186 protein-coding genes, 11 tRNA genes and 2 other RNA genes (1 of these 199 cut by a window edge) are annotated in these 230,686 nt (G+C 26.7%); 69 read left to right on the top strand and 130 right to left on the bottom strand.

What is annotated here, in order from left to right; genetic code table 4:
- The first annotated feature begins 214 nt into the window (after nt 1–214).
- Nucleotides 215–4,366 (top strand): lipoprotein 17-related variable surface protein, encoded by a 4,152-nt coding sequence (locus NV226_RS01905; RefSeq protein ID WP_258210643.1) that lies wholly within the window; start codon nt 215–217, stop codon nt 4,364–4,366.
- A gap of 76 nt (nt 4,367–4,442) precedes the next feature.
- Here NV226_RS01905 and aspS read toward each other — a convergent pair whose 3' ends face one another.
- From aspS to secDF, 3 genes are read right to left on the bottom strand one after another with little or no spacing between them, the layout of a single operon-like run.
- Nucleotides 4,443–6,149 carry an aspartate--tRNA ligase gene (aspS, locus tag NV226_RS01910; RefSeq protein ID WP_258210644.1) on the bottom strand — a complete coding sequence of 569 codons (1,707 nt, stop codon included), beginning with the start codon at nt 6,147–6,149 and terminating at the stop codon, nt 4,443–4,445.
- The gene (gene hisS, locus NV226_RS01915; protein WP_258210645.1) at nt 6,136–7,425 is read right to left on the bottom strand and encodes a histidine--tRNA ligase; all 1,290 of its coding nucleotides are present in this window, start codon (nt 7,423–7,425) and stop codon (nt 6,136–6,138) included. Before hisS ends, aspS begins: the two co-directional genes overlap by 14 nt.
- Before the next feature lie 13 nt (nt 7,426–7,438).
- Entirely contained in the window at nt 7,439–10,024 is a 2,586-nt protein-coding gene (gene secDF, locus NV226_RS01920; RefSeq protein ID WP_258210646.1) for a protein translocase subunit SecDF, read from the bottom strand.
- A 296-nt stretch (nt 10,025–10,320) separates the two neighbouring features.
- Here secDF and NV226_RS01925 point away from each other — a divergent pair, with 296 nt between their 5' ends.
- The 6 genes from NV226_RS01925 to ruvB all read left to right on the top strand — a co-directional run bounded on the left by NV226_RS01925 (nt 10,321) and on the right by ruvB (nt 17,775).
- Nucleotides 10,321–10,923 (top strand): hypothetical protein, encoded by a 603-nt coding sequence (locus NV226_RS01925; RefSeq protein ID WP_258210647.1) that lies wholly within the window; start codon nt 10,321–10,323, stop codon nt 10,921–10,923.
- A 90-nt stretch (nt 10,924–11,013) separates the two neighbouring features.
- Nucleotides 11,014–12,936: a DNA topoisomerase IV subunit B gene (gene parE, locus NV226_RS01930; protein ID WP_258210648.1), complete on the top strand. Its 1,923-nt coding sequence runs from the start codon at nt 11,014–11,016 to the stop codon at nt 12,934–12,936.
- 11 nt (nt 12,937–12,947) lie between these two features.
- The gene (gene parC, locus NV226_RS01935) at nt 12,948–15,527 is read left to right on the top strand and encodes a DNA topoisomerase IV subunit A (protein WP_258210649.1); all 2,580 of its coding nucleotides are present in this window, start codon (nt 12,948–12,950) and stop codon (nt 15,525–15,527) included.
- A 35-nt stretch (nt 15,528–15,562) separates the two neighbouring features.
- Entirely contained in the window at nt 15,563–16,117 is a 555-nt protein-coding gene (locus tag NV226_RS01940; RefSeq protein ID WP_258210650.1) for an inorganic diphosphatase, read from the top strand.
- 118 nt (nt 16,118–16,235) lie between these two features.
- Complete coding sequence (ruvA, locus tag NV226_RS01945; RefSeq protein WP_258210651.1) at nt 16,236–16,835, top strand: Holliday junction branch migration protein RuvA; 600 nt, start codon at nt 16,236–16,238, stop codon at nt 16,833–16,835.
- Entirely contained in the window at nt 16,813–17,775 is a 963-nt protein-coding gene (gene ruvB / locus NV226_RS01950; RefSeq protein ID WP_258210652.1) for a Holliday junction branch migration DNA helicase RuvB, read from the top strand. Before ruvA ends, ruvB begins: the two co-directional genes overlap by 23 nt.
- Nucleotides 17,776–17,821: 46 nt before the next feature.
- On the opposite strand, the gene asnA is transcribed toward ruvB, so the two are convergent.
- A complete protein-coding gene (asnA, locus tag NV226_RS01955; protein WP_258210653.1) occupies nt 17,822–18,802 on the bottom strand; it encodes an aspartate--ammonia ligase in 981 nt (326 codons plus the stop codon).
- 669 nt (nt 18,803–19,471) lie between these two features.
- On the opposite strand from asnA, the gene rplJ reads away from it, so the two are divergent.
- The 9 genes from rplJ to NV226_RS02000 all read left to right on the top strand — a co-directional run bounded on the left by rplJ (nt 19,472) and on the right by NV226_RS02000 (nt 26,262).
- Nucleotides 19,472–19,981, top strand: a complete 510-nt coding sequence (gene rplJ / locus NV226_RS01960) for a 50S ribosomal protein L10 (protein WP_258210654.1) — start codon at nt 19,472–19,474, stop codon at nt 19,979–19,981.
- Nucleotides 19,982–20,010: 29 nt separating this feature from the next.
- Nucleotides 20,011–20,385: a 50S ribosomal protein L7/L12 gene (rplL, locus tag NV226_RS01965; protein WP_258210655.1), complete on the top strand. Its 375-nt coding sequence runs from the start codon at nt 20,011–20,013 to the stop codon at nt 20,383–20,385.
- A 123-nt stretch (nt 20,386–20,508) separates the two neighbouring features.
- Entirely contained in the window at nt 20,509–20,874 is a 366-nt protein-coding gene (locus NV226_RS01970) for a hypothetical protein (RefSeq protein ID WP_258210656.1), read from the top strand.
- 1 nt (nt 20,875) lies between these two features.
- Entirely contained in the window at nt 20,876–21,544 is a 669-nt protein-coding gene (cmk, locus tag NV226_RS01975) for a (d)CMP kinase (protein ID WP_258210657.1), read from the top strand.
- 1 nt (nt 21,545) lies between these two features.
- Entirely contained in the window at nt 21,546–22,847 is a 1,302-nt protein-coding gene (gene der / locus NV226_RS01980; RefSeq protein ID WP_258210658.1) for a ribosome biogenesis GTPase Der, read from the top strand.
- A gap of 27 nt (nt 22,848–22,874) precedes the next feature.
- On the top strand, nt 22,875–24,719 hold the full coding sequence (pepF, locus tag NV226_RS01985; RefSeq protein WP_258210659.1) for an oligoendopeptidase F: 1,845 nt from the start codon (nt 22,875–22,877) through the stop codon (nt 24,717–24,719).
- Nucleotides 24,720–24,768: 49 nt separating this feature from the next.
- Nucleotides 24,769–25,293, top strand: a complete 525-nt coding sequence (locus NV226_RS01990) for a TrmH family RNA methyltransferase (protein ID WP_258210660.1) — start codon at nt 24,769–24,771, stop codon at nt 25,291–25,293.
- Nucleotides 25,286–25,996 carry a TrmH family RNA methyltransferase gene (locus tag NV226_RS01995; RefSeq protein ID WP_258210661.1) on the top strand — a complete coding sequence of 237 codons (711 nt, stop codon included), beginning with the start codon at nt 25,286–25,288 and terminating at the stop codon, nt 25,994–25,996. Before NV226_RS01990 ends, NV226_RS01995 begins: the two co-directional genes overlap by 8 nt.
- Nucleotides 25,996–26,262 (top strand): DivIVA domain-containing protein, encoded by a 267-nt coding sequence (locus NV226_RS02000; protein WP_258210662.1) that lies wholly within the window; start codon nt 25,996–25,998, stop codon nt 26,260–26,262. Before NV226_RS01995 ends, NV226_RS02000 begins: the two co-directional genes overlap by 1 nt.
- 7 nt (nt 26,263–26,269) lie before the next feature.
- On the opposite strand, the gene NV226_RS02005 is transcribed toward NV226_RS02000, so the two are convergent.
- The 14 genes from NV226_RS02005 to plsY form a co-directional block, all read right to left on the bottom strand.
- Entirely contained in the window at nt 26,270–27,013 is a 744-nt protein-coding gene (locus NV226_RS02005) for an MAGa3780 family membrane protein (protein ID WP_258210663.1), read from the bottom strand.
- Nucleotides 27,014–27,076: 63 nt separating this feature from the next.
- Complete coding sequence (gene holA, locus NV226_RS02010; protein WP_258210664.1) at nt 27,077–28,003, bottom strand: DNA polymerase III subunit delta; 927 nt, start codon at nt 28,001–28,003, stop codon at nt 27,077–27,079.
- A gap of 37 nt (nt 28,004–28,040) precedes the next feature.
- Nucleotides 28,041–29,558 (bottom strand): amino acid permease, encoded by a 1,518-nt coding sequence (locus NV226_RS02015; RefSeq protein WP_258210665.1) that lies wholly within the window; start codon nt 29,556–29,558, stop codon nt 28,041–28,043.
- 35 nt (nt 29,559–29,593) lie between these two features.
- Nucleotides 29,594–31,036: a proline--tRNA ligase gene (gene proS, locus NV226_RS02020; protein WP_258210666.1), complete on the bottom strand. Its 1,443-nt coding sequence runs from the start codon at nt 31,034–31,036 to the stop codon at nt 29,594–29,596.
- 84 nt (nt 31,037–31,120) lie between these two features.
- An RNA gene (gene ffs / locus NV226_RS02025) (signal recognition particle sRNA small type) lies at nt 31,121–31,217 on the bottom strand.
- Nucleotides 31,218–31,295: 78 nt separating this feature from the next.
- The gene (gene eno / locus NV226_RS02030; RefSeq protein ID WP_373423280.1) at nt 31,296–32,660 is read right to left on the bottom strand and encodes a phosphopyruvate hydratase; all 1,365 of its coding nucleotides are present in this window, start codon (nt 32,658–32,660) and stop codon (nt 31,296–31,298) included.
- A 168-nt stretch (nt 32,661–32,828) separates the two neighbouring features.
- Nucleotides 32,829–33,722, bottom strand: a complete 894-nt coding sequence (tsf, locus tag NV226_RS02035) for a translation elongation factor Ts (protein WP_258210668.1) — start codon at nt 33,720–33,722, stop codon at nt 32,829–32,831.
- Between the two features lie 23 nt (nt 33,723–33,745).
- Complete coding sequence (gene rpsB / locus NV226_RS02040; RefSeq protein WP_258210669.1) at nt 33,746–34,678, bottom strand: 30S ribosomal protein S2; 933 nt, start codon at nt 34,676–34,678, stop codon at nt 33,746–33,748.
- A 226-nt stretch (nt 34,679–34,904) separates the two neighbouring features.
- On the bottom strand, nt 34,905–35,276 hold the full coding sequence (locus NV226_RS02045) for a hypothetical protein (protein WP_258210670.1): 372 nt from the start codon (nt 35,274–35,276) through the stop codon (nt 34,905–34,907).
- Nucleotides 35,277–35,335: 59 nt separating this feature from the next.
- Nucleotides 35,336–36,814 carry a DEAD/DEAH box helicase gene (locus NV226_RS02050; RefSeq protein ID WP_258210671.1) on the bottom strand — a complete coding sequence of 493 codons (1,479 nt, stop codon included), beginning with the start codon at nt 36,812–36,814 and terminating at the stop codon, nt 35,336–35,338.
- A gap of 134 nt (nt 36,815–36,948) precedes the next feature.
- Complete coding sequence (locus NV226_RS02055) at nt 36,949–39,102, bottom strand: phenylalanine--tRNA ligase subunit beta (RefSeq protein ID WP_258210672.1); 2,154 nt, start codon at nt 39,100–39,102, stop codon at nt 36,949–36,951.
- Nucleotides 39,103–39,114: 12 nt separating this feature from the next.
- The gene (gene pheS / locus NV226_RS02060; RefSeq protein ID WP_258210673.1) at nt 39,115–40,053 is read right to left on the bottom strand and encodes a phenylalanine--tRNA ligase subunit alpha; all 939 of its coding nucleotides are present in this window, start codon (nt 40,051–40,053) and stop codon (nt 39,115–39,117) included.
- 40 nt (nt 40,054–40,093) lie between these two features.
- A complete protein-coding gene (locus tag NV226_RS02065; protein ID WP_258210674.1) occupies nt 40,094–41,299 on the bottom strand; it encodes a replication-associated recombination protein A in 1,206 nt (401 codons plus the stop codon).
- Nucleotides 41,300–41,398: 99 nt separating this feature from the next.
- The gene (gene plsY / locus NV226_RS02070) at nt 41,399–42,082 is read right to left on the bottom strand and encodes a glycerol-3-phosphate 1-O-acyltransferase PlsY (protein WP_258210675.1); all 684 of its coding nucleotides are present in this window, start codon (nt 42,080–42,082) and stop codon (nt 41,399–41,401) included.
- 95 nt (nt 42,083–42,177) lie between these two features.
- Here plsY and NV226_RS02075 point away from each other — a divergent pair, with 95 nt between their 5' ends.
- Nucleotides 42,178–43,461 (top strand): hypothetical protein, encoded by a 1,284-nt coding sequence (locus NV226_RS02075; RefSeq protein ID WP_258210676.1) that lies wholly within the window; start codon nt 42,178–42,180, stop codon nt 43,459–43,461.
- Here NV226_RS02075 and NV226_RS02080 read toward each other — a convergent pair.
- From NV226_RS02080 to NV226_RS02100, 5 genes are all read right to left on the bottom strand, one after another.
- Nucleotides 43,458–44,414 carry an ABC transporter permease subunit gene (locus NV226_RS02080; RefSeq protein ID WP_258210677.1) on the bottom strand — a complete coding sequence of 319 codons (957 nt, stop codon included), beginning with the start codon at nt 44,412–44,414 and terminating at the stop codon, nt 43,458–43,460. The two genes, NV226_RS02075 and NV226_RS02080, sit on opposite strands and share 4 nt — an antisense overlap.
- A 142-nt stretch (nt 44,415–44,556) precedes the next feature.
- Complete coding sequence (locus NV226_RS02085) at nt 44,557–45,504, bottom strand: ABC transporter permease subunit (RefSeq protein ID WP_258210678.1); 948 nt, start codon at nt 45,502–45,504, stop codon at nt 44,557–44,559.
- Between the two features lie 25 nt (nt 45,505–45,529).
- A complete protein-coding gene (locus tag NV226_RS02090; RefSeq protein WP_258210679.1) occupies nt 45,530–46,045 on the bottom strand; it encodes a hypothetical protein in 516 nt (171 codons plus the stop codon).
- Between the two features lies 1 nt (nt 46,046).
- Entirely contained in the window at nt 46,047–48,569 is a 2,523-nt protein-coding gene (locus NV226_RS02095) for an OppA family ABC transporter substrate-binding lipoprotein (RefSeq protein ID WP_258210680.1), read from the bottom strand.
- 1 nt (nt 48,570) lies between these two features.
- Nucleotides 48,571–49,584, bottom strand: a complete 1,014-nt coding sequence (locus NV226_RS02100; protein WP_258210681.1) for a hypothetical protein — start codon at nt 49,582–49,584, stop codon at nt 48,571–48,573.
- 344 nt (nt 49,585–49,928) lie between these two features.
- Between NV226_RS02100 and dnaK the strand changes: the two genes are divergently transcribed.
- Complete coding sequence (gene dnaK, locus NV226_RS02105) at nt 49,929–51,725, top strand: molecular chaperone DnaK (protein WP_258210682.1); 1,797 nt, start codon at nt 49,929–49,931, stop codon at nt 51,723–51,725.
- Between the two features lie 80 nt (nt 51,726–51,805).
- On the opposite strand, the gene lpdA is transcribed toward dnaK, so the two are convergent.
- The 8 genes from lpdA to NV226_RS02145 form a co-directional block, all read right to left on the bottom strand.
- Nucleotides 51,806–53,647, bottom strand: a complete 1,842-nt coding sequence (gene lpdA, locus NV226_RS02110) for a dihydrolipoyl dehydrogenase (RefSeq protein ID WP_258210683.1) — start codon at nt 53,645–53,647, stop codon at nt 51,806–51,808.
- Between the two features lies 1 nt (nt 53,648).
- Nucleotides 53,649–54,572, bottom strand: coding sequence for a 2-oxo acid dehydrogenase subunit E2 (locus NV226_RS02115; RefSeq protein ID WP_258210684.1), 924 nt, complete (start codon nt 54,570–54,572; stop codon nt 53,649–53,651).
- Nucleotides 54,573–54,587: 15 nt separating this feature from the next.
- Nucleotides 54,588–55,595: an alpha-ketoacid dehydrogenase subunit beta gene (locus tag NV226_RS02120; RefSeq protein WP_258210685.1), complete on the bottom strand. Its 1,008-nt coding sequence runs from the start codon at nt 55,593–55,595 to the stop codon at nt 54,588–54,590.
- Nucleotides 55,596–55,597: 2 nt separating this feature from the next.
- Entirely contained in the window at nt 55,598–56,716 is a 1,119-nt protein-coding gene (pdhA, locus tag NV226_RS02125; protein WP_373423261.1) for a pyruvate dehydrogenase (acetyl-transferring) E1 component subunit alpha, read from the bottom strand.
- 158 nt (nt 56,717–56,874) lie between these two features.
- On the bottom strand, nt 56,875–57,930 hold the full coding sequence (locus tag NV226_RS02130; RefSeq protein WP_258210686.1) for an aminopeptidase P family protein: 1,056 nt from the start codon (nt 57,928–57,930) through the stop codon (nt 56,875–56,877).
- 140 nt (nt 57,931–58,070) lie between these two features.
- Entirely contained in the window at nt 58,071–59,825 is a 1,755-nt protein-coding gene (locus NV226_RS02135; protein WP_258210687.1) for a sodium:solute symporter family transporter, read from the bottom strand.
- A 217-nt stretch (nt 59,826–60,042) separates the two neighbouring features.
- Nucleotides 60,043–60,195, bottom strand: a complete 153-nt coding sequence (rpmG, locus tag NV226_RS02140) for a 50S ribosomal protein L33 (RefSeq protein ID WP_258210688.1) — start codon at nt 60,193–60,195, stop codon at nt 60,043–60,045.
- A 161-nt stretch (nt 60,196–60,356) separates the two neighbouring features.
- On the bottom strand, nt 60,357–60,626 hold the full coding sequence (locus NV226_RS02145) for an HU family DNA-binding protein (RefSeq protein ID WP_258210689.1): 270 nt from the start codon (nt 60,624–60,626) through the stop codon (nt 60,357–60,359).
- A gap of 258 nt (nt 60,627–60,884) precedes the next feature.
- Here NV226_RS02145 and NV226_RS02150 point away from each other — a divergent pair.
- Nucleotides 60,885–60,971, top strand: a tRNA-Leu gene (locus NV226_RS02150).
- 3 nt (nt 60,972–60,974) lie between these two features.
- Nucleotides 60,975–61,050: transfer RNA gene (locus tag NV226_RS02155), tRNA-Lys, on the top strand.
- Between the two features lie 100 nt (nt 61,051–61,150).
- Here NV226_RS02155 and NV226_RS02160 read toward each other — a convergent pair.
- Complete coding sequence (locus NV226_RS02160) at nt 61,151–61,411, bottom strand: hypothetical protein (RefSeq protein WP_258210690.1); 261 nt, start codon at nt 61,409–61,411, stop codon at nt 61,151–61,153.
- A 193-nt stretch (nt 61,412–61,604) separates the two neighbouring features.
- On the opposite strand from NV226_RS02160, the gene NV226_RS02165 reads away from it, so the two are divergent.
- Nucleotides 61,605–62,987 carry a dihydrolipoyl dehydrogenase gene (locus NV226_RS02165; protein ID WP_258210691.1) on the top strand — a complete coding sequence of 461 codons (1,383 nt, stop codon included), beginning with the start codon at nt 61,605–61,607 and terminating at the stop codon, nt 62,985–62,987.
- Between the two features lie 253 nt (nt 62,988–63,240).
- Nucleotides 63,241–64,524, top strand: coding sequence for an MFS transporter (locus tag NV226_RS02170; protein WP_258210692.1), 1,284 nt, complete (start codon nt 63,241–63,243; stop codon nt 64,522–64,524).
- Here NV226_RS02170 and recU read toward each other — a convergent pair.
- Entirely contained in the window at nt 64,516–65,007 is a 492-nt protein-coding gene (recU, locus tag NV226_RS02175) for a Holliday junction resolvase RecU (protein WP_258210693.1), read from the bottom strand. The genes NV226_RS02170 and recU overlap by 9 nt on opposite strands.
- A 130-nt stretch (nt 65,008–65,137) precedes the next feature.
- Here recU and NV226_RS02180 point away from each other — a divergent pair, with 130 nt between their 5' ends.
- The 8 genes from NV226_RS02180 (at nt 65,138) to NV226_RS02215 (ending at nt 71,681) form a co-directional block, all read left to right on the top strand.
- Nucleotides 65,138–65,434: a holo-ACP synthase gene (locus tag NV226_RS02180; RefSeq protein WP_258210694.1), complete on the top strand. Its 297-nt coding sequence runs from the start codon at nt 65,138–65,140 to the stop codon at nt 65,432–65,434.
- Between the two features lie 16 nt (nt 65,435–65,450).
- Nucleotides 65,451–66,197, top strand: coding sequence for a lysophospholipid acyltransferase family protein (locus NV226_RS02185; RefSeq protein ID WP_258210695.1), 747 nt, complete (start codon nt 65,451–65,453; stop codon nt 66,195–66,197).
- A gap of 25 nt (nt 66,198–66,222) precedes the next feature.
- On the top strand, nt 66,223–66,960 hold the full coding sequence (locus tag NV226_RS02190) for a segregation/condensation protein A (RefSeq protein WP_258210696.1): 738 nt from the start codon (nt 66,223–66,225) through the stop codon (nt 66,958–66,960).
- The gene (gene scpB / locus NV226_RS02195; RefSeq protein WP_258210697.1) at nt 66,950–67,534 is read left to right on the top strand and encodes an SMC-Scp complex subunit ScpB; all 585 of its coding nucleotides are present in this window, start codon (nt 66,950–66,952) and stop codon (nt 67,532–67,534) included. Before NV226_RS02190 ends, scpB begins: the two co-directional genes overlap by 11 nt.
- Before the next feature lie 20 nt (nt 67,535–67,554).
- Nucleotides 67,555–68,418: a thymidylate synthase gene (gene thyA, locus NV226_RS02200; protein WP_258210698.1), complete on the top strand. Its 864-nt coding sequence runs from the start codon at nt 67,555–67,557 to the stop codon at nt 68,416–68,418.
- The gene (locus NV226_RS02205) at nt 68,418–68,894 is read left to right on the top strand and encodes a dihydrofolate reductase (RefSeq protein ID WP_258210699.1); all 477 of its coding nucleotides are present in this window, start codon (nt 68,418–68,420) and stop codon (nt 68,892–68,894) included. Before thyA ends, NV226_RS02205 begins: the two co-directional genes overlap by 1 nt.
- Before the next feature lie 68 nt (nt 68,895–68,962).
- The gene (locus NV226_RS02210; RefSeq protein ID WP_258210700.1) at nt 68,963–69,784 is read left to right on the top strand and encodes a Cof-type HAD-IIB family hydrolase; all 822 of its coding nucleotides are present in this window, start codon (nt 68,963–68,965) and stop codon (nt 69,782–69,784) included.
- Nucleotides 69,785–69,794: 10 nt separating this feature from the next.
- Nucleotides 69,795–71,681, top strand: a complete 1,887-nt coding sequence (locus NV226_RS02215; RefSeq protein ID WP_258210701.1) for an MAG3240 family lipoprotein — start codon at nt 69,795–69,797, stop codon at nt 71,679–71,681.
- Between the two features lie 92 nt (nt 71,682–71,773).
- Here the strand turns inward: NV226_RS02215 and NV226_RS02220 are convergent, their stop codons facing one another.
- From NV226_RS02220 to NV226_RS02245, 6 genes are all read right to left on the bottom strand, one after another.
- On the bottom strand, nt 71,774–74,158 hold the full coding sequence (locus NV226_RS02220) for a PTS sugar transporter subunit IIABC (protein ID WP_258210702.1): 2,385 nt from the start codon (nt 74,156–74,158) through the stop codon (nt 71,774–71,776).
- Nucleotides 74,159–74,383: 225 nt separating this feature from the next.
- Nucleotides 74,384–74,468: transfer RNA gene (locus NV226_RS02225), tRNA-Leu, on the bottom strand.
- Nucleotides 74,469–74,529: 61 nt separating this feature from the next.
- Nucleotides 74,530–74,605: transfer RNA gene (locus NV226_RS02230), tRNA-Thr, on the bottom strand.
- A gap of 2 nt (nt 74,606–74,607) precedes the next feature.
- Nucleotides 74,608–74,683 (bottom strand) — tRNA-Val (locus tag NV226_RS02235).
- Between the two features lie 5 nt (nt 74,684–74,688).
- A tRNA-Glu gene (locus tag NV226_RS02240) sits at nt 74,689–74,764 on the bottom strand.
- A 4-nt stretch (nt 74,765–74,768) separates the two neighbouring features.
- Nucleotides 74,769–74,843 (bottom strand) — tRNA-Asn (locus NV226_RS02245).
- A gap of 318 nt (nt 74,844–75,161) precedes the next feature.
- Here NV226_RS02245 and NV226_RS02250 point away from each other — a divergent pair.
- Complete coding sequence (locus NV226_RS02250; protein WP_258210703.1) at nt 75,162–79,463, top strand: hypothetical protein; 4,302 nt, start codon at nt 75,162–75,164, stop codon at nt 79,461–79,463.
- Between the two features lie 35 nt (nt 79,464–79,498).
- On the opposite strand, the gene NV226_RS02255 is transcribed toward NV226_RS02250, so the two are convergent.
- The 5 genes from NV226_RS02255 to NV226_RS02275 all read right to left on the bottom strand — a co-directional run bounded on the left by NV226_RS02255 (nt 79,499) and on the right by NV226_RS02275 (nt 86,129).
- Entirely contained in the window at nt 79,499–81,436 is a 1,938-nt protein-coding gene (locus NV226_RS02255) for a DUF2779 domain-containing protein (RefSeq protein ID WP_258210704.1), read from the bottom strand.
- Nucleotides 81,423–82,250, bottom strand: a complete 828-nt coding sequence (locus NV226_RS02260) for an MAGa7180 family putative nuclease (RefSeq protein ID WP_258210705.1) — start codon at nt 82,248–82,250, stop codon at nt 81,423–81,425. Before NV226_RS02260 ends, NV226_RS02255 begins: the two co-directional genes overlap by 14 nt.
- A gap of 108 nt (nt 82,251–82,358) precedes the next feature.
- Nucleotides 82,359–83,276 (bottom strand): PfkB family carbohydrate kinase, encoded by a 918-nt coding sequence (locus NV226_RS02265; RefSeq protein WP_258210706.1) that lies wholly within the window; start codon nt 83,274–83,276, stop codon nt 82,359–82,361.
- A 10-nt stretch (nt 83,277–83,286) separates the two neighbouring features.
- Complete coding sequence (locus NV226_RS02270) at nt 83,287–85,371, bottom strand: fructose-specific PTS transporter subunit EIIC (RefSeq protein ID WP_258210707.1); 2,085 nt, start codon at nt 85,369–85,371, stop codon at nt 83,287–83,289.
- A 17-nt stretch (nt 85,372–85,388) separates the two neighbouring features.
- Nucleotides 85,389–86,129, bottom strand: a complete 741-nt coding sequence (locus tag NV226_RS02275) for a DeoR/GlpR family DNA-binding transcription regulator (RefSeq protein WP_258210708.1) — start codon at nt 86,127–86,129, stop codon at nt 85,389–85,391.
- A 254-nt stretch (nt 86,130–86,383) separates the two neighbouring features.
- Between NV226_RS02275 and prfA the strand changes: the two genes are divergently transcribed.
- Nucleotides 86,384–87,460 (top strand): peptide chain release factor 1, encoded by a 1,077-nt coding sequence (prfA, locus tag NV226_RS02280; protein ID WP_258210709.1) that lies wholly within the window; start codon nt 86,384–86,386, stop codon nt 87,458–87,460.
- A gap of 1 nt (nt 87,461) precedes the next feature.
- A complete protein-coding gene (gene prmC, locus NV226_RS02285) occupies nt 87,462–88,160 on the top strand; it encodes a peptide chain release factor N(5)-glutamine methyltransferase (RefSeq protein ID WP_258210710.1) in 699 nt (232 codons plus the stop codon).
- Here the strand turns inward: prmC and NV226_RS02290 are convergent.
- The 3 genes from NV226_RS02290 to NV226_RS02300 form a co-directional block, all read right to left on the bottom strand.
- Nucleotides 88,157–89,155, bottom strand: a complete 999-nt coding sequence (locus NV226_RS02290; RefSeq protein WP_258210711.1) for a hypothetical protein — start codon at nt 89,153–89,155, stop codon at nt 88,157–88,159. The two genes, prmC and NV226_RS02290, sit on opposite strands and share 4 nt — an antisense overlap.
- Nucleotides 89,156–89,169: 14 nt before the next feature.
- Nucleotides 89,170–90,369: a phosphopentomutase gene (locus tag NV226_RS02295; RefSeq protein WP_258210712.1), complete on the bottom strand. Its 1,200-nt coding sequence runs from the start codon at nt 90,367–90,369 to the stop codon at nt 89,170–89,172.
- Between the two features lie 126 nt (nt 90,370–90,495).
- Nucleotides 90,496–90,581 (bottom strand) — tRNA-Leu (locus NV226_RS02300).
- A gap of 101 nt (nt 90,582–90,682) precedes the next feature.
- On the opposite strand from NV226_RS02300, the gene NV226_RS02305 reads away from it, so the two are divergent.
- The 3 genes from NV226_RS02305 (at nt 90,683) to NV226_RS02315 (ending at nt 96,642) form a co-directional block, all read left to right on the top strand.
- Nucleotides 90,683–93,136, top strand: a complete 2,454-nt coding sequence (locus NV226_RS02305) for a DUF31 family protein (RefSeq protein ID WP_258210713.1) — start codon at nt 90,683–90,685, stop codon at nt 93,134–93,136.
- Nucleotides 93,137–93,321: 185 nt separating this feature from the next.
- Nucleotides 93,322–95,979 (top strand): isoleucine--tRNA ligase, encoded by a 2,658-nt coding sequence (gene ileS, locus NV226_RS02310; RefSeq protein ID WP_258210714.1) that lies wholly within the window; start codon nt 93,322–93,324, stop codon nt 95,977–95,979.
- Nucleotides 95,980–95,991: 12 nt separating this feature from the next.
- Nucleotides 95,992–96,642 (top strand): signal peptidase II, encoded by a 651-nt coding sequence (locus NV226_RS02315; RefSeq protein ID WP_258210715.1) that lies wholly within the window; start codon nt 95,992–95,994, stop codon nt 96,640–96,642.
- Between the two features lie 42 nt (nt 96,643–96,684).
- On the opposite strand, the gene NV226_RS02320 is transcribed toward NV226_RS02315, so the two are convergent.
- Entirely contained in the window at nt 96,685–99,384 is a 2,700-nt protein-coding gene (locus NV226_RS02320; RefSeq protein WP_258210716.1) for a cation-translocating P-type ATPase, read from the bottom strand.
- Between the two features lies 1 nt (nt 99,385).
- Complete coding sequence (gene pyrG / locus NV226_RS02325; RefSeq protein WP_258210717.1) at nt 99,386–100,984, bottom strand: CTP synthase; 1,599 nt, start codon at nt 100,982–100,984, stop codon at nt 99,386–99,388.
- A 160-nt stretch (nt 100,985–101,144) separates the two neighbouring features.
- Here pyrG and NV226_RS02330 point away from each other — a divergent pair, with 160 nt between their 5' ends.
- Entirely contained in the window at nt 101,145–102,137 is a 993-nt protein-coding gene (locus NV226_RS02330; RefSeq protein ID WP_258210718.1) for an NAD(P)H-dependent glycerol-3-phosphate dehydrogenase, read from the top strand.
- A gap of 2 nt (nt 102,138–102,139) precedes the next feature.
- On the opposite strand, the gene NV226_RS02335 is transcribed toward NV226_RS02330, so the two are convergent.
- From NV226_RS02335 to trmB, 4 genes are all read right to left on the bottom strand, one after another.
- A complete protein-coding gene (locus NV226_RS02335) occupies nt 102,140–102,790 on the bottom strand; it encodes a sugar phosphate isomerase family (RefSeq protein WP_258210719.1) in 651 nt (216 codons plus the stop codon).
- A 179-nt stretch (nt 102,791–102,969) separates the two neighbouring features.
- On the bottom strand, nt 102,970–109,752 hold the full coding sequence (locus NV226_RS02340) for a hypothetical protein (RefSeq protein WP_258210720.1): 6,783 nt from the start codon (nt 109,750–109,752) through the stop codon (nt 102,970–102,972).
- A gap of 226 nt (nt 109,753–109,978) precedes the next feature.
- On the bottom strand, nt 109,979–112,576 hold the full coding sequence (gene gyrA, locus NV226_RS02345; protein ID WP_258210721.1) for a DNA gyrase subunit A: 2,598 nt from the start codon (nt 112,574–112,576) through the stop codon (nt 109,979–109,981).
- 150 nt (nt 112,577–112,726) lie between these two features.
- The gene (gene trmB, locus NV226_RS02350; RefSeq protein ID WP_258210722.1) at nt 112,727–113,335 is read right to left on the bottom strand and encodes a tRNA (guanosine(46)-N7)-methyltransferase TrmB; all 609 of its coding nucleotides are present in this window, start codon (nt 113,333–113,335) and stop codon (nt 112,727–112,729) included.
- 85 nt (nt 113,336–113,420) lie between these two features.
- On the opposite strand from trmB, the gene NV226_RS02355 reads away from it, so the two are divergent.
- Nucleotides 113,421–113,978, top strand: coding sequence for a DUF402 domain-containing protein (locus NV226_RS02355; protein ID WP_258210723.1), 558 nt, complete (start codon nt 113,421–113,423; stop codon nt 113,976–113,978).
- 53 nt (nt 113,979–114,031) lie between these two features.
- Here NV226_RS02355 and NV226_RS02360 read toward each other — a convergent pair whose 3' ends face one another.
- From NV226_RS02360 to NV226_RS02405, 11 genes are all read right to left on the bottom strand, one after another.
- Nucleotides 114,032–115,948: a DUF262 domain-containing protein gene (locus NV226_RS02360; RefSeq protein ID WP_258210724.1), complete on the bottom strand. Its 1,917-nt coding sequence runs from the start codon at nt 115,946–115,948 to the stop codon at nt 114,032–114,034.
- Between the two features lie 13 nt (nt 115,949–115,961).
- Nucleotides 115,962–116,744 (bottom strand): restriction endonuclease subunit S, encoded by a 783-nt coding sequence (locus NV226_RS02365; protein ID WP_258210725.1) that lies wholly within the window; start codon nt 116,742–116,744, stop codon nt 115,962–115,964.
- Nucleotides 116,653–117,045 carry a restriction endonuclease subunit S gene (locus tag NV226_RS03130; RefSeq protein ID WP_373423281.1) on the bottom strand — a complete coding sequence of 131 codons (393 nt, stop codon included), beginning with the start codon at nt 117,043–117,045 and terminating at the stop codon, nt 116,653–116,655. The genes NV226_RS02365 and NV226_RS03130 overlap by 92 nt, the downstream gene beginning before the upstream one ends.
- Before the next feature lie 230 nt (nt 117,046–117,275).
- Entirely contained in the window at nt 117,276–117,707 is a 432-nt protein-coding gene (locus tag NV226_RS02370) for a restriction endonuclease subunit S (RefSeq protein WP_373423282.1), read from the bottom strand.
- A 37-nt stretch (nt 117,708–117,744) separates the two neighbouring features.
- Nucleotides 117,745–118,053: a hypothetical protein gene (locus tag NV226_RS02375; protein WP_258210727.1), complete on the bottom strand. Its 309-nt coding sequence runs from the start codon at nt 118,051–118,053 to the stop codon at nt 117,745–117,747.
- A gap of 138 nt (nt 118,054–118,191) precedes the next feature.
- Nucleotides 118,192–118,512 (bottom strand): restriction endonuclease subunit S, encoded by a 321-nt coding sequence (locus tag NV226_RS02380; RefSeq protein WP_258210728.1) that lies wholly within the window; start codon nt 118,510–118,512, stop codon nt 118,192–118,194.
- A gap of 3 nt (nt 118,513–118,515) precedes the next feature.
- On the bottom strand, nt 118,516–120,000 hold the full coding sequence (locus NV226_RS02385; RefSeq protein ID WP_258210729.1) for a DNA methyltransferase family protein: 1,485 nt from the start codon (nt 119,998–120,000) through the stop codon (nt 118,516–118,518).
- Nucleotides 119,991–120,209 (bottom strand): helix-turn-helix domain-containing protein, encoded by a 219-nt coding sequence (locus NV226_RS02390; protein ID WP_258210730.1) that lies wholly within the window; start codon nt 120,207–120,209, stop codon nt 119,991–119,993. Before NV226_RS02390 ends, NV226_RS02385 begins: the two co-directional genes overlap by 10 nt.
- Before the next feature lie 135 nt (nt 120,210–120,344).
- Nucleotides 120,345–121,316, bottom strand: coding sequence for a site-specific integrase (locus NV226_RS02395; protein ID WP_258210731.1), 972 nt, complete (start codon nt 121,314–121,316; stop codon nt 120,345–120,347).
- Nucleotides 121,317–121,550: 234 nt separating this feature from the next.
- Nucleotides 121,551–121,627, bottom strand: a tRNA-Arg gene (locus tag NV226_RS02400).
- Between the two features lie 3 nt (nt 121,628–121,630).
- Nucleotides 121,631–121,705, bottom strand: a tRNA-Cys gene (locus NV226_RS02405).
- Nucleotides 121,706–121,934: 229 nt separating this feature from the next.
- On the opposite strand from NV226_RS02405, the gene NV226_RS02410 reads away from it, so the two are divergent.
- From NV226_RS02410 to NV226_RS02440, 7 genes are all read left to right on the top strand, one after another.
- Nucleotides 121,935–123,218, top strand: coding sequence for a hypothetical protein (locus NV226_RS02410; RefSeq protein WP_258210732.1), 1,284 nt, complete (start codon nt 121,935–121,937; stop codon nt 123,216–123,218).
- Between the two features lie 161 nt (nt 123,219–123,379).
- Nucleotides 123,380–124,180 (top strand): MurR/RpiR family transcriptional regulator, encoded by an 801-nt coding sequence (locus NV226_RS02415; protein WP_258210733.1) that lies wholly within the window; start codon nt 123,380–123,382, stop codon nt 124,178–124,180.
- Nucleotides 124,181–124,293: 113 nt separating this feature from the next.
- Nucleotides 124,294–125,211: a ribokinase gene (locus NV226_RS02420; protein WP_258210734.1), complete on the top strand. Its 918-nt coding sequence runs from the start codon at nt 124,294–124,296 to the stop codon at nt 125,209–125,211.
- Nucleotides 125,204–125,605, top strand: a complete 402-nt coding sequence (gene rbsD, locus NV226_RS02425) for a D-ribose pyranase (RefSeq protein ID WP_258210735.1) — start codon at nt 125,204–125,206, stop codon at nt 125,603–125,605. Before NV226_RS02420 ends, rbsD begins: the two co-directional genes overlap by 8 nt.
- The gene (locus tag NV226_RS02430; RefSeq protein ID WP_258210736.1) at nt 125,605–127,110 is read left to right on the top strand and encodes a sugar ABC transporter ATP-binding protein; all 1,506 of its coding nucleotides are present in this window, start codon (nt 125,605–125,607) and stop codon (nt 127,108–127,110) included. Before rbsD ends, NV226_RS02430 begins: the two co-directional genes overlap by 1 nt.
- Nucleotides 127,103–128,818 carry an ABC transporter permease subunit gene (locus NV226_RS02435; protein WP_258210737.1) on the top strand — a complete coding sequence of 572 codons (1,716 nt, stop codon included), beginning with the start codon at nt 127,103–127,105 and terminating at the stop codon, nt 128,816–128,818. Before NV226_RS02430 ends, NV226_RS02435 begins: the two co-directional genes overlap by 8 nt.
- A 1-nt stretch (nt 128,819) precedes the next feature.
- Complete coding sequence (locus tag NV226_RS02440; RefSeq protein WP_258210738.1) at nt 128,820–129,821, top strand: substrate-binding domain-containing protein; 1,002 nt, start codon at nt 128,820–128,822, stop codon at nt 129,819–129,821.
- Between the two features lie 103 nt (nt 129,822–129,924).
- Here the strand turns inward: NV226_RS02440 and NV226_RS02445 are convergent.
- The 3 genes from NV226_RS02445 to NV226_RS02455 form a co-directional block, all read right to left on the bottom strand.
- Nucleotides 129,925–130,001: transfer RNA gene (locus tag NV226_RS02445), tRNA-Arg, on the bottom strand.
- 105 nt (nt 130,002–130,106) lie between these two features.
- A complete protein-coding gene (locus tag NV226_RS02450; RefSeq protein ID WP_258210739.1) occupies nt 130,107–130,922 on the bottom strand; it encodes a Cof-type HAD-IIB family hydrolase in 816 nt (271 codons plus the stop codon).
- A 114-nt stretch (nt 130,923–131,036) separates the two neighbouring features.
- The gene (locus NV226_RS02455; RefSeq protein ID WP_258210740.1) at nt 131,037–131,342 is read right to left on the bottom strand and encodes a thioredoxin family protein; all 306 of its coding nucleotides are present in this window, start codon (nt 131,340–131,342) and stop codon (nt 131,037–131,039) included.
- A 358-nt stretch (nt 131,343–131,700) separates the two neighbouring features.
- On the opposite strand from NV226_RS02455, the gene NV226_RS02460 reads away from it, so the two are divergent.
- The 3 genes from NV226_RS02460 (at nt 131,701) to rnpB (ending at nt 133,943) form a co-directional block, all read left to right on the top strand.
- Entirely contained in the window at nt 131,701–133,032 is a 1,332-nt protein-coding gene (locus NV226_RS02460) for a phospholipase D-like domain-containing protein (RefSeq protein WP_258210741.1), read from the top strand.
- Between the two features lie 84 nt (nt 133,033–133,116).
- Nucleotides 133,117–133,575: a hypothetical protein gene (locus NV226_RS02465; RefSeq protein WP_258210742.1), complete on the top strand. Its 459-nt coding sequence runs from the start codon at nt 133,117–133,119 to the stop codon at nt 133,573–133,575.
- Nucleotides 133,576–133,651: 76 nt separating this feature from the next.
- Nucleotides 133,652–133,943, top strand: an RNA gene (gene rnpB / locus NV226_RS02470) — RNase P RNA component class B.
- Nucleotides 133,944–134,017: 74 nt separating this feature from the next.
- On the opposite strand, the gene NV226_RS03135 is transcribed toward rnpB, so the two are convergent.
- Both NV226_RS03135 and NV226_RS02475 read right to left on the bottom strand, forming a co-directional pair.
- Nucleotides 134,018–135,385, bottom strand: a complete 1,368-nt coding sequence (locus NV226_RS03135) for an MAG0480 family ComEC-like protein (protein WP_373423262.1) — start codon at nt 135,383–135,385, stop codon at nt 134,018–134,020.
- Nucleotides 135,304–135,798, bottom strand: a complete 495-nt coding sequence (locus tag NV226_RS02475) for an MAG0490 family ComEA-like DNA-binding protein (protein WP_258210743.1) — start codon at nt 135,796–135,798, stop codon at nt 135,304–135,306. Before NV226_RS02475 ends, NV226_RS03135 begins: the two co-directional genes overlap by 82 nt.
- 107 nt (nt 135,799–135,905) lie before the next feature.
- Between NV226_RS02475 and NV226_RS02480 the strand changes: the two genes are divergently transcribed.
- Nucleotides 135,906–136,433, top strand: coding sequence for an MHJ_0274 family protein (locus tag NV226_RS02480; protein ID WP_258210744.1), 528 nt, complete (start codon nt 135,906–135,908; stop codon nt 136,431–136,433).
- Complete coding sequence (gene pgsA / locus NV226_RS02485; protein ID WP_258210745.1) at nt 136,417–137,028, top strand: CDP-diacylglycerol--glycerol-3-phosphate 3-phosphatidyltransferase; 612 nt, start codon at nt 136,417–136,419, stop codon at nt 137,026–137,028. The genes NV226_RS02480 and pgsA overlap by 17 nt, the downstream gene beginning before the upstream one ends.
- A 26-nt stretch (nt 137,029–137,054) precedes the next feature.
- On the opposite strand, the gene NV226_RS02490 is transcribed toward pgsA, so the two are convergent.
- Both NV226_RS02490 and tyrS read right to left on the bottom strand, forming a co-directional pair.
- Nucleotides 137,055–137,930 carry a UTP--glucose-1-phosphate uridylyltransferase gene (locus tag NV226_RS02490; protein WP_373423263.1) on the bottom strand — a complete coding sequence of 292 codons (876 nt, stop codon included), beginning with the start codon at nt 137,928–137,930 and terminating at the stop codon, nt 137,055–137,057.
- 117 nt (nt 137,931–138,047) lie between these two features.
- A complete protein-coding gene (tyrS, locus tag NV226_RS02495; RefSeq protein WP_258210746.1) occupies nt 138,048–139,283 on the bottom strand; it encodes a tyrosine--tRNA ligase in 1,236 nt (411 codons plus the stop codon).
- Between the two features lie 130 nt (nt 139,284–139,413).
- On the opposite strand from tyrS, the gene NV226_RS02500 reads away from it, so the two are divergent.
- Entirely contained in the window at nt 139,414–140,280 is an 867-nt protein-coding gene (locus tag NV226_RS02500; protein ID WP_258210747.1) for a DegV family protein, read from the top strand.
- A gap of 93 nt (nt 140,281–140,373) precedes the next feature.
- On the opposite strand, the gene rpsO is transcribed toward NV226_RS02500, so the two are convergent.
- The 5 genes from rpsO to hpt form a co-directional block, all read right to left on the bottom strand.
- Nucleotides 140,374–140,640: a 30S ribosomal protein S15 gene (rpsO, locus tag NV226_RS02505; protein ID WP_258210748.1), complete on the bottom strand. Its 267-nt coding sequence runs from the start codon at nt 140,638–140,640 to the stop codon at nt 140,374–140,376.
- Nucleotides 140,641–140,755: 115 nt separating this feature from the next.
- On the bottom strand, nt 140,756–141,601 hold the full coding sequence (locus NV226_RS02510; RefSeq protein WP_258210749.1) for an FAD synthase: 846 nt from the start codon (nt 141,599–141,601) through the stop codon (nt 140,756–140,758).
- 3 nt (nt 141,602–141,604) lie between these two features.
- Nucleotides 141,605–142,423, bottom strand: a complete 819-nt coding sequence (locus NV226_RS02515) for a YcsE-related riboflavin metabolism phosphatase (RefSeq protein WP_258210750.1) — start codon at nt 142,421–142,423, stop codon at nt 141,605–141,607.
- Nucleotides 142,407–143,270: a tRNA pseudouridine(55) synthase TruB gene (truB, locus tag NV226_RS02520; RefSeq protein WP_258210751.1), complete on the bottom strand. Its 864-nt coding sequence runs from the start codon at nt 143,268–143,270 to the stop codon at nt 142,407–142,409. The genes NV226_RS02515 and truB overlap by 17 nt, the downstream gene beginning before the upstream one ends.
- Before the next feature lie 5 nt (nt 143,271–143,275).
- The gene (gene hpt, locus NV226_RS02525; RefSeq protein ID WP_258210752.1) at nt 143,276–143,836 is read right to left on the bottom strand and encodes a hypoxanthine phosphoribosyltransferase; all 561 of its coding nucleotides are present in this window, start codon (nt 143,834–143,836) and stop codon (nt 143,276–143,278) included.
- A 152-nt stretch (nt 143,837–143,988) separates the two neighbouring features.
- Here hpt and NV226_RS02530 point away from each other — a divergent pair, with 152 nt between their 5' ends.
- A complete protein-coding gene (locus NV226_RS02530; protein WP_258210753.1) occupies nt 143,989–144,264 on the top strand; it encodes an HPr family phosphocarrier protein in 276 nt (91 codons plus the stop codon).
- Between the two features lie 54 nt (nt 144,265–144,318).
- Here the strand turns inward: NV226_RS02530 and NV226_RS02535 are convergent, their stop codons facing one another.
- The 4 genes from NV226_RS02535 to NV226_RS02550 form a co-directional block, all read right to left on the bottom strand.
- Entirely contained in the window at nt 144,319–144,600 is a 282-nt protein-coding gene (locus tag NV226_RS02535) for a DNA mismatch repair protein MutS (protein ID WP_258210754.1), read from the bottom strand.
- On the bottom strand, nt 144,585–145,406 hold the full coding sequence (mutM, locus tag NV226_RS02540) for a DNA-formamidopyrimidine glycosylase (RefSeq protein ID WP_258210755.1): 822 nt from the start codon (nt 145,404–145,406) through the stop codon (nt 144,585–144,587). Before mutM ends, NV226_RS02535 begins: the two co-directional genes overlap by 16 nt.
- Before the next feature lie 125 nt (nt 145,407–145,531).
- Nucleotides 145,532–147,250: a phosphoenolpyruvate--protein phosphotransferase gene (ptsP, locus tag NV226_RS02545; RefSeq protein ID WP_258210756.1), complete on the bottom strand. Its 1,719-nt coding sequence runs from the start codon at nt 147,248–147,250 to the stop codon at nt 145,532–145,534.
- Between the two features lie 159 nt (nt 147,251–147,409).
- Nucleotides 147,410–149,008 (bottom strand): TrkH family potassium uptake protein, encoded by a 1,599-nt coding sequence (locus tag NV226_RS02550; RefSeq protein ID WP_258210757.1) that lies wholly within the window; start codon nt 149,006–149,008, stop codon nt 147,410–147,412.
- A gap of 68 nt (nt 149,009–149,076) precedes the next feature.
- Between NV226_RS02550 and NV226_RS02555 the strand changes: the two genes are divergently transcribed.
- Nucleotides 149,077–149,820 (top strand): potassium channel family protein, encoded by a 744-nt coding sequence (locus NV226_RS02555; RefSeq protein ID WP_258210758.1) that lies wholly within the window; start codon nt 149,077–149,079, stop codon nt 149,818–149,820.
- Nucleotides 149,821–149,869: 49 nt separating this feature from the next.
- Here the strand turns inward: NV226_RS02555 and uvrB are convergent, their stop codons facing one another.
- From uvrB to secA, 4 genes are all read right to left on the bottom strand, one after another.
- Nucleotides 149,870–151,846 carry an excinuclease ABC subunit UvrB gene (uvrB, locus tag NV226_RS02560; RefSeq protein ID WP_258210759.1) on the bottom strand — a complete coding sequence of 659 codons (1,977 nt, stop codon included), beginning with the start codon at nt 151,844–151,846 and terminating at the stop codon, nt 149,870–149,872.
- A 65-nt stretch (nt 151,847–151,911) separates the two neighbouring features.
- Nucleotides 151,912–152,553, bottom strand: a complete 642-nt coding sequence (locus NV226_RS02565) for a leucine-rich repeat protein (protein WP_258210760.1) — start codon at nt 152,551–152,553, stop codon at nt 151,912–151,914.
- Nucleotides 152,554–152,577: 24 nt separating this feature from the next.
- Complete coding sequence (locus NV226_RS02570) at nt 152,578–153,075, bottom strand: hypothetical protein (protein ID WP_258210761.1); 498 nt, start codon at nt 153,073–153,075, stop codon at nt 152,578–152,580.
- Nucleotides 153,075–155,687, bottom strand: coding sequence for a preprotein translocase subunit SecA (gene secA / locus NV226_RS02575; protein WP_373423264.1), 2,613 nt, complete (start codon nt 155,685–155,687; stop codon nt 153,075–153,077). The genes NV226_RS02570 and secA overlap by 1 nt, the downstream gene beginning before the upstream one ends.
- Before the next feature lie 141 nt (nt 155,688–155,828).
- On the opposite strand from secA, the gene NV226_RS02580 reads away from it, so the two are divergent.
- Nucleotides 155,829–156,302 carry an L-threonylcarbamoyladenylate synthase gene (locus NV226_RS02580; protein ID WP_258210762.1) on the top strand — a complete coding sequence of 158 codons (474 nt, stop codon included), beginning with the start codon at nt 155,829–155,831 and terminating at the stop codon, nt 156,300–156,302.
- Between the two features lie 108 nt (nt 156,303–156,410).
- Entirely contained in the window at nt 156,411–157,058 is a 648-nt protein-coding gene (rpiB, locus tag NV226_RS02585; protein ID WP_373423265.1) for a ribose 5-phosphate isomerase B, read from the top strand.
- 15 nt (nt 157,059–157,073) lie between these two features.
- Here rpiB and recO read toward each other — a convergent pair whose 3' ends face one another.
- From recO to NV226_RS02625, 8 genes are all read right to left on the bottom strand, one after another.
- A complete protein-coding gene (gene recO, locus NV226_RS02590) occupies nt 157,074–157,736 on the bottom strand; it encodes a DNA repair protein RecO (protein WP_258210763.1) in 663 nt (220 codons plus the stop codon).
- A 58-nt stretch (nt 157,737–157,794) separates the two neighbouring features.
- The gene (locus NV226_RS02595; RefSeq protein WP_258210764.1) at nt 157,795–159,003 is read right to left on the bottom strand and encodes an AlbA family DNA-binding domain-containing protein; all 1,209 of its coding nucleotides are present in this window, start codon (nt 159,001–159,003) and stop codon (nt 157,795–157,797) included.
- Between the two features lie 120 nt (nt 159,004–159,123).
- On the bottom strand, nt 159,124–160,314 hold the full coding sequence (gene tuf / locus NV226_RS02600) for an elongation factor Tu (RefSeq protein WP_258210765.1): 1,191 nt from the start codon (nt 160,312–160,314) through the stop codon (nt 159,124–159,126).
- Nucleotides 160,315–160,505: 191 nt separating this feature from the next.
- Nucleotides 160,506–161,363 carry a bifunctional 5,10-methylenetetrahydrofolate dehydrogenase/5,10-methenyltetrahydrofolate cyclohydrolase gene (locus NV226_RS02605; RefSeq protein ID WP_258210766.1) on the bottom strand — a complete coding sequence of 286 codons (858 nt, stop codon included), beginning with the start codon at nt 161,361–161,363 and terminating at the stop codon, nt 160,506–160,508.
- Nucleotides 161,356–163,845 (bottom strand): valine--tRNA ligase, encoded by a 2,490-nt coding sequence (locus NV226_RS02610; RefSeq protein WP_258210767.1) that lies wholly within the window; start codon nt 163,843–163,845, stop codon nt 161,356–161,358. Before NV226_RS02610 ends, NV226_RS02605 begins: the two co-directional genes overlap by 8 nt.
- Nucleotides 163,829–164,629 carry a hypothetical protein gene (locus NV226_RS02615; RefSeq protein WP_258210768.1) on the bottom strand — a complete coding sequence of 267 codons (801 nt, stop codon included), beginning with the start codon at nt 164,627–164,629 and terminating at the stop codon, nt 163,829–163,831. The genes NV226_RS02610 and NV226_RS02615 overlap by 17 nt, the downstream gene beginning before the upstream one ends.
- Nucleotides 164,630–164,692: 63 nt before the next feature.
- Nucleotides 164,693–166,006 carry a hypothetical protein gene (locus NV226_RS02620; protein WP_258210769.1) on the bottom strand — a complete coding sequence of 438 codons (1,314 nt, stop codon included), beginning with the start codon at nt 166,004–166,006 and terminating at the stop codon, nt 164,693–164,695.
- A 23-nt stretch (nt 166,007–166,029) separates the two neighbouring features.
- A complete protein-coding gene (locus tag NV226_RS02625; protein WP_258210770.1) occupies nt 166,030–166,962 on the bottom strand; it encodes a hypothetical protein in 933 nt (310 codons plus the stop codon).
- A 171-nt stretch (nt 166,963–167,133) separates the two neighbouring features.
- Between NV226_RS02625 and infC the strand changes: the two genes are divergently transcribed.
- Genes infC through rplT form a run of 3 tightly spaced genes read left to right on the top strand, consistent with a single transcriptional unit; the run spans nt 167,134 to nt 168,361 of the window.
- Nucleotides 167,134–167,781, top strand: a complete 648-nt coding sequence (gene infC, locus NV226_RS02630) for a translation initiation factor IF-3 (protein WP_373423266.1) — start codon at nt 167,134–167,136, stop codon at nt 167,779–167,781.
- 18 nt (nt 167,782–167,799) lie between these two features.
- Nucleotides 167,800–167,988: a 50S ribosomal protein L35 gene (gene rpmI, locus NV226_RS02635; RefSeq protein ID WP_258210771.1), complete on the top strand. Its 189-nt coding sequence runs from the start codon at nt 167,800–167,802 to the stop codon at nt 167,986–167,988.
- Between the two features lie 19 nt (nt 167,989–168,007).
- Nucleotides 168,008–168,361 (top strand): 50S ribosomal protein L20, encoded by a 354-nt coding sequence (rplT, locus tag NV226_RS02640; protein WP_258210772.1) that lies wholly within the window; start codon nt 168,008–168,010, stop codon nt 168,359–168,361.
- A 44-nt stretch (nt 168,362–168,405) separates the two neighbouring features.
- Here rplT and mnmE read toward each other — a convergent pair whose 3' ends face one another.
- The 10 genes from mnmE to whiA all read right to left on the bottom strand — a co-directional run bounded on the left by mnmE (nt 168,406) and on the right by whiA (nt 186,676).
- Entirely contained in the window at nt 168,406–169,737 is a 1,332-nt protein-coding gene (gene mnmE / locus NV226_RS02645; protein WP_258210773.1) for a tRNA uridine-5-carboxymethylaminomethyl(34) synthesis GTPase MnmE, read from the bottom strand.
- A gap of 76 nt (nt 169,738–169,813) precedes the next feature.
- Nucleotides 169,814–170,017, bottom strand: coding sequence for a cold-shock protein (locus NV226_RS02650; protein WP_308738118.1), 204 nt, complete (start codon nt 170,015–170,017; stop codon nt 169,814–169,816).
- Nucleotides 170,018–170,168: 151 nt separating this feature from the next.
- Complete coding sequence (locus tag NV226_RS02655) at nt 170,169–170,885, bottom strand: hypothetical protein (protein WP_258210774.1); 717 nt, start codon at nt 170,883–170,885, stop codon at nt 170,169–170,171.
- Between the two features lie 66 nt (nt 170,886–170,951).
- Nucleotides 170,952–172,730, bottom strand: coding sequence for a hypothetical protein (locus NV226_RS02660; RefSeq protein WP_258210775.1), 1,779 nt, complete (start codon nt 172,728–172,730; stop codon nt 170,952–170,954).
- Between the two features lie 255 nt (nt 172,731–172,985).
- Nucleotides 172,986–178,037, bottom strand: coding sequence for a hypothetical protein (locus NV226_RS02665; protein ID WP_258210776.1), 5,052 nt, complete (start codon nt 178,035–178,037; stop codon nt 172,986–172,988).
- A gap of 60 nt (nt 178,038–178,097) precedes the next feature.
- A complete protein-coding gene (locus NV226_RS02670) occupies nt 178,098–178,847 on the bottom strand; it encodes a hypothetical protein (protein ID WP_258210777.1) in 750 nt (249 codons plus the stop codon).
- Between the two features lie 235 nt (nt 178,848–179,082).
- Nucleotides 179,083–183,771, bottom strand: a complete 4,689-nt coding sequence (locus tag NV226_RS02675) for a lipoprotein 17-related variable surface protein (protein ID WP_258210778.1) — start codon at nt 183,769–183,771, stop codon at nt 179,083–179,085.
- Between the two features lie 47 nt (nt 183,772–183,818).
- Nucleotides 183,819–184,628 (bottom strand): hypothetical protein, encoded by an 810-nt coding sequence (locus tag NV226_RS02680; protein WP_258210779.1) that lies wholly within the window; start codon nt 184,626–184,628, stop codon nt 183,819–183,821.
- A gap of 130 nt (nt 184,629–184,758) precedes the next feature.
- Entirely contained in the window at nt 184,759–185,331 is a 573-nt protein-coding gene (locus NV226_RS02685) for a hypothetical protein (protein WP_258210780.1), read from the bottom strand.
- 487 nt (nt 185,332–185,818) lie between these two features.
- Nucleotides 185,819–186,676 (bottom strand): DNA-binding protein WhiA, encoded by an 858-nt coding sequence (gene whiA / locus NV226_RS02690; protein WP_258210781.1) that lies wholly within the window; start codon nt 186,674–186,676, stop codon nt 185,819–185,821.
- Nucleotides 186,677–186,821: 145 nt separating this feature from the next.
- Here whiA and metK point away from each other — a divergent pair, with 145 nt between their 5' ends.
- Nucleotides 186,822–187,967 (top strand): methionine adenosyltransferase, encoded by a 1,146-nt coding sequence (gene metK, locus NV226_RS02695; RefSeq protein WP_258210782.1) that lies wholly within the window; start codon nt 186,822–186,824, stop codon nt 187,965–187,967.
- 51 nt (nt 187,968–188,018) lie between these two features.
- Here metK and NV226_RS02700 read toward each other — a convergent pair whose 3' ends face one another.
- From NV226_RS02700 to NV226_RS02740, 9 genes are all read right to left on the bottom strand, one after another.
- On the bottom strand, nt 188,019–188,255 hold the full coding sequence (locus NV226_RS02700) for a hypothetical protein (protein WP_258210783.1): 237 nt from the start codon (nt 188,253–188,255) through the stop codon (nt 188,019–188,021).
- 54 nt (nt 188,256–188,309) lie between these two features.
- On the bottom strand, nt 188,310–189,926 hold the full coding sequence (argS, locus tag NV226_RS02705; RefSeq protein WP_258210784.1) for an arginine--tRNA ligase: 1,617 nt from the start codon (nt 189,924–189,926) through the stop codon (nt 188,310–188,312).
- Complete coding sequence (locus NV226_RS02710; protein ID WP_258210785.1) at nt 189,926–190,636, bottom strand: nucleotide exchange factor GrpE; 711 nt, start codon at nt 190,634–190,636, stop codon at nt 189,926–189,928. Before NV226_RS02710 ends, argS begins: the two co-directional genes overlap by 1 nt.
- A gap of 1 nt (nt 190,637) precedes the next feature.
- Complete coding sequence (gene hrcA, locus NV226_RS02715) at nt 190,638–191,642, bottom strand: heat-inducible transcriptional repressor HrcA (protein WP_258210786.1); 1,005 nt, start codon at nt 191,640–191,642, stop codon at nt 190,638–190,640.
- Between the two features lie 96 nt (nt 191,643–191,738).
- Entirely contained in the window at nt 191,739–192,383 is a 645-nt protein-coding gene (locus NV226_RS02720; protein ID WP_258210787.1) for a uracil-DNA glycosylase, read from the bottom strand.
- Nucleotides 192,367–193,218 carry a methionyl-tRNA formyltransferase gene (gene fmt, locus NV226_RS02725; RefSeq protein ID WP_258210788.1) on the bottom strand — a complete coding sequence of 284 codons (852 nt, stop codon included), beginning with the start codon at nt 193,216–193,218 and terminating at the stop codon, nt 192,367–192,369. Before fmt ends, NV226_RS02720 begins: the two co-directional genes overlap by 17 nt.
- Nucleotides 193,219–193,222: 4 nt before the next feature.
- Nucleotides 193,223–194,005: a 16S rRNA (adenine(1518)-N(6)/adenine(1519)-N(6))-dimethyltransferase RsmA gene (gene rsmA / locus NV226_RS02730; RefSeq protein ID WP_258210789.1), complete on the bottom strand. Its 783-nt coding sequence runs from the start codon at nt 194,003–194,005 to the stop codon at nt 193,223–193,225.
- Nucleotides 193,995–194,762 carry a TatD family hydrolase gene (locus NV226_RS02735; protein ID WP_258210790.1) on the bottom strand — a complete coding sequence of 256 codons (768 nt, stop codon included), beginning with the start codon at nt 194,760–194,762 and terminating at the stop codon, nt 193,995–193,997. The genes rsmA and NV226_RS02735 overlap by 11 nt, the downstream gene beginning before the upstream one ends.
- Complete coding sequence (locus NV226_RS02740; protein ID WP_258210791.1) at nt 194,762–195,361, bottom strand: hypothetical protein; 600 nt, start codon at nt 195,359–195,361, stop codon at nt 194,762–194,764. Before NV226_RS02740 ends, NV226_RS02735 begins: the two co-directional genes overlap by 1 nt.
- Nucleotides 195,362–195,651: 290 nt before the next feature.
- On the opposite strand from NV226_RS02740, the gene NV226_RS02745 reads away from it, so the two are divergent.
- On the top strand, nt 195,652–197,178 hold the full coding sequence (locus NV226_RS02745; RefSeq protein ID WP_258210792.1) for an NCS2 family permease: 1,527 nt from the start codon (nt 195,652–195,654) through the stop codon (nt 197,176–197,178).
- A 66-nt stretch (nt 197,179–197,244) separates the two neighbouring features.
- Here the strand turns inward: NV226_RS02745 and NV226_RS02750 are convergent, their stop codons facing one another.
- Together NV226_RS02750 and rpsD are read right to left on the bottom strand one after the other, a co-directional pair.
- Nucleotides 197,245–198,297, bottom strand: a complete 1,053-nt coding sequence (locus NV226_RS02750) for a formate/nitrite transporter family protein (protein WP_258210793.1) — start codon at nt 198,295–198,297, stop codon at nt 197,245–197,247.
- Between the two features lie 69 nt (nt 198,298–198,366).
- Complete coding sequence (rpsD, locus tag NV226_RS02755) at nt 198,367–198,966, bottom strand: 30S ribosomal protein S4 (RefSeq protein ID WP_258210794.1); 600 nt, start codon at nt 198,964–198,966, stop codon at nt 198,367–198,369.
- A gap of 223 nt (nt 198,967–199,189) precedes the next feature.
- Here rpsD and NV226_RS02760 point away from each other — a divergent pair, with 223 nt between their 5' ends.
- From NV226_RS02760 to NV226_RS02775, 4 genes are all read left to right on the top strand, one after another.
- Complete coding sequence (locus NV226_RS02760) at nt 199,190–200,848, top strand: hypothetical protein (RefSeq protein ID WP_258210795.1); 1,659 nt, start codon at nt 199,190–199,192, stop codon at nt 200,846–200,848.
- An 8-nt stretch (nt 200,849–200,856) separates the two neighbouring features.
- Entirely contained in the window at nt 200,857–201,996 is a 1,140-nt protein-coding gene (thiI, locus tag NV226_RS02765; RefSeq protein ID WP_258210796.1) for a tRNA uracil 4-sulfurtransferase ThiI, read from the top strand.
- 77 nt (nt 201,997–202,073) lie between these two features.
- Entirely contained in the window at nt 202,074–204,197 is a 2,124-nt protein-coding gene (locus tag NV226_RS02770) for an AAA family ATPase (protein ID WP_258210797.1), read from the top strand.
- Between the two features lie 26 nt (nt 204,198–204,223).
- Nucleotides 204,224–205,750, top strand: a complete 1,527-nt coding sequence (locus tag NV226_RS02775; protein ID WP_258210798.1) for a phospho-sugar mutase — start codon at nt 204,224–204,226, stop codon at nt 205,748–205,750.
- Nucleotides 205,751–205,760: 10 nt separating this feature from the next.
- Here NV226_RS02775 and plsX read toward each other — a convergent pair whose 3' ends face one another.
- Genes plsX through NV226_RS02790 form a run of 3 tightly spaced genes read right to left on the bottom strand, consistent with a single transcriptional unit; the run spans nt 205,761 to nt 208,708 of the window.
- Complete coding sequence (plsX, locus tag NV226_RS02780; RefSeq protein ID WP_258210799.1) at nt 205,761–206,753, bottom strand: phosphate acyltransferase PlsX; 993 nt, start codon at nt 206,751–206,753, stop codon at nt 205,761–205,763.
- A 12-nt stretch (nt 206,754–206,765) separates the two neighbouring features.
- Entirely contained in the window at nt 206,766–208,388 is a 1,623-nt protein-coding gene (gene fakA, locus NV226_RS02785; RefSeq protein ID WP_258210800.1) for a DAK2 domain-containing protein, read from the bottom strand.
- A 2-nt stretch (nt 208,389–208,390) separates the two neighbouring features.
- Nucleotides 208,391–208,708, bottom strand: coding sequence for a hypothetical protein (locus tag NV226_RS02790; protein WP_258210801.1), 318 nt, complete (start codon nt 208,706–208,708; stop codon nt 208,391–208,393).
- A 150-nt stretch (nt 208,709–208,858) separates the two neighbouring features.
- Between NV226_RS02790 and NV226_RS02795 the strand changes: the two genes are divergently transcribed.
- The 4 genes from NV226_RS02795 (at nt 208,859) to def (ending at nt 213,176) form a co-directional block, all read left to right on the top strand.
- Nucleotides 208,859–209,611, top strand: a complete 753-nt coding sequence (locus NV226_RS02795; RefSeq protein WP_258210802.1) for a LicD family protein — start codon at nt 208,859–208,861, stop codon at nt 209,609–209,611.
- Nucleotides 209,596–211,410: an aminotransferase class V-fold PLP-dependent enzyme gene (locus tag NV226_RS02800; protein ID WP_258210803.1), complete on the top strand. Its 1,815-nt coding sequence runs from the start codon at nt 209,596–209,598 to the stop codon at nt 211,408–211,410. The genes NV226_RS02795 and NV226_RS02800 overlap by 16 nt, the downstream gene beginning before the upstream one ends.
- Before the next feature lie 123 nt (nt 211,411–211,533).
- Nucleotides 211,534–212,556 (top strand): glycosyltransferase family 2 protein, encoded by a 1,023-nt coding sequence (locus NV226_RS02805; protein WP_258210804.1) that lies wholly within the window; start codon nt 211,534–211,536, stop codon nt 212,554–212,556.
- A gap of 59 nt (nt 212,557–212,615) precedes the next feature.
- A complete protein-coding gene (gene def / locus NV226_RS02810) occupies nt 212,616–213,176 on the top strand; it encodes a peptide deformylase (protein ID WP_258210805.1) in 561 nt (186 codons plus the stop codon).
- 55 nt (nt 213,177–213,231) lie between these two features.
- Here the strand turns inward: def and NV226_RS02815 are convergent, their stop codons facing one another.
- From NV226_RS02815 to fba, 12 genes are all read right to left on the bottom strand, one after another.
- Nucleotides 213,232–213,975 (bottom strand): MIP/aquaporin family protein, encoded by a 744-nt coding sequence (locus NV226_RS02815; RefSeq protein WP_258210806.1) that lies wholly within the window; start codon nt 213,973–213,975, stop codon nt 213,232–213,234.
- A gap of 1 nt (nt 213,976) precedes the next feature.
- Nucleotides 213,977–215,494, bottom strand: a complete 1,518-nt coding sequence (glpK, locus tag NV226_RS02820; protein ID WP_258210807.1) for a glycerol kinase GlpK — start codon at nt 215,492–215,494, stop codon at nt 213,977–213,979.
- Between the two features lie 10 nt (nt 215,495–215,504).
- Complete coding sequence (glpO, locus tag NV226_RS02825) at nt 215,505–216,623, bottom strand: type 2 glycerol-3-phosphate oxidase (RefSeq protein WP_258210808.1); 1,119 nt, start codon at nt 216,621–216,623, stop codon at nt 215,505–215,507.
- A gap of 187 nt (nt 216,624–216,810) precedes the next feature.
- Nucleotides 216,811–217,287: a transcription elongation factor GreA gene (gene greA, locus NV226_RS02830; RefSeq protein WP_258210809.1), complete on the bottom strand. Its 477-nt coding sequence runs from the start codon at nt 217,285–217,287 to the stop codon at nt 216,811–216,813.
- Between the two features lie 67 nt (nt 217,288–217,354).
- Entirely contained in the window at nt 217,355–217,990 is a 636-nt protein-coding gene (locus tag NV226_RS02835; RefSeq protein ID WP_258210810.1) for a BC85_0335 family putative methyltransferase, read from the bottom strand.
- A complete protein-coding gene (locus NV226_RS02840) occupies nt 217,983–218,273 on the bottom strand; it encodes a hypothetical protein (protein ID WP_258210811.1) in 291 nt (96 codons plus the stop codon). The genes NV226_RS02835 and NV226_RS02840 overlap by 8 nt, the downstream gene beginning before the upstream one ends.
- Nucleotide 218,274: 1 nt before the next feature.
- Entirely contained in the window at nt 218,275–218,691 is a 417-nt protein-coding gene (ruvX, locus tag NV226_RS02845; RefSeq protein WP_258210812.1) for a Holliday junction resolvase RuvX, read from the bottom strand.
- Nucleotides 218,684–221,311, bottom strand: a complete 2,628-nt coding sequence (alaS, locus tag NV226_RS02850; RefSeq protein ID WP_258210813.1) for an alanine--tRNA ligase — start codon at nt 221,309–221,311, stop codon at nt 218,684–218,686. Before alaS ends, ruvX begins: the two co-directional genes overlap by 8 nt.
- A gap of 16 nt (nt 221,312–221,327) precedes the next feature.
- Nucleotides 221,328–224,243: a lysylphosphatidylglycerol synthase domain-containing protein gene (locus NV226_RS02855; RefSeq protein WP_258210814.1), complete on the bottom strand. Its 2,916-nt coding sequence runs from the start codon at nt 224,241–224,243 to the stop codon at nt 221,328–221,330.
- Nucleotides 224,233–226,011 carry a ribonuclease J gene (locus NV226_RS02860; RefSeq protein ID WP_258210815.1) on the bottom strand — a complete coding sequence of 593 codons (1,779 nt, stop codon included), beginning with the start codon at nt 226,009–226,011 and terminating at the stop codon, nt 224,233–224,235. The genes NV226_RS02855 and NV226_RS02860 overlap by 11 nt, the downstream gene beginning before the upstream one ends.
- A gap of 128 nt (nt 226,012–226,139) precedes the next feature.
- Complete coding sequence (locus tag NV226_RS02865) at nt 226,140–226,652, bottom strand: thermonuclease family protein (protein ID WP_258210816.1); 513 nt, start codon at nt 226,650–226,652, stop codon at nt 226,140–226,142.
- Nucleotides 226,653–226,674: 22 nt separating this feature from the next.
- Nucleotides 226,675–227,541, bottom strand: coding sequence for a class II fructose-1,6-bisphosphate aldolase (gene fba, locus NV226_RS02870; RefSeq protein WP_258210817.1), 867 nt, complete (start codon nt 227,539–227,541; stop codon nt 226,675–226,677).
- Between the two features lie 216 nt (nt 227,542–227,757).
- On the opposite strand from fba, the gene NV226_RS02875 reads away from it, so the two are divergent.
- Nucleotides 227,758–228,549, top strand: coding sequence for a MurR/RpiR family transcriptional regulator (locus tag NV226_RS02875; protein ID WP_258210818.1), 792 nt, complete (start codon nt 227,758–227,760; stop codon nt 228,547–228,549).
- Between the two features lie 70 nt (nt 228,550–228,619).
- On the opposite strand, the gene gnd is transcribed toward NV226_RS02875, so the two are convergent.
- Nucleotides 228,620–229,522 (bottom strand): phosphogluconate dehydrogenase (NAD(+)-dependent, decarboxylating), encoded by a 903-nt coding sequence (gene gnd / locus NV226_RS02880; protein WP_258210819.1) that lies wholly within the window; start codon nt 229,520–229,522, stop codon nt 228,620–228,622.
- Nucleotides 229,522–230,686, bottom strand: the 3' portion of a protein-coding gene (locus NV226_RS02885) for a PTS transporter subunit EIIC (RefSeq protein ID WP_258210820.1). The gene runs 461 nt beyond the window's last position; 1,165 of the gene's 1,626 nt are visible here — the last part of the coding sequence; its start codon lies beyond the right edge, outside the window; it ends in the stop codon at nt 229,522–229,524. Before NV226_RS02885 ends, gnd begins: the two co-directional genes overlap by 1 nt.

Genomic DNA, 230,686 nt, shown 5'->3' on the forward strand with positions numbered 1-230,686 from the left:
ATAATTATATTGATTTAAAATTTTCATTTTTTACCTTAAATTAAATACTATTTATAATAAGTTATATCTAGAAATTTTAATATTTATTTTCGCAACCACTTTGAATATTTTTAATCTTTTATTGGAAGTATGCGGATATTTTTAGCTTTTTTTGCAGCATTTTATAAAAAAAAAAAAAAAGTTTTATAATTTATGAAACTTAAAGGATTTATTAATGAAAATGAATATTAAACAAAAAATTAATAAAAAAAAGTACTTGTGTGGACTAGTTTTAGTTGTTAGTCCTATTATATTAAGTGCTTGTGCAAGAACAGATACTTCAGTATATAATCCAGCTACTATTCCAGCAGAGGAAACTTCAAAAGAAGTGTCAAAATCTCAAGCAGAAAATCAGCTTCAACCTGATAAATCTAAAGAATCTAATAATTCTGAATCTAACACTGCAAATACCGAAAATAATCAAAATTTACCAAATTCTCAAGATAACTCAAATTCTGGTAATCCCCATTCAGGCGCTACATATAATCCAAATTCTAATAATTTTGATAACAAAGAAGAAAAAAATGGAAGCATTTCTGGTAACTCAGGTGGTTCTAATGAGGATTATGACTTTGTAGACAATTCTCGACCTGGTAGTTCTGATGAAAATACTGATTTTATAGATAGACCACAATCAGATAGTTCTGATGTTAATATTGTTCCTGATGATAATACCCAAAATGATAATAAACAGCCAAGTGGTTCAGGAAATGTTCAGCAACCAAGTAGTTCTGGAGCTGCTCAACAACCCAATAGTTCAGGAACAACTCAACAACCGAATAATTCTAATCCTCCTAAACAGCCAAGTGGTTCTGGAACAAATCATCAAGCAACTTTCACAAAACATAACAGTAATTTAGATGATAGTCCTGAAAATCTAAATTATTTATTAAATCAAATTAGTGCAGTTTACAATAATGGAACAAGTACCAAAGTATTACCATCAAAGATCAAAGAAAATCAAAAAGATGAAATTAAAAACTTCAGAATTAATCTGCCTAAACAAAGTTGAAGTGTTCAAAAATTAGAAATTTCAAGTACTGATGATTACAATGGTACTTTAACTCTAAAAATTGACATTAAAGGTTCAAATACGACATTACCATCTAAATTTATTACACTTAGTGGATTTGATAGTTACATTTTAGCATTAGCTCGTATTAAAACTACTTATGAATTAAATTTAGCAGGAAAAATCACACCGTTATCACAAACAAGAATCTCAAGTAGTGATTGAGGAGATATTTTAGAAAGAAGAATTTTAAGTTTCGTTAAATTTAATTTTGATGATCCATATAATTTAAAACCAAGGATTGAATTCACAAAAATTAATTCAATTAATACTAGTGAAAATAAATTAAATCTTAGTTTTAAATTAAAATATAAAGATAATAAAACATTTAATAGAACTTTAGAAATCAAAGGATTTGGAGACTCTGCTAATTCAAGTTCAGACTTTGATTTAAATAAATTAGCTAAAGGTGTTGTAATCACACGTGATTCACGTTACAATACTTATTTACCAAGTAATATTAATAGTAAAGATGAATTGAAAGAAAGTAGAATTTCAACTATATTAGAAGATAATAGTTCTTTTGAAATTCAAAATTCAAATGGACAAAATATTTCGAGCCATTTTGAGATACAATGGGAAACCAATCCTTTTTCTGAACTTAATGATGAAGAAGGTACAATCAAAGCTAGTTTTAAATTAAAAGATAAAAAGTCTGGAAAAACTTCTGACTTAACTTCTGTAGTTATCCGTGGTTTCTATTCTTATAAAACATTTTTAGCATCATATAAACCTTTTAAACCTAAACACACTTTTAATGGAGATAAAAATAAACTTCCTTCAGAAATGAATTTTCAAAATATTAAAAGTATGGTTAAATTTGAATATGGATCTGGAAATATAGAACAAAAAATCGAAAATGATAATCCTCAGTTAAAAGGGCTAAATCCAACTGTAGAAATGGATAATAAAGATTTAGTTTTCGATGATAAAGCAGGTACATTAAAAACTTCATATTTTATGTCACTAACTCATAATGGTAAAACATATACCGGTAATAAAAAAATATTAGTTCTATATGGTTTTGATAATATTTTTAATAGATTAATTAAAGATTCAAAAGTAACAATTAATAAACCAGCTAATGCTACCTCATTACCTGTTAGTCGTTTAAAAATTAATAACTTGACGTTCAGCGTAACAAATCCAAAATACAGTAATGTTACTGTCGAAAATAAACGTATTGTATTTAAAGATGAAACAAATGGATCAGTAGTCGTAGAATATCGATTAAAATACAATGATTTCTTTTCTCCATTTCAAACAACTGAAATTACAGGATTTAAAAAAGTTACACCTTTAACTTTCCCCAACAATACCAGTTCAATTAACAACAAAAATTATGAATTATTGACAACACTTCAAGATTTAACTAAAGATGAAAATGGATTTAATTACGACATATTTTATGTTGCAAAAAATTCAGAAAATAATGAATTTTTAAAAAGTTATCGAATTAATCAATCAATTTATGATAAACAATGAATTTTTAATAAAGCAAACAAAACATTTAGTTGAGCTTTTGACAAAAATTTAGTTGATGATATTTTTAAAACTGATGTTTCTGCAAAAAATAAAAAACTACTTTTATATATCGATGTTAGAGATAAAAAAGCAGCAATTGATCCAACAATAGCTTCAATGTATAATCCTACAAATGTTAATTACACTTTAAAAAATGGATCAACAACTAATATGCAAAAACAAAAACTACTTGAATATCAGGTTGGTTTAAAAATTAATTGAGATAAGTTGTTATCTGATAAAGAACTGTTAATTACTGATACACAATACTTTGATTTATATTTAAAATATGATCCAGAAACAGAACAAGTAAGAGTTTTATTAAAACAAAAAAGTGGAACAAATGCCAGAGAAATTACTGATGATTGATATGACGCTTATAAAAATAATAAAGTATTTTTACCTACATTAAATAATTTTATTAATGTTCAATTTAAAAGCAATAATTCCAATAATACAACTCTTGTTGCTTACAATGCTCCAGGTTCTTTAGAAACTTACAAAAGCACTTGACAAGAACAATATGATACAGCAATTCAATCTTCTGAAAATCGGGCACGTTTAAGAAGTATTATTTCTACATATGATCCAAATGACCCTTGAAAAATTAGTGTTAATGCCAATGATACAAGATTAAATGATCAATACTTTTTTAATGCTCCAGGTTTTCCAAGATATGAAAATGGTTATATTAGAGATTGAGATACAATCATCAACTATAATGACTTTCCATTAGCTCAAGAAAATAGAATGCGAACTTTTGGAACTAATGGATCATGAACAATGTTAAATAAAGTATTACCAAAAGATGATGACGATGAAAGATACTACGTAATTAGTAATGCTCACGTTACTTGATCAGGTAATATCCATGCATCATTTTCAAAAATTGGTAGTGAATATTTCACAAAAAGAAAAGATAGTGCTAGTTTAACAAAATATTTCTTTTTACCAGATACTGATAAAAATATAAAAATACCTTACTTGCAAGAATTTGAAAACTTTAATCAAATACCTACTGTATATGATGGTGAAATTGGTCCTAACCATTTTGACAAAGTTAATCAAGGTGCCATTACATTCGTAACAGATATTGCCATTGGTATTATTGATTTAAAACCTTTAAAAAAATATATAGTTGAAAAAATTAATGATGACAATAATTATAATTCTGAATTTGTTCAAAACTATTTATCAGTACTAAGTGACTTTAATAACTGAAAACATTTACCACCAATTCAAATGAATGAAACGTATAAAAATATGTTCACTCAAAGTAGTGGAATGTTTACCGGAATTCTAACTTCTAGTTATGCCAAAATTGGTTATGGTAATAGTAAATTTAGTCGTGTTTGAGCTTTAGGAAGTGTTCCAAATAATGCTGAATATATTTGAAAAAATAAAAGTAGTGAATCTTACTTAAGTGGTTGAAATGCTAGATTTTCAGGTGTCAATGAAATAGGTGGTGGCGATCAATTATTTGCAGGAGGATCTAGTGGTACTTCACTTACTGATTTTAACCGGACATTGTTTGGAATATTTTATGGAAAAATGGGTCCAACAATCCAATTAAGTCTTCCCCGTTCTTCTGTAATAAACCTTTTTGGTAATAGTAAAACAGGATTTAACCCTCTTGATTCAAATATTCCAAATAAAGATTTCTATAAAAAAGCAGTAGACAACTACAATACAAAATATGGTAAACATTATGGTAATAAAACTTTAAAATAAAATTGTTTTATACTAAAAAAACTTCTACAATATCTTTTAAAAAATGTAGAAGTTTTTTTATATTATTTTTTAATTTTTAAGCTTTTTTATCATCAATTTTAATGAAATATTCTGCGAGTTGTTGCTCAGATACAGCAGATGGTGAATTTAGCATTACGTTAATTCCTTTTGAGTTAACCGGGAAAGGAACAACTTCTCTGATTGATTCAACATTATTTAAAATCATAATTAAACGATCTATTCCAAAAGCAATTCCACCATGAGGAGGAACACCATATTCAAAAGCTTTTAGAAAAAATCCAAATTGCTTTTCTTGTTCTTCTTTTGACATTCCAAGAATTTCAAACATTTTTTGTTGTACATTTTTTTCGAAAATTCTAATTGAACCGCCACCTAGTTCAAAGCCATTTAGAACTAAATCATAAGCTTGTGCTTTTGCTAATAATGGTGTTTTTTCTTTTTCTGTACCTAAAAAACCTTCTTGGAACATAGTGAATGGATGATGCATTGCTGTGTATTTTTTAGTTTCTGCATCATATTCAAACATCGGTCAATTAACAACTCATAAAAATGCAAAAGTATTGTTATCAACTAAATTAAATAATTCTTTAATTTTAATTCTTACTGCCCCTAAAGCTTTTGTTGTATTTTCATATTGATCTGCGACAATGAAAAGTGTACCAGTTTGATAATTTTGCTTTTTAATGTAATTTTCTAATTTCATAAAACTTTTGATTTTAAATGAACTAGTAACAATTTTGCCATCTTCAATTATTAAATACAATAAATGATGAGCATTATTTTTTTTGGCTTCTTCTGCAATTATTTTAAACTCTTTTTTAGAAATTTCTTGATCTAAAAAAATCGTTTTAATTGATGGAAAATTAAATAAGAATTCTGTAGAATCTTCTAAATCAGTTGTTGCTTCTGTTAAAAGATGTTCATGGCGAATATCTGGCTTGTCAATTCCATACTTATCAATTGCTTCATCAAAATCCATAACAGGAAATTTATCACCAAGAGATAAATTTAATTTATGGAAAAGATGTTTATACATTTTTTCCATAAATTCCATAATTTCTTTTTGTGAACTAAAGGAAACTTCAATATCTAATTGAGTGAACTCGTATTGGCGATCTTTTCTTAAATCTTCATCACGAAAAACTCTTGCAAATTGATAATACTTTTCAAATCCTGATATCATCAAAATTTGTTTAAATAATTGAGGAGATTGAGGAAGAGCAAAAAAATGTCCTGCATTACGAGTTGTAACCAAAAAATCACGAGCTCCTTCTGGTGTTGATTTTGAAAGAATTGGAGTTTCAATGTCTAAAAAATCATTTTCATCTAAAAAATTTCTTAAAATATTTGTAACTTTATTTTTCAAAATAATATTACGCATAATTTTAGGGCGTCTTAAATCTAAAAAACGATATTCTAATCTTAAATCTTCATTAACATTAATATCATCTCTAATTTCAAAAGGTAAATCATTGCACTGAGATAAAATTTCATAATTTGAAACTAAAATTTCAATTTCTCCTGTAGCTAAATGAAGATTCTTTTCTTTTCTTTCTACAACTTTTCCTTGAACTTTTAATACATATTCTTTTCCAAAATCTAATTCAATGTTTTGAAAAACTAATTGCACTATTCCTGAGCGGTCTCTTAAATCAACAAAAATTAAATTTTTGAATTTTCTAAAATTATGAACTCAACCAAAAAGTTCAATTTCTTGATTGATATTTGATATGTTTAAATTATTGTTTTTATTTTTCTTCATTGATAATGTCCCTTAAAATTTGTTGATTTTCTTCATGTTGATTTATAGCTAATTTAATTACTTGTTTAAAATTTGTTGTAGTTGATTTAATTACATAAAAATCTTCTAATTGTTCTTTTTCTTTAAAAATAATAAAGTTAGCTAAATTTTGGGCAGTTTTAAAAGCTTTTTTAACTTTTTCAACGTTTTTAGTAACTTCTAATTGAAAATTACTATCTCTTAATTGCTTTGCCAGCAAAGTTTGTGATAATAATTCTTCTTCATTAAAAGCAGCTAAATAAAAATCTAATTTTTTATTTAATTCAGGATAAGAAATAATTTGATAATTAATAATTTCCATCATTCTTTCTACACCTGAACCAAAACCAATTGCAGAAATTTCAGGACCACCTAGTGAAGCAAATAATTTATTATAACGTCCACCACCAATAATTGTGCTTTGAGCTCCTAATCCAGGTGAATTTGATACAAATTCAAAAACAAGTTCATCATAATAATCAAGTCCACGAACAAGCGATAAATCATAATCATAAGAAATATTAAATTGTTCTAAAAGTGAAGTTATTTCTGTGAAATATTTTTTAGATTCTGGAGATAAAAATTCATTAATTTTCGGAGCATTGATAACAAAATCTTTTTTAGATTCAATTTTATCATCCAAAATTCTTAAAGGATTTTTTTCAAGTCTTAAAAGTGAAATTTCTTCTAATTGATCTTTATAGTTTGTTAAATATTCTCTTAAAACTTCTGTATATTTAAGACGAGTTTTTTCATTACCTAAACAATTAATTTTTAAAATATAATCGTTAATTTTTAATTCTTTTAAAAATTGTGATGCAAACAAAATAATTTCTACATCATTAAAAGCATTTTTTTCAGCTAAAAATTCAATTCCTGCTTGATAAAATTGTCTTTGACGACCTTTTTGAGGTTGTTCATAACGAAATGTAGGGCCAAAATAAAAATACTTTTGTATTGTATTATTATTTGTATAAAGTTTATTTTCAATAATTGCTCGTACTATAGGGGCTGTTCCTTCTGGTCTTAAAGCTAATTTACGTTTTGATTTATCTTCAAAAACATACATTTCTTTATTAACAATATCAGAAAATTCTCCAGAACTTCTCTGAAATAATTCTGCAGTTTCAAAAATTGGTGTTTCAATGTATTTAAAATTATATTTTTTTGCAACATTAAAAAAAATATTTTTAATAAAATTAAAAATATCTCCATTTAATCCATATAAATCTTTTGTACCTTTAGGTTTGTTGTACATAAATTAACCAGCCTTAAACTTGAAAATCATTAATTCCTTTGAATGTTTGTTCACGTATTTTTTGTGTTTTTCAATAATTTTTATCAATTCTTTTTTTCTTTCATTTATTTCTTAGTAATTCTAATTCAATTCATACTTGAGGAGCGATAAATAAAGAAGAAAATGTACCAAAAACTAAACCAAACATTAAAGCTAAATTAAAGTAAATATCTGTAGATTTTCTAAAAATAATCAAGACAATAACAGCGATTAAAGTTGTTAATGCTGTTAATAATGAACGCTTAATAATATTTTTAATTGAAGCATTTGCAATTTCTTTTAAAGTTTTTCGATCAAAAACTTCAATATGAGAATATTGTGTAATTGTCACTTCCTTAATTCGATCAAAAGTAACAATTGTATTATTGATTGAATAACCAATAATTGATAAAGCGGCTGCGATGAAAATTAATGAAAATTGTAATCTGAAAATTACAAATAAAATAACAACCATCACAATATCTTGTAATAAAGCCAAAATAGCAGCGATTGAGAAAGTTCATTTTAATGCAAATAGTGTATAAATAACTACAATTAATAATGAAATTGAAACTGCAAGTAAAGCATTTTTAACTAAGTTTTGGGCTTCAATTGATGAAACAGCATATGAAGTAAATTCAAAATTATTTCCGAATTGATCTTGAATTTGACTTTGAATTTGATTTCACTTATCAGTTAAATCTTGTGTTGTTTGAATTGAAATATTAAATAATGTTCCTTCAGCATTTACAGGAGAAATAGCAATTTGATTTGCAGAATTATCAACTCCATTATTAACTAAAAATTGGCTTATTTGATTTGCTAATTGTCCATTTATTGGATAAAACTCACTATTGTTTGATTCAATTAAAATGTTAGTTCCACCACTAAATTCAATGCTTTTTACAAACCCTCCAGCCGCATTTCCAGCCATAACTGAAAAAATGACATAAATAATGATTCCTAATAATAAGATAATTACAGGAACTAATAAATAAGATTTTGAATACTTAATATAATTTGGTCTTTCTAAAATTGGAACATAACCATTTTTAATTTTTTCTATATATTTGTGTTGTATACCTAATAAGCCTAAACGTTTATTAAAATATCCTGTTCTTATCAATAAAGTGCTTAACATTCTTGTAAATAATAAAGTAATAATTAATGTAAATAAAATAGACAAAATTAAAGTAATTGAAAATCCTTTAATATCACTTGTACCAAAATAAAATAGAATTACAGCAACTAAAAAAGTTGTGACATTTGAATTTAGAATTGTTCCCAAGGATAAATTATTAGATTTAGCTTGTGCTTTAAATAGCTTATTTCCACTGTAAAGCTCATTTTTAAGCCTTTCAAAAGTTAGTACATTGGCATCAACTGACATTCCCAGTCCAATCACTAAAGCAGCGATTGTTGCAGGTGAATATTCTCCACGCATAATAGTAAAGAATAATAAAGTTAAAAATACATATAAAGCTAATGAAATAGTTGAAAGCGCTCCTAATAATCCATAATTTGCAATCATAAAAATTGCAATTATAGAAAAAGCAATAATTCCAGCCATAATAGCTGCATCAAATGCTTCGGCGCCTAATTGTGCAGGAATAAAATTAGAACTTAAAAGTTTTAATGTATATTCTGCAGAACCATAATTTAAATTAAGCGCTAATTGTGCAGCTTCAGCTGCACTAAAATTTCCCGTAATTGTAAAAGTTGTCCCACTTAAAGCTTGTCTTACAGTAGCAGCTGAAAGCATATATTTTGAAGCATCAAAAACTTCTTTTTTTAATTCTGGTTTAAACTCTTGTTCTTTACCATCGATTGTTTCTTTATAAGTTTGTGGCTTTTCTTTGATATAAACAAAATTATAAGGATTGTGTCCTGCATTTGCTCATTCTTGAGGATATTGTTCTTCAGCCATTTTGATTAATTCTTTTAAATTTAATCACATGACTAATACAGGAGCATTGCTTCTTGAAATATAATCTGTTGCTTTTGATCATTCAGCAGAAGCTATACTATCTTTTAATTCAATTAAAACTTCAGAAGTTCCCCGCGATTGTCCTGGTCTTGATGAAGCTCCACCAGGTTTTAACGGAGGAGCTCATGAAAATCCTGTTTCTGACAAGCTTCCGTTTGTGACAAACTTACCGTCATAAAATAAAGGACGACCATTAATATCTGTAATACTTAAATTTGGTTTATTGATAATTTCATTAATAAAATTTTGTTTCTCTTCATTAGTTGAAATTCCGTTTCTAGAAACTAAAATTTTCCCTTCGCCTTCTAGAGTAACTTTAGTTCCGTTTAGTGATGTTCCACCAGTTAAACGATCAGAAAGAGAAACCTGGACATTTTCAACAATTTTTTCATCAACTGGCTCACCATTTTGACCACTTACTTGAATCCTTGCTTCTGCTCCGCCACTAAACTCTACAGATTTATTAGGGTTTTTTGATACATAAGACACAGAACCTCAAGAAACTAGTCCAATAGTTAAAGAGATTGTTGATATTAAAATTAACAATCTCTTTCAATTATTCAATGTAAAAATACGTAAAAAAAACCTTTTCATAATAGATTTGAAATTATACACTAAAATACTTTTTTCTTACGATACTTACTATAGATACTAAATTAAACGAAACAAATTACCTATCTATATGATTTTAAAAAAATCATTAATATCTAATCAATTTCTTTGTCACATATAATCATCTTTTTAAAAATAGATTAATAGTTTTAAATACGTAAAAATAAAAAAATTATATTTTTCTGTATAAAAAATTAAATTTTTGAACTTTTTATAAAAAAATATTTTTTAAGAATATAATCATAAAATAGAAATAATAATTGAAAAAGAGGATAAATATGGCTTTAAATTTTCTATCAAAATTAACTTTACCACTTGTTACTTTTAATGAATTGGAACAACAACTAGGTCACTGACCAATTCTAATCGTTCATGAAGATAAAGAAAGACAAATTTACTACTATATAAGAACTAGAAATGCAAAAGTTTTAGGATTTAATCATATTAAACCTATTTATAAACATGAAGTAGTTTGAAACAAAACTGAAAATGAAATTTTATATTTCAATACAACAAGATTTTTTACCATTTATACTACAGATTTTAAACATGTTGATCCAAAAATTGTTTTTAAACTTGAAGATTTAGATCAATCAACACAGAAACAAATTTTAAAAAAATTTACAGAGAATTTAGATGAAAAAAAAATACATATTTCATTAATCAAAGTTTCATGAAATGAACAAAAACAAAAATTTGTTCCATATACCTGTTTTGCTACAGAAAAAATTTTAAAATTTCAATTAAAATTTTTTGAAGAAAATCAAAACCAAAATAAAATTTCGCAAATGAAATTACTAGCTGAAGATATTTTAGAAAATAGAAATTCTCAAAACTATTTAGAAATTAAAGAACTGGCAAAAAAAATAGAGATAAAATAACGAAAGAATTAAATAAAGGAATTGCAATTTAAACTTGTAATTCCTTTATTTAATTCTTTGAATTGTTTCGTTTTATATATAATTAAAAACATGTTTAAATACGATGCAAGTAGTTTAAAAATTTTAAAAGGATTGGAAGCTGTTAGAAAACGTCCAGGGATGTACATCGGTTCAACTGATGCCAACGGTTTACATCATTTAATTTGAGAAATTGTTGATAATGCTATCGATGAAGCTTTAGCAGGATATGCTAATGAAATTAGTGTTATTTTGAAAAAAGATGGTTCAGTAATTGTTGAGGATAATGGTAGAGGGATTCCTGTTGATAAGTATCATGATGGCAGAACAGGAGTTGAATTAATTTTTACAGAATTACATGCTGGTGGAAAATTTGAAGAAGGTGCTTACAAAACTTCTGGAGGATTACACGGTGTTGGTTCTTCTGTTGTTAATGCTTTATCAACTCGTTTAGAAGCTACAGTTTTTAAAGATGGTAAAGAATATCAAACTTTTTTTGAAGGTGAAAATATAATTTTACCAACAAGAAAAATAGGAAATACACAAAAAAAAGGAACAAAAATTCAATTTTGACCTAATTATGAAATTTTTAAAAAATCAAAATTTTCTTATGAAATCATTAGTGAAAGATTAAGAGAATCATCATTTTTGATTAGTAACTTAAAAATTGTTTTAAAGGATGAAAATAGTGAACAAAAGGAAGAGTTTGAATACCAAGATGGAATTAAAAACTTTGTAAGTTTTATCAATATTAATAAAACTCCAATCAATAAAGAAGTTGTAGCTTTTTCAACTCAAAAAGATAAAATTGCAATTGATTTTGGATTTCAATATACAGATACATATAGTGAAACTATTTTATCATTTGTTAACAATGTTAAAACCCGCGAAGGGGGAACACATGAAACAGCTGCTAAAACCGCTTTTACGAAAATATTTAATGAATATGCAACAGAAAAAGGAATTTTAAAAAACAAGACAAGTTTTGAAGGTCCTGATGTTCGTGAAGGATTGACATTAATTATTTCTTTAAAAATTCATGAGTCTATTTTAGAATTTGTTGGTCAAACTAAAGATAAACTTGGAACACCTGAAGCTAAAAATGTAGTTGAAGATTTTATTTATCAACAACTAAAATTTTGACTAATTGAAAATAAAAGTGAAGCCCAAAAAATTCTTGAAAAAATCAAAAAATCATTCGAATCAAGAAATGCAGCTAAAAAAGCTAGAATAGAATCATTAAAAACTAAAAATGCTTTAAATGAAAAAAAGATTTTATCAGGAAAATTAACTCCTGCTCAAAGCAAAAAACCTGCAGAAAGAGAATTATTTTTGGTAGAAGGTGATTCTGCTGGTGGTTCAGCTAAATCAGGAAGAGATCGAAAATATCAAGCAATTTTACCTTTAAAAGGTAAAGTTATTAATACCGAAAAAACTCGTTTATTAGAAATTTTAAGAAATGAAGAAATTTCCACAATTATTAATGCTATTGGTGCTGGTGTAGGTAATGATTTTGATATTAAAAATGCCCAATATCACAAAATAATTATTATGACTGATGCTGATACTGATGGTGCCCATATTCAAATTTTACTTTTAACATTTTTATTTAGATATATGCGTCCTTTAATTGAAAATGGGATGGTTTATATTGCTCAACCACCCTTATTCAAATTATCTAAAAAGAAAAATAATAAAATAGAAACTACCTATATTTGAGATGAGGAAGAACTAAAAGAATTTCAAAAAACTAATAATGGATATGAAATTCAAAGATATAAAGGACTTGGAGAAATGAATGCTGCTCAATTATGAGAAACAACAATGGATCCCAACAAAAGAACTTTAATTAAAGTATTAATTGAAGATGCTGCAATTGTTGAAAGAAGAGTTTCAACTTTAATGGGTGATAAAGTAGAACCTAGAAAAAATTGAATTATTAAAAACGTAGAATTTACTATGGAAGATGATTTTCAAATTAGTAATAAAAACTAGAGAGGTTATGAATGACAGAAAAAAATAGTAATAAATTTTTATTAAAGTCACTTGATAACATCATGGCCGATCGATTTGGAAGATATTCAAAATATATTATTCAACAAAGAGCTTTACCAGATGCACGAGATGGCTTAAAACCAGTGCAAAGAAGAATACTTTACTCGATGTGAGAGTCAGGCTTTAAAGCTGACAAAAAATTTAATAAATCAGCTAAAATCGTCGGGGATGTTATGGGTAAATATCACCCCCATGGTGATTCTTCTATTTATGAAGCTTTAGTGCGTTTATCTCAAGAATGAAAAACTAATGTACCACTTGTTGAAATGCATGGAAACAATGGATCAATTGATGATGACCCTGCAGCTGCAATGCGTTACACGGAAACTCGTTTAGAAAAAATTACTGCTTTAATGCTTGAAGGTGTAGAAAAAAACATTGTACCTTTTGCTCCTAATTTTGATGATTCTGAAAAAGAACCCACAGTTTTACCTGCTTTAATTCCTAATCTGCTAATGAATGGGACCAAAGGAATTGCTTCGGGGTTTGCCACTGAAATTCCTCCTCATAATTTAGGTGAAATTTTAGATGCTGCAATTGCTAAAATCAAAAATCCGACAATTTCTTTACCAAAATTAATGACTTATATAAAAGGACCTGATTTTCCTACTGGCGGAACAATTTATGGTGGTAGGGGAATTTATGAAGCTTTTGAAGAGGGTCAAGGAAGAATTTCTCTGGTTTCAAAATATCAAATAAAAACAGATAAAAATAAAAAATATATAGAAATTACAGAAATTCCATATGGTGTTATTAAAGCTAAATTAGTTCATGATATTGATGAAATTCGTTTTGAAAAAAAAATTTCAGGAATTAAAGATGTAATTGATCAAACTTCTCGTGAAGGAATATCAATTGTAATTGAATTAGAAAATGAAGCAAATGCTGAAGCTGTAGCAAATTATTTATTACAAAAAACTGAAATGCAAATTTACTATTCTTATAATGCAATAGCAATTGAAAATTATGCACCCAAATTAATGAATTTACACAACTTATTGGATGCTTATTTAAATCATCTTAAAGATATTAAAACAAAAGAATTAAAGTATGATCAAGAAAAATTTCAAAATAAATTAGAAATTGTTCAAGGTTTTATTAAAGTCGCAAGTATCACAGAACAAGTAATTAAAGTCATTCAAGAAAGTGATAATTCTAAAAAAGGTGTGGTACAAGCTTTAATTGAAAACTTCAATTTCACAGAAAATCAAGCAAATGCTATTGCTGAATTAAAGCTTTATCGCTTATCAAAAGTTGATCAATCAATTTACCAGCAAGAATTACAAGATTTAGAAGCTAAAATTGCTTTTAATAAAAAACTATTAAATTCAGAAGATGAATTTAATGCTTTTTTAATTGATTTATTGCAAAATATTAAAAAACAATTTGCTACTCCCAGAAAAAGTGTAATTGTTGATGAAGAACTAAAAATTAATGTCAATACAGAATCATTAATCAAAAATGAAGAAATTTATTTAGGAATTTCTGAGAAGGGTTACATTAAAAGATTTAGTATTAAAGTATTTGACTCAAACGATTTGCAAAATTATAAATTAAAAGAAACAGATAAATTAATTTATTTACAAAAAATTTCTACTATAGATAAATTATTAATATTTAATTCTTCTGGTACTTATGTTTTTTTACCAGTGCACAAAATTTTAGAAAGTAAATGAAAAGATTTAGGAATTCATATTAATAATTTTGCTGCAATTAATGCTAATGCTAAAATTGTTAGCATTATTAATGTTAATTCATTCGAAACGAATGCTTATCTCTCTTTGGTAACTAAAAAGGGGATTGCTAAAAGAGTTTTAATTAAAGATTTTGAAACTAATAGAATTTCTAAAGCAATTAGTTCTATTAAATTTAAACAACCAGATGATGAGTTAATTGGAGTAAAAATTTCTAACGGTTTAGAAGATATTATTATTGTAAATAATGATGGAAAAGCTGTACGTTTCAGTGAAAATGATTTACCAATTTATAATACCAATTCTTCAGGAATAAAAGCTATTTCACTTTATGATAATTCTTATGTTGTTGGTTTTGTATTAGCTAATAATGAAGACAAAATATTAATCGGTACAGAAAATGCTAAATTTAAAAAAATGCATGTTAATAACATTTTATATTCTGCAAGAGCAAATCAAGGGAAAAATATTTTTATACAACAAAAAAATCAAAAAATGCAAATTTCCTTTATTGAAAAAATATCTAATTCAGAATTAGATATTTGATGTTTTCTGCAAGAAGGAATTGAGCAATATCCAGTCAAGGAATTAAATTATGCTAAAATTGATGAAGGTTTTAGTAAATCTAAAGTTGAATATTCAATAAGTACTAAATTAAATATAATACAACGAATTGACACTAAAGATTCATACTGAAAATCATTTAATAGAGAAAAAATAGATGAAATAGTCAATAAAAATCATCAATTAATTAATGATACTTTTGATCAATTAGAAGAAAAATTGCAAAAAGTTGATGAATTAGATATTAATTATTTGCTAAAAAAAATTAAGTAAAATTAAATTAGTAATTTATTTTTTAGGAGGGAAAAATGTCAAAAATAGTTGAAGTTAATATTGAAATTTCAAAAAATTCAAATATTAAATACGAATTTAATCGTGCAAAAAATAAAATTGTTGTAGACCGTATTTTAAGGGATGGATTTAGATATCCTGCAAACTATGGATATTTACAAGAAGCTTTAGATTGAGATGGAGATGAGCTAGATGTTTTGGTTTATTCTGATGAAACTTTCATGCCAGGAACAGCACTAAAAGCTAGAATTATTGGAGCTATGAAGATGATTGATGATGGTGAAACTGATACTAAATTAATTGCAGTTCACGAAGATGATTATCGTTTAGCAAACATCAATTCTTTGGAAGATTTACCAAAAAGTTGATTAGATGAAGTAGAAAAATTCTTCTCCACATATAAAAACTGAAAACGTGAAGGAATCACCACTGTTTCAGGATTTGAGGGAATTGAATGAGCAATCAAAGAATATGAAGAATGTGTTGAATTAATGTCAGAATATGGAACCATACCAAAAAAAGAATTTATTGAAAAAATGATGCAACTGCATCCAGATAAATATCAAGCTTAATTTTAAAAATATACCATTATTATTTACTGGTATATTTTTTTTACAAATATTTTAAACAAAATTAAATTCTTTTTTTCTTTTGAAAATAAATTTTTACATTTATACAATGGAGGTAAATATGGAAATTTACAAACAAGGAAAAATTGTTCATAAGAATAAAAATTATTTAATTTTGGATTCAAACTACACAGGATGATTAATTTATGTTGCATTAATTGATAGATTTCAAAAAGAAGAATATAGAAAAATTTATATTTATAAACATGAAAATGACTACGCAAAAACTCTTTATGGTTTTGATTCATTTAAAGAAAAAATTCTTTTTGAAGATTTAATATCAATTGCAGGTATTGGGCCTAAAATAGCAATGTCAATTCTAGAAAACAACTGAGAAAATATAGTAAAAATTATTGCTAGTGGTGATTGAAATAAATTATCACAATTTAATTATGTTAGTGTTAAAAGCGCAAAACAAATTATTGTAGAGTTTCAACAAAAATATGAAAAGTTTTTAAAGAATGAAAATGTCAATCTGATTAAATTAGATGAAAAAAATATAAAAATTATGGGAGAATTAGAAATTACTTTAAAAACATTGGGTTTTTCTAAAAAACAAATTGATTATGCAATAAATAAAGTACAAGTAGATCAAAATGTTGAAATAATGATAGAAAATGCTATAAAACTAATTTCTGATGCAAGAGAATTTAGAACTTAGACCTAAAAGTTTTGAAGAGTTTATTGGTCAAGAAAAGATAATTAAAAGTTTAAAAGTATTAATTCACTCAGCAAATAAGCGAAAAAAGACAATAGATCACATTCTTTTTAATGGACCACCAGGTTTAGGAAAAACTACCCTGGCAAATTTAGTTGCTCAAGAAAATAAAGGTAATATTAAATTTGCTCAAGGTTCTTTAATTGAGAAAAAATCCGATATCCTAGCTATTTTTGCATCCTTAAAAAGTAAGGATATTTTATTTATAGATGAAATTCATTCTATAAATAAGAATGTTGAAGAACTAATTTATTCTGCAATGGAAGAAGGGGTTGTAGACATCCCTTTTGGTGTGGAAGGTGAGAAAAAAATAATAAGAATGAAATTACCTGATTTTTCTATTATTGGGGCGACAACAAAATTTCATAATATATCTAAACCATTAAAGGATAGATTTGGTTATATCGCAAATTTAATCAATTATAACAATGATGAAATCTTGAAAATTTTACAAAGAAGTTCAAAAATTTTAAATATTGAAATCAGTAATGAATTTTTAAGTGAAATTGCTAATAAAAATTTATTAATTCCAAGAAAGGCGAACAATACTTTAAAAAGAGTACGTGATTTTGCTCTATTTTACAAAACAAATATTGTTACTAAAGAAATCTTGAAAGAAACATTTGAAAGTTTAGGTTTATATCAATATGGTTTATCGAATCAACACATTATTTATTTAAATTTATTAGCAAGCGAATATGAAGAAAAATGAGTTTCAATTGATACAATTGCTAATAATTTATCAATATTAAAAACTAATTTACAGGAAAATATCGAGCCACTTTTGATAAAAAATAGCTTAATAGATAGAGGATCTAGAGGTAGAAAAATCACTACTAAAGGTATTAAATATATCCTCAATTACATTAGAAACAAAAATTAAAAAAAAAAAAAAAAACAGTTTTTTTAACTGTTTTCTAAAATCATAATTAAAGTAAATTAATTCCTTGTTTTTCTGCTCTTTTAATTTCTTCTTCTGTTCAATAACTCACTTGCACTTCACCAATATGAGCCTTTTCTAATAAGAATAAGCATAATCTACTTTGACCAATACCTCCACCAATTGAAAAAGGTAAAGTTTCTTCCACTAATTCTTTATGAAAAGGTGAAAGTGACTTCAATTCTTCGGCTGGTTTTTGACTTTGAGTAATTAAAGCTTTTGAATCTACTCTAATTCCCATTGATGATAATTCAACAGCTGTATTTAAAATAGGATGATAAACAATAATATCTCCATTTAAAGTTCAATCATCATAATCTACTGCTCTAGATGATTGAACTTTTCCTGATTTTAATTTATAACCCACTCTTTTAATAAAAATTGCCTTTTTTTCTTTTGCATAAGCAACTTCCCTTTCTTCAGGGGTTAATTGGGGATATAAATCTTCTAGATCTTGAGAATCAATAAAAGTAATATCTTCAGGTAATTTTTTGCTAATTGCAGGAAATCTTTGAATGATATCTAATTCTAGTTCTTTAAATGACTCATAAATTTTTTTAACTGTTTTTTCTAGATATGCTTCTGTTCTCTTTTCTCTTAAAATATTTTTTTCTCAATCTCATTGATCTACATAAAATGAATGAAACTTAGATAAATCTTCTTCTCTTCTGATGGCATTCATATCAGCATATAAACCTTCACCTGGTTGAAAATTATATTTAGCTAATGCATATCTTTTCCATTTTGCTAATGAGTGAACAATTTCTAATTCTTTTTGGATTCCTTTAGCTTCAAATTTAACAGCTTTTTCTCCATTTAATCCATCATTTAACCCTGTTGAAGGTTCTACAAATAATGGCGCACTAACTCTTGTTAAATTTAACTTTAAAGATAAAATTTTTGGAAAATCTTGTTTGATTTTTTCTATTGCTTTTTGTGTTTCTTTAATTGATAATTTCGATTTGTACATTTTTTTCACTTTCTTTTTTAAAAAAACAAATGATCACCTATATTTACTAAGTGATCATTTGTTTTTATTTTTAATTTTATAACTATTTTTGAATAAATAAAAAACTTAATAATCACATTCTTGAAAGATTATTATTAGTATTAATATTTTTATTTATTTGTAAAAACATGTTATTAAATTTTACAACATTTTTTAAAATTGCTATCTTAACCATAAAAAATAATTAAATAATAGATATTAAATTTGGTTTTTTATTTAGATTAATAATCTATGTAGATAATAAACTTACATTAATGGATATCAAAAATGTTAATAATAATCGAAAAAAATGTATAATTAAATTTCATAATTAAAAAGCTCCAAAAAATTTCCTTGTTGATTTGTTATCTTTAAAAAATCAGAAGGAGATTTTTTCTTTTATTCAATTTTAAATTTGACAAAATTTAACAATTAGTTTATGGATTTTGCAATTTAATTTTTATTAATTCACTTTTTTGTTATAATTTATTACGCAATATATGAAGAAAATAACAGCCAAAAGCTTAATATGTTATTGAGTATATAGTCTTCTCGTTATTTTTTTTATAAAAATAATATATTGCAATTGCATATATTCAAATATGCAATTAATTGTTATTTAAATTATTCAAAGAAAGGAGAGGTCTGAAAATGAGTATTAGTTCATTAAGAAAAGCAAAAGAAAAAAAAGTTGTTGAAATTTCTTCAATTCTAAAAAATGCATCTTCATTAGTAATTGCTGAATATCGTGGATTAAAAGTTTCAGAAATTGAAGCTTTAAGACAAGAATTAAAAAACAACGGAACAAAAGCTAAAGTTTATAAAAATAGACTTGTAAAACTTGCGGTTGATCAACAAAAAGATTTAGAGAAACTTAAAAGTTTTCTTATAGGGCCAAATATTTTTGTTTTTGGTGCTGAAGATGATTTAGCTCCTGCTAAAATAGTTGCTAAATTTGCTAAAAAACATCCACACATAGTGATCAAAGGTGGAATTTATGAAAATGCAGTTGTAAATGCTGAAGAAGTTCAAAAAATTGCGACCTTACCTTCATATGAAGAAGCATTGACAATTCTTGCATCTTCATTACTAAGTCCAATAAGACAAATTGGAGTTGGTCTTAAAATGTTAGTTGATGAAAATAAAATTTTAGAAAACTAATTTATACAAATTAAAAAGGAGAAAAAATAATGGCTAAATTAACAAAAGAAGCTTTCATTGAAAGTTTAAAAGAAATGAACATTAAAGAAGTTATGGATTTAGTTGAAGCTCTTAAAGAAGAGTTTGGAATTGACCCTTCAGCTGTTGCTGTTGCTGCTGGACCTGCTGCAGGTGGAGAAGCTTCTGAAGCTAAATCAGAAGTTAAAGTTACTCTAAAAGGTGACGGAGGTAAAAAAGTTAACGTTATTAAAGCAGTTAAAGAATTATTAGGTCTAGGTCTAATGGATGCTAAAAAAATGGTTGACTCTTTACCAGTAGTTCTTAAAGAAAATATTTCACCAGCTGAAGCTGAAGAAATGAAAAAAATTCTTGAAGAAGCTGGAGCAGAAATTTCAATTGACTAATTTTATTAAAATTAATTCAAAAAAACCGTGCATTTTATAATGTGCGATTTTTTTTATCAAAAATGGAAAATTTGTGTTTTTATTAAAAATTAAAAGTATTTTTATTTTATAATTATCACAATTATGAAAAGTAGAGTTCAGAAATGACGAGATTATCGAAATCAATTAATTAATGATCCTTTTGCACATGAATCATTAATTAATTCCAACACTTTACTTAAAAAAAATATTGAACAAATGAATATTACTTTTCCAAAACTACAAAAACATCTCAAAACAAATAAATCATCTGATGATAACATCTTTGTTTTTAATGAAAAACCACATTTTCAAAAAAACTCAGAACAGCAAATTGATGATTTTATCGCAGATATTAGCAAACTAATAAAAAGTTTTAAAAAAGATCTTAGATACTTTAAAAATTTAGATCTATCTTCACATGATTTAGATTTGTTTATAGAAAAATTAATAAAAAACGAGGAAAATTAATATGAAAAAAATTAATATAGCAATTGATGGACCTTCAGGTGCCGGTAAATCTACCATTGCAAAAATGCTAGCTAAAAATTTAAATTACTTTTTTGTTAATACAGGTTCACTTTATCGTGGTCTTGCATATTTTTTACACAAAAATAAAATTGACCTCAAAAATGAAACACTAATTGAGCAACAACTAGAAAAAATAAATCTAACTTTCGACATGGAAGAAAGAATTTTTGTTAATGGCTTAAATTTAACAAAAGAATTAAGAAGTGATGAAGTATCTTTAAACGCATCTCAAATTGCACAATATTCAAAAGTGCGTGAAAAAATTGTTGAAGTTTTAAAAAAATTCGTTTCAGAAAATTCTGGGATTATCATGGATGGAAGAGATACTACTTTCGTAATTATGCCTGAAGCAGAGTTAAAAATTTTTCTTTGAGCTTCACCAGAAGAAAGAGCAAAAAGAAGAGTAATACAAAATAAAACTTTAGGTTATGAAGAAGATTATTTTCAAGTTTTAAAAGAGATTAAAGATCGTGATTTTACTGACATGAACAGAAAAACCAATCCACTTCACAAAACAGAAGATGCTATATTAATTGATTCAACAAATTTAACTGAAACAGAAGTTTTTCAAGAAATTTTAGCTTTAGCTAAAAAGAAATGTATGGAATAATATGAAAAATGTCGTTGCAATAGTAGGTAAACCAAATGTTGGTAAATCTACTTTATTTAATAAATTAATTGGTAAAAGACTTTCAATTGTTCATGATATGCCCGGTGTAACTCGCGATAGAATTTATCAAACAGTGCAATGAGTAGGAAAACAATTTGAAATAATTGATACTGGTGGAATTCAAATTGAAAATGTACCTTTTCAAGATCATATTAAAATTCAGGCCTCAATTGCCATTGCAGAAGCTGAGGTAATTATTTTTTTAGTTGATGGAAAAAAAGAATTAGATCGTGATGATTATTTCATTGTTGATATGTTAAGAAAAAGTGGTAAAAAAATTATTATAGGTGCTAATAAATTAGAAAATAATATAGATTTTGATCCTACTTTATATTCTCTAGGTTTTGATAAAATTTTTTCGATTTCAGCAATTCATAACGAAGGACTTGGAGACTTATTAGATGAAGTTGTTTCTCACATGAATTTTAATGATGAAGAAAAGGCAGAAGAATTTAAACTAGCTATTATAGGAAGACCAAATGCAGGAAAATCTACATTATTAAATTCTTTATTAAATGAAAATAGAGCAATTGTTTCACCCATCGCTGGAACAACTAGAGACTCTGTTACTGCCTTTTTAGAAATTGATCAATTAAAATATGAAATAATAGATACTGCAGGAATTAACAGAAAATCACGTTTAATTGAATCAGTGGATCACTATGCTTTAAATAGAGCGATAAAATCGCTAGATGAAGCTGACCTGTCATTAATTGTAATTGATGCTACAAATCAAATTTCTCATTTTGATGCTCGTTTAGCTGGTTATGCTTATGAAAGAAAAAAACCAATCATTTTGATTGTCAATAAATGAGATTTAGTACAAAAAGAAACTAACACAATGGTACAATATGAAAAAGAACTAAGAAAAAATTACAAATTCTTAGAATGAGCTCCAATCATTTTTATTTCTGCAATCAATGTCCAAAGATTAGATAAATTAAGAAAAAAAATTACCGATGTCCGTATAAGTCTAGAAAGAAAAATTAGAACTTCATTGCTAAATGAGGTAATTATGGATGCACAACTAATGCAGCCTGCTCCTACATTAAAAGGTAAAAAACTAAAAATTTATTACATTAAACAAATCGAAGGAAAAATTCCAACTTTCTTATTATCTGTTAATAATAAAGATTTTGCACACTTTACTTATTTAAGATATATTGAAAATCAATTGCGTGAAAATTTTCAATTTACAGGAACTCCCATCGAGTTAGTGTTGAAAAATAAACATGATAAATAACTAAAATTATAGGAAGGATAAAAATATATGAAAATATACAAAAAATATGATGAAATTCCAGAAAGATACCGTTTCGATCTTGATGATCTTTTAAAAGGACAAACAATTGAAGAACTTATTGAAAAATGAGAAAAAATACGTAGAGAAATTAATGAAGTAAAAGACAGTAAATACGATTCAAGTGACGCCTTTTTAGATTATCTAAAAAAAGAAGCAGAAGCAGAAGTTTTATTTAATAGAATTTATAACTATATTTCAAATAACTTAAATACTAATGTTGTCAGTCCAAAATTTAATAGCTTATACCAAATAATTTTTAATAAAAATGCTGAACTAGAACGTGAAGCAGGTAGTGAAATTAACAGGATCTACAAAAATGCTAAAAAACTTAAAGAATGAACAAAATTAAAAGAATTTGCAGTATACAAAAAAAATATTTTAGATATTTTAGAATCTAAAAAGTTTGCTTTAAAACCTGAAGTTGAGGAATATTTAAATTCAACTTCTAGTGGTAGACCATCACTTTCGAATGTCTTTGGAATTATTTCTGACTCTGAAACTGACTATGGTTTTGCTACTGATTCTAAAGGAAAACAACATAAAATAACTGATGGAAATTTTATAAAACTTTTAAGTTCAAAAGATCAAAATTTAAGAAAAAGTGCTTATATAAATTACTATAAAGGACAATATAAACACAGACAATCTTTAACAAGCTTGCTATTAGCTCATTTTAAAAGAATTTCTGTTGATGCCAAAGCTAGAAAATATCATTCAGCGGTTCAATCTTTAACTTGAAATGATAGAGTTGATGATAATTTATTAACTACAATTTATACTAATGTGCAAGATAATATGTCCTTAATTCATAAATTTTATGAAACAAAAGCTCAATTTTTTACTAAAAAATTTGGTAAAAAACCTCAAAAATGAGATCATCAATTAAAGCTTTTTAATGTTAAAGATACATATAAAATAGAAGAAGCTCAAAAATTGGTCCAAGAAGCTTTAAAACCTTTAGGAAAAGAATATTCTTCCGTTGTAGAAAATGCTTTTAAACAAAGATGAGTTGATTATGTTAATGTTGAAAATAAACGTAGTGGAGCTTACTCAATTGGAGCAAGTTATGGAATTGATAAAATTTATATTTTAATGAACTATGACTACACAATTAAATCAGTTTCAACTTTAGCACACGAAATGGGACACTCACTACATTCATATTATTCAAATAAAAATCAGCCTCAAGAATTGTCACAATATCCTATTTTCTTAGCTGAAATTGCTTCTGTATTTAACCAATTGATGCTAATGGATTATTTACTGCAAAATAATAAATCTGACAAATTAAGATTTTTACTTTTAGAAGAAGCTATGACAGAATTTGTAGGGACAATTATACGACAAATTCAATGATCTAATTATGAATATGAATTATATTCAGCAATGGATAAAGAGTTGCCTTTAAATTCATTTGAAGATGTTGAGCAACTTTATGAACGTGTAATTAAAAAATACTTGACAAATAAAGACCAACAAAAATTAGAAAAAGCAAAAAATAAATACGAAAATATTCGCGCTGTTAATGTACCACACTTCTATTATTCATTCTACGTTTATAAATATGCAGTTGGATATATTGCCGCCAATGCTTTCTTTCAAAAATATAAAATGCATGGTAAAACAGCTTTAGATGATTACATCAACAACTTTTTATCAGCTGGATCAAGTGATTGACCTGTAGAGATTCTAAAAAAAGCTGGAATTGATTTATATGATAAAAATATTTATCAACTTGCATTTGGGAACTTCAAATCTATGCTTGATGAGTATATTAGTTTAGGTAAAAAGCTTTTTAAAAATAAAAAATAAAATCAAAGCAATGTAGTATTGCTTTTTTGTATTTTTATAAAGGAAATTTATGATTAACATTGTTTTATATCAACCTGAAATTAGTCCTAATACAGGAAACATCATTCGAACATGCTTTGCTTTAGGTGCTCGTTTACACATTATTAAACCAATTGCTTTTGATTTACATCCTCATTGATTAAAAAGGCCTGCAGCTGGTAGATTACTTTCTGACATCGAGCATGAAGTGCATGAAAACTATCATGCTTTTGAAAAAAAATATGGTCATAATAAAATTTATTATTTAACCAGATATGGTTATATAAATTACAGTGATATTAATTTTGCGGACAAAAAACCTGAAGAAGAAATATTCTTATTTTTTGGTACAGAATCTACAGGAATTCCAAAATACATTTTACAAAAATCTTTAGATACTTGTTTAAGAATTCCTATGACTGCTCAATCCAGATCTATTAATTTAGCAAATGCAGTAGTAGTTTTAGGATATGAAGTATCCAAACAATTAGGTTTTGCTGGATTAGCAAAATATGAAACACAAAAAGGTAAAGATTTTATTATAAAAAATGAATAATACTTTAACTAATAACAAAATTAAAAATTATGCTAAATTAAAAGATAAAAAATATCGCAATCTCTGGAATTTATTTATTATTGAAGGACAACACTTAATTACAGAAGCTCAAAATTCAGAAATTGAAATATTAGATATTTTAACCTCTGATCCAAAAATGGATGGAACATTAGTTAATGAAACTATTATTAAAAAAATATCAAGTTCCATCACTCCTCCTAAAATTATTGCAATTTGTAAAAAACCACTTGCCAAAGAACTGAAAAATAAGGTAATTTTATTAGATAATTTACAAGATCCCGGTAATGTGGGAAATATCATACGTAATGCAAAAGCTTTTGGTTTTAGTGATGTTATAGTTTCTGGGGTGGATATTTTTAATCCTAAAGTAATACAAGCATCTCAAGGTGCCATTTTTCAAATTAACTGTTTTAATTTAAAAAAAAGTTCTGAGCATTTTTTGCAGACAAAATCAGCAAATTATCAAATTATTGGTTCTTTTTTAGATTTAGAAGCTCAACAAATAGATAGTTTAAAAGTTGCGGAGAAACATATTATAATTTTCGGAAATGAAGGACAGGGAATTTCAAAAAATTTAGTAAATTTCATTGACAAAAAAATTTATATTCCCATTGATTTTGAATCACTAAATGTGGCTTCTGCAGCTGCAATTATTTTATATAAGTTAAGAGGTAATTTTTAATGTTAAAAGAAGAAATAGAAACAATCATAGAACAAATTATAGATAAAAAATTTCCTGCTGTAATTAATGGTTATAATCCCTTAGATGTGGATCAATTTTTAGATACAATTACTTTAAAAATTGAAAGAATTTTATTAAAACAAGTTGAATTAGAAAAAGAAAATGAACAAAAAACTCAATTAATAAATAAATTAGAAAATAAAAATAAAATTTTAACCATTGAAATAGAAAATTTAAAAGCACAAACCAAATGAAAAAAACAGTAATTTTAAACTACTGTTTTTTTCATTTGGATTTTCATTTTTTGATTAATCCCCGCTTTTTTTCACCATCAGAAATTTTAATTCTCATGATTCTAATAATTAATTTTGCAGATAATAGCGGAATACCTATAAAAGAAGAAATTAAAATTATATTTAATATTAATGTCACTCAAATATTACCACCTGAGTAAAAAAATGGTCTTTTATAATCTAGAAAAGCATAAAATACAAGCGGGCGACCTTTTAATCAGTCAGCACCAAAATAAAATATCACAGTTAATATTCCGTACATACAAAATAAAAGCGTAGCTAATCATATTGCTTTGTAAGAGATTTTACAGTAGTGTCTTAATAAATACAAAGCAACAAAACCAGCAATTGGATTAATTCCATGAAGTAAAACAGATAAAAGTCCAGATAAGGGTTCTGTTTTTCACATTCCTATACTAACTCATGAAATTAAAAATCAGTAAACTCAGAAAGTAATTCCCATTCATGAAGTAGATAAAAATAAAAAGTTAAAAAATTTATTACCGTTTTTTTTATAATTCAAACCAAAAAGTGTTAAGGCAAGACCTAAAGCTAAATTAGAAAGAGTTGTAAAATATAGAAAAGGTGAACCGAATTTAAAAATTTGCACAAGATTATACCTGTCTCTGGCAACATTATCTTGTCTATCATCAACATTTGTATCTATTTTAAAAACAGCTAAAATAAGTGCTAAGGCTACTACTGTTAAAATAGTAACTCCCATAGCTAGAATTATATGGGCATTTCTCTTTTCGATATTTATAAACATGTTTTTAAACAAATAGTTTTATTTTATAAATGATAGTAAAAAATTTTCAAAACCGATTTGTTCTTCCACCTCCCCTTTCTTAATTGATAAATCTAAGCTGCTTAATTTAGAAATTGAATTTATAATTTTTTCTATACCTAAATTATTTAAAAAATCAGTTGCTAATTTTATTCTGTAAGCATGGATATTCAGCTGCTTTTCAATTTGTTCTTTATTAAATCCAGCTTTTTGATATGTGTAAATTTTTGAAGCTAAAATTAAAATTTGTGAAAATTGACCAATCAAAAAAATAATATTTTCATTATTTTTTGTTTCATAAATTTTTCACAAGTTTTTAATATTTAATGAGTTAATTGCGTTAGAAAATTCAAAATCATTTTCAACGTCATAATGACTAATTGATTTTTCTATTAAATTAATATCAATGTTTTTACTTTCTTGTAAAATTTTTGCAATTTCATTAGCTATTAGTTCTAAATTTGTTTTACCTAATTGATAGTATAAGCTAACAGCATTACTGTAACTAATTTTACCACCTAAACTTTCAGCAATTTTTTGAATGTAACCAATAGTAGTTTTTTCATCAGGTGTTTTTATTTCGCTAACTTTAGCATTTTTAAATAGAAATTTTATTAATTCATTAGCACTTTTTGTAATTTTTTGCTCTACATAAAAAATTATAAGTGGTTGAGAATTTTCTAGAAAAGTGATAAAATTTTTCATTGCTTTTTTATCATTTTCTTTATTAGTAATCAATCAAGGTGAGTTTTTTCAAACTACAAGCTTTTGTTCATCAAATAGGCTTACACTTGAAACGGCGTTAACAATATCTTCAATAGATGCATCAAAGTCAAAGTAAACAACTTGATTTTGATCATTTTTTTTAATTATTTTTTTTAATTCTGATTTTATTAAAAAACTATCTTCGCCGTGGATTAAATACATTTAACTATTATAATTAAAAATAAGAAAAATCAGAAAATTATTCTGATTTTTTAACTGTAATAGTTTTAAAATTTGTTCGATTTTTTTTACTTTTACTAAATAATGATTGAATAGGATAAATCAGATAAGATATCAAGACAATTGAGCTGAAGACAACAAATTTAATTATTGCTTCAGTTGAATCAGCACCAGCTAATCCTGTAATATCAACAATTGATGCAATTATTACATAGATAAAAGTTATAACATAAAAAAAAGAAGCAATTAGAGCAGACGGAATAAAATATCATTTTTTTTCAACTGGAATTTTTTTAGTTTTACGATTAAATAGTCCACCAATAATTGCTAAAGCAATTTGTAAGAAAATCACCAATGATAAATAGTTTTGAATAATATCTGCAAATGAATAAACAAATGTTCCTGTTCCATAAAGATCAAAATCCCAAGTATCTAATGGATAATTTGTTGCAATTAGTCCAAATATAATGAAAGTTAAAACAGAAATTAATATCATAAATATTCATGAGATGTAATAATTTTTTTCATCTTTTTCTAGATTAAATTTACCTAAAAGTCTTTCACCTATTTTTTGCAATCAATTAATTTGTCCATTTTCCATTACCGATTTAATTTGGAAAGGTGAAGACATAGCGAATCCATTAATAATTGAAAGAATTCCAATACCAATTAAGAAATTCATAATATTTAAGACAATTGTGCTATTCCCAAAACTTAAACCAAAGTGAGTTCCATCATTCGAACCCACAGCAAATGAAATTGAAAGAATTAAGTATAAAATTGTAATAATTACCAAACCTAAAACAACTGATAAACCTAATTTTTTCTTAGCTTTAGGTGCTAATTCTTCTTTCATTGAAAAAATTAAATAAAAACCATCATAAGCAAAAGTAATAGCAGGAATACCTGCGATTAAAATTAATCATTTCGATTTGCTAATTAAACCTGTTGTTTTATTCTGGATAACTTTATGTAATATTGTATTTTCTTCATTTAATGAACTAAAAAATAAACCAATCAGCGGTAATACAATTAAAGGAATAATTTGCAAAATAGTAAATACTCATTGTTGTTTATTTTGAAAATTTATAGATAACAAAGAAGTCCCAGCAAATCACATAAAAACAAGAAAGCTAAGTACCATTACTAAATTAGCATTTTTAATCTGTATTCCAGTATCTTCAAAAGATGAAACTGCATAAATAGCTAATCCAAAAAATGATACTGGCAAATAAAATCAAATAATAAAATTAGTAGTTCCCTTATAAAGAAATTTATTAGTAAAAGTTTTAACTCATTCCAAAAAACCTGAGTTAGTTTTTTGTGCTGAAGAGATTTCTACAAGTGCTAAACCTAAGGCTAAAATGCCAAAAGCAGCAACAATTCAGGTACCAATAACAAGAAATAAATCTCCACTAGCCATCTGATTTAATTCTTTATTTTTAAAGAATATTCCAGATCCAATTGTAGAACCCACAATAAAAATAATGATTGATAAAAAAGTAATTTGTTTTACTTTTTTTATTTTTGTTGACATTTAATTTAGCATCCTTTTAATTGTTGCTTGCTAAATTAGTAAGATTTAGCAAAAACAACTCATCTTTTTGATTTTTTATTAGATATTAAGCATTTACTTTTTTTGTTTTCTTTTTCGTTGTTTAAAGAGCAATCAAGTAAAATACAACGGGCTGTTGCGCCAGTTTCTTGTTGGATTTTTTCCTCTTCTTCAGCTGAACCATTGAATGGTATTATGGCAAATTTTTGTTCTTGAATAGATTTTTTGAATTGTTCATAAGTTTCTGGTTTTACAATATTATCAAGTAACCTTTTTTTAGCTTTTTCATACATATCTTGTTGAATTTTTTTTAATAAATCTCCAACTCAAGTTCTAACTTCTGCTAAAGGTACACGAATTTTAGTTAAGTTATCTCTACGAACTAGTAAAACTTCGTCATTTTCTAAATCTTTTGGACCTACTTCAATTCTTAAAGGTACACCTTGGATTTCACTATTTGCTGCTTTAAATCCAAGACTTTTATCTGATCTATCTACTCTTACCTTGTAGATTTTAGAAATGTTTTTTTCTAACTCATCTACAACTTTTGAAACTTGCGGATTTTTATCTGCAAAAAGTTCTAAAATGTCTACTTGTACAGGAGCAATTTTGGGAGGTAAAATAATTCCTCTATCGTCACCATGAGTCATTATTAATGCTCCTAATAATCTAGTAGAAACACCTCATGAAGTTTGATAAACATATTCACTTACGTTATCTTTATTTTTAAAAGTTACATTATATACTTTTGAAAATTTTTGAGCCAAATAATGAGAAGTTCCCATTTGTAAAGCTTTACCATCTTTCATCATTCCTTCAATTGTGTAAGTAGTACAAGCACCTGCAAATTTTTCGCGTGGTGTTTTTTTACCTATTATTGTGGGAATAGCTAAATAATCCTTTGAAAATTTAGCATAAGCTTTAATCATTTCTCTTGAAAATTTTCTAGCATCAATGCTTGAATTATGAGAAGTATGACCTTCTTGTCATAAAAATTCTGATGTTCTCAAGAAAGGGTTTGTTGTTTTTTCTCATCTAATTACAGATGTTCATTGATTCAATAACAACGGTAAATCTTTATAAGAATTAATAACTTTTTTAAAGTAGTCACCAAATAAAACTTCTGATGTAGGTCTTATGTATAAATTTTCTTGTAATTTATTTTCCCCGACATGTGTTACAGTAGCAAGTTCTGGTGCAAAACCTTTAACATGTTCTTTTTCTTTTTCAATAAAAGATTGAGGTATTAACATTGGCAAATAAACATTTTTAACACCCTTACGTGCAAAAACTTCTGATAAGTGTTTTTGGATGTTTTCTCAGATAGCATATGAATTGGGTTTAAAGTAGATGGTTCCTTTAATAGGACCATATTCCATTAACTCCCCGCCTTTGATTACATCAGTGTATCACCTGGCAAAATCTTCTTTTCAAGGTGTAATTTTTTCAAGTTGCTTCATAGCCTTTAATTATACAAAAAAAGCCATTTTTTCAATAAAAAAACAAGCAATTACAGTGTTAAAAATTTTTTAATAGCTTTTAATTTTTATAAAAAAGCCACTAGACACAACACTTCTTGATATGGCTGCTTCATTTCTGACCTGACCAGGTTACAAGGTTTTTGTTCTAATGGTTTAATAATTATATAATATTTTAATTGATTTTTACAGATAAAAATGATACTAACTTTTATTTAGCTTTTTAAAAGATATTTTAAAATTATTTTCTGTGTTCTTTTAAATTGTAAAAAGCATTTGCGCCTTCAAATTCAGCAACTGAACCTAGTTCTTCTTCAATTGCTAATAATCTGTTGTATTTTGCAACACGATCAGTTCTTGATAATGATCCAGTTTTAATTTGTGAAGCATTAACGGCAACAGATAGATCGGCAATAAATGTATCTTCTGATTCACCTGAACGGTGTGAAACAACAGCTGTCATATTAGCTTTTTGTGCCATTTCAATTGTATCTAATGTTTCTGAAACTGAACCGATTTGATTTAATTTAATTAGGATAGAATTAATTGAATTTTCTTGAATTGCACGTGCTAAAATTTTTGAATTTGTAACAGTTAAATCATCACCCATAATTTGATGTGTTTTACCAAATTTAGCATTAAATTTAGCAAAACCTTCTCAGTCTTGTTCTGCAAATCCATCTTCTACTGAAATAATTGGATATTTTGCAAATAAATCACCATAGTATTCTACTAATTGATCTGTTGTAAATTCAACTTTGTCTGTTAAATTTTCAAATCCTGGTTTTTTAGATTCAATGGCTTCTTTTAATTTTTTAAATGTATATTTTTTAGTTTCTTTGTCATAAAGTTCTGAAGAAGCAGCATCAAGTGCAATAGCAACTGCATTTTCACCATGAGTAGCTGGAACAAACCCTGCAACTTTAATAGCTTCAACTAAAAAATCCAAAGCTTCTTGATGTGATTTTAGATTTGGAGCAAATCCACCTTCATCACCAACTTGTGTACCATGTCCTGCTTTTTTCAATAATTTAGCTAGATTGTGGAACACTTTATTAGCACATTGTAAAGCGCTTTTTAATGATTTTACTCCCACTGGCATAACCATGAATTCTTGAAAATCAATTGTGTTTGAAGCGTGTTCTCCACCGTTAATAACATTTAACATAGGAACTGGTAATTTTCTGGCGTTTGTTCCACCTAAATAACGATATAAAGGTAAATCTAATTCATCTGCTGCAGCTTTAGCTACTGCTAAAGAAACACCTAAAATAGCGTTAGCTCCTAAGTTTTTTTTGAATTCTGAACCATCTAATTGCAACATTTGCATATCAATTGCTCTTTGGTCAGTAACTTCAAAACCTAAGATTGCTGGAGCAAGTTTTTCATTAATATTATCAACAGCTGTTTGAACACCTTTTCCACCAAATCAATTTGATTCATATTTTGTTGCTTGATCTCTTAACTCTAAAGCTTCTCTTGTTCCTGTTGAAGCACCTGAAGGAACGATTGCTGAACCAAATCCTCCTAAAGCTGTTTCTACTTCAACTTGAACTGTAGGATTTCCACGTGAATCTAGAACTTCTCTAGCGTGAATTCTAATAATTTCTGACATTTTTCTCCTTGATGATAAATTATCATAATGTATTCTAATTTTATTTAAAAATAAATTAAAAAATTAATTTAAACACTGGAATTATAACACTAATAAATTTCAAAAATTAAAAAAAGGTAATAAAAAATAACACTTAAATTTGTGTTATTTTTTGTATTATTATTTTAAAGCTTCTGAAACTTGGGCTGCTACTTCTGATGCAAAATCATTTGCAACTTTTTCGATACCTTCACCAACTTCAAAACGCACAATAGAAACTAATTTAGAATTTTTTGACTCTAAGAATTTATTAACTTTAAAAGCATTATCAACCACAAAATCTTGTAATTCAAGAACTGTTTCTGCTAAAGCTTTATTAATTTTTCCTTCAACAATGTTTTGTTGAATTTTTTCTGGTTTTCCTGCTAAGGCAGGATCTGCTAAAAATTCTTTTCTTAAACTTGCAATTTTTTCTGTAGGAACATCCGCCACTAAAGCATATTCAGGATTCATAGCTGCAACATGCATTGCAACTCCACGAGCTGCTTCAGCATCTTTACCTTCAATAAGAACTAAAGTTGCAATTTGTCCGTTTGAATGTTTATATGAACCTGCAACTTGTGTATCTGAAAGATTTATTCTTTGTGCTCTTCTTAAAGAAATTTTTTCACCAATAGTTGCAGTTGCATCAATTGTTAATTCTTCTAAAGTTTTACCTGCACTATTTTTTAGCTGTAAAGCTTGCTCTGAATTTGAAAAATCATGTGCTAATAAAGTTTTACCTATTTCATCAACAAGATCTAGAAAACCTTGATTTTGAGCAACAAAATCTGTTTCTGAATTAACTTCATAAATTACAGCAGCTTGGTCATTTGCCATGGCATTAACAAGACCTTCTGCAGCAATTCTTCCAGCTTTTTTAGCTGCTTTTGCTTTACCATTTTCTTGTAATCAAACAATTGCTTTTTCAATATCTCATTGTGATGACTCTAAAGCTTTTTTACAATCAATCATGGCAGCATTTGTTCTTTCACGTAATTCTTTAATTAAAGCCATTGTGTTAGGTTGTGACATTTTTTCTCCTTGTAATTAAAAAATTAATTTTTTGTTGGTTCAGTTGCTGTTTTTTGTTCTTTGTTAGTTTCTTTATTGACGAATTCTCTTTTTGTGTAAGGTGTTCTTGGATTATTATATCTTCTTTGTTCTCTTTGCTCTCTTTGTTCCTTGTTTCCATCATCAGGAAGAATTACTTCAGACTCTGGTTGATAAGCAAATAATTGTTTACCATTTTTAGCTGCAACAATTGCATCAGCTAAAATTGTTAAAATTAAAGCAATTGATTTGGAAGAATCATCATTTGCAGGGATTCCTAAATCAACTAATGAAGGATCTGCATTTGAATCTAAAATTCCAACAACTTTAACGCCTTTTTTACGAGCTTCTTTAACAGCGATTAAATCTGTTAAAGGATCTGCAACAATCATTACTTGTGGTTGTTGTTTCATATTTTTAATACCGTTTAAATTTCTTCTTAGTTTAGCTAATTCCTTTGTCATTAGCACACCTTCTTTTTTGGTGTACCCTTCAAAGTTATTTTCTGCTAATCTCTCTAAATCATACATTTTTCTAACGCTTGAAAAAATCGTTTTAGAGTTAGTTAGTGTTCCACCTAATCATCTTTCTGAAACATAAGCTGAATTAGTTCTTAATGCTTGTTCTTCAACAGTTTTTTTAGCTTGTTTTTTTGTTCCAACAAAAATGAATGATGCACCTTTTTGCGCGAATTTATTTACAAGTTTATAAGCAAATTCAATTGCATTTTGAGTTTTAACAATATCAATAATGTGAATACCCATTTTTTTTGTATGAATATAAGGTTTCATTTTAGGGTTTCAATTTGCAACTCTGTGTCCAAAGTATGTTCCAGCTTCTAATAATTTTGCTTTTGAAACAATTTCTTTGTTTTGTGTTGGTTTTGATTCACTAGTTTCTACTGTGTCTAGTTTTTCTTGTGGTAAATCTTGTGACATTTTTCTCCATATAAATTTAAATATTTGTTTTACTTCCTAAAGTTTCGAAAATTGGCATTTTTCACAAACACACCCAATCAATTCACTTTAGTGCTTGATAAATTAAGAATTGTAATATTTTAAAATATTCAATCTTGTATAAAATACCTAAAAATTTTATCAAAAAATGCAAAATTTCCTAGAAAGAAAAAAATATTGTTTAACAATATTTTTTATATATATTTATTTATAAGGTTCTTCCTAAAATTCAAGAAATTCCTATAACAATGAAAACAATTCCCAAAAGGGGTGCATAAGATAATTTTAATTTTTGACTAAGTGGTAAAACTAACTTTGCTTTTTCGTATGTAATATTATGTTTAATTTTTTGATCTTTTTTATATTTTTCAATTTGTTTTTGTTTATATTCTTTTACTTTTATATTGTTAAAAGGAGTTAATCCTAAAAAGGCGATTCCTAAAAGTAATCATAAAACGCCAAATAAGTAAAATGCTCAAGTAGGTAGTCCTTCTAAAAAAACGCCACTTAATCTTCCTACGGGGCTTTCTGAAGCATTCATTAAAATTAAGTCATATAGTAATTCTTTATCTTTATACATAAATTGTAATTATAAAATAAATTTATTTAAAAAATGATAAATAAACTAATTATCTATACTTATCTTTCTTTTTTGTCGTATTGATTTTTAGAAAAAGTTTTAGCTCGTGAACCATAATTAGTATTTTTTGTTCTGTAACTGTTTTCTGTAAATTTCTGCTTTCTTGATTTATTACCAAAATTATTAGATCTACTTGATTGTTGTTTTCTTAATGAAACAGCTGGTTCAGGAGTTAGTTTAATTTCTTTATTTGATGTTTTATCTTGCACTACATATTCAGCTAAAAGAATAGCTAATTCTTTGTGTGAATAACGTTCTTGGAGATCATCTTGCACATAAGTATATTTTGCATCTTTTCTTTTTTCTAAAATATCTGCCAGTTTAGAAATTAAATGTTGTTCTCAAACATTTTTAAGTTCTTTTTCTGAAGGAATTTGTACTTCAGAAATAATTGATTCAGTTTGGATAGCAATTTGTTTAATATGTGGTAATTCAGAAGGTTTTACAAATGATAAAGAATGTCCAAATTTGCCAGCTCTCCCTGTTCTACCAATTCTGTGTGTGTAATATTCAATTTCTTGAGGTAAATCAAGGTTAAAAACTCATTCTACATGTTCAACATCAATTCCCCGTGCCATAACATCAGTTGCAACCAAAATTTCTACTTTTTGTTCACGAAATTTTTCCATTACATGATTTCTTTCTCTTTGTTGCATGTCCCCTTGAATTCCAGCTGCTTTAAATCCTAAAGAATTTAAAGCATCAGTTAATTCATCAACTCTTCTTTTAGTTCTACCGAAAATTACAGATGATTTTGGTTTATGTAAATCTAAAAATTTTACAAGTGTCATTAATTTGGCGCTTTCTTTTAAAACTACATATTTTTGATCAATTTTATTTGATGTTGTTAACCCTGAAGAAATTGTTACTTTTTCAGGTTGAACTGTCATTTTTTCTGAAAGACTTTTGGTTTTTTTGTCAAAAGTTGCAGTAAAGAAATAATTTTGACGCATCTTTGGTAAATAAGTAATAATATTTTCGATTTCTGTTAAAAAACCAATTCTTAATAATTCATCAGCTTCATCTAATGTTAAAGATTTAATATGAGATAAATCAACTTTTCTAGTTGATAAAATATCTTCTAATCTTCCTGGTGTTGCCACAATAATATGTGCAGGAAATTTTCCTTTAATATGGCTTAATTGTTTTTCATATGATGAACCACCTAAAATTAAACCATATCTTAAATTATGAAATTGTCCAATTTCTTTAAATTGAACATAGATTTGTGTTGCTAATTCTCTTGTTGGAGCAATAATAAGGTGTTGAATTTTATTTAAATCAGCATCAGTAGATTCAATAATAGGGATAGCAAAGGCAGCTGTTTTTCCTGTACCTGTTTGTGCTTGGCCGATAATATCTTTTCCTTCAATTGCAAGGGGAATAACTTTTTCTTGGATTGGTGATGGTTTAGTAAATCCCATTATTTCTAATGCTTTCTTAGTCTGATGACTAATATTTAAATCTTCAAAATTCATATAGCTCCTTGATATGTGTGTTCTAAATTTTCTAATTAAAATTTAGAGTTGTTTACTAATTGTATACTAATTTATAAATATTTAATATCAATGATAAAACTATTTGTTTTATTTATAAAAATAACATTTTCAAATTAGTTAATTAAAGTTTCAATCTCTGAAATTGCTTTTTCTGCTAAAGTAATTCTAATTGTGATGTTATTTTTATCATTTTTCATAAATTCATCAACCAATTCTACTTTATAAACACCCACAATATTTTTAAATTTATTAATTCACTGCATCGGCGATTGATCTAAAGCAATTTCAATTGTTACATCACGAATTTTTAAAGGAGCAGAATCATAATTTTGGAAAATAACTTTTTTCTGAACATTTTCAGGCAAAATAATTTCAGCAAAAAAAGCATCAGATATTTTTAATTTAGGATGAATTTTTCCAATTCAACCTACTAAATTATTATCATTATAAATTTTTGCACTAACTCCAGTATGAAAAATTTCTGCTGTAGTTTTTTTAAAAATTAGTTCTTTTTGATAAATGGTTTGTAAATCATTTTGAATTTCTCTAAAACTTTTTACAGTTGAAGCCAAACTTAAAACTCTATCTAATTTATTGACCATTCCAATATCAAAAATAGAAATATTTTGGATTTTTCTTTTTTGATTGTAATCAATCACTTCAGCAAGTGAAACTGCCAAAGAATTTCTAATTTGTTCTCTTTCTTTTGAAACAAAGGTTTCTAATTCAATTGTTTTATCAAAAGAAAAAGGATTAAAAATATTTTTTTCTTTAGAAATCAGACTATAAGTTCAAACTTGTTGATAGCCTAAGTTTGCTACTAAAGTTGGATAATCTTTGTATGTATAAATTTCATCTAATACTTGCTGTTGTGGTTGTTGTGGTTTGAATTTTTCATAACCATAAAAACGAAAAAATTCTTCAACAATATCCTGCCAGTGTGTGATGTCATGACGATATGTGGGAATTGTAATTTTGTTTTTATCAAACTTAAAACCTAAAATTTCTAAAGATTTTTTAGTTCTTAAAAAATCTTGATTTCCATAAATATTTTCTCCTGCAATAAAATTTAAATAATTTCAGTCAAATTCTAAAATTTTTTGTTCAATTGTTGGGAAATTAATAGGGACAGAAAATTTTTCTAGTCTTTGAGATAAAAATTTAGTTCCTAATTCTAAGGTTCCTAAAGAAATTTTTTTCGATGATTGTTTTGAAGCATTAGATTCAATTTTTAACTGTTTGACAGTTGAACGAACTTCTTTAATTGGAAAAATTCCCATTTCAAAAATAATATTTTCAGTATTGTCAGAAACTGCAGTTTTTTCTCCGCCCATAATTCCAGCAAGTGAAACTACTACATTTTTATCATTTAAAATTCCAAGACCATCTTTGAATTCTGTAATTTTTCCACCTAGAGACTGAAATTGCCCTGTAAATAATTTTGCAGTTAAAAATGTAGTATTAATTTTAGCTTTATCATATGCATGAGTTGGCATTCCTGTCATTAATAAATTTAAATTAGTTAAATCCACTACAGAACTAATTAGTTTTACTTGTGATTTTACTAAAAATAATTTTTCTTGTAAAGAAATAGATATATTAGAATTTTTTGTTTCAATTAAAACTAATGATGATTGTATTCCAGCTTGCACTTTAGTTGTTGATTCCATGTTTGGTTTTACAGTTTGCAATTGTTGCATTTCTTTTAAATAATATGCTGCAATTTCTCTTGCCATTATTAAGTAAGAATTAGCATCTGAACGATTTGATAAAATTTTGACATCAATTAAATAATCATTTAAATCAAAAAATTCTACAGGATCTATACTTAAATCAATTTGTTCTTTGAAAGTAAAAATTCCTTCAGCCATTTCACTAGGTGCATAACTTATATCAAAACCAATCTCATTTAAAGAACAAAGCATTCCTTCAGAGATCACACCTTGCATTTCTTTAGGTCCAAAAACAATATCACCTGAAGAAGCACCTTCAACAAATGCCATTAAGTAATCTCCAACTTTAACATTATTTGCATTAGTTTGAATTACCCGTTTTTTATCTGCAAATTCAATTTCACAAACATTCAATTTATCAGCATTGGGATTTTTATAAACCTTTTGGACATGACCAAATTTAATACCTTTAACTTTTGAAAATAATTCATAAGATTCAACTTCAAAACCTAAATTAGTAATAACCTTTGCTAGTTGATCTATTGAAACATTGATATTAGCTAATTGTAATAATTTTTTATAAGAAAAAATCATTTTTACTCCTTACTATTTGAATTGATTTAAGAATCTTAAATCATTTTTATAAAATTCACGAATGTCTAAAATTTGGTATTTAATCATAGCGATTCTTTCAATCCCAATTCCCGCAGCAAATCCATTCATATCATTTGTATAACCAGCCATTTTTAATACACTGTGGTGCAACATTCCAGATCCTAAAAGTTCAATAGTTTTATCTTTATAAACTATGTCAACCTCTAAAGAAGGTTCTGTAAAAGGGAAAAATGAAGGACGTAAAATAATATCTAGTTCATCTTCAAGTACAAAAGATAATAATGATTTTAAAGTTCAAATTAAGTTAGGAAAATTTACATAACCTACAGACACAAAATCAATTTGTGTAAATTGATGTGAATGAGTTTGATCATCTTCATCATTTCGATACACTTTTCCAAAAGTGAATTGACTAAAAGATCTGTTAGCATATTTTTCTAATATTCTGGCTGTTACTCCTGTATTATGAGTACGTAAAAGTGTTTTATCTTTTAAATAAAGTGAATCTTGCATATCACGAGCTGGATGATTTTGGGGAATATTTAATCTTTCGAAATTATATTCATCAGTTTCAATTTCTGAAGCTTCTACTTCAATATAACCATTTTGTAAAAATCATTGACGGAAACGATTGACAATTAAAGTTAAGGGATGCAGTGAGCCTTGATTGAAAGAATTATATTCTACATCTATTTTTTCGTTTGCAATTTTTGCTTCAATTGTTAGATTTTCAATTTTTTGTGCAGCTAGTTGAAAAAACGCTTCTCCAGCAGCTTTTAATTCTTTTAAAGCTTTCCCTAGTTGAGCTTTTTGTTCGGGAGATGAAGTTTTTAATTTTTCTTGCAATTGACCATATTCACTATCTTTTGCGTAAAATTGATTTTTTATCTTTTTTAGGTCTTCTAAATTATTAATTTTATTTAAATCCATTTTTTACCTTTCTAGTTTTTAGTACAAAATATTTCTAACACTATTTATTTTGCTTAATACGATTTCAAAATTCTTTTATTTTCTTTTCATTTGAAGAATCACCAAATTCAAAAAAAATTTCATTCTTTAATTCTTTGGGTAAATATGTTTGTTCCACATATGAGTTATGATAATTATGACTATATTTGTAACCTAATCCTGCTCCTAATTTTGCAGCATTTTTGTAATGACTATCTTGCAAATGTTTAGGAATATCATAAATATGTCCAGTATTTACAATTGAGATAGCTTTGCTAAAAGCTTTGTAAGTTGAATTACTTTTAGGCGAAAGAGCTAATTCAGCAATTAAATGTCCAATTGGTAAATATCCTTCCGGTATTCCCAGTCTTTGAAATGCTGTATAAGCAGCTTCAATTTTGATACCCATTGAAGGATTAGCTAATCCAATGTCTTCATAAGCCATTGCTGTCATCCTTCTAAATAAAGCATCAAAATCACCAGATTTAATTAATAAAGCTCCATAAAATAGTGCAGCATTAACATCACTACCTCTTAATGATTTATGAAAAGCACTCAAATTATTATAATGTGCATCGCCATCTTTATCACTGTAAAAATTAATATTAGGAATAATTTTTCTTAATTCATTTTTACTAACTTTTTTGTTATTATAAATTTTACTTAATAAACTCAAATTATTTAAAACACTTCGAAAGTCTCCTACAGATAGTTTTACAAGATCCAAAATGGTGGCATCATCCATTTCTAAATTAATTTTTGTTTGCAAAATTTTTTGTACACTAATTAACATATCATTTTCACTTAAAGAATGAAATTCTAAAATGTGCATTCTACTTCTGATTGCAGGGTTAATTTTAAAATAAGGATTTTCTGTAGTTGTAGCATAAATTGTAATTTTAAAATTTTCCAAATAAGAAAGCAATAAATCTTGTTTATCTTTATTTAATCTATGAATTTCATCAATGATTAATATTTTATTAGCTTTAATTTTTTCTAATAATTGTTGTTTATTTTCAATTGTGGCATTAAAAGTATCAAATTTATCTGTTAATTTTTTAGCTAATATCAAAGCAGCTGATGTCTTGCCAATACCACTTTTGCCATAAAAAATAAAAGAGCTTAAATCTTTTGTTTTGATAATGTTTTGAAATAGCTCTTTTAAATGATGCTGTCCAATTAAATCATCTAGTTCATGTGGCCTTAAATCTAAAGATAAACTTTTCATATTAGTAATTTTAGCAAAATAAAAATTTAAATTTATTATATGTTAGAAAAAATAAAAAACACCTTTTTTTAAAAAAGATGTTTTTTAAAGATGGGAGAATTAAAGCCCGTTTTTAATCATATTTTTGATATTGGGATGATGTGCACCAATAACAAAAATATGTGAAATTAATAAAACTAATCCCGAAATTCAAAATAAACTTGGATCAAAAGTTTGATTTAAATTACCCAGTGTTGATTGAGTCATTCAAGGAATAAATGTTAATCCAATCATAATTAATGGTGAAACAATTGATGAAAAACCAACATTTTTTCATAACTTATAAATAGTTAGGAAAATTACAATACCAATTAAAAATAAAACAAGATTTACAGTTATAAATAATCCTGCAAGCGAAGCTGCTCCTTTTCCACCTTTAAATTTGAAAAATACTGGTCAAATATGTCCGATGATTACTCCAAATCCAGCGATTTGAGGAATAATAAATGCTAAACTTTTTTGAAATTCATTTCCTGTAGATTGTACATCTCTTGTTTGACTTAAAATAATTCAAAAAACAAGTACTGCTACAACTGATTTTATGACATCTAATAAAAATATTAAAAGTCCTGCTTTTTTTCCGTAAACTCTTAAAGCATTTGTAGCTCCCGCGTTTCGAGAACCCTTCTCTCTAATGTCTTCTTTTTTTGATTTTTTGGAGAAAATTATTGCAAAATTTATACTTCCTATTAAATAACCGAAAAGTATTGCAATAAAATTAATTAAAAAAATATAAAAATTCATGCTTAAAATTATATTTTAAAAAATAAAAATGTAAAATATATTTATAATTAGACTTAATAACTTTGACAATATTTTGTTGTGTAGAAAGATATCTTTTGAAAAAAAAATTTATAATAACTTTAGCTTTAATAAGTACTGTCACTATTTTTACTGCTGGGTTAGTTACAGGTTTATTGCTAACTTATAAACATGAACAAAAACAAAATATTACAGAAGAAAATAATAAAATTTCTTCTGATAGTTATGTTATTAATATTAACAATCATGATATTGAAAATAATGAAGAAATTAAAAATTTCTTGAAAAATATTCCTGAAAATAATTCACAAACAAACTTTAATAATGCAGTTATTGAAAATCGTTATAAAAATGCAGTTAGTGGTACAAAAGAAAGTGTTACAGCAGAAAATGATTTAATAATTGATGATAATGCAGATAAAAATGAAGTAATACAAAAGAGAGATTTACCCACTCTAAAAAATAGAGATGATACTGTAAATTGACTGCTAAAACACAATGCTGAAGTTAAAACATTACTAAAAGAAGTATTTTTACCAAAAATTAATTATTGATATGAAAAAATAGTTGCTTCAAATCAAAACCCAGTTACTTTAATAAATTTAATTAGAAGAATAGATAAGTTTCAAACTAATGATGTTAAATTTTTGGAATGAAAAAAACAGTGATTTTTAGATAATTCTACACAACATATTATAGGTTTACAACTATTATCAAACATTGCCCAACAAATTAATGTTGTCAATTCTTTATTTAATGAAAATCAGAATATTATTAATGCTGATATCGTTTATTTTAGTAATGATGATACAATTTTTGATCTTTACACTAATGAAGCAAAACCAGTATTAAATAGATATTTAACAAATCCCAATAGCATAACAAATCAAACTTTTTTACAAGCTTTGGAAAATATTTTCAAAGGGCACCAAAAAAGTTTTTATGATTATCACTTTTTCTTGTTTTCTCCTAGAAAAGAAGAATATTTGAATAATTTAGATAAGATTAATAATAACTTAAATGGTCATACTCACGCAATTACTAACTTAGTAATGGATTTAATTTACAGCTTAGAATTTTTCTTTAAATATTGAGAAGATTTTGCAACAAGTTATCAATCTTTAAATATAAACATTATAGAAATTAATAATTTAATGAAAGAATTTCAAAATACTTTTAAAAACCTAAAAAGTAATTTTTATAATCCAAATTTTGATGAATATTTATTTGATTTAAAAAATGAAGCAAATAAATTGTTTAGTGATTTCATTTTAACTTTACCACTAATTTTAGAGATTTGAAAAATAGAAAAAGAAGCAAAAAGCTTCTTCAAAGTTTCTAATTACTTATATCAAAATTAAAATGATTTTAAAAATTGAGAAATTATGACTTTAAAATTGCATAAAAAGATTATTAAAAATAAGGTCAAACTTAATAAATATGAATAATTAGTTTTTGATAAATTTATAGCTTCACTAAAAATATTTCCAATATTAATATCAGATTGTTGAGCATTTAAGTTTAAATATCCAACAATTGTTAACATAGTTAAAATAATGGCAAATTTTTCTACAAAAGTTGCTAAAAAATCTTGCAAGATAATGGCAAAGAAATGCAAATAGAAAATTTTTCAATTTGATGTTCCTAAAGATTTTGATGCTGAAATAAATTCTTTATTTTTATTTATATCAACAATAATAAAAGTTGATTTAGCTTGATATATTCATCCTGATAAAATTAGTGCTCCAAAAATTGCTGAAGTAGAAAACTGAAAAATAAAAATCAATAAAAGATATCAAATGAACTCTGGAACAATTGTTATTGAAATAATGATTTTTTTAATAAATGCAGCAAATTTACTATTAAAAAAACTTGCATAATAACCAATCAATCATCCTAATAAAATTCTAAAAATAAATGCCAGAAAAATTAAAGTTAAAGTTATTGATAAAGAAGATCAAAGTCTAGCTCAAATATCAATCCCATAATCGTTTGTTCCCAACCATGTATAAAAACTAGATACATCTTTGTTATTTAATTTTTCAATTGCATTGATTAATTCATAAGGATTAAAAATTAAAACAACATTGGAAATATTTGAAGCATTACCATCTTCTAAGGAATTATAAATAAAATTAAATTCAGAACTTTTATTAGCTATTTCCAATAAAGTATTTAATTGGTTTCCTGGTTCTAAAATAACTGTTTTATACGGATTTGAAATAGGGGGCAGCTCTTCAATATAATTAATAGTATTACTTATTGGATTAAAAGCTGAATATTGTGAAATAGCTGTAAAAATAATTAACATCATTATTATAATGATGAAAAAGCAAAATAAAAAAATGTTAACTTTTTTGCTAAAAAATGTGATGATAATATCTTTAAAATTTGTTTTATTAAAATTACTTAAATTAATTAATTGTATTTTTTTCTTTTTGCAAATTGAAAGTTATTTATTTTCATATTAACTTCCTTTTAAAATAAAACATCATTTGTTGATATCATCTTGGTTTTTGTTTTGATAAATAATTTACAGGATCAAAAATTTCTTGAATAATTTCAGTGAAAATTTGAAAACTAAAAATTAAAATTAAAGAGAAAATAAAATAAAACATTAATACATCAGCTTCTTTATAAAGAATTGCATAAGTAATTAGCAGTGATAAACCATTAATTTTAAAAATTCTTTCTAGAACAATAGCTAAAGTAAAAAGTACTAGATAAATTTGTAAGATATTTTCTAAAAATCTTAATAAAAAGGTTTTTAAGATAACTTTAAAAAATAATTCTTTTGCTTTCATACCTTTAGTTTTTGCAAAAATATAATATCCTGAACTAATAATTTCATTCAATATTTTTAATATTGTAAAAAACATTAATGGTGTAATGGAAATTACTAAAATAACTACAGGTACTAAAATTGAAATAATAATTTTGCTGGGGTTTGCATTAGCTAAAAATTGTGTAGGAAATTCTAGGAAAATATTTATTAAAAAAAAGACTGCAACTAAAATAAGAATCGGGATTGCAGATAAAAGTGAATTAAATCCTTTAATTAAAAAACTTCAAAAATTAGTTTTTTTCGTTGAAGCTATATAAGCTAAAAAGAAAGAAAATATTAAAGAAATTAAAAATGAAATAAAAGTTCATGCAAATGTTAAAGTTAATGAATTAAAAAATAATGTGTCAATTTTAACTGAACTTTCAATTACTTCCGTATTATTAACACTTCCAAAATTTCCTGCAAAAAAGTTTTGAAAGTAAGTTAAAAAATGTTGAAAAAAAGAGTTATTAGATCTATTTGCAAAGAAATATAAAAAAATGAACAAAAATCAAGTTACAAGAATTAATGTAACTGAATAAACTGCTATTTTTTTTATTAAATTAAAAAATATGTTCATTTTTTCCTTACTATTTTAATTTAGTTTAATTTTGTTCTACTATGAAAAATGCAAAATCATCAATTCTGTCTACTTTTTCTGATCCACTACTTGATAAATGTTCCAATTCAACAATAAAAATAATTGAAGGCCCATTTGTATTAATTGTTTCTGAAACATTAAATCTACTATCAATGTTCAATTTATAGTTTGTTTTTTTAGAATCAATTACAACCAGTTGATATCTGTAACGATGTGGAAAAGGAAATTTTTCTCCTTCTTTGAATTCAAAATAATTTGATAATTTTTTAATAACTTCTACTCAATTATTATTAAATTCTTTTGCAGCATTTATAATATCTGCCTTAATTGTGACAAATGAAGTTGATTGAAATAATTGAGTTCCTCTAAAAATAAATTTATTTCTTAAATCAGCATTAATCCCTTCATCAACACCATTTACTAAACTTGTTTTTTGATTTGGTGTTGATGCACAAGAAATTAGGGCCACTGATGAGATAAATAATGTGGGTAATACCAAAAATAAAAATTGTTTTTTCATTTTATAATTCCTTTCTAATTCTTACATCTTGTAAATATTCAATTCCTCGATATTTACTTGGAAAATCTAAATAATTTTGGATTAGTTTTTTTTCTAAACTATTTACTTTAAAACTTGCAGCTGCTTCAATTGTTAAGTCTTTTAGATTTGTTATTTGATTTATTAAATTAATCATTTTAAAGTTATTCAAATTTTTATCTACAAAAGCATTTATAAATAACTTTAAAAATTTACTAAATTTTGCTTCCTGTTCTACTGTTTTAAATAAAATTTTTTTTAAATTATTTAATTGCTTTAAATTAAAATTGCTTCATTGTTCTAAATTAATTTCAAAAAAAAGATTATTTTTTTCTGCAACAAGATTTTGGTAAGTTATTTGTTCAAAAAGATTTTTTGAAAAAAGCAATAATTCTGGAAAAATATCTTTTAATTTTGGATTTGCAAAAATAGCAAATAATAAAATTAAATTTTGATAATTATTATCTTTTATAAAAATTTCTAAATAATTTGAAAAAGTTGATTCAGTTAGATTTAGTGAAAAATTTTTAAAAATACTATTTTCATTTATAAAGTATTTTTCATAATCAGCTTGATTTTCAATTAAAGCAACTTTAGGTTTTAAACGTGAATCTAATTGTCCATAAAACTCTTCTAGTTTTAAATAAATATTTTTTTGACTATTAGTCAAAATTCTTGTATCAATGGGAATTATTCATTCTATTTTTCGTTTTTGAGTCAAATTATTTAAATTATAAAAATTATCTAATAATTTTTTTAGTGATTCTTGAATTTCACTATATTTTGAAGACTGCATTCTCTTTTCTAAATCTAAAGAATTATTTAAATCGAAATACAATTTATCATTATCATCATTAAAAATATTTATATTTTTTTCATTATCTTGAATTACTTGAATTTTGTTAATTCATAAATAAGCATCTTTGGCACTCTGATATTCTAATAAGTTTTCAAAATTTCTTTTTAGTGCTAAATCTACAGGAACTGATGATAATCAATAATCATTTTCTGGTGAAACTTGCTTAGCAAATAGTGAAAAATTCAATGCACTCATCAAATAAGTTCTAAAAGCAATCACATCTTTACTGAACAAATCAGCTATTTTGGTTTGACCTTTTTCGATCTGATTTAGGTTAGTACCATAAAACAAATTAGCAAATAAATTATTAAAATTATTGATTTTATTTTCACTGGGAATTAAATTTAATTGACTTGTTTTAATCGAAGAACTGGAATTATATTCTGTAGTATAACTTAAACCGAAAGTTGCAGGATCTGATAAAATTTTTTGTTTTTCAGAATTATTTAAGTTAGTAAAATCGCTTCTGGAAATAATTTTTTGTTGATAATTTTCAAAATTTTGTTGTGCAAAATAATCAGAATTTAATGGTAAGGCATTAAATGAATAAATAATAGTTTCTAGTTTCTGGGGATTATTTATTCAAGATTTTTCTCAAAAGTGTTCATTAAGTTTTAATAATATTTCTTCGGGGGAATTTTTATTAATAACATAATTTCCAGCATAAAAACGATCTTTAAATGTTTTTCCATAATTATAAAAATTTAGTTTATCTAAGATTTCATTTTTTGAAGCATCAAAAAATATTGGTTGAAATAATGGCGATTCAATTAGTAAACTTTCAAAAAAAGTTAGTAAACCTTTTTCTGAATTTTCTCTTGCATAAATTGTGATTGTATTTTCATCTTTAATGAAAGTATTTTTATTTAATAATTTATTAGTATCAATTCCTAAATTATTCAAAATTGCTAAATAATCTATACCATTAAAATAATCAATCTCATTTACATAATTTAATTGTTCCATTTCTTTGAGTTCTGACGTATTTAAAAACTGTTGACGAAAGTTTTTATTTCTTAAAAGAACGTTCATCATTCCATAATAAACACTTTCTGCATTTATTTTGTGATTTTGTCTTTGGCCTAAATAGTCAGATCAAAATAAATTAGGGCGAAGTGAAATTTCAATTTTTTTAGCTTTTTGCAAACTTCATTCAAAAAAATCACTATTAATTGAATTATATAAATTGTCACTTGCTCTAGCAATTGCATAAGAATTTAGATATGTACCAAAATTTTCAGGAGCATCTAGTTTGTCTGTTAGATCTGTATAAAAACTATAAGTTTTTAAATCAGTTGCTTCATTAATGATAGAACTTTCTTGGGCATGAACAAAAATGGCGTTGGCAAATTCTAATTTTTTGGAAACTTCTGTAGGCTTTTCAATTGTAAGATTTGCATAATTAATTAATGGTTTAGAAGTTGTTTTATACCTAAAAAGTCTTAAATTTGTCAAGTTGTCAAGTTGTTTTAAAAGTAGATTATTATTTTTATTTTCTAAAGTACTAAAATCAAAAATTTTATTAGCATTGTTAAAACTACTAATAAAAGTTTGTGGATTTTGATAGTCAACATAATGAGAACAAGCAACTAGCAAAGAAGCTGAAGAGATGATTACAAAATTTGAAAATAAAAATATTTTTTTCATTTTATGTTCCTACTCTGCTAGTTTTGAGTTCAGTAATTGAGTTGGTAATAATTAATAAATCTGAATTCGCATTTGCTACAGTATCATGTGAATGGAAAGATAATAAAATCACTGCAAAAACTATACCTGAAGCAAACCAAAAAAGAGTAATATATCATTTTCTTTGTGTTCCATTGCGCAAGTGAATGAATTCAGGAACTAGTTCAATAATTGCCACAAAAGTTAAAATGGCTCCTCCTGAAGCATTAATAACCGGAATTAATCATCCTACTTGTTCAATATACTTATTAAGAAATGAACTAACTAACATAATTGGTAATAATAAAAGAATTGTTAATAAATTATAAATAACAGATTTTTTAATAGTTTGACCATACTGCACTTGGCGATAATGTACAATTAAAACTTCAATAATAATATGCAAGTTAAAAGTGATAATTAAACCTAAATTAATATTTTCACCACGTGATAGTTTTGAAATTGTGGCTCCTAAAACAAAACCATCAATTGTTCTGTGTGATAATAATAATAAAATTGCAAGTCAAGCAGCTTTAGGGCTATCAATATCTGAAAAATTAACCATATGGTCATGATGTCCGTGTTCATCATGTTTTTTATGTACTTCTTTACCAAAAAATTTCACAAAAATTCAACGTACTATGAAAATTGTAGTAAGACCAATAATTGTTCCACCTGCTACAATTGCCATCACTAAAAACTGTTCGTTTCAAGTATTTTTATGAGCGAAATTTCTCAGGGACTCATTTTGATGGATAAATTTTTCTGTTTTTTCATAAGATTCTTTAAAAAATCCTAATGTTCCGATGATGATTAACATCGCAGCAGAAAAAGCATAAAGATAAATATTGCTATTTTCTTTAATTCTTGGTTTAATAAAAGAAATTAAAAAAATAATAACTATCGGTACAACCAAAAGAAATGCTGAATAAATTAAAAAATTAACAAAAATTGCTAAATTTTCATTACCAAAATCATTTGCTTGAAATGGAAACATATTTTCCTATCTACCTTGTATCTTGAAAATCTTAGAACAAGAAAAAATATAATGAAAATTATAGCAAAAAATTCATTAATTACGGAGTAATTCAGCCAAATCTATTACTTTTTACCTTTGTAAATATAGAAAAATACTTATTTTTTATGATAAAGATTGAAAGCTTTATCACCAATTTATTTTATTTTCATTTATATTCAAATATAGCTATAAAATGAATTATAAAAAAATAGCACTTTTTTAGTTTGAGTGCTAAATTATGTGTTATAATATTTGCATGTTTATGAAAAAGAACATTGAAAAAATAATGATTTAATAATAAATTGAATAAGAAAGGAATTAACATGGCAAAAGAAATTATTTTAGGTATAGATTTAGGAACAACTAACTCAGTTGTTGCCATTATTGAAAATAAACAACCTAAAGTTTTAGAAAACTTTAACGGTAAAAGAACAACACCTTCTGTTGTTTCATTCAAAAATGATGAAATCATTGTTGGTGAAGTCGCAAAAAGACAATTAGAAACAAACCCAAATGCAATCGCTTCTATTAAAAGATTAATGGGTACTACAAAAACTGTTACTGCAAATGGAAAAGAATATAAACCTGAAGAAATTTCAGCGATGATTCTTTCACACTTAAAAGAATATGCAGAGAAAAAAATTGGTTCAAAAGTAACAAAAGCAGTTATTACTGTTCCCGCTTATTTTGATAATGCAGAACGTGAAGCTACTAAAACAGCAGGAAAAATTGCTGGTTTAGATGTATTAAGAATTATTAACGAACCAACAGCTGCTGCTTTAGCTTTCGGTGCTGATAAAAAAGATAAAGAACAAAAAATTCTGGTTTATGACTTAGGAGGAGGAACATTTGACGTTTCTATCCTTGAATTAGAAAATGGAACTTTTGAAGTATTATCAACTTCAGGAGACAACCGTTTAGGTGGAGATGACTGAGATAACGAAATCGTTAAATGAATGGTTGAAAAAATTCAAGCTGAATATAAATTTGATCCTTCAAAAGATAAAATGGCAATGTCAAGATTAAAAGAAGAAGCTGAAAAAACAAAAATTGCCCTTTCAAATCAATCTGTTGCAAATATTTCATTACCATTTTTAGCAATTACAGAAAATGGTCCAATTAATGTTGAACTAGAAATGAAAAGATCTGAATTTGAAGCTATGACTTCACACTTAGTTGATAGAACTAGAAAACCAATTATGGATGCTTTAAAAGAAGCTAAACTAGAAGCTAAAGATTTAGATGAAGTGTTATTAGTAGGGGGATCTACAAGAATTCCTGCTATCCAAACAATGGTTGAACATACCTTAGGTAAAAAACCAAACAGAAGTATTAACCCTGATGAAGTTGTTGCTATCGGAGCAGCGATCCAAGGTGGAGTTTTAGCAGGAGAAATTGATGATGTTCTATTATTAGATGTTACTCCACTTTCTTTAGGAATTGAAACACAAGGTGGAATTTCAACTGTGTTAATACCAAGAAATACAACAATTCCAGTTACAAAAAGCCAAATTTTTTCAACAGCTGCTGATAATCAACCTGAAGTAACAATTAGTGTAGTACAAGGTGAAAGACAAATGGCTGCTGATAATAAAATTTTAGGAAGGTTTAATCTTTCTGGAATTGAACCAGCACCTCGTGGTGTTCCACAAATTGAAGTTTCTTTTTCAATTGATGTTAACGGGATTACTAAAGTAACTGCAAAAGACAAAAAAACAAACAAAGAACAAACAATTACTATTGAAAATTCAGGAGCTTTAACTGAAGAAGAAATTAACAGAATGGTTAAAGAAGCTGAAGAAAATCGTGAAGCTGATGCTAAGAAAAAAGAAAAAATGGAAACATTAGTTCGTGCTGAAGCTCTTGTTGCTCAACTAGAAAAATCATTAAATGAAAATGGTGACAAAGTTGATGAAAAACAAAAAGAAATGACTCAAAAACAAATTGATGAACTAAAAGACTTAATTAAAGAAGAAAAAATTGATGAACTAAAAATTAAGTTAGATCAAATTGAACAAGCAGCTCAAATGTTCGCTCAAAATGCCGCAAACCAAGCAGCTAATGATTCAACTCAAGAAGAAGGAACAGTTGAAGCTGAAATCGAAGAAAAAGATAAATAAGCTAGAAAATTGTCTTTAATAAAAAAACAAGATTGGAAAAGCAATCTTGTTTTTTTATTAATAATTTTTAAAACTTTCAATTATTTTGTTTTTTCTAACATTTTTACAGCAAGCCTTGCACCTTCTCATAACACTTCACTAAATGTAGGGTGAGGGTGAATTGCTGAAGCGATGTCATAGATTGTTGTTTCTAAATCCATTGCAACAACAATTTCTGAAATTAAGTCAGTTGCATGTGGTCCAACGATATGACATCCCAAAATTTCACCAAATTCTTTGTCGATTACAAATTTAGCAAAACCAATTTTATTGTTTGTAGCAATTGCTTTTCCAACATATGTAAATTGATATCTTACAACTAATGGTGTTTTACCTTTTGCTTTAGCTTCTTCTTCAGTTAACCCAACAATAGCAATTTCAGGATGAGTATAAATACATGAAGGTAATGTTTTTGATGAATATTTTACAGGGTGATTGGTGATGTGGGAAACAGCAATGGCCGCATGGCGGTAAGCTACGTGTGCTAACATTGATTGACCTACAACATCACCAATTCCATATACTCCTTCAACATTTGTGCGGCAATATTCATCAACTGGAACTTCTTTTCTTTGTCCCAACTTAATTCCTACTTCAGCCAATCCTAAAGATTCTGGTACTCTACCAACTGATACTAAACTAACATCAGCTTTAATTGAATGTTCTTTGTTATCAATTGTATAAAATAAGGTATCTTTTTCAAACTTAGTTACTTGAGCATTATAAACAATCTCAACTCCAGTACTTTCTAATTTAGTTGCAATAACTTTTGCAAGCTCTGCATCAATACCGGCTAAAATACGATCAGTATTTTGTAAAATAGTTACCTTTACTCCTGTTTGAGCAAAAACTTGAGAAAATTCTACACCAATAACTCCACCACCGACAATGGTCATAGTTTTAGGTTTTTTATCTAAATTAATTGCCTCTTTTGAAGTAATTAATTTTCCTGTTTTGTATCCATCTTCAAATCCTGGTAAATCTAAGTGGCGGTCACTTGAACCAGTAGCAATAATTATATTTTTACCACGGTAAACTTTGCCTACAACTTCAATTTCGTGTGCACCAATAAATTTAGCTTCACCAAAAATAGTTTTAACTTTGTTAGCTTTCATTAAAAGCTGTACACCAGTTGTTAACTGAGCTACAACATCTCTTTTTCTCTGGTGCATTTTTTCTCAGTTAATTTTTAATGAACTAGTATTAATATCAACACCATAATCAGCAGCATGCTTAATATATTCGTGTACTTCTGCAGTTTTTAATAATGCTTTAGTTGGAATACATCCAACATTTAAACAAACACCACCTCAGAATTCTTTTTCAATAATTAATGTTTTTAATCCGTGATCTCCTGACATTTCTGCAGCTAAATAACCACCAGGACCTGATCCTATAACAATTACATCAAATTCAGCTTCAATTGCACCTGTATAAGATTTACCTTTATCAAATTGAGTTTCCACTTTTGAACTTTCAACTGTAGCAGATGGTGCTGATTCTGGAGCAGCTTTTACCGGTGCTGGAGTTGAAAAATTAAATGATAATAATTCGTTTGATACTTTTACTTCTCCAACTACTGATGCAGCTGATTCTTCTTCAGCAGCTGTTTCAGTTGGAGCAGTATCATCATTTGATTCAGTTGTTGAACCATCATCAATGTAATAAATTTCTTGACCTACATGGATGGTATCACCTTGATTCATTAAAACTTTAGTGATTTTTCCGGTTACAGGAGAAGGAATATCTGATGTAACTTTATCTGTTTCTACGGAAAATAAGGGGTCACCTTCCTTAACTTCGTCACCTACTTTTTTGTAAATTTCAGCGACAACTCCTTCGTGTAGTCCCTCACCTATATCAGCAAATTTAAATTTATACATTTTAAAATACTCCTAAAATTTGAGGTTTTTCTAATAAATCTTTTACTCTTGAAGCAAAACGTCCAATTGTTGCTCCATCTGCTCAACGATGATCTGCAGCAACTGTTAGGTGCATCACTTTTCCGGGAACTACAGCACCATTTTTAACTACAGCACGATCAATAATAGCTCCTACTCCAGCGATTGCTAGTTCTGGTCAATTAATAACTGGGACACCATATAAAGAACCAACTGAACCATAGTTTGTAATAGTAAAATCTGCACCTTGCATTTCTGCAGCTTTAATAGTTTTATTACGTGCTGCAGCAGCTAAACGTGCAACTTCTTGAGAAATCTCTAAGATAGTTAATTGTTCAGCATTTTTAATTACTGGAACCATTAATCCCGCTTCTGTATCTACAGCTACTCCCATATTAATTTGTCCTGGAAAAATTAATTCTTCAGTAGTTTCATTATATTTAGCTGCAAGCACAGGAAATTCCTTTAGAGCAATCGCTAATGCTTTAATAATAAATGGTAAGAAAGTTAACTTTATTCCTGTTAATTTTAAAACATCATCTACCATAGATTTACGCATATCTCATAGATTTGTCATTTCAATTTCGTTAACTAAATTAACATAAGCTACTTGAGCTCATGAATTTTTCATTGCCCGAGCAATGGCTTTTCTAATCGGTGCAATTTTTTGTGTGTGAGCTTGTAAACTGTGAATTTGTCCCAGAGATGCAGCTTTTGCAGCTTGTTCACTTTTTTCTGGTATTGAAGCAGCTTTTTGAATTGGAGCTGAGGCAGATTGTGGTTTAAAGTTTTCTACATCAGAAATTAAAATTCTTCCATTAGGACCTGATCCTGAAACTGAAGAAAGATCAATTCCTTGTTTAGCTGCTAATGCACGTGCTAAAGGGGTAGCAATAATTTTATTCATTTTTTTTCTCCAATCCTAAAATTTAAAATTCATTAATTCTTGAATTTTTACTTTAACTTTTTCCACATCTAAAGCATGATATTTTTCACCACGTGCTAAAGGTACAGTAATATCTCATCCTGTTAATCTAGTTAAAGGTGCTTTTAAATATTCAAAAGCTTTTTCATTTACTCTAGTAATAATTTCTGCTGAAACAGAAAATGATTTAACGGCTTCATGCACTACTAAAAGTCTTCCAGTTTTTTTAACTGAATTTATTATAGTTTCTGTGTCAATTGGTTTAATTGTTCTTAAATCAATTAATTCAATATCTCATTCAGGATTTGTTTGATGTAATTCTTTTAAGGCTGCTAAACAGTCATGAACTTGTTTTCCATAAGTAACAATTGTTAAATCTTTTCCTTCTTTTAAAACATTAGCTTTACCGATTTCTACTTCATAAATTTCTGCAGGGATTTCTTGTTTAAATGAACGATAAATACTTTTTGGTTCTAAAAAAACAACTGGATCAGGATCTTTTAAGGCCGCAATTAATAATCCTTTTGTGTCATAAGGGGTTGCAGGCATAACTACTTTTATTCCTGGAATATGTGCATATAAAGCTTCGATTGCTTCTGAGTGATGTTCTAAAGCTCTAACTCCACCAGCCATTGGCATTCTTAATACTAATGGACAAGTAAATCTTCCTCTTGAACGATTTCGATATCTTGCTGCATGTGTCATTAATTGTTGAAAAGCGGGATATGAAAATCCTTGGAATTGCATTTCAACAATTGGTTTTAAGCCGCTAATTGCAGCACCTACTCCCACTCCCATCATTGCTGCTTCAGCAATTGGTGTATCTCAAACTCTTTGCTCACCATATTTTTTCTGTAAACCTTCAGTTGCTCTAAAAACTCCACCTTCAAATCCGGCATCTTGTCCTCAAAGTACAACAGTTTCATCTTCTTCCATCATTAAATCAATGGCATGTGTTAAAGCACCGATGTTATTTAATGCAATTAAATTCTTTTTCTCTGACATAATTATTTTCCACCTTTTGCTAGTTTTTGATAGTAAGCAAGCGCTTCTGCTTTTTGTTCAGCTAGTTCAGGAGTCAATTGAGCATAAGTATAATCAAATACTTCATTAATATCAACTTCTAATTCTTTTTGTGATTCTTCAAAAGCAACTTTTACTTCAGCTAATGAGTCATCTCAAACTTTTTGGATTTCTTCGGTGGTGATATATTTTTTATCTTTTAAATATTTTTCAATCCGGTGCATTGGTTCTCAAACTTCAGCTGCTTTTTCTTGTTCTTCAGTACGATAAACTTTAGGATTATCACTTGTTGTATGTGGTCCTTGTCTTCAAGTAATAAATTCCACTAAAACAGGTCCATTCCCTTGACGAGCATATTCCATAGCTTCTTTCATTACAGCATAAGAAGCTAGTAAGTCATTACCATCAACTCTAATACCAGGAATTCCCACTGAGTAAGCTTTAGCGGCTATTGTTGAAGATGAAGATTCTAATTTTTCTGGAGTTGAAATTGATCATTGATTATTGTTTACACAAAAAACTGCAGGTCATTTTCAAATTGCTGAAATGTTCATAGCTTCATAAAATTCACCCTCAGCTGTTCCACCGTTACCAATAATGGAAACAGCAACACCAGGAATTTTTCTTAATTTCATTGAATAAGCTATCCCAGCTGCATGAGAACACTGTGTAGCAATGGGAATATTTACGGGTAGTAAATTAATTCCTTCAGGAATTTTTGATCCTCTTTCATTACCATTTCAGTACAGTAATTGTTGCTTTACAGGCACACCCATGTATAGCATGGTAGCATTTGATCTAAAAGCTGGAACATATCAGTCTTCTTTTTCTAATGTCATTGCTGATGCAACTTGCAGCGCTTCTTCACCAAAATTAGGTGCAAATGTTAACATTCTTCCTTGTCTTTGTAATTGTGTCATATATGTATCTTGTTGTCTAGACAAAACCATAAATTTATAGGCTTTTAAAAGTTCTTCTTTTGTAAGCGTTGTGTCATTTTTTTTGTCAATTAAGTTACCATCTACATCTAAAAAACTAATAATTTCATCAACGTTCAACATGACTTTGCCAGGCTGTACATATTTAAAAGATTTTGATTCCACGTTAGTACCTCTCTAAAGTATTATTTAATTTAAATATTTAATTTTTGTAGTTATATTAATAACATCAAAAATTATAAACTCTTTTAAACCTTTAACTTACAAAAAAGTACATATTTAGCGCTTTTTTGTAAAAAATAGATTTTTTTAGAAAAAAGCAATTATTTTTCTACTCCATTAATTTCATTTTTTCTTGAAAGTGTAATTGATCCTGTTTCTGTTACTAAAATATCATCTTCAATTCTTACTCCACCTAATCCTTCAATGTAAATTCCTGGTTCAACTGTTATTACCATTCCCGGTTCTAGAATAGTTTCATTTACTGAATTTACATTAGGTAACTCGTGAACATCAATCCCTAAACCATGTCCTGTAGAATGCAAGAATTTGTCACCATATCCTTTAGATTGAATATAATCATAACAAACTTGATGTACTTGAGACGCTTTTATACCTGGACGAACCATTTGACGTCCTAAACGGGCTGCTTGATCAACAATATCTCAAATTTCTTGAGCTTGGGCATTATTTGGTGTTCCACCAAAAATAAAAGTTCTCGTGATATCAGCTCCAAATCCTTTATAAATTGCTCCAAAATCAATTTTTAATAATTCACCCTTTTTGATTTTTGCATCAGTTGGGTGATGGTGTGGTTTTGAAGAATTAGTGCCTGTAGCAATAATTGCATCGAAACATTCCTTATCAGCACCTTTTTGTTTCATTAAGAAATTTAATTTGTGATCTAGTTCTCTTTCGGTTTGACCTTCTTGAATTGATGGTAATAATTCTTCATAAGCTTCCAAAGAAATATCAATAGCTTTTTGCAATTTTTCAATTTCTGCTGCAGTTTTTAAAATTCTTAATTTTTGTCCACTTACAGGTTTAATTTCAGCTTCAGGTAACATTGATTTAATGTATTGTACCATTCCATAAGTTTCATAATCTGCTTCAATTCCAATTGTTTGATAATTTTTAGCAGCTAAAAAATTTTTTAATGAATTTTTTTCTAGTAAATGTACTTCAGCGTTTTTAGCTTGTTTTTGTGCATATTCAATGTATCTTGAATCAACAAAAATGTGATTTTTGTCTTTTTCTAATATTGTTCATCCATCTGATGATTCCACAGATGAACATCATAATCTTGTTTGTCTACTTGATGTAACAATCGCATCCAATTTCTGTTCAACAAAAGTTAAATCTAAATATTTTCTATTCATATTTCTCCTTAAAATAATTAATTAACATTTTAAATATTAACTAATTTTATCATTTTAAAATGTTAATTAATTTAATTGAAAAAACAAAATCTTCAATAAGAATATTGAAGATTTTTAAAGATGAAAATTTTGAAAAATTATTATTCTGTTTGTTCAGAAACAACTCCTTCAAGTCGTTGATATTCTTGAACATTTTTTAGCATTTCTTCATTAGTAATTAAACCTTTTTTTAATTTATTTTCTAATTTTGAAAGTTTTTTATCAAGTTTAACTAACTCATTGAATTCTGCAGTTTGTGTTCAAGAAGTTAAGTTAGTGATATTTTTTCATTTCACAAACTTGTTAGTTAAAAGTGAAATTAAGTAACCTACAACCGAAGAAATAGCAAGTGTGAATAAAACTACTCATGCACTATGAATTTTAAAATGTCCATCACCAATAAATTGATTATTCAATAATCAAATTGGAAGACCAAATATTAAACCGGCAGCAATTCCTGAAAAAGATCCAATTCAATTCGATCTTTTGGTGAACATTGCAAGTAAAAATGTGCTTAATACCGGCATTCCAAATAGACCAATAATACTTAAGTAATAATCAATTAAACTTGTTTGTTGTGATAAAACCACCAATGAAGCTACACCAAAGGCTATAATTCCAAAAGATGCGATTAAAATTTTAGATAAAATTAAAATATTTTTTTCTTTCATTTTGCTAAATCTACTAATAAAATCTACTGTAATAACTGTAACAATGGAATTTAATGAACTTGATACTGTTGATTGACTAGCTGCGAAAATAGCAGCTATCAATAATCCTGTAATTCCCATTGGAAGACTCTGAATAATGAAATAAGACAATAATTGATTATCAGCTGCATTTTCTCTTCCAACAATCACTGAAATGGCATTAGGATCATCTACATTAAATCCTAAACTGCTGTAGTACGAATAAAGCACTGATCCAGTTCCATAAAATAAAAGTACAACAATCATTAAAAGTCCTATATTGATATAAATAGTTTTGTTAATTTTACTAATTGATTTTGAACTTTTATATCTTTGAACAATGTCTTGTGAAGTGATATAAGAATAAAGATTTTCAAAATATTTTGAAATAAATAAGAAGAAAATTCCTGAACTTCCCAATGAAACATATAAATCTGATTTTTTCAAAATACTTTGAAATTTAGCAACTTCTCAATCAGTTTTAGCTAAACCAAAAATAATAATTAATCCGATTCCGAATAATAAAACAATTCCTTGAATTGCATCAGTTCAAAGTACTCCTTTATATCCTCCTAAAAATGTTGATGTTACAACAACAAAAGATACAATAAATAAAATTAGATAAACATTGATATCTACAAATAAAGAAAGCGTTAATGTTGGAATATACAACACAATAGCCATTCTAAAAAGGTGAAACAAAATAAATAGAGCAGATGTAAATATTCTGACTGATACATGGAAACGTTTTTCCAGATATGCATAAGATGTTGTTTCTTTAATTCTTCTATAAAATGGAATAACTCTTTTGACAATTAATGGCGCAGCTGCCAAAAAAGAAATAATTCCCACTGATCATAATCAGCCGGTTTTAAAGGCTAAACCAGGGGTTGCCAAGAAAGTAAGCGAACTTAATGCAGTAGCAAAAATTGATAAGGCAATAACAATTGTAGGTATTTTCATTCCTTGTCCAGCTAAATAAGCTGAAGATGTTTTATTTTTTGAGACACGCTGTTGCAGTCAAAAGAAAACACCAATCCCAAGAATTCCTAACATATAAAGTGCCATGACTACTCAATCTAAAGCAGTAAAGTTAGAAACTGAATTTGTTTTTGACTCTACTGCAGTGGTTGTTGTCATCAAAATGACATTATTAGTGGTGTTCATAAAACTCCTTTTTTAAAATAGATTTAGAATTTATAATTTTTTTGGATTTTTTTGGATAATTTTAAAACCTTAAAAATAATTATAAGTAAAGCTACTCCTAAACCTTTTTAAAATAAAAATTTATAAAAAAAATTTTAAATTTCAGATTTTTTTTCTAGAATTTAAAATTTTTTTTATAAATTGAAAGAAATACAAAAAATAAAACGCTTTAAGCGTTTTATTTTTTTTCTTTATGGTTTGTGTGAGCATTGCATTTGTGGCAATGTTTTGAAATCTCAAGTTTTTCTGTTTGAGTTTTTTTATTTTTTTTAGTGATGTAATTTTCCATTTTACATCCTTCACATCTTAGTGTAATTCCTTCTCTAGCCATAGATACTCCTTAAAGTATAGTTAACATATTTAATTTTTTTAAATTTAAAATAGTTAGACAATTTTAACATAAGGAAAGTAAAAATTAAAGAAAATAAAAAATAAATAATAAACAAAAAATATTATTTATTTCAACTTAATGAACAAATTTTAAGTTTTAGATTAAATTGATTCTTTTAAAGCTTTTGCGGCTTGAAACTTCACAGATTTTGACGCTGCAATAGTAATAGTTTCTTTTGTACGAGGATTAATACCTTGACGTTCTTTTCTGTCTGAAACTTTAAAAGTTCCTAATCCTAGAACTTGTAATTTTTCTCCAGCTTTTAAAGATTCAGTAATTACTTCAACTAATGAAGCAATCGCTTTATCTGCTTTTGCTTCTGTTAAGTCTGAAAGTTCTGCAACTTTTCTAACTAATTCTTTTTTTGTCATAAAAGCTCCTTTATATTTATTAAATTATTAAAAAATTTTATTTAATAAATATCTTTGTTTATTTTAAATATTTTTAAAATTATACTTTATTATTAGTGAATAATAAGAACTTTAAAAAAATAAACTCAGAAAAAATATCTTTTAAAATTTGTTCTTGATATTTTTTTAAAGAAACAAAAAAGTCTTAAAAAAATAAAAATTTTTATGCACTTTTTATTTTTTTAGTTATAATGTAAAAGCAATTTTAAAAGATAGACTGCTCGAGTGGCGAAATTGGTAGACGCAAGGGACTTAAAATCCCTCGGTGGCAACACTGTGCTGGTTCAAGTCCAGTCTCGAGCACCAGAAGCGCCCTTAGCTCAGCAGGTAGAGCAAATGGCTTTTAACCATTGGGTCAGAAGTTCGAATCTTCTAGGGCGTACCATTTCAAGAAATTGACCACAAACCATTGAGGTTTGTTTTTTTTTTTTTTTTTAGATAAAAAAACACAACTTATTATGGAATAAGTTGTGTTTTAATTTTATTTAGTTTTGATCAAAATTAATTTTGTGATCTTCTCCTCTTAATTTTTTAAATGAAATTGTTGAATCAAAATAATATCCATCTTCTTTAAATTCTTGACGATAACGATATTTTACTAATTCCTTTTCAAAGTCAATTTCTAAAATTTCATAAAGTCCTGGTGAAAAGATACATCCATCACCTTTTACATGTTGTTCATTATTTACAGCTGAAAAATATTCTTTAAATAATTTTTCTATTTCTTGATATTGTTCTGTTTTCATCAGTTGACCTTTCAAATATTAATATTTATTAAAATATAATAAAAAATTATAAGCTGTTTTATTACTAAACAAAAAATATTTTTATAAAAAAGCTAAAAAAAGCTAAAAAAAACATAAAAAAAATAACTTTTTTTATTTTTTAGAATTATGTTATATAATCAAGGAATAAAAAATTATATAAGGTGGTATAAAAATGGAAAAATTTGACATAATTTTTATAGGGGCAGGTCCAGGAGGATATTCATCAGCTGCTATTTTATCTGAAGCTGGATTAAAAGTTGCCGTTGTAGAACAACAGCATTTAGGCGGTACATGTGTTAACTTAGGATGTATTCCAACTAAAACATTATTAAAATCAGCAAAAGTATTTGATTTAATTAAAAAAGCTAATGTTTATGGTATTGAAACAGATTCACCTAAAGCAAATTTAAAAGCAATTCAAGAAATTAGAAAAAATAACAAAACTAAATTAAATGGAGCAATTAAAGGTGCTTTAGATGGTGCTGGAGTTAGCTTGTTTGATGGCGTGGGAAAAATTTTAGATGCAAATACAGTGATAGTTAATGATGGAACAAAACTAACAACTAAAAAAATCGTTATTGCAACTGGTGCAAGACCACGAGAAATTGAATTTCAAGGTAAGGATAATGCTCAAAAAGATGGTGTTTTAATTAATTCAAATGATTTATTAATGATGGAACAATTACCAAAATCAATAGTTATTATTGGTGGTGGACCTATTTCAATTGAATTTTCATACTATATGGCAACTTTTGGAGTTGAAGTTACAATTCTTGAACATGCTGAAAAATTATTATCAAGATTTGATGAAGAATGTTCAGCTCAAATAATTCAATATTTAGAAGCTAAAGGTGTAAAAATCTATCATGATGCAAGAATTGAATCATATCAAAATAATTCATTAGAATTTACATCAAATGAGCAAACACATACAATTAAAGCTGAAAAAATTTTAGTAGCAGCAGGAAGAGTTCCTAATATTGAAGTGGCTGAAAAATTGGGGTTAGAATTAACTCCTGGAAAAGGAATTAAAGTTAATGATAAAATGGAAACTTCAATCGCTAATGTTTATGCAATTGGTGACGTAACTGGTTTATCAATGGTTACAACAAATGCGTATAAACAAGGAGATATTTTAGCTCAAAATCTTTTAGGATTAAAAATTGAAAAATATAACCCTGCAAACTATGCTTGATCAATTTACATGGGATTAGAACTAGCTGGAGTTGGTCTTTCATCAGCTCAAGCTGTTGAAAAATATGGCATTGATAATGTTTTACAAGTAACAGTACCAGCACAACAACTACCGAGAAATCATGCTGACAGTAATTTAGATTTAGGTTTCTTTAAACTGATTGTTAAAAAAGATGATGGAAAAGTTTTAGGATCATACATTTTCCTTGAAAATGCTTCATTATTAATTAATGAAATTGCATTAGCAGTTACAAAAGATTTAACAATTTGAGACTTACAACAAACAGGCCACACACATCCTACACTTTCTGAAGCAATTTATTATGTTTCAAGAAATTTATCTTTTAAACTAAAAAGATAAATCTTCAAATTTGTTACAACATCTGAACTTTTATGTTCAGATGTTTTCTTTTTTGTTCATAAATATTGCTATATTTCTCACTTTTATAATATAAATATGCTTAATTATTCATAAAAATGTAAAAATTTATGGTAAAATTCAGTGATTAATGAATACAACAAAAATATTTGACATAACATCCATCAGCAAACAAAGATTGATTTTTATGTGAATCATAGTTTTTTTGGGGTATATTCTCTTTATAGTTAACTGAATGTTAATTCCTAATTTAACTGGTAATGTAGCAACTGCAGTTAAATCAGGAACTGGATGATCTGATACTTTCTTCCATAACAGCGCTGAACCTAGCACGATTGTTAAGCAAGCAACTAATTATACGTCTACATTTATTCGTGGTTTTGGCGCATTAATGGTTGGTTGATTAATGGTTAAAATTACACACAAATGAACTGTTATTCTTTCTTTTTCAATGATTTTATTAGCAATACCTGCTATTTGAGTTCCTAATTATTGAGTTTTTATATTTTTAAGAATGGGTTTAGCTTTTGGTGGATCAATGACAGTTATTCTATTACAACCGATTAAATCTGTTTTAAATAAAAAAGCTAAATCAATGCTAACCACCATCTCGACATATGGTTTTTCTTTTGGAGCAATCATTTCTTTATTGCCTTTCATTTGAAGTGAAGCAATAAATTTATGATTTACAGATCACTGGCAATTAATTTCCACAATCGCAGCTTGTTCAACTATTTTAGTTTTTATAGGATATCTATTTATTGGTAAAAACTTTTTACCAAAAGAAAAACCCAAAAAATTTACAGTAATTGATTTAAAACACTATACTCATTCTGAAACAGAAATTCAATGAAAAGTTATTGATCTATTAAAAGAATTAAAAACATATGTTTGAATTATTTTATTTGGTTTATTTTTAACAATGATGGTCATGCCAACAATTTTATATATGCATATGTTTGCACCAAAAGAAACTACTTTTTATGAACAAAGGTGGATAAGAATTTGAGTCATTATCTCTTTATTAGGTGTTTTAATTGGGCCTTTTACAATAGGAAAATGATTAAAGACCTCATTTAAAAGAAAACCTTATATTATATTCATCCTATTTATCATTGTTTTTTCTTTAGGTTTATCGTTCTTATTTTGAAAATTAAAAATTATCTGATTATTTTTAATTATGGGTTTCATTTTTGGCTGATTGGTACAATCAATCCAAGGAATCATTACCTATTTACCTCATGAAGATCCTAATTACAAAGCTCGTCCAAAAAGGCTAGTTTCTTTTTATGGAATTATTTGAGGTTTTGGTTACTGAGTCTTTACAATTGTTAACATTTTAATTTCTGCTATTTATGATGCAGTGAATAGTAACTCTGAATATGTAGTAATTTCAATTATGTTACTTTCTGGAATTATTTGTGTGTTATCAGTTATTTTTATTAAAGAAACAAAACCAGAAGGTAAAATCTGAGCTTTAAAAAAGAAATCAATTAAAATTCATAAACCACTAGATTAGATTTAGTAGTGGGACAAAATCTAATATTCCTGGATAATTAAGTTGTAGTGAAATTCCTTCCTTTTGGATTTGCTCATAATTGATTGATTTTTTAGAACTATGCCTTAAATATTCTGGTTTCAGCATAAAAAAGGCATTTTTTTCTTTAAATAAAATTATTAAAAAAGCTTTTCCGCCATGAGCATTAATTTTTTCTAAATATTTAATTTGATGTTCTTTGATATTGTACAACGGTAAAATATTACCTTCAACACTTTTAGCTTCAAATGCAATAAATTGACCTTGATAAATACCATAATAATCTACTGTACTTTTTTTAGCTAAATAAGTTTGTTCAAGTTTTTTAGCTTTATCTTCTTTTATAACTTTACCAAAAACAATATCCAAATTTTTTTTATGAAAAATTGCTATTCCATTTTTTAAATAAAAATCAATTGTTGTATTAATAATTTTTTCTAAAAGCATTCCTCGGTTTTTCTGCATACTTATAAATAGCATTTTATTCACTCAATTATGAATAATTTTTTTATTTATTAAAAAAGTGAAATTTTGTTTAGTTTTTATTACAAAATTTTGCTTTATATAAAACTTAGTCATATATAATTAAGAGATTATGATAGGAATAGATATTACCAGAATTTCACGATTCCAAAATAAGAGTGAAAATTTTGCAAAAAGGATCTTATCTCATAATGAATTTTTAGAATATAAAAAAATAGATGATAAGGCTTATTTTTTAGCATTAAGATGAGCCATTAAAGAAGCTTTATTTAAAGCTGATAACACACTTCTTTCATTTCAAAAAATAAATATTTCTAAAATTAATAAAAAATACTTTTATAAAAATTTTCAAATAACAACTTCTAAAGAAGATGATTATTTAATCGCTTGCGTAGTAAAAACAATATAACAAAAGGGTAATATATATGATTAAAATTAAAAAAATTTTATTAGCTCCAATTTGAGTATTGAGATTATTGAAATTTTGAAAAATTTCACGTAAATACAAAAAAGATAAAGATGCATATGCACCACAGTGAAGAAATGATTTTATACTAAAACGTGCCGAAAAATACTTAAAAATGTATAACATTTCCGTAGAGGTCAAAGGTTATGAAAACCTTCCCAAAACCGGACCAGTACTATTAACACCAAATCATTTATCAGAAGCTGATGGTTTTGCAATGCTAGTGGCACTAAAAAAACAATCAGAAGATAAAGATGAAAGAAATAAAATTGCTACCTTTTTAGCTAAAAAAGAGCTAGAACAAGGTTTTAAATCAAAACATACATTAAGAATTATTGATACCTTTTTTATCGATAGAAAAAATCCTCGTCAATCTTTAAGTGTTCTAAATGAATTTGGAAAATTTATTAAAGAAAAGAAAACATATGGTCTTATTTTTCCTGAAGGTACAAGAAATAAAGAAGGTAAAATCGGAGAATTTAAAGGTGGAGCTTTCAAAATTGCTAAAAAGGAATTTTTACCCATTATTCCTGTTACCATCAATAATTCTTTTAAAGCTAAAGATAGTTCACGTAAAAATAAATTAAAAATTGAAGTAATTTTTCATCAAATAATTAAACCGATGTCAATTTTAGGACAAACAAATGAAGCGATTGCTAATCGTGTAAGAAAAATTGTGGAAAGTAAATTTATTGAAGCTAAATAGTTAATTAAAAACAGAGGAGATATTAGTGAATCAAAATTTAGATATTAATATCAATAATTTCAATGGTCCTTTAGATCTTTTATTAAACCTAATAAAAGATAAAAAAACTAATATCTTTGATATTAATTTAGTAGAACTAGCAAATGAATATTTAAGAATTATCAATGAGTTGAAAGAAAATAACATTGAATTAGTTGCTGAATATTTGCTAATGGCTGCAACTTTAATTCAAATTAAAGCTAAACTTATTTTGCAAGAAGATCAAAACACTGATCCAGAAATTAATGAAGATCAAGAAAAGATTTTAAAACTCTTAGCTGAATATCAACAATTCCGTGAAATTGCCCAATATTTAAGAAAACAAGAAGAGCAAAGATCATTAATTCATATTAAAAAAACTTCTGATTATGATCCTTATCTTTTAGAACAAAATAGTAACCAAATTAATGCTCATTCTCGTCCTGAAACTTTCATTAGAATCATGCAACAATTATTTGATCGTATCAATGCGAGAAAAATTTTAACTATGAATGTGGAACACATTTCTATAACTCCTAAAGATCAAAAAAAATTTATTTATCAATTATTTGAAAAGCATCAAGAAATAACTTTTGACATGATTCTTAAAACTCCCAGCATTAATCACTTTGTAATCACTATTATTACTTTATTAGATATGGCAAAACAAGAAGAAATTTTACTTTCACAAACTACACAATTTGCTGACATCAAAATTTACAAAGGGCAAAATTATGGATTATAAAATTTTAGAAGCACTTTTATACTTTCAAGGTGAAGAAGGACTTTCGCTATGAGATGTTAAAGCTCTTTTTGAAATTGCATCAATTGCTGAGACCAGAATAGCCTTAAAAACATTTCAAAAAGAATTTAATGAACAACAACGCGGTATTTTTATTGTTGAATTTGATGAAGTTTTTAAGCTCGCTACCATTGAAGCGGCAAATAAAAAAATTAGTCAATTAGTCAATACTATTAAAAAGCAAAGACTTTCTAATGCTTCCATTGAAACAATTGGAATCATTGCTTATAAACAACCTATAACTCGTTCAATGGTTAGTGAAATTAGAGGTATTAACTCCGATCATATTTTCACTAGTTTACTTGCCAAAGGAATGATTGAAGAAGTAGGGATTGCTCAAAGTCCAGGAAATCCCATTTTGTATGGTGTGACTAACAAATTTTTTGATTACTTTAGAATTAAAAGTTTAAAAGAACTACCTAAATTAATGGAATTTGATAAATTATCAGAATTCGATCTTAATAGCGAAAATGATAATTTTGATTTATTTGCATCACAAAGAGAAATTGAAAATTAATTTTCAATAGCGAGGTTATCATGAAACAATATTTAGATTTATTATCATATGTTATGGAAAATGGTAAAAAAAGACAAAATAGAACAGGCATTGATACTATCAGCATTTTTGGATACCAAATGCATTTTGATCTGGCTGAAGGTTTTCCTTTACTAACTACCAAAAAAGTTCATTGAAAAAGTATTGTTCATGAACTACTTTGATTTATTAAAGGAGATACTAACATTAAATATTTGGTTGATAATAATGTTAATATCTGAAATGAATGGCCATACGCTTCTTACAAACAAAGTTCTGATTTTCAAGGTGAAACTCAAAAAGAATTTATAGAAAAAATTCGTCAAGATACAGTCTTTGCTAAAAAATACGGTAATTTAGGTCCTGTTTATGGCAAACAATGAAGAGACTTTGAAGGAGTCGATCAATTAAAAAATCTTATTGCTGAAATTAAACAAAATCCCAATTCTCGTCGTTTAATTGTTTCTGCATGAAATCCCAAAGAAGTTAATCAAATGATGTTGCCCCCTTGCCACTCACTTTTCCAATTTTATGTAGAAGATGGTAAATTAAGTTGTCAACTTTATCAACGTTCAGGTGATATTTTTTTAGGAATCCCTTTTAATATTGCCTCCTATTCTTTATTAATTTATTTAATTGCTCATGAAACTAATTTAAAGCCTGGAAAATTTGTCCACACCATCGGTGATGCTCATATTTATGTAAATCATTTAAATCAAGTTAAAGAACAGTTACAAAGAAATACCAAATCATTACCTGCAATTCACTTAAACAAAAATAAAAGTATTTTTGATTTCCAATTTGAAGATATTATATTAGAAGGTTATGATCCTCATCCATTAATTAAAGGAGAGGTGGCAGTATAATGTTAAAAGCTATTTGAGCAATGACCAAAGATGGTTTAGTAGGTAAAGATAATACAATTCCATGACACATTAAAGAAGAATTTCAACATTTTCGCAATACAACACTACACCAAGATGTCATTATGGGAAAAAATACCTTTTTATCATTACCTAAAATTTTAGATAAAAGAAAAATGTTTGTACTTTCTGATGATAGTAGCTGAAAAGTAGAGCATGAAAATGTTTTTATAATTGATAGCTTCACAGAAGTCATTAAACCTTATAAAAATAATCCCCATAAAGATTTATACGTCATGGGAGGAATTTATGTTTATGAACAAATGATACCTTTATGTGATGAATTAATTGTCACAATAATTAAGGGACAATATACTGGAAACCGTTATTTAAAAAATATTGATTTTACTCCTTTTGAAGTTATCAAAAAAGTTGAACATGAACTTTTTGATGTTTTTTATTATCAAAGAAAAAATTAAATTTTTCTTTGATAAACTTATTCTAGTGTTTAAATTTCAAACTATTATGTATGTGATAAAATTTTTTTATGAATAATAAAATTTTAGTATTTTCCGATGTAGACGGAACTTTATATGGAGATAATTTTATAGTTAAACATCAAACTATAAAACATATCCATCAATTAAGCGAAAAATACAACGTAGAACTAATTATTGCTACAGGAAATCCACCTTTTTCAAGACATCAAAAACTTGCAGATGATTTGAAAGTTCGTTATTTAATCACTTCAAATGGTTCTACCATTTTTGATAATGTAGAAAAAAAATATTTATTTAAAAAAACTTTTTCTCTAGAACAACAAAAGCAAGTAATTGCAGCAGCTAAAAATTTTAACTTACAATTAAATTTTTGAAATCATCAAGACTATTTTTCTTTAAATCATAAAGAAGAGTTTATAAAATCTTGAATTTATTCAATGGAAGATACCAGCAAAGTTTTATTAAACGTTGATCAGCCACAAGAAGAAGTTGTAAAAATGGAGCTTTTTGGTGAAAAAACAGATATTGATCAAGCTTACAAATTTTTAGAAAATTCCAAATTACAAATTGTTAGAATGCGTGAAAAACACCTTGAAATTACTCAACAAGATGTCAGCAAAGGTTCAGCTATTAGTTGATTTATCACTAATATAATTTTAAATTCAGTAGATAATATTATGGTAATTGGTGATAGCCCTAATGACTGATCTATGTTTGAAACTACAAAATACAGTTATGCTATGGCTAATGCAAATAAAGAAACCAAGTTAAAAGCTAAATATCATACAAGTGCTCACGACCAAAATGGTGTCGGTGAAGCGATTGTAGACTTTTTATATAGAAGTAGAAATATTAAACCTTCTAAGTAGAAAAATACTTATGACAAAAAAACAAATTATTTGATCTTCAGTTGGTTTAATTGCAGCTGCAGCAACAGGTGTAGGTATAGCCCTAATTAAACCAATTATTATTCATAGCAGTAATAATTCATTCATTAAAAATATTCAATTTAATAAAAAATTAACTCTTAATGAACGAGATTTTTTATTAAAAAATTTTAATTATCTCCAATTAGTTGATATTCATAATGCTTTCGATATTTTAGTTGATCAAAATGATCAACCATTAGGTTTAATCACAAATCAAAAAAATCACTTATTTTGAGCAAATGCTCAAAATATTAGTCATTTATTACCTAAAACCGAGAAATTTTTTGCTTTTGTAGAACAAAAAGGTGATAATCAAACAAAAAATGTGATTAAAACAAATTATTGACATATTTTAGACTACACAAAATGATCAAAACCATTAAATTCAGAAAATGTTGATAATTTTGATGGTTATGTTGGAGATATTTTGCAAAATTATAATTTTGAAAGTGGATATCAAGATGCTGTTGATAATTTTCAAATCTTATTTTGAAAAATGATAAATGAAGTTGAATCACGTAATGCGAATAAAACTAATATTTTTCAATTAAAAAATAAATTATTTCCTAATTTAATGAGCCCTAAATCAGATGTTAGAGCAAGTGCATGAATTAAAAATACTGAACAAATTAAATTATGAGAACAGCTATTTTTAATTTACTTGCATCAATTTAATATTGAAGTAGATCAAGTAAACTTTAAAATTAATCCTGAAGTTTTTCATTTTAAAAACATTTCCGGGGATTACCTAAAAATGGAACTAGAATTTATAAATGGAACTACAAAAACAAAAATAGCAGATCCAATAATTATTGGCCCATTTAAAAGTTATACAAATATCCAGCCATCAGATGCTGATTTTTATCTAAAACTAGATAGAGAAGTTGAAACAGATAAAAAATTATTTAATGAATATGTTACAAATCCTATTTTAAGATTAAAACCTGATAATTTTTTCGGATTAATAAGATATGATTCCTTTTCTGCTAATAGTACTACATTTCAAAATTATACTGCTAAGGCTTTTGTAAAATTTTTTAATCAATGAAAAGATTTATTTGAAATAATAGTACCTCAACATCGAAAAAACATTGATTTTTCTTATAAACTTACCAATGCCAAAGTTGTTGATTATATAAAAACCTTTCAAATCGTAGAATTTGAAGTAGAAGTTATTAAAGTTGATAAAACCAGAGAAGTATTTTCATGATTTTCTATTGATTTAGATAAAAATCATCGTCATCTTTTAAGAGGTTACCAAAAAGGTCCATTACATGCTAAATTTTTTAATGTTGATACTTTTTGAGATGCTTCCACTTTAGAAAAACAATATCATAATTCCATACCTTCAGGTATGGAAGCAGATAGTCTATTTGAAGGTAATAAGCCAATAATAATTAATATTTTAGAATATATTGATCAACAAATAGCTAATAAGGCTAATATTTGAGCAGAAGCCAATTACAAAAGTAACTTCGAAGCCAAAAATTTGACCACTGATAGCGTTCCTTATAAAGTTTTTAAAACTTTATTAGAAAAAGAATTATTAGGTTTATTTTTAAATAATAAAGCAATTACATGAAATAATGATTTTTCAGAATGAAATGAAACATTTTTTAGTGGTTTAGATCACATTGATGTTACTATAATCAATAATTTAGAAATTCCTGGAACTGTTTTTTTAAAACTAAATCTTTTAGATAAAGATAATAATTCTTTATTAAGTGTACAAAATCAAGAAAAAATCTTTGCATGAAACTTTTTTAAAGGTTCAATGCAAAGATATAATGCTGCTAATCCTGCAGAAGATTCCTTTCTACTTTTAAAAAAATCTTAGATATATTATTTATCTAAGATTTTTTTGTATTTTAAATAATAAAAAACCTCAGCAAGCTGAGGAAAATTTTATACTTAAGAAGATTTTTTTAATTATTTAACTTTGAATAATTCTGATTCTTTTGAAACTTTTGAATCAAATTTAGCATCAATAACTTTTGATAGTGAAGAATCTGCATTAACAACAATAATGACATCAGTAGAAGGAGCATTTTTTCTTACAAATTCTAAATCAACTTCAGCCAATAAATCACCTTGTTTAACTTTTTGACCTTGTTTAACTTTACTTGTAAATCCTTTACCATTTAAATTAACTGTATCAATACCGATGTGAACTAATAAACTCACACCTTCTTTACTTTTAATTCCATATGCATGACCTGTAGGAAATACAACTTCTAAAGTACCACTTATTGGCGCAAAAACTTGAGCAACTTTTGCTTTTTTATCAAATTCTACAACTACTCCGTCACCCATCATGTTTTCAGAGAAAACACCATCATTTAATGATTCTAATTTTTTCAATGTTCCTTTTTCAACTACAGAACTAACTGAAATAATTTTACCATCAGAAACAATCGAAGATTTTTGTACAGTTGTTTCTACAGGACTACCGGTTGATGAAGATAATTTTGCACCTTTTAATGATTTAATTTTAGAATTAAATTGTTCTGCTTGAGGTCCAAAAATTGCTTGTACGTGATTTGCACCAACAAATTTTACACCAGCAGCTCCTGCAGCTTTTAATTTAGCTTCTGAAACTTTTGATCTATCTTTAATATCATATCTTAATCTTGAAGCACAGTTATTAAAGTTAATAACATTTTCTCATCCACCCATACCTTCAACAATTAATGATAATTGTGGATTAAGTTGGTTTTCAGAATTGTTTTTAGCATCAAAATCTCTTCTTGTGAATAATTTAGTATTTTCACCTCTACCAGGTGTTTCTAAATTTCTTAGTTTGATTACATAGTAGAATACAAAGTAATAAATAGGAACATATCCAGCACCTATTGCTAAATATCATCAGAAATTTGTTCCTTTTTGTACAGGAATAATTCCATAAATAACTGTATCTAGAATTCCTCCTGAGAATGTCATACCCATGTGAGCACCCAAAATATTCATTAACATGAATGAAATAGCTGCCATAATAGCATGGAACCCTCAGAACATGTAAGGAGCTAAGAATAAGAATGTAAATTCAATAGGTTCTGTAACTCCTGTTACAAATGATGTAACAGCTGAAGGAATAACTGTACCGGCTGCCATTTTACGATTTTCTTTAGGAGCAGCCATAATCATAGCTGCAGCTGCAGCAGGTAAAGCAAATTGCATAAATGAGTATTTACCTTGCATGTATCTACCCACTTTAATACCTAATTCACTTGCAACAAATTCAAATAATGGTTTACTTTGTAAAGCATCACCTGTAGCTGCTGTTTTATATGAAATTGAGTTAAAAGGTGATTTCAATAAAAGAACTGAAATATATGAATCACCAACAACTTCTGTTCCTTGTGCTGATTCAGCTGATAATCATTTTAATAAATCAGTTGAAGCATCTAAACTATTTCCTGACACTTCACTTCATCTTTGTAATGATTCTAGCACATTTCCACCGACTGATGTATATCATAATGGTGAATAGAATGCGTGGTGTAATCCAAAAGGAATTAGAGATCTTTCAATATAACCAAATATTAATGACTCTACACCAGCAGGAGATTTTCCTAATAAAATACCAAAGTTATTAAGTCCAACTCCAACTCATGGTCAAAAAATTAAGAATAAGAATGCCAATGGCACCATAAATAAAATAACCATAAGTGAAACAAATCTTTTACCACCAAAAAATGAAATGATTTGAGGTAATTGAATTGTGTGAAACTTGTTGTATGTTCATGAAACAATTAATCCAACAAGAATCCCTCCAAAAATAGAGGTTTGTAAAGAAGTAATACCTAAACTAGATCCTACTACACTTTTCATTGCAATAGGGTCTCTACCAGCTCCAGTAAATAGTATTTCTCAACCATCTAATGCAACTGTTTTTGTTTCATCACCCACTGTTTCTATTTTGGTTGGATGACTAATAAAACCTTGTTGAATAAAGGAAAAAGTTAAATAACCGATAATTGCAGCAAAAACTCCAACACCAGCTTCTTCACTATAAGCTACAACAAAGGCGGCAGCAAATACCAAAGGCATAGCGGCAAAGACGGGACTACCTAAATTTTCGATAAATTTACCAAATCTTTGTAAGTGAATCATGCTACCTGTAGGATCTTGTCCCGCTAAAGAAGCGATGGTCGCACCAACACCTAAGAATAACCCAGCAATGGCCATAAGAGAGATAGGAAGCATAAATGCTCCTGAAAGCTTAGATAAAAATAGTTTTAATTTACTATTTCCACCTCTAGCTTTTACACTCTTATGATCATCACTAAATTTTTGTTTTTTAGCAAGTGTCATAAAAAAACCTTTCATAAAATTTTGTTAAAATAAAACATAAAAAAACTTATTTTTATGTCTAAACAAATTATAACTTTTTTTAAAAAATAATTCAAAAAAAACGGATTTTTTTGATAATTTTATTAATAAATTTGAACTAAAAAAAGAAATTTTAAGCAATTTATTAAAAATCAATAAAAAATCAGCAATTTAAATTGCTGATTTAAAATGGTCTATCTCTAGAAATGGTGCGCAAGGAGGGACTTGAACCCTCACGCCGTGAAGCACTAGAGCCTAAATCTAGCGTGTCTGCCAATTTCACCACTCGCGCAAGATACGTTTCTGAGGATTTGAACCTCACAACCATGTAGTTGTTACCTTTTTAACGTAAATGGTGCCGGCTAAAGGACTTGAACCCTCGACCTACTGATTACAAGTCAGTTGCTCTACCAACTGAGCTAAGCCGGCAATGGTGGAAGATGAGGGGCTCGAACCCACGACCCTCGCCTTGTAAGGGCGATGCTCTCCCAACTGAGCTAATCTTCCAATACTGGTGACCCATACGGGACTCGAACCCGTGAATGCATGGATGAAAACCATGTGTGTTAACCGCTTCACCAATGGGCCTCTATGGCGCCGATTACAAGGATCGAACTTGTGACCAACTGGTTAACAGCCAGCTGCTCTACCGCTGAGCTAAATCGGCACATAAAGGTTTGTAGTGTTTGCATTTGTAAATTGTGCTTTTGAATTATACATTATTTTCAAAAAAATCAATATCTTTTTGATTTTTCTTTAAAAAAATGTAATAAAAAAATAATTTAATATTAAAAGCTTTGTTATTATAACTTTATTTTTTATTTTCTTAAACAAAAAATAAAAATTCTAGTACTAAAAAGTGATTTTTTAGCTAAAAATTTTGTAAAAAAAATAATTTTGTGTTATTTATACAAAAATTCATGTATATATAAAATTAGCAAAAAAAAAAAAAAAAAAAAAGTGACATTTTTGTATAATTTTCTTTATGAAAAAAAATAAAAAGATAGTAACCGCTTTTTTAGGAATTTGAAGTGTATTAGTTATTTCAACAGCTATTGCTGTTCCTTTAGCTTTTAACTATAAAAAAAGCCCATATAGCGATTTAAATAGTTTTGCTCAATCATCTCCTATCAAAACTAATGTGGTTAATGTTTCTTCAACAGAAGTTAAACTTCAACTAAATGATTTAGATGATTTTGTAAATCATATTTTGACATTGGAATACTGACAATCTAATGTTGCCCAAAACACAAATAATAATGCAAATACAAAGGCGTTAACTAAAAAACTTTCTGTATATATTACTAATGAAACTAAAGAAATTTTAATTGGTAATTTAAGTCCAGACAATATTTACTCATTAGAAATTTCCTCAGGTGAAAAAGTTTTAAATTTAACTAACAATAATAAGTTAACTAAAACTTTAGAATTTAGCACTTTTAATAAGCCTGAAATTTACGCAACTTCAACAAATACAACCATTTCCATTACTTCGAGTAAATTAAATAAACAATTCTTAAAGTCTAATATTGTAATTATGTACAAAAAGTACAATACATCAGCAGATGCTCCAGAAGATTATTTAAAGTCTGTTAAAGGTATAGTTTCTGTCGATGAAAAAGAAAATGAAAATCCTGACTATATCATTACTGGTGTTATTCAGGATTTAGAAAAAGGTGAACCATACGTAGTTTACTTACAAATTGAGGGACAAAGTTCATACTTTGCAGACCCAATTATTGTTTGAACTAAAGGTGGTACACCTTCTTTTGTAACTCCTGATTGAAGAACTTTTACAATTGGAATACAAGCATCATTAGGTGGAATAGAAGATTACATCATTCATAATGATGATAAATCAAAATTCTTTTTACGTTACTGAGTTGAAGGTGAAACAGAAAAAAAATGAAAAGAAATTGATCTCAAAGATATTTCAGATGGTGCTTTCATTTTTCTTAAAGACTTAAAACCAGATACAAAATACGGTTATGAAGTTGTTCAAAGTATAGACGGTCAAGATGATATTATTTGGGATAAATTTAAAACTTTTATCACCAAACTAGAACCAACTGCTCAAAATGTAGATAGAGATTTACATGATTCATTTGCTCCTAGAGATACATCAACTCCAATAACTCCATCTCAAACTGTTTGAGTTTCATCTAAAAGAGCTAAAATTCAATTTGGTAATATCGATACAACAACAGTAGAAGGAGCTATTCCTTCCCAAGAAGATATTAGAAAAGGAAGAAATGACGATTTAATCGCTATTTTAATTCCTGCTCCAGCTGAAGGTCAACCTTTAGATTGAAAATCAGCTGATGCTATAAGAACTTCACTAATTAATGGTGAAGTGAATACTAATATATCAGGTCCTGGTAAACATTATTTACAGTTATTTAATAAATATGATACAAACTTTGAAGCACCTTTTTTAGAAACACCAATCGAATTTATAGCACCAGATTTATTTAAAATTGAAACCAAAGAAAATGTCAATAAATCTAAACTAGAAATTAAAGTAAGTGGAATAAATAATGTAAAATCAAATGAAGTGGCTCTTATTTGAGAACCTAAAGATAATACAGATGAATCAAAAAGAAAGGTTGTTTTAATTAATGATCCTTCAAAAGATTTTACATATTTAATTGAAGACTTAGAACCTGATACCCAATATGATATTAAAGTTGTTCCTACTTTAAAAAGCTTAAGTACTAACTGGGATAGTTTTGGAGAAGCTAAAGCTTCTACAGAACCTTTTATTTACGTAAATAAAATAGCCGCCAAAATTTCCGATCCCATTACTACAATTGATCTTAAAGGTTTTACAGAAAAAACTGGTTTAATAGGTAAGCCGCTGAAATTACAATGAAAAACTGGTGAGGATAATTATGATAATAATAAAGAATTTGTTTTTACGGCAAATAGTAATGAAATTAACAATGGCGATTATTCTTTAAAATTACCATTAACAGCTTTAAAAGAAATTAATCAAAATGAAGATATTGAATTTAGAATTGTTAGCCAAGATGATACAAATAATTGAGATCAACTGCAAAAAGGTGATAAAAAAATAAGATTCAAGGAAACAATCTATAAATTTACTGCCGTAGAGCGTTATTTATTTGATGCTAACTTAGTAGAATGACATTTACCTTTAAATGTTAAAAGAGCTACTTCTTGAGGGGCAGGTCAAGGATATACATCTGAACAATCTGGTGCAGAGAATTGAGGGAAAACACCAAAAGGCGGTGGAGCCGTAGATGGTGATTTATTTACTGAATTAGCTAAAGAAGAAGAAGAAGAAGAAGAAGAAGAAGAAGAAGGCGGAACCGCACGAACTGTCTACTTTTATGGCGCTCCAGCTATAAGTCCTGGTGAATGAGTACAAATGTACCAATATTTAGCTTTCAAAGGCAGTGAAGAACAAAAAAATGCTTTTATTAAACAATTTCAAATGGCACTTTGAAACAATGTTAAATATGTACCCAATAAAGATAATGTATCTGCTTCACTGCAACAATTTGCAATTCTTCCATTTGCTACAAAACATAAAAGAACTCGTCAACCACAAGAAAACCCATTAAGAAATTATTGAAACCCTGGTGTTTTATCAGCTGTTATAGGTAATATTAGATCTAATAAAGAACCAGATTATCAATACTATACGCTACAATTTATTGATTCAAATAGTAAACACTTTTTATCAATTGAATCATTTAAAAATGCAATCAAATATCAATTAGAAAAGATTACTAAAAATGGTTTTAACTATCGTAATGCATATATTAAAAATCCAATAGGTGGCGAATTAAAAGAATTTTATGCTTCACAAATAGATTCTATTAAAAAATTAAAAGCTTTTTTAAAATTGGCAGATTTATTAAAATCTAATCAAAATTATCAATATGCTATAGCTGATGAAAATGATACTGATGCAGAGAAAAATATTTTTGCCAATGATGTTGAAGGAAGACTTTATTTCAAAGTTAAAGCAACTAAGAAAGCTACTAGCAGAAGCACAAGTCCAGATACAGCTCAAGAAAGTTTTAGCTACTGAACTTATCTTGATGGATTTAAAAAAGCTACAGAACCAATTAAACCGAGTGATGTTTACATTGCAAGAAGGAATGATTCTTTAGCTACTGCGCTTATTTTAACTACAGAATATGCAAAAATAACTGATGCTGATCTGAAAAAACAATATATTAATGAACATTTCATTGTTAATGTTCCAAGTATTTTTGATTGAGAAGTTGAATCATTAACTATAAATAACAATCAGAAAAATCCAGGTGAAGCAGTTAATGCAAAAATTAAAATCAAACCAAAAGCAGAAGTGCATGCAGGTACATACAAAAATAAACAAGCAAAAGCAGCAACTAGCTTAACTGAACAAATTATTGAACGAAATAATATAAGAGTAGTAAAAACGGTAGATCCCGTTGATGATGATATGACTATTTCCTTTACATTTCCTAATTTACCTACACCTGAACCTCCCGCTGCGACAAGTCCAGCACCTGCATCAGCTTCAGGTAGTTCCGATGATACAGCACCTGACAGTGCAGATACTACAGAACCAGCAGCAGCTCCAGCTCCAGCAACTGCAACTTTAACATCAGATCCAATTGATTCAGGAACTGCTGCAGCAGAGCCAGCTCCTGCTCCTAGTCCAGCAGATTCAAGTGGTACAGCAGATTCATCAAGTACTGTTGTTACGACAAGGCCTACAGTAATAACTGAAACAGAAGAACAAAAAAAAGAACGAATGGCTAAAATGAAATCTAAACAGGTTTCTAATATAAAATCACAAGATGGAACAGAAACACATCGTGGTGTTGTTTTATACAACCACACCTATGATAGGTTAATTATTCAATTCAAAGAAGCAAACATTAAAAAAACTAATGGTGATAGTAGTGAATATGATAAACTTGTGAAAAAATTTGTCGATGCTTTAAAAGCAGATACTGAATTAAAAAGTGAAATGTCAGGTAAAAAACTTTATATTCGTACTGCACTACAAGCTCCTTTTACAGCTCCAACATCAAACAAGCGAACTAATACAGATGGTGAACAAATCGATGTACTGGAAGCTATTGGAGGTACAGCTGATAAAGATAGTTTAGATCCAACAAAATTTGATTTTTTTGTTTCAACCTCTACTTATAACAGTGAAGATGATTTTGAAAAACAAATCAAAGAAATTATCGACCAATATGGAGCTTTATATAGTCCTAAAAAAGAAGTTTCTCCATCAACTCCAGCACCTGCTACTACTTAATAAGATCCAACTAAAAAAAATAAAAAAACACCAATTTATAGTGGTGTTTTTTTATTTGAAGAATGTGTTTTGTATAAATATTTAACAAAATCAAAGATCATAATCATTGCCATAACATCATTTTCACAATATTTTTTCAATGATTGTACTTTGTAGTTATTTCACTCCTGATCACCAATAGCACCTAAATAACGGTTAATGGCACTATTCATTGCCATTAAACCATTTTGGATTTCTAATGATTTATAAGGTACTATTTTGTGCTTTAAGGGAAAATTATGTTGAGTAATATATTTTTCGATCTTTTTAATACTCGAAAAACCTTTTAGTTCATATAATAGTACAGTTGAAAGATCTGTAGTTTGATCTTTTTTACTAAAGATATCTAGTAAATCTAATGTATTATCAATAATATGATCTACCATCATTTTGTACTTTGAACTATTTAGAACTTCATGGTAATCATCAACGTTTTCAATCAAACAAACCATTGATTTTAAACGAGTTAACTCATAAGCCTTATTGTAAACAATAAACTTATGAGCTTTATTACTATAAAGTTTTTTAATCATCTCTCTAAAAGTATCCAAAGAAATTTTTAAAGGATCGTAAACAATATTTTCCTTTTGAAAAATTTCATCATTTTTAGTTTTAATAATAGAAACTTGAAATACTATTTGCTCATAGGGATAAGTATTATCTAAAATAGCAAAAGGCATGGAAAAACCTTCAAAATCATATCAAACTAAGATTTCATCTTTTCTTGATAAAAGATCAATATAAGATTTTAATTTTTTTAAATTAAAATGATTTTCTTTTAAAATGATTTTTTCTAAAGTAGGTGAAGATATGTTATTAGATTTTAAAAAAGCAATTAATTCTTCTGGATTATTTACTAAATCTAGCCCATTATATTTTTTTTTATTCTCAATATATTTTAAGATTTGTTGAAAATTTAAAATATTTCCCGAAATATTAGCAATTTCAGGATGTAATTTTTCTATTAGCAGATTTGCATATTTGTTACGTCCAAATAAAGTATCATCTTTTTCTGTTAGATCAGTAAAACTTTCTTGTTTTTGAGCTTCATTAATAATATTAATTACATTATCAATTGATTCAAAAAAGTAGCTCGATTTGCAATCTGGTCCATTATTTCTGCAAAAATTATGATTCTCAATTGCAGAAATAATGGAAAAAGCATTTTCATCACAAGTTAAAGTCTCATTATTAAAATTACCAAATTGATAAAAGCATTTTTTCATATAAGCTGTCAAGTGATTTTCTTGCTTTAGCTTATATGATATTGTTTTTTTACCTTTTCCGACCCAAGCAGAAAAGATTTCAGCAATTTCAATTTTTTTAGCTTGATATTTATCAATAATATCTAAAATAAACAATGAATAATTTTCTGCATGATCTTTGGTAGCTTTTTTAGTAATTCAATAATCTCAAAAAGCTTTTGCATATAACTTTACTTTTGTTGAAGTTGATAAAACAAAATTAGAAACTTTTTTTTCTAAAGGAAAATAAACACTAGGAAAAGCTAGGGCATTTTTATATTGAAATACGGCAAAGAAAATAACTTCGTATTTACCAGAATTAATTGCTTCTGCTGTTTCAATTACTGCGCCTTGGGCATTTTTAGATTTAATAAAATAAACTTTTTCTGGATCATATCTTTTTTTAATATGATTAAACATCGCTTCTTTAATGAAATTAAAAGCATTTTGATTACTTTCTACAAAAGAAGGAGGATTTTCTTCTGTAGAAAAATCTAATACCAATGAAGATCACATTTCTTTTAGAAGTTGATCTTCATCCAAATTTTCACTTATATAAGTTTCTTCATATTCACTAGTTCAATTTGATTTAATTGTTTCTTGAGCATTTAAATCATGTCAAATAAAATATTCCTGAGAAGTTAAATAAGCTAAATACTGGCTAAACCTTATTAATTTATTTTCCTTCATCTGGTTTGTATTTTCCTTGTTTTTCTCATTTAACTAGTAACTGTTTCATTTCTTCTTCATTGCTGCAATCTAATCAATCAAGTAATTCTCCATCTAAATAATCATTATATTGGGGAGAAATACCTGATGTGGTATGTTTAATATATCATTCTTTTACTTTCTCAATATCATCTATTACTTGATCTTTATTCACAGTATATTTAAATGATTTCAATTTTCTTTTTTTAATTGGGTATGTTTCAGGATTGATATAATCTTCTTCTTTTAAAAAAGTAGCAACAATAAAAAAAGTTTCCACACCCATTAAATAGCTATAAAGTTGAGCCTGCTTTTGATAACTAATTGGTACTCCCTGGCTTAATCAACTATCAAACTTTTTTTCTTGTGCTGTTTTAATTTCTAGTAAATACTTTTTACTTTCAATAAATCCATCAGGAATACCACCAATAATGGGATCTTGACCTGCAAAATAATCATAGTTGTAATCTGCTGGATTAAAACGTTTAATTGGTTCAGCAAGTTTTGATTCTAAAATTTCTAATACTTTAGGTTCAATTATCACTCCAGCTTTAATATATTTTTCATCTAAAATTGGCATTCCTAATCATGAAATTTTTACAAATGCAGCAAATTCTGATTTGTATTCATCTGTTTTTAAAACTTCTGAAATATTTGAACCACCAATTTTTTTAAAACCAAATTTTCCTCAAAGCTTTTTTTCTAAAAGCATTTTGTGGAATTCTGGTTTTAAATGTAATGTTTTGGTTTCCTTATCAATAAAATACTCGCGTTTGTTGTAAAAATGCCTTTTCATAAATAAATCCTTTTGCTTTTGACTGTTCTTAATATAATGTAAATTTTAACTTTTTCTAAGAAATAAAAATGAAAAATCACAACATTTTAGTTGTGATTTAAATATTTTTTATTTAATTTTAATGATTTTAATATGATTAAGATATTTTTCAAATTTTGCTTTTGTTGCTAATCATTTTTCGCTCACTGTAGCCATAGCTGCAGCTGATGCATAATGAAAAGCTTTTTGACTATCTTGTAATGATCTTTGAAAAATTATAAAAGTAGAAATAAGTGTATCACCTGCACCGGTAGCAGAAACCACTTTATCTAGTGGTTTAATGATTTTTGCTTTATAAATTGCTCCGTTTTGATCTAAAAGATAAGAACCTCTAGCATCAAAAGAAATAATGATATTTTTTGCCCCTAACTTTTGAATTGTTTCTAATGCTTGTAAAATGTCTTTTTCATCATTTATTTTAATACCAAATAAACGTTCTAATTCATCCTGATTTGGTTTAATTAGTAAGGGTTGATATTGTAAAAAATTTTTCAATTCCAGACTATCAATATCTAAAACAAAATTAACATGTTGTTTTTTCAATTTTTCAATAATGGCATAAATTATCTCTTGAGAACTTATGCCCATAATAAAAATTAAATCATCTGCTTTTAATTTTGCAATTACTGCATCTAGTTTAGCTAGTTCTTGCTGATTTAAAACTGTTCTTGGACCATTGATTTCAAAACTAGCATTGTTGGCATAGTATTTAATATTAATCCTTGTTCTTTGCTCAGTTGCAATATTATAAATTTCTACATTTTTTTCTTGTGATAATAATGGAACAACTAAATTAAAACTATTTTGATCAAAACAAGTAATTGCTTGGTTTTGAAAACCTAGCCGACTTAATACGATCGAGGCATTAATGCCTTTACCACCTGGTAAAAGTTGGGAATTTTCAAAACGCGAAACACCGGATAGTTGAAAGTCTTGCCCTTCAATAAAATAATCAATCGAAGGCGATAAAGTTAAAGTATAAATCATAATATTTTAATTATGCTCTAACATTTCTTTTCTTGAAAAATAATTTATTTTGAAGTGTACCTTTTTTCTCTGATTTAAATAGAAAATGCATTGTAATAACTTGCGCAATTACACCTAATACTAAAGCTAATAGCATAAATAAAATTCCTGTTCAAATTTGAGTCACTGGATTAGTGAATAAACCACTTCTAAATAAAGGAATAATAAAGATTCCACCGTGTGGTGCTAGTGAACCAACACCTAAAGCAGCTGATACTAATCCTGCAACTCCACCACCTACAACATTAGAGATAACCATTACTTTTGGTCGAGCAGCTGTAAAAGGAATTGCTCCTTCAGAAATGAATGATAAACCTAAAATTCAGTTTGTTTGAGCAGCTTTTTTTTCTTCATCTGTTCAGAACTTTTTAGAAACTAAAGTTGAAACAGCAATTGCTAAAGGAGGTACCATACCAGCAACGATTGCTGCAGCCATAGCAACTGATCCTTTAGCTGCATCTGAACTTGCAAGTGTAGCTGTTAGTGAAATAGTTCCAAATACATATGCAGCTTTATTAATTGGACCACCTAAATCAAATCCCATCATCATTCCGATAATTAATCCTAAAATAAAGGCTATTTCTGGTTTTACACCAATTAAATTTAATAATTTTGTAAATCCATAATTTAAATATTGGAAAGGAATATTTAAGAAGAAGAAAGTAATAACAATAATTGCTGTTCCAAATAAAGGAATTAATAAAATATTTGAAATACCTTGTCAATTTTTCCCTAATTTATTAAATACTTTGATAATTACAATTAACATTGCAGCAGCAAAGAATGCTCCAAAAATTGCTCCAAAGAATCCTGAACTTACATCTGTTCCCAGTGAAGATAAATTCAATGATTGTGCAATAAATGATCATTCTTTATTGTAATTTTGTACTGCAATCATACCTACTAAAAAACCAGGAAGTAAACCTAGTTTACCTACAATCGCTCAAGTGATATATGCAGCTAGCACTGGCACCATTAATCCAAAGGCAATTCCTCCAAATTTCATAAAGAAGTTTGAAGTAACTGTCATAGTTCCAAAACTACTATCAATTGCTTCTAAACTTGATGTAGCACTTACATGAATTAAGTCAATTAAAAAGGCTAAAGCTATTAAAATTCCTCCAAAAATAACAAATGGTAACATGTATGAAACACCTGTCATAATTGAACGATAAGCTTTTTTACCAAAACCATTAAAGCTTAATTGAACTTCATCTGAAGTAGAATCACCCTTATTAACATTTTTTAGTTTTATTCCTTCACCATTTTCTATTTTCTTAAATAGATTTAATGGTTCATGAATTGCTTTTCTAGTTGATGTTTCCAAAACATTTTCATGTTCTGCAAATCTTGTAGTATCAACAGCACGATCAATTGCTAAAATAACTCCTTTAGCATTTTGAATATCTTGATCAGTTAAAACATTTTTAGAACCTTCTGTTCCTTGTGTTTCAACTTTAATTTTTAAACCTGCTTCTTGAGCTGCTTTTATTAATCTTTCAGCAGCCATAAAGGTGTGAGCTATTCCCGTAGGACAAGCTGTAACTGCAACAATATCATAAGCTTGATTATTTGAAAAACTCTCTGAATCTTTTTCAGTTTGAGGTTGTCAGCTTTTCACTAAAGAAAGAAATTCTTCTTTAGTTTTGATAGCTGCTAGTTTATTAGCAAAATTAGCATCTATTAGCATTTTTGATAAAAGTGATATCACTTCTAAATGAGAATTTTCCCCCCCTTGAGCTGTCATAGCAATTCCAAAAATGTATTCTACTTTTTGGTTATCAAGTGCTTCTCACTCTAATGGTTGAACTTTTGCAAAGAAAATTTTATCTTGCAACATAACTTCATCACGAATGTGAGGCATGGCAATCTTGTTACCAATTCCTGTTGAAGCTTCTGTTTCTCTTTGTTTAAAAAGTTTTAAAGCTTTTAATGCGTCAGATGCATAGCCATAATCTTGTAATTTTGTTGCAAAAAATTTTAAAGCTTCTTCTCGAGAAGCAAATTTTTCGTTAACAAAAATTAGATCCTCGGTTAAAAAATCTAAAATCTTCATTTTTTCCCTTCATCAAATTACTCTTTATTGTTGATAATAAAGAGATTTTTATAGTTTTGTTTAGTACGGTAATTTGTGACAACTAAAATAGTTTTATTTTTAGGTTTGAAATTATAGAAAGAACGAACTCCAAATTTTTGTTTTTCAGCCAAAACAACAACTAAATCGGAATGACTTGCAAAATAATTTTTAGCATATCCTTCTTGAATTTCTGGAGTTGTTAAATTTCCTTCATCGTCAATTCCATTGACTCCTAAAAAAGCGATTTGAAAAGTTAAGTTTTCATATTTACTTAAATCATGACTTACTGTTGATAAAGTACGTTTTTTTAAAAAACCACCTATTACATTAACATTTTCAAATCCCATTTCAATTGCATGCATTGCATTAAAAATTGAATTTGTATAAAGATTAATTGATTTGTTCAATTTTTCTAATAAGTAATAACAAGTTGAACCAGCATCTACAAAAACGTGTTTATAGTCCTTTGCTAAAACTGCTGCAGTTGAAGCAAGTGAAAGTTTCACAGCTTTATTTTTATCAATTTCTTCAACTGTCAATTTATCAGTGTGAATTTGGACTTCGTTATAAATAACTTCTCCAAAGTTTCTCTTAATAAATCCTTCATTTCCTAACTTAATTAAAAGTCTTCTTGTTGTACTTTTACTTAATTTAAATTCTTCTTCAATCTCAGAAGGTTTGATAACTTTGTGAGATTTTATAAATTCTTTAATTTTATTTTCCAATAAAATTGTCATTTTTTTCCTCCGTGAAACATGATAATTATAGCATTTTTATGAATTATTCTAAACAAATTCAGTTTAAATATTCAAAAAAGTTAATATTTATTATTCTAAGTTCAATAACATTCACTCTTTTATGATTTTTTAAATAAACATTTATGGATTAATATGAATTTTATTAATACTTATAGAATTATAAGACAGATGGTAACATTGTGGTTTAAATTCAATAAAAAATGTCTTTTTTTGTATGTTATAATTAATAAATTATGGAAAAATCGATGCATATTTCTCTAAGTGGAATATTAGAAAAATATAATGAACTAAATGCACAACTGCTTGATCCTGAAGTGATGATTGATATTAAAAAATACACAAAAATTAATAGACAACTTAGCGGCATCAAAGACATTGTTGAAACTTTTAAAAAATATTTAGAGCTTGAAGCTAACTTACAAGATGCAAAATTAATGCTAAAAGAAAATGATGAAGAATTAGTAAATTTTGCTAAATCTGAAATTTCAAGGATAGAAAATTTACTACCAATGATTGAAAGCGAATTAACAATTTTATTATTACCAAAAGATATTAACGATGAAAGAAATGTCATTATGGAAATTCGTGGTGCAGCTGGCGGAGATGAAGCCAATATTTTTGCAGGTGATTTATTTAGAATGTATTCTAAATGAGCTGATGATAATAACATGAAAATTAAAATTTTAGACTCTTCTTCTGTGCCTGCTGGTGGTTTTTCCCAAATTGTTTTTCTTGTTAGTGGTCAAAAAGCTTATTCAAAATTAAAATATGAATCAGGTGTTCACCGTGTCCAACGTGTACCTGAAACTGAAACTCAAGGGAGAATCCATACTTCTACAGCTACAGTTACTGTTATGCCGGAAGCTGATGATGACATTGAAATTGATTTAAAACCAGCTGATCTTAAAATTGAAACTTATCGTTCATCAGGGGCGGGAGGTCAAAGTGTTAACACTACTGATTCAGCAGTAAGAATTACCCATATTCCTACCGGAATTTTTGCAGCTAGTCAAGATGGAAGATCACAAATTGATAATAAAGAATTAGCTTTAAAAGTTCTTAAATCAAGAATTTATGAAATGGAATTACAAAAAGCTAAAGAAAAAGATTCCGCTTATAGAAAATTGGCTGGTTCTGGTGCACGTAGTGAAAAAATTCGTACTTATAACTATCCCCAAGATCGGGTAACGGATCATCGCATTGGTTTTTCCAGTTCACTAAAATCTGTTATCAATGGTCAAATTAATTCCATCATTGATGCTTTACTAGCTGAAGAACAAAAAGAAAAAATTGCTGAAGCTGGTCTATAAAATGGCAATTTCTGAAGAAATTTTACTAAGAGAAAAAAAACGTTATAACTTAGTTCAAACGGTTTCAGAGCAAGAAAAAATTCTGCTCAATCAAGGTATGCCAGTCCAAAAAATTATTGGTTATATTGAAATGCAAGATGTTAGAATTTATTTACAATACAAAGTACTAATTCCTCGTTATGAAACTGAAGAAGTAATTTTGAAAGCTTTAGAATATATTAATGTTAATTCTGAAGTATTAGATCTTTGTGCTGGTTCTGGATTTATTGGTTTAGCAATCAAAAAAAAGACCAATGCCCATTTAACTTTATCTGACATTGATGCTGAAGCTATTAAACAAATGCAATTTAATGCTAAATATAATAATTTAAAGGTAAAAATTATTCAATCCGATCTTTTTTTAAATCTTCCAGAAAAAAAATATGACGTCATTGTCTCTAATCCGCCATATATTCCACAAGGAATGAGTTTAGATAAATCAATTATTGATTATGAACCATTACATGCTCTTTTTGCTAAAAATCAAGGAAATTATTTTTATCAAAAAATCTTGCAAGAAGCACCTAAATATTTAAACAAAAATGGTGTAATTATTTTTGAAATAGCGGATTGAAATGTTGATTTTTTTAAAACAATCAAAGGTGTGGAAATTTTTCGAGATATTAACCAAAAACAAAGAATTGCTGTTGTTAAATTCTAAAAATTATGTTTTAATTTTGCAATTTCTGAAGTTAAAACTTCCAATATTTCTTTTTCTTCTGATTCTTTAAAATCTAAATAATTAATTTGTAAAATATTCAAAATAAATTCTGATACTTTTTTAATTTTATGGCTTTCAGCATCAAAATTTGTTTTTTGTGCTGTATGGTCGATAAATTTTTTTAAACTACTATAAGCATTAGAATAAACTTGATATTTTCTTTTAATTTGATTACTTTTGCTACGATAATCAGAAATTAATAAAATCATTTTTTGAATTTCTGGAATATTACGATAAATATAATCCATCCTCAAAACATCATCTTGGGAGTATTTTCTTAGTTCTTGTAATACAGTTTTGTATTCTAAAGATACTGTATAGAGGGCAAATTCGCCATCTGTTAATATATCTTTATTATTGTATTTATAAATTCAATAACAAATAAAAGAAGCTAAAATACCTGCTTTGGAAACTAAAGTTTCTACTTTCATAAACTGCCTGTTTAGTTTTCTTTTTTGAGTATTTTCAATTAACTGCTGCTTAGTATTAAAAAAATAATCATGATCATTAAAATTTTGAGTTAATTCCTTAATACCAATTCTTTGAGCTGAGCTAAAATCTAAACCTTGATAAATTAAATCATTAAATTCCATGACAACAATAGTTTCATCAAAAAAGTAATGCAATACATTCTCTTCCATGTTTTTTTCAAAAGCTCAAAAAACACAATTTTCAATTGTGATAGTGTTATCAATTTTTAATAAACTTTGAATAATACTATTTCTCCCTTTTTGACAAAAATTTTCATCAATTTTAAATTTAAAAATTTGCGTAACAAAATGGAATTTTCCATTTTGATCATACATTCCTAAAGTATAAGCAATTGGTAATTCATTTTTGGGTAAAGCAAATTTTTCTCTATTGTGTACAAAATTATAAAAAGGATAAGTTATAGCCTCAAAGTCTATAAAAATATTAAATTTATTTTTAATCATAAGTGTTTGATAAATTAAACTAATTTATCAAAAATATCTTCCCCGGTTTCAATTAAATCTAATCCAAAATTTCTTGCAACAATATTTCCGGTAGTTCCCAAACCACGAAGTTTTCCTAAAACTCGATTTTTACCTGTAAAACTTTTTGAATAAATTGTAAGTGGTAAGGCTTCTCTGGTGTGATTTGAACCAGGGAAAGTTGGATCATTTCCATGATCTGAAGTCATGATTAATAAATCATCTTCTTTTAAAGCATTAATTAATTTTGTTAATTTAATATCAAAATTATTGATATTTTCTGCATAACCCTCAACATTTCTACGGTGTCCATAATCACTGTCAAATTGAACTAAATTTACAAAAATAAATTGATTAGTACTATCTTCTGAAGCAATATTAATTGCGATGTCCATATTTTCATTATCTTTTGCTGGTCCATAAACTTTGCTAATTCCTTCATTAACAAAAATGTCATTAATTTTACCCACTGCAATAGTTTCAATTCCAGCATCTTTTAAATGGTTTAATAAAGTTTTTTTTGGTGGTTTATTTGCATAATCGTGTCTGTTAAAAGTTCTAGTTCATTTACCATTTTTTCCAACAAAAGGACGAGCAATAACTCTAGCAACATTTCATTCAGGTCTTGAAGAAGCAATTTTTCTTGCAGCTTTGGCATAACGATAAAGATTATCTAAACCTAAATATGTTTCATGACCGCAAATTTGTAAAGTCGAATCTGGTGAAGTATAAACAATAATTTCATCATTTTCAATTGATTGCATTCCTAATTCATCCAATATTACAGTTCCTGATGCATTTTTATTTCCGATAATTTTTTTACCATCAAAAGCTTTTTCTAATTCTGCAATCATTTCTGCAGGAAAACCATTTTCTATAAATAAAGGGTTAGGGATTTTTGTTTCTATTCCCATCATTTCTCAATGTCCAGCTAATGTATCTTTAGCATTTGAAAGTTCTTCGATAACTCCTACATAAGCAATTGGTTTATCATGTTGATTTTTACGATAATTGTGAATTTTTGCAACATGGCCAATGCCTAATTTTTTCCAGGTCGGCATATTTACTAAACCTGATTCTGTAACATGAAATAATGTATTAGCTCCTTGATCTCCTGGAAAGTCTTTTTGCTTGTAATCTGGTCCAATGCCTAGTGAGTCAGTTACAATCATAAAAATACGATTAAATTTTTTCATCAGCACCTCAAATAAATATTAAATAACTAGTTAATATTATAACCCCTAAAAAACTTAAAAAAAATAATAAAAAACATTAAATAATTTATCATTATTTAATGTTTTAGGCGATTTGACAATCATAAATGGTGGCTCATATCGGACTTGAACCGATACGCCATTACTGGCAGGAGGTTTTGAGTCTCCGGTGTCTACCATTCCACCAATGAGCCTTTTTATCTTTTTATATTATAAATTAAAAGATAAAAAAATATTATTAAATTATATTAGTCTAATATAATTTAGATTTAGTTAAAGGGGTGAAAAAAATAAAATGAAAAAAAGGAATTTATTTTTTAGTTTTTTAGGTTTTACTACTCTTTTCATATTTGGTTTTTTAGGTTTTACTATTTATAACTTAGTAGTTTCAAATTCTAACACTAGTAAAATTATTCAACCTGTAGAAACTTCTGATGTTAAAGGTATTTTAAAAGCTAAAGTAAATGAAAATTTTAAAAACTTTTATCCTTCTGATATTAATCCTCGTTTTTTAAATTTAAATAATTTATCACTATTTTTGGAACCTAATAGTGAAATTGATGAATTGAGAACCAATTATGAAATTGAGATGAAAATTTTACCTGAAGGAATTAATGATCATGATGGTACATTACAAATAAAAATTACTACTAAAGAAAATTTTAATCAACAAAAAGAAGATTACAATGTCATTACTGTTTTTGGTTTTAAGGCTATTAGAGATGTTAGTTTGGAACAAAAAAACATATTAGTACATGGTATTAATATGTTTAATGAAATTGAACTAAAAAATAATATTACTGCAGATCAATTAAATCACAATAACTTTTGAAATTCTATTGTACTACCTCAAAACATAGTCAAACATAGTAATCTTTTAGAAAAAGTAGAATATTATACTTTGAAAGGTTTTGAAAATCAATTACGTTTTAATGCAACAATTGAAAAATATGAAGGTAAAATTTTTGCTAAAATAGAATTATTTTATATTAACAATCCCCAAGCAGGCATTATAAATATTGTTGAATTAAATGATATTAAAGATTTAGATTGAACTGAATCACTAGATAATGATTTTAAAAATAATGTTTTACCTTCACACCTTTTTTATTTGTCACAAGAAAATTTACAAAAATTTTTCTTAAAAAATTTTAATCCTAATATTATTTTAAAAGTTGTAAATTTTAGTCCTAATGATAGTAATGGAACAGTTATTTTAGAAAAACAAGATTTACAAAAAAACACTTTAGGTTATAAAAAATTTATTTTAGCTAATAATCAATCAATTTTAGATAATGCTTTGGCAAGTGACAAAAACAAAATTGCTAATTTTTTGGAAAATGATTTAAATTTAAAAAATAATGCAAATCAAATTTTGCAACAATACAATTTTGAAGATGCCTTTAATTATCGTTACACAAGATTAATCCGTCAAATTAAAATTGCTGATCAAAAAAGAAATAATTATTTAGAAAATACTCTAAAAATTTATGACTCATACAAAATTTTTGATTTATTTGATTGGAAGCTTTCACCAGATAAAAAAACTCTAAATTTTAGGTTTGTTAATGAAAGTAATCAAGAAGATAATTTAAGTTATACTTTTAAAAATAAAGCAATTGATTTTGTAAACTTTAATCCGCAGCATTTTTTGCCAAGAAAAATTGCTGATTTAAAAAATGAAATTCATTTACGGTCAATGGCTATTTCTTATTTTGAAAAAAAAGAAACTGATCCAGACAGAGTTTACATTATCAGTGGTACAGCCTGAGTTATTGATAAAAGTAAACATGAAAAAAATACTTATTATATTGCAACTAATTCTCATGTTGTTGAACGTTTACAATCTCATTGAGAAAATATTACCGGCTTTGCTTATAGTTTATATAATAACAAGCCTTATTTAGACAACGGACAATTTAGTAATATCTTTAATGCTTCACATAATTTTAGAATTTTTAGTAAAAATACAAAATGAGCTAAACCTTTAGAAAAAACTAAAATTAATAGTGATAAGCCATTTTGGGATAATTTTGAAATTTTTGATATTGGAGCAAATACACCACTCCAAGGTTTTGCTTCTGATATAGCTATTATTAGAATGACTTTTCCCGATGATGAAAAAATAGGGGCAATTACTATTAGAAAAAATATTCCAGATGCGGCAAATTACTATTCAAAGATGCAACAAAATCCAGCAACAAAATTAAAATTTTTTAATTCTAGAAATCAATATTCTTGAGATAGTAAAAGTTTTACTCTAAATAATATGCATTCTTATTCTGAAAATGTTTTACCTACAGACCTTGTGTTTGGTGGTTACCTATCAGGTCAATTTTGAAGAACTAATGATGGTAGTGGCTTTTTAAAATATTCATTAAATAATGAAATACGTGAAATTAATCAATGAGATCATGTTACTGATCCAGAAAAAAGAGTTAAAAAACTGAATTTTGGTACCCCTTATCAAATTTCTATGCCAATGGCTAAAGCAGGAACTGGAATGTCTGGTTCGATGGTAATGGATCGTTATGGCAGAGTTATCGGAATTTTTTGAGGGGGATTATTTCCTTCTGAAAGTAAGGAACTTTCCGGAATTACTAAAGGAGTTGCCAATATTGATCCAATCGGTATTTCCTATGATAATAGAAAAACCATCCTCCAAAAATGGTTGGATTTAACTAAAAATATAGAAACAGATCTTGATGATTCAGCTAATGAAATTAATTTCATCACAGAAAGTGTTTAAAAGTGATATAATAGAAACAATTTTTCACAAATAAACTATAAAAAGGAAGGTGTTCATGATTGCTTTAAGAATTTTAATTATTATTGCAATCTAGACACATCCTTAAATCATCTCAAATGTTTTAAGACTGTGTTATTTAAAAGTCTTAAAACATTTTTTTATTACTTTAAACAAAAGAAGGAAATATGGAAAAAAAAGAATATAAACAAACGCTGAATATGCCTTTTACTGAGTTTCAAATGAAGGCGGATCTACCAAATAAAGAAGTTTTATATCGTCAAAATTGGTTAGATCAGAAAATTTATAAAAAAATCTTAGCTAAAAATAAAGTGAATCAAGCTTTTATATTGCATGATGGTCCGCCATATGCAAATGGTTCTATTCATATGGGTCATGCCTTAAATAAAATCTTAAAAGATATTATTGTGCGTTATAAATCATTACAAGGATTTTATTCACCTTTTGTAGCAGGTTGAGATACCCACGGTTTACCAATTGAAAATAAAATGTTAAACGAAATGAACCTAACTTCTCACAAAAATATTTCAGTGAGTGAATTAAGAAAATCTGCAGCTAAATATGCTTTAGAACAAATTGAAATTCAAAAAGCTGAATTTAAAAAATTGCAGCTTTTAAGTGATTTAGAAGATATTTATATTACAATGGATCCCCAATTTGAAGCCCAACAATTAAGATTATTTAAAAAAATGGCACTTGATGGATTGATCTACAAAGGACTAAAACCTGTGTATTGATCTCCTTCTTCTCAATCTGCTCTTGCAGAAGCTGAAGTAGAATATGCTGATCATACTTCTCCTTCAATTATTGTAGCTTTTGAAGTTCTAGAAGCAAAAGGTCCAATAAAAAAAGGTGATAATATTCTAATTTGAACAACAACTCCTTGAACCTTAATTGCCAATTCTGGAGCAGCAGTAGGTGCAGAATTTGAATATGTGCGTGTAAAAGTAAATGATAAATTTTATGTTCTAGCAACAAAATTGTTAGCAGAAGTTGCAAAACTTGCAAAATGAGAAAATTACGAAATTGTAACAACCTTTTTAGGACAAGAAATTGCGGGCACAATATATCAAAGACCAATAAAAACTTCCAAAATTGCACCCGTTGTTGTAGGTCACCATGTTACATTAGATTCAGGAACTGGAATTGTCCACATGGCTCCTTTGTTTGGTGAAGATGACTTTATTATCGCTAAAGCTCACAATTTAGAAGAAATAATGCACGTTGAAGATGATGGTACTTTAAACGAACAAGGGGACCAATTTGCAGGCAAATTTTATGAAGACGTTAACAAAGATATAGGTTTATTTTTAGAATCTCAAAATAAACTACTTTCATTAAAATTTATTAAACACTCATATCCTCATGATTGAAGAACTCATAAACCTATCATTTATCGTGGTACACCACAATGATTTGTTTCAATTGACAATATCCGTCAAAGAATTTTAGAAGAAATTGAAACAGTTGATTTTTATGCTGATTGAGCTAAAAAACGTTTAAAACTTATGATTGAAAACCGTGGAGATTGAACAATTTCTCGTCAAAGATCATGAGGAGTTCCAATTCCTGTTTTTTATGATGAAAACAAAAAAGAAGTATTCAATGCAGAAATTTTTGACCATGTAATTGCTTTAGTAGAAAAACATGGAACTGATGTTTGATTTAATAAAACTACAGATGAACTACTTCCTGAAAAATTTAGAAATAGAGGTTGAACCAAAGAAAACGATATTATGGATGTTTGATTTGATTCAGGTTCTTCTTCAATTGGTGTTAAGGTTTTAGGACAAGTGGCTCCTTTTGATTTATATTTAGAAGGATCAGATCAATATAGAGGTTGATTTAACTCATCAATTATTAATTCTGTTGCTTACAGAGATAAATCACCATATAAAAAACTTCTATCTCATGGTTTTGTAGTAGATGAAAAAGGTCGTAAAATGTCAAAATCTTTAGGTAATGGTGTAGATCCTGCTCAAGTTAGTGAAAAACTTGGTGCAGATATTTTGCGACTTTGAGTTTCAAATAGTGAATATTCTTCTGATGTTTCCATTTCACAAAATATTCTTAATCAAAATGTTGAAATTTATCGTAAATTTAGAAATACTATTAAATTTTTATTAGGTAATTTATATGACTACAAACCAAATCCAGATATCAAGCTGGATGGTGTTCACTTATTAATTGATGAAAAAATTAAAAAAATTAAAAACAAAATTGTCAAATACTATGATAAATTTTCTTTTATTAATGTCATTAAACATTTAAATAACTTTATTATTGATATTTCTAATTTTTACTTATCAATTACCAAAGATAGTTTATATGCTGATGCTAAAGATTCTCATGCAAGGTTAAGTGTCCAATATAACCTTTATAACATTTTAGATATGCTCTTAATTTCATTAGCTCCTATTCTGCCAACAACAACAGAAGAAGCATATAGTTTTTTTCATAAAACTAATAAGCAAGAATCAATTCATTTAGAAAACTTCTTCAAGTTTGAAGAAGTTAATACAAATGAAGAAGCGAAATGAACAGCTTTTTTTGAGTTAAAAGATCAAGTATATAAGCTGATAGAAGAAAAAATTAAAGCTGGTGAAATTAAACGTTCAAATGAAGCTAAACTAATATTAAATACCGACAATGAATTTTTAAAATCATTAGATTTAAAATATTTATTAATGGTTGGAGCAGTAGAATTTGGACAAAAAACTCAAGTAGAAAAATTTATTTCTGAAAAATGTCAAAGATGTTGAAATCACTTCAAAATTGAAGATTTAAAAGATTTATTATGTGGCAGATGTCAAAATGTTTTATAATTAGTTTTAATCGTGTCAAATAAAATTATTAATTCAATTAAAGCTAATTTATTACCTAAAAAAAAAATGATTGAAAATGTTATTCTTTTTTCAGTTATTTTTTTTATTTTTTTCAGCTTTGATCTTTTGACTAAATACCTTTTTTTTAGTACAGAAGAATACAAAATTGGTTTTGAAAATAATAAGCGAATTATTGATTGAGTAATTATTGGGCTTCGCCCTAAAATGCATTATGGTGTAACTTCAGGAATTAATAATCTAATTGGTTTTATAGGTATCCATATTTTTAGTTGAATTGTTTTTTTTGTTATTATAATTTCTATTTTTTTCGTTGAAAACAAATGAATGATTGCTGCTTTAGCTTTACTAAATGCAGGAAATATGGGTAACGCATTTGACAGAATTTTCTTCCAAAATGGTGTTAGAGACCTTTTCTTTATCCCTTATCATGATAGAGGAACTTTTAACTTAGCTGATATATTTATCGTTTCTGGTTCTGTGGCAATTATAATCGTTTATTGTATGCAATTTTTAATTGAATTTATCCGGAAAGTAAAAAGCAAAAGAAATATATCATTAAATCAGAATACAGAAAATAATTTAAATGAAATGCTAGATGATGAAAAAACTTCCAAAAATGACTTATCTAATTTAGAAGAATAAAAATAAAAAAATCACTTTTTTATAAAGGTGATTTTTTTTAAGTTATATTTTGCTCTGAAATTTTATTAATTTCATTATTTCTGAAATGGCAATAAAACTTAGTGGGATGAAAAAGGGAATGATATTGAATCAACCATATTTATCATTATAAGGTTGCATATGAAAAATTAAATTTAGAATAGGAATGTAAGTTACAAAGATTAAAATAATAATTGAAGCTAAAAATGAAAAAATTAAAATTTTAATATCTTTTCATTTACTAATAAAAATGCTTTTTTGTGAACGTACTACAAAAGCATTGGCAGATAGCATGATTCCCATAGTTAAAAATGCTAATGCACTTCCTAAATGGTTGGCTTCTTTAGCTAAAGAATCGATTTCTGCATTTTTAAGGTTTTGATACATTAATCCATAATCATAATTATAAAGTGATACTGCACCTACATAATACATTAGCAATGAAAAAGAAGAAGCTAATAAACCTAAACTTACTAATTGAAAAAACATTTTTTTAGTAATAATTGGTGAGTTTTTTAATTCAGGCTTTTGATCCATCAATTTACTTTGTGAATTATTTAATCCTAAAGCAATACCAGGTAAAGTTTCACCAACAACATTAATTCATAAAATTTGTAAAGCTGATAAAGGGTTAATGGCAAATAATAAAATACCAACAAAAGTCACAATCATCGTTGCGAAGTTAGTTGCAAATAAGAATACCATTAATCTTTTGATGTTATCTAATAATCTTCTACCTTCTTTAACGGCATTGGCAATAGTTGCAAAATTATCATCAGTTAAAATTAAATCAGCAGCTTGTTTAGACACTTCTGTTCCTGTAATTCCCATGGCACAACCGATATCTGAAGCTTTTAAGGCTGGTGCATCATTTACACCATCACCAGTCATCGAAACAATTTTGTTTTTAGCTTGTCAAGCTTTAACAATTCTAATTTTATCAAGTGGACTAGTACGTGCAAAAACAGCGATATTTTCAATTTCATTTTCCAATTCATCAGCAGATAATTTTGCTAATTCTTCACCGGTGATCGCTTTTTGACCTGCACTAAAAATACCTAATTGAGTGGCAATTGCTAATGCAGTATTTTTGTGATCACCTGTAATCATTACTGTTTTAATTCCTGCTTTTTGTGTTTCTACAATTGCATCTTTTGCTTCCTGTCTTGGTGGATCAATAATTCCTATTAAACCAATTAAGTTTAAATCTTTTTCTAAAATTTTACTTTGAATATTTCCATCAAAATTATCTAAAAATTTATAACCTATTGCAATTACTCTTAAAGCTTGATTTGACATTTCTTCATTAGCTTTAATTGCCTGCTGTGAAGAATTGTCAAAAAGAGGTAATAAACGATCAAAAGCACCTTTAGTAATTACTAAATATTTATTTTCATATTTAACAACTACTGTCATCATTTTTCTTTCGGATTCAAAAGGAATTTCTCCTACTCGAGGATATTTTGCTTGCAAAGCTTCTTTTGTTCATTGTGAATCTAAACTATATGCATGATTTAAAATAGCAATTTCAGTTGCTGAACCAGTACTAACTAAATTGTTATTTTTTCAATAAATTGCAGCATCACTACATAATAAGGCATAATCAATAATGTCTTGATTAGTAAAATCATCAAAACCGTTTTTGACACTTCAAAGCCCTTTTAAAGTCATTTTATTTTCAGTTAGTGTTCCGGTTTTATCAGAACAAATAACTGAAACATTTCCTAAAGTTTCAGCTGAACTAATTTTTTTGACTAAAGCATTTTTTTTACTTAAACGTTTTACTCCAAAAGAAAGAATTACAGTAATAATTGGAACTAGCCCTTCGGGAATTGTTCCAATTGCTAAAGTAATAGCAATTAATAAAGCTGTATGTCATTGTTTAGCAAAATTTTGAGGAGTTTGAATAATATTTGCAACAATAAGTAAGTACACAAAAAAAGTTAGTACACATAGTAAGGCAGAAAAAATACCAATTCATTTTCCTAACTTGTTGACTTTTTTTTGTAAAGGTGTTAAGTTATCAACTTCTTTGTTAATTAAAGTAGAAATTTTTCCAATTTCTGTATTCATACCAATTGCAGTTATTTCTACCAATGCTCGTCCACGTGTTACATTTGTTCCTGAAAAAACATAATTAAATCTTTCAGCTAAAGGTGCATCAATGATTACTGGTTTTGTAATATCTTTAAATACAGGTAGTGATTCTCCTGTTAATAAAGCTTCATCAACTTCTAAATTAGCAGCTTCAATAATTTCACCATCTCCGGTAATTTGATCACCGGCTTTTAGTACTAAAATATCTCTTACTGTTAAATCTTCTGATTTAATAGTGATTATTTTACCATCTCTTAAAACATGGGAGATGGGAGCTGTTAATTTTTCTAAAGCATCAATTGATTTTTGAGCATTATTTTCTTGAATGGTTCCAAAAATAGAATTAAGAATTACAATTAAAAAAATAACTCCTGGTTCAACAAATGAAACAATTAATTCTATTTGATCGTGATTATGATTAAAAACTACATTATAAATTGCTACACCTAAAGCAATTAATGCAGCTAAAATTAGTAATTGCATCATTGGTTCAACTAAAAATTTTAAAAACTTAATAAAAATAGGTGTAGGTTTTTTTATTGTTAAAATGTTTTTACCATATTTTTGTTGACTTTCAATAACTTGTTGCGAACTTAAACCAGACTTTTTTTTACTATCTTGTTGCATCTTATTTACCTTTAATAATTGATTCAATAAAAGCTAAAAATAATTTATGAGGTTTTAATGGTTTTCCACTAAATTCAGGATGGTATTGAGTTCCTAAATAAAATCTTTTGCTTTTTACTTCACAAGCTTCAACTAAACCGGTTTGAGGATTGAAAGCGGGGAAATCAAAATCACCATCAGGTAAATTATTTTTGAAAAATTCTTGCACTTCATAACGATGACGGTGTCTTTCTACTACTTCTTTACTTTGATAATATTTAGCAAATAAAGAATCTTCTTTTAAGCTGATATTTTGATTACCAATTCTTAAAGTTCCTCCTAGATTTCCTTGCTTTCCTGGAATAATATCTAGAACAAAAACTTCTTCCTTATCACCTGTTTGAAATTCAGAACTAGTCGCTTTAGGAAAACCATTTAAACGTGCTTGAGCTACACTCATAGCTTGCATTCCTAAACAAATACCAAAAGTAGGAATATCTTTTTGTCTTGTATAAATTGCAGTTAAAACTTTTCCTTCAAAACCTCGATGTCCAAAACCTGGCAAAATCATAGTTGCTTGTGTATCTACTAATGTTTGAGCAATATTTTGAGAAGTTAATTGACCAGCATCAATTCATTTGAATTCGACTTCAGTATCTAAATAGCTGGCTGCGATTCTAGTTGCTTCAATAATTGATTTGTATGAGTCAGGAAATTCAATATATTTTCCTACCATAGCAATTTTAATTTTATTTTGTTTTTGCACTTTAATTTGATCAGCAAATTTTTTCCATTCTTTAATATTTCCTATTTTACTTTTTAGATTAAAATGTTTTTCAATAGTAGCAGCAATCTTTTTGGTTTCTAACCATAAAGGTGCATCATAAACACTTTCTAAATCAGGCATGGAAATTACACTGTTTTTTTCTAATAATGAAAAACGTGCTACTTTTTCAACTATTTCATTATCAATGTCTTTATCAGCTCTTAAAAAAACCATATTTGGTTTTATTCCCATAGAATTTAAAGCACGAATTGAATTTTGTGTGGGTTTAGTTTTAAAATCTTTTGAAGTTTTTAAATAAGGTACATAAGTTACATGGGCAAAAAAAGTAGACTGATTTTTTTTGTCATAGCTCATTTCTGCTAATGCATAAATGAAAGGATTAGATTCAATATCACCAACAGTTCCACCAATTTCAACAATTAAAAAATCAGGCTTATATTTTTTTTCAATTGATTTTAAAATATCTTTAATTTCATTAGTTACATGCGGTATAAATTGGACAGTTTTACCATTATATGAACCTTTTCGTTCTTTTTCTAAAATTCGTGAAAAAATTTTTCCAGAAGTAAAGTTGGAATCTTTCGTAAAATTCTCACCAATAAAACGTTCATAATGACCTAAATCTAAGTCGGTTTCACCACCATCTGCTGTTACATAAACTTCACCATGTTCATAAGGTGAAATTACACCAGGATCCACATTTAGATATGGATCTAATTTTAAAACAAAGATTTTATAACCTCTATGTTTTAATAAATTACCGATGGAAGCTGCAATAATTCCTTTTCCTAAACCAGAAATTACCCCACCTGTAACAAAGATATATTTAGACATTATGCTCCTTAAATTGCTTATATTTATATAATTAAAATAAATTTTAATTATATTACAAAAGTGCTTTTAATTTTGGCTTTATCTTAAAACATTGTAAAATTTAATTAAATTTTATGAATTAAGCCAGATTAGTTATTAATAAAATTACTTGGAGGTATTGATGTCTAAAATTGCAATTATAGGATCAGGAGCAATGGCAACTGCTATGGCTCAAGTTGCTCATGATGCAGGCCAAAAAAATATCATACTTTATGGGATTGATAAACAAGAATTAAATGATTTAGCTCAAGGAAAAAATTTAAAATATTTTCCAGAGAATACCCAACTTGCACACTTTCAAGTTACAGATGACTTAAAATTTGCTTTAGATCAAGCAAAATATGTTATTTTGGCAGTACCTTCCAAGATTATGGACCAAGTTTTTGAAAAGGTTTTGGCTCATTTAAACTCTGAAGTGATAATTATTAATGTAGCTAAAGGTTTTTATCCTTCAAAAAATGTTTCCTTACAACAAGGATTAAAAATTGTTGCCAAAGACAATCAATTTATCAAAGGTGTAGTTTCCCTTTCAGGACCATCGCATGCAGAAGAAATAGTAAAACGTAAATATACTGCTATTAGCGTTATATCTGCTAATTTAGATTTAGCAAAAAAAATTCAAAATATGTTATCTAATAAATATTTTAAATTATATTGTCAAACAGATGAAACTGGGGCTGAAATTGCTGGAGCATATAAAAATATCCTTGCAATTGGTTCAGGTATTTTATTTGCTTTAGATTGAGGAATTAATACTGTGGCAGCTTTTTTAACTCGTGGTTTAAGTGAAGCACAAAGATTAATTATCGCTTTAGGAGGAAAACCAGAAACTATTTTAGGTTTAACAGGCATTGGCGATTTAATCGTTACAGCCCTATCTAATTTATCTCGAAACTATAACTTTGGTCAAGCTTTTGTCAAAGAAGGAAAAAAAGCTTTAGAAAGCAATCATACAATCGAAGGATTAACTGCATTAAAAAATGTTTTAGAAATTGCTCAAACATTAAAACTTGATTTACCAATAGCCCAAATTTTAAATCAGGTAATTTATCATGGTTTAAAATTAACAGATGCTATGGATATGGCTTGACAAAGAGAATTAAAAAGCGAATAAGCTTAAAAAGCTTCTTCGTCTACTACAATTTCAACATTTTGATGTTTCTTTAAAATTGACGCTGGAAATTCAGGGTCAAATTTTTTTATATTTTTTAATTTATTAAAAGTAATATGCTTTTCAGAACCAAACAATTGTACAATAATTTTTTTAGCTTGTAAAATAGTGTCTAAACCAATTCTTGCCAAAGTCTGATTATCTTCAATCACTACTTTATCAGTTTTACCAATTCTGGAAGCTGGAGCTTTATTAAAAATAATTTCTCCTTCTTTACCAATGGTTAAGACTAATAAATCTAAACCACCTTTTTTTTCAATTATTTCATCATAGATTTGGTATTTAATTGGTGTATAAATTTTTTCTGGATTAATATCAAAAAGTTCTTTTAAAATTTTTTCATATAAGAAAAAACTGTGATATTCATTTTTTTTAGCTGCAGTTTTAATAATTTCAGATGTATTAAAAAAACTTACATTAGTATAGCTAATATTTTGCTCTACTGATAATCTTTTTAAAGTAGAATAAGTTTTTAAAAGATCTTTATTTAACTCTAAAGCTAAGTTAACTTTAGAGTTATTATTTACTAAATCAATTATTTCTTGAACTAAGTAGATATATGCTTTTTCTTTAGATAAAAATAATTTTATCTTCATAACACTTCCTTTTACAATGATTACTTCATTGTACTAAATCAATTATTTTGCTTTAATATAATTTAAAGATAAATTTAATATATTATAAATTTTTATTTCAAATATTGCCAATTATTTAATAAAAAAAACTAAATTAAATAAATTTAGTTTTTTGTTGATATTTTGTTAATTAGTACTAATTAAGCTGCAGCGGCTGCTTCTCCAGTACTAGATGTAGAACTTTCATTTGATTCTGCTGCTGGTTCTGTTTTTTCAGCTGAATCTGCGGCTGCTGTGTCTTCTGCTTTAGGACTTGCACTTTCTTCAGCTTTAGCTTCAGTCGCCTCTGTATCATTACTCTCTTCAGTTGCTTCACTACTTGCAGGTTCTGCTGGTTTTGCTTCACCAGATTCACTACTTGCATCAGCTGGTGTAGTTGAACCACCATCTGTTACAGTTGGAGCTGTTTCTGATGCTGTTGCAGATGAATCACTTCCACCTTCTGGACTTGGAGTTTTATCTGTATCAGATTCAGTTGAACTTGGAGTTGGACTAACTTCTTCAGGTTTTTCTGTCTCTGAATCAGTTGGAGCGGCAGGACTAGCTGCTGCGGGGGGGGTAGTTTCTGAAGCTTCTGGAGAAGCTGAAGCTGGAGCTTCCCCTTCTGTCTTATCTGATGAACCTTCAGGGGCAGTTTCAGCTGATCCTGAGTCTGCTGGTACAGCTGTATCTTCAGTTTTAGCATCTTCTGGTTTTGTTTCAGTTGCAGTTTTGTCTGGCTCTGTAGGAGTGTCTTTTGCTTCAGGAGTTTTAGGTTGAGCTATTGGTGGATAAACAGATTTACTGTAATCAAACTTGCTAAATGGAGGTTGAACTATGCTTGCTGGTTTTGCTAGTTGGTGTTGACCAAATGATATTCCTTTTAAGCTAAATGAATTTGAAGAAGCTTTGATTGATTCACTAGCTTCAGAAGTTGAAGAAACTTTTCATGCAGGGTTAGTAATTGCTGAAGCAATAAAGTTTTCTCATGTTAAAGTTTCTAATGTTTCATTAGCTAAGATTTTTCTAGTTCAGGTATTTGGTTTTTGTTGTAATAAAACCATTCCATGTTGTGAAAATAGATATATTTCTACTGCATTAAATGTGTTTCCATCTTTTCAGATGTATGCATATGAACTAGCAGCAATGCCATTGTATTTAGATGTATCAAAAACTTTGATATTTGCAGCTGATAATCATTTATCAGTGTCAACTCCGTTTTTGGTTGATACGACATGTAATTTTAATTGGTCATTTTCAGCAAATAATTTTTTCACTTCTTCTAAACTATTAATACCATAGTTAGCTAATGCTAAATTACCATCTTCAAGCATGCTTCCTAAGATAGTTGAGTTTTTACCCATAGCTAATGATGATTTTTCACTCACTGCTGTTTCACCAAATCCTGGTAATGCTGGTAAATCATATGGATTACCATCAGCTTTTTTAGCTACTACAGGAGCTGTATATTGTAACAATTCAAATGAATTTAATATTTTATTTTGATCAGCTGCTGAAATTGCTGTTCGTATTGCTTTTAATCTAAATCCACCAACTGTTGCAACTTTTTCATCGTTGTAGTTTCTTGCTGATCTTTGTAATCCTGTAATGTCAGAACTGATTGTTAATTCATCTGTTAAATTACTTCAACCTGTTGCTGCATCATATTTTTTAGTTAATTCTTCAGTATTTGTTAATAATGGTTTTAATTCTGATTCTTGTAGTTTTTTAGATTTAGCAGATTTAGCTAAAGCATAAATTTTTTCATTTTCTAAGCTAAATTCAATTTCTATACCGTAGAAAGTAGCTTCGGTTGAATTAGCATCAATTGGGATACTTCAAATATGTTTGTAAGTTACTTTATTGCTATTTTCTGTACCATTTTCAAAGTTTTTCTCATTTACAGCAATTCAATAACCACTTAATGAACCAGATGCTTCATCAGCTTTATTACCGGCAGATACATAAACTTGAGTTAATACCTTTTTAATTTCATTTTGTCATGTTGCAGATGTTGCATAAATATTTTCTACTGAAGTTACTAAAGCTTTTTCTTGTGAATCAACATTAACTTTTACATATTGTTCAGTAGTTACAGATCTGTTTTCTTCATATGGAGTTAATGTAGTAAATGTTGATAAAGCTTTAATTGTTTCTGCTGGTTGATCAGTTGCATAGCTTGCAGGCTTATAAGTAACTTTATATTGGTATTGAGTCGCAGGAATTAAACCTGTTAAAGTATATGTAATTTCACTATCTCTTTTACCTAATTTGAATTCATGACTTTGTCAAGTTGAATCAGTTGTTTTACGTCATTCTAATTTTAGTGATTCACTTAAACCGATAAATGATTCTAAACCAACTAATTTAATTTGGTGTCATTTATCACTTAGTGCTGAATCTGAAACTTGCACTTCTTTTAATGTTTTAAAACTACTAATAATTACTGATTTACCATCAACGGTAACTAATTCAAATTTGTATTCTGCATTTGGTTCTAATCCAGTTAGATCAAATGTTAATTTTTTACTATTAGCATCATATAAAGGTGCATCTAAAACTTGATCTAAAGTAGCTCTACCGTATTTTAATAGATATTTTTTAGCGTCAGCTGCTTCAATTTCATTAAATGTTACTTTAGCAGATTTAAATAAGCTCACAACAGAAGATGTTATTTTGCTTGTTTTAAAACTTCCGCTTAATCCAACAACATCAGTTTTAGTTGTGCTTTCTCCTTCACCTTTTGCTTCAAAGAAAAATTTATAAGTATATTCTTTATCTGCTTCTAATGAAGTAAGGTTTAATACTGAAGAAGCAGCTAAAGTTGCTAAATCAACTTTAATTTTTGTTTCTGAACCATCTTTTGGAGTTAATGAAATGTATAAATCACCTGCATAATTAGCTTGTAGTGCTTTTTGAGATAAGTTAGCTACTGATATTTGTGCAGTATTTGCTGTAATTTCTGTTACTTTACTACTTAAAGCATCTAAGGTAGAAAATAAACCTGAGATATTAAAGACAGCTGCTTTAGTAGCATCACCTTCATTTACTAATCTAAAGAAATAAGTTTTTCCTGGATCTAATCCTTTTAACGATAAATCAACATTAATATTAGAGTTTTTATTGCTTGCAGCTTTTGTGATTAATTCACTTGGCTTTAAAAAATTCATTTCAAATTTAACTGGTTCGCTAAAGTCTGCTTTTTCACTAACTTCTAATTTATAAGAAATTTCTGATGAAGCTTCAGTAGTATCTTTCAATAAATTATTTAAACCTTTTAAACTTAAATTAAATTGAGAATATGCAGGGCGAACTTCTAAACTAAATTCAGAAAGTGTATTACTTGTTAAATCTGAAATTAAAATTTCATTGTTGCTATTAACAAGGGCAAAAGTATATGAAGTACCTGATTCTAATCCTGCAACTACAACTTCTTTAGATTCAGTTGAATTTTCTTCTTCAGCTGCTTGGACAGTTAGCTCTGATTGTCATTCAGTTGGACGTACTTTAGATTCTAATTCACTTGTTTTAACATATTTTAATTTTAAATTATCATCTTTGTAGAAACTAAAGTTAGTAAATGTAAATGCAATTGAATTTGTAGTTGTTTTAATTGAGTCAGCTTTTAGTTCTACTTTTGCTGGAATAACTGTTGTTAATTCACTAGCTAAAAAGTAGTAAGCATAAACATTACTTGCAATTTCAGTTTTAGGAACAATGGCAAACTGATATAAACCGGCAGCTAAAGCTAAATCTTTAAGTTCTAATTTATTTTGTTGAACTTTTGTAGCTGGAGCGGCATCAGTTGAACCACTTGCTAGAGTTGTTATTGCTTTAGTTCAATTAGTTTTACTAAATGTTGTTAATAAATCGGTTGCATTTTTCGCTTTATGATAATAAACATCAACTTCTTTTTCATTTAGTTTTGCTAAATTTTCAATTGATACATCAAATTTAGTACTATCATCAGTTTTCACTTTTGCACTAATGATAATATTTTCTTTTTCTTGTTTAGGAGTAGTGAATGTTTGATATGCTAAAGCTAAATTATCTTTATTTAAAAGTCTAAATTGATATTGAGTTTCAAATTCTAATGCTTCTAATTTTACTGTTCCAGTTTTTGAAGAATTTGTAGCATTAAATTTAACTTGGTTTTTAAAGTTAGGAGTTTCTGCTTTATTAAATTCGATAATTAATTCGGTATTAGTAGCAGTATTTTTTTTATCTGGTTTGCCAAGATCTAAGTTAATAAATGATAAATTAGCTGATGCAGTAGTAATTAATTTATCATTATTAGTTTCAAATTTTGAGTCAGAAACAACTTCTGAAAAGTCAATTGAAAAAACTGTTTGATTTTCTGAAGCAGCACTAGTTTTAGCTTTTAATCCTTGAGCTAAAACTAAAACAGGGAAATTGCTAATTTTTGTTTCTGGAGAATTTTTGATTGAAATATTAAAAGTATATTCTGTGTTTGCTTTTAAGTAATCAAATGCCAATGTTTGATTTTCATCAGTAATTTCAAATTCTTTAGTTAATTTTGTAGCTGTTGTGTTTGAATCTATTGTTGTTGAGTATTCATATTCAACAACTATTGTTTGTTGCGATAAATCTGATAAATTAGCAACATTGAATTTTAATGAATTAGCAGTTGTAGCACTTTGATCTAATGTTGCTGTTGGTTTAACTGTAGTTGAAAAAGTAGATTCATCAATTACATTTTTATTTAATCCACTTGTTGTATAAATAATATATTTGTAAGTTGAATTTTCTTTTAAGTTAGTTGCTCAAGTTGTTAATGGACTATCGGCATTTAATAAATTATTTGAAGGAATTATCATTTTTAAAGTGTTAACTTTATCATCACCATCAATTGCATAATCAATGAAAATTGTTTCAGCAATTGGTTTGTTTTGTGCTTGGAATTTATTATTTAAAATTGTATTTTTGACTTCAAATAATACATTTGTTCCAAATACTTTAACACCTGCTTCATTATTAAATAATGTTTGGAAGTTACCTTTTAGTAATACATTACCTCTTAAATCAGCTAATTGTCAATCATATTTAGTATTTTCTTCTAATAAATTTCCTGAATCAAATCCTACTTGAAATCTAAATTCAGGAGAATTTAGTTCTATTGAATGAGTTTTTCAATCGCTTTCTTGTGTTGAAGCTGATTTACGGTAACTTAAAGCTAATGTCTGCCCTTGGTATTGGATACCGCCTGTAAATGATAATTCAACTTTTGTTTCCACAACTTTATTTTTAGCAGTTAAGTTTGATAAAGCATCGTGTGAAACAAATCTTTGGAAACTTAAAATTGTTCCTTTTTCAGTTTCTAAATTAGTTTGATATTCTTTGTTTCATTCTAAATTAGCTAAAGTAGTTGCAAAAGTATTTTGTGTTACTAAAAATTCAGTTGAATTAATAACAACTTCTCTTTTACGTGTAACTAATTTTAGTTTTTCACCTAAATAATGATCTAATGACTCAATTAGTAATTCTGCTTCATTATTTGTATTGACATTAACTTTTAATTGAGCTGGCACTGCTGTTTTGAATTCTTTAAATCCAAATACATTTTCTAATGGTTCATAAGAAACAGTAGATGTTGCTGCTACTTTATCTGTTGTTAAAACAATTGACTCAGAAACAGTTTTTGCTGTTGCTGTTGGTTCTGTTTTAGGTTCAGTTGTTGGTGTTGCTTCAGCAGCTGGTGCTGAATTTTCTGCTTCTGCAGGTGCAGGACTTGCACTTGGAGTTTCAGCTGCTGTATCAGGACTAGGAGTTTCACTTGGTTTAGCTTCTGCTGAAGAAGCTGTCTCAGAAGCTGGAGTTTCTGTAGGAGCTGCTGGTTCAGGTGATACTTCAGGAGTGGGCTCTGGAGTTGTAATAACTTTTTTTTCTACTATTCTGTAAATAAATTCTTGATTTTTTACTAAATCTTTTGTGTTTAATTCAAAAGATAAAGTATCTGAAGCAACTGCTTTATCTGTTTCAACTCTTGTTCATGGAGCATCATCAGCTGCTCCTTTGATACGATATTCTAAAGCAATTTCTTTTTGTGATAAACTAGCTAAACCATATAAGTTGAAACTAACTGTTTCTGTATTATTATTAAATGTTGAGATAACTGTAGGTGATGAGGCTTGTGGAACTGATAAAAGTTCTGCAGATGATGCTAATTCATAGCTTATTCCATTTGCTACTGAAAATAATTTTACTGAATATTTTTTTCCAGGTGTTAATTGATCAATTACTTTAGTTCATTGGTGGTTTGCACTAATTGCATCTACTGCTAAAATTAAACTGCTATATGCTTGCTTTTCTTCTGTAAATGATACAAATAATTTTTCATTAGGATTATTTGTATATGAATTTAAATTTGAAAGTTTAATAATTCCTTGAGGAGCAGAATCTGTTGGTTGCACTAGCTCAAAATTAACTGCAACTTTTGATGTAAAAGCTGCTGCTAAAATTTCAAAATTATTGTTTGCTCTTTTGTAATTTGCTTTTAATGTATATTCAGTATTTGATTTTAAATTATTGAAGATAAGTTTTTCTGAAAATTTAGTAGGGTTAACTGTTTGTGTAGTAACTAAATTACTTGAATCTTTACCACCTTCAAAAAGACTTAAATCAATAGATGTTCCAACATATGGAAGTAATCTTGTTAATGTTACTTCAGCTAAACCTGATTGTGTTGCAACAGCAGCATCGATATTTCCCAAAGAAATATTACTAAAAACTGAAGGAGTATTATCTACTGCTTCAACAGGACGACCAGGAAGTGGTTTAAGATCATAAGTGGGTTGTTCTGGAGCTGCAATTGTTCCACCTTCAATTTTTGATTTACCAGCTAAAACCCCAACAAAAGCACCTGTTGCTGCGATTCCTATTGCACCTACTGCAAGCAATGAAATTGCTAACTTATTTGTTTTCATATTACCTCATTTGTATATAAATATATTTAAAATATTTGTTCAATTTTTAACTAAAATATTGTTAAATTTAAGACGAAAAGCCTTTTTAAAATAAAAAAGACTTGATTATATTTTCACTTTATTTTATTTATTTTTTTAAATTATATAAAAAAAGTAGAAAAAATAAAAGGGTTTTAACAAGTTGAAATTATCGAAAAACACTTTCATAATTTTTGTTAATTGATTTTTATTCATCAATAGCAGTTATTTTTGCCAATGACTTTATTTTATTCTTACCTTTTAAGGTTAGAACTTTTACACCTTTTGTAGTTCGAGCAGAAATTGGAATTTGTTTTAATGAAGTTCTGATTGCTACTGCATCTTTAGTTACAATCAAGATATCTTCATCGCCGTTTACTACCCCAATATAAATTAGTTCTCCAGCTTTATCAACATTTAAACTTTGAACACCTTTAGCACCACGAGCAGTTTTTCGATATTCTTTTGTTGGAGTCATTTTACCATAGCCTAACTCACCTAAAGAAAGTAAGTAATGACCTTCTGTACTTTTTGAGGCACTAACAACAATTTCATTGTCTGCTAGTTTTATCCCCATTACTCCCGAAGCTAATCTTCCCATTGGTCTAATTAAACTTGCTTCAAAACGCACAACTTTTCCGTTTGATGCACCAATGAAAATTTCGTCTTCATCATTTACTACAAAGGCTCGAACTAATGAATCATTTTCACGGATAGTTAAGGCACGTTTACCAGATGCATTAATTCTACGGTAAATATCCATTAGTGTTTTCTTAACAATTCCATTTTTGGTAATTGTTACTAAGTAATTATTTTCTTGATATTCTTTTACCGCTAATAAAGAAACAATTTTTTCATCTTTTGAAATGGGGATTAAATTAATAAATGGTGTACCTTTTGCTTGCTTTGAAAGTTCAGGAATTTGGTGTACTCTTAAACGATAAATTTTTGCTAAATCAGTAAATACTAATAAATCACTATGACTGCTTGCACTTAAAATTGATTCTACATGATCATCAGTATAAGTTGAGGCAGTATTTACTCCAACTCCTCCCCGATGCTGATTTTTATATTCATCTAAAGCAATCCGTTTTACATATCCTTTTGATGTCAAAATTAGGGCACACATTTTTTGAGGAATTAAATCTTCATCTAAAATATTGCCAACTTCTGTTTCGTTAATTTCTGTACGACGTTTATCATGGAAATTACTTTTAATTTCTTCTAATTTTAAAATAATTTGTTCAATAATTTTAGCTTTAGAAGCTAATAAAGCTTTATATTCTTCAATAATTTTGGCAAGTTCTGCAATTTCTAATTCCATTTTGCTAATTGCAAGACCAGTTAATCTTCCCAAACGCATATCTACAATTGCCTTAGCTTGAATTTCATCAATTTTTAAATTTTGCATTAAAGTATTTTGTGCCGCTTCATCATTTTGAGATTGGCGAATAATTTGAATTACTTGATCAATATTCTTAATCGCAATACTTAAACCATTTAAAATGTGAATTCTATCTTCAGCTTTTTCTAAATCAAATTGAGTTTTTCTAGTAACAACTTCAATTTGATGTTCAATAAAAATATTTAAAGCTTGTTTTAGATTTAATTGCTTTGGTTCACCTTTAACTAAAGCAATTAAATTAAAGTTATAATTTTGTTGTAATTGTGTTAGTTTAAATAATTGATTTAATAGAACTTCGGGAATGACTCCTTTTTTAAGTTCAATGACAATTCTGATTCCTTCACGAGATGATTCATCTCTTAAATCAACAATACCTTCAATTACTTTATTTTTTACTAATTCAGCAATCTTAGTAATTAAAAGTGGCTTTTTTAATTCATAAGGAATTTCAGTAACCACAATTCGAGTTTTTTCATTTTTTAAAACTTCAATATGAGTTTTAGAACGGACAGTAATTGCACCGCGTCCTGTACTATAAGCATCATGAATTCCTTTTTTTCCAAGAATGATTGCTCCCGTAGGAAAATCAGGACCTTTTAAGTAATGCATTAAATCTTTTACTTCAAGTTCTGGATCTCTAGCGATTGCAATAGTTGCATCAATAATTTCTGCTAGATTATGTGGGGGAATTGCTGTTGCCATTCCAACTGCAATTCCTGTTGTTCCTGAAACTAACAAGTTGGGGAATTTTGAAGGCAATACAACCGGTTCCTGCTTTGTACCATCATAGTTAGGAATAAAATCTACTGTATTTTTTTTAATATCCTCAACCATATATGAAGCAATTTTGGACATCTTTGCTTCTGTATAACGCATAGCGGCTGCAGAATCACCATCAATTGATCCAAAATTACCTTGTCCATCAATTAAAGGATATCTCAGCGAAAAGTTTTGTGCCATCCGTACCATGGCTTCATAAACTGAACTATCACCATGGGGATGATACTTTCCTAAAACATCTCCGACAATTGTGGCTGATTTTTTGTGTTTGGTATTATGAAACATTCCATTTTCATTCATTCCAAATAAAATTCTACGATGCACTGGTTTTAAACCATCGCGAGCATCAGGTAATGCCCGAGAAACAATAACTGACATTGCATATTCTAAGAATGAATCTTGCATTTCTTTAGTTACATTTCTTGGTTTTAACCATTCATTTTCTTCATCAACAATTTGCGATTGAACAACATAAGAATTATCATTTTGTGGGATAGTTTCATCTTCTTGATCGATTTGTACAATTTCTTTGGAACCAGAAAAAACCGTTTTTAAATCGTCATCTTCAACTTCGTAAATTTTATCTTTATCTTTATCATCTAATTCATCAAAAAACAACATCGTACTCCTTAGCGGATTTATCTACTGCAAATTTCATTTATATTTGGTAGATAATAAATGAAATAAATAGTGCTTTAAATTATATAATAAAGAGCACAAAATTAAAGGATTTGCCTTTATTTACCGTTTTAAGGGGTCAAAGAGCAAAGTTTAATAAAATTTTGCCGCTAAGTAATTAATCTTTTTTCCTCGCTCAGTTCACTTTTTTTCATAGCCTGTCATAATATTTCCCACTGCTCATTGAGAATTATGTAAATCATCAGTTAAATGGATAATTTCAGCTCCAAATGATTTTAATGATTCTATCGAATAAGCAAATAAATCATCATTATCAGTTTTCATTTTTAAAACACCATTTTCAGATAAAAGTTCCTTATAAATTTTTAAAAAAGATTTATAAGTTAATCTTCTTTTATGGTGTCTTTTTTTTGGTCATGGATCACTAAAAGTCAATCAAATTAAGTCAGTTTTTCCTAGTAATTTACCAGGTAAATCTTTAATATCTAGATTAATGATTTTAAAATTTTTTAATTCTTTGGCAGCTGCTTTTTTTAGAGATTTATAAGCAACTGTAGGATATTTTTCAATTCCAATAAATTCTAAATGCCTATTTTGCTCTGCTAGCTGCACTAGCATTTCTGCTTTACCCATCCCCATTTCAATTACGGTGTTTGCAGTAATTATGTAGGGGAATTGCTGCAAAGTAAAATCACTTGCTAAAAGCAGTTCTTTAGAATTTTTAATATTTCGTAAACGCATAATAGTAATCTTATAGCAAAATAACCTCAAAATGAAATTTTGCTTTAAAATTTTACTAATCTAAAAATTGGAAAGGAGGTTGATTATGGAAAAAGATAATTTGATGGTTGATTGTATTATAAATATTCAAGCTTACAAATATAATGGCGAACTTTATCGCCAATGGAATGGTGTCAAAATTATTGAAAATTCACCTGAACATGTAGTATTACATATGGATAAAACAAAAGTTTCAGAAAAAGAAAATCAAAACTGAACAATTCGAGAAACTAGTTTGTGATTTATGCCTAAAAATAAAATGTATAATGCCATAATAACTTTCAAAAATGATCAGCCTTATGTTTATATAAATTTAGCATCTTCATTTATTTATGAAGATAATACTATTAAATACATTGATTATGATTTAGATATCAAATGTTATCCTGGAAAAGATTTTTATATTATTGATAAACTAGATTTTAAAAGAAATACAATTAAGATGCACTATCCCAAGCAATTACATAATAAAATTTATAGCACGATTAAATTTTTATTTAATAATTACATTCAAGATGAATACATTTTTAACAAAAGTTATTTAAAAACTTTTTTAGAAGAAATAAAACGCGAAAAATTACAAAAATGAAAAAAATTTGATTAAAAAACCACATCTTTAAGCTTCTAGAACTTTGATGTGGTTTTTAGTTTTAGTAATTACATTTTTGAAATAAATTTAATCACCGATTTTAATAGTTTTACATTAAAATCTCTATTGTTTTTAGATAAATCTCATGTATTTTGATCTATATTTTGTAATGTTCTATCCGGTAAACCTAATGATTGAATTTTTTCATTTTTGTAAAATTCAGAATCTTCAACAAAAGACTGTATTAAATATTCTCATTCAGATTCCAATACTTTTCTTGCTAGTTTATACTTTGAAAGTTTGTCAATAATTTCGGAATCACTTGCAGAAGAATTTGTAGATTTATTAAGTAAACTTAAATTTTCAAATTTGAATCTTTCTGTATCAAAATCTTCATCATGAAAAAACTTCTTCTTTTTAAGTTGTCAATTTTTTAGTCTTTTATCATCATTATATTCTTGAACGCTGTATAAATGTTCAATGGAAAAATTTTCTCCAAGTAAAATATTTTTTAAATAATCATTAAATTCTTTTGAATCATTTGCCACATCATTTAGTAATGATGATTGTAATGCTAAAATAACTTTTATAATACGAGATTGATCTTCAATTTTTGCTTTAGAAACATTTTTCTTATCATTATAAGATAGATTAAAAATAGAATCTACATCAATGGTTTCAATAATATCTTCAATAGATGATTTATATTCATTTATATCATTATCATCTAATGTAATAGCACTAGTAAAACTTTCTAGTCTCTTATTTATACTTTTTGTGTAATTTTTAATTAAAGTTAAGGTTAATCTTTTGGCAATTTCTTCTAATTCTTTATAATTTATTTCTTTTGTATCAGGCAGATAAAGTGTAGGTCTATCTTCGATATAATTATGTCTGTTTCTGAATAATTCTGTTAAAAATTTTAGTAAATCAGAATAATTTTCATATTGTAAAAGGATTCATGATGTATAAATGGGAGATTTTAATTTTAAATTGGTTTCATAGTTAGAGAAAATTTTATAAATTTTTTCAAAATCTTTAATATAACTTAAAAATTTATTAACAAATTCTTTAGCAACTAACTGGTCATTAAATACTTCATTTTTGTATAATGATAACCATTTACCAATACCTGTTTCATTTAAATAATTTATATTAGTATCAATTTGGTAGTATGAGTTCAAGAAAATATAAATAATATTATCTATACCTTTATTGTAACCATTACCATATACTTTATAGTTTGGTATATCTTTGTTTAAACCTCTGTTTTCAGCAAGTTCACTAATTTTTTCTTTGATTGCAAAAATACTATGTGTACTATTGCTTATTCTTAAGGCTTGTGATAAGATAGAGTAAAAAATATCACTCTGTGAAAGTTCGATTGATAAAGAATTAATGTTTAAAAAATATTTTAAAGAATCACTAATATTGGTATATTCCAAAGAAATACATTTTACATGGTTAAAAATGTAATCATATAAACCATCATATCAATTTGGTTGATAGTCATTTCAAGCGTTATTTATTTGAGATCTTATATTATCAAGAGTTTTACTAATATCTGCCTTATGTTTTTGACTTCTAAAATTATTAGCAAAACCTAAACAACTTTTTATTTCCTCAGTTAAATAATATTCTTCTTGCAACACAAAATTACCGTCAGGCATTAAAAACTTGTTATGTTTATCAATTCTTTCTTGTGAACATTTTTCTGCTAAAACAGATAAAATCAAAATCAGTGAAGTAATTCTTTGTTGCCCATCAATGACATCATTTACTTTTGCAGAACAAAAAGCTAGTGTACCAATAAAATAATTTTTTTGAGGACTTTTGTCATATTCTTGAAAAATATCATCTATAAATTTGTATAAATTTCTTCCTGTGTTTTTTTGACCTCAAACATACTCTCTTTGGTAGTAAGGTATATTTATTATTTTATATTTGTTAAAAATATCCTTTATACTTAAAAATTCGTATTTCATGTAGTGATCCTCCTTAATATTTGTATGTATATTTATCAACTAGTTTTTGATTATAATTAACTTTTCCTTGGAAGTAAATATAGGAAATATAGTTTAATGCAAGTATATAATATTTATTATTTTCTTGTCATATATATTCATCTTCTGAACTGACTTTTAAACAGGGCAATAAAATAGTTTCGCGACTGATATTTTCTTTGTTGGCTCCATAAGCATAGCCGTAAATTCCATTATTAAAAACATTGGTTATTATTTTAGCTAAAAAATGATTGGCTAAACTATTAAAATTTTTCTGTAAATTTTCATTTTTATAATTTATCACATATGTATTTGGTGTAGCAACAAAATCATAATCATGATAAAAACAATAACCTACACTCCCGATATTATTGATAGTTAGTTGATTACTAAAAATGGGAATTTTTGGATCTATATCATCCTTATTAATATACTTATAAGAAGGATTTTTTGAACTAGTAACCACCTTAAGATAATTATTTTGTGCTTGATCGAGTAAATTATAATTTTTTAATACAAATCATTTTTTAACCATTGTAAACTCAAATAAATCACCTAGTTTAAACGATTTTCAAATAATATTTGTTTTATCTTGTAAATAAGCTAGTTCATATTTAGCTTTTTGAGCTTCATATTTAGCTTTTTGAGCTTCATACAATCTAATTGTTTTTTGCTCTTTATATTCTTTAGCTTGCTCCATTAAATCTTTTATATAATCAGTAGCAAGCGTATAATATTTGCCATCTTCTATATATATATATATATATATATTGGTCATCCAGTTTAACTTCTAAACAAGGCAGTAAAATACTTTCGCGGCTGATGTGATTTTGATTCAATTTATAAATATAATTGTAGATATTGTTACTAAAAAGATTTGTTAGTATTTTTGCTAAAAAATGATTAACCGAATTATCTAATTTTTCTAAATCTTTATTTTTATAACTTAGAACACAGGTATCAGCGGTTGCAACAAAATCATAATCATGATAAAAAGAATAACCTACACTACCATTTTTATTAATAGTTAGTTGATTTCTAAAAATAGGAATCGTTGGATCTAAATCATCCTTATTAATATACTTATATGAAGTGTTTTTGAACTAGTAACAACCTTAATGTAATTATCTTGAGCTTGATCAACTAAATTGTAATTTTTAGTGTCAATGATCCTGGAACAGTTATAAACTCAAATAAATCACCTAACTTAAAAGATTTTCAAATAATTTTGTTCATATTCTATTCCTTACTTATATTTAATAAAATTCCTTTTATGAAATCATAATTTTTATTTTAGAGATATTTGTTTTTAATGCTTATATGTATATTTATCAACTAGTTTTTGATTATAATTAACTTTTCCTTGGAAGTAAATATAGGAAATATAGTTTAATGCAAGTATATAATATTTATTATTTTCTTGTCATATATATTCATCTTCTGAACTGACTTCTAAGCAAGGCAGTAAAATAGTTTCATGGTTGATGCGTTCATAAGATAGTATGTAAGAATATCCAAAAATATCATTACTAAAAATATGCGTTAATATTTTAGCTAAAAAATGATTAACAAAACTACCTAATTTTTCTAGATCTTTATTTTTATAGTTTAAAACACATGTATTTGGCCTAGCAACAAATTCATAATCATGATAAAAGCAATAACCTACACTGCCCATATTATTAATAGTAAGTTGATTAGCAAAAATAGGGATTGTTGGATCTAAATCATCCTTATTAATATACTTATATGAAGTGTTTTTGAACTAGTAACTACTTTTAAATAATTATCTTGCGCTTGTTCGAGTAAATTGTAATTTTTAGTGTAAATGATCATGGAATAGATATAAACTCAAATAAATCACCTAGTTTAAACGATTTTCAAATAATATTTGTTTTATCTTGTAAATAAGCTAGTTCATATTTAGCTTTTTGAGCTTCATATTTAGCTTTTTGAGCTTCATACAATCTAATTGTTTTTTGCTCTTTATATTCTTTAGCTTGCTCCATTAAATCTTTTATATAATCAGTAGCAAGCGTATAATATTTGCCATCTTCTATATATATATATATATATATATTGGTCATCCGGTTTAACTTCTAAACAAGGCAGTAAAATACTTTCGCGGCTGATGTGATTTTGATTCAATTTATAAATATAATTGTAGACATTATTAGTAAAAAGATTTGTTAGTATTTTTGCTAAAAAATGATTAACAGAATTATCTAATTTTTTAAATCCTTATTTTTATAACTTAGAATACACGTATCAGCAGTTGCGACAAAATCATAATCATGATAAAAAGAATAACCCACACTGCCATTTTTATTAATGGTAAGTTGATTATTAAAAATGGGAATCGTTGGATTTAAATCATCCTTATTAATATACTTATATGAAGTGTTTTTAGAACTAGTGACAACCTTAATGTAATTATCTTGCGCTTCATCAACTAAATTGTAATTTTTTAGTGTCAATGATCCTGGAACAGTTATAAACTCAAATAAATCATCTAGTTTAAACGATTTTCAAATAACTTCACCCATATTTTATTCCTTGCTTAAAATATCAATAATGTATTTTTCAAAACTACCATCGACATCAACAAAGGAATTATTTACAGAACTAATTAATTCATTTTTCTCTTGTAGCATCTTTTTAATAGTGATATTTTCAAAAGTAATATCTGCTTCTTGTTTGTTGATTTTGATTCTGTTGGGGTCAATTTTTGCATCAAATTCTAATTCTTTATTTACTTCATAGAAATTTGATCATGTTCTTACAAAATCAGAAGCAGTCATTTTGGTTGAAGAAGTAGTTATTTTATTTAATAGTTCTGCTTTTTTCGTTTCATATGTTTGATTTTTATCTACTAAACCACTATCTTTTAAATAAACATATCCTGTATCGGTGAAGTTATAATAACGGATAATGTCTTCTTTTTTGTGTTGTTTATCAACATTAAATATAAAAATAGATGCTGGTTGTGATTTACCACTTTCAGTAAATAAGTCATCTTGAGTTTTAATTACACTTTCTAAAGTTGCAATATTTAAAATTTTGGAAAAAATTTCTTTACTTTGTCCAAATTTTTGTGGTGGAATAATAACAACTACTTTACATTTCTCACAATTTGAACCTTTAACAAGTTCGATATTTTTATATACAATATCAAGTGGTTTGTATTTATCTTCATAAGGGGGATTTAATATAGCTTTAGTTGGATAAATTTTTGATGTAACACCATCTGTTTGAAATTTTAGTGAAGATTTTTCTAATTTTAATACATCTTCACTAAACAGTAATGATTCATTTAAGTTTTTTAACATAAAGTTAGCTAAAGATAAAGTTGTCATTTTAGGATCATTATCATTTGCTATAATCGCGTTATATAGCCTTTTGTTATATTTATCTTTTTCTTCTTTTGTAATTTCATTGTTTTTATGATCATTATCCATTTTTGAAATCATTGTTGAATATGATAATAGCGAAAATAATCCTGTACCGCTACAAAGGTCTGCTACTATATCTTTTTTATAATCAAGATCTGCTAAATCAATCATTAATTGCGCTGCAAAAGTAGGGGTTAATACAATTCCTTCATTACTTTTACTTGCTTTTTTATCAACTTCCATATACAAAGTTTCGAAAAATAAATCATTATTTTTTATAGAAGGATAATCATTTCGGATAAAAGAATGGATAAATTCTTGAAATGCTGCTCTGTTTCTATCTAAGTTGGTATTTACTCCAGATATTGTTTTAAGTGAATTCATTACAGCTTTATGAGTGCTAGCTTGTAAATTTAATTTTTTAACTTCATTCTCTGCTAATTCCAATAATTGATCAATCGGTTTTTTATCTTCTCTCACAAAATTTATAAAACTAGTTAATTTATCTGAGTTTTGAAAATCTCTGTTTTTAGCTAAACAAAAAATTAGTGCAGCAATAAAAATTACTTTACTATTTCTTGAAATATCAGTGTCAAGTTCATAAATACTTTGATTTAATTTTTTTATATCTCTTAATTCCATATTTCCTTATCTTCCATTTCTATATTATGTTTTTCAAACAATTCTTTTAGTTTTTCTTTTGCAATAATTGTAGGTTGATGGTGTCCATTTTCTCATCTATTAACTGATGTAAAAGCAACGCCTAACATTTTTGCTAAATCTTGCTGTGAACAGTTTAATTTGGATCTTAATTTTTTTATAGCACTTGGATAGTTTATTATCACCAGCATACCTCCTCATCTATTTTTTACTAAAATATAACAAATTATAGCAGAATATTTTAAATGTTATAATAAAAAAGTTTTACAATTTATTAATGATATAAATTGTAAAACAACAAATAATTTGCATTATTGTTTTTGAATTTAGTTAAAATTTTTGTTTTTAGTCATTTTTAACTTTGTTAAATGATCTTTTAAATTTTTATTAATTTTTTGAAGAGAATTAAGCTCAAGATTTAAATGATTAATTTGGTTTAAAAGTATATTTCTTTCATCAAGTAGTTTTTTTACGTCTAAACTGTCTATAATCTCCATTTGTGCTCTTTCTAGGTTTCGCCTCATTATTGCTTCATTTTCAATTATATAAAATTCAAATAATTTCTTAGTGTTTTTATCTTTAGTAATCAACATAATTTCAGTTATAGACATTCCTGTGTCTACCATTTGTGCTATTTTATCAGCTATTAAAGTATCCGAATCTATAGAATTATTAAAATCTGGATATTTTGACAATACAAAATTTGAAAATTTTGTAAATTCAGCTTTATAGCTATCAGCGTCTACATTATTTAAAATCAATCAAGAATGAATTTTTTTAAAATCTTCCCTTAAATCTTCAGTAATTAATATCATTCTTTTAGAATTTGCTGCATTTACCTTAGTTTTTGCAACATTTACCATAAACTCTCAGTTGTCCATTTCTTTCCAGTTTACACGTGCTAATTCGTCAATTTTACAAGCATTAGCTCATTGAATTAAAAACAACATTCTAAAAACTGGTTTTTTGTATAAAATTAACATTTTTTTCAAAATTTGGCGTTGTTCTGGAGTATATGCATTTTTTAAAGTTTTATCGTCTTTAAATCTTTCAAGATTATGAACTTTAAAACTTTTTTCATATTCTAAATTTACTCATTTAATAAATGAAGATATATGGTGCATTTTTAGATTTTTTGTACTGCTTTTTATGTCTAAATTAGCAATTAATTCATTTATACTTTCTATATTGATAGTTTCAAAATTTTCTAATAATTTTAATGTATTTTTTATTGATGATCTAGTTTTGATGTTTTCAAATTTTGATAAATATATTTCAATCATTTTTTGTAATTCCATAAAATCTCCCATTTTATAAATATTTAATAACAAAAATTAGGATTTTTATTTATAAATTATTAATCACTAAATTAAAATCATTTATGAAAATTCACAATAATTTTCTTTGTTTTTGTTAGTTAAAATTATACTTATTTTAATTAACTTTTACAACTGTTTTAAATATCATCTAAAAATCTAAAAATAAAAAAATCTTGTTTATATAAACAAGATTTTTAGGTCATTTTTATGATATGGCGCGCCCGGAAGGAGTCGAACCCTCAACCTTTTGGGCCGTAACCAAACACTCTGTCCAATTGAGCTACGAGCGCATATGGAGGCACCAACCGGACTCGAACCGGTAATCAGGGTGTTGCAGACCCATGCCTTCGCCGTTTGGCCATGGTGCCCCTTTGGGGTTAAAAAGCTTTGAAATTATACAATATTTTTAGGAAATTATTTTAATAAAATTTTGGCAACACCATTATTTTTCTATTAGTTTCTGCTTTTAAACAATATTTTTTAGAAAAAAAATGGTAGTAAATATCTTATGAGATTTGAGAACTTGAATTTTTCATTTTTTTATAGCTTTTTAAAATATTTTTATTTTTTAATTTTTCAAATTAAAATTAAATTATTATGAAAAAATATTTAATGTTAAATGCTTTATGAGTCGCACCACTGATTACAATTTCTTGTTCATCTGCTTCAAAACCCGTTCAAGAAGTAAGCACACCGGTTAAAACAGCTCCGGTTAATGATAATCCAACATCAAAGCCCAATTTAGATAATCAATCTAATTTAACTAATGTGAGTTTTGATCAAAAATTTAGTAATATTGTTAAAGCTAAAGATAATAATGATATTTATGCAATAAACCAAAAAAATCAATTAGTTAAGTGAAAAAATCAAAATTGAGAAGTTATTGCCGATAATATAGCTCAAAATAGCCCTTTATTAATTTCTAAGGGCAGAATTAGTGCTATGGATACTAATGGTAACTATGTTTTAATTCAAGGAAATAAAGTTTTAGGAAGTAGTGTTAAGATTGCTCCTTTAAGTACTTTTATTCATTTAGGTTTTGCTTCAATTGTTGTAGCAAAAGAAGGTAATAATTATTATTTAACTAGATTAGAATCTAGTGGTAATTCTATGACAATAAATTCTCAAAATAGAACAGAAAAATTATTGCCTGATAGTAAACCAATTCAAGTTAATTTACCTAGCGGGAATAATGATAATGGTCATATCACAGTCTTAACAACTCCCGATGATAGTGATCAACATTCAAATCTACATATAGGTGACTCCATTAATGCTAAAAAAATATTATTTATTGAAAGACATGATATGAATGATATTTGAGCATCGATAAGCTTAGATAATAATGTTTTTCATGAAAATAGAATTCAATCTATTTTGATAAATGGAAAAAATTATTTAGTAACAGTTCTTACAAGCAAAGATTCTCAAATGTCAAAAATAATACTTTTAGAAAGATCAGGTGCAGAATTAAAGATTGTCAGTGAAGGACCAGAAGTTGCTGCTAATCTATGAATGAGTTTTGTTGTAGTTAATAATTCACAATTAATTGTTAATCATAGTCCTCATGCAAATTCTGTAACTTTTTTATATAAATTTGATAATAATCTAAAAATTACCACAGAAAAAGTTAGTTCAGAGATTACGACTTATTTAGCTGATAGTTTTCATACAAATATTTCAAGCTTTGATGAAAAAAATTTTTATGCACCAAATTTTCAAGACAAAACTATTTTAACTGCTATTAACTTAAACGATAAAACTTCTAAAACAATTAAAATACCTCATAATATTAAAAACATCATAGCATTAAATAATTCAAAAAATGAAGTTTTAGTTCTTGATGAAGACCAAAACATTTATAAATTAAAATTTTTTTAATAATTTTTAATTTATAAATGTTGCCATAAAGCAATCCTTAATTTTTCTTACATTAATAAAAATAGTGTAAGTCCAGAAATTTCATAAAAAAAACATTATTTCTCTGTTTAATTATAAAAAATCTAACTTTTTTATAAAATTTTATGTTTTATAATTTTAAAATGAAACTTTTTGAAAATAAAATCACTTTTTTAACTGAATATGAAGCGGAAGTTGTAAATTTTATCAATCAAAAGCCTAGTGATTTTATTAACTATTCTATTAATAGAATAGCATCTGAATGCATGGTATCTACAGGAGTAATTTCTCGCCTATATAACAAATTGGGTTTTAATTCTTTAAGAGATTTGCAATTTTTTGTTCACTATCAACTTTTAAGTAATAACTATATTAATGAAAATAGTGAACAAAAAACTATCAAAAAATTTGCCTCAGAAATTAGCAATTCTTATATTTATACATTTAATAAAATAATTGAAAATATTAATAACAATATTTTTGAAACTATTATTCAAAAAATATTAAATACCAAACAAATTTATATTTTTGGTTCAAGACAAAGCTATACTTCTTGTCAACTACTAAGTAAAAAAATGCAACAAATTAATATTTTTGCAATTTTTGAAAAAAGTTTTCCCCAATTGATTCATAAAATTAAAAATTTAAATTCTGAAGCTTTATTTATTATTTTTTCTCATTCTGGAAATTCTAAAGAAATTGATTTTTTAATTAATTCATTACAAAGTAAAAAATACGATTTTATTATTATTACTGGTAATTTTGATAAATTTTCTTATCATGAATTTGTAATTTCTTATGAATTAAATGACATTTGAATTAATGATGCAATGAATTCATTAATTTCACATCATTTTATTATTGATCTTATTGTTGAGTATATTAAAAAGCGAAAAAATATTCATGAAAATGATGAATTATTGAAAATTTGAAATAAATTATAAAAGTAAAAAAATCACATAACTAAATTCAATCTATGTGATTTTTTTACTTTTTATTTAATAATGCCTCAAAAAATAGAATAATGATTTTAGCACTATTATAAGGGGGTAAAAAAATGAAAAAAATTTTAGTTGTTGGTTCAGTTAATGTTGATCTTGTGCTAAAAATTCGAAATTTTCCAAGACCAGGGGAAACGATTTATTCCGCTGGTAAAAAAATTTTTTTAGGTGGCAAAGGAATTAATCAAGCTATTGCTTTGAAAAAATTGGCCAATGATGTTACTTTCATTGGCAAAATAGGCAATGATCAAGAAAGTAATTTTGTACTAGAAGAAGCCAATAAATATCAGTTAAATTTAAATGATATTGTAAAAATTGAAGCAACCACTGGTATTGCTCATATTTCTGTTTTGGAAAATGGTGAAAATACTATTATTTTAGTTCCTGGAGCAAACCATAAATTTGATAATGAAAATTATCAAAAATGAGAAGAAAAAATATCACAATATGATTTTTTATTAGTGCAATTAGAAGTGACAAATTCATTCGTTTTTGAATTAATCAAAATTGCTAATAAACTTCATAAAAAAATTATTTTAAATCCAGCTCCAGCTAAAAAAATTCCTTTAAATATTTTAGGATTATGTGATTTTATCATTCCTAATGAAACAGAATTATCAACAATTTTTGATTTAGATCCAATTGCTAATGAACAAGAAATTGCAATAATTTTACAAAAATTTTATCAACAATATCCACAAACTACTTTTATAGTTACTTTTGGAGCTAAAGGAGTTTATTATCTAGATCAAAATCAAAATTTAATTAATATTCCAGCTAAAAAAAATATAGATGTAGTGGATACAACAGGAGCAGGTGATAGTTTTATTGCAGCTTTTATTACTCAAATTATCAACAATAAAACAATTGAAGAAGCAATTGATTTTGGAATTTTAGCTTCTAGTATAACCATCACTCGACAAGGGGCCGCTGTTTCTACACCTACCTTGGAGGAGGTAAAAAATAATGTTTAAAAATGCAAAACATTTACTTAATTCAAAATTAAATTCACTAATTGCTCAATTAGGACATTTTGATGAGATTACCATTTCTGATGCAGGTTTACCAATTCCTAAAGATCCTTCAATTAAAGTTATTGATCTATCTTTAATTGAAGGAATCCCTTCATTTCAAGATGTAGTTAATGCTATTGTCGAAAATTTAGCAATAGAAGAAATGATTTTTGCTTCAGAAATTAAAGAGTTTAATCCCAAAAATTACAATCAATTTGAAAAAACAGATATCAAAATAAGGTTTGTTAATCATGAAGAATTCAAACAAAGAACTCATCATTCAAAAGCTATTATTAGAACCGGTGAACAAACACCTTATGCCAATGTAATTTTAATTTGTGGAGTGAATTTTTAATGCAGGCTATTTTAGAAGTTAAAAATATTAAAAAGAGCTTTGCAAAATCAATAGCTCTTAAAAATGCAGAAATACGAGCTTATCCAGGAAAAGTTAATGTTCTTATGGGCGAAAATGGAGCAGGTAAATCAACAATAATGAACATAATTTCAGGTAATTTAAAACCAGAAAGTGGAGAAATTTTTTTTGAAGGCCAAAAAATTAATGTTTTTAATCTTAAAAAATCTCAAAAATTAGGGATTGCTATTGTTCATCAGGAAATTAAATTAGTTGATACTTTAACTGTTGCAGAAAATATTTTTCTAGGAAGAGAAATTAAATATAAATCAGGAATAATCAATTATTCACAAATGAATTTATTAGCTCAAGAAATTATTGATCAATTAGATGCATCTATTAATGTAAAAACTAAGGCAAAAAATTTGTCAATTGCTCAAAAACAGCTAGTAGAAATTTCAAAAGCTTTATCTCAAAAAAATAAAGTGTTAATTTTCGATGAACCAACTTCTTCAATTGGGGTTAAAGAAACTAAAAATTTATTCAAAATTATTGAAAAATTAAAAAAACAAAATATTGCAATTTTATATATCACTCATCGAATGGAAGAACTAGCAAAAATTGCGGATTTTGTCACAATTTTTCGTGATGGAGAATTTATCATTGAAGAAAAATATCAAAAAATTAGTGATGAAAAAATTGTGGAATTAATGGTGGGAAGAAAATTAGAGAACTTTTTACCAACCAAAAAAACTATTGAAAAAAAACGAACTTTAATTAAAGTAGAAAATATTTACAATCAATATGTAAAAAATATTAATTTTGAAATTAAAAGTGGAGAAATTTTATGTTTTGCAGGATTAGTAGGTGCAAAAAGAACTGAATTATTTAAATCACTTTTAGGTTTTTACAAAATTGATTCAGGCAATATTTATTTAAATAATAAGAAGATTATTTTTAATCATCCTGCTAATGCAATTAAAAATAAAATCTACTATGTGTCTGAAGATCGTAAAAATGAAGGTTTATTTTTAGATAAATCAATAAGTTTTAATAATTCAATTTCTTCTATTAATTTTGTCAGTTATTTTAAAGGTCTTTTAATAAATTTACAAAAAGAAAAAGCAGTTAGTGAAGCAATCAGCTTTAAATTAAAAATAAAAATGAATTCTGTAAAACAATTTGTCAAAAATTTATCTGGAGGAAATCAACAAAAAGTTTCCATTGCTAAAGCTTTACTCACAGAACCTAATATTATTATTTTTGATGAGCCTACAAGAGGAGTAGATGTAGGCGCTAGAAAAGAAATTTATGAAATTATTAATCAATTAAAAAATGATAATAAAGCAATAGTAATTATTTCATCTGATTTAGCTGAAGTAATTGCAATGTATGATCGACTTATTGTTATGAATCAAGGACAGATAATTATTGACACTTACCAAAAATTAAATCAACAACAAATTATGAATTATGCACTTAATTTTAAAGGAGGTAAAAATGATTAAAAAAATTGAATATTATAATAATTTAATTAATAAGATTCCCCAACAAAATAATTTACAAATTCAACAATTAAAACATGAAAATCATTTAATTATTGAAAAATGTTTAGATAAAGTTTTAAAAAAATCAATATTTTATCAAGACAAAAATAATTATTTGCAAAATAAAATTAATAAATATCAAGATGATATTTTAAATTTAAAATCTCAAAAAATTCTTAATCCACAATTGAATTTTGACAACAAAATGCAAAAATTGAATTTCATAATTGAAAAATTAGAAACAAAACTGACACAACAAAAAAATACTTTAAATCTTCGGCTTGAAGCTTATAGTAAGAAAATAAAATTTCAAATTGAAGAATTTAAAAAGAATAATCAAATTGAAGAAAGAAAACTTCAAGAAAAAATTGATTCAAAAAATCAAAAATTTTTTGAATCTCAAAATCAAAAATTTTCAGATTATCGCAATCAACTAATTAAAATTGAAAATCAATATCAATTAGAAAGTAAAAAAATTGCAAGCGAAAATAATCAAAAAATTAATAATTTAAATTCATCTAATGAAGTTATATATCAAAAACAGTTACAGTTATTAGATTTAGAACTTCATCAATCACTAAAAAGTTTGGAAACAAAATATTCTAAATTACAAAAAAAGATTTATCAAAAAATTAAAGTATTTAATTTTTTGAATAATTTTAAGAATTCACTTTTTTATCAAAAAGCAGATAAAACTGTATATGAATGAATTTTCCGCAATAAATTAATTTTTTTAATCTTAATTTTTGCTATAGTTGTTGGTTCAATTTATCCGAGATTCTTTCATTACGAAAATTGATTAAGTAATATTTTGCAACAAAACATTGCTATTGGTTTTCTATCTTTGGGAATGACTTTTATTATTTTAACTGGATCTATCGATCTATCGGTAGGTTCAACCATGGCTTTATCGGGCGGATTAACTTTATATCTTTATTCCAATAATGGCATCGCTTTAGGATGAGCAATTATTTTGGGTCTTTTAATTGCTCTAGCTTTAAGTGGAATTATGGGTTTTTTAAGTTCTTATGGAAAGTTACAATCTTTTATTGTAACTTTAGTAGGTTTATTAGTTTTTCGTGGGATCTTAAATACAATTTTAGCAGGTTCACCAGTAACTGTCAGAGATAGCGCTTTTATTAATTATTTAGGTAATGGTTATATTGGTGAAGTTGGTGCCATTGTTATAATATTTGTAATTGTAACTTTGATTTTAATCTTTATTTTAAAATGAACTAAATTGGGTCGTTATGTTTATGCAACAGGATCAAATAAAAATGCTGCTAAAGCTTCAGGAATTAAAACTAAATTAATTATTACTTTAGTTTTTATTATTTCTGGCTTAATGATTTATTTTGGAACTTTAGCTTATATCGGTAATGTACGTTCAATTGAACCTCAAACAGCAAATGGTTATGAATTATCAGCTATTGCAGCAGTTGTTTTAGGTGGAACTTCTCTAACAGGTGGTAAGGGAAGTATTGGGAAAACTATTATTGGTTGATTATTGATTAGCATTTTAAATAATGCTTTAGTTTTTTTAAGAGTTGATAGTAATATGCAACTTGTATTTAGGGGAATAATAATTTTATTGGCTGTTTTATTTGATAAACAATTTAACTTTGTTGCTCAATCAAAAAATCTTTTAGTAAAGATCAGAGGTTATTAACATGTCTTTAAAATTTGTGAAATTATGAAATAAAATTAAAAAAAGTAGCTTATTTGTAATTTTTAGCTTAGGAGTTTTAACAGCAATTATTGCTGGCATAGCAGTCGCTAATCGCAATCAACCTAAAGAAGTTATTTCTTTAATTTTATCTACAAAAAACAATCCTTTTTTTAATGAAATTGAAACTGCAGTTGTAAATGAATTTGATAAACAAAATCAATATGATCTTCAAATTTTTGATTCTGAAAATGATGATAATAAACAAGTCGAAAATATTCGTAATGCTGTAGCTTTAGGCTCTAAAGCCTTAATTATTAATGTCGTCAATTCTTCAACTGCTTGAGATGGCGGATTATCTGATGTTGCAAAAAGAAATATTCCAATTTTTGCAATTGATCGAAATATAACAGCTCCTTTGGGAAAAATTACGCAAACAATTGCTTCTAATAATGTTCAAGGAGCTAAGGATATTGCAGAGTGATTTTTAAAAAAATATCCTCAAGCTGGAGTTGATAATATTTTTCACCTAGGTGGAGTTCAAGGTTCTCAAGCTGCTCAAGATCGTGAAAAAGGTTTTAAAGAAGGCTTCCGGAAAGATTATTTAATTTCTGAAGTAGCTGACTTTTCTCGTTCAGTGGGTCTAGCAAAAACTAATGATATTTTACAATCTCGTGGAGAAGAATTTAAAATAATCTTTGCAGATAACGATGAAATGGCTATTGGGGCAATTGAGGCGATTGAAGCGAGAAATTTCCATGCAGTTAATACGACTCCTTATGATATTGCTAAAGGTAAATATTATGTTCTAGGTTTTGATGGGACTAGTGATGCTTTAAAATTAATCAAAGAAAATAAAATGGTAGCAACTGTAATTCAACAACCTGCTTTAATGGGACAAATTGCAGCTCAAAGTACCTTTAAAGTTTTAAAAGGCGAAACAGTAGAATCTATTCATGACGCTCAAACTATTGTAGTATCTAGTGATAATATTGATCAATTTTAAAAAATGAGTCAATATATTAACAAATTAAAGCTGAAATAATTAAATATTCACAAAAAATAAAAATCTTGTTTTTCAACAAGATTTTTTTAATCATTTCATGATATGGCGCACCCGGAAGGAATCGAACCCTCAACCTTTTGGGCCGTAACCAAACACTCTGTCCAATTGAGCTACGAGCGCATATGAGAACACGAACAAAAGATTAAAAACGGAAATTATGGTATTACAGGCCCATGCTTTCGCTGTTTGATAATGATGCTCTTTTAGGATTTAAAAGCTTTGAAATTATGAAATATTTTGGGGAAATTCTTTTGATAAAATTTTGGCAACACCGCCATTTTTTCTATTTGGCCCTACTTCATGAGCAATCTTTTTAAATTTTTTAATTGAATTTTTCATAGAAATCAATTTTCCCATATGACCTATAACTGTTGAATCATTCATAGAATCACCTATATGGATCGTTTCTTTGGGATCAATTTTTAAATATTTTTTAGCAACAAAAGCATTAGCTAAACCTTTAGTGGCATTTTTATCAGTTACTTCAATTGCTCAATTACGACCAACAATTTTAACCGTAATACCATTAAAATTGTTTTCTAAATATTTGGCAAATTTTTTAATTTTAATTTTTGAAAAACCAATAATTAAAAGTTTATTTACACCATTTAAAGGAATTTTGGCATTTGCGAATTTTTCAGGTATTAGATGAGAAAACTTAGAAATTAAATAAGTTTTAGTTTTATTACCGTAAATTTCATTTGTAGAATTGATAGAAAAAGTTAATTTTCATTCTTCAACTTTTTGAGCAATAGCTTTAACTAAATCATTATCTAAAACTATATTTCTTAAATAGTTGAAATCTTTATCAATAATTACTGATCCATTTTGACAAACTGCATAATTAATTCCTAATAATTGAATAATTTTCTTTGTCTGATCATTCAAAGATCGTCCTGTAGAAATTACCACAGGAAATTTTTCTTTAATTCGATGAATTGCTTCAATATTTTTGTTACTAATTCTAGCATAATGTCAAAAACCACGATCTAGTAGGGTACCATCAAGATCAATAAAAACAGCTTTTGGTTGTAATTTCATAGACTTAATTATAATAAAAAAGTTATAAAAAATAACTATATTTGTGTCTTATTACATAATAAAAATAAAAAAACCTATAACAAGTTATTGCATATAGGTTTTTGAATAATTTGCTTATACACTTTTTAGAACTTCTAAAATTTTGTCTTTAGGTGCGTATCCTACAAATTTATTAACTGGTTCACCATCTTTGAAAATAAAAGTTGTTGGAGTTCCTTGAACTTGCATTTCAATTGCAAATTCACGGTCTTTATCAATATCTACTTTGTAAATATCGACGTTTAATTCTTTAGAAATTTCTTCTAAAACAGGACCAAGCATTTTACATGGTCCACATCACAGAGCATGGAAATTTAATAAAACTAAACCTTTAGACATTTTTTCATTAGTTAAGTCACTTTTAACTATATCGTATACCATAATTTAATTCTCCATTTCATATAAATAAGATAATGAATAAATAATAATACAAAAAATAAAAAAACATTAAAAAATTAGAAAAAAAGTTGTTTTTTTGCATTTTTTTAATTTTATTTGCTTTTTTAATGATGTATTAAATGTTAAAAAACCTATATTTAATTAAAAGAATGTAAAATTATAATTAATAATGAAAAGAAAAAACATATTTTTAAGTTATGTACATAATATTTTATCTGTGTTAATTTTATTTGGTTTATTTATTTCAATTATGCTTTTAATAAAATTTCGCATTTATTACATTACTATACTTATTTTAATAATATATGTTATATCAGTATCAACAAATCTTTTTATTTTTATGCAAAAGCGTCATAATGAAGCTAAATTATCTTGATTAATTACTTTGAGTTTGCTTCCTATAATCGGTCATTTTTTGTTTTTTTTATTAGGATTAAAATACAAAAATGTTTTATCTAAGGAAAAATATTATCATAGCTATAATAAATTGTTTCAGCCTGATGAAGATGCCAAAAATGTTCTTTTAGAAAAAGAAGATCGTTTTTCTAAAGGTGTTAAACATCTGACACAAAGAAAGTTTAAAAATGCAGATTTTTCCATTATTAATCATGGTGAAGAATACTTTCAAAAATTATTCCAATATTTAAAAAAAGCAGAAAAATTTATTCATATTGAAATATACATCATTAAACGTGGTGAAATTTGAGAAGAATTAAAAACTATTTTAATTAATAAAGCTAAACAAGGTGTGGAAATAAGAATTATTGTTGATTCTTTTGGTCTGATGGATATTCCAAAAACAGATTTAATTTTATTGGAACAAAGTGGAATTCATTTATTAAAATATGGTGTCATTAATTTTCCATTTTTAAATTCAGGAGTTTTTTATAGAACACATAAAAAATATTTTATTATTGATGGAAAAATACTTTTTTCTGGAGGAAATAACATTTCCGATGAATATGCTTGTTATCATCCAAAGTATGGTGATTGACAAGATGCTAATTTTTATGTACAAGGTGAATTTGTTAAACAATACTCCATTGCTTTTATAAATGGATGAAAACTCTTTTCTAATGAACAATTATCATTAAAAAAATATGCGCCAATTTATTATTCGGAAAAAAATGATACTGTTGCAATGTTGTTAGAAGATGGCCCAATTACCGATGAAGCAACTTTAGAAGAATTTATTCTATTTATGATTAATAAATCACAAAATATAATTCGCTTTAGTACACCTTATTTTGTTCCTACCCAAAAAGTTTTAACAGCTTTAAAAAATGCTTTAATGTCAGGAATAAAAGTTGAAATCTATGTTCCGGGAATTTATGACAAAGCATATGTTAAAACTACAACTTTTTTTTATTTAAAAGAATTACAAAAATACGGTTTAAAAATTTACTTTTTAAGAGAAAAGTTTTTACACTCTAAAATGGCTTCTTTTGATGATAAATATGCATACATTGGAACTTTAAATATCGATGTTCGCTCTTTTTATTCACAATATGAGATAATTTCATTTGTAAAAGGTGAAGCTGTTAAACAAATTAACCAAACCTTTTGAAATTATAAAAATGCTTCATTAACATGAGAACAAATGCCAAATACACATAAAAAATATACAGTGATATTCGTGTTTTTTGTTAAACTATTTAAGCCGCTATTGTAAAGTATTAGATTCATTAAAGATTTAAATGGATTTAATAAACAATAAAGCTAAATCAATTAAATTAAAATACAATAAGGAGAAAAAATGTATACAAAAATTGAGTTATTATTTCTGAAAAAATTAACTATTACTAGCATTGCTATTTGATTTATCAATATTTTTTTAATAATTGCTTTTATAGCGATTCAAGTTGCTATAGCAATGACAGCTATCAATAACAATAAAATTAGTACTGACATATCTTTTGATATCAATTCAAAAAGCAGTTCATTTCTGTCAATAGGATGAAGTGGACTAACTATTTTTGTTGTTATCATTATAATTTCTTTTATTAATTTTATTCTGACAATAATTATTTTAGTAAAATTATCAAATTTAAAAGTAATATATCCTTTTGATTTTAATACAGCTTGAATTTTAATAATTATTGGTTTATTTACAGGAATTGCTGGAATTATTGGTAAATTCATAGCTTTAAGTAAAACTAACAATCTATTATCAAAAGTAGAAGAAGAACCAAATTTAAATAATATTGAATTCTAAAGTTTTTAATAACTATCTTCAATAAAATAAATTATTTATTTTTATATAACAAAACTTTTTTGGTATAAAATAAGAGCGCACCGGTCAACTGCTGCTTTTTTAATAAGTAGAGGAAAGTCCGTACTGACACTACCTGTGATGGTAGTAGTGTTCATGTTGGGCCCAATAAGCCCAAGCCTAGACGACAAGTGCCACAGAGACGAGCTTATTTTAAATAAGGTGAAACGCGGTAAACTCCATGAGTCAGAAACCCAAATTTTGGTAGGGGAGCTCAATAATGGGAACCGAACCTAATTTGAGAACTTAATTATTAAGTTAGAGAAATAGTTGACACCATGATTACATGGTACAGAATACGGCTTATAGGTGCACACATGTTTAATTACACCAAAACATTAATATACTATTATTAGCTTATTAATGTTTTTTTATTTCGCTTACATTAAAAGTAAAAAATATTTTTTCTATTTTTTGTCTTTATTTCTCAAACAAAAAATAATATTGCCATTAAAAAATAAATTACCACAATCATTTCTTTAGTTAAAAAACTAAAATTTAACATCAAACTAAATTTATCAAAAAACAGAAAAATTTTATCTAAAAATAGAAAATATATATTCATTAAATCTTTTCATCAGAATAATGTAAAACTCATAAAAAAAGAAATTAAAATAATAGGAGTAAAAATTAGATTATTTATAAAACCTCAAATATTTATTTCTTTGTTGAAAAAAATATTTAATAAGTTAGCTGAAAAATAGGCCACTAATGCAATTGTTATTTGCTGATCTGATTTTTTGTAAAATTTTATTTTTATTGCTAAAAAAATAAAAAACAAAATTACAAATGAAAAAATAAAAGATGAATCAAAAATGACAAATATATTATGTAATAAAAATATTAAAGCCGTTATTGCTAAAATTTCAATTTTAGTAAGATAATTGTAAAATCATTTCTTGTTAATAAAAACAATTATGAAAAAAATATAAGCTCTTAAGGTTGATAACCTAAAATTAATTAAGAATAAATATAGAAATCCTATCACACAAAAAAATATGAAAGCTATATCATTTTGATGTCTACTTTTTTTGAATATCCATAATAGTATTTTATAAAAAATTCCCACATGGAAACCACTAATCACAAAAAGATGCAAAATATTTAATCTATTTAAAAGATTTATAAAATCTGAATTAGAATTTATATTTTTACCTAACAAAAGAAAAAATATATAATCTTGATAAATTTTTGTACTATTGATTAAAAAATAGTTTTCTATATATTTTTGAATTTCTTTGCCATTTGAAATTAATAATAATTCTTTGGGTTTTTCTATTATGTAAAAAACTTTTTTTGATTTTAAATAATTAACAAAATCAAAATCTGTTTTATTTTGAGGATAATTTGCAATACCTTTAATTTGTACAATTGAATTTAAATTTATTTCATTTTTTGTGTTAATAAAAATTCTTTGTTGTTTAAATTCTATGATGATTCCTGTTTTCAGTTTTTCTTTTACAAGAAATTGACCATTTATATCAATTTTGTTATTTTCTGGATAATAAACAAAAAACCAGAGAAATAAAACAAGAAAACTTATAAAAATTGCAATTATTAAAAAATTTCACTTGATTAACAGAAGGGAAAAAAGTAAAAGAAAAATTATGATTGAAAAAATAATTCAAATTTTATTAAGTATTAATAGTAAAGCAATTTGTATAGCAAAAACTAAGAATCAATTACTATAAAAGTTTTTAATTTTGCTAAGGTGATTTTGCCAATACCAGGAAGGGCTAAAATATCATTTCAATTAACTTTTTCTTTTAATTTTCTTAAATTTAAAATTTTTTCTTTTAATGCCTTAGAGATTTTTATATCTTTTAAATCTTCTAAAGTGTTTATTGCTTTCCAATTTATTTTTGAATTATTATTTTTTCTTTTTTTACCAATAAAAAAAGTATTATCACTTTCTGCTTTTTGTTCTAAATTTAACTGAGAAATATCCGCAGAATTTAATAAGTTGATTTGCAGGATTATTTCTTTTAATTTTGTATCTTTTTTAACAATCAATTTTATCGGTCTTTTTACTTCACCTATAAATTCTCATATATATGTTATCTGAGATTGATCAATTTTAGGATGAAGCAGCAAAGTAAAGGAAGTTAAACTTGTAACTAATACAAACAGAAAAAATCCGCTTATTATAAATATTTTTCATTTCACATTTTTTACCCCTTAATAAATAGCATTTTTTAAGTTATAAAAAAATATTTGCTAATTAATGTAAAATTATTTAGCTTATTAAAATTTATTTTTAAAGGAGAAAAAAGATGGAAATGTGAATTATTTTAGCTGTTTTACTGGGGGCTATTGTATTTTTCTTCTTTTTTCAATGATTCTCAAACATTCGAAAAAGAAAAAAACAAAAAAAACTTAATGAACAATTTTTAATTGACCAGGAAAAAGCAAAATTTGAAATTATTGCAACAATTTCAACAATTATTGAACAAAACCAAAAACATCTTGATAACTTTGTAGTGTCAGTTGGTTTATACAAAATGAGTGATATTAATAATTTTGCTAAAGAAAGTTTAAAAAAAATTCAACAAACAAAAAATTATAATTTGTTTGTTAAAAATGAGGACTTTCCGATCTTGCAAGATTTGGATTTATATTTAAATAATTTATCAAAAACAAAAAGTAATCTTTGAAGTAGAAATTGCATAATTGAATTAGAATACTTCCAAAAACAAAAACAAGAATTAGAAAATCGTCCTGATTTTCAAGATATAAAAAATAATACTGAAATTTTATTAAAAGAACAAATGGAAAAATTCATTCATGACACTAGCAAATAAATTAACAATTTTTCGAATTGTTGTTGTTATTCCCTTTTTAATTTGTTTAATAACTTTCTGGTATCTTAATAAACAAGCAGCAGCTGCTTTATCAATCAAATCAAAAAATATTGAATTATTCTTTATAGCTTTTGTTTTATTTGTAGTAGCAATGCTAACTGATTTAATTGATGGTTACATTGCAAGGAAAACTAAAACTGTTACTATTTTTGGAAAAATTTTAGATCCTATTGCAGATAAAATTATGATTAATTCTACTTTAATTATTTTGAGTGTATTTAATTTTATTCCTTTCTGAATAACAATTATTTTTGTTTTAAGAGATATAACAGTTGATGGAGTCCGTAATTTTTATGCTTCACGTAACATTGATATTTCCGCTTCCATTTACGGAAAATTAAAAACTTTTTTTCAATTTGTTGCACTTGTACTAATTTTTCTTACTATTCTTTTTATTACAAATATTGAAGATTACAAATTACAAAAAATTTGATACTGATTATTGCAAATTCCTTTATTAATTAGTTTAATATTTAGTTTAATTTCCGGATATTTATATTTAAAACCCTTTTTTAAAAAAGAACATTTTAAATAAAAAAACCAGCTTAAAAACTGGTTTTTTTATAATTTTTTTGCTTTAATAAATTGTACTATTTCAGCTTGAATTTCTGGATCTTCTAAAGCATAATCGATGTTAGCTTTAACAAATCCTTCTACAGAACCTAAATCATATCTTGTTCCTTCAAATTCATAAGCATAAATTTTTTGAGTTTTTAATAGTTCATCAAATGCATCTACTAATTGAATTTCGGAATTATTTTCCGGTTTCAGTTTTTTCAAAATAGCCAAAATTTCGGGAGTAAAAACATACCTTCCTAAAATAGCTTTATTGCTTGGGCTATTTTCTAATTTAGGTTTTTCAACTGCACCTTTGATTTCAAAAATTTTTGCATTTTTTTGTTCTGGATCAAGTGGATCAACCACGCCATATTTATCTAAATGTTCGGATTTAATTGATTGCACTCCTACAATAGAGTTTCCCAGCTTTTCATATTGCTCAATCAACTGTTTAATTGCAGGAATTTGTGACATAATCAAATCATCTCCCAAAATAACAGCAAAAGGTTCATTCTTGATTTTTGAAGCTGCTACTGCAATTGCATGTCCTAAACCTAGTTGTTCATTTTGATAAACAACTGTAATATGTTTTTTAATATTAGTTTTTTGAATTAGTTCTAAAATATCTGTTTTACCTTTTTGTGCTAGTTCATATTCCAAACCATAGTTAATATCAAAATAATTATTAATTTCTTCTTTTCTTGGTGAAATTACTAAAATAATCTCTTCAATACCAGAATTTAAAGCTTCATGAATTAATCAATCAATGATTGGTTTATTGAGTACTGGTACTAATTCTTTATGCACCACTTTAGTCATTGGTAAAAATCTTGTTCCTCATCCTGCTGCAGGAATAATTAATTTTTTAACTTTTTTCATGATTCAAAATTATAACAATAATATCTTAAGTTGCTTAATTACTAAAAATTATATGTAGTAAGATTAATATATTTAAAATCTTCAATAATTCTAGTGCAACTTAATTATTTTTTGTCTTTAATTCATCACCTCAAAAACAAAATAATTTTTTTTGCCTTTTTTAACAATAAAAAAGTTTTCTCATTTTGCAAAAGTTTCTACTGCTTTTTCTACAATAAATTCTTTTGATCCATTAATTTCAATAGTTTTATTATTTAAAAACTCATTTAGTTCTCTATTACTTATTGCTATTTTATTTTCAATTAAACTCTCTTTTAATGTCATTGATTTTGCAACTTTAAAGAAAGGTACTGCTCCTTTTAAATTTTCAATATCTTGCAGTGTAAATTGATTAATTTGATTATTAAATAGTAAATGTGTAATTTTTTCTGCTTCTAGGGCAGCATTTTGACCATGAATGTCTTTAACAACTTCAAAAGCTAGTATTTTTTGGGCTTTTTTATGAGCTGGTAAGGAAAAATGTTCTTTTTCTAATTGATTGATTTTTTCAATATCAATGAAAGTTAATCACTTTAAAAGCTTAATTACTTCAGCATCATTTTGGTTTAATAAAAATTGATACATGCTAAAAGGAGTGGTTTTATTTTTATCCAATCACAACGATCCACCACCAGTTGATTTACCAAATTTATTACCTTGTGCATCTGTTAATAAATTTGCAGTTAATCCTACTGCTTTATTTTCATCACCGAAGTATTTTCTAATTAATTCAATTCCTGTTACGATATTTCCTCATTGATCAGAACCACCAAATTGATTTTTGATATTGAAGTTTTCATATAAATATTTAAAATCTCAACCTTGAATTAATTGATAAGAAAATTCTGTAAAAGATAATCCATCTTGAATTCTAGAAACTACCGAATCTCGATTAATCATTACACTAATATTAATATTTTTTCCTACTTCTCTTAAGAAATCTAAAATATTCATATTCTTATAAATATCGAAGTTATCAAAAACTTCTAAACCTTGTGCTTCTAATTGATTTTTAACAGCATTTTTATTTCTAATAATTGTTTCATAATCCAACAAAGCTCTTTCTCCAGCTTTAAAAGATGGATCTCCAATCATCCCTGTAGCTCCACCTAAAACTGCAAGAACTTTCTTTCCAGCTTTTTGGAAACGCTTTAAAATGCTAATTTGAATGTAATTACCTAAATGTAATGATTCTGCAGTAGGATCAAAACCAATGTAAACACCTTCATCATTTGACTGCTTTAAAAATTTTTCTTCATTTGTAATATCTTTTAATATATTGCGAACTTTTAAATCTGCTAATATTTTTTTCACATTATACCTTTCTAGATAATTAAAAAATTTCTTCTTTGAATTTTTTTAATTTAACTGATTAACCTGTTACTTAATTTTATAGAAAATTTTAATTTTACAAAAAAGACATAAATTAAGTATAATTTTAGCTATGAAAATTGCAATAATTATAGATTCAGCTGTTGGTCTAACAAAACAACAGTGTGAGAAAAAAGGTTGATATTTTTTACCTCTTTTTTTCAGCATTGATAATAAAGAATATGCTGATGGAATTGATGAAAAAACTAAAGACCTATACCAAATATTAAAACCGGATTCTGATGTTAATACATCATGTACACCCGTAGGTGAAGCGGTTAAACTTGTAGAAAGTATTTATGATAAGTACGATAAAATTGTGATTTATCCCATTAGTGAAAAACTTTCATCGCAATATAATAATTTATTATCAACTTTATCATCATATAAAAAGGTTAGAGTTGTAAAATCTAAAAAATTAACATTATTAACAGCTTTAGATTTGTTAAATTTTGAAAAAAATATTGCTAATAATATGAAATTTGATAAGGCTGTTGATATTTTGGAAGATGATTTAAATCTTAAATTTTTATTAATTCCAAAATTTAATGATGCTCTTGTTCGAGGTGGTCGTTTAACTCCTGCAGCTGCAACTGTTGCAAAATTGCTAAAAATTGTTCCTATTATTAAACTTGAAAATGGTGAACTAAAAAAAGAAGGTGTGGGTAGATTATTTAGAAAATCAATTACTAAATACTTCAAAGAATTACATACACAATATCCTGAACACATTCCATTTGTAATTCATTCAAATAATAAAGAAATTGAAGAAATTAAATTGGAAATGCAAGCAATTTCAGGGCAGGAGATTAACATATTTAATATCCCTAATGTTATTGGTATTCATACAGGAATCGAAGCTATTGCTTTTACAAAATTACCTATTGATTCTGAAAGGATTCAAGAACTTTATGATCTTTTTGAAATCAAAAGATCATAACAAAAACAACTAAAACCAGTAATACTGGTTTTTTTATATAAAAAAAATTGAGAAGATCATTCTCAACTTATTCTAATTATAATAATGAATTTATTATTTTCTAATTCCAAGTTCTTTAATAAGTGATTGATATTTATCAAAGTTTTTTGATTTTAGATAGCTTAATAATTTTTTACGTTTATTAACCTTAGCAATAAATCCCCGCATTGAGTGTTTATCTTTTTTATTATCTTTAAAATGCAATTTTAAAGATTCAATTTCTGCAGTTAAGATAGCAATTTGAACTTCTGAAGCTCCTGAATTTGTTTCAGATCCTCCAAATTTAACTAATAATTCTTTTTTTTGTTCTTTTGACAACATTGTCTTCTCCTATACGTTTATAACCTAGCAAAAAGGTAACTAATTTTTTTACCAAGTGATAAATAATTTTTTTCCTATTAAATAAAGTTAAAACGATATTTAATAAGCTTGTTTATTATAAATTATTTTTAATTTTTAAAAAGAAATTCATAGCATTTTCTGTATCTTTTTCTGTAATTTGGTCTCTTTCAGTAGAAATAATTGTTCGACTTTTCTCTAAAAACTCAATTCTTAAATCACTAGTATTAATTGTGTCAAAATCTTCATCCAAAATTTTAAAACTTAATTTTTGGTTAAATCCTATTTTAACAATTCCATGAAATTCTTTATTTGCAAATAACAAATTAGCAAAGTAAATTCCTTTAGCTAATTGTGTAATATTTTCTGGTCAATAAGCTTCAAAAGAATCAGCAATTCTTGTAATATTTATAGAATAAGGTTTATATAAAAAATGATTTAAATAATCTAATTCACCAAAAATAATACTTTCTTTTAAAAGAGAACTAGAAATTTTTATATTATTAAATTTTAATAATTCAACAATTATCGTGTTATTAAAATACTGCTGCAATTTTTCTGCATCTCAAGCAGCATTTTTACCTAAACGGTAATCTTCACCTACTATTAAATATTTTGCCCCTATATTAATTAGTTGCTTTATAAAATATGGAGCTTCTAAATTTTGAATTTCATGAAAATTCAAAACTACAATATGCTTGATACCCAAATCTGCTAGTCAGTCTAAACGGACTTCTAGCTGCATAATATTTCCATCTCTTATATTAGGTAAATCACTGGGATTACTTATTAAAAAAACTACAATATCATCGACATCTTTTAAAGCTTTAGCAGTTTTTATTAATTGTAAATGTCCTTGGTGAATTGTTTCAAATCCACCCAAAATAAAAACTGCATTATTAAAATGAACCTTTTGAAAAGTTTTATAAACTCGAGTTTTCAATTGCTAAATAATTCCTTGTTTTTCTAAATATAATTTAGTTCCATTTTCACTAGCTGAAGGAGCAATATCATTGGCTATATTTTTTAGTTCTTGATAAGCATCTTCAACCACAACACCTCAAGCTGCCTCTTTAATCATATGAACATCGTTTGAACTATCGCCAAAAGCCATCACATGATTTTCAATATTTCATTCTTTATTTAGTAATTTACATAAAACAGAAATAGTAGAAGCTTTATTAATTCCTTTTGGAGCAATAAAAAATCCTTTACTTCATTTTGAATTAATTTCCATTGCTAAATTATTTTCTTCAATGAATTTTGATACTTTATCAATGAATTCATCTTCACCAGTTTTGACAGTAATAATATGAATTTTTTCTTCTCTGTTCAATTTACTTAAATCTTGAAAATCATTTTGATATTTTTCTAAAAATCAGTTATTTAAATCAAAACCTTCAGAATTAAAAGCAGCATTTTCTGTCATTACAGAAAAAGGGCAAACTTCTTTATTTAGTAAAAAATCTTCAATTTTTTTGTAATCATCAAAATCAAATAGTGCCTCTCAAATGATTGATTTTTCCTTCATATCATAGATAAATGCACCATTTGCTCCAATAAAATAATCAATATTTGCTACGTTTATTATACTTCCAATTGTTAACATATCTCTACCTGTAGCAACTACTGTTGTATATCTTTTTTGTTTAAGTTTTTCAAACATGTATTCAATTTCTGTTGAAACTTCTTCTTGGCCATAAGGCAAGATAGTACCATCAACATCAAATGCAAAAACTTTAATTTGATTAAATTTGTTGTTCATTTAGAATCCTTTCAATTTTCTTTCCAAATATTTTTTTTGATTTAAGTTTTTCTGCTTCTATCAAACCAATTCCCATAATTTTATTTTCAAAAATTAGCAGAAATTCTTTGGATTGATAATTTTGAAAATTAGTTATTTCTAATTTTATTCCTCTATATAAATCTATTAGTTGTATTTTTGTTAACTGATATTGTTTTAAATTAATAATTTTAAAAGGATCTAATGTTTTATTTAAATCCATCTTAGTTAAATTATTTAATTCGGTTCTTTCTAGTTCTATCATAATGGCATGACAATCTAGTTTTTTTGCTAAATCATGAATCAGTGAACGAATGTAGGTTCCTCTGGAAACTTGGAACTCAAGTTCTAATATTTGATTTTTTGGATCTCAAGACAAAATATTAAAACTTTTAATTTCAACTTGTTGAGCTTTTAAGATTACTTCTTTACCTTCTCTTGCTAATTTATAAGATCTTTTTCCATTAACTTTTTTTGCTGAAAAGATTGGGGGAAATTGATTAATTAAACCTATAAAATTTTCTCTAATTACTTTATTAATTTCTGCTAGCGAGTGAGTTTTATTACAAATTACTTTTTCAACATTGCCTTCGATATCGTAGGTATCAGATTTATAACCGAACTGCATTTTAGCTACATATTTTTTGAATCCTTCATCAATATAAGGAATCAAAGAAGTATCATCATCAGTGGCCACTAAGATTAATCCTGTAGCTAATGGATCTAAAGTTCCAGTGTGGCCAATTTTTTGAATGTTCTTTTCTTTGGCAAATTTTTTAATTGCTCCAAAAGAACTCATACCTTTTTCTTTATTGATTAAATAAATCATTATTTTTATAACTCATCAAACTTGTCTTTATTAAAGACACCTATATATGGTAAGTTACGAAGTTTTTCTTTGACATCCAATCCAAAACCAACTAAAAATTTGTTATCTGGCAAAATAAATCCAGATTTATCAACTTCAATATTTACTTTACGACCCAGGGGTTTGTCAATTAGTGTAACTAATTTGATTTTGTTAGGATTTTTAGTTTTTAATAGATTTAAAATTTTTTCTAAAGTAATACCTGAATCTATGATATCTTCTACCACCAAAACATCCATACCTTCAATATCATAATTCAAGTCCATAATAATTTTAATTGTGTTTGACGATTGCTGTGCACCGCCATATGAAGATGCCACCATGAAATCTAAAATGTGCGGTATTTCAATATGTTTAATCAGTTCTGCTAAAAAGGGAATACACCCCTTAAGTAATCCAACTAAAACTAATTTTTTTGATGCTTCAAATTCCTTATTAGCTCATCGAGCTATTTCCTTTATTTTGTTTAAAATTTCCTCATTTTCATAAATAATTTCTGTAACTCATTCTTTATTTTTCGCTAACATATTGCCTATAATTTTACTATTTTTTAAGGCATTAATTTTAAAAAATAAGTTAGTTTTTGTTATAATAAATTAGTAAATTTAATATTAACACAAAATTTATTCGAATTAATCATGTTTTTTAATAATTAATTTCTATTAACCAGGAGGTCTTTATGGCTAAATTTACCGCAACAGTTGTTGATCCAATTGGAATTCACGCAAGGCCAGCTTCAAAAATAGTTACTGTTTCTTCAAAATTTAAATCAGATATTAAAATTGTTGTAAACGAAAAAACAGGAAACTTAAAATCAATTATGAATATTATGGCTTTAGGTATTAAACAAGGTCAAAAAATATTAGTTGAAACTGAAGGTGAAGATGCTGATCTAGCACTTGAAGAAATCAAAAAAACAATGCTTGAAAATCAAGTTATTGAAATTATTGAGTAGTATTGATAGCAAAAAAGGTTAGATTATTCTAACTTTTTATTTTTATTTTTTTAATTAACTAAAAAAATCTTCATCTCTATTTTTGCGATAAACTCTGTAAGCACCTGTATTATTATTTTCGAAAAACCATTCATAACTGTTTTCTTCTAAAACGTTTTCCAAGACAGTTTTCATAGCACCACTACCTTTGCCTGTAATAAAAAGAATTGATATTATGTTTTGATCATTTTCCATTTCAAACAGTGCATTTAAGATTGGACCATATGCTTCCTGCTCAGTTAGATAATGTAACTCTACTTCTATTTCGTTTTTAAACATAATTATACTTTTTGACAACTTTCACAAATATAAGTTCCCCGTCCATTTACTTTGGTTTTAATAATAATTCTTTCACAACGCGGGCAAGGTTTTCCCATTTTAGTATGAACTTTTAAAAAGTTTTGAAATTTTCCTTCTTTTTTATTCAATGAAGTGTAAGAATTAATGCTGCTACCCCCCAATTCTGTAGAAAGATCTAAAATTTCTGTAGCTTTTTTCAAAATTTCTTTTACTTGTTTTAAAGTAATATCGGCTGTTTTAGTTAGTGGATGAATTTGAGTTGCATGTAAAACTTCATCCACATAAATGTTTCCTAATCCCACTAAAATTGTTTGATCTAATAAAGCTGTTTTAATAGCTTTATTTTTCTTTTGTAGTACTGTAAATAACTCTTTAGCATTAGTTTGAGCAGGAATTTGAGCTAATTTTGCTAAAGGATTGATTGTTAGATAATTTTCTGAATTTCTTAAATGAAAGGTACCAAACATTCTTGTATCATTGTAATGTAAATTGGTTTGATCTTTAAATTCGAAAATAACATGATCATTTCTTTTTCTGAATGTCCTTTCCTCATAAAAATTATATTTTCCTTCCATTCTTAAATGTGAAAGTAAAATTTTTTGATTAGTAAAATGAAAAACAATAAATTTTCCTCTGTTTGTGACATCTAAAATTGTTTCATTTTTAAAATAATTTTTAAATTCTTGGGGACTAAATTCTTTGAATAATGAATCTCTTAAAATAATAATATCAAAAATGGTTTTGTTCACTACATAATCTCTTAAAGCTTTTGTCATCACACGGACTTCTGGTAGTTCTGGCATGATCACTTCCTTTTTATTTTATGAATTTTAAAATACTTTAAAAGTTAATTTTTACATTTTTAGTAATTTAGTTATTCTTAAAAAATAAAAATTTAATCCTGAAATAAGATTAAATTTTGTCACTTTTATAAGCTAGCATTAAATTCATTGACAAGTTTTTTAACTTCTGTTTCAGTTGAACAAGCTAATGCTTTTTCAACTAATTTTTTAGCATCTTGACTATTAATTGCTGAAATTTGTTTTCTAGCTGCTAAAACTGAAGTTGCTGACATTGAAAATTCATCTAATCCCATTCCAACTAGTAATGGAATTGCTTGAGGATCTCCACCCATTTCACCACACATTCCTACTCATTTGCCAGCTTTGTGTGCTCCTTCAATTGTCATATGAATTAATTTTAAAATTGAAGGATTTAGCGGTTGATATAAATATGAAACTTTTTCGTTCATTCTATCAGCAGCCATTGTGTATTGCATTAAATCATTTGTACCAATTGAAACAAAATCTGCGTGTTTACAAAATTGTTCAGTTAATACAGCTGCTGCAGGAACTTCTACCATCATTCCTACTTCAATATTATTACTTACTTTGTGACCCTCTTCAATTAATTTTTGTTTTGTTTCTTCATAGATTGCTTTAGCATCCAAAAATTCTTGAACAGTTGTAATCATTGGAAACATAATTTGTAAACTTCCGTATGCACTTGCACGAATTAAGGCTCTTAATTGTGTTATGAAAGTATCTTTTTTGTCTAGAGACATTCTAATTGCTCGATAACCTAAAAATGGATTCATTTCTTCTGGAAACTTAAAATATTTTAATGTTTTGTCGCCTCCAATATCAAGTGTACGAACTACAACCGCTTTAGGAGACATTTTTTCTAATACAGCTTTATATGATTGAAATTGTTCTTCTTCTGAAGGTCAATCTTGGGCATCCATATATAAAAATTCACTTCTGAATAACCCAATTGCATCACTATCGTTTTCTAAAACACCATTTACATCTTCAACTGATCCAATGTTTGAGGCAATTATAACTTCGTGATTATCTTTTGTTAGTGACTTTTTACCTTTAAATTTTAAAAGCTCATTTTTTAGTTCTAGATAAGCATCATATTCTTTTTTGAACTGAGCAATTTGATCAGCTTCAGGATCAATAACTCCTAATCCTTTATCACCATTCATTGCTACTGTTTGACCATTTACAACAAGATCAGTAATATTACCAATTCCTAAAATAGCCGGAATTTCTAAACTACGAGCCATGATAGCTGAATGAGAAGTTCTTCCACCAATATTTGTTAAAAATCCTTTAACAAATTGACGGTTTAATTGTGCAGTTTCAGAAGGTGTTAAATCTTCTGCAACAATAATAGTAGGTTTATCAATTAAAGTTAAATCTGCAATATCAATTTTTAGTAAATTTTTTACAATCCTTGTAGAAACATCTTTAATATCAGCAGCTCTTTCTTTCATATAAGCATCATCCATTAATTCAAACATTTCGATGTATTTATCACTTACAACTTTAACTGCATACTCAGAATTTAATTGATCATTTTCAATCATAGCCTGAATTTCTTCCTGAATTATTGGATCTTCAGCGACTTGGATATGAGCATCAAAAACTGCAGTTTCTTCTTCAGATAATCTAGCACTAGCTTGTTGTTTGATTTTTTGAATTTGTGCAATTGATGTCTTGACTGCATCTAAATACTTTTCGATTTCTGCAGCAGGATTTGCTATTTGACTTTGAGTAATTTCAATGTGATTATTTTCTAACTTGAAAACTTCAGCAATCGCAACCCCACTTGATGCTCCAATTCCTTTAAATTCTTTCATATATTATCCTCCAAGGATTATTTTGTTAATAATAAAAATAATAGTTTTATTATATCAATATTCTACAAAACTTTGTTTTAAGTTTCTTGAGAAATTTAATAAAAAAGCTTCAAAAAGCTAAAATTACTCATTTTTTTTAGTTTTTTAAAATTTTAGATTTTAACCTATTAAAACTTCTTCTTCAGGATAGTCAAATTTTAATGAACGGCTGTTATGTTTTGATCAAATCAAGATAGTTGAAGAAATACCTAGTTGTCCAATAAACATAATAATAATTAAAGTTAATTTTGAAGAAATATTTAATAAAGGAGAAACACCGAGTGAAATTCCCGTCGTTCCAAAAGCAGAAGCTACTTCAAATAGAACATGAATCATGTTAAATACGCGCTTTTCTGGGTTTGATAAATCAATAGATGTTTGTAATTTTCCTATATCCATATTATTAAATTGTGATATTGAAGAAGAAAAAACGATCATTGTGCCGAAAATTAAAAGTAGCATAGACAGAATTAAAATAATAAATGAGTTAATAACTGTATCATTGGAAATTTTTCTTTTGAAAACACGGACACTAGGTTTAGAAGACATTTTTGCTCAAAGCCCTAAAAATAAAATTGCTAATGTTGTTGTTCTAATTCCTCCACCTGTTGAAGAAGGTGAAGCACCGATTACCATTAAAATGGTCATAACTAATAATGAAGGTGATGTTAAATTATATGGATCAATTGTATAAAATCCTGCACTTCGTGTCGCAATTGAAGCAAAAAATAATGCAAAGACTTTGTCTGATTTTGATCCATAATCATAATTTCAATAATTAGGATCACCCTTTTGAATATTTCAAAAACTATTTGGATCTGTAGAAGTTAATTCAAAGGCATATATTAAACTTAAACCGATAATAGCAACAATAAAATACATCGAAATACTGATTTTACTAAATAATGAAATTTTGTATTCTTTTTTTAGAAATAATTTATGATATACCAAATTGTATAAATCATAAATTACAGGGTATCCAATTCCTCCAAAAATAAAAAGAATTGCTAATCAGCTTTGTAAAAAATAAGAATGATAATAAGGAGCAATAGAATTCGCTCCCATAATATCAAATCCTGCATTATTTAAAGAAGTAATTGAGTGAAAGACAGCAAATTTTAGTGACTCTAAAAAATTGTATCTTGGTGAAATTAAATCTGGTTCATTTGCAAAATTTCCTTCTGCAAAGTAAAAGAAAAATGTTAAAACAAGAGTTGAAACTAAAATAAAAACAAATAATATATTAATTGAAACAATAATAATTTTTCTCGTTGAACCAACTTTAATACTGCCGCGTTCTACGTTTAAAATATTTCGCTGAAAAATGGAAATTTTTTTACCAAATAATCAGTTTACAAAATAAACTTTTAAGGCAAAAAAACCAATTCCACCCACTAATATTAAAATAGCAATAATGCTTTGACCAAAACTGGTTCAAGTATGCGCTGTAGGATGGATTGTTAAACCTGTATCACTAAAGGCACTAGCAGAAGTAAATAAGGCATCTACATAAGAAACACTAACTCCTTCTTTTTGAGCAGACTGACTGTAGAGAATTAACGAACCACTGATTGTGATAATAAAATAAATAATGAATACTCATTTTATTTTACTAATTTTTCGCTGATAATTAAAGCGAAGTGAATGATTAGTTTTATTAAATATCTTAATAATTCGACTAATTTTCTTTTTAAAACTTTCTAAAAAGTAAAATTTCATAATTGTTATTATATAAAAAAAATGCCTTTTTTTAGTTATAATTAACTAAAAAAATATTAGGGAGTGATATGGCAGTAATTAAGAAAAAAGCACAAAAAAACACAGGTAGTATTTGTGTTATTGGTGGTGGACGCTTTGGACAAGCTGTAATTAACACACTAAATAGATTAAAAAGAAATGTTGTTTTAATTGATGATAATAGTGAAACAACACAATTTCTTTCTAATACTGTTGATTCTGTATTTTTGGCAGATGCTTCTGATATTAACGCTTTAACTGCTATCGGTGTACAGGATTTTGACACAGTAATTATTGCTGTAAGTGATAATATTGAAATTGTGGCAGCTTTAATTGAAATTGGTGTAAAAAACATTATTGCTCGTTCAAAAAATCCGCGCCATAGTCGTGTTCTACGTCACATTGGTGCCAATGTTATTATTAGACCTGAAGAAGAAGCGGGAGAAAAAGCTGCTTTAATTGCAACTAATAATAACCACATTATGTATACAGAATTACTAACAGAAGTAGGTGGCGGTTTTTATATTGCTAGTGTTAAAATTGATAATCCTAAATATATCGACTCTCCACTGAAAAAAATTAATTTTGGTAAATTAGGTGTTTCAATTGTTTTTATTAAAAGAAAGAATCGTTCTTTCTTACCTGATGGAAAAACAAAATTAAAATCAGGAGATACAGTAAGTTTTATTGGTGAAATTGATGATATTACTAACTGTTTAAACTTAGTTAATACTAAAATTAAAGAAGAAATTCTTGAAAATGAAGTGAAGAAAAAAGAATTTATTAATAGTTAAACTTCTTTTTATAATATACAAAAAATGATGTTTTAAAAACATCATTTTTTTATGAATTTTCCACTTCTAGTTCAATAATAGTATCACGTAATTCGATTGCTCGTTCAAACTCTTTATTTTTAGCTGCTTCATTCATTTGTTTGCGTAAACTATCTAATAATTTTTCAAATTCTTTTTTATTTTTCTTTTTAGCTTTACCGCTTTCTAAAAAGAAATTAACTGAATTAGTAATATCATGCCCTTGAATTGGTTCAGCAATTGGTTTAATAATTGTTTGGGGAATAATATGATGTTTTTCATTGTATTCTTGTTGAATTTTTCTTTTATACTGATTATCATCAATAGCATCTTGCATTGCTTTTGTTATTTTATCAGCATAAAAAATTACTTTTCCATGATCATTTCTGGCTGCACGACCAGCAATCTGAATTAATGATTTTTTTGATCTTAAAAATCCTTCTTTATCAGCATCTAAAACTAAAATTAATGAAACTTCAGGTAAATCTATTCCTTCTCTTAAAAGGTTAATTCCAATCACTGCATCATGAATTCCTTTACGTAATTTTCTTAAAATTTCATTACGTTCAAAAGTTTTATGTTCTGAATGAATATAAGCTACTTTTTGATTTTTTTCTTGTAATGCTTTAGCTAATTCTTCAGCTACTCTTTTTGTGGAAGTTAAAATTAAAGTTCGTTCTTTTTTCTGTTTTTGTTCTTGGAGTCTATCAAAGATATTTTCAAATTGATTCAATGTCGGATGTATTTCAATGATAGGATCTAATAATCCTGTAGGACGAATAATTTGCGAAACAATTTCTCCAGCAGTTTTATCTAATTCAAAATCTGCTGGAGTAGCAGAAATATAAATTCTTTGAAAATCAAATTTTTCAAATTCCTCAAAAGTTAAGGGGCGATTATCTAAAGCTGAAGGTAAACGAAAACCATAATCTACAAGATTTTTCTTTCTGGAATAATCTCCTGCATACATTCCTCCAATTTGGGGAATTGTAATGTGTGATTCGTCAATAATAATTAGTGCATCTTTAGGTAAATAATCTAAAAGGGTGTAAGGTCTTTCGCCTTTTTGACGACCATCCATATGTCTTGAATAATTTTCAATGCCACTACAAAAACCAAATTCTTGTATTGAATCAATATCATTTTTAGTTCTTTCTTCTAGTCTTTGCTTTTCAAGCAATTTTCCTTCTTTTTGAAATTGATCTAGTCTTTCAACTAGTTCTTCATAAATAGTTTTAATAGCTTTCTCCATTGTGGTTTGTTTAGCAGTATAAGCACTAGCAGGGTAAATTAAATAATTTTTGTATCTTTTAATAACATTTTTAGTTAATGGTTCAATTTTGGAAATTGATTCGATTTCATCTCCAAAAAACTCAATTCTTAAAATGTACTCTGCAGTTCATCCGGGTGCTATTTCGACAACATCACCTTTAGCTCCAAAAGTTCCTGGAACTAAATCAATATCATTTCTTTGATAATTAATCTTAGTTAAACTTAAAAAAAATTCCTGACGATTAATAACCATTCCTGTTTCAATGTGATAAAAATTATCACGATATTCTGCTGGATTTAAAGCCCCATAAATGGCAGCTACAGAGGAAACCACAATTGTATTGGGATATGAAAGTAATGAATTAAGAGAAGACATTCGCATTGCCTCTAAATCCATATTAGTTTTAGAAGTTTTTTCTACATAAACATCTTTTCGAGGCAAATAAGCTTCAGGTCGATAGTAATCAAAATTAGAAACAAAATATTCCACTTTGTTTTCTGGAAAAAACTCTTTTAATTCTGAATACAACTGTGAAGCTAGAGTTTTATTATGAGATAAAACTAGCACAGATCTATTTGTTTGTGCTATTACATTTGCAATAGTAAAAGTTTTTCCACTACCTGTCACACCAAGCAATACTTGGTGTTGTTTTTTTTCATTAATTCCCTTAACTAATTGTTCAATAGCTTTAGGCTGATCACCTGAAGGATGATAGTTGGATACTAATTTATACATTGTCAAATTATAAATAAAAAAAATAAGTTACTAAAAACTTATTTTTAATTTTAAATAATGATTTTTTAGAAAATATTTTTTCCTTGTTTTACTTCAGATGAAAAAGTTGGTTTATTAGCAATCTTATTACCTCAGAAAGCTTCTTCAGCAATTGTTCCTTTAGTTGGATTATAAACTAAGGTTTCTATCTCATTAAATGCAAATGATTGTTTTCCGATATTTTCAACAGAATTTGGTAAAGTTAAACTTTTAATTTTTTGATTTAGAAAAGCAAACTCACCAATAGTTTTTAATTTGCTATCTGGAGCAAATACTAATTCAGTAATATGTGTTTCTAAAGCTCCACCATGGAAAGTTCTAGGGCCAATTTCTTCTAGATTTGATGGAAAAATAATTTTGTTAACACTTAAAAGATAAATAGTAGACTCTGCATTATCACCTTCTCCAGTTTTTACTACATGTGTAAAAGGAAAAGCAGCTAAATTTACTTTTGTTACCCGGATGCTTTTTAATTGTGTAAAAGAAGATAAATCTAAAGTAAAAGTTCTTTTTTCTAAATCAATATCTTTCATTCACTGTGATTTAGTTTCTTCTGTTAAAGAATTTTTAAAAAATTCTTCATTACCACTGCATGATACAGCAACAACTATAGGCGTAGTTACAACTCCAATTGCAGAAAATAATTTAATTAATCGTGTTTTTTTCATAATATTTTTTAACTCCTTAAATATTTAGGTTTGATTAAATAATTTTTCTTTTGTTTCGATTTTAATTTTGCAAAAATCATGTAATGAAATTCAAACATAAACTAAAATAAAATAACCTATCCATAAGTGAACAATTGGTCTTTTGTTATTTGCTTGAAAGTCTTGAAAATAAAAAACTGTTGTAATAATTAATGGAATTAGGGTTAAAACTAACAGTACCAAAAAAATAATATTTAATGATAAAACTTTTTTAGTTTTAATTCCTTTACAAAAATCATACTGAAATTTTGGATCTAACCAAAATGTATTTTTTAAAAAAACTTTTGCTTTTTTTCCAAAAAAAACTGTTAGTAAAAAAAATCCATAAACAAAGGAGTTAAGAATAATAAAACTATAAAAATAGGAATAACCACCTTCAGGTAATTTATTTTCTAAATCAATCACTTCTAAAATTGAAAGTGCATAAAGCGTTGTAATGATAAAAAAGATGATTCACTTTGAAACTCTGTATAGATAAAACATTATTTTTCCTCTGCGCTATTGAACACTTTGCTTTGTTGGTTCATTAATTCTAATTCTTCTTTTTGACGTCGTATATTAAATTCAGCTTCAGCAATAATATTTTCTCTAATTTGAGGATGTAAATCAGTTGGAATATTTAAAATAGCACCATTTGATAATTGATAATTTTCATATTCTGTAACAATTGAATTAGGATTATTAAAGAGAGCATAAACAGAATTTAAAGCAATATTTTTAATTAACAAATCAAATTTTTTACTTCCCTCTTCTGTAAAAATTTGGTAAGGATTTTTTTGTGAATATTGTACTAGATTTGAAGAAGATCTTAATTTATCCATGGCATCAATGTGATTTTTTCATTTTTCATCAAAAGCATTCAAAATAATGTGTCTTTCATTATTTCTTTGACCATCTTCACCAAGATTTTTAATTAAACGTTCTCTGATCTTTCCATATTCTTCTTCAAGTTTTTCAGTAATAAAATTTTCTAAAAATTTTCCATGATGCTTATTCATTTCCTTTAATTGAATTTTTTCACTCTTGGGTAAATTTAGCAGTTGTTCATTAATATAAGAAAGAGTTTTAGGATAATCTTGTTCACCATTTTGTAATAATAAATGAGGCATTTCTAAAATTTGTTTTACAGTGTTTTTAATCATTCTTTCAATAATATAATCTAATTTTGGATGTTCCAAAATTAAGTCACGTTGTTGGTAAATTAAGTCACGTTGTTGACGAATTACATCATCAAAATTTAAAACTGATTTACGACTGTCATAGTTGAAACCTTCAATTTTTCGCTGTGCTCTTTCAAAAAGACGGTAAATATTTTTATCTTCAATTTTTTGATTTCCGGCATCTTTAAAAAATTCTTTTCATTTATCACGCATTGCAAAACGGGTAATTAATTGATCATCTAATGATAAATAAAACTTAGAATAACCCACATCTCCTTGACGCCCGGCACGACCTTTTAATTGATTATCAATTCTTCTAGATTCAGCTAAGTCTGTACCAAGAACATATAAACCACCTAGTTCTAATGCTTCCTTTGTTGGTTTAATGTCTGTTCCCCGTCCTGCCATATTAGTTGCAATTGTAACAGCTCCTACAATTCCAGCCTGTGCAATAATTTCAGCTTCATCTTGATTTTGCTTAGCATTTAAAACTGTATGGGGAATATTTCTTTCTAATAAAAGTTGGTGAAGATATTCTGACTCATTTACTTGTGAAGTACCAATTAAAATTGGTTGTTTTTTTTCATACACACGAGCTACTTCATCAACAATAGCAGTATATTTAGATTTAAAATCATAGTAAATTTCATCTTTAGCTTCAATTCTTTGAATAGGTTTATTAGTGGGGATGGGGTGCACACGCATATTATAAATATCAATAAATTCCTGTTCTTCAGTTTTAGCTGTTCCTGTCATTCCTGAAAGTTTTTTAAACATTCTGAAAAAGTTTTGATAGGTAATAGTTGCTAATGTGTGATTTTCAGGTTCAATTTCTACTAGCTCTTTAGCTTGAATAGCTTGCTGTAGTCCCTCAGAATAAGCTCGCCCTTCCATCACCCTTCCTGTAAAAGAATCTACTAAATGAATTTTTTCATCTTGAACAATGTATTCCACATCTCGTTTCATGATTTTATGTGCTCTTAAAGCATTTTGAATTCTGTGTACTAATTCAGAATGCACAATATCATAAAGATTGGAAATTCTAAAAAAAGAATTAGCATGATCAATTCCAGCATCAGATAATTTAATCGATTTAGTTTCTTCATCAATTTCATAATGTTCTGGTTTTAGTGTACGTACAAATTGATCAGCAGTCATATAAATTTTTGAAACGTTTTTGTCACCACCAGAAATAATAAGCGGAGTTCTGGCTTCATCAATTAAGATTGAATCTACTTCATCAACAAGAATAAAATTTAAACCTCTCTGAACTTTTTCTCAAGAATTTTTTACCATGTTATCACGTAAGTAATCAAATCCTAATTCTGAGTGAGTTGAGTAAGTGATATCACAAGCATAGGCATTTCTTTTTAAAGATGGATCCATTTGAGCTTTATTAATTCCTACAGACATTCCTAAGAAATTAAATACTTCACCCATTTCAATTGCATCACGTTCTGAAAGATATTCATTAACTGTAGAAACAATGACACCTTTACCGCTTAAAGCATTTAGATAAACCGGTGCAATTGAAGTAATAGTTTTACCTTCTCCTGTTCGCATTTCTGCAACTGAACCAAGATCTAAAATAATTCCACCTAAAATTTGCACATCAAAAGGTTTTTTACCTAAAACTCTTCATGTTGCTTCACGAGCTGTTGCAAATACTTCATTTCTAATAGATTCTAATTTAGTACCTTCTTGAATCATTTTACGAAACTCATTTGTTTTAGCTTGCAATTCTTCATTTGTTAATGCTGCATATTTATCACCTAAAGCATTAATTTCTTTTAATGCTTTTTCTGCAATAATCATTTCTGCAGATTTAAATTTAAATTTTTTTTTCTTTTTCAATTGAGAATGAGGTGGTTCTAAAGTTTGTTCATCAGTAATATTGAAATCTTTTTTAAACAAAGTTTTTAACTTTTTAATCATAGATTATATTTTACATTAAAATAGCTTTTTCAACAGCTTATAGTTAAAGCTAACTCTAAAAAAATAATATAAGAGCTATTTATCTTATTCATAACAACATTTTTTAATTTTTTCATGATTTTTTTCGTTAAAATTTTCTAAGTGAAAGAAAAAATAAATAAAAAAAATTATGACAAAATTTTTATTACAACCACAGACACACTAGTGGGAATTGGTTGCTTTGACTATGAAAATTTAGAATTAATTTATGAATTAAAAAAACGTCCTTTTGATAAAAAAATTATTATCTTGGTTGGTTCTATTGAGCAAGCAAGAAAATTTAAAAATTGAAATCAACAAGCGGATGAATTAGCTAAAAAATATTGACCTGGACCCGTTAGTTTAATAGTTAATGGACAAGGTTTTCGTATGCCCAATCAGCAAGGGTTAATTGATTTTTTATTAGAAAAAGGCCCTGCCTTTGTTACAAGTGCAAATTTATCTGGTCAAAATCCTTTAACTTTTGAACAAGCTATTGAAAATTTTAAAGAAGTAAAAACAGCTTATAATTTTGGAAAAGGTTCTAATATAGCATCTACTATCATTGATGTTGGAACTGGAAAAAAACTACGTTAATTTTGTTAATTTTTATACAGAAAAAATACTTTTTAACATCTTTGAAAATTTTAAAAATAAATAGTATAAAATATTTTTAATAAATACTATTTATGAAAGGTTTTAAATATGGGAAATACAAAAATTAAATTTGGATTTGCAAGTGATCATGCAGGTTTTGAATATAAAGAAGCATTAAAAAAATATGTAGAAAATAAGGGTTTTGAAGTTGTTGATCTAGGTCCTTTTAACGAAGAAAGCAGTTCTTATGCTGTTTATGGTCAAAAACTAGGTCAAGCATTAAAAAATAAAGAAGTAGACTTAGGGATTGCTGTATGTGGCACAGGACTAGGAATGTCATATGCATTAAACAGAATTCATACAGTAAGAGCTGCTAGAGTTGCAACAGTAGAAGATGCACATTTAGCAAAACTACACAATAACGCCAATGTTCTTACATTAGGTCAAAGAACTAACACTTTAGAAAATGCAAAAGCAATGGTTGATGAATTTATTAAAACAGAATTCGAAGGTGGACGTCACAAAGAAAGAATTGATAAACTAGACCAAATTGAAACTTGTGCAGATATATGTACTACAGATGCTTGTGCTACAGATATATGCGCAACAAATGCTTGTGCTACAGATATATGCGCAACAAATGCTTGTGCGACTGATGCTTGTGCGACTGATGGTTGCACTACAAAAGGTTGCCGTGAAGATGAGTGTGCAACAGATCCAAATTGTTGTATAACTGATACAAAAAATTGCTGTTAAATTGAAAAATAATATTTAATAAAGATTTTGATTTAAATATTTTTGAAGTTCTAAATAAATTTCACGATTGGTTTTAAAATCAATTTCTTTAAAATAACGTTTTAAATCAAATTCTAAAAAATAGTAACCATAAAGTTTTTGGGTTGCTATTTTTTTTGTTTTATGTAATTGACAAAGAAATCCACCTTTTAAAAAACTAAATGAAGCAATATAATAAATAGTACCACATTCTACACATCCTTTAAATGATGGTTTTAATCCGTGCAATTCTAAAATTTGCATCACAATATATGTCAATAAATGTTCATTATTTTCTGTACCTCAATCCGGTCAGTGTTTTTCTAATAAGCTAAAAAATTTACTATTTATTTTTTCTAAACGGTTAAGTTGTTTGAATAGTTCACCTGCAATTTTTAAATTATTTTGATTTTGAATATCAAAATTTACTAAAGCATTTGCTTTTTTTAATTTTGACATTTTATTTTTAAATGGTGAAGCAAAAATTTCAAATTCACCATAAGTTCCCAAAATTAAACCGTAACGATTTTTGCTTTCCATTTTTCGCACACCAGGTGCAAAAACTGAATAAATTCGTTGCGGAGTTAAAATTTTGACAATTAAATCAAAATCACGATAATTTTGCTGATTAATTACGATACCGCGAACTATTTTTTCCATTTTAAAATTATAAAGTTAAAAAATAAAACATAAGATCAATTACTTGATAAGTTATGTTTTATTTTTCTGCTATTTTAAAATCAATTCTATAAGTTACAGAAATATCATCTGAAGTGATGGCATTGGGATAGTAATGTTGAATTTTTTTGATTCCAACATTACTATCTCCAAAAATTTTATTAGCTAACTTTCAAATAACAGGGTATTTAACGGCAGAAATTTCTTTTTCTATTAAGTGATTAATTCCGCCTCTTTGGAAAGAGTTAAAAATAATATGATCATCAAAAATTTCGATAATTGGTCCATTATTACTAAAGTGGTAGTAGTCATTATGCAATACAATATTTTTAATAATTTCATCTAAAATATCAGGTTGACAAAATTGAATTTTTTTATTTAGATCTTGGAAAAATAAATTTAAAAATTCAATGTAATCCAATATTGGACTAGAAGACAAAATTAGTTGTCTTGGTTTTAAATCAATATTTAATTTTGAACTAAAGTTGTTGATCTTGACTTTTGTATTGTTATTATCAGACAATAAGTATGCTTCATAATTAAAGTTTTTAGTTTTGGGGATATATAAATAATTTTCTTTGATAAAACGTCTAGCAAAAAAGTCATAATTGGGATAATCTTTTTTGAAAAACTGATAAATTTTTTTAAATTCTAAATATTTATCCCTACTTTTTAAATAAGCATAATTAACTTCTTGGGAACGAGATTTATTTAAAATTACAACTTCAGAAGGCAACAGTTGAGCTGTTTGGGAACCATTCCTTGTAAAAACTCCTGTGCTTTGTTTATTTTTTAAGATTGATTTATCTAGTCTATAAATAATTTCTCGTGATCCAAAAATTGTTAGACAAATTACTCAGGGATCTTTTTTTATAATTTCAATGGTGTAATAAGAACTTAGTAGTTCAGGAAAAATGTGTTTAGTGATTTGATCAGAAATATAAATTAAAGCTCGATCTACACATTTGGAAATGTTATCTAAATTATTACAAAAATGAATTTTTGATAATTTTAAAATTTGTGCTTTTTCATCGTTTTTAGTAAAAAAAACTAATCCTTCTTCTTGCCCCTTATCATTTATTCCAAAATATATTTTGCCACCTAAACCAGAATTTAAAAAGGCAACAATAGTTTTTAATCATTTATAATCACTTTCAGGAAAAAAGAGTTTATATTCTATTCTTGAGTCTTCACCACTCGATAATTGAGTATCATTAATTAATTGAATATTGTTATTTTGATTTGACATTTTATAAATTATAGTTTGATTTTTTAAAAAAGAAAAACCAAAAGCAAATTAAGCTTTTGGTTTAAAGATATTTTTAACTGGGATTTAAAAATATTATATTAGTGCTGTTAGTACAAAAAATTATTTAATAATTTCTGTAACTGATCCAGCTCCAACAGTTCTTCCACCTTCACGGATTGAGAATTTTGTTCCTTGCTCAACAGCAATAGGAGCAATTAATTCTACTGTTAGATTTACATTATCTCCAGGCATAACCATTTCTGTACCTGCTTCAAATTTAATTCCACCTGTAACGTCAGTTGTTCTAAAGTAGAATTGAGGTTTGTAGTTTTGGAAGAAAGGAGTGTGACGTCCACCTTCTTCTTTTTTCAGTGCATAGATTGCAGCTTTAAATTGTGTATGAGGAACAATTGATTTTGGTTTAGCAATAACTTGTCCACGTTCAATACCTGTTCTATCTACTCCACGTAATAGAACTCCGGCATTATCTCCAGCCATCGCTGATTCAAGATTTTTACGGAACATTTCAATTCCTGTAACAACTGTTTTTTTAGGTTCTGCTGTGTAACCAACAATTTCAACTTCTTCATTGATTTTAACTTGTCCACGTTCTACTTTACCTGTAGCAACAGTTCCACGTCCTGTAATTGTGAAAACATCTTCAACAGCCATTAGGAATGGTTTATCCATTTCTCTTTCTGGAGCTTGGATGTATGAATCAACAGCATCCATAAGTTCAATAATTTTTTCTTCTCATTTAGCTTCACCATCTAGAGCCCCTTTAGCTGAACCTCTAATAACTGGTGTATTGTCTCCATCAAAATCGTATGAAGATAATAGATCTCTAATTTCCATTTCAACTAGATCAACCATTTCATCTTCACCTTCAAGCATGTCAACTTTGTTTAAGAAAACAACGATTCTTGGAACACCAACTTGTTTTGAAAGTAGAATGTGTTCTCTTGTTTGAGGCATTGGTCCATCTGTTGCGGCAACAACTAAGATAGCTCCATCCATTTGAGCAGCACCTGTAATCATATTTTTAACATAGTCAGCGTGACCTGGACAGTCAACGTGTGCGTAATGTCTTTTTTCTGTATTATATTCAATGTGTGCTGTGTTAATTGTAATTCCACGTGCTCTTTCTTCAGGAGCAGCATCGATTGAAGCATAGTCTTTGGCTTCTGATAGCCCTTTTTTAGATAAAACTGTTGCAATAGCTGCTGTTAAAGTTGTTTTACCGTGATCAACGTGACCAATAGTACCAATATTAACGTGCTCTTTGCTTCTATCAAAATTTTCTTTTGCCATTTTATTAGTTCCTTCCAATTAATTTTTAAATATATTTTATAGTTTCAACGCGTTAAAACCTACCGATGTATAGTCTTTCAACTATATCCTATCCAATCAAATTGAAACATGAAATTAAATTTAAATTTAGTTTTTATAGCAGAGCTATTTAGCCAAAATATTTTACCATATTTTTAAAAAAAGTAAAATTGTTATTTTTCCACTAAAACTTTATTTTTAGCTTTTTCTTCAAATAATTCCACAATATTTGTCATTAAGGCAATAACCGTCATAGGACCAACCCCACCAGGTACCGGAGAGATTGCACTAACTTTATTTTGAACACTTTCAAAATCAACATCTCCTGTTATTTTATTGTTGCCCAATGAATTAATTCCTACATCAACAATAATAGCATTTTGTTTAATATTTTCTGCTTTGACTAAACCACTAACTCCTGCAGCTACTATAAGAATATCAGCTTCTTCTGAACCAGCAATTCCGGTATCAATATTAAAACTTTTAGTAAAAGCTCCTTTTTTGCTTAATAGTTCTTTTGTTGGCTTGCCCACTAAATTAGATTCGCCAATTACATAAGCTTTTTTATTAATGATCTCTATATTATAATGTTCCAACAATAACATTATACCTTTAGGTGTTGCTGGAGTAACAGCTTTTTTATTACTATAAAAAAGCTCATAATTTATTTTTGATAAACCGTCAGCATCTTTATCTGCAGGCACTGCATTTAAAGCATTTTGTTTATCAATATGATCAGGTAATGGTAATTGCACAATCATGGAGTCTACTCTTTGTGATATTTTTTTAATTTCTAAAATTAAATCTTTTTCTGAAATTGTTTCTGAAAATCTAATAACTTCAGATTCGATGCCAATTTCTTGAGCTTTTTTAACCTTATTGGCAATATATTTATTCGATGCAAAAATATCACCAACTTGAATAATTGCAAAATATGGTTTTTTTTGCCATTTTGCAACTTGACTTTTTAATTGTTCTGTAATTTTAGAAGCAGCAATTCTTCCATCTAAAAGCAGAAAATTATTATTCATTATTACCTTTAATTAATTTTAAATATTCATTTAATTTAGCTTGATAATCTGCTAATTTTGCTTTTTCTAAATTAATTTTTTCTGCTGGAGCTTTTGCAATAAAACCAGCGTTAGATAAAATGCTTTGAGATCTTTTAATTTCATTTTCTAAAAAATTAATTTGTTCTGTAATTCTTTTTGATTCATTTTGTTTAAATTCTTCATTTAATTTAATAAATAGTTTAAATTTGGAAAGCTGAATCAAAGAATCATTATTTTTATAAAATTGTGATTTAGTTAAATTATTAATCATTTCTATTGCAGTATTTGGTAATGAATTATCTTTAATATAGTATTGCAAAATTATTTTTTTAGAAATGTTGTATTTTTCTCTAAATTCACGAATTGTTTTGACAATTTCTATAATATCATCAATATAATCTACTTGATTTGAAATTGATAAATTTGCTAAATTAGATTCTAATAGTTCTTCATGAAAAATTTCTCGATAAATATGGTCTGTTAAAAATGGCATAAATGGATGCAATACTACTAGTAAATGTTTCAAAATTAATAAAGCAGTTTTTTTATTGGGATTTGCTTTAGATAATTCAATATATCAAGAAGAAAAATCATCAAATAAGAATTTTTGAATTTCTTTACCCATTAAAGTAAATTCATAACTTTCAAAATACTTGGCAATATTACTTTTTAAATTTTCAAGCTTATTAATAATTCATTGATCTAATCCAGTATTTTCTTGAGTAGCATCATTCATCATAAAAATATAACGTGAAATATTTCATAATTTATTATTAACATTTCAAGCAGCTTCTAGTTTTTCTTTTGAAAAACGTAAATCTTGTCCAGGAGTAGAGTTTCATAATAAAAAGTTTCTTAAACTATCGGCTCCATACTGATCAATAATTTCCATTGGATCAATTCCATTTCCTAAAGACTTAGACATTTTTCTACCTTGTTCATCACGGATTAATCCATGTAATAAAACATCTTTAAAAGGGATTTGACCATCCATAAAGTGAAGCGAAAAGAAATACATTCTTGCCACTCAGAAGAATAAAATATCTCAACCTGTAACTAGTAAAGAAGTAGGATAATAATGTTCTACTTTTGCTTTTGTTTGTGGTCATCCTAAAAATACAAAAGGAGAAAGAGCAGAAGAAAATCAAGTATCTAATACGTCTGGATCTTGAGTTCAATCATCACCAGGTGATGTTAATTGCACTTTAATTTCATCACCTTTATATCAGGCTGGAATTCTGTGTCCTCAAATTAATTGACGCGAAATAGTTCAATCATAAATTTTTTCCATCCATTGATGCATAGTATTTTTGAATCTTCCTGGAAAAAAATTAACTGCGTGATTGGAATTTAAATTTGCTAAAACTTTTTCAGTTAATAAATCCATTTTTACAAATCATTGTGGTGAAACTAAAATTTCAATTGCGGCTTTACTACGTTCTGAGTAACCTACAGGCGAAATGATTTCTTCTGTTTTAACTAAAAAATTATTTTTTTGTAATTTTTTGGCAATTTGTTTTCTTGCTTCAAAACGATCTAAGTTAACAAATTCTTGTGCTAAAGAATTCATTTTTCCTGATTGATCAATACTTTCTAAAATTTCTAAATTATTCTTTTGAATAATTTCAATATCTTGAGTAGCATGAGCTGAAACTTTCATAACTCCAGTTCCAAAAGACGGATTTATATATTCATCTCCAATAATAGGGATTATTTTCCCACTTAAAGGATGTTTTACATTTTTACCTATATATTTTTGATATTTTTCATCTGAGGGATGAACTGCAACAGCTACATCTGAATAAAGTGTTTCCGCTCTTGTGGTTGAAATAATCAAGTATTCTTCTGAATTTTCTAAAAAGTATTTTATATAATACATTTTTTGTTTTGTGTCTTCAGAAATAACTTCAATGTTTGATAAAGCAGTTTTTTGAATTGGATCTCAGTTAATTGCTTTCGATGATCTATAAATTAATCCTTGATTATATAAATCAATAAATACTTTATTAACAGCTTCATTAGCTGCACTATCTAAGGTAAAACGTTCAGCATCATAATCTAAAGCTAATCCCATTTTTGCTCATTGATCACGAATCAATTGTGAATATTCATCTTTTCATTTTCAAGCATGTTCTAAAAATTCTTTACGTGTAATATCTTTTAAAAAGATATTTTCTTGAGCAAGTTTTTGAGCAATTTTAGCTTGTGTAGAAATTCCGGCATGATCCATTCCTGGTACTCATTTAACATCAAAACCTTGCAATTTTTTATAACGAATTACTGTATCTTGAATAAAAGAATTTCATGCATGACCAATATGTAATTTTCCAGTAACATTTGGCGGTGGCAAGATAACGGCAAAGGGCGGTTTACTTAAATCATGAGTTGAAAAAAACTTTTTCTCAATTCATTTTTGATTTTTATCACATTCAATAAGATGATGATTATACTTTTTTTCCATTTTTACCTTCTATCTTTGCTTTCTTACCTGAAGTGTTATTAATATAAGATCAGTGATTTTCGCTAATTTTTACATATTTTTTTTCATGAATTAATTGCCAGTATTGATCATTATTTAAATTTTCAATCTTTGAATAATCTCATTCTTTAGTCTTTAAAAAGTGAGATAAATAATTATTGATTGGTTTATTAAAAAATGTTTTTTTTGGAGCCATTTCAAGAATTAATCCTCTTGTAAAAAACATCGCATAATTAATGTCGCTGTTTTTTACCACTTCTCAATTACCAAAATAAATTGTTGTTTTATTTTTTAAAAAATTAGAAATAATTTCTCTTGTTTCAACACTTAATTGATAAATATTTAAATCTAATAAATATATTTTAGAATCTAAAAATTGACTGATTGCTAGATTTAATTTTATTTTTTCTTCGATTGTTAAATCTTCATAATTATCTCAAAGAATTTTATACTCTAATTTTAATCTTTTGAATATATCTGTTAAAAAATAAATTCCTAAAATAAGATCTTGATTTTTTAATTCTGATTTATCACTTGCAAATAAATAATTAATTTGTTCTAAATGACTTAATACATTGTTAGTTTGGTATTTAAGAAAAAGCTTTTTATAATTTTTAATTTTTTGACGTTGCTGGTGTTTTTTACCCAAAAAAATAAAAAGTAAATCTAGCTTATTAATTTGAGAAATAAATTTACTATCTAAATCATTAAGTAAATTATTTAAATTTTTAAAATTATCAAAAATATCTTTTTTTATTTTGAACATTTTCCACTAAAGTAATAATTTCTGTTTTATGAAATTTTTCTTCTCATTTTTTGTTTGCAATGTTTAAATTATATAAAAAGTTTCTTCGCTGATCTTTTTAACTAACTGTTCCTGATTATAATCATTTATTTTTACTGCTTTTGAATTTAAGTTTTGATAATCTTTTTCTAATTGTTGCAATTCTTTAGACAAAACATTTAATTCATTTTTTGATTCAATTTTATAATGATAAAAATTAAAATCTCACAATGATTTTAGTTCTAAATAAATTTTGTATTTTGATTTGTTATTTAAATTTAAAGTAATAAAAGTGGTTTTATCAGAAATTTCTTTATTGTATTTTTCCAAATTTTTTAACAAAACAATAATTTCTGGAATACTTAATTTTCATAAATCACTGCGGTTTTTTTTAATTTTAGAAAATTGAATTTTCAAAATTTTCAATTTTTTGAATCAGAATAATTTGTCATAGAAATTTTTTGAATTTTTAAAAGACATTTTGGCAAACTTAATTTCTTTTTTAAAGTCTTCAAGCAAATATTTTCAAAAATAATAAACAGTTATTCTTTTTTCATTAATTTTATTTTTTAATTCTTCAATTTTGTTTTTTAATTCTTCTAAATTATTTTTTAGAGAATTGATATCTTCAATTTCATTATCAACTAAAAGTTCGGAAATTTTTGGATAATTTTGGTTGATTTGACTAAATTTTTCATAAAAATTATCTGGCACATTTAAATAAAGTGACATAATTTCGTTTTGATTATTAACCATATTCTCGGCAGCAATTTTTAAAAAATTTTCACGGTTTTCTATATAACTATCTAAGAAAGTCGTGAACTCTTTATAGTTTTTTAATTTAATTTTTTTAAAATGTTGTTCTACAGGTTGAGTTCATTTATCGATAAACTCTTTGAAATTTTTATTTTGATTTTTTAAAAAATCAATCATCAAAGCAATTTCTTTATTCAAAATAAAAGTGTTGTTAGAAATAGAAAACTGTTTCCAATTTTTCATTAATTTTTCCAAAATTAACTTGTTGGGTTCCAATCTAAAAAAAATACTTATAAACACATCAAGTATTTTTTTATTTTTGAAATGGTTAAAGTTCAGTAAATCAAAAGTCGGGAGGTCAAAATCATTAATTTTAATAGGTTTTTTTAGTTTTAATTTTTCATAAAAAAAAATATTTCCTTGGTAATGGTTGTCTTTGTAATTTAAAATATTGGTAAAAATTTTAATTTTATTTTCATCTTGATGATTATAAATAATTCCCAAATGATTCTTTTCACTTAAATGAAAAGAAATATCTTTTAAAAGATATTCATTTTTCATACGGTACTTAAGATTTTGAATTAAAATTGCTTTTTTACTCATTCTTGTTTACTCCAATAATAATTTTACCGGTTTTGTTTTTTTAAGAATAATGGTGAAACAATTAAATAAGAAAGGAAAATTACTGCAGTATTGACAATAATTTTTACAGGTGCTGTAATTAAATGGCTAATTATTGCTGTTTCTAATGAAGTAAATATTTTAGCTTGTACATCTCCATATGACAAAGTGATTGTTGCAATAGGTTCCAAAATTGCAGAAAAAACAATAATTGGGATTAATGCAAAATAACGTTTATTTGTCATTTTAAAACGTGCAAAAATAATGAAGGCAACCATTGATAAAGTTCCAATTGATGTAAAAACCATTAAAATTGGTTTATTTTTAATAAAGTTTCCTTGGTTTAAAATTTCTTGATCAATATTAGCGATTAAAGCCATCACAATTAAAATAATCACTAATAAAATTGTTACAGAAGAGTACATGTATAAATTACGTTTTAGTTTATCATCATTACCTCAACCAGTAATTTTTGCATTTCTTTTTTGTAATTTATTAATTTTATTTTTTATTTTTGAAGTTGTTTTATAAGTTCATTTTTCAGATTCTAAGGTAATTTGATTTTCAAATTTGTCAATAAGTTTTTGGTTTCTGACAAGCATTTTTTCATTTGCATAACGTTTGCTAATAAATTTTGAGTAAAATAGCATTACAAGTCCTGGAACTAATCCTGTAATCACTAAAGCAATGCTGTAATATACTGAATATACAGTGGGAACAAACAAAAAAGATAAAAAATCTGAAATAATCGCTACAACCGAAGCAATAAAAGGCCCTAAAAGTAATCCTGTTACTTTTATTGGTAATCCAATAAAAGAAAAACGAAACATTGGTAATGCAGTGGGAGGAAAAATTTTAACTCCGACAATTACAAAAACAACAGATACCGAAATTAAAATTGCTGCAAAGGCAATGTTTTTGTTTGTTCATATTCTCATGATGTTAATTATATATTTTTATTTATCTTATTAATAAAAATATGTTAAAATATTGACGCAATAAGATAAAAATACTGATATTTATTATTGCATTAAGTAGATTCACTTCTCACCTGATGATTATTTCATGGGTTAGCATAATATTTTAAATAAATAATATTTTGTCTAAAGATGAGAAAAGTGGATGCCCACTTTTATTTTTTATTAAAGGAGACTATTATTAAATCAGTCCAATCTGTTCAAGGTAAAAAACGCCCTCAACAAGAACATTTAGTAAATAACAATATTCCATTTCCTAAAGTTTTTGTTTTTGACCAAAATAATGAAAAAATTGGTGTTAAAACATTGAAAGAGGCAGTTGCTTTAGCTCAAGAAGCTAAAATGGATCTTGTTTTAATTTCTGTAGACAATTCAAGTGGTAAACCTAAACCCATTACTAGAATTTTAGATTACGGTAAATTTAAATATGATCGTAAAAAGAAGAAAAAAGAAGCTAAAGAAAAACAAACATTTATTCAAAATCGTGAAATTAGATTAACACCAAGAATCAATGATAATGATATAAAAACTAAAGCTAAAAAAGCTCGTGAATTTTTATTGAATGGTGATCGTATCAAAGTTTCATTAAAATTTCGTGGTAGAGAATTACTTCGTCCTGAATTGGGAATTGAAGTACTAGATAAACTTTTTGCATATGTTGAAGATATTGCTAAAAAAACTAAAGAACCACAAATTAATGATCGTTTCCTAGATATGAATCTAGAAATAGATAAAAAGAAAAAACCTATTATTAAAAATGAAGCTCAAGAAGAAAAATAGTAATTTAGGAGGTTACAAATGCCAAAAATGAAAACCAAATCAGCTTTAACAAAAAGAATTAAAGTAACAGGTACAGGAAAAGTAAAGCGTTCACAAGCTTACAGATCACACTTAGCACAAAATAAAACCACAAAACAAAAAAGACATTCAAGAAAATCTACTTTAATGTCAGCTTCAGATCTAAAAAGATTTAAAGGTTTATTTTAATTAAAGGAAGGTATGACAAATGAGAGTTAAAGGCGGAACAGTCACAAGACAAAGACGTAAAAAATGATTAAAATTAGCTAAAGGGTACTGAGGTCACAAATCAATCGGTTTTAAAGTTGCTAAACAGGCAGTTGTAAAATCTTGAACATATGCTTTTAGAGACCGTAAGCAAGTTAAAAGAGATTTCCGTAAATTATGAATTGCTAGAATTAATGCAGCTTGTCGTCCACAAGGAATTAGTTATTCAAGATTAATTAATGGATTAAAAATTGCGAACATTGAAATTAATCGTAAAATGCTATCTGAATTAGCTATTCACCAACCAGAAGTTTTTAGTTCAATTGTAAACACAGCTAAAAATGCTTTACAATAAAACAATAATAAAAAAGTCCCATTAAATTAAAACGGGGCTTTTTTTTATTTTCCTAAACAAAAATTACTAAACATAGAATCTAATAGTCTTTCATTATCAGGTTTACCAATAATGCTATATAAAGATTCTCAAGCTTGCCTGATATCTACAATTACCACATCAGGACCAAAACCATTTTCTAAAGCTTTTTTAGCATCTTCTAAAGCTACTCCTGCAGCTTTAGCTAAAGTAATTTGTCTTTGGTTACTCAAAACATAGTTATCATCTAGTAAATCGGCTGAAATAAATGTTTTGTCTAATAATTTTTCAAAAGCTGTTAAATCATTATTTTTGGTTGAAATATAAACGAAATTTTTTCTAAAATCTGCTGCACTTAAAAGGTCTTTTTTATTATAAACTTTGAAATACTTTTTATTTCTGGAAGTTTCACTTATTTGTTGGTCATAAATGTTTTCACCTATAGTAGGATCTATTAGGTGAATAATTAGTTCTGAATTTTCAATAGTTGTGAAAGTTTTTTCCATTCCAATTTGTTCAACAAGATCTTTGCTGTGTCTAATCCCTGCGGTATCTTGAATTTTAAATAAGATTCCATTGTATTGCCATGCTGCTTCTAAAACATCGCGTGTGGTTCCAGAAATATTAGTAACAATTGCTTTTTCTTCATTTAATAAAGCATTTAATAATGAAGATTTACCAACGTTAGGTTGCCCTACAATTGCCATTTTAACACCTTCAAAAATATTTCTGGCATTTTCAGATTGTTTGATAATTGTTTGCAATTTTTGGAGTAAATTATTAATTTTTGGTAAAAAAGTTGTAATAGTTAATTCTTCTATATCATCCATTTCAGGATAATCAATGTTGGTTTCACAATGACCAATTAAAAATTCGATATCCGCAATTAAATCATGAATTAAATCAGAAGTTTTATTTTGCAACTTCGAAGCAGATTTAATAGCTTGTGCTTTGGTTTGAGCGTGAATTAAATCGTTAATAGCTTCTGCTTTTACTAAATCCATTTTGCCATTTAAAAATGCCCGTTGTGAAAATTCTCCAGGATTAGCCATGCGGCAGCCATGTACTAAAAATAATTCTAAAATTAATTGCGTATTAACATGACCACCATGAGCATTAATTTCTACTGTATCTTCGCCAATAAAATTTTTTGAACCTTTAAATCATAAAACGAGCACTTCATCTATTAGTATTTTTTTATCATAAATTCAACCATGGCTGACAGTATTGTTTTCACCAACTTTGCCTTTAAAAAATTTTTGCACTATATTAAAAACATCAGGACCAGTGGCCCTAATGATAGAAATGGCTTGATTTATTTTATTTCCTGAAGCAATTGCGACAATATTATCAAACATATTTTTAATATTTTACTTTAAAAAAACAAAAAACCACTTAAAGTTTCGCACTTTAAGTGGTTTTAATGAATATTTTTTAAATAGGTCTAATTTTTAGAGCTTGCTTTTTATCGCCTTTGTTTGAAATTTCAAATTCAACATTTGTATCTTTTTCAATGGTTTTGAACCCTTGAACTTCTAAATTAGAATAGTGAAAAAATATATCTTCACCATGTTGATCAGCAATAAAACCATAACCTTTAGTTTCATTAAATCATTTAACTTTACCTTGTGTTATCACACCTACATCCTCTCCGAAATGAATTTCTAGTTTGATTAATATTAAATAGTAATTTTAGTAGAAATTATTAGGAATATAGATGTATATATTGTAATAGCTAATGACAAATTATTATTTAATATACGTCTAATTATACTATTAAATTAAATATTTATAACAATATTGCCAAAGCATTTTGTGACCCAAAAACAGCATTATCACGTACTAATTGTTGAATTGCCAAAAAAAATTCTTCAGTTGTAGCAAATTTTGTTTTACTTAAATAAAAAGTTTTTGGAGCATTGTAATCTTGATTTTCTTGGCCAGAAACACCATCAGCACATCTTAGGGCAAGTCCTTGTTCTAGAAGTTGTAAATTATTTTTTAAGGCTAAATTTAAAATCTGATTTGCAAAATCATCTTGTGATCGAATACCATGTCTTACTACTTGTGCAAAATATTGTTGTAATTGTTTTTCAGTTTTGTTAATTTGCATTACTAGATAGTTTTGATTTACTCAAAAACTATTTAAATTTCATAATTGTAAATCAAAAGTTGGTATTTCAACGTATTGATATTGATGAAAACCAGTTAGTGTTAATTTTTTAGTAACAGCAGGACCAATTACTACTTTGTTGAAATCTTCAATTGTGGCTGCTGGGATAATATTAAATAATTTATATTCTAAAATAAGATCATGTGATTGATTATTAAAATCAATTAATTTTACTGGCTCTCATCCTGTATTTTTTGGAGGTTCAATCTCAAAAAGTAATTTTAAAACTGCTTTTTTTTCATCGACAGAATTGGCTTGTTGAAATAATTTTAAGAAATCTTTTTTTGAATATTTTCATTTATTTCCATTAATTAAAGCTTTTTGCGAAATCATATTATTCCTTTTAAAATTAAATAATTAATAAAAAAACGCTTAACGCGTTTTTATTAATTATCGATTTTATAATACTGCTTCAAAAGCATCGCCACTTGATGAAGCTGTTGCAGTTGTTTCGAAAACAAATTTACTTGAAAATAAACTATTTGATTTAGAAGTATCTGATTTTAAGTAAACTTTAACCTCATATGTTTTAGAAGCGCTTAAACCAGAAAATGTTACTTTTTGAGTTCCATTTTTTGTAACTGTATAATCAGCTTTAATTTCTGTAGCAGCTGGAGTTGAACTTGCTGCGCCAGTTTCAGAAGAAGAAGCTGAAACAGTAACTTCTGTAGCGTATAGTGTTAATTGAGTACCTTCTGCAAATTGATTTAATCCATCAATTGTTAATTCTGCAGTAGTATCTTGAATAGTTGATTTTTGTGTATCTATTTTTAGAGCTTTTAATAATTTAAACTCAGCATTTTTTTCTAATAAAGGAGTTTTAAATTCTTTATCATCTTTACGGAATACTTGACCTATATAATTTTGACCAGGTTCTAATTTCAATTTGCTGTCTGGTGTATTTTTAGAAAATTCAACTTTTGCAGTTGTTTCAGTTGTACTATCTTTAGACATTGAAACTTTATCTAAATCTGAAAATCTTAATTTTACATTTGCACCTAAAGGTTCAACTACTCAAGCAAAAACTAAATCAGTTATATCTGTCTCTAAATTATTTGCATTTGTTAGAGAAATAGTTGATTTTTCTTCTGTTAGTTCAATTTTTAAATCAGTTTTTGTTAAAGTTTTAACTTCGTGAGTTGCAAGTTCAGTTAAGCTATTACCATATCTGATGGCAAATTTAAATTCATAATCTTTATCTGCTGCTAAACCATAAATATCAAAACTAAATGATTCTAATGTAGTAACATCGAATTGTTTTTTAATAGGTGTTGAAGTGCTAGTTGCTGCTGTTTCAGTTGTTGGTTTAGTTTCATATGAAACTTCTAAGAAAGCTTTTGTTGAACTTGGGTCTTCTGCGTATCCTCTCAAGTTTTCTAGTTTGAAACTTGCACTATATGGGTTTTTATTGACTACAGTGATAGTTGGGACAGATTTAGTTCTAACAACTCTTTCATTCAATCCTTCATCAGAAATTAATGCACCAGCAGTATTATTTAAATAAACATTAATTAAGTACTCTGTATCAGGTTTTAAATCTGTTAAAGCATTTAATAATTCATAAACTGTGCTTTCTGTATTTGGTTTGGTATCTAAATTACCTAATGTAATAATTTTGTCTTTTAATGGTTGTTCTGGTTTATCTTTTTCACGGTATCTTACTGAGAAAGAACGAGCTAAGTATGAAGGATCTAAATTAGAAAATAAAAAGTCAATTGAAGTTGCTGAAGAAGATCTTACTTGGAAAGTAGGTTCTTTTCTTGTTTCAAAACTACCTTCTTCTAGTTTTTCTTCAGAATTAGCTGAAAAAATTTCATAATTATATTTTTTACCACTTTCCAATGATCCTAAAGTAACTGTTAGTTGTGTTGATGAAGAAATAAAAGGTTTTGATAATTTAGCAGCAGTTTTTTCTGTTCCATCTATTCAATAATCGATTCTTAAAGGAAGGTTGATGTAATCTTTACTTTTATCTGTATTAAAATCAAATTTTAAATCAACAGAATTAAATGATCTTGCAGATGTTTCCAAAGATAATTTAGAAACATTGCCCTTAACTTCACCTTCTTTTTTTTGTGAAGCTTGTGCCCCAATAACTGCTGCTGTAATAACTGTACCAACAACTCAAACAGCTCCAACTCCACCTACAATCGCAAGAGTTTTTTTTGACTTTGTCATATATTTACCACCTTTTGGTATTTGCACTAAAAACTTTTAAAAAATTATTTTTTAAGAAGAGTTTTATCATAAATTTATAATTCTACAATATTTAATAGAAATTATAAACTAAAACTGCTAAATTTAAAGCATTTTACTATTTTAATGATTAGATTTTTTTTATTATTTTCGATTATTTTAAAAACTAGATAACTTGTTTATTTTCAATAAAAAACTAAGGAATTAACCTTAGTTTTTCTAATTAAATTTTAATTATTAATTTGTTGCTGTACTAGGTGGATTTGAAGGGTTAGCTTCACTAGATTCACTTGCATCACCTGAATTGCTTGGTGTTACAGGTGCTTCTGGTGTTTGGTCGGGATCAGATTTTTTAAATCCATCTATTTCTAATGTATATTCAAGTGCTTTTGTTTTATTAGAACTTGAATCAGTGTCTGAACTAGAAGTTTTATAAATTAATACTTTAATGATTAATTTACCTTCTAAATCATTGGCACTATTCTTTTTATTAGTTGTTGTACTATTTTGGAATTCAATTGTATAACCATCACCAAAACTTAAATCAAATTTTGCTTCAAGTTGTTCTTTTTCTTTACTTAAATCTGAACCTAAAATTGTTGAAGCTAAAGTAGAATTTTTGTCTGTAAAAGTTGATTTATCTGAAACTTTCGGTGTAATTTTAGCAACATTAAATTTTGCATTTGATTCTAATAAATTAGTTTTTCCACCGCTTAAATTATAAGTTTCAAAATTAGGAATTAATTCTAAATAGTATTCTCCAGTTGTTGCTAGTCCTGTTAATGGAGAAGGAACTTCAAACAATGTTTGGTCAAATCCTGTAGGAATTTCAAACTCAATTTTATTATTTGTTGAGTAAGCTGTTTCAGTTGAAAGTTTTCAACTTAAAACAAATTTATGTCCTGCTAATCTTCCTAAATTAGTTAGATAAATTTTTGCTTGTGATTGAGTAGCATTTGAAACTACTAATGGTTGAACATCTTTTGTTAGTGTAGTTGCTCTTAAAGTTTCTGTTAATAAGTTAGTTGGATCTACATTTGTGCCGTTATAACTGTAAACTTCAAATACATAGTCATTACCAGCTTCAAGCGTTGTTAAATCTACTGGGAATAAAGTTGTATTAGTAAATTCTGATTTTTCTTGAATGGTTACCTCTACATCTTTGTATTTAGTTGTATCGCTTTTATTTGATGTGTAATCACTAGCTTTTCAATATCTTACAACTAATTTTTGACCTTCATATGTTGTAGCATTTGAAAGTAGTAATCTTGTTGTTGTAGTTGCTAATTCTGAAGCTTCTAATTTTAAAACATCTCTAGTTTTGAATGTAGCGTCAGTAGTTAGTAGTTTTGAATCTAGTCCTTCAACAAATAATTGATAAATATATTCTGTATTTGGTTGAAGATTTTTTAAAGTAAATTTATGTTCTGTACTCTCTGAAAGAGTAGTATCACCATTAGCTGGAGTTAATTCAGTAATTTCAGAACTGATAACTCTTGAATCTTTTCAAGCATTTTCATTGCTTGCATCTGATTTAGGTAAAGCTTTTAGAACAAGTTTTTGCCCTTTAAATTTATCATTAATTCCTTTGAAATAAATTTCTGCTTGTTTTGGTAAAACAAATGTTTTTTCTGCAACAACTTTAACATCATCTGTTGTGTGGAATTTAGGTCTTTGATTTTTATTTTTCAATAATTTAGTTAAAGGAACATTTTCGGTGTCATTGCCCACTTTAACATAAAATTCGTATGAATATTCTTTATTTTTTAATAAATCAGTTAAAACAACATTTAATTCACTTTTGGCAACGACTGTTTCCAGTGATTTTTCAACAACAACTGTTTTGCTTAAACTTGCATCTCAGTATTCTGTACGATATTTGACAATTAATGTTTCATCAATTAATTCTCTTAATTGTGTTAATTCAAGTAAAACACTCGTATTAGATACTTTAGCAACTTTCACTGCTGGTAAATTAGTTTGATTTAATAAAGTGAATTTTCTTTTATCTGTAGCTTTATCAGTTGTAATCACTCCACCTGTAGTTGTACCATCAGTTACAGTTGTAGTTTGTGGAAATACTTGGAAATATAATTCATCTTGTGGATTATCTAAAGTTAAATCATATAATAAAACTTTTTGTTCATTTAATCCTGTGTTAGCAGTGAATTTTAATTCAGATCCTACTTTTGAATTATCTGAAAATTTAAAAGCAATAACTTTTAATTCTGTTCCAGCTGTTTCTGTTAGTGTATCTAAGTGGGTGAAAGTAATTTCTACAGCAGATGCATAAGTTTTAGTTTGTTTTACTTTTAATTGGTTTTGAGTTTTAAAGGTTTTTAATTCTGATACAGAAATATCACCATTAAATAATCTATAAGCATAATTTTTTTCTGGGCTTAATCCAGTTAATACAGAAACAGTTGTATCTGTTCCATTTTTAGGAATAGTTACACTTACTGTACCAGTTGGTGTTTGACTTCTCAATGAATTTGCTAATTGATTTGTAACTTCAGAATTATCAACTGCTCAATATTTTAATACTAATGTTTGATCTTTAAATGCTGCAAAATCTGAGTATTTAATTCTAGCAGTAGTTTGTTTTACTTGGTCAGACTGAAGTGAAATATTTTTCTTAGTTGTAGCACTAATTGAACTATCCATCAATAAAACTTCAGGTGCATTATTTCAAACTATGTTAAATTCGTATTCTGTTTCTGGATTTAATCCTGGGTCAGTATTTAAAACAACTTGATTAATTGTATCAACGTTTATAGCTTTAAGATCAAATTTAGATCATTGTCCATCATTTGCTGTTGTTTTAGGTCTATAAACAACTGAACCTGATTTACCTTTTAAAGGAGCGAGATTTTTTAGTTTAAATAATACAGAAGTAGGATTTATTTTATCATAAGGAATTTCACCTTCGATTGAAGCTGTTGCAGTTTTTATATCTTTTTTCAATAATTCATGTGTTGTTGGAGTTGAATCCGCAGTTTGATTTGGAACAGATATGTTTAATTTAAACTCGTAATCTTTTCCTTCTTGAAGTTCTTGATTAAATTGAATAACTTCATTTCCACTTGCATTTGGTGTAAATTTAACTGTTTTTTTAAATACTGAATCAGAGATGTTTTTTTCAGTTAAAACAACTTCTAATTCTTTACCAACATATGTTTTAAGATCAGTGAATAAAATAACAACTTTGTTATTTGTAGCAATTGATTCTTCTTTTGGTTGGGTATTTGTTTCAAATGTATAAACTTGTGACACTGGTGCTAAATAGTGTTCACCCATAAATACAACTAATTTGTATTTAGTAGCTTCTTTTAAATCACTTAATTTAATGTTAGTTGATGAGGAAGTAATCGGTTCTGTAAGATTAATTGTTGATTTTTTAACTTCTGAAGAATTTCAATCCACTTCTTCTTCATCACTTGTCACAGCAATATACTTAACATCTAATTTGTTAATTTCTTTTGTAGGTACTGCAGCAGCAGGTGAATCAGCAGGAGCTGTAGAAGTATCCGCTGCAGCTGTTGAACTACTACTGTCAGCTGAATCAGATGAAGAACTATCTGCAGTTGCTGTAACTGTTGGGACAGGATCAGTGGGAACTGGATCCGCTGCTGGAGCTGGAGTTTTTTCTGATGCTAAACGTAAATCAAATTGTTCTAATTGATTAACATCTAAAGTTAGGCTAACTTCTTTTTGACCTGATTTATCAAGAGGAATATCAATTTTTACTCCTGATTCACTAAATCCTGCTAAAGTTGTGAAAGAACCTGAATTTTTCAATAAAGTAGTTTTGTTGTCTCCACCAATTAATTGGTAAACATATTCTGTACTTGGTTCTAGATTTAAAAGTTTAGCTTCAACATATTTTTTAGCTTCTGCACCAGATGTGGTAGTAGGAACTGTTAGTTCAAATGAAGCTATTCCAGCTGCTGATCAGTCTGAAACATTAGCAGTTTTTTTAGCTACTTTTAATCTTAAAGAAGATAAAGTTGCTGGATAGTTTGTGCTATGTAGATCATTCTTAAAACTATCAATATTATTAATTTTTAATAAAGCAGCACGAGCTTCTAAACTCGGGTTTGCTTTACTGTCTTCAACTTCATTTATCACAGGGTTGTTGTGTGTATTAAAATATTTATCTTGATCAGGTTTATTTTTTTGAGTTGAATCTGCAAATATTGGTTCATTATATGTTGAATCATTTTCAGCATAAACATTATATTTATAGATTTTATCAGGAGTTAAATCAGTAATATTTAGTAATAAGGCATCATTTCCATTTTGTGGTGTTAATGTAATTTTTCTGGCTGTTGAAGGAACAAATAAATCATCTTTATTCTTTACTTCAGAAATTAATAGATTTAATTTTGTACCTTTGTAACGAGATAGTCCTTGAATTCTCATTGAAGCTGTATTAATGTAACCATAAACTTGGTCAATTTGTAATCCAGCAACTGCGGTTTTAGCTTTTGGTAAAACACCTGTAATGTCAAATAAAGGTAATAAACCTTCAGCATCAAATAACATGAATGTATATTCAACATCATCATCTAATCCTGCTGGATTAAATGTAAAAGTTAGAGAACTATCACTATTTGATTCAGGAAAAGCAGGGATATTAAATGGTTGTAGTAAATTTGTATTTTTAAATGATTCAGTTGCTGTACTTACTTGAAATTTTGAAGTAGGAATAGCTTTTAAAATTAAAGTACGATTTTGATATGAAGCTAATCCTGAAACTGTTATAGCAAATGAACGAAATTGAGTTTCAGCTTTTATTTCTGGTCTAAATTTAGTCACAAATGAATTTACTAGTTTAGTTGCATCACCAACAACTACATCATATTCATATTTGTAATTTGAACTTAATTTATCTAAAAAGAATGTAACAATTTTTGCTTGTGGACTTTTTGTTATGAATTGACTTTTAATACTTATAGCATTATTTTTATTTAAGTCGTCTTGATTTGCAACACGACGATATCTTACAGAAATCATTTGTCCTGTTAGATCAGCTGGAACATTAAAACTTAATTTAGCACGATCAGTACTAATTAATGAATATTTTTCATCTAAGTTAATTTCAAATACTTGTTTCTTAGCACTAGTCATTTTGTCAGCTAAGGCTTTATTTTTAGCATCTTGTATAGCTTTATTGTTTTGATTATTAATAACAGCACCAGCAATAATTGAAGCGATTGCACCGGTTCCTAAAATTGAAATAGCGACCATTGAACCTAAAAGAATTTTCTTTTCATTTGATGAGCTCATGAATTCTCCTTATTTAATATTTTTTTAAATTATGTTTATTTCGGTTTTTCAATTTTAGTTTTATGTATTAGCGTTTGCTGTTTTAAATGATCCTGAAGCAACTGGTGTTTTTTCTTCACTTTTTACTAATTCTCATTGGTATTCGCTGTTTGGTACTAATGATTCTACTTTGATGCTAAACGATGGATCATCTAAACTAATATCGAATGGTCCACCAGGAGCTATGATAAAGTCTGATCCTACTGAAGATGCTAATTTATAAGTAAATTGTAATTTTGCTTCTTTTACACCGGCATAAGCTACTAAATTTGTAACTTTTACTGCTGCTGTTCTACCTGTTGGTGTAATTTCAACAATTGGTGTTGCTGATTGGTATCCTATTAATGATTCAAAAATGATTGTATCAGCAGTTGATGATTGAGCTAATTTAATCGAAGTTATAGCGGTAGTGTCAAAATTTGGAATTGAAGCTTTTGCAGCTGGTGATTGTGATGTAAATGATATTGTTTTATATTCTGGTTCTGCCTGAGTTTTGTAAGATAAGGTGTAATTTATATTATTAGGAATCCCTGTAAAATAAATTTCTAAAGATTTATCATCTTTTAATTCTAATTTTTCAATGAATTCTTTGGCGTTTGCTGTTAATGGTGTAAGTTGTTCAATAGTTTGCTTGTAAGTTTGGGGATCTTCCTTGTTCACTATTTGGTTTTGATAAGAACTAATAGCTATACTGGTCACAATAATTCCAGTCCCAAGCGCTATTGTAGAAACTCCGGCTACTGTAAATAGAAATTTAGACTTTTTTGTCATATTCTCTCCTTGAAATATTTCACTAAAAAATAAGTTTATTAGCTTTTTTTACATTCTTTTTTGTTGAATTTTTTGGCTTTAACTTACTATTTTTCAGGAAAATAATAAGTGTTTAGACACTTTTAAAAATTATAGCAAAAAACATTAATTTCATTAGTCTTTTCATCTCGTACTAGATGTTTTTTGCTTTTCGATAATAATAAAACAAAAGCACAGCTAGTGCTTTGTTTATATTTTATCTAAGTACTAAAGCACTTGAAGTACTTGGTTGCGCAGCGGGTTCTTCTTTTTTGAAGCCAGTAACAGAAAATTTCACCATAAATTCTTTACTATCTTTTGTAAATTTGTAATTTAATACAATACTTCCTTCGACATCATTAGCAGCTGAGGCACTTTCTAAACTAACTGTGTAATTAGCTAATGTAGGGACTTCTAAAAATCCTTCAAGTTCTGATTTTTTCTCTGTAGAAACATAATCAGAAGCTTTTTTATCTTTTACTTCATTTACTTTATCAGATTTTAAAGCAGCAGGTTTTAACATACTTTCACTTGCTTTAAATTTAACTGGACTAGTTCCTAATAAATTAATTGGTTTGTTTGCATTAACTGATGCTTTTGATTCTAATGAAACTGTTCATTCAGAACTATCAGTATTAGTAACTGATCATTGAGGGCTAAATTCGTATTCTGTATCAGTTTCTGGAAGTGTGAATTCGTATTCATTAGTTTCTGTTGCTTTAGTTAGTTTTAATACTAAAGGACGTCCTGCTAAAGATTTCACTGTAGCATCATTTAAATTTCACATAAAGTATTGCTTATTATCTTTTGTATAGATCATAGGTTGTGAAACTGTTTGTAATGTTTTAACTGTTAAATCATTTGCTAATAAATTAGCTGATAATTGTTCTGCTGTTGAACCAGTAGCAGCTTTTTGAACTAATTTAATATTGAATTTATATTCTTTATTAGCTTCTAGACCTTCGACAATTATAGGTAATAACATTTCTGATGTAAATGAATTGTCAGTAATATCTAATGTAATTGTTTTTTTTGTACTATCAGCAGTGTTTGTATATTCTACTTTTAAAGTTTGATTATTATAAGTTGCAAAATTAGATAATAGTAATTTAACTGCAATAGTTTCAACAGCTTCATTTTTTAAAATTAAAGTATCTTTAGTTTTAATTTCACCATTTTCTTTTAATAAAGGAGTATTTAATCCTTCGACAAAGAATTGGTAAATGTATTCTGAATTAACATTTAAGGCATAAATATCAAATATTTTTGTTGCATTTTTGTCGGCTACATTAATTTGTTCTAATGCAGTAGCAGTAATTCCTGTTGCAGCTGATCAATTAACTGTAGCTGAACCAGTTGGTTTTGGAGCAAATCTTAATTGGATTTTTTTGTCTTTATAATCAACTAAATTAGAAATAGTAATTGTAGCTGTTTTATTTGTGCTATAAGCTGTTTCCACTTTTGGATGTAATGAAGTTTTAAACATGTTTTGAGAAACATTAACATTTTCTTTGTCACCTTCTTTTGTATCAGCAGGTTCACTTACAAGAACTTTTGTACTATCTCCTGAGATGTCTGCTCAAACATCGTAGAATCATTCTTGGAATTCTTTTAAGTTTTTATCTTGAGTATCTAAATCTTGAATCACAAAATAAATTGCCTTTTCATCACCGCTAAGTGTAGTAACTTTAATTGTATCTAAGTCTTTTGGTACATCAATTGTGTGTTCACGAACTTCATTTCAGTATCTTGGACGATATTTAAAGACTAATTTTTGTCCGGCATATTGCTCTAATTGTGAAATTTTAATTCTTGCAGATGAAGGTGAAATTGCAGTAACTTCTACTTTAACTTTTTTATCTGTTTCTAATGTTTTAAATGTTCTTTTTAATAAAGGTGCAGTTGGTTCAATTGCAGTAGTAATTAATGCATTTGCATAAGTTTGATCACTTTGTTTAAATACCTGCACAATGTAATCTGTATTGGCAGTTAACCCTTGAACTAAAATACTTTTTGAAGATACATCATTGTCAAAGTTAACTGTAATAATATCACTTTGAGTTCCTCAACTTGGATCTGATGCTTGACCTGCTGTTTTTTTAGCAACAACAAGTTTTAGTTTATTTGAACCTTCACCCTTGATGGTGTTTAAGTCATTTAAAGTAATATAAGCATCTGTAATATAACTTGTTACACTAGCAACATTTACTTGTTTTTCTGTTGTAGTGGTTTTTAGTTCAGAAACAGCTATACCATTATTGAATAATTGATAAGCAATAACTGTATTAGGATTTAAAAATGAAACAGTAGTAGGTTGAGCTTTTCCTTCATTATCAACGACAACAGTTGATTGTTTAGCGCTTGCGCTTAAATCATCTCATGTTTTACTTGTTGGGGTAGGTTTATCTTCTGAAGGAATAAATTCAACATATTTCAAAATTAAATTAGCTGATTTATAATCTTCTAATTTTTCATAACTTGCTTTAATACTTGTTTGAGTAATATCTGAGATAGTAACAGTCACAGTATCTTTTGTTTTTGCACTTACTCATTCTGAAAATAAGTAAAGGTCTGTAGCGTCCACTGATTTAGTTGCTTTTAAAACAAAGTTAAATTCATAATCAGTTAAAGGTGCTAAGTCATTTAAGAATTTTTCACTACTATCTGCAGTAAATTTAATATCTTCACCAAAAATAATGTCATTACTATCTTTTACCCGGTAAACAATTGTTAAATCTTTATTTTTTAAGCTACCTAAATTTTCAAATTTATATTTAAATGATGTTGGATAAGATTCTATAACTTTAGCTTTTTGTGGCGCAGTAATACTTGAAGTTGAGATACTATCTTTTTTAGCAATTTGAGTATATGTACTTGATGTAGAATCTAAAATTTCAATTTCATAAGAGTAAGTTGAATTTGTTTCTAAACCTGTAACATTGGCAAAAATAATTCCATTTTCCGCAACAGTTCCAGTTTTTTCTAAACTCGGTACTTCTGTAGAATCTTTTTTGAATTTAATTTTGTATGTATTTCCTACATATGATTTTAGTGCATTTGTATATAAAATCATTCTTGTAGGTTCTATAACTTCTGCTTCAGCTGTAACTGTTTCTCTTGTTAAGAAAGAAGCGGGTTGATCTAAAATTGAAGAATATAGATAAGGAGCTACAAATAAATCATATTCATATTCAGAATCACTAGTTAGACTTGATAATTTGAAATCTTCTAAAGAATAAACATGTCCAGTTTTTGTAATTTTACTTTTAATTTTTGTGGCTGTATCTCAAGAATCATCAGTTTTTTTCTTATATCTTAATTCAATTTCATTAATTCCATTTTCTGTATAGAATTGAGCTAATAAATCACTTATTTCTAGACCTGAAAAACTTAAAGTTGTTGAAGTTTTACCAGTATCTCCAATTGGGGCTTTCTGAGTAGCAGCTGAAATAGTTTTTTTAGTTGTAAATTCATTATTGCTTTCCAATAATGCTTCTGTCGCTGTATCTCCAGCGAATAATTGAAATACATAAACTTTATCTGCTTCTAAACCTGATTTAATTTCAGCAGAAGCAAAATTTTCTCCTATAGCTCTAGATAAACTAACTTCTTTAATTAATTCACTTGAACTATCTCAATCTAATAAAGCAGCATTATTAGTAGGTTTTAGTTGATATTTTAATTTTAATGCTGAAATATCTAATTCTTGAATATTTTCAATTTTAATATTAGCAGCACGAACTTCTGTATATGGATTTTTAATTCCGTTTATCACTTCACTTACTTTAGGTTGAGCTAAAGTTCTAAAAGCAATAGCATTTGTTAGAAATGGATCATTATTTTTTGTATCTCTTGAGTCAAATACTTGTAATTTATATACACTCTCAGCAGTTAAATCTGATAATGAAACTGTAACACTAGTTTCTTTATCTTCAGCAAATGTTGGAACTGAAACTTCTACAAATTTAACTTGATCATCAACTGGTAAAAAACTTGACTCAGTTGAATCAACTTTTTTATAAGCTAATTTTAGTTTTTGATTTTCATAAGGTTTTAAGTTAGCTAATTTTAAAGTAGCTGTTTTTAATGATGGATTAAGATTTTGGATTTCTACACGGTTTAATGATGTAGTAAATGTTGCTATTTCAGTTAAAACTTCTACTAAAGCACGATCTGAAAACAACATTATTACATATTCAGTTTCATCTTTTAAAGTATTAAATCCAGCAGGTTTAAATCAAACATTTTTACTTGTTTCTTTGTCTCTAACATTAACTTCTTGTATTAATAAAGATTCTTGAAATGCAGCTTTTCCTTTTGTGTCATACAGTGATTTAGGAACTGCTTTTAATGTTAAACTTTCTCCTTGATATGAAGCTAAATTATTAATTACTAAATCAGCTGCACGGAAAGCTCCATTTGCTACTATAGTAGGATTTTGTTGTGTAATAAATTTTGAAAAGAAAAGTAAAGTACCACTTTCATCTTCTAGACGGTATTGGTATTCTGATCCAACATTTAAATCATCTAATAAAAAGACAACATCAACTGCAGTTTCAGAAGCAGTTGTTGCTAAAACAGCAACTTTTAACTTATCATCTTCAATTCCATTTCTTTTGTAATACAGTTTTAATAATTTTCCAGTTTGTTCTTTTGGTAGATTGAAAACTAATTTAGCAACTTTTGGTGAAAATACAGATAGTCTTGAATCAAATGTAATTTTAGAAGCTGCAGTAACTTTTTGAAATTCAGTTAAGTCATTAGATTCTAATAATCCTTGTTTTTTAGCATTTTCTTGTTTTTCTAAAGATTTATTTCTAATTGAATTTGCAGCAATGATTGAAGCAATTGCAGCAACTCCTAGAATAGAAACACCAGCAACTCCAACTAGTAATTTTTTATTCATATTTTCTCCTTATATTTAATTGAATCTATAAAAATATCTTTTATTAGTTATTGTTTAGGTAAAGGAAGTGTTGTAAATTCACCTTCCGTTACTGGGTTTCCATCTGATGACAAGATAAATGTATATGTGGTATTAGGTGCTAAATCTTTTAACTCAATTTCTAATGATCTTTGACTGATTTCTAAATTATTATTAATCGACTGACTTCTTAAACTAGCTGCTTCTGTAGTACCTTTTATTCTGTACTGTAATTGGAATCTTGGTTGGAAGTATCCAGCATAAGTGTCTAAACCTAAAATGCTTAATGTAACTGCTGTAGGTTCAAATTTAGATGTATTTTTATCTAAACGTGGTGTGGTTGGAAAATGTTGATTAGGTGCTTTAATTAATAATTCTCGATTTCCGTCAGGTCTAATTCCATAAAAGACTAATTCAAACGTTAAATCACCTTTTGTATCTACTTCTGAAAACTTAACTGTTGCACTTCCATCTCTTAATGTTTGTCTAGTACTTGTTTTAGATACTTGTGTTGTACCTGAGTATTGCAATGTTGCTTCTACTGATGAATAAATTGAAGTAATATTAGAAACTCTAACTTCAAGTGAAGTAACACCATCTAATGTGGTAGTTCAGTTTAAAACACCTAAACGTTGGTCTTTTTGTTCATGTTTAGGAACATCAGATCCAAAAGGATTTGATGATGTTTTTGCTTCTTCTGCTTTCTTATGAAATTCAGGATTTTTAGCTTCATTAATATTGATATTTTGTTGATGGATATAAACCGATCCCAAAGCAATACCAGTAACTAATAATGCTGTTGCTGAGCCAAAACCTAATCATAGAAATTTTTTGGTCATATTTTCGACTCCTTTGCCGTATTATAAAATCTTTAAACTATTTTTATCTAAAGATTGATTGTATATTGTTAAGTGTTCTTTTTAAGATTTTTCATGTTGAAAAAACTCAAAAAGAATAATCAATATTCTTTTAGGTTAAAGATAAGAAAATTGCAAAAATGATTAAAACAATTAAAACAACTAAAAGAAGAAATAATCCGATTCCTCAGTATAGGAAAAGTTTTTTCTCATTATCATTTTCAAAATAATTTTCTTCTTCTAATGCGATAGTCATTTCTTCAGCTGCAATTACTGGTTTAGTTTTAGTTTCTTTTGTAGACTCTGCTATAACATTTTTAGTTGCTGGTTTATTGAAAACATCTGTTTCTTCTAAAAACATATTGTCAGCTTTTTCTAATAATGTTGTGTCAATGTCATCTGCAGGAACATCTGCTGGTTTATCTTTTGATTCAAATTTAACAATTTGAATATCGTCTGTTTTTTCATATTTAACGTCTTTTAATGTTTTGATTGAACTAACAAATTGTCCATTTTGTCTGAATCAAACCATTGCATCAATTCCTAAACTTTTAACATGACTAATAGCTTCTCTTTGAGAATTAAAAGTTAAGAATTTTTTCTTTTTAGCTTCTTTGAAGTGATATTCTAGTTTATTTGTTTCTTTATTTAGAACTTCTGAACAGTAGAATCTTTTCATTGCCATAAAGGCCTCCTTGTGAAATTTGATTTTGGAATTATAAAAAAATTATGTTTTCAGTTTTACCCGCTTATACAGGTTTTTGCACTGAACAATCCATAAATACAAAAAATTTTTCTAATAAGCTGCTATACTGATTTCTCATGAAATATTAGTGTTTATTTTTGTATTAAAAAATTATAGCAAAAAAGCAGTGAAAATATAAAAAACAAGACTAATCTAATTGGATTCCTGTATACAGAAAAAAATAAAAAACAAAAAAAACAGAAAAATATAGAAAAAAAACAGCATTTTACAGCTTTTTTTAAAAAAAGACAGGAAAAATTTTTTTCTGCATTTTTTTCAAAAAAGCTGTGATTTTCTTGTCTTTTCCTTTTTTAGAACTAGAAAAAAATAGTTTTTAACAAGACGGGAAAATCACAGCTTTTTTTCTGAGTTTTGTTTAAAAAAACAGAAAATTTTATTGTTTTTAATATTGGTGCTTTATCAATATTTAGATTAAATTTTCAGTATGTTTTTTTAGTTTTCTAAGTCAGTGATTTAATGCTGACTTAGTTTTTTTAACACCCTTTTTTTTCTCTAATAAAACAACTAATTCTGATAAAGATGAATAAGGATTTTCTTTTTTAAGTTTAAAAAAATCTAATTCCATTTCACTAAATAAATATTCTAAACGATACTTTTTTATTAAATCAAAATTTTCTAAATGATAGCTTGTTGAATCTACTAATCTTTTTTGATTATAAACATCTAAAGAAGATTGACGATTATAATTATTGTTAATATCACGCATTATTTTTTCATCTATAAAACTAAAAAATGCTTTTGATGCTCCGATAGAATTTAAAAAATCACCAATGCTTTCTGATTTTTTTAAATACAATGTGTATTTTTGATTTCTTTTGATTGTTAAAAAATTAAAATGTTTTTTTAATTTTTGTTGCATTAAATCATGAATATTTTTATATCATGTTTCAATTTGTAAATGATATGAACTTGTGTTCAAAGAAGCAATAGAACCTGAACCTATAAAAACACCAGCAAAAAAATACATAGGTTCTAAAATAACTTTTTCTAAAAGTTTTTGATCTTTATTAATCATGATTCAATTTTTATGTTTTGGTATTAAAAATGATTTTATTTTTAATTTATTTAATAAAAAACGTAAATGTTGAGAAACTTCAAAATCATTAATTCTAAAAATAATGTTTTCTTCTTCTTGAAAATGGGAATTTGCAAAAATAACACCTTTTAATAATTCAATTATTTCAGATGGATCCATTTTATTTTTTAATAATTCCAGTTTGATTTGATGTGAGAAAGATACATTATTATCTTTTTTTGATTTCATAGTATTAAAAATTTTACATAAATTGCTTTTTTAAATATAAAAAAATATTGGTACTTTGCTAATTACTCTATATAATCAGAAGTAAAACTTTTTTAAAAGTGCTAAAATTTTTATCTAAACGTTTAAAAATAAAGGAATTTTATTTATGTATAAAACATTATTTACTTCAGAATCAGTCGGAACGGGCCACCCAGATAAAATTTGTGATCAAATTAGCGATGCAATTTTAGATGCTTATTTACAAGTGGATCCTAAATCACGTGTTGCATGCGAAGTTCTAGCAACATTTAAAAAAATTGTTGTTACAGGAGAATTTAGATCAACTATTGAATTAGATTTAAAACCAATAGTTTTAAGAGTTCTAAATAATGTTGGCTATAGTGAAAAAGACTTTGAAATTGAATTTTTATTAAATCATCAGTCTGATGATATTAGTCAAGGTGTTGATAAAAAAGATGGCGAAATTGGGGCAGGAGATCAAGGAATTATGTTTGGTTATGCAACTAACGAAACAAAAGAATTTATGCCTTTACCGATTACATTGGCTCATGCTTTAGTAAAAAGAGCAGAAAAATTAAGAAAATCTGGTGCTTTCAAATGAGCTAAAAGTGATATGAAAAGTCAAGTAACATTTGATTATTCAAATTCTCAACCAAAAATTAAAACTATTTTAATGTCAATTCAACATGATCAAAACTTTGAACAAACAGAATTTTTTGATTTCATCAAAAATGAAATCATGATTTATGTGGCTAAAAAATACCATTTAAATACAGACTTCGAGGTTTTGATTAATCCAACAGGTCGCTTTGTAATTGGTGGACCTGTTGGTGATGTAGGTCTTACAGGAAGAAAAATCATTGTAGACACATATGGTGGTTTTGCTAAACATGGAGGTGGTGCTTTCAGCGGTAAAGACTACACCAAAGTAGATCGTTCTGCTGCTTATGCTGCTCGTTGAGTTGCTAAAAATTTAGTGGCTGCAGGGATTTCTGATAGTTTAGAAATTCAACTTTCTTATGCTATTGGAATTGCTAAACCGATTTCAATTGCTGTTGATACTTTTTATACAAGTAAATATTCAGATGATGAAATATTAAAAATTATCAATCAAGTTTTTGATTTAAGTCCTGCTGGAATTTTTGCAGCTTTAGATCTACAAAAACCAATTTATGAAAAAACAGCCACATTTGGCCACTTCGGTAGAAAATATAATGCTCAAACTGGTGAATTTAGCTGAGAAAGACTAAATAAAGTAGAAGTAATTCAATCACTACTAAAAACTGAATAAAATATTAAAAAACATAGCTATTAGCTATGTTTTTTAATTAAATAAAATAATCTATTTTCTTAAGGTTCATTGTCCTTCATAAGTACGGATAAATTTACCTGAAACTGTTAACATTTTATAAAGAATACCACGGCATTTTTCAGCAATTTCTTCATCTGTTAAATCTGAATAAATTTCAGTTCAACTTGGTTTTAATTTTGCTTCAATTTGAGTAAAAATATCTTCAAATTCCATTGGTTCAGTTGATTTAGCAAGCACAGTTTCTGTTATCCTCATGATAGTTTCCATATTAACTCCTTAATAATAATTAACATTTTACCTGATAAAGTAAAACTTTATAAATTAATTTTTAGCTGCCATTCTTTCGGGAGCATCTATTCCCATTAGTTCTAGCCCTGTAGATAAAACGAGTTGTGTAGCTTTTACTATAGCTAACAAATTTTCTTCATCTTCACTGCCGATGATTTTGTCTGAATTAGAATAAAATGCATTAAAATCTTTAGCTAATTTAATTAAATACTGTGGTAATAAATGAGTTTTATAAGTTTTTTCAATGTTGCCTAATAAATTAGGAAAAGTTTTTAAATTATTAATTAATTTAATTGCATATTCATTTTTAAAGCTTTCTGCTTTAAATGTAGTTTTTTGAGATTTATTTAATAATTGTACTGCTCTGGCATGTGTATATTGCAATAAATATACAGGATTATTTGTATTATTTTGAGCAATTAAATTTAAATCAAAATCAATCCCTGAATTTTCAGAACGATCTGCTGTGAAAAATCTAACAGCATTTTTCCCTACTAAATTAATTAATTCTCTTAAAAAAACGGTATTTCCTTTTCTTTTAGACATTTTAAATTCTTTACCATCTTTAATTAAACGTACTGTTTGACAAACTAAAACTTTAAATTTATTTTCAACATCATAACCTAGTTGTTGTAAAGCAATTTGCATTCTTTTGATATAACCACTATGATCTGCGCCTCAAATATCAATTAGTTTATCAGGGTTATTGAATAAAAATTTTTCATTATGATAAGCAATATCAGGTAATAAATAAGTTATATCCCCATTTTGTTTAATTAGGACACGATCTTTATCATCACCATAATCCATTGTATTTAATCATAATGCTCCATCTTTTTTAAAAGTACCTTTTAGTTTTTTTAATGTTTTTTCAATTGCTCCTGAATTATAAATATCTGATTCAGAAAAATATTTATCCATTGTCACATTTAAAAGACTAAGATCTTCTTTAATTCTTGTCAGTAAAATTTTCACAGACTCAGATTTAAAAATTTCTTTTACAGATTGATAATCTTTATTTAAATATTGATCATTTCATTTTTCTTTTAGTTTTTGGGCTAATCAAACAATATCTTGCCCTTGATAGCTATCTTCTGGCATTGGATAATCACTATTTCAAATTTGTTGATATCTTACAAATGCAGAAATTCCTAAACGATCAATTTGATTACCTGCATCATTAATGTAATATTCTCGAATAACATGATTTCCTCTAAAAGTTAAAATATTAGATAGAATTGATCCTAAAACAGCACCACGGGCATGTGCGACGTGTAGGAATCCTGTAGGATTGGCAGAAACAAACTCAATATTAATTTTTAAACCGCTATTTGCTGATCCAAAAGTTTTATCTTTTACAATTATATTATTTACTTCATCTACTAATAAATTGTCATTTACAAAAAAATTGATAAAGCCAGGTGCTACAATATCAATTTTTTTAATATTGTATTTTTTAAAATCAATTTCTTCAACGATTTTTTTAGCAATTTCTAAAGGAGGTAAATTTAAATCTTTAGTCAAAGTAAGAGCTAAGCTGGATGCAAAATCACCAAAGTTAGTTTTTTCATCAATAATAATTTTCTTTTGAATATTTCATTTCTTCAAAACTTCTTCTAGTGATTCTGCGATTTGCTGCTTTAGATCCATTATTTAGCCACCAATACATTTGCAGGTTTAATTACACGATCATGTAATTTATATCCAATTGATTGTACTTTTAAAATTGTTTCTGTTTCTTTTCCTGAGTCTTGCACTAATTCAAAAATTTCATGAATTTCAGGATCATATTTATCCCCAATTTGTGGAATAATTTTTGATAAACCAAATGATTCTAAAATATTTTCCATTTGACTTACAATCATTTCAAAACCTCTAACATAATTATTTACAGCAACATTTTCTTGATTATTTCCTGCTTGAATCGCTAGATTTAAATTATTTAAAGGAATTAAGAAATTTTCTAAAAATTTTTGTAATGAATATTTTTTTATCTCAGCAACTTCAGCTTCCATTTTATTATAATTTTCTGCTTTCAATTTATTTAGTTCTTCTTGTGCTTTAGAAGCTAATCTTTTAGCTTTTTCTGTAAAATCTTCATTATTTTTGATGATTTCTGCTTGTAATTTTGCATTATCAAGTAATAAATTCATGTTTTTTTCTTGTTCTTTTTTTAATAAAGATTCTAAATCTTTAATTTTTTGCTCAGCAGTAACTTTGTTTTTTTTGTGCTCAACTTTTTTAGATTTTTTACATTCTTCTGGATTTTTTGTTTTTTCACACTGTGTTTGACATGATTTAGCATTTGATTCACAAGTTTTTTGAGATTCTTGGTTTTCTTTTTTAATTTCTTTTTCCATATTATTCTCCTTTATTTTTTTTACTAAAATGTTGTTCAATAAATTTAATAGCAGTTAATGCTTTACTATAATCTAAGCGGTTAGTTCCCACAAAAGAAATTTCTTTTAAATTACTATCATTATTTCATTCTAATTTTTTAGAAATTAAAGAAATTTTGTCATCTTGGATATCAATTTTTAAAGTATCATCTTCATCCATTTTTCCTTCAATTGATTGTCATATAGAATTAGTTTCTACTAAATCTAATAATTCAATTAAACGCTCCCTAGAAATATCCTTTGATAAAATTAAACTATTTTTGTTATAAATTTTATTTTTATATTCAATTGAAAAAGTAAAAATATTAGAAACAAAATGTTGAATTAATGATTCATAATTTTTTACTTGACTTGCTAAAATAGGAGCCATTAATTGCACTTTTTCATGTAATTCTATTAATGGAACATTAATTAAACGATCTTTGAAAAGTCTGATAGCAATTCTAACATCATCATTATTTAATAAGTTGTTTTGCAGTTTTAACATTTTAGATTCTACACGTCCAGTAGAAGTAACCAATACAATAATGGAATTAAAATCATCTAAAACTGTTAATTGAATAGATTTTAATAATTCATTAGAATTATCAGATGAAGTTATCATAGTTAAACCAGCAATCTCACTAATAATTTTGACACTTTCATCAATTGTGGCATTAATTGAAATACGTCTTTTTGCAAAAACATCTTCAATCTGTTCTAGTAAGTGCTTTTCATTATCATCAACTAAATATTTAGCATAGTATTCCAACCCTTTAGTTGATGGAATTCTTCCTCCTGAAGTATGTTTTTTTTCTAAATAACCTTCTTTTTCTAACTGAGACATAATATTTCTAATTAAGGCTGTAGAAATGTCTAGTTGATATATTTCTTTTAAAGTCATTGAGCCAACAGGTTCTCCCATTTTAATATAAGCTTCAACGATCATTTTTAAATAGACATAAATTCTATCTTCTGTTTTTGACATGACAAAATTATAGCAAATAGCTTAATACTTTGCTAAAAAAATGCCATGATAATTAAAAAAAACAGTTTTAAAACTGTTTTTTTAATATTTTATTTTTTATCAAATTATTTTTTTGTCTAATAGGCTGTTAATTTTGATAAAAATTTCACTACCAAAAAAACCCCTATAGGCACTTAAGGGACTGGGATGAGGTGCTCTAATAATACATTGTTTTGATAAATCAACTTGCTGTTCAATAGTTTGTGCTTTTGATCCTAAAAGCACAAAAACAATTTTTTGCTTTTTAGTTACAATTCATTTTAATAAATTTTCTGTAAAAATTTCTCAACCTTGATTATAGTGCGATTGTGGATTGTTTTTTTCCACAGTAAGCACTCTATTAATTAACAAAACTCCTTGATTTGCTCAATGACTTAAATTTCCGCTTTTAATTATTGTTTTGGGGTAATTATTTTTCAGTTCTTTAAAAATATTTTTTAAAGAAGGGGGAAGAATTTTTTTATTAGTAGAAAAAGCTAAGCCATCTGCAACGCCGGGACTGTGATATGGATCTTGACCAATTATTACTACTTTTAGATTTTGGAAGTTACATAATTCTAAAGCTTTAAATCAATCACTTTTACTAGGATAAATTTCTGTATTTTGTGATAATTTAAAATCTAAAAAAGACATTAATTTTTTAAAATAATCTTTGCTAGTTTCTGCTTTGAAAAATTCTTCTCAACTATTTAAATGCCACATATACTCTTTTTTTAGACTCATATTGGTATTCATAACAATATATTTTTCCATCAGCTAGTTCTAATATCAAAGCATTTTTAATTAATTTTAGAGAAGCACGATATATTTTAATTCTTTTGTTATCTAAAATGACAAAAGCTCCAGGATTATCATTTAATGCTCTTATTTTGCCTAATGCTATTTCACAGGAATCTGTTAAAAATATTTCTGCAAAACTTTTATCAATTTTAGGACTTAAAGTAGCTTGAGAGTGATCCTGCATTTTTGGTTTAACTTTTTGATAATATAAATCATAAATTCATTTACTGATATTTTCTTTAGCTAAATTAGCTAATTTAGTGAATAGTTCTTTTGCTGTATCTTCTGGCAAAATATTTATTTTTGCAGTTGCAATAATGTCTCCTGCGTCCATTTCTTTAACCATATAAATTAAACTAATTCCTGTCTCTGTATCATTATTAATTAAAGAATGTTGGATTGGTGCTGCACCTCTATATTTAGGTAATAAAGAACCATGTACATTAATAGAACCATGTAAAGGAATATTTAAAATTTTTAATGGTACATATTGACCAAAAGCTGCAGAAACTATAAAATCAGGTTTTAATTCTTCTAAAATTTCTGCAATTTCTATGATTTTTTCAGGTTGATATACATTAATATTATGTTTTTGTGCTAAAAGTTTTGTGGCTGTAGGTTCAATTTTGTATCCGCGATTTGCAGGTCTGTCTGGTTGAGAAACAATTGCTTGAACATCAAAATCTTCAATTAGTTTTTCAAAAATTGTAGCGGCAAAATTAGGTGTTCCTAATAAAACTAATTTTATTTTTTTCATATTGCTATTTAACTACACTTTCTAATTTTTGGAAAAATTGTTGATATTGTTTTAAAGAAATTTCTTGTGGTCGAATATTGGAGTTTAGTTTAAATTCTTTAAAAACGCCTTTAATAAACTCATCACTATAATGTTTTTTTCAATTGTTTGCTAAAGTTTTTCTTTTCATACTAAAACTATTTTTAATAAATAGTAAAAAACTTTTTGTGTCTAAAGTTGTAATTTTATTAAATTCAAAACTTACAATTGCTGAATGTACTTTAGGTACAGGTCTAAATGCTGTGGGTGGAACAGAAAATTCTTTTTTAACAGTTGCAAAATATTGACAAACTACTGAAAGTTTTGAGTAATTAGCTGTATTAACTTTAGCAATTATTCTATCTGCCACTTCTTCTTGAACCATAATTAAGGCAGAAGAAAAAAGTTCTAAATGCTCAAAAATTTTAAAAATAATTTTGCTTGTAATGTAATAAGGTAAATTAGCTACAATTTTTTTCTTTCCTTGCCAAATTAATTGATGCTTTAAAAAATCACCATTAACTAAAGTAAAATTATTTGCATTAATTGTATTATTTAAAATTTCAATCATGTCTTGATCTATTTCAAAAGCTAGAAGACTTTTAGCTTTTGAAACCATAATTTGGGTAAGAGCTCCTCTACCTGGACCGATTTCAAGTACATCTTGATTATCAATGTTAGCTATGTCGATTATTTTATTGATAATATTTTTATCTTGTAAAAAATTTTGTCCAAAATGTTTTTTGGAAAACTGACCCTTAGTCAACATTGAAAACTTTCTTAACATTTTTATGCATTTGTTTTAAAAGTTCTTCTTCAGAAATACCTTTTAATTCAGCTAAAAAAACTGTTACATGTTTTACATAATAGGAATGATTTCTTTTACCGCGATGTGGGACAGGAGTTAAATAAGGTGAATCTGTTTCTGTGAAAATTCTATCTAGCGGTGTTACTAAAGCAGCAGCACGAACTGTTGTTGCATTTTTGAAGGTGATTACACCAGAAAATGATAAATAACAACCTAAAGCTAAAAATTTTTCTGCTCAAGTTGCATCACCGCTAAAAGTGTGAAAAATATATGTTAATTTATTGTAAGGTGTTTGCTGAATGATTTCATAAATATCTTCAAAAGCATCTCTAACATGTAAAATTACAGGTTTATTAAATTTTAATGCTACTTCTAATTGTTGTATCAAACATCTTTTCTGCACATCTTTTGGAGGATTATTTTCTCAATAATAATCTAAACCTACTTCTCCAATAGCTACAACATTTTCTGTTATATATTTTTCAAGTTCTAAATAATTTTCAGTGTCTCTAGCGACAGAAGGGTGAATTCCTAAAACAGGAAACAAATTTTTGGGATATTGTTTTGACAACTCTAAAACTTCATTAATTTCATTTCAAGAAGTCGCAACAAAAAACATTTTTTCAATATCTTGTAAAATATTTTTTTTTGCTTCTAAATTTGGATTTGAATAATATTCTTTAAAAATGTGTGTATGAAGATCAATATATTTTTTCATTATTTAATGCTTTCTATATCTTTTTTTATTTTTTGAAAATTTGTTTGATTCTCTATAGTTGTTAAATCTATTTTTTCTCTAAAATAACAGTTAACTTCTTCCAATGAATTAACATCTAAATTTTCAAAAATTTGTATTTTAGGTAAATAATTTACAAAAGCTTTAAATTGATATTTTGGATGGTGTCAATAAAATACTTTAATTAAGGCAATTGTTAAGTTTTCTATATTTAATAATTTTAACAATTTTTCTATAACATATTTTTTATTAGTCTCGCCATCTTTAAAATCTTCTCAATAAAGTAAATCTAACCTTTCTCTTAACATTTCTAAATCACTGGTTTTTACATAATGTAAATTTCAGTCTTTTATAAAATGAGGAATTTTCTTTTCATCATTTTTAAAATAAAATGCAATTTCTGTAAAAATTCTTGCATCATCTTTATTTTTTTGTGGTTCTATAGTAAAGTAATAGGTTATTTGCTTATCTTGTGATTCTCCGATAATAAGTGGTTTACCTTCAACATTTTTTTCAAAAATATCAAAAGTAAGTTGAAGTTTTTCTGGTTCTAAATTTAAGGTATTAAATTTGTTAATCATATTTCACCTCTTAATAAATTATTTTAACATTTGACACTAATAAAATATAAAGATAAAAAATAAAATTATTTTAATTTCACGAAAAAAATAAAAGATTATTTTTTTTATTGATATAATGGTTTTTTACGTTTTAAAAAAACAAAACAAAAATGTGTTTTGTTTTGTTAGGAGGTTAAAGTAGAGAATTAAAAAAGATTTTTTATCTGATAATTCTAAACTTTAACTATAAAAAACTAAGTTTTAGAATCATCAGATGTTGTGATTTTTAAAAGTTAGGAGAAGAAAAACACATGCGATGATTGAGTAATTACTTTCAATTTGAAGTTAATAAAACCACATGATCTAAAGAAATAATTGGTGGTTTATCTACATTTTTGGCAATGATTTATATTTTGTCAGTTAATCCTGCTATTTTAAGCAGTAGTTGAAATGTTGATGAAGGTTCTAAATATATTGGGGCTTTATTTTTAGGAACAGCTTTATCTTCATTTATTGGTACTATTTTGATTGGTTTTTTTGCAAAAGCCCCTTTAGCAATGGCACCGGGGATGGGGCTAAATGCATTTTTTGCTTTTAGTGTGGCAAAGGGTTTTGGTTTAGGTTTTGATGGCGCATTAATAGCCGTCTTTTTTTCGGGAATTTTATACTTTATTGTAACAACAACCCCTTTAAGACAATGAATTATTAATGTATTTCCTAAAAACTTTAAAATTGCTATTTCAGTTCTAATAGGTTTATTTATAGGATACATCGGTTTACAAGATGCCGGTTTAATTACATCAAGTCCTGCAACTTTAACACAAATTGGAGATTTAAGCAATCCAATTGTCATTATTGGATTTTTATCACTAATTATATTTTTAATACTTTATTATTTAAAAGTTCCTGGATCAATTTTAATTGGAATATTAATTAGTTTTATGATGTTACTAATAACTTGATTAGTAACTAAAAATAATAACTATACAGGTACTTTAAGTTCACATGAGCAATATCTAGTTGCTCTAAGAAATAATTTTCAAATTCAGTCTTATGGAGATATGACACAATTTGGTGAATTAATTAAGCATTCATGATCAAATGTGGGAAATGTTTTTAAAAATCCATTATTTTACATTTCAATTTTAACTTTCTTTTATTTTGATTTTTTTGATTCAGCCGCAACCTTTGTTCTGGTTTCAAGATTATTAAATAAATCAGAAAATGAAAATAAAAAATTCTTTAAAAAAGCAAATATTACAGACGGGGTTGCAACTATTTTTGGTTCAGTTTTATTATCTTCTTCTGTTACAACTTATGTTGAATCAACTGTAGGTATTAAAAGTGGTGCTAAAACAGGTTTTGCTTCTATAATAACAGCATTAATGTTTTTGGTATCAATTGCTTTCTATCCGATTTTAAAACCATTTTTTGCTATTTATAATCCTGTAACACAAACATCTATTTCACCTATCACTGGTCCTATTTTAGTTTTAATTGGAATATTAATTATGAATGAATTAAGAAACTTCGATTGATCTATAAAATTAGATTTACCAGTTTTAATTACCATTATTTTATTTGGTGTTTTAGGATTTTCAATTTCTAAAGGAATTGCATTTGGTTCAATTATTTACTTCTTCATGCATAAAGTTGTTTATGCCTTATTATTTGTTTTCTCTAATAAAAAAGAAGAATGAAAAAATAGTTCTAAAAAAGAGTTGTTTTTGCAACTAATCAAATATGAACTTAATTGATCAATGTTAACTTTAACGATTTTATCTGTAGCTTACTTAATTGTGGAATCATTAATTCACAACGGCGTAATTGCAGCTTAGAAAAAAGAAAATAAAAATCTCTCTGTGTTATTTAAAACCCAGAGAGATTTTTATTAAATTTAAAAACTATTTTTCAGCATCAACTTTTTTGTCATATTTAGATTTGTTCAAAAAGTGCTTATGATAATGTTTTTCAGCTTCTTCAATTGAAGAATTTTTATGTTTTTTTAAGTATTCTTCAATTTCTATTTCTTCTGCAAATTCTCTTTCAATTGTTCCGAATTTTTTAGCTTTATATTTAATTAAATATCAGTAAACACTTGGTAAAATAATTGCACCTGCTACAAAATTACCCACTAATGCTGGTAATAAATTAAATAAAATAGCTTTAAATGATCAATCTCAAGCTATCAGGTCTTTTTTGTAAGTAATTAAATTATTTCATTCATGGACAGTATGTACTTCTTTAGCTTGTGTGGCAATATTAAAGCCTTCTAACATTACATCTGCATGCAATCATGAAAACATAAAAATAATTCCATTAGCAATAACATGGTGAAATCCTGATATTGTAAATAATCATATAAATAAGAAAATAATTAAGCTTTTTCCCATCGCTCCGCTAGTTGCAAGAGTTGATCAAACTGTTCCAGCAACAATGATGTTACATAAAATAGCTGAGAAAAATACTGTATATAATGAACTTCATCCACCATATGTTTTTTTGGTTGATAAAAATTCAATAACTCTTAAAGAATCAGCATTGAATAGATTTCCTAATCTAGCAATAATAGCAATAATTAATCCACCTAACATGTTTCCTAAAAAAACTAAAGTTAGCCGAATTGCAATACTTTTCAGTTTAGTTCTTTTATCAAATCAAGCTAGAATTGATAAAGTATCAGAAGTAAAAAGTGATCCTCCCAGAAATGTAATTAGCATCAATCCTACTGGAAAAATTAAAGCTGAAATTATTCAACCATAACCAGGAATATGATATTCTCCTGTTGTTTTATCTACTTCAATAAATGCAGCTGTTGCATAAATATAAACAATATAAGTAATTGCAACATAAACAGCTGCCATAATTCCCATAACAAATACTTTAGCTAATCCCATGTTGGCTTTTGTATAACCGTATTCTAAAGCATTTGTAAAATTACTTTTATAATCGTGCACGATTGTCTCCTATAAATAGTAAAAAAACAAAAATACAAACTACTAAGACTGCATTTTTGTTTTTTTAAGTTATTTGTTGTAGTACTCAACAATTAATGAATCGTTAATTTCTTTAGCGATTTCTGTTCTTTCAGGTAATCTCTTGAATGTAGCTTTAAAATCTTTAACTTCAATTCATTCATGTTGACGGTTTAAAGCTAAAGCTTCAATTACTTGAACATTTTTTCTTGTTTTTTCTTTTAGTTCAACAACATCACCCACTGAAACTAACATTGAAGGAATGTCTGCTTTTTTACCATTTAAAGTAAAGTGTCCATGGTTTACTAATTGTCTTGCTTGTCTTCTTGTTGAAGCAAAACCTGCACGGTAAACAACGTTATCAAGTCTTTGTTCTAACATTTGTAAGAAATTTGTACCTGATAGTCCTTTTCTTTTGGAAGCTTTAACAAAAGTATTTTTAAATTGTCTTTCGTTTAATCCATACATGTAACGAACTTTTTGTTTTTCATACATGTGTAGTTTGTAATCAGAAGGTTTAGATTTTTTTTGCCCATGTTGACCAGGAGCATATTCTCTTTTTTTTCCTTTTAAAAACTCTTTACCTGTTTCTAAAATAGAAAAACCTAATCTACGTGTTCTCTTAAAAGTAGATCCGCGAAATCTTGCCATATAAGTGCCTCTTTCTGCAATTTTAAAAATTTAGCAAATAGAGCATTAACCCTTTTAAGGTTTTTTTAATTCAATGTTTTCGGCATCAAGCCAGCTTACTAACAAATCTAAACAAATTAAAAAAATAACTTAAAATGCTAATGTGCTATTAAATAATTGCTATAAAATTTTATATTATTTTTTATTTTTTAAAAGTAAAATAATTAAAATAAAGTTTTAAAAAATGCTTTTAAACTATAATAAATCTATGCCTATTTGACTGATTGTAGCTATTATTTTTTTAATTACTATTATATTAATTAGTTTTGTTTTAGCTTTTTTGTTAATTAAAAAATATCAAAATAAATTAATTGCAAGACGTTTACATGAAATTGAAATAGGAATTAATAAACAAGCACTACTTCCTTTGCTATCATCAATCAAACGTTTAAATACTTTAGAAAATTTCAAAGAATATTTTGATTTAAAAAATAAAAAATATCAAAATTTAAAAAACGATCGAGTTGAATTAACAATCAAATATAATGATTGTAAAATTGCTTTTCAAAATAAATCACTTAGTAGACAACAATTAAAAGAGTTAAATAATCTCTTCTCTAAATTTCAAAATAAAATTATTGAAATTAATAATGGTATTAACCAAATTTTTCAAGAAACAGACATTAACACTAAAGAATATAAAAAAATAATTTTTTATTTATCTGAAGCAAATAAAATTTATGAAAGTAAATCTCAAAAATATAATATTCAAAGTTCGGTTATTGATTCACAACTTTCTTTAGTAAAAATAAAAAATAAAAACTTAAAGTTTGCTCTAGGTACAAATAAATTTTTAGAAAATCAAAAATTGTTAAATGACTTTGCTCATGAAATTTTAAAACTCTATAAACTTATTAATTGTTTTGTAGAAATTGAATTTCAACTACATCAAATTATTGATAAAAAAATTAAGATTATTAATGATGAAATTACAAAATTACAAGTAAAATCACCTGAAATTTTAGAAGAAATAAAAAACAATTTTGAACAAATTCAAATTTTAAAAGAAAATGCTGAAAAATTCTATTATAATGCCCAAATAGATGAAGCTAAAGATGAAATTAGAAAAATTTATGCCCAAATTGAAAATATTTATTTATTAATTAAAAAAGAAAAAACCTTTGAAAATTTTTACAAATTAAATGTGAAAAGAAAAGATCAACTAAATGCGTATATAGTTGAATTGTATAAAGAAGTAAAAGCAACTTTGTTTAAATATGAAAATAATTTTTTTTATCAAAGAAATATTGACATAAAATATTTGAGTAATCAAATTCACTTGACTTATAAAACATGAAATGAAAAATTAATTATCGCTTCAAGAAGTAAAAGTAAAATTAGCTATATTAATAATTTACAAGAAGCTTTAATTCAAATAAAACATTTCATAAAACTTAAAAATGAATTAGATGAAACAATTAATAACTTAAATTATTTAAAAAATAATCAAAATCAAATTTATTTAAATTTAGAACTTTTAATTTTAAGTATCGAAGAAAATATTAAAAAATATAATGTTATTTTGGAAGAAGATGAAATTTCATCTTTAAAAAAACTAAATGATTTGAAAAAAATGGCTGTGCCTAAAAATGAAATTATTTATCTTGAAGATCAAATAGAATTAAAGAAACTACAAGAAGCAATTATTCAAGTTTTACTAAAAATAGGTTATAAAATTGAAATTGTAAAAATTGTAAAAATTATTTTACAAGAAGCTAATTTGCAGAGATCTACTAACAAGGAATTAAATGCTAATTTAAAATCGTTAGAAAGATTAACTTTAAATGGACAATATATTAAAGCTATAGAGAATTTTAATCAATATTCAAAACGTAGAAAATAAGAGGAAAAATGTATTCAGAAATTTTATTAAGATATGGAGAATTATCTTTAAAAGGTAAAAATAAAAAAATATTTATTAATCAATTATCTGCTAATATTGAAAAAATAATAGGAATAAAACCTGCAACAAGCTTCGACAGAATGTTTTTACCTTATAATGAAAATTACATTGAAAAACTACAATATATTTTTGGAATTTCTTCTTTTTCTCCTGTTATCAAAATCAATACTGATTATGAAGAAATTGAAAAAAAAGTTTTAGAATATTTTGATAATTCTAAAAAAACTTTCAAAATTATTGCAAGAAGAAATTGAAAAAATTTTGAATTTAATTCTGATCAAATTAATAGAAAAATAGCAACTGCTTTATTTAATAAATTTCAAGATTTAAAAGTTGATGTTAAAAATCCAGAAAATTTAATTAGTATTGAAGTGCGTAAAGAATTTACATACATCTTTTTAAATTCACAAAAAGGTTTAGGTGGTTTACCAGTTGGTGTAAGTGGGAAAGTTTTACATTTAATTTCTGGAGGAATTGATTCTCCTGTGGCAGCTTATTTAATGATGAAAAGGGGTGTTAAAATTGATTTTCTTTCATTTATTACACCACCTCAAACTGATGAAAAAACTGTAGAAAAAGTTAATAAAATTATTAGTTTATTAAATAAATTTCAAGGAACCACTATACTTTATCAAATTAATTACAGCACTTTGATGAACTATATTGGTTTAACTTCAAATCAAAGTTACAAAATTAATTTAATGCGTCGTAGTTTTTATAGAATAGCTTCACACATTGCTCAACAAAATAATTATTTAGGTCTTTCAAATGGAGAAAACTTAGCACAAGTTGCTTCACAAACTTTAGAATCTATGGATGTTATTGGTCAACAAAGTAAATTTCAAATTTACAGACCTTTACTAACTTATGATAAAGTCGAAACAATTAATATTGCAGAAAAAATAGGAACTTACCAAATTTCAATTGAAAAAGCCAATGAAGCTTGTGAAATTTTTGCTCCACAAAAACCTGTAATTAAACCCGGATTAAAAACTGCAGAAAATTTAGAACAAGAACTAAACCTTTTAAAACAAATGGAAAAGGAAACTATTAGTAAAAATTTAAAGGTTAAGAAATTTAAAATATAGTTTTAACATTTTTTTTATTTTTAAATGACATTTAGCAATTTACTTTTTTAAAAAAATAATAGTTTAAAATTATTACAATGAAAGAACTAACAGGAAAATTCATAAAATTCATATTTAGAAATGAAACAACCAATTTTTTTGTTGGTTTATTTAGAATCGATAAAGAATACCGACATGATCCTGAAATTATTTCTTTGAGTTCAAATTCAAACGTCCAATTAGATGTTAAATATAAGGTTATAATCGAAGAAAACAAATTAACTAAATATCCTAATAGTTATATTTTACAAAACTTTCATGAAATATTACCAGATGATAAAATAGGCTTAATTAATTATTTTGCTTCTTCTAAATTTCCTGGAATAGGGAAAAAAACTGCAGAAACAATTGTTGAAGATTTAGGAATTAGAACAATTGAAATTATTAAAGAAAATCCTGATGTTCTTGATAAAAGTAAATACAAATTAAATAAACAGAGAAAACTAACTATTATTGATGTTTTAAATTCTAATGATCAAGAAATTGAACTAGTGAAATTATTTCAAGCAAACAATCTACCTGCAGATTTAATGAAAAAAATTATTGAAAAAGTGGGAGTAAAAAAATTTTATGATTTTTACTATCAAAATCCTTTTGATATGTGGATAGATCATGAATTTATTAATTTTGAAGAAACAAACAAGCTCGCTAAAGTTTTAAATTTTAGTGAAATAGACAGAGAAAAATATTTTGTATTAAATCAATTAAATCTATATTTATGAAATATTGGTTCTACAAAAGTTTCTATTAACGCTTTTTTTAATAAATTGATTTATGTTCATTTAATTGAAAAAAGTAGATTTGGTCAAGTTTTAAAAGAATTAATTGATCTTGATCTAGTATTAGTTTTTCAAACTTTCTTGACAACTACAAATTTTTATTCAAAAGAAAAAGCTATTGTTAAAGTGCTAAAAACTGTACAAGCTAAAAATACTAAAAATTTTAAAAATATTTCTATTTCCACTTACTTTGATAATAAACAAAGTAAGGCTATTAAAGGTGCCTTAAACTCTGGTGTATCTATCATTACAGGGCAACCTGGTACAGGAAAAACCGAGATTTTGAAGGAAATATTAAAACAATTAGAAAAAAAATACAATAAAAATGACATTGCAGTTTTAGCTCCTACTGGTCGTGCAACTTTTCAAATTGCAAATAAAACTTCTTTTCCATCGAGAACAGTCCACTCTTTCTTAGGATGACAAGAAACACGTTTTAAAGTTAATGCAGATAATCCTGAAAAAGTAAATATTTTGATTGTTGATGAATTCTCAATGATTGATACAAATTTATTCCATGCTCTTTTGAATGGAATAAAAATTAAAGAATTGGATAAAATAATTCTAATTGGTGATAAAGACCAAATTCCTTCAATTGGTGAAGGTTACTTGTTAAATGATTTTATTAGTTCGGAAAAATTTCCTGTGTTTTTACTAAAAAATAATTATAGACAAAAAAATGGGTCAAATATTTTTGCAGATGCCAATAAAGTAAATCAAGGTTTATTTCCAGATTTTATAGGAGAAGATTCAAAATTTTTACAATTACAAGAGCACCAGTTTTTTTCAAAATTAAATAAAATATTTGATGATTTTTACAAAAAATATTCAATTGAAGATATAACAATTTTGGTTCCCATGTATGAAACACCAATTGGAATTAATTCTATTAATAGTTTTATTCAATCAAAAATTTTTGAATCAGAAAAAAAGACTTTTTACATGATTGGGAATCGGAAATTTTATATTGGTGATAAAGTTATTCAACTTGAAAATGATCTTAACTCGAATATTTTTAATGGTGAAATTGGCTATATTGAAAATATTGTTATCTACAAAAATAAAATTGATTTTATTATAGTTAAATTTCCCGGTGATAAACTTGTGAAATACACAGTTCCACAGTGAAATAAAAATGTTACCTTAGCTTATGCTATTTCTATTCATAAATTTCAAGGTAGTGAATCTCCTGTAGTAATTATGGTTATTTTTAACTCACACAGTGTATTATTAAATAAAAAACTAATTTACACTGGTATGACTCGCGCAAAAGAATATTTAGTAATTTTAGGAGATCAAAGATCATTGCAATTTGCTATTTCTAAAGATTCAGATTCCGATAGAAAAACAAATATACAAGATTTATTTTTAGAAAACAATTAATTTTTTTATAAAAAGGAATAAAAAAAATGCAAAAATTAGAATTTGGTACAGCAGGAATTAGAGGTATTTTAGGTCAAGGTGAAAAATACCTAAATATTTTTCATGTTTACAATATTGTTGAGGGATTAGCTCAATATTTAATTAATAATTTTTCTGATGCGCAACAAAGAGGTGTGGTGATTGGGAGAGATAGCAGAGATCGATCATTAGAATTTGCTCAAGCTGCGGCTGCCATTTTAGATCAGTACAATATCAAAGTTTATTTTTCTGAAGATATTTGCCCCACTCCCGTTATAAGTTATGCAATTAAAAAATATCATGCAATTGCAGGTATTAATGTTACTGCAAGTCATAATCCTAAAAACTTTAATGGATTAAAATTTTATAATTATTTTGGTTCACAAATGCTACCTGATGAAATTGATAAAATTACTCCTTTATTTAAAGGATATAATTTTTATCTAAATAAAAAATTTGAATTTTCTCTAAATAAAAATATTTCCTATATTAAACAGAAAATTTTTGATCAATACTTAGAAGACATTCTAAAAATTGGTGATTCCAATTTAGACTGCTCTGATATTTCTATAGCTTTTTCTCCTTTAAATGGTACAGGGGCTAAATTAGGAGAAAAAATTTTTCAAAAACTAAAAGTTAATTATTTTTTAGTGAAAAATCAAATGGCTAATGATCCAAATTTTACTTATTGCCAAAGCCTAAACCCTGAAAATCCTTTAGCTTTTTGTGAGGTTAATGAAGTAGGAAAAAAACATAAAGCAGACATAGTATTAATTACAGACCCTGATGCAGATCGTGTTGGTTTAGGTGTATGAAATGAAGAAAAAAAAGATTATGTTTCATTAACAGGAAACGAAACAGCAACTTTGATTTTTCAATATTTATTAGAAATTAATAAAGATCAAGATTTAACTAAATATTACTTAATTTATTCAATTGTTTCCTCTTCTTTGCCTAAAATTATGGCAGAAAAAATGGGCATAAAAACTTATCCTATCAATACTGGATTTAAGTGAGCTGGAAAAATTATTAATAATCAAAACCAAGACAAAAAAATGTTATTTGCTTTCGAAGAAAGCTACGGTTCTTTAATTGATAAAGAAATTTCTTTTGATAAAGATGCATTACAAAGTCTTGTAATTTTAAGTAAAATGACTTCTTTTTATAAAAAACAAAATTTAAGTCTTTTAAATGTTTTAGAAAATATTTACCAAGAATATGGATATGTCATTTCTGAAACCATTTCAATTGATTTAAATCATGAAAGTCAATTGACAGAGTTAAAAGAAAAATTTGCTAAAACAAATTTTGGAATTAAATTAATTAATTTTTTAGACTATAATCAAAAAATTGGTGAAATAGAACCCACAGATATGTTGATAGCTCAACTAGAAAATAATGCCTGAATTTCTTTGCGCCCCTCAGGAACTGAACCTAAAATTAAATTTTATATATTTTTAATTGATAAAAATAAACAAAATGCTCAAAATAATTTTTTAAAAATTAAAAACAAAATTGAGGGATTAATAAATTAAAAAATGGCTTTTATGCCATTTTTTTAAGTTCTGTTTCGATTTTGTTTAAGACATCATTTTCTAAAGCTTTTTTTACTTGGTTTAATGCTCCTATATAAGCTTTTTGATCACTTGAACCATGTGATTTTAGAACAACACCTTTCACGCCAACCACTCAAGCAGCTCCGACATTTCGATAATCAAATTTTTCTTTTATTTCTTTAAATGCTGGTTTTAAAATTAAAGCGGCTATTTTTCTTATGAATGAGGCTGTAAGTTTTTTTCTTAATAATTTTGAGAAGGTCATAATTGTCCCTTCCATTGCCTTTAAAGCTACATTTCCTGCATAACCATCAGAAAGTACAATATCAATATCTTGATCTAACAAATTGCGTGATTCGATAAAACCTTGATAATTTTCTCCTAATTGAGATTGTAATAATTTATTAGCTTCAATATGGCTTTCTAAACCTTTATAATCTTCTGTACCAATGTTTAGTAAACCAATTTTTGGTTGAGCATTTCCAAATAAAATAGTATAAAAAATGCTTGAAATTTTTGCTCATTCTAAAAAGTAACTTGCTTTAACTTCTAAATTTGCACCCGCATCTAATAATAAGAAAAATTTATTATCTTCTAATTGTGGAATCATTGGCATAAATGCAGGACGAGAAACATTTTCTAATCTTTTTAGCTTGAATGTTGCAGCAGCTAAATAACTACCTGAATCACCTGAAGATAAAACCGCATCTCCTTTATCTTCTTTTAATAAATCTAATGCTTTATTCATTGAAGTTTGTTCTTTGGTACTTTCACGTAAATTAGTTCCTTTTTTAGAAACGTTAGGCTCATGCACAATAACAATATTTTTAAATTTTGAATCTAAATATTTTTTAATTTCTGTTTCATCCCCAACTAAAGTAATTTGATAGTTTGAATTTAGTTCTAAAAATTGTTGTGAAGCTAAAACAGCTGCCTCAACTCCATTATCATTACCCATTACATCAAAAATAATATTTTTCATTTTTTACCCCTTTTATTCAACACTTATAAAAAAATCGTAAATATCTTGATTACCAGATTTAATTTCTACAGCTACATCGTAATTTTCTTCAATATAATTTACTATTTCATCAGCATCTTGCTGTGATGCTTCAGCGCCATAGTAAATTGTTATAATTTCTGAATCATCATCAACTGCAGCTTTAATTCCTTTAATAACAGCTTTAATCGCACTTTTTTGTGAATGTATTACTTTCCCATTTAAAATACTAATAAATTCACCTTCATAAACTTTTACATTATTTATATTAGTCGTTCTGGATGCCTTCGTTATTTCAATTGTTTTGACATTTTTAATAACTTCATCCATTAATTCTTTGTTATCTTCTCAATTGGTTTCTTCGTTAAAATGCATAATTGCTGTAATTCCTTGCATTTGTGATTTTGTTGGAATTACAATAACTTTTTTATCTTTTATAGTTTGTACTGCTTGTTGTGCTGCCAGAATAATGTTTGAATTATTAGGTAAAATAAATACTACTTCTGCATTAACATTATTTATGGCATTTAAAATATCTTGAATTGAAGGATTAGAAGATTGCCCAGCTTCAATAATGAAATGAGCTCCATTTTCCTTCATAATATTGATTATCCCTTGTCCTGTATTACATGAAATAATACCTGATTTCATTTTTTTTACATAAGAGGTATCTTTAATATAATTTTTAGATTCATTAGCTTGTTCAGTCATATTTTCACTTTTAATTTTTAAAAATTCACCATATTTTTGACAAATATTTAAAAAATTTCCAGGTACTAAAACATGAGCATGAACTTTTAAAATGCTATCATCTTGTACAACCACCAATGAAGTAGCATTTGCTTTTTTCTCAACTTTGTCAACAAAGTCATCTTTTTTAAATTTAGTTGGTTTTAATAAATCAATAATTACTTCTGTACAATAACCAAATTCTCCATTATAAATTTCTTGATTAGAAATTAAATTATCAAATTTTTCTTTTGAATTAGAAATTTCAACAAAATTTCCTTGGACTGCTTTTAACATTCCTTCAATGATACAAATTAAACCTTCGCCACCAGAATCTGTTACTCCTACTTCTTTTAAAACCGGTAATAAATTTGGTGTATTATCACAACTTAAACGCGCGAACTTTAAAGCATCACTTAGAACTGTTTCAATTGGTGTAATTGAAACAACACTTTTTTCTAATCCTTCGGCAATTTCTCTAATAACTGTTAATAAAGTTCCTTCAACCGGTTTTAAAACTGATTGATAAGCTTTAGTGGTTGCCGATCGAAAAGCACGGACTAGATCAAAATTAGTAATTTCATGCTGAATTTGTTCTAGTGAATCTGCAAAGCCTTTAAAAATTTGGGAAAGAATAACCCCAGAATTTCCTCTGGCTCCTAATAACATATTTCTAGATACATTAAAAATGATTGAAGAAATACTGTTAAGTTCACTATTGTCTAAATTTTTAACACCTGACATAAGTGTTGCAGACATATTAGTTCCTGTGTCACCATCAGGAACAGGAAAAACATTTAAAGAATTGATTCTTTCTTTATTATTGCTCATATTATTAGCAGCAGAAATAAGAATTTTTTTGAAAGTTTCTATATTAATGATATTCATGATTATCTTTTTACGCCTCTCACATAGATATCTGTATAGTAAAATTTATGATTTGTTTTTTTGAAAACTGCTGCAATTGCTTGATCCACACTTCGAATTATTGTTTTAACATTAATTTTGTAGTTAATAACTATCATAATTTTAACAATTAAACCTTTGTTAGTTTCTAGGATAAAAATCGAATCTTCTAATCTTGTTTTTAAAATAGAAAAATCCATGTCATTATTTTCTAAATCAAAATTAACAAATCCCTGCACTCCAGGAGTTGTTGAAACAATTTCAATTATTTCTTTTTTTAGTTGACTAAAATTAGGATTCATATTTCGCTCCTCTTTTTAAAGTTAAAAGCTCATAAAATTTTAACATAAACTTAATTATATTAAATATTTATATGATTCAATATGCTCAACGTTTTATAGTTAATAAATTAACATTAAGTTGTATTAATAATAAAGTATAATTTTTTTAATATGTTAGAAAAACAAAAAAATATTTTAATTCTTTTTGAAAAATTAAAGAAAATTTTAGATGACAATAATTTATGATATTCTGCAGATTTTGGAACTCTTTTAGGTGCAATTAGACATAAAGGATTTATTCCATGAGATGATGATATGGATTTAATTATTTCTTTTGAAACATTTCAATTTTTAAAAGAAAATTATAAAGATAATATTTTAGTAAGTGATTTGGAAAATTCACCTTTTTGATTTGCAAAATGAAATATTCCAGGAAGTGATTTATTTATTGATTTATTTATTTTAGTTAAAACCAATCATTTAAAATCTAAAAAATTATATTCATTGAAATGAAAGTTAATTTTTGCAAAATTATGAGTTAATGGTATCTTTACCAAAAATAAATTTAGTAAAAATACTTTACAATTTTTAGCTAATATTTTTTTGTTTTTCATTAGAAAACAATCTATAAGTGAATTAATTCATCAAATTGAAGATAGCAATGGTGAGAACTATATTGTTCTTGATTTTCCTTTAAAGAAAAACTGAAAAACAGGGTTATTACCACTCGAAATAATAGAAACCAAAGAAATAGCGTTTGAAAATACTTCAATTAAAGTTTATAAAAATGCTCACGAAGTGCTTTTAAAAAGGTTTGGTCCAAATTATATGACACCAATTGATAATAAAATTAGACACACTAGTTTATTTAAGGTCAAGAGAGAAAATAGAAAAGAGAAATGAATACAATGAAATTTAAAATAGAAAATGCTATTATTTTTGCTGCAGGAAAGGGTTCTAGAATGAGCCCGCTTACAGAACATTGTCCAAAACCTTTAATTAAAGTTCATAAAGAACCAATGATTGAAAGAAATATTAAATTTCTTTTGAAAAACAATATAAAAAAGATTTATGTAGTTGTTGGTTATTTAGCACATCAATTTAAATATTTGGAAAAAAAATATAATGTTAAACTAATTTTCAATAAACATTGAAATACAGCTAATAATATTGGATCTTTGCTGGTTTCTAAAAAATATTGAAATAACACTCTTTACATTGAGGGTGATATTTTTTTAAAAAAAGATATTTTTTCAAAATTAATTAATAAAATTTATCAGCATAGTAATAAATCTGTAATGTTTGGTGCTTTATCTAAAACTAAGAAAAGTGAATGAGTTTTTAAAATTAATGCAAAAAATAAAGTCACATCTCATACTCTTGTAAAAAATTCACAAAATAAATTTATTTGAACAGGAATTTTTTATGTAAATCATATTTTAGCTAATCAAATCAGAACTAAAATTGACAATTATTTTTATGAAAAAAATGGAAAAAATCAGCAGAATTTTGCAGAAACTTTTTTGTTTGGTCAAGCAGAAAAGTTTATATTAGAACAAATTTCAGAAAATGATTTTTATGAACTAGATAACTATAATGATCTTTTAAAAATTGATCCTTCATATCGGAACCATTCAGAAACTTTATTATTTACAGCTGGTCCAACTAATATTATTCCCGAAACTTCTGAAATTCTTTCAAAAGGAATTGTGCATCATCGTTCTCAATTAATGACTAAGTACATTGAAAGTACAGTAGAAAAAATGAAAATTATTTTTGAAGCTCCTAATTCATACCCTTATTTAGTTACAACTTCTGGCACAGGAGTTATGGAATCATTAGTAGTTAATTTAGTAAATCAAAATGACAAAATTTTACTAATTAATACAGGGGATTTTGGTGAAAGATTCAAAGAAATGTTTGAAACGTTTAATTTTGAAAATATCATTGAACTTAAATATAATTTAGGAAAAACTTATAAGCTTTCACAAGTAAAAAAAACATTAAGTGAACATAAAGATATTAAGGCAATTTTTGTAACTTACCATGAAACATCAACTGGTGTTTTAAATAATTTGAAACAATTAGGTGAACTAACTAAAAATACAGATATTTTACTAGTTGTTGATTCTGTGTCTGCAATAATTGCAGAAGAATTAAAATTTGAAGAATGAAATGTGGATGCTGCAACAGGTTCTACTTCAAAAGCTTTTGGTTTACCTCCAGGATTATCTGTAGTTTGTTTATCAGAAAAAGCTGTTAAAAGAATGTATCAAGTTAATAATCCGCGATATTATTTTGATTTAAGAAAATATCATGAATTTTATCAAAATTACAAACAAACTCCTTTTACTCCTGCAGTTTCTTTAATTTTAGCTTTAGAAGCAAGTGCTGATGTACTGCTAAATATTTCTATTGAAAAAATTAGAAAAGACACTTTAAAAAGATATACATTTTTAAAAAATGAATTACTTAAACTGGGTTTTGAAGAAGCAGTTGAAGGAGATTTTTCTAAAAATTTATTAGTAATGAAAGTTCCTGCACACATTGATGCAAAACATATGCGAGATTTTATAAATATTAATCATAATATTTATTTTGAAATTGGTCGCTTAAAAAGAACACACACTCATACAAGAATTGGTATTCCTAGTGTTTGCAATGACAAAGATATTAAAAATCTTGCTAATAAAATTAAGCAATATTTAAAAAACTATAAATAAAAAACCACTCATTATAATAATGGTTGGTTTTTTATTACAACTTTTATAAAAAATATTAAAGTATAATTGTCAAACATGAAACTTGTGCGTTTACATGTAAATAAAAATATAAAGTTGGTTTCTATGAAAAACAAGTTAACTATATTGATACCATGCTTTAATAAGGAAAAATTTTTAAAAAAACTTTTTAAATCCTTATTAAAGCAAAAAGACAAAAAATTTTTTTTAATCTTTGTTGATGATAAATCAACAGATTCAACATTTGAAATGTTAATAGATTTTCAAAAAAATAATAGTAATCATTTTAATGATTTACAAATTTTTAGATTAGAAAAAAATCAGGGTATTTCTTATGTAAGAAATTTTTTAATAGAAAAGGTGGAAACTGAATATTTCATTTTCTTAGATCCTGATGACAAATTTTATCCTAGAGCAATCTATCATTTTAATAAAAAAATTCAAACTAAAAAATATGATGTAGTTTTAGCAAAAAATCGCATGAGTTTTGCCAAAACTGTATATATTCCAAATGTAATTTCTAATTTTTATTCCTTTAAAAAAAACTTAGATAATAATTCCAATATTGGATTATTATGAATTGAAAGAACAGGGTTTTTTGTTTGAAATAAAGCAATTAATACTAAATGATTTAAATCACTAAATTTAAATTTTGCTAATGACAAAAATTATGAAGATATTCCTGTTGTAGGTCTTATGTTATCACTTGCAAAAAATGTTGGTTTTATTGATAAATACACATTGGTCTATGATGTTAATATGTCGGGTCTTTCTAGAATCCATAATCCTAAAAAATTCAAAGATTTATTTAGTAATTTAAATTTTTTATATGAAAATTTAGAAAAATATAATTTACTAAATAAATGAAAAAATGAAACAAAAATAGAAGAAATGGTTATAGGTAAATTATTTATTCATTGTTTTATCAGATTACAAGGTAATAAAGTAATTAAAAATTTTCAGGAATATCTGTCTGTTATGGACACAGTTTTTAATTTTTTAGAAAAATACAATATTGAGGAAAAATTAAAAAATTACACCAGTATTTTTAGACTTATTTTAAATTCTGCTTTAAAACATTTTCAAAAAATTAAAATTTTATATTCAAAATACAAAAATAAAGATTAATAATTTTTATATTTATACTTAATTTTAATTTCATTTTCTGTTATTGTATAATTAAAAACATGAATATTAAGCCCGTATATTTACCACAATTCCCTAAAAAAGTTTTGAGAGAAAAATCTCAAGATGTTCTCTTACCATTAAGTCAAGAAGATATTGATTTAGCAGAACAAATGATAAAACATATTGATTATTCTCAAGAACCAGGACAAAAAATTTATCGTCCAGGAGTTGGTGTTGCTGCTGTGCAATATGGAATTTTAAAAAATATGTTTTATATTTATTTGCCTCCTGAAAAAAGTAATGATGTTGGATTCAAGGATGTTATTATTAATCCTCAAATTTTAGGTTATTCAGAAGCAGAGGTTGCCCTTTCTATGGGAGAAGGATGTCTAAGTGTACCTGATAGTTATGAACATCAAAATGGTTATGTTGTTCGTAAAAATAAAATAGTTGTTAAAGCTTATTCTTATTTTCAAAAACAATATGTAACTTTTAGAGCATCTGGTTATTTAGCAATTGTTTTTCAACACGAATTAGATCACTTACAAGGAAAATTATTTATTGATAGAATTAACAAAGAAAAACCTTGAGCAAAAAAAGATGGAGTAGAATATTTATAAAAAAAATGCACTGGATAGTACATTTTTATATTTAATCTTTTTTATAAATTTATTTTTAAGCTCAAGCTAATCCACCAATTACTAATCCTGCAGCTAAAGGTGCAATAACTGGTACAAAACTATATGATCAATCTGGAGTAACTTTTGTTTGTTTTCATACAAAAGTACTAAATAGGTAAAATGCAACTCTAGGTCCAAAATCACGAGCTGGATTAATTGCATATCCAGTAACTGATCCCAGTGACATACCGATTGATACCACTAATAAGGTTACTGGTAAGGGTCCTAGTGCTGATAAACTAGTTTCATTTAGTCCACGTCCAAATGCTAGAACTAAACCAATTAAAACTGCGGTTGCTACAAATTCATAAGATAGATTTTGTCATAAACCTTTTTCTTTGAAATTACTATAGTTAGGAGCTGTAAAGCTATTCCCTTTAACGATTGCTCAATCATTAGTTTCTATGATATTTTTGTAGTTTATTAAATAAAGTATTGTTTGCCCTGTAAAAGCACCTAAAACTTGTACAATTACATAAAAAATGAAAGTTGGAAAACTAATACCTCCTGAAACTACTGCAAATAATGAAACTGCAGGGTTTAAGTGTCCAGGCGCTCAAAGAGATTGTGCAACAATTACACCAAATAATACTGCAAAACCTCATGCAAATGAAATTAATACCCACTTAGCGGATTGATTGGCATATGCTCTTTTTAATGAAACGGACATACCAACACCATTACCTAACAAAATAAGAACTAAGGTTCCTAAAAATTCTCCTAAAACATCAATATTCATATTATTCTATATCCTTTGTCCAATTTAATGTTCTTTTTACAGCTTCATTTCAGCCTTTTTTCAATAAAGTTAATTCTTCAGCTTGAAATTGTGGTTCAAAAACTTTATCAATTTTTGTAATAGATTTAATTTCTTCAATATTTTTTCAATAACCTGTTGCTAAACCAGCTAAATAAGCTGCACCCATGGCTGTTGTTTCTGTATTTTTTGGTCTTTCAACTTTTAAATTTGAAATCGATGACTGGAATTGCATTAAGTAATTTGACTGTGAAGCTCCACCATCAACTTTTAATAATTTAATCTTTTCTCCTAAATCTTTTTCCATTGCTAAAACTAAATCATTAGATTGATAAGCAATAGATTCAAGTGTAGCTTTGATAATGTGTTCAATTTTTGTTCCTCTTTCTAGTCCAAAAATTGCACCTCTTGAATATGAATCTCAGTAAGGAGCTCCAAGACCTGTAAATGAAGGTACTACGTAAACTCTCTGATCATCTTTGACAAGTGAAACAAAAAAATCACTTTCTGCTGCGTTATATAAAATTCTTAGTGAATCTCTTAGTCATTGAATGGCAGCTCCAGCAACAAAGACAGAACCTTCTAATGCATAAATAGTTTTTTGATCACCAATTTTTCAAGCAATAGTTGTTAACAATTTATTTTTACTTGTAACAGCTTTCTCACCTGTGTTTACAAGGGTAAAACATCCTGTACCATAAGTATTTTTAACCATTCCAACTTCTGTACACATTTGTCCAAATAAAGCTGATTGTTGATCACCTGCAACTCCTGTAATTGGCACATCATGTTGCGCTGTTTTTGATCAAAAATCTCTTTCTACAAAACCATAGTGTGTAGAAGATGCTTTTACTTCTGGAAGAATTGATTTGGGTATTTCTAATAAATCCAAAATTTCTTGATCTCATTGCTGAGTATGAATATTGAATAGCATAGTTCTTGATGCATTAGATACATCAGTTGCATGAACTTTACCATTTGTCAATTTTCAAATTAATCAAGTGTCAATTGTTCCAGCTAATAATTTACCTTGCGCTAACTTCGTTTTAGCTTCTGGAACATTTTTTAAAATTCATCTTATTTTTGTTGCACTGAAATAAGGGTTAATTATTAATCCTGTTTTTCCCCTAAAAAATTCAGCTTTATTCTCAGCAATTAAGCTGTCACAAAATTCACTTGTTCTTCTATCTTGTCACACAATTGCATTGTAAATTGGTAGTCCTGATTCTTTATCTCAAAGTACTACGGTTTCTCTTTGATTTGTAATTCCAACGGCTTCAATATTAAATGATTTAACTTTAGCTTTATTTTTTACACTTTGCATTGTTGAAAGTTGTGTATTTCAAATTTCAAGTGCATCATGTTCTACTCAACCAGATTTAGGAAAATATTGTGTAAATTCATTTTGTGAAGTTGTAACAATATTTCCTTCTTTGTCGATTAATAATGAACGGCATGATGTTGTCCCTGAATCTAAAGCAATAATATATTTTTTATCCATAATATCCTTTTTATTTTTCTAATTTTAATCCTGTAATTTTTAAGTGTTCAATAATTAATTCTGCAATCGCAGGTGCTGCAGATAAACCTGGAGATTGCATTCCTGCCGCATTAATAAATTGTTTGTTTTCTTTAGCAGGACCTATAACAAAATCATTGGTTTTAATATCAATCGGTCTTGATCCTGCTAGAGTCATCATTGTTTTTTCTATTTCTAAATTTGGAATAATTTCTTTTCCAATTTTTCCAATACATTCATATTTTTCTTGAGTAACCAATCTTGTTTCTTCTTTTAACACTCCATCTTCAGCAGTTGGACCAACGAGTGTATGCCCGTCTAACATAGGCGCAACTATTACACCTTTACCATGAAGAGTTGGAACTTTAAAACAAATATTATTAACATTTATTTTTAAATTACGTTCCAATATTCTGTATTGACCTCTTTTTGTTGTTTGTTTGAAATCTGGATAACCTGCAATTTCTGCCATCACATCTGCATAGTGTCCTGCCGCATTAATGATGTATTTCGTTTCAATTATTTCTTTATTTTTTAGAAATACTGTAAATTTTGTGCCATCAAATTTGATGTTGGTAACTTCTGCATTTGAAAGTTTTTCAACTCCATTTTTTTCAGCTTTTTCTAAAAATTCTAAAGAAGCTTGCACTGGATCAATTGCATATGAATTTGTACATAATAGTGCTTTGGACGCGGCAGGATTTATATTAGGCTCTTTTTGCAGTAATTCTTTTTGCGAAATAATTTTCATTTTTTCAGGTGGAACTTTATTTGTCAAACCTCTTTTGTAGAGCATTTCGATGTGTTCTTCCTCTTCTTTATTAAATGCAATTACTAAAGAATCAACTTTAGCTCTTGAGAATTTAAAGTGTGGAAAAATTTCTTCTTTTCATATTTGATTTCCTTTAACATTTAGCGATGCTTCAATTTTGTGTGATTCAGCATCAAAACCACAATGTATAACTCCTGAATTACCTCTGGTTGTTTCATCTGCAAATACAGGGTTTTTTTCTACTAATAAGGTTTTAGTATTATATTTTGAAAGATACCATGCAATTGAACAACCAATAATACCTCCTCCAATAATTAAAACGTCTGTTTTTTTGGTCATATAAACTCCTAAAAAAATAATTAAACCTATAAATTTATTATAAAACAAAAAAATGAAGAAATTAGGATTTTTTGAATTTTATTTAAATTTTTGTAGGTAAAAATATGAATTTTTTCAGAAAAAAATAGAAAATAAAAAAGGCATATTTTTGTGCCTTTTTTTAAAATTATTATTATTATTATTATTATTATTTTGAAACTTCTAGAATTTTTGCAGTGTATTTTTCTGGTGCATCTACTTCAACTTCATCATCTTTTTTATGACCCAAAATAGCTTGAGCTAAAGGAGAAAGGTTAGAAATTTTTGCTTCAAAGGGGTCGGCATTTAAACTACCCACAATTTGAAATGATAATTCTTCTTGTGTATTTAAATTTAAAACTTTAACCTTTGAACCTAATGAAACAGTTTTAGCATTTGAAGATTTTAAAATTTGTGCTCTACTTAAAATATATTCAATTTCAGCAATTCTTGATTCAATTATTCCTTGTTTTTCACGAGCTGCATCATATTCAGCATTTTCTGATAAATCACCTTGACTTCTAGCTTCTTTAATCTCTTCAATTACTTTAGTACGTTCAACAGTGATTAAATTTTCTAATTCTGCTTTGTAAGCATCTAAACTTTCTTGTGTTAAAAAAAATTGATCTTTTTTTGTTTGGATCATAATTCTCCTGATAATTAGTCTATTTTATTATTTTAAATAATGTTAATAAATTTTAACAAAAAAGAACTTATTTTGTAATTAATAAAATTGAATTGTTTTCTGTTTTTCTTTCTTCAAATCTAATTCCTGTTAGCTTTAGATATTCATAAAATTCTTTTTTTACTTTTTTAGGAATATTGATAATTATAATGATTCCTAAAGCGCGTAAGTTTTTCCAAGCTAAGTCAAAATTATTATTAAAGTCTGCTTCTGGTATATTTTTTAAAACTATAAAATCTAATTTTGGAATTTGATTTTGGTTTAGTAAAAAAAGTTTATTAGGAAATAAAATTGTATTTTCTATATATTCTTTATATGGATCTACTAAATCTTTTTCAAATGCATAAGCATTAATTTTTAGTTGATTAGCTAAAACTAAAAGTTCAAAAGCACTTGTTTTTCCTAAAACTGCTGCGTTTGAAAAATTATTTATACTAACTGTATTTAGTAAAAAATTAATTTCATCTGTTGTTCAAAATGATTCTTTATAAAATTCAACATATTCAGGTAGAATAAAAACTTTATTTTTTTTTATTATAGATTGGTCATGAGATTTTGCAAGAATTTTTTTGTTAATGTGTTTTATATAAAACAAAATACCAAAACCTATTGTAGGTACAATAATTACAGAAGCAGCAAGTACTCAAAATAAAATATTATTCATCCTGTTTTTTTAACCTAATTTCTGAATTATCATTTTCATCGATGACTTCATTTTCTTCTAAAAAAGCTTCAAGAATTTTTTCAGCAATCTCATATTCATCATCTAAAAGATCTTCTAATTTACCAATTTCATTTTCTTTTTGTACATAAATGACATCTTCTACAACGTAGTAAACAAATTTGTAGCCTGAATCTTCATAGTGGAATAAAATATGTCCAATTATTTTTTTTCCATCAGTTGTTTGGAGTTCAATTTCACGATCTTTATCTTTTAAATTTACCATTTTAACCACCTGTTAAATAATTTTCTAAAATAATTTGTGCAGCCATTTTATCTTTTTTTTGTTTTCTTCTTTTTTGTGAAAGTCCACCGATTCTCATTATTTCATTTGCTTGCTTAGTTGATAATCTTTCATCTATTAAAATAATAGGCACTTGAAAATTATTTTTTAATTTTTCATGAAAATTTTCCACCATAAAAGTTCTTTCGCTTTTAGTACCTGTCATTCTTGTAGGATAACCTAGAACTATTTTTTCAATTTTATAAATTGAAAAATATCTTTTAATTTCTTCAATTACTTCATCAAATTGATTTTCTGCAAATAAAAAATTATCTAATGCTTGAGAAATAACTTTTAATTCATCTGTAATTGCAAAACCGCAAGTTTTTGTTCCAAGATCCAAGGCTAAAATTCTAGACATAATTTTTGATAGCTTCTTTAACTATATTTAAAATATTATCATTTAAATCACAAGATCCTTGCGCAATAATTGCAGAACCACCACCTTTTCCGTTTACTTTACTAAAAATATTTTTTAATAATTGGTTGGAATCTAAAACTTTTGATGAAATTACCAGTAATTGTTTTTGTGATTGGGATCCTAAAACAAAAATATTTTGAGGATATTTTTCTCTTAATTCAGCGGCAATAATTTTAAGTGTTTCTACAGGAAAATTACAATTAATGTAAACATCAAAATTACCAATTTTTTCAAAAGTTATTTCTAAATCATCAGTTTTAACTTGTGTTTTTTGTTTTAATAATTTTTTATTTATTTCTCTAGCTTCATTAATGTTATTAGTTAAAATTTCAAGATTTTTTTCTAAGTTTTGAGTTAGAGTTAATTCCAATTTATAGTTATTATCTAATGCTTGGTTTTTGTCAACAATTTTTTGTAAAATTTCAACTTGTTCCTTATTTTTTTCTAATAAAAATTTATTAATTAATTGATTTGTAGTAATTGCTCTAATTCTGTAAATACCAACACCTTTATTTTCAACATTTACAATTTTAAAATTTTCAATTCCCTTAGAGTTATAAATATGAGTTCCTCCACAAAGATCGATTGTGATATTTTCAAATTCAACTAATCTTACATTATTAGGATCCATATATTCAGTTTCTTCAAGTGTCATAATAGCATTTAACTCTCTAGCCTTTTTTAAATCAGTTTCTAAGTAGTTTCTATTTGCACTTTGCTTGATATACTCACGAACTAAATTTTCGATTTGTTTAATTTCTTTTTCTGTAGGTTTATGATCTAAAGGAAAGTCAAATGTTAGTCGCTCTTCATTATTATCTGATCCTAATTGTTCAATTGTAGATCCATAAATTTCCCTTAAAGCTTTAAACAATAAATGAGTGGATGAATGGTTAATTTCTAGTTTTGTTCTGTTTTGGGGATTTACAAAACATTCTACTTCATCTTTGAAATTAATTTTTCCTTTAACTACATGTATATTATTTCCGTGTTTATCTTTGAATACTTCAAGAATTTCAATTTTATTATCTTTTTGTAAAAGATAACCTTGATCATGTTTTTGACCACCACCTGTTGCATAAAAAGTAGTTTTATCTAGAATTAAAAATGCTTTACCTTCAATTTCATCAACAGTTTTTTCTGTGTTAGCTAGAAATAAAATTTTTGCTTTTGTTTGTAAATTATCATAACCAATAAATTTTGAAATTTTTGTTTTTACTAAACTTAAAGAATTAATTGCTTTTTGCATTGCAACTTTTTTGTTACCGCGAGATTTATCTGCATGTTTTTTTAAATAATCATCAAATAAATTAATATCTAAATCAATGTTTTTTTCTTTTAATATTTCTTGTGTTAATTCAATTGGAAACCCATATGTTTCATACATTTTAAAAGCAACTTCAAAATCTAAATTGTGTGGATTTTTAGCAATTTCTTTTTCAAGTAATTTTTGTCCTTGATCAATTGTTTCTGAAAAGAATTCTTCTTCTTCCTTAATTATTTGTGAAACTTGTGCCACATCAATATCAAATACCAAAGATTTTTTTACTACATCAACCAGTTTATATAAAAATGTTTTTTGTTTGATGTTTAGTTTTTTACCTGAACGATAAGCTCTTCTAATCAGTCTTCTGATGATATAACCACGAGATACATTAGAAGGTTTTACACCATCATTAATAGCATTTATTGCAGCTCTAATATGATCAGCAATAATTTTAAAATATGTATTAATTAGTTTTTGATCTGCATTTTTTGTAAAGTAATTATTAGGATCATATTTAAAATCTGTCATTTCTTCAATAGCATTAATAATAGGTATAAATAAATCTGTATCAAAATTTGTGGGGGCATCTTGTAAAATAGAAACAATTCTTTCTAAACCTGCACCAGTATCAATATTTTTTTGTGCAAGCTCTGTATAATTATTTTTACCATCATTATTAAATTGTGAAAATACAATGTTTCAAATTTCGATATAGCGATCATTTTCAATATCTTCTTTTAAAAGTTCAATTCCTCGAGAATCAAATTTTTCACCACGATCATAAAAAATTTCACTACATGGGCCACAAGGTCCTTGCCCCATATCTCAAAAGTTTGTTTTTCTAGATCCTGCAATAATATGTTCTTCTTTGATCCCTAAATTTTTTCAATATTGCTTGGTTTCTAAATCTTCTCCAAAATATGTAATATAAATTCTGCTAATATCTAAATTTAAGTAATTAATCAAAAAATCATAAGCCATTTCAATTGCTTCTTTTTTAAAATAATCACCAATTGAAAAATTACCTAACATTTCAAACATTGTATGATGTCTGGAAGTAATACCTACATTTTCAATATCATTAGTTCTAATCGCTTTTTGAGAGTTAGTTAATCTTGGGTGTGGTGGTTTTCTTTTTCCTGAAAAAAAATCTTTCAAAGTTGCAACTCCAGAATTAATTCATAACAGTGAAGGATCATTTTGAGGAACTAGTGATTTAGTTTCTACTATTTTATGATCATTTTTTACAAAAAAATCTAATCATAATTGTCTAATTTCTTTTGAACTTTTCATAAAACTCCTTAGTTATCTAAATTGTTAATAAAGCTGCAATTAATCCTGAAATTCCTAAGATTCAAACAACAGTTATTATTTTGAAAAAATAAGTTTTTGTTCTTTTACTCAATAATAAAGTATTGTGTTTTAAAGCTAAACTTTGATTAATTTGAATTTTATTATATTTTTCAATTCTCTTTTGACCAACTCAAACTGTAAGTAATGATAAACCAGAAAATATTGTTGGTATTTGATAAAATAAAAATAAATTTAAAAATGAGTAAATTTTTGATACTTCTTGTGTATAAAGTTTAACTCCGGTTTTTTCTTCAAAATGGGAAGCTGGATAGAATATCAATTTGAAGATCTCAATTACAATAAAGTCTCCTGTTCCAACTCCACCAGGTGTAATGGAAATTGAATTAGCAGATTTAACAATATTTGTTCCTATTCAAATATTTAAATAGAATCCACCTTCCAGATTTGGTACTAACATATTCATCAATAAGCCAATAAAAGGTGCAAAAGTTAAAATTGCTGAAATTAATTTAATAATTAAGACTACAAAAAATAACTTAAAATTTTTCAAAATAGAAATAAAGTTATTTCTCGTCTTTTCAAATCCATAGTATTTACTTCCTGAAAGTTTTGCCGGATCTAATACAAATGTATAAGGTATTCATTCTAAAATATAAATTCAAGTACTCACTATTTTTATTTGTAATCATTTTCAATAAGCCAAAATTCAGTAAAGTAAAACACCTAAACCATTTATAATAACACCTAAAATTAAACTCACAGTAATTGTATAACTAGCTTGTGTTCCTTGCGCAAAAAAATCACTATAAAAAGTAAAAATAAAGGGCAACATAATTAAACTGTAAAGCACTAAGGTGATTTGAAAAATAAAACCTGAAGCTAAATATGATGCTGCTAATTTACTTGTATCATATCCTTTTTTTCTTAGATATCAAAAGGATACAATATCCCCCCCTACATAAAATGGCGTGATATTGGAAACAGAAATTCCTATAAAACTAGACATAAATAAATCTCAAATTTTGATTTTTACATTTTGTTTTTTTAACATCCAAGCAATAGTTACTGAATAAAGAATATTAAGGATAATCAAATTCCCTGCTGTTATTAAAATAAAATAAGTTCGTGTAAGACGATTTTGGGTAAATATGGCTCAGGCATCTCTAAAAATTTTTAATCCATTTTCTGAGTCAGTATAAAGAAATCTAAAAGTTAGATAAAAAATAACTGCTAAAAATAATAATGATAAAGAATATTTAATTGTTGTTTTTTTAATATTGGATTTTTCCAGTTTTGACAACATTTCCTTCTTAGAATTAATTTCTTCAATAATTGCTTTTTCTTTTATAACTTTTTTAGAAAAATGCTCGGTTGATACAGGAGTTCTTACAATATACTTTAATTCATTTTTGTAGTTGTTATATTTAATAAGAATATCAGTTTTATCTAATAAAATTAACTGCAAAACAACATAATTGTTTTCAAATTTCGTTTTTCTTCTATTAATTATTTTTTGATTATTTAAATTTTCTAATTTTTCAATTCTAGCAACTAAATTCAATGCTTCTTCTTTATTAACATATTGAATTTCTGTGTTTTCTCTATATAAGCCATTTGTTTGTTGAATTTCACTTAAAACATCAAATAAAGTTTTTTCTCATTTTTTGTAGTAAGAAGCCATTTCTAAAATTTTCATTGCAAAAGTTAAAGCATCAAAACTACTTAATGCTTGATGTTTGGCAACAAAAAACTTGTTTTCTTCATCAAAATAAATGCTAAATCCCGGATTTTTTTGGATTTTTCTTAATACAATATTTCTGTTATCTGAAACAATAACTTTTGATTTGGGGATTTCTTTAACATAACTGTCGATAAATGAAGTTGTGGTATCTAGTCTGTAAAAATTAACTTTTTCTGATTTAGTTTCTTTTAAATAATTTAAATACAAAATAATTAATGAATTGTAGTCTAAATATTTGACTAAAGATTTTTGTTTTACTAAACAAGCAATTTCTGTTGAGTCAGTTGAAAAAATAAAACCAATATCATTTTTTTCTTTTTTAATTTTTTTTGATAAAAATTTTAAAACAGAATTTTGTTTAATTAAAGCTTTATTTCTGTCTAATTTAAAAATTTTATTTTCAATTTGATAGTCTGTAAACTTGTAATTTAATCTTCTGAATGATTGTCTCAAAAATTCTTCTTGTGCCATACTTAAAGAAATATAAGAAAAAGAAAAATTAGGTTCTTTATTAACTTTGTTTTCTTTTAAAATGTATTCGACATATTCATCAAAAATTTCTGAATCAATATAATTAATTTTTTTAAGGTTAAATTTTTCTTTTTTTTGTTTTTGAATTTCTGAATAATGTATTCTACTATTTAAAATTTCGATTTCTTCAGTTGTAAAGCTTTTATTTTCTTGATTTTTAAAAGAAAAAGTAAAATTATCAGCAATTGAATTATTTTTTGAAACATAAATCAAGTTGTTTAAATTTAATTGATTCATTGTAAAAAATGAAACAGAAAAAGGAGTGGCATGATTTTCTGTAAAGTTATAAACTTTAATTCCATAATGAATTAAAAAAGAAGAAAGAAAAGAAGAAAAAATAGATGAATCTTCATTTTCATCATGTCCAATTAGTACAGTTTGTTTTTTTGCTTCATATTTTTGCTTTAGAAGACTTGCATAGTTATAAGCAATTAAGGCAATTGTATTAACATTAATCTGTTCTTCATTTTCTCCAGCAACTGAAATTATTTTATCTTCTACAACTTTCAAAGATGAATTTAAACGGCTAATTTTTTTTAAAAATTTTAAATTATGAAATTTTTCAAAATTAAATTTACCTAATAGTTTGTTAGAGGTTTGAAAATATGATCAATCATCTCTAACAGAACTATTTTTCATTTTGATCCTCTTTTGCCTCTTTTAAAGGTTTTTTATTATTTGGCTTATTGTTTTTTGATTTTTTTACAGGCTTTGGTGTATTTGAGTTTTGTTTAGCTTTTTTATCTATCATTAGAATTGAAGTAAGAATAACTGGTTTTCTCCTTTTTTCTTTGTAGATATAGGATTCTAATCTTTCTTTTACAAGTTTCTTAATTTGGGGAATACTTCAATCTGGACTATTTTTAATTAAAAACAAGATTGAACGATGCACAATTTTTTTGCATTCTTCTACAAGCTCTGTGGAAGTTTTGACATAGAACGATCCTCTTGATACAATTCTTGGTCTACCAATAATTGTATTTTTATTTTTGTCAATAGCAACAATTACATTAACAAATCCGCTTTCACCTAAAAGTACTCTTTCCTTGATTGTTTGAGTATTAGATTTTGAAACAACATCACCTTCAACATATACAGGTCCTACTTCAATTGTTTCTTTTGAAATTGTAAGTTTTTTATTTTTTAAATATAAAACTTCACCATTACGAGGAATAATAATGTTTTTAGGATCTACTCCGTTTTTTTCTGCTGTATTTCCGTGAACAACTGACATTCTGTATTCTCCATGATAAGGTACAAAATATGTAGGTTTTGTAGTTTGAAAAATTTTATCATGTTCTTCCTGATAGGCATGCCCTGAAGTATGTAAATATCCATCTACTCCGTTTTCTTTTATTATTGCGCCTAGTTTGTATAGTTTATTAACTAATAACTCAATTTTCATTCTGTTTCCAGGTATTGGCGAAGATGAAAAAATAATCATATCATTATGTTTGATTGAAATCTGCGGGTGTTTACCTGTGGCCATTTTTGCTAAGGCTGCAAGGCGTTCACCTTGAGAACCTGTAGTTAAAATCAATAATTCATTATCTTGATATTTAGAAATATTTTTTTTGTCCACAAAAACGGTATCAGGTACATTTAAATATCCTAATTTTCTACCAATGTTAATTCCATTAACCATCGATCTACCAAAAATTACAACTTTTTTTTCTAACTTTGCAGCTAGTTCAATAATCGCTGTAAGTCTAGTTAAATTAGAGGCAAAAGCTGTAAGAATAATTTTTTTTTCTGCACTTCTAAATAAATCTTCAATATCTTTTAAAATATCTTTTTCACTAGGAGAATGCATGGGACGCATAGCATTTGTCGAATCAGAAAGTAAAACTGTTAAATCTTCTTTTCCCATTTGTTCTAGTTTTGAAAAATCTGTAAGATTACCAATCGGTGTATAGTCAAATCTAAAATCTCCTGTACACATAATTGATCCGTCCTCAGTTTGAACTCTAATTCCAAAAGCATCCGGAATTGAGTGCTGAGCTGTTCAAAAATCAACTTTGACATCTGAAAAATCAATAACTAAATCTTTTTCTATTTCAATAAATTCAACTTTATTTCTGATTCTTTTTTCTTCAAATTTTAATTTTAAATATTGAACAGCAATTTTAGGTGCATAAATTCTTTTAACATTAACTTGCTGCACTAAAAAAGGAATGCCACCAATGTGATCTTCATGTCCGTGTGTTATAAACACACCTTGAATTTTGTCTTGGTTTTCTTTTAAATATCCATAATCAGGGATTACACCTTTAATTCCTGTAACAAAACTATCTGCAAATTTTATTCCTGAATCAATGATAATAATTGAATTATTTTTTTCAATAACAAGCGTGGATTTACCTATTTCTTGCATTCCACCCAAACCAAATAATTTAGTTGGTTTCATAGATAGACTCCTCAATATATATGTAATTAATAATTAAAAAATTATGTTGTTAGCATAATTTTTAAAAGGTTTAGTTTTACTTTTTAAATAACAGTAAAATATGCTATATTATAACATTTATTACTTAATTATTTTCATATTCCTAGAGAAAGCGACTTTGCATAATTCTCAGCTGCAATCAGTTGCTTAAAATATTCCGTGTCAGAATTGAAGAATTTATCATTGATTTCATTATTGATAAATGCAACTTCTGCTAATCCTTCTTTTAGCAAAATTATTGAAATATCATTTTTGTTTAAAAAAACTTTTGCCACAGTTCTTTCATAAATATCTTTAGAAATTTTTATAATTTCTACTGTTTTTTGTTCTACTAATTCACGTAATCGATTAGTTGCTTTTTCTGCTCAATAGCGAATTAATCCGCTAGTTTTAATAAATTCTTTGTTGCTATTTTTTATAGACATTTCCCGGGCATTAATACCATGAAGACGGATTTTTTCAGCATTTTTATTTAAAATTAAAGTATCGCCATCAATCACTTTGGAAACAAAAAATTTTTCTGTATTGTGTTTATGTATACAAGAACTTAAAATGAAAATTGGTGACAATAATGTCAAAATTTTTAATGATTTTTTGTACATTAAAAAAAGAAAATAAGGCCAATTACGCCTTATTTGCTGAACCTAATTCAAGAATTTTTTCTGTAACAGTTCTTTCCATAGCTGCTATACCAGGAGCATATAATTTTCTTGGATCAAAGTTTTTGCCTTTTTTAGCTTCTCCAGATTCAACATAATCCCAAATAGCTTTAGCATTTGCTTGTTGTAATTCGGTGTTAATATTAATTTTAGAAATACCTAATGAGATTGCTTTAAGAACTTGTTCTTTAGGGATCCCTGAACCACCATGTAATACTAACCCAATTTTTGCAGCTTCTCTAAGTTTATCGATAGCTTCAAAATTTAAAGTTTTTCATTCTGCAGGGTAAGGGCCATGAATATTTCCGATTCCCGCTGCTAGCATTGTTAGACCTAAAGCTGCCATTTTTGCTGCTTCAGCAGGATCTGCAATTTCTCCTGATCCAATAATTCCATCTTCTTCACCACCAATTGAACCAACTTCGGCTTCAACTGAAATATTATGTTTGTTAGCAAACTCAACAATTTTTTTTGTATTTTCATAATTTGTTTCAAATGATTCATGTGAACCATCATACATCACTGATGTATATCCAGCTTCAATAGCATTAATACATCCTTGGTATGATCCATGGTCTAAATGTAAAGCTACAGGGACAGTAATTTTTTGGTCTTTAATTAATCCTTTAACCATACCTACAACTACATTTAATCCCCCCATGTATTTAACTGCTCCTTCTGAAGTTGCAATAATAATAGGTGAATTCATTTGTTGTGCTGTTAGTAAAACTGTTTTTGCTCACTCTAAATTGTTAATATTAATATGTGGAACTGCATATTTATTTTCAAATGCTTTTTTGATCATGTCTTTAGCATTTACTAAATTATTCATTATATCTCCTTGTAAATTAAAAATATCTTATAAATTATAATGTTTTTATATTTTTTTCCTTCATTTTTTTACGATGTTTTACATAAATTTTAGGTATTGATTTAAGATAATTTTTTTATTATTGTACCTATTTATAAAATGTAAAAAAAACTAACTTTTGTATAAAAAAAACTAAATATTTTTAGTTTTTAGTTTTAATTTGCTAAAATTTTTTTAATGGAAACTTCACTTATTAAGGCAATTGAAAGAATTGCTAAACAGAAAGTAAATCTTGTTTACAGCTCAATCGCTGAAACTTTATTAAATAATATTCATAATTTAGAAAATTTTAATATTAATGATTATTCTAAAATGGCTTCGTGTTCTCCTGCTTCTTTTTTAAATTTTGCCAAACACTTAGGATACAGTGGAACTAAAAATTTAATTCCTGCAATAATGATGGAAAGAAATTTACTTAAAGTACAAAAAAGCGCAGTAGAAAGTGATAATTCCAATAAAAATTTAGATAAAAGTATAAGATTGGAAAACTATTTTAAATTTATGCAAGAATCTCTGGAATTTACAAATCAAGTAAATCGGGAAAACATTTTAAATTTTGATCAATATTTAAAAAAAGATCAAAAAATATATTTGGTAGGTAAGGGTGCAAACTTAGATGTAATTAATATTTTTGCAAATTATTTATCTAAGTTAGATTATCATGTTGTCCATAGTTTAGATTTTGAAGTGCAACAAAAATGAATTAAAAATTTTAGTGCTAATGATATAATAATTATTTTTTCTTTCACTGGTGGTTCTACACGTATTTCTAAAATTGTAAAACACGCCATAGAGAAAAATGCTAAAGTTATTAATTTTACTTCTAACCTTTTAAGTTATATTGCATCAGTTGCCACCCTTAATTTATCTGTTCCAAAAAATGAAGAAATTATGGAAGAACAAAGAACTGCAAGATTAAGTCTTTTATTTATTGTAATGCAAATTGTTTATGTATTAAAAGATAGATAATTTTTTAAAAAATATTGATCTAATAAAAAAATATTGCATACATTTTTTTATTAAAATGCATGCAATATTTTTATTTTTTAATTATAGTATGTCCTCCAAATTGCTTACGCAATTGGGCTAATAATTTATTTGCGAAAGGATCATTAGTAAATGATTGTTGTCTTAACATTAAAGATAGTGCAATTACTGGTGCAGGAACATCTAATTCTAATGCGGATTCTACAGTTCATTTAGCTTCGCCAGTAGCATTAACAAATCCACCAGTAGCTTCAAAATCTGCTTTGTTTTCTTTTCTAAAAACTTCAGCAGTTAATTCAATTAATCATGAACGAATTACAGAACCGGCGTTTCAAAGGTGGGCTACTTTTTCTAGATCAAAATCAAATTCACTTTTATCAAGGATGGCAAATCCTTCAGCAATAGCTTGCATCATTCCATATTCAATTCCATTATGAACCATTTTTAAGAAATGACCTGATCCTGTTTTACCAGCATGCAAAAATCCATCTTTTTGTGCAAGATCTTTAAATAACTGATTTACTTTTTTAATAGCTTCATTTTCTCCACCCACCATAAAGCAAGCACCATTTCTTGCTCCTGAAGGTCCTCCACTAGTTCCAGCATCTAAAAGAAAAACATTTTTAGCATTGCAAAGCTCTAAATTTTTCTTTGTATTTTTTCAGTTATTATTTCCTGTATCAATAATGATAGCTTCAGGAGATAAATATTTTAATAATTCTATGATAGTTTCTTCTGTCGGTTTGCCATGTGGAATTGATAACAAGTAAGTTGATTGTTCTCCAACTTCTTTTACAAGTTGCGCTATATCACTTACAAGTTTAATTTTATTTTTTAACAAATCATTTTCAGTTATATTAGGATCATAACCAATTACAGAGTAACCTTTGTCAACTGCATTCAAAGCAAAACCCGAACCCATTTTACCTAAACCGATAATTCCTATCTTTGTCATTATTTTTCCTCTGTCTTTTTGGTTTTATATTTTTTTAAATTTTCATAAAGTTCATTATATTCACTTTTATTTAAAAATTGTTTTACAGTATAAATATTATCTTTTTGTGTTTTTTCTTTTGCAAAATTTTCAAAAACGTTTGTAGTTACGACAATGTCAGCATCAGCTGGTAAGTCTTTTAAAGCTGCATTTGTAACCTCGATATCTATATTATTCTCTTTTACTCACTTCTTAATAATACCTGCTGCCATAGTAGATGATCCCAATCCGGCATCACATGCTACAACTATTTTTCTAGCTGCTGTATAATTGATTGCTTTTTGAGATTCTATTTTTGAATTTTCTGTAGCAAGTTGATCATTTGATCCATTTTCAAAACTCATTCCTTCGTCTGTGAAAACAACTCTAGTATTTGTTGATGCTTGTTGTGAGTCATTTTTTCTCTCTAGTCATAATAAGAAACCAGCTACAATGAAAGTAACAAATGCTCCTGAAAAAATACCTAATAAATTTATTCCTAAAGCATATCCATCAGGTGAAGTTCCAATTACAGAAATAATTGATCCAGGAGAAACTATAGTTGAAGTTCCTCCACCTAAAAAGCTGAAAACAGCCATAGATGTTGCTGCACCTAAAATTGTTGAAATAATCATTTTAGGTTTTGCAATAACATAAACATAGTATACTTCATGAATTCCACCAACTAGTTGAATTAAACTTGATCCTAAGGCGTTAGTTCTTTCTGTACCTTTTTTGAAAATTGCATATGCAATTAATAATCCAAACCCTGGTCCAGCATTTCCACCAAATAAGAAGAAAATTGATCTTGCAGCTTCTATACCTTCTTCCTGTAATGTTCTTATTTCCTCTAATCCTATTGGTGATAAAATTCCATGATTTAAAGCATTATTTAAAAAGATAGTTCTAGTTGGTTCTGTAAAAATTGTCATTAAAGGTGCTACATATTTATTATTACCAAATGCACCAATAATTTTTGTTAAGATTCATGTAATTCCAAACATGATTCATGCTCATGCGAAAAATAACACTAGTCCCATTAAAATCGCAATAATTGCTAATGAAAAATTTCGAATCAACATTTCAAAGCCAACTTTGACTTTATTAATATATAGTGACTCTATTTTCTTGAATGCTCAAACAGAA

This window comes from Mycoplasma iguanae (assembly GCF_024722375.1).
GTDB classification, from domain to species: Bacteria; Bacillota_I; Bacilli_A; order Mycoplasmatales; family Metamycoplasmataceae; genus Mycoplasma_M; species Mycoplasma_M iguanae.